This window comes from Fluviicola sp. (genome assembly GCF_039596355.1).
Lineage (GTDB): Bacteria > Bacteroidota > Bacteroidia > Flavobacteriales_D > Crocinitomicaceae > Fluviicola.
In genome coordinates, this window is record NZ_JBCNJW010000001.1 from 461,372 (window position 1) to 692,057 (window position 230,686).

General features: G+C 44.1%; 190 protein-coding genes, 1 tRNA gene and 1 riboswitch (2 of these 192 cut by a window edge). Of the genes, 113 read left to right on the top strand and 78 right to left on the bottom strand.

What is annotated here, in order from left to right; translation table 11 throughout:
• The 3 genes from ABDV94_RS01820 to ABDV94_RS01830 all read right to left on the bottom strand — a co-directional run.
• Window positions 1-695, bottom strand: partial view of an ATP-grasp domain-containing protein gene (locus ABDV94_RS01820; protein WP_343604263.1) — the 5' portion only. The gene continues 43 nt to the left of window position 1, outside the view; 695 of the gene's 738 nt are visible here — the first part of the coding sequence; it begins with the start codon at window positions 693-695; the stop codon falls past the left edge of the window.
• A gap of 69 nt (window positions 696-764) precedes the next feature.
• A complete protein-coding gene (locus ABDV94_RS01825; protein ID WP_343604265.1) occupies window positions 765-1,556 on the bottom strand; it encodes a hypothetical protein in 792 nt (263 codons plus the stop codon).
• A gap of 89 nt (window positions 1,557-1,645) precedes the next feature.
• Complete coding sequence (locus ABDV94_RS01830; protein WP_343604266.1) at window positions 1,646-2,443, bottom strand: alpha/beta hydrolase; 798 nt, start codon at window positions 2,441-2,443, stop codon at window positions 1,646-1,648.
• Between the two features lie 327 nt (window positions 2,444-2,770).
• On the opposite strand from ABDV94_RS01830, the gene ABDV94_RS01835 reads away from it, so the two are divergent.
• From ABDV94_RS01835 to ABDV94_RS01850, 4 genes are all read left to right on the top strand, one after another.
• Window positions 2,771-3,304, top strand: coding sequence for a pyridoxamine 5'-phosphate oxidase family protein (locus ABDV94_RS01835; RefSeq protein WP_343604268.1), 534 nt, complete (start codon window positions 2,771-2,773; stop codon window positions 3,302-3,304).
• Window positions 3,305-3,393: 89 nt separating this feature from the next.
• Complete coding sequence (pepT, locus tag ABDV94_RS01840) at window positions 3,394-4,677, top strand: peptidase T (protein WP_343604270.1); 1,284 nt, start codon at window positions 3,394-3,396, stop codon at window positions 4,675-4,677.
• Between the two features lie 104 nt (window positions 4,678-4,781).
• A complete protein-coding gene (locus tag ABDV94_RS01845; RefSeq protein WP_343604272.1) occupies window positions 4,782-5,933 on the top strand; it encodes an aminotransferase class V-fold PLP-dependent enzyme in 1,152 nt (383 codons plus the stop codon).
• Window positions 5,934-5,960: 27 nt separating this feature from the next.
• Window positions 5,961-6,509, top strand: a complete 549-nt coding sequence (locus ABDV94_RS01850) for a shikimate kinase (RefSeq protein ID WP_343604274.1) — start codon at window positions 5,961-5,963, stop codon at window positions 6,507-6,509.
• Window positions 6,510-6,666: 157 nt separating this feature from the next.
• Here ABDV94_RS01850 and ABDV94_RS01855 read toward each other — a convergent pair whose 3' ends face one another.
• Complete coding sequence (locus tag ABDV94_RS01855) at window positions 6,667-7,278, bottom strand: hypothetical protein (RefSeq protein ID WP_343604276.1); 612 nt, start codon at window positions 7,276-7,278, stop codon at window positions 6,667-6,669.
• A 26-nt stretch (window positions 7,279-7,304) separates the two neighbouring features.
• On the opposite strand from ABDV94_RS01855, the gene ABDV94_RS01860 reads away from it, so the two are divergent.
• Window positions 7,305-7,979, top strand: a complete 675-nt coding sequence (locus ABDV94_RS01860; RefSeq protein ID WP_343604278.1) for a transglutaminase-like domain-containing protein — start codon at window positions 7,305-7,307, stop codon at window positions 7,977-7,979.
• Window positions 7,980-8,037: 58 nt separating this feature from the next.
• Here ABDV94_RS01860 and ABDV94_RS01865 read toward each other — a convergent pair whose 3' ends face one another.
• Complete coding sequence (locus ABDV94_RS01865; protein WP_343604279.1) at window positions 8,038-9,942, bottom strand: SpoIIE family protein phosphatase; 1,905 nt, start codon at window positions 9,940-9,942, stop codon at window positions 8,038-8,040.
• Between the two features lie 124 nt (window positions 9,943-10,066).
• Here ABDV94_RS01865 and ABDV94_RS01870 point away from each other — a divergent pair, with 124 nt between their 5' ends.
• Window positions 10,067-11,845 (top strand): PDZ domain-containing protein, encoded by a 1,779-nt coding sequence (locus ABDV94_RS01870; protein WP_343604281.1) that lies wholly within the window; start codon window positions 10,067-10,069, stop codon window positions 11,843-11,845.
• A gap of 9 nt (window positions 11,846-11,854) precedes the next feature.
• Here ABDV94_RS01870 and ABDV94_RS01875 read toward each other — a convergent pair whose 3' ends face one another.
• A complete protein-coding gene (locus ABDV94_RS01875) occupies window positions 11,855-12,505 on the bottom strand; it encodes a response regulator transcription factor (RefSeq protein WP_343604282.1) in 651 nt (216 codons plus the stop codon).
• A gap of 956 nt (window positions 12,506-13,461) precedes the next feature.
• Between ABDV94_RS01875 and ABDV94_RS01880 the strand changes: the two genes are divergently transcribed.
• Together ABDV94_RS01880 and ABDV94_RS01885 are read left to right on the top strand one after the other, a co-directional pair.
• Entirely contained in the window at window positions 13,462-15,885 is a 2,424-nt protein-coding gene (locus tag ABDV94_RS01880; protein WP_343604283.1) for a T9SS type A sorting domain-containing protein, read from the top strand.
• A 137-nt stretch (window positions 15,886-16,022) separates the two neighbouring features.
• Window positions 16,023-17,945 carry a T9SS type A sorting domain-containing protein gene (locus tag ABDV94_RS01885; RefSeq protein WP_343604285.1) on the top strand — a complete coding sequence of 641 codons (1,923 nt, stop codon included), beginning with the start codon at window positions 16,023-16,025 and terminating at the stop codon, window positions 17,943-17,945.
• A 20-nt stretch (window positions 17,946-17,965) separates the two neighbouring features.
• Here ABDV94_RS01885 and ABDV94_RS01890 read toward each other — a convergent pair whose 3' ends face one another.
• The 4 genes from ABDV94_RS01890 to ABDV94_RS01905 all read right to left on the bottom strand — a co-directional run bounded on the left by ABDV94_RS01890 (window position 17,966) and on the right by ABDV94_RS01905 (window position 21,240).
• Window positions 17,966-18,514, bottom strand: a complete 549-nt coding sequence (locus ABDV94_RS01890; protein ID WP_343604286.1) for a hypothetical protein — start codon at window positions 18,512-18,514, stop codon at window positions 17,966-17,968.
• A gap of 80 nt (window positions 18,515-18,594) precedes the next feature.
• Window positions 18,595-18,930, bottom strand: a complete 336-nt coding sequence (locus ABDV94_RS01895) for a hypothetical protein (RefSeq protein WP_343604287.1) — start codon at window positions 18,928-18,930, stop codon at window positions 18,595-18,597.
• A 46-nt stretch (window positions 18,931-18,976) separates the two neighbouring features.
• Entirely contained in the window at window positions 18,977-20,137 is a 1,161-nt protein-coding gene (locus ABDV94_RS01900) for a glycoside hydrolase family 3 N-terminal domain-containing protein (protein WP_343604288.1), read from the bottom strand.
• A 95-nt stretch (window positions 20,138-20,232) separates the two neighbouring features.
• Window positions 20,233-21,240, bottom strand: coding sequence for a metal-dependent hydrolase (locus tag ABDV94_RS01905; protein WP_343604289.1), 1,008 nt, complete (start codon window positions 21,238-21,240; stop codon window positions 20,233-20,235).
• 187 nt (window positions 21,241-21,427) lie between these two features.
• Between ABDV94_RS01905 and radC the strand changes: the two genes are divergently transcribed.
• The 3 genes from radC to ABDV94_RS01920 are packed head-to-tail and all read left to right on the top strand — an operon-like array spanning window position 21,428 to window position 24,342.
• Window positions 21,428-22,120 carry a DNA repair protein RadC gene (gene radC, locus ABDV94_RS01910; protein ID WP_343604291.1) on the top strand — a complete coding sequence of 231 codons (693 nt, stop codon included), beginning with the start codon at window positions 21,428-21,430 and terminating at the stop codon, window positions 22,118-22,120.
• 3 nt (window positions 22,121-22,123) lie between these two features.
• Entirely contained in the window at window positions 22,124-23,407 is a 1,284-nt protein-coding gene (locus ABDV94_RS01915; protein WP_343604293.1) for a polysaccharide deacetylase family protein, read from the top strand.
• A complete protein-coding gene (locus ABDV94_RS01920) occupies window positions 23,404-24,342 on the top strand; it encodes a GSCFA domain-containing protein (RefSeq protein WP_343604294.1) in 939 nt (312 codons plus the stop codon). Before ABDV94_RS01915 ends, ABDV94_RS01920 begins: the two co-directional genes overlap by 4 nt.
• Before the next feature lie 2 nt (window positions 24,343-24,344).
• Here the strand turns inward: ABDV94_RS01920 and ABDV94_RS01925 are convergent, their stop codons facing one another.
• A complete protein-coding gene (locus ABDV94_RS01925; protein ID WP_343604295.1) occupies window positions 24,345-25,640 on the bottom strand; it encodes a hypothetical protein in 1,296 nt (431 codons plus the stop codon).
• The gene (locus tag ABDV94_RS01930; protein WP_343604297.1) at window positions 25,637-26,206 is read right to left on the bottom strand and encodes an RNA polymerase sigma factor; all 570 of its coding nucleotides are present in this window, start codon (window positions 26,204-26,206) and stop codon (window positions 25,637-25,639) included. Before ABDV94_RS01930 ends, ABDV94_RS01925 begins: the two co-directional genes overlap by 4 nt.
• A gap of 266 nt (window positions 26,207-26,472) precedes the next feature.
• On the opposite strand from ABDV94_RS01930, the gene mdh reads away from it, so the two are divergent.
• Window positions 26,473-27,411 (top strand): malate dehydrogenase, encoded by a 939-nt coding sequence (gene mdh, locus ABDV94_RS01935; RefSeq protein ID WP_343604299.1) that lies wholly within the window; start codon window positions 26,473-26,475, stop codon window positions 27,409-27,411.
• A gap of 348 nt (window positions 27,412-27,759) precedes the next feature.
• Here mdh and ABDV94_RS01940 read toward each other — a convergent pair whose 3' ends face one another.
• Window positions 27,760-29,166, bottom strand: coding sequence for a hypothetical protein (locus ABDV94_RS01940; protein WP_343604300.1), 1,407 nt, complete (start codon window positions 29,164-29,166; stop codon window positions 27,760-27,762).
• A gap of 116 nt (window positions 29,167-29,282) precedes the next feature.
• Here ABDV94_RS01940 and ABDV94_RS01945 point away from each other — a divergent pair, with 116 nt between their 5' ends.
• The 6 genes from ABDV94_RS01945 (at window position 29,283) to ABDV94_RS01970 (ending at window position 34,966) form a co-directional block, all read left to right on the top strand.
• Window positions 29,283-29,537 (top strand): type B 50S ribosomal protein L31, encoded by a 255-nt coding sequence (locus ABDV94_RS01945; RefSeq protein ID WP_343604302.1) that lies wholly within the window; start codon window positions 29,283-29,285, stop codon window positions 29,535-29,537.
• A 121-nt stretch (window positions 29,538-29,658) separates the two neighbouring features.
• Window positions 29,659-31,770 (top strand): WG repeat-containing protein, encoded by a 2,112-nt coding sequence (locus ABDV94_RS01950; protein ID WP_343604304.1) that lies wholly within the window; start codon window positions 29,659-29,661, stop codon window positions 31,768-31,770.
• Window positions 31,770-32,678, top strand: coding sequence for an AAC(3) family N-acetyltransferase (locus ABDV94_RS01955; RefSeq protein WP_343604306.1), 909 nt, complete (start codon window positions 31,770-31,772; stop codon window positions 32,676-32,678). Before ABDV94_RS01950 ends, ABDV94_RS01955 begins: the two co-directional genes overlap by 1 nt.
• A 95-nt stretch (window positions 32,679-32,773) precedes the next feature.
• Window positions 32,774-33,595, top strand: coding sequence for a 1,4-dihydroxy-2-naphthoyl-CoA synthase (menB, locus tag ABDV94_RS01960; RefSeq protein ID WP_343604308.1), 822 nt, complete (start codon window positions 32,774-32,776; stop codon window positions 33,593-33,595).
• A 10-nt stretch (window positions 33,596-33,605) separates the two neighbouring features.
• Entirely contained in the window at window positions 33,606-34,523 is a 918-nt protein-coding gene (locus tag ABDV94_RS01965) for a mechanosensitive ion channel domain-containing protein (protein WP_343604310.1), read from the top strand.
• The gene (locus ABDV94_RS01970; protein WP_343604312.1) at window positions 34,523-34,966 is read left to right on the top strand and encodes a PaaI family thioesterase; all 444 of its coding nucleotides are present in this window, start codon (window positions 34,523-34,525) and stop codon (window positions 34,964-34,966) included. The genes ABDV94_RS01965 and ABDV94_RS01970 overlap by 1 nt, the downstream gene beginning before the upstream one ends.
• Before the next feature lie 76 nt (window positions 34,967-35,042).
• Here the strand turns inward: ABDV94_RS01970 and folP are convergent, their stop codons facing one another.
• A complete protein-coding gene (folP, locus tag ABDV94_RS01975) occupies window positions 35,043-35,912 on the bottom strand; it encodes a dihydropteroate synthase (RefSeq protein WP_343604313.1) in 870 nt (289 codons plus the stop codon).
• 10 nt (window positions 35,913-35,922) lie between these two features.
• Here folP and ABDV94_RS01980 point away from each other — a divergent pair, with 10 nt between their 5' ends.
• The 18 genes from ABDV94_RS01980 to ABDV94_RS02065 all read left to right on the top strand — a co-directional run bounded on the left by ABDV94_RS01980 (window position 35,923) and on the right by ABDV94_RS02065 (window position 62,008).
• Window positions 35,923-36,459, top strand: a complete 537-nt coding sequence (locus ABDV94_RS01980) for a DUF1599 domain-containing protein (RefSeq protein WP_343604315.1) — start codon at window positions 35,923-35,925, stop codon at window positions 36,457-36,459.
• 15 nt (window positions 36,460-36,474) lie between these two features.
• Window positions 36,475-38,376, top strand: coding sequence for a DoxX family protein (locus ABDV94_RS01985; RefSeq protein ID WP_343604317.1), 1,902 nt, complete (start codon window positions 36,475-36,477; stop codon window positions 38,374-38,376).
• A gap of 1 nt (window position 38,377) precedes the next feature.
• Window positions 38,378-39,139 (top strand): triose-phosphate isomerase, encoded by a 762-nt coding sequence (gene tpiA / locus ABDV94_RS01990; RefSeq protein WP_343604318.1) that lies wholly within the window; start codon window positions 38,378-38,380, stop codon window positions 39,137-39,139.
• Window positions 39,121-39,966 (top strand): 50S ribosomal protein L11 methyltransferase, encoded by an 846-nt coding sequence (gene prmA / locus ABDV94_RS01995; RefSeq protein WP_343604320.1) that lies wholly within the window; start codon window positions 39,121-39,123, stop codon window positions 39,964-39,966. The genes tpiA and prmA overlap by 19 nt, the downstream gene beginning before the upstream one ends.
• On the top strand, window positions 39,963-44,573 hold the full coding sequence (locus ABDV94_RS02000; RefSeq protein ID WP_343604322.1) for a hypothetical protein: 4,611 nt from the start codon (window positions 39,963-39,965) through the stop codon (window positions 44,571-44,573). The genes prmA and ABDV94_RS02000 overlap by 4 nt, the downstream gene beginning before the upstream one ends.
• Window positions 44,573-45,196, top strand: coding sequence for a glycerol-3-phosphate 1-O-acyltransferase PlsY (gene plsY, locus ABDV94_RS02005; protein WP_343604323.1), 624 nt, complete (start codon window positions 44,573-44,575; stop codon window positions 45,194-45,196). Before ABDV94_RS02000 ends, plsY begins: the two co-directional genes overlap by 1 nt.
• Window positions 45,197-45,428: 232 nt before the next feature.
• Window positions 45,429-51,890: a hypothetical protein gene (locus ABDV94_RS02010; RefSeq protein WP_343604324.1), complete on the top strand. Its 6,462-nt coding sequence runs from the start codon at window positions 45,429-45,431 to the stop codon at window positions 51,888-51,890.
• A gap of 72 nt (window positions 51,891-51,962) precedes the next feature.
• Complete coding sequence (locus ABDV94_RS02015; RefSeq protein WP_343604326.1) at window positions 51,963-52,232, top strand: ATP-dependent Clp protease adaptor ClpS; 270 nt, start codon at window positions 51,963-51,965, stop codon at window positions 52,230-52,232.
• Window positions 52,233-52,356: 124 nt separating this feature from the next.
• Window positions 52,357-52,430: transfer RNA gene (locus ABDV94_RS02020), tRNA-Arg, on the top strand.
• Window positions 52,431-52,661: 231 nt separating this feature from the next.
• Window positions 52,662-53,276 (top strand): hypothetical protein, encoded by a 615-nt coding sequence (locus ABDV94_RS02025; protein ID WP_343604328.1) that lies wholly within the window; start codon window positions 52,662-52,664, stop codon window positions 53,274-53,276.
• A gap of 323 nt (window positions 53,277-53,599) precedes the next feature.
• Window positions 53,600-54,532: a site-specific DNA-methyltransferase gene (locus ABDV94_RS02030; RefSeq protein WP_343604330.1), complete on the top strand. Its 933-nt coding sequence runs from the start codon at window positions 53,600-53,602 to the stop codon at window positions 54,530-54,532.
• Window position 54,533: 1 nt separating this feature from the next.
• Window positions 54,534-54,998 (top strand): BglII/BstYI family type II restriction endonuclease, encoded by a 465-nt coding sequence (locus ABDV94_RS02035; RefSeq protein WP_343604332.1) that lies wholly within the window; start codon window positions 54,534-54,536, stop codon window positions 54,996-54,998.
• An 18-nt stretch (window positions 54,999-55,016) separates the two neighbouring features.
• Window positions 55,017-56,270: a hypothetical protein gene (locus ABDV94_RS02040; RefSeq protein WP_343604334.1), complete on the top strand. Its 1,254-nt coding sequence runs from the start codon at window positions 55,017-55,019 to the stop codon at window positions 56,268-56,270.
• 9 nt (window positions 56,271-56,279) lie between these two features.
• Window positions 56,280-58,157: a DEAD/DEAH box helicase gene (locus tag ABDV94_RS02045; RefSeq protein ID WP_343604336.1), complete on the top strand. Its 1,878-nt coding sequence runs from the start codon at window positions 56,280-56,282 to the stop codon at window positions 58,155-58,157.
• The gene (locus ABDV94_RS02050) at window positions 58,150-59,133 is read left to right on the top strand and encodes a DUF3883 domain-containing protein (RefSeq protein WP_343604338.1); all 984 of its coding nucleotides are present in this window, start codon (window positions 58,150-58,152) and stop codon (window positions 59,131-59,133) included. Before ABDV94_RS02045 ends, ABDV94_RS02050 begins: the two co-directional genes overlap by 8 nt.
• A complete protein-coding gene (locus tag ABDV94_RS02055) occupies window positions 59,102-59,830 on the top strand; it encodes a hypothetical protein (protein WP_343604340.1) in 729 nt (242 codons plus the stop codon). Before ABDV94_RS02050 ends, ABDV94_RS02055 begins: the two co-directional genes overlap by 32 nt.
• A 572-nt stretch (window positions 59,831-60,402) precedes the next feature.
• Window positions 60,403-61,155 carry an ATP-grasp domain-containing protein gene (locus ABDV94_RS02060; protein ID WP_343604341.1) on the top strand — a complete coding sequence of 251 codons (753 nt, stop codon included), beginning with the start codon at window positions 60,403-60,405 and terminating at the stop codon, window positions 61,153-61,155.
• A gap of 328 nt (window positions 61,156-61,483) precedes the next feature.
• Window positions 61,484-62,008, top strand: coding sequence for a hypothetical protein (locus ABDV94_RS02065; RefSeq protein WP_343604343.1), 525 nt, complete (start codon window positions 61,484-61,486; stop codon window positions 62,006-62,008).
• A 227-nt stretch (window positions 62,009-62,235) separates the two neighbouring features.
• Here the strand turns inward: ABDV94_RS02065 and ABDV94_RS02070 are convergent, their stop codons facing one another.
• Window positions 62,236-62,604, bottom strand: coding sequence for a helix-turn-helix domain-containing protein (locus tag ABDV94_RS02070; protein ID WP_343604345.1), 369 nt, complete (start codon window positions 62,602-62,604; stop codon window positions 62,236-62,238).
• 125 nt (window positions 62,605-62,729) lie between these two features.
• Between ABDV94_RS02070 and ABDV94_RS02075 the strand changes: the two genes are divergently transcribed.
• From ABDV94_RS02075 to ABDV94_RS02145, 15 genes are all read left to right on the top strand, one after another.
• Complete coding sequence (locus ABDV94_RS02075; protein WP_343604347.1) at window positions 62,730-63,524, top strand: SDR family oxidoreductase; 795 nt, start codon at window positions 62,730-62,732, stop codon at window positions 63,522-63,524.
• Window positions 63,525-63,545: 21 nt separating this feature from the next.
• A complete protein-coding gene (locus ABDV94_RS02080; RefSeq protein ID WP_343604349.1) occupies window positions 63,546-63,869 on the top strand; it encodes a nuclear transport factor 2 family protein in 324 nt (107 codons plus the stop codon).
• Between the two features lie 47 nt (window positions 63,870-63,916).
• The gene (locus tag ABDV94_RS02085; protein WP_343605343.1) at window positions 63,917-64,102 is read left to right on the top strand and encodes a VOC family protein; all 186 of its coding nucleotides are present in this window, start codon (window positions 63,917-63,919) and stop codon (window positions 64,100-64,102) included.
• Window positions 64,103-64,288: 186 nt separating this feature from the next.
• Window positions 64,289-65,116, top strand: coding sequence for a helix-turn-helix domain-containing protein (locus tag ABDV94_RS02090; RefSeq protein WP_343604351.1), 828 nt, complete (start codon window positions 64,289-64,291; stop codon window positions 65,114-65,116).
• Window positions 65,117-65,187: 71 nt separating this feature from the next.
• Complete coding sequence (locus tag ABDV94_RS02095) at window positions 65,188-66,588, top strand: serine hydrolase domain-containing protein (RefSeq protein ID WP_343604353.1); 1,401 nt, start codon at window positions 65,188-65,190, stop codon at window positions 66,586-66,588.
• 459 nt (window positions 66,589-67,047) lie between these two features.
• Window positions 67,048-67,974, top strand: a complete 927-nt coding sequence (locus tag ABDV94_RS02100; protein ID WP_343604354.1) for an SDR family oxidoreductase — start codon at window positions 67,048-67,050, stop codon at window positions 67,972-67,974.
• Window positions 67,975-68,068: 94 nt separating this feature from the next.
• On the top strand, window positions 68,069-68,977 hold the full coding sequence (locus ABDV94_RS02105) for a helix-turn-helix transcriptional regulator (RefSeq protein WP_343604356.1): 909 nt from the start codon (window positions 68,069-68,071) through the stop codon (window positions 68,975-68,977).
• A gap of 231 nt (window positions 68,978-69,208) precedes the next feature.
• Window positions 69,209-70,213, top strand: a complete 1,005-nt coding sequence (locus ABDV94_RS02110) for an SDR family NAD(P)-dependent oxidoreductase (RefSeq protein ID WP_343604358.1) — start codon at window positions 69,209-69,211, stop codon at window positions 70,211-70,213.
• Window positions 70,214-70,225: 12 nt separating this feature from the next.
• Complete coding sequence (locus tag ABDV94_RS02115) at window positions 70,226-70,954, top strand: SDR family oxidoreductase (protein WP_343604359.1); 729 nt, start codon at window positions 70,226-70,228, stop codon at window positions 70,952-70,954.
• 66 nt (window positions 70,955-71,020) lie between these two features.
• Entirely contained in the window at window positions 71,021-71,839 is an 819-nt protein-coding gene (locus ABDV94_RS02120) for a helix-turn-helix domain-containing protein (protein WP_343605345.1), read from the top strand.
• 334 nt (window positions 71,840-72,173) lie between these two features.
• Window positions 72,174-72,365: a cold shock domain-containing protein gene (locus ABDV94_RS02125; RefSeq protein WP_343604360.1), complete on the top strand. Its 192-nt coding sequence runs from the start codon at window positions 72,174-72,176 to the stop codon at window positions 72,363-72,365.
• Window positions 72,366-72,583: 218 nt separating this feature from the next.
• Window positions 72,584-73,330, top strand: coding sequence for an NYN domain-containing protein (locus ABDV94_RS02130; protein ID WP_343604362.1), 747 nt, complete (start codon window positions 72,584-72,586; stop codon window positions 73,328-73,330).
• Between the two features lie 253 nt (window positions 73,331-73,583).
• Window positions 73,584-75,608, top strand: a complete 2,025-nt coding sequence (locus ABDV94_RS02135; RefSeq protein ID WP_343604364.1) for a hypothetical protein — start codon at window positions 73,584-73,586, stop codon at window positions 75,606-75,608.
• Between the two features lie 167 nt (window positions 75,609-75,775).
• The gene (locus ABDV94_RS02140; RefSeq protein ID WP_343604366.1) at window positions 75,776-76,198 is read left to right on the top strand and encodes an ankyrin repeat domain-containing protein; all 423 of its coding nucleotides are present in this window, start codon (window positions 75,776-75,778) and stop codon (window positions 76,196-76,198) included.
• A gap of 110 nt (window positions 76,199-76,308) precedes the next feature.
• On the top strand, window positions 76,309-76,647 hold the full coding sequence (locus ABDV94_RS02145; protein WP_343604367.1) for a hypothetical protein: 339 nt from the start codon (window positions 76,309-76,311) through the stop codon (window positions 76,645-76,647).
• Between the two features lie 195 nt (window positions 76,648-76,842).
• Here ABDV94_RS02145 and ABDV94_RS02150 read toward each other — a convergent pair whose 3' ends face one another.
• From ABDV94_RS02150 to ABDV94_RS02170, 5 genes are all read right to left on the bottom strand, one after another.
• A complete protein-coding gene (locus ABDV94_RS02150) occupies window positions 76,843-77,352 on the bottom strand; it encodes an SRPBCC domain-containing protein (RefSeq protein ID WP_343604369.1) in 510 nt (169 codons plus the stop codon).
• Window positions 77,353-77,505: 153 nt separating this feature from the next.
• On the bottom strand, window positions 77,506-78,018 hold the full coding sequence (locus ABDV94_RS02155; RefSeq protein ID WP_343604370.1) for a methylated-DNA--[protein]-cysteine S-methyltransferase: 513 nt from the start codon (window positions 78,016-78,018) through the stop codon (window positions 77,506-77,508).
• A gap of 12 nt (window positions 78,019-78,030) precedes the next feature.
• The gene (locus ABDV94_RS02160; protein WP_343604372.1) at window positions 78,031-79,308 is read right to left on the bottom strand and encodes an acetyl-CoA C-acetyltransferase; all 1,278 of its coding nucleotides are present in this window, start codon (window positions 79,306-79,308) and stop codon (window positions 78,031-78,033) included.
• A gap of 1 nt (window position 79,309) precedes the next feature.
• Window positions 79,310-80,683: an MFS transporter gene (locus tag ABDV94_RS02165; protein ID WP_343604374.1), complete on the bottom strand. Its 1,374-nt coding sequence runs from the start codon at window positions 80,681-80,683 to the stop codon at window positions 79,310-79,312.
• A gap of 1 nt (window position 80,684) precedes the next feature.
• Complete coding sequence (locus ABDV94_RS02170; protein WP_343604376.1) at window positions 80,685-81,251, bottom strand: TetR/AcrR family transcriptional regulator; 567 nt, start codon at window positions 81,249-81,251, stop codon at window positions 80,685-80,687.
• A gap of 114 nt (window positions 81,252-81,365) precedes the next feature.
• Between ABDV94_RS02170 and ABDV94_RS02175 the strand changes: the two genes are divergently transcribed.
• Window positions 81,366-82,721, top strand: a complete 1,356-nt coding sequence (locus ABDV94_RS02175) for an acyl-CoA dehydrogenase family protein (RefSeq protein ID WP_343604378.1) — start codon at window positions 81,366-81,368, stop codon at window positions 82,719-82,721.
• Between the two features lie 18 nt (window positions 82,722-82,739).
• On the opposite strand, the gene ABDV94_RS02180 is transcribed toward ABDV94_RS02175, so the two are convergent.
• From ABDV94_RS02180 to ABDV94_RS02190, 3 genes are all read right to left on the bottom strand, one after another.
• A complete protein-coding gene (locus ABDV94_RS02180; RefSeq protein WP_343604380.1) occupies window positions 82,740-83,336 on the bottom strand; it encodes an HD domain-containing protein in 597 nt (198 codons plus the stop codon).
• A 93-nt stretch (window positions 83,337-83,429) separates the two neighbouring features.
• Window positions 83,430-84,077, bottom strand: coding sequence for a hypothetical protein (locus ABDV94_RS02185; protein ID WP_343604382.1), 648 nt, complete (start codon window positions 84,075-84,077; stop codon window positions 83,430-83,432).
• Between the two features lie 118 nt (window positions 84,078-84,195).
• A complete protein-coding gene (locus tag ABDV94_RS02190) occupies window positions 84,196-84,651 on the bottom strand; it encodes a hypothetical protein (RefSeq protein ID WP_343604383.1) in 456 nt (151 codons plus the stop codon).
• Between the two features lie 272 nt (window positions 84,652-84,923).
• Here ABDV94_RS02190 and ABDV94_RS02195 point away from each other — a divergent pair, with 272 nt between their 5' ends.
• Together ABDV94_RS02195 and ABDV94_RS02200 are read left to right on the top strand one after the other, a co-directional pair.
• On the top strand, window positions 84,924-85,088 hold the full coding sequence (locus tag ABDV94_RS02195) for a hypothetical protein (RefSeq protein WP_343604384.1): 165 nt from the start codon (window positions 84,924-84,926) through the stop codon (window positions 85,086-85,088).
• Between the two features lie 161 nt (window positions 85,089-85,249).
• Window positions 85,250-87,037 (top strand): YfiR/HmsC family protein, encoded by a 1,788-nt coding sequence (locus ABDV94_RS02200; protein ID WP_343604386.1) that lies wholly within the window; start codon window positions 85,250-85,252, stop codon window positions 87,035-87,037.
• A gap of 11 nt (window positions 87,038-87,048) precedes the next feature.
• Here the strand turns inward: ABDV94_RS02200 and ABDV94_RS02205 are convergent, their stop codons facing one another.
• The 4 genes from ABDV94_RS02205 to ABDV94_RS02220 all read right to left on the bottom strand — a co-directional run bounded on the left by ABDV94_RS02205 (window position 87,049) and on the right by ABDV94_RS02220 (window position 89,134).
• Complete coding sequence (locus ABDV94_RS02205; RefSeq protein WP_343604388.1) at window positions 87,049-87,699, bottom strand: hypothetical protein; 651 nt, start codon at window positions 87,697-87,699, stop codon at window positions 87,049-87,051.
• Window positions 87,700-87,799: 100 nt separating this feature from the next.
• A complete protein-coding gene (locus tag ABDV94_RS02210) occupies window positions 87,800-88,162 on the bottom strand; it encodes a DUF2200 domain-containing protein (RefSeq protein WP_343604389.1) in 363 nt (120 codons plus the stop codon).
• 114 nt (window positions 88,163-88,276) lie between these two features.
• A complete protein-coding gene (locus ABDV94_RS02215) occupies window positions 88,277-88,555 on the bottom strand; it encodes a hypothetical protein (protein WP_343604391.1) in 279 nt (92 codons plus the stop codon).
• A gap of 117 nt (window positions 88,556-88,672) precedes the next feature.
• Window positions 88,673-89,134 carry a hypothetical protein gene (locus ABDV94_RS02220; RefSeq protein ID WP_343604393.1) on the bottom strand — a complete coding sequence of 154 codons (462 nt, stop codon included), beginning with the start codon at window positions 89,132-89,134 and terminating at the stop codon, window positions 88,673-88,675.
• Between the two features lie 643 nt (window positions 89,135-89,777).
• Between ABDV94_RS02220 and ABDV94_RS02225 the strand changes: the two genes are divergently transcribed.
• The 4 genes from ABDV94_RS02225 to ABDV94_RS02240 all read left to right on the top strand — a co-directional run bounded on the left by ABDV94_RS02225 (window position 89,778) and on the right by ABDV94_RS02240 (window position 98,315).
• Window positions 89,778-92,171: a choice-of-anchor L domain-containing protein gene (locus tag ABDV94_RS02225; protein ID WP_343604395.1), complete on the top strand. Its 2,394-nt coding sequence runs from the start codon at window positions 89,778-89,780 to the stop codon at window positions 92,169-92,171.
• A gap of 102 nt (window positions 92,172-92,273) precedes the next feature.
• Window positions 92,274-92,675 (top strand): hypothetical protein, encoded by a 402-nt coding sequence (locus tag ABDV94_RS02230; RefSeq protein ID WP_343604397.1) that lies wholly within the window; start codon window positions 92,274-92,276, stop codon window positions 92,673-92,675.
• A 71-nt stretch (window positions 92,676-92,746) separates the two neighbouring features.
• The gene (locus ABDV94_RS02235; RefSeq protein ID WP_343604399.1) at window positions 92,747-97,117 is read left to right on the top strand and encodes a CusA/CzcA family heavy metal efflux RND transporter; all 4,371 of its coding nucleotides are present in this window, start codon (window positions 92,747-92,749) and stop codon (window positions 97,115-97,117) included.
• 19 nt (window positions 97,118-97,136) lie between these two features.
• Complete coding sequence (locus ABDV94_RS02240) at window positions 97,137-98,315, top strand: efflux RND transporter periplasmic adaptor subunit (RefSeq protein ID WP_343604401.1); 1,179 nt, start codon at window positions 97,137-97,139, stop codon at window positions 98,313-98,315.
• A gap of 186 nt (window positions 98,316-98,501) precedes the next feature.
• Here the strand turns inward: ABDV94_RS02240 and ABDV94_RS02245 are convergent, their stop codons facing one another.
• The 4 genes from ABDV94_RS02245 to ABDV94_RS02260 all read right to left on the bottom strand — a co-directional run bounded on the left by ABDV94_RS02245 (window position 98,502) and on the right by ABDV94_RS02260 (window position 103,527).
• Complete coding sequence (locus ABDV94_RS02245; protein ID WP_343604403.1) at window positions 98,502-100,919, bottom strand: TonB-dependent receptor; 2,418 nt, start codon at window positions 100,917-100,919, stop codon at window positions 98,502-98,504.
• Between the two features lie 2 nt (window positions 100,920-100,921).
• On the bottom strand, window positions 100,922-101,371 hold the full coding sequence (locus ABDV94_RS02250; RefSeq protein WP_343604405.1) for a PepSY-like domain-containing protein: 450 nt from the start codon (window positions 101,369-101,371) through the stop codon (window positions 100,922-100,924).
• A gap of 207 nt (window positions 101,372-101,578) precedes the next feature.
• On the bottom strand, window positions 101,579-102,856 hold the full coding sequence (locus ABDV94_RS02255) for a histidine kinase dimerization/phospho-acceptor domain-containing protein (protein ID WP_343604407.1): 1,278 nt from the start codon (window positions 102,854-102,856) through the stop codon (window positions 101,579-101,581).
• The gene (locus ABDV94_RS02260) at window positions 102,853-103,527 is read right to left on the bottom strand and encodes a response regulator transcription factor (protein WP_343604409.1); all 675 of its coding nucleotides are present in this window, start codon (window positions 103,525-103,527) and stop codon (window positions 102,853-102,855) included. Before ABDV94_RS02260 ends, ABDV94_RS02255 begins: the two co-directional genes overlap by 4 nt.
• Before the next feature lie 134 nt (window positions 103,528-103,661).
• Here ABDV94_RS02260 and ABDV94_RS02265 point away from each other — a divergent pair, with 134 nt between their 5' ends.
• On the top strand, window positions 103,662-104,690 hold the full coding sequence (locus tag ABDV94_RS02265) for a histidine kinase dimerization/phosphoacceptor domain -containing protein (RefSeq protein ID WP_343604411.1): 1,029 nt from the start codon (window positions 103,662-103,664) through the stop codon (window positions 104,688-104,690).
• A gap of 103 nt (window positions 104,691-104,793) precedes the next feature.
• Here ABDV94_RS02265 and ABDV94_RS02270 read toward each other — a convergent pair whose 3' ends face one another.
• On the bottom strand, window positions 104,794-105,417 hold the full coding sequence (locus tag ABDV94_RS02270; protein WP_343604413.1) for a hypothetical protein: 624 nt from the start codon (window positions 105,415-105,417) through the stop codon (window positions 104,794-104,796).
• 342 nt (window positions 105,418-105,759) lie between these two features.
• Between ABDV94_RS02270 and ABDV94_RS02275 the strand changes: the two genes are divergently transcribed.
• From ABDV94_RS02275 to ABDV94_RS02295, 5 genes are all read left to right on the top strand, one after another.
• Window positions 105,760-107,643: a PEP/pyruvate-binding domain-containing protein gene (locus tag ABDV94_RS02275; RefSeq protein WP_343604415.1), complete on the top strand. Its 1,884-nt coding sequence runs from the start codon at window positions 105,760-105,762 to the stop codon at window positions 107,641-107,643.
• Between the two features lie 62 nt (window positions 107,644-107,705).
• Complete coding sequence (locus ABDV94_RS02280) at window positions 107,706-110,429, top strand: DEAD/DEAH box helicase family protein (RefSeq protein WP_343604417.1); 2,724 nt, start codon at window positions 107,706-107,708, stop codon at window positions 110,427-110,429.
• 29 nt (window positions 110,430-110,458) lie between these two features.
• Window positions 110,459-111,100, top strand: a complete 642-nt coding sequence (locus ABDV94_RS02285) for a hypothetical protein (RefSeq protein ID WP_343604419.1) — start codon at window positions 110,459-110,461, stop codon at window positions 111,098-111,100.
• A 389-nt stretch (window positions 111,101-111,489) separates the two neighbouring features.
• A complete protein-coding gene (locus ABDV94_RS02290; RefSeq protein WP_343604421.1) occupies window positions 111,490-111,906 on the top strand; it encodes an SRPBCC family protein in 417 nt (138 codons plus the stop codon).
• 120 nt (window positions 111,907-112,026) lie between these two features.
• Window positions 112,027-112,719 (top strand): hypothetical protein, encoded by a 693-nt coding sequence (locus ABDV94_RS02295; RefSeq protein ID WP_343604422.1) that lies wholly within the window; start codon window positions 112,027-112,029, stop codon window positions 112,717-112,719.
• A 107-nt stretch (window positions 112,720-112,826) separates the two neighbouring features.
• Here the strand turns inward: ABDV94_RS02295 and ABDV94_RS02300 are convergent, their stop codons facing one another.
• The 3 genes from ABDV94_RS02300 to ABDV94_RS02310 form a co-directional block, all read right to left on the bottom strand.
• Window positions 112,827-113,960, bottom strand: coding sequence for an efflux RND transporter periplasmic adaptor subunit (locus ABDV94_RS02300; RefSeq protein WP_343604424.1), 1,134 nt, complete (start codon window positions 113,958-113,960; stop codon window positions 112,827-112,829).
• Window positions 113,961-113,975: 15 nt separating this feature from the next.
• Window positions 113,976-118,349, bottom strand: a complete 4,374-nt coding sequence (locus ABDV94_RS02305; protein ID WP_343604425.1) for a CusA/CzcA family heavy metal efflux RND transporter — start codon at window positions 118,347-118,349, stop codon at window positions 113,976-113,978.
• 68 nt (window positions 118,350-118,417) lie between these two features.
• Complete coding sequence (locus ABDV94_RS02310) at window positions 118,418-118,798, bottom strand: hypothetical protein (protein WP_343604427.1); 381 nt, start codon at window positions 118,796-118,798, stop codon at window positions 118,418-118,420.
• A gap of 164 nt (window positions 118,799-118,962) precedes the next feature.
• A riboswitch (cobalamin riboswitch) is annotated at window positions 118,963-119,100 on the top strand.
• 141 nt (window positions 119,101-119,241) lie between these two features.
• On the opposite strand from ABDV94_RS02310, the gene ABDV94_RS02315 reads away from it, so the two are divergent.
• The 6 genes from ABDV94_RS02315 to ABDV94_RS02340 all read left to right on the top strand — a co-directional run bounded on the left by ABDV94_RS02315 (window position 119,242) and on the right by ABDV94_RS02340 (window position 124,511).
• Window positions 119,242-119,484, top strand: coding sequence for a cysteine-rich CWC family protein (locus tag ABDV94_RS02315; RefSeq protein ID WP_343604429.1), 243 nt, complete (start codon window positions 119,242-119,244; stop codon window positions 119,482-119,484).
• Between the two features lie 102 nt (window positions 119,485-119,586).
• A complete protein-coding gene (locus tag ABDV94_RS02320) occupies window positions 119,587-119,973 on the top strand; it encodes an acyl-CoA thioesterase (protein WP_343604431.1) in 387 nt (128 codons plus the stop codon).
• 29 nt (window positions 119,974-120,002) lie between these two features.
• Window positions 120,003-120,692: a VIT family protein gene (locus ABDV94_RS02325; protein ID WP_343604432.1), complete on the top strand. Its 690-nt coding sequence runs from the start codon at window positions 120,003-120,005 to the stop codon at window positions 120,690-120,692.
• A gap of 67 nt (window positions 120,693-120,759) precedes the next feature.
• The gene (locus tag ABDV94_RS02330; protein WP_343604434.1) at window positions 120,760-121,398 is read left to right on the top strand and encodes a hypothetical protein; all 639 of its coding nucleotides are present in this window, start codon (window positions 120,760-120,762) and stop codon (window positions 121,396-121,398) included.
• Window positions 121,399-121,757: 359 nt separating this feature from the next.
• Window positions 121,758-123,827 carry a T9SS type A sorting domain-containing protein gene (locus tag ABDV94_RS02335; protein ID WP_343604436.1) on the top strand — a complete coding sequence of 690 codons (2,070 nt, stop codon included), beginning with the start codon at window positions 121,758-121,760 and terminating at the stop codon, window positions 123,825-123,827.
• A 117-nt stretch (window positions 123,828-123,944) separates the two neighbouring features.
• Window positions 123,945-124,511: a PhnA domain-containing protein gene (locus ABDV94_RS02340; protein WP_343604438.1), complete on the top strand. Its 567-nt coding sequence runs from the start codon at window positions 123,945-123,947 to the stop codon at window positions 124,509-124,511.
• A gap of 170 nt (window positions 124,512-124,681) precedes the next feature.
• Here ABDV94_RS02340 and ABDV94_RS02345 read toward each other — a convergent pair whose 3' ends face one another.
• Both ABDV94_RS02345 and ABDV94_RS02350 read right to left on the bottom strand, forming a co-directional pair.
• Complete coding sequence (locus tag ABDV94_RS02345) at window positions 124,682-124,963, bottom strand: GNAT family N-acetyltransferase (RefSeq protein WP_343604440.1); 282 nt, start codon at window positions 124,961-124,963, stop codon at window positions 124,682-124,684.
• 59 nt (window positions 124,964-125,022) lie between these two features.
• Window positions 125,023-125,901, bottom strand: coding sequence for a pirin family protein (locus ABDV94_RS02350; RefSeq protein ID WP_343604442.1), 879 nt, complete (start codon window positions 125,899-125,901; stop codon window positions 125,023-125,025).
• 253 nt (window positions 125,902-126,154) lie between these two features.
• Between ABDV94_RS02350 and ABDV94_RS02355 the strand changes: the two genes are divergently transcribed.
• The 5 genes from ABDV94_RS02355 to ABDV94_RS02375 all read left to right on the top strand — a co-directional run bounded on the left by ABDV94_RS02355 (window position 126,155) and on the right by ABDV94_RS02375 (window position 131,129).
• On the top strand, window positions 126,155-126,442 hold the full coding sequence (locus ABDV94_RS02355; protein WP_343604443.1) for a DUF427 domain-containing protein: 288 nt from the start codon (window positions 126,155-126,157) through the stop codon (window positions 126,440-126,442).
• 10 nt (window positions 126,443-126,452) lie between these two features.
• Complete coding sequence (gene egtB / locus ABDV94_RS02360) at window positions 126,453-127,601, top strand: ergothioneine biosynthesis protein EgtB (RefSeq protein ID WP_343604445.1); 1,149 nt, start codon at window positions 126,453-126,455, stop codon at window positions 127,599-127,601.
• Between the two features lie 3 nt (window positions 127,602-127,604).
• A complete protein-coding gene (locus tag ABDV94_RS02365) occupies window positions 127,605-128,555 on the top strand; it encodes an L-histidine N(alpha)-methyltransferase (RefSeq protein WP_343604447.1) in 951 nt (316 codons plus the stop codon).
• A 90-nt stretch (window positions 128,556-128,645) separates the two neighbouring features.
• Window positions 128,646-129,794 (top strand): MauE/DoxX family redox-associated membrane protein, encoded by a 1,149-nt coding sequence (locus tag ABDV94_RS02370; RefSeq protein WP_343604449.1) that lies wholly within the window; start codon window positions 128,646-128,648, stop codon window positions 129,792-129,794.
• A gap of 42 nt (window positions 129,795-129,836) precedes the next feature.
• Window positions 129,837-131,129, top strand: a complete 1,293-nt coding sequence (locus ABDV94_RS02375) for a pepsin/retropepsin-like aspartic protease family protein (RefSeq protein ID WP_343604451.1) — start codon at window positions 129,837-129,839, stop codon at window positions 131,127-131,129.
• A 69-nt stretch (window positions 131,130-131,198) separates the two neighbouring features.
• On the opposite strand, the gene ABDV94_RS02380 is transcribed toward ABDV94_RS02375, so the two are convergent.
• From ABDV94_RS02380 to gyrA, 3 genes are all read right to left on the bottom strand, one after another.
• On the bottom strand, window positions 131,199-131,984 hold the full coding sequence (locus ABDV94_RS02380) for a dienelactone hydrolase family protein (protein ID WP_343604452.1): 786 nt from the start codon (window positions 131,982-131,984) through the stop codon (window positions 131,199-131,201).
• A gap of 210 nt (window positions 131,985-132,194) precedes the next feature.
• Window positions 132,195-133,304 (bottom strand): tetratricopeptide repeat protein, encoded by a 1,110-nt coding sequence (locus tag ABDV94_RS02385; protein ID WP_343604453.1) that lies wholly within the window; start codon window positions 133,302-133,304, stop codon window positions 132,195-132,197.
• Window positions 133,305-133,388: 84 nt separating this feature from the next.
• The gene (gyrA, locus tag ABDV94_RS02390) at window positions 133,389-135,920 is read right to left on the bottom strand and encodes a DNA gyrase subunit A (RefSeq protein WP_343604454.1); all 2,532 of its coding nucleotides are present in this window, start codon (window positions 135,918-135,920) and stop codon (window positions 133,389-133,391) included.
• A gap of 211 nt (window positions 135,921-136,131) precedes the next feature.
• Here gyrA and ABDV94_RS02395 point away from each other — a divergent pair, with 211 nt between their 5' ends.
• Window positions 136,132-138,651 (top strand): ATP-dependent Clp protease ATP-binding subunit, encoded by a 2,520-nt coding sequence (locus ABDV94_RS02395; protein ID WP_343604456.1) that lies wholly within the window; start codon window positions 136,132-136,134, stop codon window positions 138,649-138,651.
• A 73-nt stretch (window positions 138,652-138,724) separates the two neighbouring features.
• Entirely contained in the window at window positions 138,725-139,579 is an 855-nt protein-coding gene (locus tag ABDV94_RS02400; protein WP_343604458.1) for a hypothetical protein, read from the top strand.
• Window positions 139,580-139,762: 183 nt separating this feature from the next.
• On the opposite strand, the gene ABDV94_RS02405 is transcribed toward ABDV94_RS02400, so the two are convergent.
• Window positions 139,763-140,149, bottom strand: coding sequence for a hypothetical protein (locus ABDV94_RS02405; RefSeq protein ID WP_343604459.1), 387 nt, complete (start codon window positions 140,147-140,149; stop codon window positions 139,763-139,765).
• A gap of 238 nt (window positions 140,150-140,387) precedes the next feature.
• Here ABDV94_RS02405 and ABDV94_RS02410 point away from each other — a divergent pair, with 238 nt between their 5' ends.
• A complete protein-coding gene (locus ABDV94_RS02410; RefSeq protein WP_343604461.1) occupies window positions 140,388-141,266 on the top strand; it encodes a tetrahydrofolate dehydrogenase/cyclohydrolase catalytic domain-containing protein in 879 nt (292 codons plus the stop codon).
• Window positions 141,267-141,357: 91 nt separating this feature from the next.
• Here the strand turns inward: ABDV94_RS02410 and ABDV94_RS02415 are convergent, their stop codons facing one another.
• Entirely contained in the window at window positions 141,358-142,848 is a 1,491-nt protein-coding gene (locus ABDV94_RS02415) for an NAD(P)/FAD-dependent oxidoreductase (RefSeq protein WP_343604463.1), read from the bottom strand.
• A gap of 64 nt (window positions 142,849-142,912) precedes the next feature.
• Here ABDV94_RS02415 and ABDV94_RS02420 point away from each other — a divergent pair, with 64 nt between their 5' ends.
• The 11 genes from ABDV94_RS02420 to ABDV94_RS02470 all read left to right on the top strand — a co-directional run bounded on the left by ABDV94_RS02420 (window position 142,913) and on the right by ABDV94_RS02470 (window position 154,369).
• Window positions 142,913-143,395 carry a YkgJ family cysteine cluster protein gene (locus ABDV94_RS02420; protein WP_343604465.1) on the top strand — a complete coding sequence of 161 codons (483 nt, stop codon included), beginning with the start codon at window positions 142,913-142,915 and terminating at the stop codon, window positions 143,393-143,395.
• A 68-nt stretch (window positions 143,396-143,463) separates the two neighbouring features.
• Complete coding sequence (locus ABDV94_RS02425; protein ID WP_343604466.1) at window positions 143,464-147,774, top strand: gliding motility-associated C-terminal domain-containing protein; 4,311 nt, start codon at window positions 143,464-143,466, stop codon at window positions 147,772-147,774.
• Between the two features lie 47 nt (window positions 147,775-147,821).
• On the top strand, window positions 147,822-148,394 hold the full coding sequence (locus ABDV94_RS02430; RefSeq protein WP_343604468.1) for a DUF6272 family protein: 573 nt from the start codon (window positions 147,822-147,824) through the stop codon (window positions 148,392-148,394).
• A 1-nt stretch (window position 148,395) separates the two neighbouring features.
• Window positions 148,396-149,304: a histone deacetylase gene (locus ABDV94_RS02435; RefSeq protein WP_343604469.1), complete on the top strand. Its 909-nt coding sequence runs from the start codon at window positions 148,396-148,398 to the stop codon at window positions 149,302-149,304.
• Window positions 149,305-149,603: 299 nt separating this feature from the next.
• On the top strand, window positions 149,604-150,116 hold the full coding sequence (locus ABDV94_RS02440) for a hypothetical protein (RefSeq protein WP_343604470.1): 513 nt from the start codon (window positions 149,604-149,606) through the stop codon (window positions 150,114-150,116).
• Entirely contained in the window at window positions 150,106-150,906 is an 801-nt protein-coding gene (locus tag ABDV94_RS02445) for a glycerophosphodiester phosphodiesterase family protein (protein WP_343604471.1), read from the top strand. The genes ABDV94_RS02440 and ABDV94_RS02445 overlap by 11 nt, the downstream gene beginning before the upstream one ends.
• Window positions 150,903-151,247, top strand: coding sequence for a translation initiation factor (locus ABDV94_RS02450; RefSeq protein ID WP_343604472.1), 345 nt, complete (start codon window positions 150,903-150,905; stop codon window positions 151,245-151,247). The genes ABDV94_RS02445 and ABDV94_RS02450 overlap by 4 nt, the downstream gene beginning before the upstream one ends.
• A 335-nt stretch (window positions 151,248-151,582) precedes the next feature.
• Window positions 151,583-152,122 (top strand): bifunctional pyr operon transcriptional regulator/uracil phosphoribosyltransferase PyrR, encoded by a 540-nt coding sequence (pyrR, locus tag ABDV94_RS02455; protein WP_343604473.1) that lies wholly within the window; start codon window positions 151,583-151,585, stop codon window positions 152,120-152,122.
• Complete coding sequence (locus tag ABDV94_RS02460) at window positions 152,122-153,051, top strand: aspartate carbamoyltransferase catalytic subunit (RefSeq protein WP_343604474.1); 930 nt, start codon at window positions 152,122-152,124, stop codon at window positions 153,049-153,051. The genes pyrR and ABDV94_RS02460 overlap by 1 nt, the downstream gene beginning before the upstream one ends.
• A 64-nt stretch (window positions 153,052-153,115) precedes the next feature.
• Window positions 153,116-153,454 carry an STAS domain-containing protein gene (locus tag ABDV94_RS02465; protein WP_343604476.1) on the top strand — a complete coding sequence of 113 codons (339 nt, stop codon included), beginning with the start codon at window positions 153,116-153,118 and terminating at the stop codon, window positions 153,452-153,454.
• Window positions 153,455-153,457: 3 nt separating this feature from the next.
• Window positions 153,458-154,369, top strand: a complete 912-nt coding sequence (locus ABDV94_RS02470) for a ribonuclease Z (protein ID WP_343604478.1) — start codon at window positions 153,458-153,460, stop codon at window positions 154,367-154,369.
• Between the two features lie 156 nt (window positions 154,370-154,525).
• On the opposite strand, the gene ABDV94_RS02475 is transcribed toward ABDV94_RS02470, so the two are convergent.
• From ABDV94_RS02475 to ABDV94_RS02495, 5 genes are all read right to left on the bottom strand, one after another.
• Window positions 154,526-154,972, bottom strand: a complete 447-nt coding sequence (locus ABDV94_RS02475) for a DinB family protein (RefSeq protein ID WP_343604479.1) — start codon at window positions 154,970-154,972, stop codon at window positions 154,526-154,528.
• A 99-nt stretch (window positions 154,973-155,071) separates the two neighbouring features.
• Window positions 155,072-155,986 carry a GNAT family N-acyltransferase gene (locus ABDV94_RS02480; RefSeq protein ID WP_343604481.1) on the bottom strand — a complete coding sequence of 305 codons (915 nt, stop codon included), beginning with the start codon at window positions 155,984-155,986 and terminating at the stop codon, window positions 155,072-155,074.
• A gap of 5 nt (window positions 155,987-155,991) precedes the next feature.
• Complete coding sequence (locus ABDV94_RS02485; RefSeq protein ID WP_343604482.1) at window positions 155,992-156,807, bottom strand: 1-acyl-sn-glycerol-3-phosphate acyltransferase; 816 nt, start codon at window positions 156,805-156,807, stop codon at window positions 155,992-155,994.
• 125 nt (window positions 156,808-156,932) lie between these two features.
• Entirely contained in the window at window positions 156,933-157,889 is a 957-nt protein-coding gene (locus ABDV94_RS02490) for a DUF4249 domain-containing protein (protein WP_343604483.1), read from the bottom strand.
• Window positions 157,871-160,264, bottom strand: a complete 2,394-nt coding sequence (locus ABDV94_RS02495; RefSeq protein WP_343604484.1) for a TonB-dependent receptor — start codon at window positions 160,262-160,264, stop codon at window positions 157,871-157,873. Before ABDV94_RS02495 ends, ABDV94_RS02490 begins: the two co-directional genes overlap by 19 nt.
• 96 nt (window positions 160,265-160,360) lie before the next feature.
• Between ABDV94_RS02495 and pheT the strand changes: the two genes are divergently transcribed.
• From pheT to bioA, 3 genes are all read left to right on the top strand, one after another.
• A complete protein-coding gene (gene pheT / locus ABDV94_RS02500; RefSeq protein ID WP_343604485.1) occupies window positions 160,361-162,793 on the top strand; it encodes a phenylalanine--tRNA ligase subunit beta in 2,433 nt (810 codons plus the stop codon).
• 178 nt (window positions 162,794-162,971) lie between these two features.
• A complete protein-coding gene (gene bioD, locus ABDV94_RS02505) occupies window positions 162,972-163,586 on the top strand; it encodes a dethiobiotin synthase (protein WP_343604486.1) in 615 nt (204 codons plus the stop codon).
• Window positions 163,565-164,845: an adenosylmethionine--8-amino-7-oxononanoate transaminase gene (bioA, locus tag ABDV94_RS02510; RefSeq protein WP_343604487.1), complete on the top strand. Its 1,281-nt coding sequence runs from the start codon at window positions 163,565-163,567 to the stop codon at window positions 164,843-164,845. Before bioD ends, bioA begins: the two co-directional genes overlap by 22 nt.
• 188 nt (window positions 164,846-165,033) lie before the next feature.
• Here the strand turns inward: bioA and ABDV94_RS02515 are convergent, their stop codons facing one another.
• From ABDV94_RS02515 to ABDV94_RS02560, 10 genes are all read right to left on the bottom strand, one after another.
• Window positions 165,034-167,199, bottom strand: a complete 2,166-nt coding sequence (locus tag ABDV94_RS02515; RefSeq protein WP_343604489.1) for an FUSC family protein — start codon at window positions 167,197-167,199, stop codon at window positions 165,034-165,036.
• 148 nt (window positions 167,200-167,347) lie between these two features.
• Window positions 167,348-168,508: a kelch repeat-containing protein gene (locus tag ABDV94_RS02520; RefSeq protein WP_343604491.1), complete on the bottom strand. Its 1,161-nt coding sequence runs from the start codon at window positions 168,506-168,508 to the stop codon at window positions 167,348-167,350.
• 83 nt (window positions 168,509-168,591) lie between these two features.
• On the bottom strand, window positions 168,592-169,191 hold the full coding sequence (locus ABDV94_RS02525) for a hypothetical protein (protein WP_343604493.1): 600 nt from the start codon (window positions 169,189-169,191) through the stop codon (window positions 168,592-168,594).
• A 112-nt stretch (window positions 169,192-169,303) separates the two neighbouring features.
• Window positions 169,304-170,494: an aminotransferase class III-fold pyridoxal phosphate-dependent enzyme gene (locus tag ABDV94_RS02530; protein WP_343604495.1), complete on the bottom strand. Its 1,191-nt coding sequence runs from the start codon at window positions 170,492-170,494 to the stop codon at window positions 169,304-169,306.
• Window positions 170,484-170,975, bottom strand: coding sequence for a hypothetical protein (locus ABDV94_RS02535; protein WP_343604497.1), 492 nt, complete (start codon window positions 170,973-170,975; stop codon window positions 170,484-170,486). The genes ABDV94_RS02530 and ABDV94_RS02535 overlap by 11 nt, the downstream gene beginning before the upstream one ends.
• Window positions 170,976-170,986: 11 nt before the next feature.
• Window positions 170,987-171,526: a hypothetical protein gene (locus ABDV94_RS02540; RefSeq protein ID WP_343604499.1), complete on the bottom strand. Its 540-nt coding sequence runs from the start codon at window positions 171,524-171,526 to the stop codon at window positions 170,987-170,989.
• Window positions 171,527-171,548: 22 nt separating this feature from the next.
• Complete coding sequence (locus ABDV94_RS02545) at window positions 171,549-172,112, bottom strand: RNA polymerase sigma factor (RefSeq protein WP_343604501.1); 564 nt, start codon at window positions 172,110-172,112, stop codon at window positions 171,549-171,551.
• 4 nt (window positions 172,113-172,116) lie between these two features.
• Window positions 172,117-173,070, bottom strand: a complete 954-nt coding sequence (locus ABDV94_RS02550; protein WP_343604503.1) for a transketolase family protein — start codon at window positions 173,068-173,070, stop codon at window positions 172,117-172,119.
• 2 nt (window positions 173,071-173,072) lie between these two features.
• On the bottom strand, window positions 173,073-174,428 hold the full coding sequence (locus ABDV94_RS02555) for a VWA domain-containing protein (RefSeq protein ID WP_343604504.1): 1,356 nt from the start codon (window positions 174,426-174,428) through the stop codon (window positions 173,073-173,075).
• On the bottom strand, window positions 174,428-175,270 hold the full coding sequence (locus ABDV94_RS02560; RefSeq protein ID WP_343604505.1) for a transketolase: 843 nt from the start codon (window positions 175,268-175,270) through the stop codon (window positions 174,428-174,430). The genes ABDV94_RS02555 and ABDV94_RS02560 overlap by 1 nt, the downstream gene beginning before the upstream one ends.
• 141 nt (window positions 175,271-175,411) lie before the next feature.
• On the opposite strand from ABDV94_RS02560, the gene ABDV94_RS02565 reads away from it, so the two are divergent.
• The 6 genes from ABDV94_RS02565 to gap all read left to right on the top strand — a co-directional run bounded on the left by ABDV94_RS02565 (window position 175,412) and on the right by gap (window position 184,181).
• Window positions 175,412-175,777: a hypothetical protein gene (locus ABDV94_RS02565; protein WP_343604507.1), complete on the top strand. Its 366-nt coding sequence runs from the start codon at window positions 175,412-175,414 to the stop codon at window positions 175,775-175,777.
• On the top strand, window positions 175,774-178,707 hold the full coding sequence (locus ABDV94_RS02570) for a gliding motility-associated C-terminal domain-containing protein (RefSeq protein ID WP_343604509.1): 2,934 nt from the start codon (window positions 175,774-175,776) through the stop codon (window positions 178,705-178,707). The genes ABDV94_RS02565 and ABDV94_RS02570 overlap by 4 nt, the downstream gene beginning before the upstream one ends.
• A 241-nt stretch (window positions 178,708-178,948) precedes the next feature.
• Window positions 178,949-179,893: a hypothetical protein gene (locus tag ABDV94_RS02575; protein ID WP_343604511.1), complete on the top strand. Its 945-nt coding sequence runs from the start codon at window positions 178,949-178,951 to the stop codon at window positions 179,891-179,893.
• 62 nt (window positions 179,894-179,955) lie between these two features.
• Window positions 179,956-181,863, top strand: a complete 1,908-nt coding sequence (locus ABDV94_RS02580; RefSeq protein ID WP_343604512.1) for a LodA/GoxA family CTQ-dependent oxidase — start codon at window positions 179,956-179,958, stop codon at window positions 181,861-181,863.
• A gap of 4 nt (window positions 181,864-181,867) precedes the next feature.
• On the top strand, window positions 181,868-182,974 hold the full coding sequence (locus ABDV94_RS02585; protein ID WP_343604513.1) for a tryptophan 7-halogenase: 1,107 nt from the start codon (window positions 181,868-181,870) through the stop codon (window positions 182,972-182,974).
• Between the two features lie 202 nt (window positions 182,975-183,176).
• Entirely contained in the window at window positions 183,177-184,181 is a 1,005-nt protein-coding gene (gap, locus tag ABDV94_RS02590) for a type I glyceraldehyde-3-phosphate dehydrogenase (protein WP_343604514.1), read from the top strand.
• Window positions 184,182-184,331: 150 nt separating this feature from the next.
• Here the strand turns inward: gap and ABDV94_RS02595 are convergent, their stop codons facing one another.
• The 3 genes from ABDV94_RS02595 to ribD all read right to left on the bottom strand — a co-directional run bounded on the left by ABDV94_RS02595 (window position 184,332) and on the right by ribD (window position 187,732).
• Window positions 184,332-185,699 carry an SPOR domain-containing protein gene (locus tag ABDV94_RS02595; RefSeq protein WP_343604515.1) on the bottom strand — a complete coding sequence of 456 codons (1,368 nt, stop codon included), beginning with the start codon at window positions 185,697-185,699 and terminating at the stop codon, window positions 184,332-184,334.
• Between the two features lie 29 nt (window positions 185,700-185,728).
• On the bottom strand, window positions 185,729-186,586 hold the full coding sequence (locus ABDV94_RS02600; RefSeq protein ID WP_343604516.1) for an MBL fold metallo-hydrolase: 858 nt from the start codon (window positions 186,584-186,586) through the stop codon (window positions 185,729-185,731).
• 102 nt (window positions 186,587-186,688) lie between these two features.
• Window positions 186,689-187,732 (bottom strand): bifunctional diaminohydroxyphosphoribosylaminopyrimidine deaminase/5-amino-6-(5-phosphoribosylamino)uracil reductase RibD, encoded by a 1,044-nt coding sequence (gene ribD / locus ABDV94_RS02605; protein WP_343604518.1) that lies wholly within the window; start codon window positions 187,730-187,732, stop codon window positions 186,689-186,691.
• A 222-nt stretch (window positions 187,733-187,954) separates the two neighbouring features.
• On the opposite strand from ribD, the gene ABDV94_RS02610 reads away from it, so the two are divergent.
• From ABDV94_RS02610 to ABDV94_RS02620, 3 genes are all read left to right on the top strand, one after another.
• Window positions 187,955-189,202 (top strand): MFS transporter, encoded by a 1,248-nt coding sequence (locus tag ABDV94_RS02610; RefSeq protein ID WP_343605346.1) that lies wholly within the window; start codon window positions 187,955-187,957, stop codon window positions 189,200-189,202.
• 84 nt (window positions 189,203-189,286) lie between these two features.
• The gene (locus tag ABDV94_RS02615; RefSeq protein ID WP_343604519.1) at window positions 189,287-190,564 is read left to right on the top strand and encodes a dicarboxylate/amino acid:cation symporter; all 1,278 of its coding nucleotides are present in this window, start codon (window positions 189,287-189,289) and stop codon (window positions 190,562-190,564) included.
• Window positions 190,565-190,715: 151 nt separating this feature from the next.
• Window positions 190,716-191,351 carry an NAD(P)H-binding protein gene (locus ABDV94_RS02620; protein ID WP_343604521.1) on the top strand — a complete coding sequence of 212 codons (636 nt, stop codon included), beginning with the start codon at window positions 190,716-190,718 and terminating at the stop codon, window positions 191,349-191,351.
• A 318-nt stretch (window positions 191,352-191,669) separates the two neighbouring features.
• On the opposite strand, the gene ABDV94_RS02625 is transcribed toward ABDV94_RS02620, so the two are convergent.
• The 4 genes from ABDV94_RS02625 to ABDV94_RS02640 form a co-directional block, all read right to left on the bottom strand.
• Window positions 191,670-191,978 carry a hypothetical protein gene (locus tag ABDV94_RS02625; RefSeq protein ID WP_343604523.1) on the bottom strand — a complete coding sequence of 103 codons (309 nt, stop codon included), beginning with the start codon at window positions 191,976-191,978 and terminating at the stop codon, window positions 191,670-191,672.
• Between the two features lie 139 nt (window positions 191,979-192,117).
• The gene (locus ABDV94_RS02630) at window positions 192,118-192,777 is read right to left on the bottom strand and encodes a hypothetical protein (RefSeq protein WP_343604525.1); all 660 of its coding nucleotides are present in this window, start codon (window positions 192,775-192,777) and stop codon (window positions 192,118-192,120) included.
• The gene (locus ABDV94_RS02635; RefSeq protein WP_343604527.1) at window positions 192,777-193,277 is read right to left on the bottom strand and encodes a cupin domain-containing protein; all 501 of its coding nucleotides are present in this window, start codon (window positions 193,275-193,277) and stop codon (window positions 192,777-192,779) included. Before ABDV94_RS02635 ends, ABDV94_RS02630 begins: the two co-directional genes overlap by 1 nt.
• A gap of 3 nt (window positions 193,278-193,280) precedes the next feature.
• Window positions 193,281-194,522 (bottom strand): hypothetical protein, encoded by a 1,242-nt coding sequence (locus ABDV94_RS02640; protein ID WP_343604529.1) that lies wholly within the window; start codon window positions 194,520-194,522, stop codon window positions 193,281-193,283.
• Window positions 194,523-194,700: 178 nt separating this feature from the next.
• On the opposite strand from ABDV94_RS02640, the gene ABDV94_RS02645 reads away from it, so the two are divergent.
• From ABDV94_RS02645 to ABDV94_RS02665, 5 genes are all read left to right on the top strand, one after another.
• On the top strand, window positions 194,701-195,813 hold the full coding sequence (locus ABDV94_RS02645) for an alkene reductase (RefSeq protein ID WP_343604530.1): 1,113 nt from the start codon (window positions 194,701-194,703) through the stop codon (window positions 195,811-195,813).
• Window positions 195,814-195,855: 42 nt separating this feature from the next.
• Window positions 195,856-196,830, top strand: coding sequence for an aldo/keto reductase (locus ABDV94_RS02650; protein ID WP_343604531.1), 975 nt, complete (start codon window positions 195,856-195,858; stop codon window positions 196,828-196,830).
• 3 nt (window positions 196,831-196,833) lie between these two features.
• Entirely contained in the window at window positions 196,834-197,952 is a 1,119-nt protein-coding gene (locus tag ABDV94_RS02655) for an alkene reductase (RefSeq protein WP_343604533.1), read from the top strand.
• 99 nt (window positions 197,953-198,051) lie between these two features.
• Window positions 198,052-198,810, top strand: coding sequence for a type 1 glutamine amidotransferase domain-containing protein (locus ABDV94_RS02660; protein ID WP_343604534.1), 759 nt, complete (start codon window positions 198,052-198,054; stop codon window positions 198,808-198,810).
• A 51-nt stretch (window positions 198,811-198,861) separates the two neighbouring features.
• Window positions 198,862-199,440, top strand: coding sequence for a Crp/Fnr family transcriptional regulator (locus ABDV94_RS02665; protein ID WP_343604535.1), 579 nt, complete (start codon window positions 198,862-198,864; stop codon window positions 199,438-199,440).
• 46 nt (window positions 199,441-199,486) lie between these two features.
• Here ABDV94_RS02665 and ABDV94_RS02670 read toward each other — a convergent pair whose 3' ends face one another.
• The 9 genes from ABDV94_RS02670 to ABDV94_RS02710 form a co-directional block, all read right to left on the bottom strand.
• The gene (locus ABDV94_RS02670; RefSeq protein WP_343604536.1) at window positions 199,487-200,188 is read right to left on the bottom strand and encodes a hypothetical protein; all 702 of its coding nucleotides are present in this window, start codon (window positions 200,186-200,188) and stop codon (window positions 199,487-199,489) included.
• Between the two features lie 184 nt (window positions 200,189-200,372).
• On the bottom strand, window positions 200,373-201,122 hold the full coding sequence (locus ABDV94_RS02675) for a hypothetical protein (RefSeq protein WP_343604538.1): 750 nt from the start codon (window positions 201,120-201,122) through the stop codon (window positions 200,373-200,375).
• A 174-nt stretch (window positions 201,123-201,296) separates the two neighbouring features.
• The gene (locus ABDV94_RS02680) at window positions 201,297-201,698 is read right to left on the bottom strand and encodes a hypothetical protein (protein ID WP_343604540.1); all 402 of its coding nucleotides are present in this window, start codon (window positions 201,696-201,698) and stop codon (window positions 201,297-201,299) included.
• Between the two features lie 5 nt (window positions 201,699-201,703).
• Window positions 201,704-202,348: an endonuclease III gene (gene nth, locus ABDV94_RS02685; protein ID WP_343604542.1), complete on the bottom strand. Its 645-nt coding sequence runs from the start codon at window positions 202,346-202,348 to the stop codon at window positions 201,704-201,706.
• Between the two features lie 70 nt (window positions 202,349-202,418).
• On the bottom strand, window positions 202,419-202,808 hold the full coding sequence (locus ABDV94_RS02690) for a hypothetical protein (protein WP_343604544.1): 390 nt from the start codon (window positions 202,806-202,808) through the stop codon (window positions 202,419-202,421).
• Between the two features lies 1 nt (window position 202,809).
• On the bottom strand, window positions 202,810-203,706 hold the full coding sequence (locus tag ABDV94_RS02695; RefSeq protein WP_343604546.1) for a hypothetical protein: 897 nt from the start codon (window positions 203,704-203,706) through the stop codon (window positions 202,810-202,812).
• 220 nt (window positions 203,707-203,926) lie between these two features.
• Entirely contained in the window at window positions 203,927-204,304 is a 378-nt protein-coding gene (locus tag ABDV94_RS02700; protein WP_343604548.1) for a hypothetical protein, read from the bottom strand.
• A 28-nt stretch (window positions 204,305-204,332) separates the two neighbouring features.
• On the bottom strand, window positions 204,333-206,777 hold the full coding sequence (locus ABDV94_RS02705; RefSeq protein ID WP_343604550.1) for a thiamine pyrophosphate-dependent enzyme: 2,445 nt from the start codon (window positions 206,775-206,777) through the stop codon (window positions 204,333-204,335).
• Window positions 206,778-207,058: 281 nt separating this feature from the next.
• The gene (locus tag ABDV94_RS02710; protein ID WP_343604551.1) at window positions 207,059-209,269 is read right to left on the bottom strand and encodes a hypothetical protein; all 2,211 of its coding nucleotides are present in this window, start codon (window positions 209,267-209,269) and stop codon (window positions 207,059-207,061) included.
• Window positions 209,270-209,684: 415 nt separating this feature from the next.
• On the opposite strand from ABDV94_RS02710, the gene ABDV94_RS02715 reads away from it, so the two are divergent.
• Window positions 209,685-209,891 (top strand): hypothetical protein, encoded by a 207-nt coding sequence (locus ABDV94_RS02715; RefSeq protein ID WP_343604552.1) that lies wholly within the window; start codon window positions 209,685-209,687, stop codon window positions 209,889-209,891.
• 258 nt (window positions 209,892-210,149) lie between these two features.
• On the opposite strand, the gene ABDV94_RS02720 is transcribed toward ABDV94_RS02715, so the two are convergent.
• From ABDV94_RS02720 to rpsA, 4 genes are all read right to left on the bottom strand, one after another.
• Window positions 210,150-211,649 (bottom strand): PspC domain-containing protein, encoded by a 1,500-nt coding sequence (locus ABDV94_RS02720; protein ID WP_343604553.1) that lies wholly within the window; start codon window positions 211,647-211,649, stop codon window positions 210,150-210,152.
• Window positions 211,646-211,984 (bottom strand): PadR family transcriptional regulator, encoded by a 339-nt coding sequence (locus ABDV94_RS02725; RefSeq protein WP_343604554.1) that lies wholly within the window; start codon window positions 211,982-211,984, stop codon window positions 211,646-211,648. The genes ABDV94_RS02720 and ABDV94_RS02725 overlap by 4 nt, the downstream gene beginning before the upstream one ends.
• A gap of 367 nt (window positions 211,985-212,351) precedes the next feature.
• Window positions 212,352-214,295, bottom strand: a complete 1,944-nt coding sequence (locus ABDV94_RS02730) for a patatin-like phospholipase family protein (protein ID WP_343604555.1) — start codon at window positions 214,293-214,295, stop codon at window positions 212,352-212,354.
• Window positions 214,296-214,455: 160 nt separating this feature from the next.
• A complete protein-coding gene (rpsA, locus tag ABDV94_RS02735; protein ID WP_343604556.1) occupies window positions 214,456-216,252 on the bottom strand; it encodes a 30S ribosomal protein S1 in 1,797 nt (598 codons plus the stop codon).
• 791 nt (window positions 216,253-217,043) lie between these two features.
• On the opposite strand from rpsA, the gene ABDV94_RS02740 reads away from it, so the two are divergent.
• Both ABDV94_RS02740 and ABDV94_RS02745 read left to right on the top strand, forming a co-directional pair.
• Window positions 217,044-223,823 (top strand): gliding motility-associated C-terminal domain-containing protein, encoded by a 6,780-nt coding sequence (locus ABDV94_RS02740; protein WP_343604557.1) that lies wholly within the window; start codon window positions 217,044-217,046, stop codon window positions 223,821-223,823.
• 248 nt (window positions 223,824-224,071) lie between these two features.
• The gene (locus ABDV94_RS02745; protein ID WP_343604558.1) at window positions 224,072-225,097 is read left to right on the top strand and encodes an NAD(P)-dependent alcohol dehydrogenase; all 1,026 of its coding nucleotides are present in this window, start codon (window positions 224,072-224,074) and stop codon (window positions 225,095-225,097) included.
• Between the two features lie 240 nt (window positions 225,098-225,337).
• On the opposite strand, the gene ABDV94_RS02750 is transcribed toward ABDV94_RS02745, so the two are convergent.
• Window positions 225,338-226,255: a hypothetical protein gene (locus ABDV94_RS02750; RefSeq protein WP_343604559.1), complete on the bottom strand. Its 918-nt coding sequence runs from the start codon at window positions 226,253-226,255 to the stop codon at window positions 225,338-225,340.
• A 275-nt stretch (window positions 226,256-226,530) separates the two neighbouring features.
• Here ABDV94_RS02750 and ABDV94_RS02755 point away from each other — a divergent pair, with 275 nt between their 5' ends.
• The 4 genes from ABDV94_RS02755 to ABDV94_RS02770 all read left to right on the top strand — a co-directional run.
• Complete coding sequence (locus tag ABDV94_RS02755) at window positions 226,531-227,928, top strand: porin (RefSeq protein ID WP_343604560.1); 1,398 nt, start codon at window positions 226,531-226,533, stop codon at window positions 227,926-227,928.
• A gap of 34 nt (window positions 227,929-227,962) precedes the next feature.
• Entirely contained in the window at window positions 227,963-229,276 is a 1,314-nt protein-coding gene (locus ABDV94_RS02760; RefSeq protein WP_343604562.1) for an MFS transporter, read from the top strand.
• A gap of 113 nt (window positions 229,277-229,389) precedes the next feature.
• Window positions 229,390-230,073, top strand: coding sequence for a response regulator transcription factor (locus ABDV94_RS02765; RefSeq protein WP_343604564.1), 684 nt, complete (start codon window positions 229,390-229,392; stop codon window positions 230,071-230,073).
• Window positions 230,070-230,686: the beginning of a HAMP domain-containing sensor histidine kinase gene (locus ABDV94_RS02770; RefSeq protein ID WP_343604565.1), read on the top strand. It continues 679 nt past the right edge of the window; only the first 617 of its 1,296 coding nucleotides appear in the window; it begins with the start codon at window positions 230,070-230,072; its stop codon lies off the right edge, out of view. The genes ABDV94_RS02765 and ABDV94_RS02770 overlap by 4 nt, the downstream gene beginning before the upstream one ends.

The window sequence follows — 230,686 nt, forward strand, 5'->3', positions numbered from 1 at the left end:
CTTGCGGCGAGAAAACGGGCGTAGTTCACACCGCTGATTCCGTAGGTGCCGAGCGAATGTCCGTCATTGACTTCCACCAGTTTCATGTGGTCGTTTTCATCGATTCCGAAATCCAGGGCATAAGCTGCAGGAGCACTTTTGAAGTCTTTAACCGCCTGTTCGATTACCGCCAAATCCAGTTTGGAATCCCATCGGCCTTTGTATTGCCGGATATCCAGGATTTCACCATAGCGGATAAAACAGCGCCATTCGGTTTTGAACTGAACCGTTTCGGAGCACCAGATTTCGGTGGGATTATTTTTATCCACCATCCCGATAAAGTCTTTGAATTCACGGATCACTTTCCCCGCAAACTTCTTGGTTTCTTGCTTCGGTTTGATAAATACGTTCCAGTTTTGCTCGTTTTCAAACAGTTCTTCCACGGTGGATTCCCAGACTTTCCGTCCCAGGTACTTTTCGAGTTCTTCGGGGTAATCTATTTCACCGGATGATCGTTCGATTCCAAGTATTTCCAGCCTTTTCCGCACATTGGCAATACCTCCCACAATCAAATCTTCCGGATCATGACTGCTTATTTCATCCACGGAGTAATACTTTTCCGTTTCCCAGCCCAGGGTTTGGAAACCGTCGTTGGCAACGTAGGCGTTTACATTGTAGAAATCACCGGATTGATCGGTTTGAATGTATGCTTTCATATGGATTCTCTATTCCTGACGAGGTCTTTTGAAGTAAAGTTAAAAATGATTCGGAAATTGCTGTTCGGATCAGAAATGGAACGCGCTCACTGCTTCTTTGATCGTGTCTCTGCCATACATGCAGCCTTGACAAGCGTAAATACTTCCCTTCTTATTCATCACAAAGGCAATCATTTGGAGTTCTTCTTTCGTGAGTTTCACTCCTTTGGCATGTAGTTGATATAACCCGTCTACGGCGTATACCTGTTTTTCCGTATTGGCAGATTGCAGCCATTGAACCAATGCTTCTTTGTTCCCGCTTTTTACAAATTGTGTCACTTCGTAGCGTCCATCCGGAAAAGTTCCTGCAAAACCGCAGCGCTCCCCATAAGCAAAGTGTTCGGAGAATAAATCCTTTTCATTCAAATCTGCATGAAATAGTACTTTGAAAGCGTTTTTCAGGCTGTCAAACAGTTGTTCGTCCTTGAACCGGTCAATCGGGTCATCAACAGTAACCCAATGGTTTTCACCGTCTAATTTCAGGTGTTTTTCTTCCGATAATTCATAGAAAGCAATACGTGTGTTAGAGGTGATGATTTTGACTTTAAAGGAGAAAACGGAACTCACATTCGGATTATCCCGATCCGGAACGGTTTTTTGAAAGAGAAAGATGCCCTCCTGGAATTCACTCGTCAGATCACGCAGAAATTCCCAATAGCCCTTGATGCGCTCTTGCGGGTTCGACAAACTGTCTGTTAACTGCTTGAATGCAACGAAATCTTTTGTTGCTAAACTTTTTGCAACCTCGTTTTGTACCTGTCCCAGGGTAATTCCTGAATGAAGTAACGCGAATATGCCGGCGATAAAACAGTTTTTGATCATGTGGTGAAATTAAAGGTGTTGGAATGATGTTCTTTTAATGCATCTAAAGATAAAACTTTTTAGATGTTGTGAGCTTCATGTTCAGGGAGTTATTCTTTATCGAGGAATTTTTCAATTATCGGAACCACCCAGTCGCTTTCTTTGGAATCCGGTTTCAAGGTGGTAATTTCCCCAATGTATTCGCCGTGCCCACCGGGAATAATAGCGAGTTCGGAATGCGGAATCTGCCGGTGGAGTTCAAGTGCATGTTCGGTCGTAATGACATCTTTATCACCATTGATGATCAGTACCGGCATTCGGATTGCTGTAATCAGTTCGTCCGGAATATCCCGGAAATAAATCATTCGTCTGGTGTCGCGGTCGTGCATCAGTTGCAGACCTTCCGGGTCGGGAGAAACTTTCAGATAGGCATCCTGCAGCTGTGCCGGCATGTTTTCGAGACTCGCCTGTTCCATAAAACTCCAAAACCAGCCGGGCATGCCGCTGCGTTTTACCAAAGCAGAACCCAAAACCAGTTTTCGTACCAGTTCCGGGTGACGGATTGCGAGCTGTAAAGCCGTTGTTCCGCCGTTACTGAATCCGAAGCAATCGGCCTGACTGATTGAAAGGTTTTTGAGGAGTGCGGCCACATCGTCGGCATCCTGTTCGAAGGAAGAATCCGTTCCGCGGTCGTTGGTACGTCCGTGCGCCTGGAGTTCAACTGCAATGACTTTGCGGTTTTTTGCAAACAACGGAATGACTTTTTCAAAGCAGGATTGAATGGTTGAACCGCCGCCATGAATCAGTACCAGTGGTTTTCCCTGACCGTAGATTTCGTAATACATGTTCAGTCCGTTGATTTCGGAATAACCGCTGCTGAATGATAACCGCTCTGTTGTTTTTTCCATTGCGTGAAAGAGTTGTCCTGTTTTCAAGACTAAGATATTCATTCTTACGAAGTAAATGAAACCAAAGCGGTTTGCGATGACGCATACGAACGCAATCGTTTCATGAAGCTGATTCAGGCACGTTCGAAAAGAAGTTTGATCCGGATGTGTCGGGAATTTCCGTAACAAGGATTCACAATCGTTAAAATTCGCAAATCTGCTCCAATAAATTCTCCGATTTGAAGTGATAAGGCGGAGGTTTTAGTACTTTTGTCAGAGAAATGTCATAGAAGTGTCAGAGAATTGTCATGGAAATGTCGTGAAAGTGGAATTAAAAATTAAAAATACATGGAATCACAAACAAATTCGCAACAAACTAAACCGGTTGAACCAAAAGTAAATGAACTGATTGCAGCATGTAAATCATTGATTCTTGCAACTGTTGATGCAGACGGAAACCCAACAGCGAGTTATGCGCCATTTGCCCGTTCAGAAAACAAGTTCTTCATTTTGGTTTCGTATATGGCGCGCCACACGAAGAATTTGAAAGAGATCGGGAAGGTTTCTGCCATGTTTATCGAAGACGAATCTGAGACAAAGCAAATTTATGCCCGTCACCGCCTGACATTGGATGTTGCAACCAGAGAAATTGAAAGAGATACTCCTGAATGGTCTGAAGCAGTGGCAGAGTTGCAAACGGCTCATGGTAAAATTTTGGATATTTTGGTTGGAATGCAGGATTTTATCCTGATTGAGCTGACGACCAAAAAAGGGGCTTATGTAAACGGTTTCGGAAGTGCTTACTTTGTGGACGAAAATCTTGAAATTCTTCAACATAGAAATGACATCAACCACCAGGTGATGGAAAAGTCTTCCAAATAAGATCGAATTGAAATAGGAATCCCCGAATCGGCTTGCGGTCGTTTCGGGGATTTTTTTGTGCCGGAACTTTCACAAAAGGGAAGCCGGAAATGACAAAACGGTTAACTTTATCGAAAATAGAATCATTGATGAAAAATGCCCCATACTCAGTAGAAGAACGCTTTGTTCGTTACGTTCAGATAGATACAACAGCCGACCCGGAATCAACTTCATTTCCTTCCAGTGAAAAACAAAAAGATTTGTCGCATTTGCTGGTGAAAGAATTGAAAAGCCTGGGAATTGAAGATGCCGAAGCCGACCAGTGGGGGTATGTATATGCAACCATTCCGGCAACGTCTGCCAAAGAAGGAATCCCTACGATTTGTTTTTGTTCGCACATGGACACCGCTCCGGATTGTTCAGGGACAAATGTCAAGCCAATTGTACACCGCAGTTATACCGGAGCACCGATTACGTTACCGGATGATCCGACCCAGGTTATTACTGTTGAAAAACACCCCTACCTGAAGGAAAAGATCGGTGATGATCTGATTACAGCCTCGGGCTTGACCTTGTTGGGAGCAGACGATAAAGCAGGTGTTGCGATCATCATGGATTTGGCAGAACAGCTGATGAAGAAGCCGGAAATTCCGCATGGAAAAATCCGCATTTTGTTTACTCCCGACGAAGAAGTTGGTCGCGGAGTAGAGGAACTGGATATGGAGAAATTGAATGCAGATTTCGGTTATACACTGGATTCCGGTGAACTGGGGGCAATTGAAGATGAGTCGTTTTCTGCGGATGCGATGACATTTGTAATCTCAGGTGTCAGTGCGCACCCGGGATATGCCAAAGGAAAAATGGTCCATGCAATGAAAGTTGCCGGTGCGTTTTTAGATGCTCTTCCGAAAAATGAATGGAGTCCTGAAACAACTGTCGGCAGGGAAGGTTTTGTACACCCGACATCCATTTCCGGAGGTTTGGAAGAAGTGACTGTAAGCTTCATTATCCGCGACCACATAACTGCGAAACTGGCAGAATATGAAACGCGTCTGGAAGGCATTCTGAAAGACATCGTTGCACAATTCCCGGGCGCTGCTTATACCGCAAAAGTAACGGAGCAGTACCGCAATATGAAAGAAATCATCAAGGATGTACCATTCGTAACCGATTATGCGATCCAGGCGATGGAAAATGCAGGCATTACACCAAGACCTACCATTATCCGCGGAGGAACCGACGGTTCGCGCATGTCATTCATGGGCTTGCCTTGTCCGAATATCTTTACCGGTGAAATGGCGATTCACAGCCGTCACGAATACGTGAGCGTACAGGATATGCAGAAAGCGGTTGATACCCTGATCGAATTGGTGCAGATTTGGGAAAAACACTAAATGTAATTACGAATTCCTAATTCCGAATGCCAAATTTGTTGAGTTAAGTAATTCGTAATTCGTAATTCGTAATTCGTAATTCGTAATTCGTAATTGATTTATCGATGAAAGAACAGTTTTTACTCCGGGAGGACATTACCTTTTTGAATTTCGGTTCGTTTGGAGCCAGTCCGAAACCCATTTTTGAAGCATACCAGCGTTTTCAGCGGGAACTGGAATACGAGCCTGTTCAGTTTATTGTCAACAGAGGGCCAGAATACCTGAAAGAAAGCCGGATCAGGCTGGGAGAATATGTGAACTGCCACCCGGATGATGTGGTGTATGTTCCGAACCCGACATACGGAGTGAATATGGTGGCGCGTGCGCTCGATTTAAAGCCCGGAGATGAGGTTTTGAGTACGAATATCGAATATGGAGCCTGCGACCGCACCTGGGACTTCTATTGTGCTGAAAAAGGAGCAAACTATGTGAAGCAGCCGATCCGCTTGCCGCTGACATCAAAAGAAGCATTCCTGGCTGATTTTTGGAGCGGTTTTTCGCCGAAAACCAAACTCGTGTTTTTGTCGCAGATTACTTCTGCTACGGGGTTGATTCTTCCTGTGAAGGAAATTTGTGAAGAGGCAAAACGAAGAGGAGTTCCCGTTTTTATTGACGGAGCGCATGTTCCGGGGCATCTTCCGCTTGATTTGACTGCTTTGGATGTGGATTTTTATACCGGAGCCTGCCACAAATGGATGCTGACTCCGAAAGGTTCGAGTTTTCTATTTGTGAAGCGTGATTTTCAAAACGCGCTGGATCCGTTGGTGGTGAGCTGGGGCTATCAGGCCGATTTCCCGAGCCATTCGCAATTCCAGGATTACCATCAGTTTAACGGGACACGTGATTTTTCGGCTTATCTGACCATTCCTGAAGCCATTGACTTTATGAAGGTAAACGACTGGTGGAGTTGGGCAGAAACCAATCGAAAACTGGTTCATACCTGGCTTCCACGTTTGTGTACCCTGGTAGGATCCGCTCCGCTGGCACCTGTTACGGATGAGTTTATCGGGCAGATGGGAAGTATTCCGGTGCGTTGTAAAGATCCGTTTGAATTGAAAAACCTGCTTTACGAGGAATTCCGGATAGAGATTCCGGTAATGGTGCAGAACGGTCAAAGCTATGTACGTTTTTCGATCAACGCTTTCAACGATGAGCAGGATTTGGTAAAACTCGAACAAGCTTTGAAGGAGCTGCTTTCGAGAGGATTGATTTATTGATTTCAGATGACACAGAAACACTTATTTTTGATCGGTTTTATGGGGAGTGGAAAAACCACTGTGGGGCAGCTTTTGGCCGAACAGCTCCAACGTCCTTTTGTAGATTCCGATCGCTGGATTGAAGAGCGCGCCGGGAAGAGTATCAATACTATTTTTGAAACGGAAGGAGAGGTCTTTTTCCGGGAACAGGAGCGCTTGTTTTTGAATGAGTCGGCAAACTTTGAACCTGCTGTTATCTCACTTGGCGGCGGTCTTCCGGCGATTGAAAATGCACTTGAACAAATTCATGAATTGGGTGTTTCTATTTATTTGAATGTGAGTTTATTGACGCTGATTCAACGGCTGAAGTCGGAACGTGAATTCCGTCCGAAACTCAAAGCACTCAGTGATGCTGAATTTCATCCGTATGTGGAGGCTTTATTGAGTGAGCGTGTCCAATTTTACAAGAAGGCCCAACTGTTTATGCCGAATGAGCGAAATAAACCTAATGAATTAGTTGAAAAAATACTGAAAGAATTAGTTAGAATTAATTTTTTTAGTTTGAAATTACAGCGATGTAATACCTGTGTGAAATGAACCGCAAAGGCGCGAGGTATTTTAACCACATAGACACATTAGAACACATAGCCAAAGGCGAATTGCGTATACTTATCATCTGTCTGCGAACCTCTGCGCACTTCTGCGGGAGATGTGAGCATAAAAAGTGCGAACTTTATCCGTGGGAAAACACCAGTTATTCTTCGTCCTCATCCGAGTCGTCAATCCCAAAGAAATTGACTTTTTCTCCTAAAAGCTCTTTCCGCAGAAAATAATAGTGCAGGCTCGAATGCCCGATCAGGAAGAAGAATGCTATTTTGTCGAACAGGGTGGTGTCGTTATACCAATACGAAAAACCGAGAAGAATCCACATGCCGAAGAGATAGACAGCTCCGGAAATCCAGATAAAATAAATGAAATAAAGGTGTTTGCGCCATTGAAGTGCCAATCCGATAAACATTCCGGCCCAGGCAACGATTGCCAGGTTGTAGAACGTGATGAGTTTGTTTTGGAATGCATCACCGGTGAAACCCAGCGCGGTTCCCCTGTCTGATATGAGCTGGTGCACGTCAAGTCCTTTTTCGGCTTCAATCCAGCTGGTGTTGGTCAAAACCATGTAACCGAGAATAATCCAGACCAGGAAGATCGTCCAGATTGCAATGCCAAAGTAAAAACTGATTTTGGTGTAAGTATCCGGCAGTTTTTTTCCGAAAATAAAGGTTCCCAACCGCGTTAATATCGGAATAGGACTTTCCAGGTGGGCTTCAAACCCTTCACGAAAACTCTGCTTTTTATTCGAATCAGTCACTGAGCGAATTTAATTAATTTCGCACAATGAAAGAGCAGTCTACAGCCGAAAATTGGGAGCAATACCTCGCAGAAACTCCTTCTGTGAACTTTTCATCCCCGGAAGTGAAGCAATTCATGACCGGAATTCCATGTCAAGATGATCCGAAACAGCAGGCAGTTGCGATCTATGAAACGGTGCGGGATGCTTTTCTCTACGATCCCTACCATCTGGACTTGAGGCGGGAAAGTTTGAAGGCGAGTGTGGTTGCCGGGAAGAAGCGTGCCTGGTGTGTTGAGAAATCGCTGCTGGCTTGTGCCTGTTTCCGCGCATTTGGATTTCCTGCCCGTTTGGGATTCGGAATCGTGAAGAATCACATCGGGGTGGAAAAACTGAAGACCTACCTCAAACGTGATGAAATCGTTTTTCACGGGTATGTGGAAGTGTGGATTGACGAAAAATGGAGTAAATGTACACCCGCTTTTGATCCGAGAATCTGTAAACTGAGCGGTGTTCCGGTATTGGAGTGGGATGGAAGAGAAGACTCCCTGTTCCAGGCTTATGCCGGAGAGAAGCAATTCATGGAATACCTGCATTTTTACGGAGAATTTCCGGATATTCCTTTCGAGTTGATGCACCGGGAAATGGCTGCTTATTATCCTGATTTATTTGAAAATCCAATCGATACAAAAGCGTTCTCGTTTCATTTTGACCCGATTTAATTCAAAATTGATACTTCGACTCCGCTCAGTATTAATTATGAATTCGTAATTTCTCCCTTTAACTTTTGACTTCTTCCGTTGAAATCTGAATCCCTTCACTAACGACTGAACTCCCATTTTTAGTGGCACGTGAGCGCGTAAACTTCGGTTCCAGGATCATGAAGGTGCAATCGTCGGTTTGTTCGCCTTCGCCTTTCCAAAAAGAGAATTGGTTCATCAAACGGTTGTAGAGGATACTGCCGTTTTGACTTCCGGATCTGGAAAGCAGGTAACGGAGTTGTTTCTTCCCGAATTTTTTGTTCGATTCTTTCCCGAACTGATCTACAATACCGTCTGTGAAGACAATCAGTTTGTCGTTTTCCTCCAGTAATATCTTTTCTGATTTGAATTCGAGATGGTTCAAATACGTGAAACCAATCGGAACGCGTTCGCCGTTTAGTTCAATGACTTCCGTGTCACGCACGATCCAAAGCGGCATCTGTGCCCCGGAGAAATGCAGTTCACGTGTTTTTTTATCGAGGCAAAAGATCGCAATATCCATTCCGTCCATGCGCTGTTCTTCATCCGAACTGATTCTTCTGAGGATGGTTTTGCGGAGCGAATCCAATAATTCGTTGGTGTTGCGAATCCCTGCGGCAAAGAGTTCGTCGAGCGTATTCATGCCCAAAACGCTCAGTAAGGCTCCCGGAACGCCGTGTCCGGTGCAGTCTGCAATGGCAAAGAGGACTTTTTCACTTCCATTTTCGCGGAAACTTTTCATCCAGTAAAAATCGCCTCCAACCAGGTTTTTAGGAGAATAATGTACATGAACCTGTTCGAAATGCTGTGCGAGCTGTTTACGTGAAACCAACAACGATTCCTGGAGTTTTTGAGCATAACGCAAACTGTCCATCATTTCGGCATGCTGTTTTTCCAGCTGGCTGTTTTTTTCCTGCAGGGCAACGGTTCTTCGGGATACACGGTCTTCCAGCAGGTGTACATCCCATTTGATTTTGCGTGCCATTTTCAGGAACTGGATGCTGATCTGCCCGATTTCGTTTTTAGGTAGTTGGTGAGAAATCGTTTCGTCTGCCTGGTAGTTGGAAGAGATGAATTCGTTCATGCTTTTTTGCAGGCGTGTTACCTGAAGCGTGATATTGCGGATAATATAAATACTTCCGAAGATGAGTGCCAAAAATGCGATCGCAGAAATAATGTATTGCATCTTAAGCGAATCATTGGAAAGTGCATACGATTCCCGGATGAAACTTCCACGGATGTGGCGCAGGTTTGCCTGGATATTGGTAATGTTCAGCGTCCATGAGGCGTAGTGGTTTTTGTGAGGTGTTGCAAAGAGCATCTGGAAACGGCTTCGAACCGAGTCAAAATACTGTAAATACTGGTTTAGTGCTTTCGGATAGTTTCCGGTAGCTTTCCAAAGGGTGATTTCCTGATGCAGCGATACGGCGTAGTGTTCGTCATTCCGCATGATGTAATCTTTCTCGTGTCTGCGCAGACTCAGAATTTGTTCTTCAAATTGCGGGAAGTTCTTTTCAATGTCGTGGATCACATCGCGCATTTTGCCGATATAACCGTGTTCTTTAAACCCGATTTTCGCAATGTCGTTCAGAATGTGGTCTTCCGTTAGGAGTAAATGATCCAGTCTGGCAGAGAGATTCTTTTTATTCTTGGAATCGGAAGCGCGGAATGTGCCGGACAGGTTTTGCCGGATCAGTTCGTGTGTAAAGCTGTTTTTTCTGCGGTAAGTCGTTTCGTTTTGTGCAATGGAGTCGTACCAGAAACGCTGGTTGGTCAGGTGTTCGATCCAATCTTTGTGTTCCTGGATTTGGGTGGATAAACTATCCAATTTCAGAAGAATAGCCTGTTTTTCGTGGATTTTTTTATTGTAGTACCAGGAAATGGAAGCAAATAATAGCAATATCAAACCAAATCCTCCCAGGACGGTAACCAACGATTTTTTCATACTGCAAAAATCAGGTCTTCCTTTTGCTACAATGTGAATCACATGTCAAATTGCTGTTAACACGAGTTAGAAAATGATGAATTTCTGGGGAAACAATTATATTTGAATAAATTAAAATCGGGGAATGAAATCAGCTCTAATTGCATTGTCATTAAGTCTGGCAGGATTGGTTCAGGCACAAAAAATTCATTACAACCTTCGGATGACGAAGCCGCAAAACCATTATTTCGAAATGGAGATGCAGATTTCGGAATTCAAACCCGGAGATCTGACGGTAAAAATGCCTGTTTGGGCTCCCGGATCTTACCTCGTGAGGGAATTTTCGAAAAATGTGAATCTGGTTCGTGCTTATGACGAGAAAGGAGCCGAATTGAAAGTTGGGAAGACGTCGAAAAATGCCTGGAAAATCAGTGCAGGAAAAGCTAAAAAAGTGAGCATTCAATACGAAGTATATGCCTTTGAATTGTCTGTTCGTACGAGTTTCCTGGACCTGACGCACGGATTTGTTTCCAACTCGGGAGTTTTCTGTTACCTGGACGGACACAAAGATAAGCCGGGGACAGTGACTGTTTATCCTTACAAAGATTTCAAGACGATTACAACTCCGCTGGAAAAAACGTCTTCTCAATCCGGAGAGGAGCGCTCGGAAACATTTCAATTCCCCAATTTTGATGTATTGGTCGATTCTCCGTTCGAGGTAGGGAACCAGGAAGTGTTTGATTTCACAGTCGATGGAACAAAGCACACCGTTGCCATGTACGGTTCCGGGAACTACGATGTGGATGAACTGAAATCCGATATGGCGCACATTGTAAAAGCTGAAAACAATGTCTTCGGCGGCAAGAACCCGAATACGAATTATACATTTATCGTTCACAATGTGGTGAACGGGCAGGGAGGACTGGAGCATGCCAATTCCTGCGTGTTGAGTGTAAACCGCTGGACGTATGGGAATGCATACAAGGACTTTCTTTCGCTGGTGGCACACGAATATTTTCACCTGTGGAATGTGAAGCGCATTCGTCCGATCCAGCTGGGGCCTTTCAACTACGATGAAGAATGCTACACATCCCTGTTGTGGGTGATGGAAGGTTTTACTTCATATTATGACGAATTACTACTGGTGAGAGCCGGTTACTATACCAAAGATGAATACCTCAGAAAATTGCAGGGAACATTGAATTATGTGGAAGGATCCGTTGGTTCACGTGTGCAGCCGGTTGCACATTCCAGCTACGATGCATGGATCAAAGGCTACCGACCGAATGAAAACAGTGCGAATACGACCATGACGTATTACTCGAGAGGAGCGGTTTTGGGAGCTTACCTGGATGCAATTATTATCGACAAGTTTGACGGAACCAAGTGCCTGGATCATTTCATGCAGTACTTGTTTGATGAGTTTTATACGAAAAAGAACCGCGGGTTCACAGAGCAGGAATTCCAGGATGCTTTAGAGAAATTCCTCGGACAGGATATGGATTATTTCTTCGACAAATATGTAAACGGAACTGAAATTCCGAACTATAACGAAGTATTCAGCAAGATCGGATTGGGAGTAAGTTATACCGGGAAAGCGGTGACTTCATTCGGAGCATCGTTGTCACAGGAAGGCGGAAACTGCATGGTGAAATCCGTTCGGGCAGGAAGTGCTGCTGAAACAGCTGGTTTGAGTGTCGGAGACGAGGTTATTTCCGTTGATAATATCCGTGTTGATAACAGCGCGTTGGAAAGCTATATGAGTGCTTTAGGAGAAGGAGAAACGTGTAAATTACTCATTGCACGTGAAGAGCAGGTTATGGAATTGAACTTTGTGATGACCATGTACGAACGCCCTTCGTTCAAGTTTGAAGTAAACGGAACTGCGAAAAACAAGTTCGATTACTGGTTGAGAAGTCTCTGATCCGGAAATTCAGTCGATCAGGTGATTGTTGATCGCGTAGCGTACTATCCCGACGATATTTTTGGCTCCGGTCTTCACAAAGAGATTTTCCCGGTACGTATCGATTGTCCTCGGACTCAGTTTCAGAATTTCTGCAATTTCGCGGTTGGTGTACTGCTCGCACAGCAGTTTCATTACTTCAATTTCGCGGTGAGAGAGTGCATTTGATTTCAGGGAGTGCGTCTGCTGGTTCCGTTTCTGAAGTCCTTCAATCAGTGCTTTTGAGACCTCTTCAGAATGGTAGTAACCAAACCGGTGTAGGTTTCGGATTACTTCTACCAGGTTTTCGATATTCTTTCCTTTTAGGATGAATGAATTGGCTCCGAGTTCCGTTAAATGGAAAATGAGTTCCGTATCGTAATTGGAAGCGAGTACAACAACCCGGATTTCCGGATATTTCTGCTTGATTTTGATCATGGTTTCAATCCCGTTTTCCTGTGCCATTCCGATTTCAATCAGTAGGATATGCACCTTTTCCCAGGCGGGATGATCAAACGATTTCTGATCATTGGTGGCTTCTATGAGAACATGGAGGTCCGGATAGTCCTTCAAGAGTGAAATCATTCCCTGCCGGAAAAGTGAGTGATCATCTATCAGTGCAATGTTTGTGGTTGTTTTCATCTAATGTAAAGTTTAGAATCGCACACCAAACTATGTATGATAGAACCAGCCCATTGGGGCAGGAAAAGCCAGCTTGTTTCCCAATGACATGTGAATGAAATGAATACCTGCTGAACAGGGGGTAGCTCATGTTTCATCTGTGCCGGAATAGGGTTCATGGTGTGTCAATGATGTCGTAATGAAAGGAGATACACTTGTAAATCAGGAGAAGAAGTAGTTTGAAACTGAAGTTTTATCCGGAAGGAGACGGATGGACGACAGGCGGCTTGTTTTTCGATCGGGGTATACGAATACCTCGATTTTCAATTGCTGAAAAAGTCATAGTGATTATGTTTAAAGTTCGAATCTAAATATACACAAAATAACAACTTACCCCGTGTTTTGAGCGAGATAAATTCGCTTAAAGTGTCCGGATAAACTTTTGTCTTAGAGTGCTTTTGGGTGTTTTTACGGATAAGTATTTAACGACTCGTTTTCAATAGAAAGAAGCTAAATAATGTGTGTCGAAAGAGTTGAACCGGTAATCTCTCACCCGGTATTTAAATTGGAATGATCCGTTAAATCACGGAGTTTTTGGGAACTTTCACCGATGGGTGAAAAAGGGTGTTTTCACTCTTTTACCACCTTTAATTTATCCCCAGATTTGTTGGGCATCGAAATGTTCTCGTGGAATTAATGTCTTGAAAACCCGTTTTTGATGCGCCGCGAACGACCTCTGCGAAATAGTAAATGAGGCTAAATACATGTATTCACCATGGACGGATAATTACATATTTTATAGTCACAAAGAGAAGAAACACACCATGTACGCTCGATTGAAAGCTGTCACAAGCGAATAAACGATCAGGAAACTGATACCTGAACATAACCGGAGAAAAGATCCGGTTATCTGACCTTCTATAAACACACGAGTGTTTACTGTATTAACAGCTCATTATTCACAAAATGAACTCATTATGAAAACAATCAAAAACATGCGATTTGCTGCTGTCGGACTGATGACACTGGCATTATGCGCTTTTTCAAAAAACGCCTGGGCACAACCCGTCGTTACCGTGCCACCTTCCTGTAATGTAGTCGTTCCGGGTGTCGGAGGATCTCTTGGTTTCGGTGGAGATGTCGGAAGCGGCGGTATTGTAGTAATGCCCGATTTGGCAAGTGCTGCAGGAAACTTCATCGTGAACCCGATGGGAAATACCATCCTGGGATGGACACTCTATGGGGATCTTTCCGTAGGGCCTATTTCACAACCATCACCGGCTGTTCAGTCGGCAGGAGGAGTTCCGAACTTGTACATTACTTCTTACAATAAGTTTGTAAGGGTATCAGAATTGACTCCGCCTTCAGCGGATTACCTGGCACGAAGCAAAGGTCGTGTGATGATTTCGTATACGAACCCGAGTGCTACTTGTGGCGGTGGAATTTCGTTTGATATCTTCAAGGAATATGTCAACAACGGTTGGCCTTCTACCGGAACCCAGGAAGGATATGTTCCTGAAATTATCGGCCCTGACTGCTGGGAGGCTGGTACGACCTATACGTATTCTGTGGATCAGATTGCAAGTGATAATTACGGCGACGGAATCGGGGGAGATGAGTACTTCTGGGATATTTTCCCGGCTGTAGGAACATTCTATACCTCTGCGGATCGCAGTTCTATTACCTTTACAACTCCGTCTTCGGTATCAGGCACTTATACCATTCAATGCTGTTTCGGGCGTGCAAATCCATGGGATGCCAGTACGAATCCCCCTTCAGCGACCACTTGTGTAACAAAAACGATTGGTCAGGTTCCAGGCCCTCCGTCATTCACAAACGCACCGCCAGCATGTGTACCAACTTCATCATCTTCATTTTTTGTGGGAATTAACCCTACGGTAGGCTATACCTATTCCTGGACTTCATCCAATAGTTCCTGGTTACTGACTCCGAGTGGTGCACAGAATGAAGATATAACGGTGAGTTCTATCGGATTTGATCCGGGAATCCTGACGCTGACAATTACAAACGGAAGTTGTGATCCGACGATCTTAACCTACACAGTGAACCGTGAGTTTGATAACATTTTAACGATCAACGCAACTTCTAGCTGTGTTCCTGCTGGATCCACAACCAATTTCGCTATTTCGGGAGGAGCGCAAAACCAGACTTGCTGGGGACTTCCTGCAGGTTGGACTTATGCTCCTGTAACTGGATCGGAATCCAGCATCAATTTAACAGTTCCTCCGGGGACGGCAGCCGGTGCGTATGTAATCACTGCGAGTTCATGCTCATGTCCTTCGGGAGTACTTTCATATACTGTCAATGTGCAACCGGCAGCTCCGGTAATCAGCGGTCCTAATTGTGTGGATCTTGCTGCGGGAACTCCGGTAACTTATACTGCTTCCGGTTCATCCGGATTATCTTATTCCTGGAATTATCCTTCCGGCTGGATTTGCGTCCTGGGTTGTGCTACCAATACAGCGACATTTATTCCGGGAGGAACATTGCCTCCGCCTCAGAATCTCTCTGTGGTTTCAATTGGTACAAATGGGTGTAATGCAACATCTACTCCGTTCCCGGTTAATTACATCCCGGCTACACCAAGTGGGATCAGTGCAACTTGCTGGAACTTCGGGGTTTCTGGAACAACCACCGTTACGGTTGCAAACGCTCCGTCTCCTTTCTATGGAACTTACACTGTTACAAGTGTGCCTTCCGGTTTGATTACATCTTATACGGTTACGGGATCAGGAGCTATTCTGATCACCACTTCAGGAACTGCACCTGCAGGTACCTATACCCTGAATATTACACATGTTACCGGTGCACCTTGTGGAAGCAGCGCAACGGCTAGTTTCCCGATTACGTATAATGGTAATGGAACCATTCTGACTACTTTTTACAATCCAGGTGCAGGCGGACCGGATGTGTACATTACCAGCAGTGCTCCAGCGGGATCAACTTATGCGTGGTATGTGAACGGAAGCGGGCCGGTAGGAACAGGACCGGTTTTGTATCTGACAGGGTCAGGGCCAGCTCCTACTTCGGTTTGTGTATATGTCACCAGCGGAGGTTGTACAACCGTATTGTGCGCTAATCCTCCAGGGACACATAATCTGACTACAGGATCTTCTGATAACGAAGAGTCTGCAGCTCCTTCTTCAGCGTTCGAAATTTATCCGAATCCGAATGATGGAAACTTTGTAGTGAAAGTTCCGGAGTTCAAAAACGAAGCAACTGTTACGCTGGTAGATGAAAGCGGAAGAGAAATTGCAACGCACAAGTTGAAAGAGGGTATGAACCGCATTTCCGAGAAAGATGTTCCATCAGGGCAGTACTTCCTGCTTCTGAAACTGGATGGTGAATACAGTATGCATAAATTGCAGATTTCACACTAAAACAGTGGAATGACTTAAATTTTAGAAGGTTGTCTTGAAAAAGGCAACCTTTTTATGTGTATTTTAGTCTCTATGTTGAGTCCTGCGTTTGACCTTGGGTTTAACTGTGAGCTTAACGCTATTTTTTGAACATTCGGATGAAAAAAAAACTTCTATTCTATTCACTGTTTTTTGTTGCTTTTGTATCGCATGCTCAGAGAGAGTTTTGGGGCACGGTAAGCAACGGAGGTCAATTCGGTCAGGGCTATATTTTCAAAACGGATTCCATAGGCGATAATCTTCAGATTGTTCATCATTTCGATTCTGTTAACGGTAAAAATCCCGGAGCAATACTGGCTGCAAGCAATAACAAATTGTACGGATTGACTTCTGCCGGAGGACAAAACAACCAGGGATTGTTCAACGGTGGTGTTTTCTACGTTTACGATCTGACTACCTCCACGTTTACAGTTTTACAGCATTTTGGTCCGGGAAATACAGAGATTACCGGGGTTTATCCTGCTGGAGACGGTTACCGGACTTTGACGGAAGTTTCACCGGGTGTGATTTATGGACAATTGAGAGGTGCGTACCAGGGTGGTGTGATTTTCAAATACGATGCATCTACTCACACGACAACAGCTGTCATGAATTTACCGACTTTCCAGGGAGGAACTTTTAGTTCTACTATGGGCAATCGCCTGGAAGGCATGCTTTACCAAGCCCCGGATGGATTTCTTTACGGGACCACTTATACCAATTCTCAATGCCCGATTCCCAACCCTAATTTGGGATCCATTGTCCGGATTGACCCTGTAACCAATGCTTTCTCGATTCGCTATTTGTCTCCTTGCAGTATCAGTAACGGTTATCAGTTTAACAACCTGTTTGTAAGTTATACGGATAAACTGTATAGTGTGGCAAGACAGGGAGGAGCGAATAACAAAGGTGTGATTTACTCGTTTGATCCTGCTACCAGCACGTATTCCAATAAATACAACTTTGCGGGGGGAGTTTCAGGGTTTCAGCCTTCTCCGATGGTAAAAGCTGCCAACGGGAAGTTTTATGGAACGGCTGATGGCGGAACACCCGAATCCGGGTTTCCATCGGGATGTGGTATTTTGTTTGAATTTGACCCCGTGACAGAAGTGTTTACCAAGAAGTTGGATTTTACTTATGGTAACGGATTGTACCTGAATGTAGGAACCTTTCCTTTCAGTATGATTAACGGACATAATGAGAAGCTGTATGGTGTTACCTCAAACGGTGTTTTCGAGTACAATACTGCAACGAATCAAACGGTTCCGAAAGGCCGTTTTCCAATCGGTATGGGATGGTATTCGCCACTGACGCCTTCTTTAACAGCTGTTTGCAGAAAACCTGCTTACACTGCGGTGAATGATACGGCACTTGTTGCCTGCCAGGGGGAAAGTTTTACGTTTGAACTGGAGTCGGATAATGCGGTTTCCTACACCTGGAAGCAAAATGGAGTGGTGGATAATTCCAGAACGAGCGGAGTACTTGATTTTGCAAGTCTGGCTGTGGGTGACGAAGGAACCTGGATTTGTGAAATGAGTAATGAATGCGGAACAACTGCCGGGCCTTCGATTGAGATAGATGTTGTTCAGAATGTTCCAACGGTCACGCAGTCGGGAGCGGAACTGCAAGCTTCTGCAGCTGAAAGTTATCAATGGATCAATTGTAGTAACGGAAATGCAATCAGCGGGGAAACGAATGTTGTTTTTGCACCGTCATCTAATGGAAATTATGCGGTGATTACAACTATAGGAGGTTGCACGGATACGTCGGCATGTTATGCATTAACGGATTTGGGACTGAATGACCAGCAGTTGATCGCGATTTCCATTCTTCCGAACCCGGCTAGCAGCCAGATTTATTTGCTATCTGATGAATCGGTTCAAATCCACTCCGTGAAAATCGTTAATGAAACCGGGCAGCTTGTAGGAGAGAGCACTACCAAGACTATCAAAATAGATTTTCTTGCTCCCGGAATTTATACTGTGCTTGCTGAAACGTCACAAGGAAACTGGAATGGAAAATTCATCAAATTGGCTCAGTAAATAGCAGGCGAGAGCGTGTTTCAGATTTGAAGTATTACTTCATAAACTCCTTTTTGATCGCAGAAATGCGGCTCACTTTGATGTGAGTCGGTGCATTTCATGATCTCGTTTAGCTGCGTTTCATTGAGTTCAACACTTGAATTGATCTGGTAAACCTCGTCTTGAGGCTCTGGTTGGAGTTTTAGAACCAAAACGGTGAGCTTGTCGATTTTGGTTTGTTTCTGATAGACGGTATAGCCGTTTACCAACACTTCAATAATGACATCTGTTTGATCGGTAGAGAATTCAAAGCTGAGTTCTTTTCCCAGTTTTTCGCCCAGGAGAATATTTCCGTTCAAGTCGCTAATCGTAATGTCTCCGCTTCCTTTATGACCCTTGTAACTTCCTTTTAGCTTGGTGATGTTTCCGCCCAATTGTGAAACTTCGATGACATAATTCAGCGGTTCCCGGTATTGATCCAGGGAAAACCAGTAGGTATATCCGTTTTCTTTGCTGTAGGACTGATGGATCATTTGTGCCTGAGTCCAGTGCATTGTGATCAGAGTAATGAGCGTAAGGATCGTTTTCATAGCGGTTCCTGTTTTGTGGTACAGCTAAAAGTAACCCAAATTTTTGTAGCCCGACTATTCGAACGGCATGAATTGCTTCGTTATATCGGGATTATCAATCGGATCAGTTTCTTATCATAACAATCATCTGAACCAAAAATGCCGTATTCTTCTTTTCCCAGGAGCATACACCAAAGGATTTCACGTAATTGATTGTCTGTCAATTCTACTTTGGAATGGATTGTAAAATAGGGGGATTCCGGGTCGAAAAAAGAAATTTCCTCCCGATCCAGTGAATCCAGGAACTCCGGCTTGAATTTGGAGTGCATGAATTCGGGATCAATGCGGTAGTTGTATTGAAAAGCACCGGATTTCTTCTTTTGAGAAAAACCGGTTACGCTGGTTAACAGCAAGAAGCATAAAAGAAAAAGTCTCATCCTATTGCTAAGATGAGACTTTTGATGTATTTCCATACATGTGGGATTATCTAATTGCTCCTGCACATAATTTCATTCTGAGTACACGCTTTGCTGCGGCATCGACAATTGCTTTGAATGCTGCGTCTGTGCGGTATTTTGCCAGGATTTCAGCGTGAGATTTCATACAGTCCAACGGCATCAATAAAATATCAACTCCAGCCTCAATTGCTTGCACGCTGTTTCCTTTCACTGCAGTAACTCCGCCCATATTCATTGCATCCGTTACAACCAGTCCTTTGAATCCGAGTTCTTTGCGAAGTAAATCGGTAACGATTACTTTTGAACACGTTGCAGGAAGTCCGTTTGTGTTGTACTTCGGATTGTTTACAACAGCAAGGTGTCCGATCATTATACTCAGTACTCCTTTTTGAATCAATTCCGGATACGTGGAAACTTCTTTTAACTCTCCGTCAATGGCCTGAAGTGATTTGTGCGTGTCTCCGGAAACCAATCCGTGTCCAGGGAAGTGTTTTGCCGTAGCAATGATTCCCTGTTGCTGCATGCGCGCGATGAATGCATTTGACCAAGGGATGTTATTTGCTTCCACTTTCGCAAAACCTCTGTAACCAACCGTTCCGTTTTTTGCAAGGTCAACAACCGGTGCAAAATTGTAATTGATTCCGATTGCTTTCAGGTTTGCAGCAATGGTGTCTGCGCATTGATTTACTTCAGCAAGAGAAGTGATTTCGCTTGCTTTTTTTACAACCGGAGTACCGGAAATTTTTCTGTTAAATAAGGTCGGTTCTGCATCTGCACTGTATAGAAATCCAGGGTTTCCGTTTTGAGCATTCAGTTCGTTGAATTCAGTGATCCAGGAAGTGAATTCTGTTTTTGTCCCGTTCAGCATCAACACGCCACCGATGGTTCTTTTACCGATTAGTGCTTTAATAGACTGTGGAGTATTCCCCAAACGCCCTACTGCCGGCATAATCAGCTGTGCGACGATTGCTGTATCGTCCAGTGTTTTGAACAAGGCATCAACATCTTTGTCCAAATCAGCATTTGTAGACAAATAGTCGGAAAGCGCATAGGTGCGTTTAATTTCCGGTAACTGGGGAACTTTGCGTTCTTCTTTCTTGGTTTCCGTTTTTGTTTCCGTATTATTTTGTCCACATGCCTGGAGCAGGAGTACAGAACAGGCACAAATTGTTATCCAATGTTTCATTTCGACTTTTATCATAGTTGCTACAAAAGTAAGTGGAAAATTCCCGTAATGCGTCTTTGAGATATGCAGTTATAAACAAATTACACGTGGAATTCTCAATTTCCCATGACCTTTTTAAGATAGAACGGAAAATCGACCTGGCTGAAATCGCGTGTTCTGTAGGAAAAAGGAACGGCATCGGAATGGAGTTTGAAGCCATAACCCATCAAGGGCGTTTGGCTTTTTTTCGCAGTGAAGAGCGTTGTCGTTCCAAATCTCAGGTCATAAACAATCAAACTATCGCCGGATTGAGATACTGCATAATAATCATTCGTAATGTGTTTGATCTGGTTTATTCTGGGATTTCCATTCCAATCGATTTGCTTCAGCAATTCATGTCTTTTTGGAATGACTTCCAGATCTTTCGGGTTAAAGGAGGCAAAAAGTGATTTGTAGCCGATGTAGTAGGCGGTGTCGTCTTCAGCGATCAGATCCCAATAAAAGGAAGTCAGCGGCATCGGAGTGACCATGGTTCTTTTCGGATGAACACCTGCCTGGGCAAAATAGCTATCGGAATTCCCGTAAACGCATAACTTAACAACAACTCCCCAAAGTAGGTAGATACATGAATAGATGATTCCTGCCCGGTTCCAGTTTCGTCTTCTCTGGGACTCGCGTTTCATAAAAAGTGCACCAATGAGTAGAACCATAAACGGCAATGTATAGAGCGGATCGATCACAAATACACTGTTAAATGTCAATCTCCAGGAAAACGGCCAAAAGAATTGTGTGCCGTAATTGGTGAAAATATCCAGCATAGGGTGTGTTACAATGCTCAGGAACCATAATAGGAACCACATTTTGAATGTGTATTTCTTCTTGGTGAGGAAATGAAACAAATATCCCAGGGCAGGTCCGACCAGACAGGCAAATAAAAGCGAATGCGAAAAGCCCCGGTGTACCAGGACGGCATCCAATGGATCGTAAAAAGCACGTAAAAAAACATCCAGATCGGGAATTGTTCCGCCAATCGCTCCCCAAAGAGCCGCTTTATTTCCGATTTTTCTTCCGGCAACCGCTTCACCAACTGCGGCTCCCAATACAATTTGAGTTAAGGAATCCATACGCGGATAAAGTTAGTTGTTTAATAGAAGTCGATGAGATAAAAACCGAAAATCCCGGATTCTTTATAAAGGATGGTATGATTGATTATAAAAATGGATTTTTTTGTTGAAAAAAATGGAAAAAAGAGGTGGGGAGGGCTTTTTTTACCAGAACTATTTTCATAACTTCATTGGGAAAAGAAAGAATATGCAAGTGCAGAAAACAACTATTCCTCATTGGTCAGAAGACGACAGACCCCGTGAAAAAATGATGCTTAAAGGCCGGAATTCATTATCTGACGCCGAGTTGATCGCCATCCTGATAGGAACCGGAAGCGGTATGAAATCCGCAGTTGATTTGGGTAGGGAAGTGCTTCTTTTAACAAACGGGGATCTATACGAATTCGGAAAGCTCAGGCTTTCGCAGTTGTGTGAAATCAAAGGAATCGGGAAGTCAAAAGCCGTTTCGATTCTGGCAGCATTGGAGCTGGGAAGGAGAAGAAAAGAAATCCAAACGGAGAAACGTCCTAAAATAGACAGCTCGGAGAAAGCCTTTAAAGAATTGCGCGGGTATTTTACTGATCTGAGCCACGAAGAATTTTTCGTCATGTACCTCAATCGTGCCAATGAACTGATCCAGGTAAAGCAGTTATCCATCGGAGGGATCTCCGGAACCTACGTCGATCCGAAAATCGTATTCAAATACGGAATTGATGTCGGAGCATGCGGGATTATTCTTGCCCATAACCACCCTAGTGGGAATTTAAAACCAAGTGAATCAGATGAAAAAATTACCAAGCGCATACTTCAATTCGGTGACCTGATCGAAATGCCCGTCCTTGACCACCTGATTGTCACGGATAATGGCTACTTTAGCTTTTCGGATCAAGAACTTCTTTAGTCAATGCTTCTATACGTAGATGAAATCTCCGTTCGTTTGGTTTATACGCTGGATTTTGTGTTCAGAGAACACGGACTGGAATACCGCTTAACGAATGATAAACCATTCTTTGCTTCCTTTGAAGGAGTAAAGCTATCCTATTCGGAGTTTGAGTTTGACGGAGTTTTGAACCTGATTCCTTCCGGATTGTTGTTTGAAGAACATTTTCGTCCGGATATTCGTGTTGAAAAGGGGCAGTGGAAGGAAAATGAATGTTTGAAGATAAACGGTACGGATGATCCGTTGGCATCCATTTTTTATGTTTTATCACGTTATGAAGAATATCAGCCCGGATTTTTAGATGATCACGGTCGTTTCACTGCTGGTGCGAGCATTCAGAGTAAATTCGGGTGGCTTCATGTCCAGATTGTGGAACGCTGGATCGAAGCGTTTTTTAAAGTTTATGCACCGAATTATTTGGAGCGGTTGATTGCCGGAAGAAAACTGATTCCTATACCTTCATTTGATATTGATAACACTTTTGCGTATAAATGGAAAGAAGGATGGAGAACCTGGTTGTCGACTTCGAAAGACATTTTGCGAAACAATAAGACCCGTCTGAAAGAACGAAAATTGGTTCAGGGCGGCGGACAGCGGGATCCGTTTGATTCTTTTGATGAAATTCAAGCGATTCAGCAACGTTTTCCTGAAACACGGGTTTTCTGGCATTTGGGAGATTTTGCCAAGTATGATACCAATATTTCCTGGCAGGATTCAAGGCATCAGCAGTTGATACGTGAAATGAGTCTGCTCGGGCATGTCGGGTTACATCCGGGATATGCCAGCAATTATTCTGACGAGAAGCTACTGGGTGAAGTCAGCCGGATCCGGACAATTACCAAAGATGAAATCAAGGAATCCAGGCAGCATTTTTTGAAGCTGAACCTTCCTAAAACGTATCTGCGGATGATCGATCATGGGTTTAAACGAGATTTCACGATGGGGTATGCGGACGATTATGGATTTCGTGCAGGAACTGCACATGAACATTGTTTTTTTGATTTGCTGACGAATAAACCGTACCCGGATTACCGGATTGTTCCTTTCTGTTACATGGACGGAACCCTGCTGGAATACAAAAAACTGAGTATTGATCAGGGGTGCGTGGTGGTGAATGAATTGGTTGACGAAGTGAAACGATACGGAGGAGCATTTTGTTTTATCTGGCATAATGAAACGTTGGCGGAAGCCGGAAAATGGAAAGGCTGGAAACGCGTATTCGATCATACTATAGAACGCTTGAAATGAACATACCGATAGAAACATTAAGACAAGTTGGAGAATTTCCTAAAATACAGCACGGAGATTTGATCGTGCAGCTGGGATCTTGTTTTTCTACGAATATGTCCCATTGGTTTCAACGAGCAGGATTCCGGGTTTTTGATAACCCGCTCGGAGTGATTTTTCACCCGATTCCTTTGGCAAAACAGGTTTTGTTAGCATTTGGACACGAGAAACTTTCCGGAATTGTTCAAAAAGAAGATGTTTTTGTAAGCTATGATGCCAGCAGTGTGCTTTATGGGCTGGATGAAGCTGGATTGCAGGAAAAGCTGGAAGAACGACTGGCGGAGTTGAAAGAAGCATTGTCCCGGGCCAACTTGTTGTTCGTGACTTTCGGATCTGCGCATGGGTATCGTTTGATTGAAACGGGAAAGGTGGTTGCAAACTGCCACCAGCAGCCAAAAGTGATTTTTGAAAAAGAATTGATCACTGCAGAAACCATGCTGGAAAGCTGGGACGAAGCGCTTATGGTTTTGCGAAAAGTGAACCCTCACATCCAGGTGGTATTTACAGTGAGTCCGGTTCGGTATCTGCGCGATGGTTTGATGGAAAATTCCCGTTCCAAATCCGAATTATTCCGGTTGATTTCGTTGACAAAAAGGGATTTCACGCACTATTTTCCGTCTTTTGAACTGGTGAATGATGTCTTGAGAGACTACCGCTATTTTGAGTCGGACGGCGTGCATCCGGATTCACAGGCCACAGAGTTTGTGTGGGATTTTCTCCGGACAGAGCTCTTTTCATTCGATACGAATTTCCTGATCGACGAAGTGATCAAAATCCGTAAAATGGAAGAACACCGTTTGTTGTACCCGGATTCAGGAAAAGCAGCAGAATACCGGGAAATGGTAAAACAAAAAAGGGAAAGTTTCCTTTCCCAATATCCTGTAGTAGCCTGGTAATCTTATTCTGCTTTCAAAACAAGTGTTCCGCTGTATTCTCTTGGTTCTCCCGGATTCGGGTTGCCCAAAATAACTTTCCAAAGTACCGTTGAACCGTTTTTCAACAATTCTCCTGTGTTGGAATCGACACCGTTCCATCCATTGGAAGCATCCGATGTTTTGAAAAGAACTCTTCCTGACCGTGCATCGTAGATGTACAATTCAAACGGCGTATTTCGTTTTGTCAATGCTATCGGCATAAATGTTGCAAATCGGGGATCTGCTGCATTGATATCCAGTGCCTGTGCTGCATTTAGTTTATATTCTTCCGGAATGGAAATCGTTTTCTTTTCGGTAATGGTACATCCGTTCTGGTCTTTGCTCGAAGCGGTTACAGAAATTTCAGTTCCCTTGTAGGGATGAACCACAAATGTTCCGTTTTCTACTTCACCTGCATGTTTTTCAACAGTCCAGTGAACCGGATTATCGTTTCCTGAAACGGTGAATCTCACAGCTGGGATTGCATTTTCATAGATCAGTGAAGGATCAACATGGATGTACAAATCTGTTGCAGTAGCATAAACTGCTGCAGTTTGTTTTTGATTTCCTGTCTGAACTTCAATCATACCTTCACTTCCAACGGTGAACGTCTTTTTAGAGCCTGGTTTTACGGTCAGCAGGTTTTTCTCATTTTGAGTTACCTGGACAGTCAGATTTTCATTTGGATTGGTAATTTCCACTTCATCACCGACACAGTACTTCGATTTACTGAAGATTACCGGTAGAATAGTTGGTTTTGCTGAGGTTCCATCCGAAAGAGCAGGTTTTGTTCCCTGACCCTGATTTGTTTGGCTGTTCTGATCTTTCCAGGTCCAGATAGCTGGTTCGCCTTTCTGATTGGAATTCGAATGAGCAGTATTCGGACGCTGATGATCCTGAATAATAATGGTCTCATACGATCCCTGGCAGATGGCAGTCTTTTTTTCTTCCGTTTGAAGGGTGTTTGTTTGAGGGGCAGTATGCTGCTGAGCAACTGCGTTGTGGTTCTGCTTTGTCGTTTGAGAGTTCCCGGTGTTTTGAGCTACTGCAAGAGTCTCTTTCGGAGTATTTGCAACAGATTCGGACTGAGAATTCAGCGTAAAGAACAGAGCAGAGCCTACGAGTACTGTCCCGACAGACGCTGCGACCCACCATTTACGGTAGAATGGAGAAGGAGTCGTTCCGTCCAGACGTTTAGACATCGATTCCCATGCTGCCTCGTTGTATGGCAGTTCATGATTTTCGAGCGACTCCTTTATAAGCTGTTCAATGTGTTTCATTGAGCAATTTTTGAGAATTTTTGTTTCAAATAATTTTGAAGGTTCATTTTGGCTTTGGCTAAATTAGACTTTGACGTTCCTTCACTGATTTCCAGGATTTCAGCAATTTCCTTGTGTGTGAATTCTTCCATCACATACAGGTTGAAAACTGCTTTGTAAGCTGGAGAAAGCTTGTTAATGGCTTCCAGTGCAACTTCTGCTTTCAATGAAGTGATTTCCCATTCCTCTCCGAAATCATCGTCTTCGGGAATGTATTTGAAATCATTGTCATTGTCCGTCAGCATGAAATCTTTTTTTGATCTTCGGATCGAATCAATTGCGGAATTCACAATAATTCTTCTCATCCAACCTTCAAAAGATCCCTTCTTGTCGTAATTCTTAATATGTTCAAAGACCTTAATGAAACCTTCCTGTAAAACTTCCTGAGCTGAATCTTTGTCGCGAATGTACCGTTGGCAAACCGCCAGCATTTTCCCGAAAAACTTCTTGAATAACTGCTCTTGTGCTCTTCTGTCCGAAGATTTGCAGCCTTCAATAATTTCATCCAATTCCCAATTCTGTTTCACTGTATCAGTTCAATAACGAAAGATTGTCAATAGGGTTGCCTTATCGACAAATTGAGATGGAAAATTGAAAAGGCAAAAGGGGAGGATTTGGTTTGAAGTGGGTTCATTTTCCTTGTTTTTTGCAGCCCTTTTTTTCAATTTTAACTTCTCAATTCTCAATTTTTACAAATAACGTTATTTCTATATAAAATTTACAGCAGGAGCAAAGTTTTATTCGTAAATTCGTTGCGCTTTAAGGAATTAATTATCATTTTAATCATAAAACAATGAAAGTAACAGTAGTTGGAGCGGGAAATGTAGGTGCAACTTGCGCTGATGTTCTTGCTCACAGAGAAATTGCCAACGAAGTGGTATTATTAGATATCAAAGAAGGTTTTGCAGAAGGGAAAGCTTTGGATATCTGGCAAACTGCACCGATTAACTTGTACGATACACGTACGGTAGGTTCTACGAATGATTATTCAAAAACTGCTGACTCTGATGTAGTCGTTATTACTTCAGGTCTTCCTCGTAAACCGGGAATGTCGCGTGATGATTTGATCGCAACAAACGCGGGAATTGTTAAAACTGTTACTGAGAATATCGTGAAGTATTCTCCGAATGCCGTAATCATTATTGTTTCCAACCCGTTGGACGTAATGACATACTGTGCATACCTGACTGCGAAAGTAGATTCCAAAAAAGTATTTGGTATGGCTGGTATCCTGGATACAGCGCGTTACCGTGCTTTCCTGGCAGAAGAATTGAACGTTTCTCCAAAGGACATCCAGGCAGTATTGATGGGTGGACACGGAGATACGATGGTTCCGCTTCCTCGTTATACAACTGTAGGAGGTATTCCTGTAACGGAATTGATTGACGCTGCTAAATTGGATGCTATTATCGAGCGTACAAAAGTAGGTGGAGGTGAAATCGTGAAGTTGCTTGGAACTTCTGCTTGGTACGCACCGGGAGCTGCTGCTGCTCAAATGGTAGAAGCGATTATCCGCGATCAGCGTCGTGTATTCCCGGTTTGTGCCTGGTTGCAAGGAGAATACGGAATGAAAGATATTTATCTGGGAGTTCCTGTCATCTTAGGGAAAAACGGTATCGAAAGAATCATCGAATTGGATTTGAACGCAGACGAGAAAAAATTGTTGGAAGAATCAGCTGTTGCAGTGAAAGGTGTAATGGATGTTTTGGATAACATGAATGCTACTGCATAAGCATAATCCGAAATCAAATCATATACGAAAAGGTTGTCATGTTTGTGGCAACCTTTTTTGGTTGGTATCGCTTCACACCTCTTAGAATCAGTTATGAAGGTTCTTCTCCTGAGTATCCGTACATACCGTAAAAAAATCTCCGGTATGGTAATTGAAATGAAGGATCATCCCGATCAGGATCAAGACCCTCGAAACGACCAGTTTGAATTCACTTCTCATGACTTTCGTATGTCATAGTAACTCCGAAATGAGGGGCCTCAGTTCGCAACAGGAAATCCCGCTTTCGGGTAAATTAAACTACTTCATTAGAAACACACACACGAACAGGGATTTTGTTTCGTGGAGCCTTTAATTCTCGTATGCTCCGATGTCGGGTGTTACCGGATTTCGTGGCGCCCCGGTGATGTCCAGACCGGATTGCGTAATGTAAGCAGGATCTCCCTGGTTGTTCAGGCTGGAACTGCTGTAAAATTTGAAATTGTCCTGGCTGGTATTGATGAATTGAGGACTGTTGCTGTTGCAGGACGTAAACATCGCATTGCTCAGGTCGGTTTTGAGGATTACACTCTTGCGGAAATGGAAATTCAATGTCAAGCCACCGGTTTGGATCGTATCAATAGCCAAATGTTCTCCATTGCTTCCATAAATCACACAATTGTTGAAGTTTGCATTCGGAATCTGGGAAACAAACGTCCCTTGCGCGTTGGTATAATAATTGGAAATTCCAACGGCAGGATAGGAGCCTTCACCGCTTCCGTAGCCCAGGAAATCGCAATGATTGAAGGTGAAATCCGCGCCCTGAAGCACCAATAAGGAGTGGACTCCGGAACTGTAAACCAGGATATTCTCTCCGTAAACTTTTGGTCCGTTAAAGAGGAAGAGTCCGTAGCTGGCAGCATTCTTGATTTCCACGTTCGACATCGTGACCGTGTTCTGTGTATACGACTGGTCACGGGAAGTAATGTGGATTCCTGCGGTTGCATTTTTAATAATCACATTGTCGATGATCGAAGGACGGGCTTCGTGGTAGTAAACACCGTAGTATTGTCCTGGAACATCGTTGTAGGAAGCTTCCAGACGGTCTCCCTGGAGGGTTACCTTGTTTGCGTAATCACCGTCAATGTTGAGGGTTCCCTTGTAATTCCAAAGCATGGAATTCTTATGCAGATAAATGCGCGTTCCTCCGATAATATTCAATGTTTTGGCGGAGTCTACAATCGCTGATCCGTAAATCACATGTGGTTTGTCATTCGGCCAGGTTCCTTCGTTGAGATCGAAAACACCCATTCCGGTGTTGGAGTAGTGGTAATACATATCCTGTCCCCAAACGGCAAGTTTCACATATTGATCTTCTCCGTTGGTCCGGAAACGAACAGAATCTTCTACAATCATCGGAAGCGTCTGACCGTTTACAGCGAGCTTCACTTCCACAAAACAGAAGAGGCTGTCGCCGGCATTCAGCTCCAGATCAGAGAAAGAAACACCTTTTATTCCATCCAGGTTCAATTTAAAAGGAGAATTACTTCCGCCCATTAATTGCACTTCGCTGATCTTTAAAGCTTTGTTTTGAGGGTTGTAAATCTTAAAGTACTTGGTGGTAGATCCGATAGTCGTAAATACCGTGTCAAATACCAGAGTATCAGTTGAAAAGCCCAGGTTGCCGTTTCCGAATAAATTCTTCTTTTTACAAGCTGAATTACTCCATGCAAGAGCGGCCAAAACCGCAACCCCGAAAATAAGATTTACTAATTTCATCATGACAAAAATAACGAAATGTAATCCATTTTATTTTTTTTGTTGTGAATTAAAAAGTTTGATTATCTTTGCAAACCATTTTTGAATAGAAGAATAAAAAATAAGCATAACAAGATATGAAAGCAGGTATTCACCCGGAAGATTATAGATTAGTAGTTTTTAAAGACATGACAAATGACTACGCATTTTTGTGTCATTCTTCTGCTAACACTTCAGAAACAGTTACTTGGGAAGACGGAAATGAATATCCATTGGTAAAATTGGATATCTCTCACAAGTCTCACCCATTCTTTACAGGAATTGTACAATTCGTGGATACAGCAGGTCGTATTGACAAGTTCAACAACCGTTACGCGAAATACAAAAAGTAATTTCATCCCCGAAATAGTGAACCCTGACAAGCTTGCTTCGTCAGGGTTTTTTTTGACATTTTTTCACCGTTTTCATTGCCTTTTGCCTTACCTTTAATAGGTAGATGGTTATATTTGTACCATGAGTTCACTGCGTATTAAGATTTTAGTTTTATCGTTTGTTTGTGTGTTCACGAACGTACAGGCCGGTTCCATTGATGATGCATTTAAAGCATTGAATCAGTTCAATTACTTTGAAGCGAAAAGACTCTTTGAAAAATCCCTGAAATCAAGTCAATCTGCTGCAAACTATGGTTTGGCAATGATCTACTACCGGAAAGATAATCCTTTTCACCAGCTCGATTCGGCACTGAACTGTGTGGTTCGCTCTGAGAAAAGCTATGGATTGATGAAGGATAAGCAGAAAGAATCCCTCAAAAAATACAATTTTGACTATTTGGCAATTGCCAGCCTGCGCCAGGAGATTTCCACCGCACTTTTCCAGCGCGTCCTTCAAAATCCTTCGGAAGAAGCATACGATGGTTTCCTGAAAACCAATGATTGGGCAAAGGAAACGTTTAAAGCGGTTTACGCACGCGATTCGATCGGATATGTGAAGGCTAAGACATCAAATACTTCTGCAGCTTTTGATCTGTTTTTGAAAAAATATCCGCAATCCGACTTCCAGAAGGAGGCATTGAATAATTTCTACCGACTGCAGTACACCGAAAATACGGAAGGGAAAAACATCGCAGCATTCCTGAATTTTGAAAAGCAGTTCCCGACCAATCCGTATGTAGCGGATGCGCAGGATCAGATTTATCATTTGAGTACTACTCAAAACCGGGTGCAGGATTATCAATCATTTATTCGTACTTATCCGAAAAACCGCAATGTGGAAAGTGCCTGGAGAAAACTCTACCAGTTGTATATGGCAGATTATTCACTGGAGCGCCTGGATAAATTCCAGAAAGAATACCCGGATTATCCGTATTTGTCGGAATTGAAAAAAGACAAGGAACTGGGAATGCAGCAAATCATTCCGTTTAAAAAGAATGGATTGTTCGGCTGGATGGATCTGAACGGAAAAACAGTGATCCCGGCGCAATACAGTACGGTAGGCTTTTTCAAAGAAGGGTTGGCATGGGCTGAAAAAAGCGGAAAATACGGCTTTGTGAACAAGGCAAACGAAATCATCATTCCGTTTAAATATACCAGCTGCAATGACTTCGATAAAGGAAGGGCCATTGTGGAGCTGGACAGCGTGTTCGGAATCATTGACCGCTCCGGAGCGTATATCGTTGAACCACAGTACAAAGACATCGGGCAGTTTTCAGAAGGATTGATCTATGCGATGAAAGACAGTTTGTACGGGTATTTCGACGGGTTGGGTTATCCACGAATTCCGGAACAATACGAAGAAGCATTTTCCTTTTCGAACGGAATGGCAAAAGTGACGTTTAAAGGATTGGAAGGGTACATCGATGTGTACGGATCATTCAAAGTGAAGCCTTTGTATGAGTCCATTAACCTGTTCGGAGACTCACTCATCATTATCGAAGGAGACGAGAGTTCAAAACTGGCAACGTTCCAGGGTAACGAGTTGAAAACCATTGCCATTGAAGATTTGGGAATGCTGGTTTCAGATCGTGCTCTGGTGATTTCAGATGACCGGATCGGTTACCTGAATAAAAAAGGACAGGCAGTGATTCCTGCAACCTTCGACTATTTCACAAATGCGAAAACAGAAGGAGAATTCGTGGGGGCGTATGCCAAAGTCTCCAAAGCAAACAAATTCGGAGTGATCGATAAAAACGGGAAACCTGTTATTCCATTGACTTATTCCAAACTGGGAGCTGTTTCTTCGTTAATCGCTTTCGAAAAAGCCGGAAAATGGGGCTTTATCGATATGCAAAACAAAGTCATTATTCCTGCGTCCTACGAATATGCAGAAAGTTTTAAATCCGGTTTGGGGGTCGTGCAGATGCTGACTTTGAAAGGCGCGATTAATGCCAAAGGAGAAATCGTAATCCCGATTGAACACACCACGATCAAAGTACTGGATGATTCGCATTTTATCGTGTCTTTGGGAGCGTTCTACGGAATCTACACCAATAAAGGAAAACTGGTTGTTCCGTTGGAATATTCCAACATCCGGAAAGTGCAGGACGATTTTTATATCCTTTCAAAAGGAACGGAACTGCATTATTTCTACGTTCCGGAAAACAAACTCATCAAACCGCTTAAGGACTAATGCCTGCTTTGAGAAATCTGCTCCGGTCTGTACTTCCGGATAAACTGCTGAATGCGTACCGCGAGAACAAGAAAAACAAGCAGCGCAAACTTATTCGCGAACAGGAAGCAGCAGGAACGGGAGCTTCACTGGAAGATTTGATTCATGACCTGGAACAATGCGGCATTCAGAAAGGTGATTCCATTTTGGTTCATAGTAGTTTTTCAAAGATCGGTTTTGTTCAGGGAGGCCCTAAAACGTTTGTAGATGCACTTTTATCAGTAATCGGGCCTGAAGGAAATCTGTTAATGCCGAGTTCTCCCAATCCGGGATACCAGCTGGATTACATCCGGAATCTGAAAGCCTTTGATGTAGCGAACGAACCGTCCAAAATGGGGGCAATTACCGAATATTTTCGAAAACTTCCGGGAGTGAAACGCTCCGAAAGTCCTACGGAACCGGTTTGCTGTTTCGGCCCTGATGCCGATTGGTTTACCAATGGACACTTGGGGGAATTGACGCCTTACACGGAGAAAAGTCCTTTTGCACGCCTGGCTCAGGCCAATGGAAAGATTTTGTATGTAGGCGTCACACTGGATAATGCAGGAACTTCCCTGCATGTTTTAGAAGATGCGGTTCCGGGGTTCAAATACCCGGTTTATTTTCCGGAAGTGTTTCAAACCGAAATTATCCGGGAAAATGGGGAGCGTGTTCCTGTTTCCGTAAAAGTTCACAACCCGGAGCAATCCGCGAAACGCAAATGCGATGAACTGCTTCCGCTTTTTGAAGCAAAAGGAGTGATGCATTATGCAACCCTTGGAAAGGCACAAACCCTGGTATTTGATGCTGCTAAAATGCTGGAAGTAATGCTTGCGGAGTATCGTGCAAATGGTGTCACAATGTATACTCCTGCCGGAGCTAAACACTGATTTTTGCAATCGTCTCTTCTCAATTCATAATTCGGCTTCGCAATTAGTAATTTTATGCAAGCATTGTTATTTTTGTAAAAGAAAAAAATCAAAACATGTCAAATAGAAACTGGACGTCCATTAAGTCCTATACCGATATCAAGTTCGAATTATTCGACGGAATTGCTAAAATCACCATCAACAGACCGCGTGTTTATAACGCTTTCCGCCCGGAAACAAACATGGAAATCCTGGATGCACTCGAAATCTGCCGTGAAAGACAAGATGTCGGTGTGGTGGTATTGACCGGAGAAGGGGATAAGGCATTTTGTTCGGGTGGAGATCAGAACGTGAAAGGTGTCGGAGGATACATTTCCGAAAACGGTGTTCCGCGTTTGAACGTATTGGACGTACACAAAGCAATCCGTGCGTTGCCGAAGCCGGTTATTGCGATGGTAAACGGGTATGCAATCGGTGGGGGACACGTGCTGCACGTAGTTTGTGATATTACAATCGCTTCTGAAAATGCACGTTTTGGACAAACCGGGCCGAAAGTAGGAAGTTTTGATGCCGGTTTCGGATCTTCGTTCCTGGCAAGCCATGTAGGTCAGAAAAAAGCACGTGAGATTTGGTTCCTGTGTGAACAATATACTGCTGATGAAGCAGAGAAAATGGGAATGGTGAACAAAGTGGTTCCATTGAAAGATTTGGAAGATACAACTGTTCAATGGTGTCAGACCATTATGAAACGTTCTCCATTGGCGATCCGTATGATCAAGCGCGGTTTGAATGCCGAACTGGACGGACAGCGTGGTTTGATGGAGTTTGCAGGAGATGCTACCCTGATGTATTATTTGATGGAAGAAGCACAGGAAGGAAAACGCGCATTTTTGGAAAAACGCGAACCGAACTTCCAGCAATTCCCGAAATTCCCTTAATGCGATTTAGATGATGGTAAAAAGCTTGTTTTTTCGTCTGGCTAGTGAGATTGAAAAGATTGGAGCAGAAATAGCGGAAAAAACTGAAAAAGGAATTTCTGCAGATTTCGAGCGTATTTTCGGATTCAGTTGGACCGAAGCGAAGCAGTGGCTGGTGAAATCAGGAACGAACCTGATCTTTGCCATTATCATCCTGTTTGTCGGTTTCTGGATTGCCAAATGGGTTGGCCGCCTGGTAGTGCGCATTTTGACTCGTGGTAAGGTAGATGCAGGATTGATTACCTTCCTGTCGAGTTTGGTAACCATCATGCTCAAAGTGCTGTTTATTGTTACGGCGATCACACAATTGGGAATCGAAATGACCTCTTTTGTAGCGATTCTCGGAGCAGCAGGTTTGGCGATCGGTATGGCATTCTCCGGAACACTTTCCAATTTTGCCGGAGGTGTTATGATCCTGCTCTTCAAGCCGTTTAAGGTTGGAGACACCATTCTGACTCAGAACCTGCAGGGAACGGTAAAGGAAATTCAGATTTTTTATACCTACATGCACACTTCTGATAATAAAGTGATTGTGGTTCCGAACGGACCCATTGCAAACGGAGCATTGACCAATTTTACGAAAGCAAACGTGCGCAGAGTAGACTGGAGCATTCCGATTTCCTACGGAGATGATTACGTGAAAGCACACCAGTTGATCCTGAAATACTTGTCGGAAGATAAACGGGTGAAAAAAGACCCGGCCCCGTTTGTGGCTTTGGGAGAATTGGGCGCATCCGTAATGGTTACCGTACGTGCCTGGGCCAAAACGGAAGACTACTGGAATGTGTTTTATGAATTGAATAAGCGTATTTATACCGAATTTGAGAACGAAGGGCTTCACCTGACTTCTCCGCAGGAACATATTGTTCAAATGCAGGAAGCGAAATAATGGAAAATTTAAAACAACACCCGATTATCCAGCAGTACATGGTCTGGAACCGCTTCGGAGATCTACTGGGAATGGACTTTGACGTTGCTTCGAAAGGGCACGTGATTTATCACATGACGGTCTCTGAAAATCACCTGGCGACGCCTTTTGCAGCGCATGGGGGTTCGGTTGCAGCACTGATTGATGCAGCACTCGGAGTAGCATGTCTTTCCCAGGTTTGCGAAGAAATGAAAGTCGTTTCGACGGTCAATCTGACGATTTCATACCTCCATCCGGCACATAAAAACGATACCCTGACGGCAGATGCGAGGGTGGTGAAATCGGGGAAACGTATTTTATTTGCAGAAACAAAAGTGAGCAATCAGAAAGGAGATTTGATCGCAACCGCATCAGCTACAATGAACGCTTACCCGGTTTCGAAGATCAGCGAACGAGTCTTTTAAATGCAAAATTGAAAAATCAAAATGACCCAGGAGATAAGAGTCATGACTCTAAAAATCGGGTCTCTTGACTCTATTTTCATTTATTTTTGATTTTCCCCCACAACGTTACGGTTTCAACAGCTTCTTTCACATCGTGAACGCGCAGGATTGAAGCGCCTTTGTCCAATGCCAGCGCATGGAGAACAGTTGTTCCGTTGAGAGAATCTTCTGCTCCGATTCTCAAGGTTTTGTAAATCATCGATTTTCGGGAAATCCCAACCAATAAGGGGCAGTTGAACAAGTGGAAAGCCTCCATTTTCGAAAACAATTCCAGGTTCTGTTCGCTGTTTTTGGCAAATCCGAAGCCCGGGTCAACAAGAATGTCTTTGATTCCGGCTTGTAATGCTTTTTCCTTCTGAATTCCCAATTCATAGATGACTTCCCGGAGCAAGTTGTCATACTGATTCAGACCCGCCATGTTTTGCGGAGTTCCCCGCATGTGCATCAAAACGTACGGAACGCGGTGAGAAGCAACCACCGAAAACAGATCGGAATCAATCAGCCCGCCGCTGATGTCATTGATCAGGTGAGCGCCCTGTTCCAAAGCATAAGCAGCCACTCCCGCCTGAAAAGTATCAACACTCAGTTTCACATCCGGGTAGGTTTCCAGTGCATAGGAAAGAGCCGGTTTGATGCGCTCAATTTCGGCTTGCTCCGAAATGTGTTCAGCTCCCGGACGGGTGGAGTAACCTCCTAAATCTAACCAGGTTGCGCCGTTTCGGACATGTTCGTCGATCAGGGCGCGTTGCTCTTCCAGCTCCGGTTTCCGGCTGTTCTTATAAAAAGAATCGGGCGTGCAATTGACGATTCCCATCACCTGTGGAGCGGAAATAGTGAATAACTTACCGCGGATGTTTAACTGCCACTCTCGCGAAAAAGTTGTATTTTCAAACCTTAAAAATTCCATACTGACATAGATGATACAAACTTCGGAACAATATCAACACATCGTACAGGGTTGTAGAGAAATTTTCCTGAAAAAAACGACAGATTACGGAACTTCCTGGCGCATAGCAAGAGCCAGTAGTTTAACGGATCAGATCTTCATCAAAGCCAACCGCATTCGTACCATCCAGGAGACCAACGAAAACAAGGTCGGGGAGAGTATTGAAGGGGAATTCGACGCAATGGTGAATTACTGTATCATGGCAATTATCCAGTTGAGAGCCAATGACGGTTTCGGTTTGGAACTGAATCCGGATGAGGCCCTGAGCCTTTACAACCAGGTGGCAGATGAAGCTTTTGAATTGATGGAACGCAAAAATCATGACTACGGGGAAGCCTGGAGAGACATGCGCGTGAGTTCATTAACCGATATGATTTTAATCAAGTTGTTACGAATCAAACAAATCGAAGACAACGGAGGACAAACCATTGCTTCCGAAGGAATCGAATCCAATTATTTCGATATTTTGAACTACTCGATTTTCGCTTTAATACACCTCACCCTTTAACATTTACAGGTTTCTATGAAAACTACGAGAACTATTTCGGGACATTCACTACCACTCAATGTTCTGTTCGTGATTTTGAATTTAATCGGTTTGACGCTCACAACGATGGGCTTCCACGACCATTTTGAAGCACAGAAAATGCTTTTTGTCAGTCTTGGAATGGTGCTCATGCTCTTTTCGGCAGTGGCATTGATCTTTTTCAAGGGAAAACTGATGATCGCAACCGTGTCGCGCATCATCGTCGGAAGTTTGTTCATTGTTTCGGGCTTGATCAAAGCGAATGATCCCGTTGGTTTTTCATACAAACTGGAAGAATATTTTGAAGACGGAGCCCTGGCATACCGTATCAAAGAACTGTTCGGAGCACCCGGATTTTCCCTGGAATACTTCATTCAGCATGCCTTAGTACTGTCTGTCATTATCTGTATTGTAGAAATCGTACTGGGTGTTCTGGTGATCATCGGCGGAAAAACGCGTTTGGTGAGCTGGCTGCTGGTGATCATGATGTTGTTCTTTACCTTCCTGACCTGGCATACATCCACCTGTGATCCCAAAGTGAAATTTACAGACCGCGATACGTATTCCCTGGATATTGCCAAAGAAGCACAGCTTGCAGACACGAAAATAGAAGAGGCTAAAACGAATAAAGACGTCAAGATTGTGTCCAAAACGTCCAAAGAAGTGGTGGTGGAAGAGTTGAAATCTCCACAGTGTGTGACAGATTGTGGGTGTTTCGGTGATGCGATGAAAGGTTCGGTCGGAAGATCACTGACGCCGAAAGAATCCTTGTGGAAAGACATCGTACTGCTTTACCTCGTGATCTGGATTTTCGCGGCTCAGAAACTAATCCAGCCGAATACAGTTCGCCAAAACTGGATTTATGTACCGGTTTCATTGGCACTGATCAGCGGGCTTTCGTGGGTATTTGACTGGTATTTCCCGATTCTGTTCTCCGTGATTGCGATTCTGGCTGCCTTGTGGATTTACCGCATCCGAAACAGGTTTATCGGAAATCATTACGGTTCCGCATTGATAGTAACGCTTTTGTGCAGTGTCTTTATCTGGTACGTATTGCGTTACGATCCTCTGAGAGATTACCGTCCGTATGCCGTTGGGAACTACCTTCCTGATTTGACAAAAGACGGAATTCCGGGGAAATACCAGAGTTTACTGGTATACAAAAACATTCAGACCGGGGAAAAACGCGAATACGATGGTTCGAGCAAGGAATTCATGGATTCTAAAATATGGGAAAAAACGAAAGAGTGGAAGTACCTGGAAATGCTCAATAAGGAAATCATTCCGACGAAACTGCCTTCGATTGATACGGCACAATTCAATCCTTCCCGTTCCATCCGTTCCCTGACTGCCGACGAATTGCAGCTGGATGTGGTGAAAAAACAACTGGAGAAACGCCACGTAACCGGACTCCGCCTGCTGGATAATGTTACGAAGGAAAAAATAGAGATTCCTGAAATCGAATACAACGTGGAATCTTATCCGAATGATACGTACACGATCCTAGACACGATCCAGGTAGAGAACCCTGAATTTACGGATGTCAGCATCCGCGACTTCCTGTTCAAGGCTCCGGAAGTGATTGTGGCCTTCTCAAAAAGTCTGAAGGAGTTTGACACGAACCATCTGACGGAATTGAAAACACTCGCTGCCGCAGCTAAAAAAGCGGGCGTACCGTTTGTATTGGTGGTTGGTTCGTCCGATAGCGAAATCGAAGCCTTTAAAAAGAAACACAACTTCCATGTCCCGGTGTTTATTAACGACGGAGTGGAACTGAAAGCCATTTCACGTGCAAACCCGGCATTGTTGGTGCTGAAACACGGACGTGTGAAAGGAAAATATACCGGAAACTCACTACCGGAATTTAACTGGATTCAAACGAACTTATTGAAGAAATAATATGCGCTCAAAGATTGTAGCAGGAAATTGGAAAATGAATTTATCACAGGCCCAGGCGCAGGAATTGTGCCGGGAAGTGAACAACATGAACATCGGTTCGGGAATTGAAGTATATATTTTTCCCCCGATGCTCTATGTGAATGAATGTCAAATGCATGCGACGCATGTGAAAGTAGGAGCTCAAAACGCGTATCCGAAAGACAGCGGGGCATATACCGGTGAAGTGAGCATGTGGCAACTGCAGGAGGCGGGAGTAACAGCCGTTTTGATCGGTCACTCCGAAAGAAGAGAATATTTCCGTGAAAGCAACGCGTTTTTGAAAGAGAAACTGGATGCGGCACTGGCGCATGGAATCAAACCGTTCTTCTGTTGTGGAGAACCCTTGGAAATCCGTGAAAACGGAACGTTTTTGGAGTACGTCAAACAACAACTGGAAGAAAGTGTTTTTCATTTGGACGGGGCAGCGTTTAAGCAGGTCGTAATTGCTTACGAACCTATTTGGGCGATCGGAACAGGGAAAACCGCTAGCGCGGAACAGGCCGAAGAGATGCACGCAGCCATCCGTTCGTGGGTAGAAGAGCAGTACGGAAAAGAAATAGCAGAAAACACCTCCATTTTATACGGTGGAAGTTGTAACCCCGGCAATGCTCAATCGTTATTTGCGTGCGAAAATGTAGACGGAGGATTAATCGGAGGAGCTTCATTGAAAGCTTCCGAATTTGCTGTTTTAGTAGCTGAAGAGACATGGACTATATTGAATTAACCCTTGATATTACCCCGAGAGAACCCTGGGCAGACATTCTGATTGCAGAACTGGCGGAATTCGGGTTTGAAAGTTTCGTGGAAACGGAAACGGGAATCCAGGCCTATGCTCCGGTTCAAATCGGCGATGTTTCATCCATTTTGAAAGAAACGTCGATTCACGATAACAACGACATAGAGGTGAAATGGCATGTTGCCGAAATTCCGCACCAAAACTGGAATGCTACCTGGGAAGCGTCTTTCGAACCGGTATTAGTGGATTCCCGATTGGCGATCATTGCGCCGTTTCACCAGGCAGAAGATTTTCCGGGACGTGAGCTGATTGTGATTCAGCCACAGATGTCTTTCGGAACCGGACACCACCAAACAACTTACCTGATGTCACAATTCCTCCTCGATTTACACTTACTTCCTGAGAGGATATTGGATATGGGAACGGGAACCGGTGTATTGGCCATTTTAGCAGAGAAAAAAGGAGCGAAAGATATTCTGGCTGTGGATATTGAATCCTGGTCAGTGGAAAATACGCTCGAAAATGCCGCGCGGAATTCCTGCACACACATCCGTGGACTTTTGGGCGACATCGATTCGATCGAAGAAGGAAATTTCGGCGTGATCCTTGCTAATATCAATAAAAATGTGTTGAAAAGACACCTGCCGGATTATGCCAAATTGTGTTCTGACGGCGGGTTGCTGTACCTGAGCGGTTTCTTCACATCCGATGTTCCGGAATTGGAACAGGCAGCCAAAAACGTTGGTTTTGAATTAGTAGAAACAAGAGATAAAGAAACATGGGCTTCCATGAAACTTCAAAAAGTAGCAATATGAAAAAATGGGGATTTGTTTTAGTTGCAATCATGAGTGTGACGCAGCTTTTTTCGCAGTCTTATCCGGACAACCGGGAAAAATTCGTAAAAGCACTCAGTTCATTGACCAATGACTACCTGGATAAGGATCAGAAGGATTTTCTCAAGGACGAGTTTTCGGTTACCTTGTTGAAATCAACCGATTTTCCGGACAAGTATTTCACACAGATGGTTGCAACCTGTAATTTGATGGAGAGCAAACGCTTAAAAGCATATCCTGAGATTTACAATTACATTTTCTCCGTTTACTCTTTTGTGAAGAACAAGCAGCCCGAATCGTCCTTTACCGCATGGCACAGTTCGGTTGATAAACTGCTCGACGCAAAAAATATCAATAAATTCAAAGACTTCATCGAAATGTCGGCCGGATTTTTCTCCAAAGGAATGCTGGCAAGTTCTTCCAACGAAGAATGGTATTTCTATGGTTCCTACGTGTTTGAGTATACAGACAAGCCATTTATCAAGTTCACTGACGGACGTTTGGTGTGTGGTTTTCCGAACAAGGGAGCCAAAAGAAACGAACCGCGTTTCCTCGACTCACTGGTCGTTTACAATACGGGAGGAACTTACGACCCGATCCTGAAAAAATGGATTGGGAAAGGCGGAAAAGTCAACTGGGTAAAAGTAGGCCTGAAAGACAGTGAAACATTCGCAGAATTGGGAAATTACGATGCTTCCATGAAATCCAATTTCCTGAAAGCAGATACCGTTTCCCTTACCAGTCCGTTCTTCCCGGGTAAAAAAATCAAAGGAACCTTGAATGAACGCGCATTCCGCGTGATTCGCGAAGCAGATAAAAACTATCCGCAGTTCATTTCCCACGAACGCAAACTGGCGATCAACAACATTTTGCCGGATATGGACTATGTGGGCGGATTTTCCCTGGAGGGATCCAGTGTAGTTGGTCTGGGAAATCAGAAAGAAATGGCGCAGTTGACGATTAAGCGAAACGGGAAGAAGTTTCTCATCGCTAAAACGCAGTACATTGCCATCGCACCGGCAAAAATCCTTTCTAACATCACTCAAACGACCATTTACGTTGGGGAGAAAGATTCGATTACGCATCCCGGAGTTGGCTTTATGTACGCCAAAGACTCCAATTCGGTGGAACTTACCCGCGGAAAATCAGGTGTTTTGCAATCTCCGTTTACCGATTCGTATCACCAGTTGGAATGGTACGTACAGAAAGTGACCTGGAACAGAACCGGAGGGGATTTGGTCTTTACCTATGAATTCGGAACCAGCCAGGAGCAGCGAATTGCACGCTTCGAATCCATGAATTTCTACGACGGCCGTCTGTATGACCGTTTGCAGGGAATGGAGCAGGTGCACCCGTTGGCAGCACTTTATAATTACTGTTACAAATTCGATGAATTTACGCTGACCGAAGGAAAAGCGGCTACGGCAATGGGAAAAACCGTTGACCAGGTGAAAACACAGCTGCTGGATTTGGCTTCCTACGGATTTATCAGTTACGACACGGAAAACAAAATGGTAACCGTGAACCAGAAAACGAAAGTATTTATCGAGGCAAGAGCGGGAAAACGTGATTATGACAACCTGATCTTTGTATCGGATATGCGTCCGAAGCCGAAATATGCTCCGGAACAGTTGAAAGACAATCCGGCGCTTCAGAAAATTGCGAAAGAAGATTCATTGATGGCCATTCAGCGAAGAACCATGCCGAATTTCGGTAAAATGAGTCTGTCTTCGATGGATATTTCCCTGGAAGCAGTAGACCGCGTGACGATTTCCGATGCACAGGCTTCCTTTGTTTTGCCGGACAAAGCACGAGTGACAATCGCTAAAAACCGCGATTTCAAATTCACAGGATGGGCTTCATCCGGGAAATTTGAGGTGCACACCCTGGAAGCAAGCTACAATTACGACGCAAATAAGATCAACCTGACGAAAACGGATAAAAGTTACTTCCGTGTGAAACCGCTTTCGCAGGCAGACGGAAACCGTTCCATTGCTTTGGGTTCTGCCCTGAACGGAATTTCAGGTGAGATCATTATCGACGATCCGTCGAACCGTGCCGGAATGAAGAAGGATATTACCAAATACCCGATTCTGAAGTCTGCGAAACCGTCAAAAGTATATTACAACCAATACGATTTGTTCAAAGGAGCATACGATTCAGCGCGCTTCTATTATACCTGTGCGCCGTTCGAAATGGATAGTTTGGACAACTTCAACGAGAAGTCTTTCCGTTTGAAAGGAGAATTGGTTTCTGCCGGAATTTTCCCGGTAATCAAGGAAGATTTGAAGATCATGGCGGATTACTCGCTTGGATTCAGTACGGTTGCACCACCGGAAGGACATGTATTCTACGGTACAAAAGCGATGTACAAAAACAAAATTGTATTGTCGAACAACGGATTGCAGGGAGCAGGGGTGATCAACTTCATTCAGTCTACTTCCGATTCCAAAGCATTTACTTTCCTTCCGGATTCAACCCTGGGATATGCCAAGTTTGAAAACAAACCGGTAGAAGCAGGCGTGCAGTTCCCGGATGTGAAATCCCCGGATGCATTCATTACCTATGTGCCGCGTCAAAACCTGCTGAAAGCTTCTTCGACACTTGAAAACGAACTGACTTTCTTCGGGGGGGAAGCGAAAATGAAAGGAACGGCGATCATTCAGCCTACCGGAATGACCGGATACGGAATTATGAGTATGCAGAAAGCAAACCTCGGATCAGATGCCTTCCGGTTCAAGCGCTACGATATTGATGCCGACACGGCGGTCTTCAACCTCAAAAACCCGTTCCAGGAAGCAGGGGAGAGTCCGCTGGCGTTCTCGTCGAATAATGTCAATGCACACATTTCGTTTAAAGACCGCAAAGGAGATTTCAAATCGAATGATGGAGAGGAAATGAAAATTTTCCACGTAATCAAATACGCCGCAAAAGTCGACGTGTTTACCTGGCTGATGGATCAGGACGAAATGGAGCTTTCCAAAAACGCGAAGAAAGGCGGAGACATCAGTTTCAATACGGATTTGGATCTGGCGCAACCCAACATGTTCTCTATCCACCCGGACCAGGATTCGTTGCAGTTTGCGGCTCCGAAAGTGAAATTCTCCATGCGCGACAAGGTCTTGTATTGTTCAAATACCAAGTTTATCGACGTGGCAGATGCGCGTATTTACCCGGATAGTTCGAAAGTAACAATCCGCAAGAATGCGGCGATGGATCCGTTGTTGAATTCGAAAATCGTTGCGAACTACGTCACGAAGTACCATACGTTCCTGAATGCGAAAACGAATATTACAGCACGGAGAAAATATGCGTCCGAAGGAGATTATCCGTATTACGATGCGGATTCTGTGAGAACGCTGATTCACATGGATAAAATCGGAATCGATTCTTCGTACCAGACGATTGCCAATGGAACCGTGAAAAGCGAAGCCGGATTCAAACTGAACAAGTACTTCGATTACTACGGAGATATGAAGATCAAGGCGGCAAACCCGCTGATCAGTTTTGCGGGAGCAACGCGAATCAACCACAACTGTGAGAAATTTACGAAGAGCTGGATGTCGTTTGCGGCAGAAATCGATCCGAAAAACATCCAGATTCCGGTTACTCCGAATATGAAAACGCTCGACGGGCAGGCTATTGCTGCGGGAATTGTCTGGAGAGACTCACGTCAGAAAGATTCCATTCGTTTGTACCCGACCTTCCTTTCTTCCCTGGAAGATCCGAACGATCCGATCTTTATCACTGCAATAGGAGTACTTCAGTATGATTTCTCTTCCAAAGAATTCCAGATCGGGCAGAAGGAAAAATTGCTGAACCGCAACGAACCGGGCAACTTCATTGCATTGCACACAGAAAGCTGTTCGATGACCGGAGAAGGAAAAATCAACATGGGAATGGACTACGGCGATATTACGGTAGATGCTGTGGGTACGGTAACTTATAACCAGCAGAACGGACAAACCGATGTGAATGCAACGCTGAAGCTGAACCTGCCGATGGATAAGAATATCTGGGAAAGTGCCGGACAACGTATCGTGGATTACAAAGATTCCAAGCCGCTTTCGTTCGAAACAACCAATATCGAACAGGCATTGCTGACCTGGGGTGACCGCAAAACAGCAGATAAGATCAAGTCTGATTACACCCTTTCCGAAGACAAGAAAGTGAAACGTCTGCCGGACGAAATGGAGAAAGCAATTGTAATTACCGGAATCCGTCTGAAAAACATCCCGATGAGCAAGGATATCCGCGGTTTGATGTCGAGCCTGGAAGGTGCGGCGATCGTGAACTTCTACGGAAAACCGGTGATGAGACAAGTGGTATTCCGCTCTGCGTTCGAACAGATTTATTCTTCCAACGGGGATCATTTCACGATGATGATGCAGGTTCCGGGCGGACCGGATTACCTGCTTGACTATTCCATGATCAAGAAAGACGGAACGCTGAACATTATCACCAGTGATTCGGAATTGTCCAACGCGATCAACGGCATCAAGGAAGACAAGCGTAAATCGAAAAATTTCTTATACCAAATCTCAACAAATAGCGTGTACTTAGGCAAACTAAATGCTATTTTTGAATAATGAACTGGACTGATTTTTTATGGGCTATACCTGCATATTTTCTTGGATCGATCCCCACAGCTGTTTGGGTAGGCCGTGCAAAATATGATTTAGACGTCCGGGAACACGGAAGTAAGAATGCGGGAGCAACAAATACATTCCGGGTCCTGGGGAAAAAAGCGGGTAGAGTCGTACTCTCTATTGATATATTAAAAGGAATGCTGGCAGTGCTGTTACCATTTTTTGTGCTGCCGCTTCCTTTTTCTTCTCCTCATTTAACACACATCCAGCTGGTGGCGTCTTTTATGGCGGTTTTGGGACACGTATTCCCGATTTTTGCCGGGTTTAAAGGAGGAAAAGGCGTTGCTACTTCGTTGGGAGTAATCGTAGGTTTGCAGCCTTTGGCGGCAGCGATCTGCCTGATCGTTTTCCTGGTCGTATTTATTTCTACACAATATGTGTCGTTGGGATCGATCAGTGCGGCGGTGGTTTTTTGCTGTTGTCTGTGGTTATTTCCCATTAATACCTACGCTTTACCTATCTTTGGTTCTTTGCTGGCTTTCATTGTTATTTTCGCCCACCGTAAAAACATCAAGCGTTTGCTCGACGGGACAGAAAGTAAAATGAACCTTTTTAAGAAATAAACGTATTGTCTTAAAATTAAGTAAAACAAAGGATTGCCCTGAAAATTAGGTGATAATGATTTTTCGAGTCTTTGGATTTGGAATCGTTCAAAAGGTTGAAAGGGTTTGAAAAGTTGAAAACATTCGTTGAATGTTTGAACCTTTTTAGCTGTTGACTCCTTGAACTTTTTTCTGCCGGAAAATTGCAAAAAATGATCTGACAGCAGGTGCAAAACGAACTAACAAGTGAAGCTTGAAGTCATTTAAATGGATAAATGGTTGGTTACTGCTATTTCTGTTGATTCAAACAGCCAGTTTTTCCTTTGCACAGGAAACCGAAGCAGACGTCAAGCTGAAAGCCGATAAACTCTTTCTTGCGGAACAATTTGTAGAAGCAACACCGCTCTACCTGCGTTTGATTGCCCTCAACCCGCGATCGACGGATTACAACTACAAATACGGAACCTGTTTGCTTTTCAATTCGAACAAAAAACAGGATGCGTTCAAATACCTCAACTACAGTATTACGGATCCGGGAATCACGCCGGAAGCGTATTTCTACCTGGGAAAAGCATACCATCTGAATTTCCAGTTCAACGAGGCCATCAAAAATTACAATGTCTATATTCAAAAGAGCGGCGGAAAACCCAATCCCGCTTTTGAAGTAGACCGGCAGATTGACATGTGCCAGAATGGAAAGAAACTGCTCACGACCATTTCTGATTTGGTAGTACTGGAGAAAAAACAAATCGAGTACAATTCCTTTTTCCGTTTATACAATCTGTCCGAAATTGGTGGTGTAGTCCTCATCACGGCAGATTACCAGTCGAAAGTAGACAAGAAGCGCAATCATGTGCCGCTGATCCATTTCCCGGATCGTGCGCAAACCATTTATTATTCCTCTTATGGTGAATCCGATAAGGGAAGCAAAGATATCTATTGCCGGAAACGCCTTCCGGATGGAAAATGGGGATTGCCTTTGCTGGTTGAAGGAAAAGTGAATACGAAGTATGACGAAGATTTTCCTTACCTGAGTCCGAGCGGGGAATACTTGTATTTCTGTTCGAAAGGACATAACTCCATGGGAGGATTTGATGTCTTCCGCTCGAAATTTGATCCGGAAAGCAATTCCTTCGGTGAACCGGAAAATATGGATTTTGCCATTTCTTCGCCCGATAATGATTTGTTCTACGTAGTCGATTCGCTGGAGAAGAATGCCTGGTTTGCATCCACGCGCCAGAGTGAAAACGGGAAAATTTATGTGTACAAAGTGCGGGTAGACCGCGTTCCCTTACAATTAGCCATCGTGAAGGGGGAATTTAAATCGTCGATCAACCCGGAAAACAAGAAACTGACTATTAAAGTGGTGGAAATCGCTTCCGGAAATGAAGTGGGTGTTTTCAAAACCAATGACCAGGGAAACTATTTGATTACGTTCCCTAAAGGCGGAAAATATACCTATGAAATGACGGTGGATGGAAGCACCACGATTCACAAAGCCCAGGTCGACATTCCTTTTCTGAAAGAATTCAAACCGCTGAAGCAAAAAATCCAGGAGGAGCTACTTGATAAAGAAGAAGCTGTCCGCGTGGTGGATTTGTTCAACGAAAATGTGGAAGACGCACAGGGAATCCTGGCGGAGGTGATTCGTGCACGGGCAGAATTGAATGTCAATGCGGGGAATTTTGATATCCAGGCGCTGGATGCCCAGAAGGAAAACAAGAAAGTGCTTGCCGACATCGGGTTGGAAAACGCATCGAACCAGGAGATTATTTCGAAGTTTGAAGCCATTGAGCAGAAACAGAATCAGAAGGCAGATGGACTGAAGCGTTTGGAGAATGGTTCTTTGATTGCGATTGTCGATAAAGCCAACCAGGTAGAACAGCTTCAGGCGGAAATCAAGAAAGATGTAGCCAGGGCCAATGCAGCGGAAACACAAACGGAGAAGAACGATATCCTGCTGGCTGCAAACGATAAGGTAAAGAAAATCGAACAGCTGAAGGAAGAGATTCTGCGTATTGATGCATTTGCTGATAGTATTTCCAAACTCGTTCCGAAGGAGCAGGAACGGGCGAAAGCCATGACAGCTTTGAAGGAAGAAGTACGGAAAGCCGTTGTAGCGGAAAAATTTGACCAGCTGAAAGAAGCAGTGATTGCCCAGGCTGACTTGGTGAAAGAAATCGAGAATGAGAAGGAATCGCACCCGGTAGACCATTTACTGGCTCAAAACGATGCATTGGGCAAACAGGCCGAACAACTGAAGAAACAGCTCGGATCGTATCAGGAGAGCAGTTCGAAACTGGATCAGGAATTGGCAACGTTGAAATCCGAACTGGCGGCTGCGAAAGCGAAAGATCAGCCCGCGATTCAATCGAAAACAGATGCGAAAGAAGCGGAGAAAAAGCTTGTTTCGGAAGAAATTGTCCGTCTGCAGGGAAAGGTCGGTGACTTGACTCAAAAAGAGGCCGTAAATACGAAACAGATTACGTTTATCAACAACCTGCAGCACACGGATGAAAGCCGGAAAGTGACCAAAGCGGAAGCCGATGCAAAAGTAGAAGCCATCCATTCGAACAATGTGAAGTCTTTGGAATCGTATGTGAAACAGCAGGTGAAATCGATTGATACAACTCATGTAACGGCGCGCACGAACGATCTGCTTGCGCAGGAATCGAAAGAACGGGTAGCAGAATATGCTTCGAACTATGAACTGGCTCAAAAGGCGGTGGATCAGCAAAGCGATTTGTCGCACGAAGAGAAAGTGGCGCTGAAAGTGAAGAACAATGAACAGCTGGATAAAAAACTGACCCAGGAACTGGTAAAAGTGAATGAAGGGTTGGCGAAAAATCCGGGAGATGAGAAATTGAAAGTTCAAAAGCAGGAAATTGAACAACGCAAAGCGCAAAACGCACAAGACAAAGAGACGATTCTTTCCGAATCCGTTCTTCCGAAAAATACTTCGACAACAGCTGAAAAGGAATTACAGGTACTCATGCCGGATTACGAAACGCAGTTGAAAGAAGCAGAATCTTCAGCTGATCCGGAAGAGAAGTTGCTGGCGCAAAACGGAGTGGATGAAAAACTGGTAGATCAAATTGATGCTGAAATGGATCGCGTGTACGAAGCATTGACAAAAGATCCGCTGAACCAGAAGTTGCAGGATAAAAAAGAGGCGCTGGCTGCTTTGAAAAAGGAAAAGGAAGCCGCCATCAAAGTGCGCCAGGATCAATTGGATGAAATTCAGTCGAAACACACGGATGCGCTGGCTGAGGTAACGCTCGAAAAAGAGTTGAACCAACTGGCTCCTGATTATGAGCAGGAAAAACAGGCCATCGGTGACGGAAACGGAATCAGCGAGCTGAAAGCGCTTAACCAATTGGAAGAGAAAACCATTCAGTCGATTACAAAGGAATTACAGACGCTGGCTTCCAAAACGGATGCGGTGAGCGAGAAGCGGAAAGCGATTCTGAATGATTTGAAAGAGCAGTTCGAGACAAACATCGCTTCCCGAAACGAAGAAATCAAGGCGCTGAATACCACTGCGCAAACCAATCCGAAAACAACGCCGGAGAAAGACCTGACAACGGAAATCCGTCCGCAATACACCGAAACGATTGCTAACATTGAAGCCGGTTCTGCCAGTCCTGAGGAAAAAACGAAACTCCTGCTCGAAGAAGAGACGAAATTGCTCGTTTCTATCCGCGACCAACAGGAAAAGACTAAAAAGCTCTTAGCCAAAACCCCGGGAGATTCTGCCGCAATCAAGAAACAAACTGCGTTGGATCAGCTGGAATCCGTTCACGAAGCAAAACTGGATGAACAGAAGCAAACGGCTATTTCGCAGGCTAAGGCAAAATTGAAGGAAGAGCAGCTCCGCCAGGAAGTGTTACCGACTTACCAGACTTTGAGTACGGATGAGATTCAGAATTTGAGTAAAGAAGAAGCGCAGGCGAAATTAGTGGAAGAAAAGAAACTGCAAACAGCGATCGAAAAGCAGATTCAGGCGAATTCGAAGAGTTTGGAGAAGACTTTCTCTGCGGAGAAAACAGCCGAAAACCAGGTGTTAACGGATTTACTACAGCAATCGAAGGAAACGGAAGAAGAATTGAAAGCTTCAGCTGGAAAAGAACCGGTTGCGGTTGAAAACAACCCGGTAGCGAGCCTGGAAACGGTTTTGGGGCCCGATTTCGAATTGGTGATGAACCAAAAGGCTTCGAATAAAGAAGAAGCATCGAAACAATTGCAGTTACTCAATGAGTTATCCGAAAGCGTTGAGCTGAAGCTGGATGAGGAAAAACGTTCTGAGACGAAGGACGAAGCGAAAATCCGTGTGCTGGAAAATCAGTTGGAAGAAATCAAACGCCGGAAAGGACGTGTTGAAATTGATCTGAATGAATTGACGGCTGTTAAAACAACGACTGCTGAAAATCCGGAGGAAGAGCTGGTGCGTTTGAAATCGGAAGAACAGCAATTGAAAACACAGCTGACTGCTGCTTCGAATAAGGAAAAAACCGAGATCGGGAAAAAACTGGCAGCGAACCAGGATGCGCAAAAGAAAACAACGCAGGCCGTACAGCAAAAAGAACTGACTGTTTTAAATCAGTCTACCCTGGAGAAAAAGCAGGAACTGGAGAGTATGCCGTTTGATGACCCGGTGAAAGAAGTGGTTTTGAACCGTACTTCGGAACAGGCAGCAGGGCAGGATCCTGTTTTGGAACGTACCAGCGACCTGACTTTGCTGGATGCGGCGAAGAATTACCTGGATGCACAGCGTGTCTTTGAGGAAACACAGCAAGTGGTTCAGTCTGAAAATGCCCTGAAAGAACAGCGCAGACGTTTTTCCATTGAAATCGGTGAGATTGAAGCTGTTTTAGAACAGCCAACGACTGATCCGAAGCAGGTTTCCGTATGGAAGGAACAGCGAAAAGTCCTGGAAGAAGCGCTGGAGAAAATCGATCAGCAGCTGGAAGTGATCGCAAAAGAAAAAACATACAACCTGACGCAGGATCCGGCTTTGTCGAAAACGGTTTCTGTAGAAGAAGAACAGCAGATTGCTTCGGCGAAGAACTATCCGGAATTACGTGGTAAACAGCAGGAAATCAATCGCCTGAAAGAAGCGGTGAATGCCGTGAAAAGCAAACTGGACGAACAGCGCAGGATCTATGCGAAAACGGAAAATCCAGCAGAGAAAGCCGCAGCGAAAAGTGAAATTGCCCGTTTGAGCGAAGAATTTGCAATAAAAAACCGGGAAATTGCGTCGAAAGAAGCCGCCCTGGATGTTGCCCTGAATGGGGTAGAAGGAAACAAAGAATCCTGGAAGAATGTGCTGACGCGCCAGGTGCAGCCGAAAGCAGCAGTTTCTACCACCATTTCGGAAGTGCTTGCACCGCAGGTGGGTAATGGTTTTGAGCTGAAAAGAGACCCGGCGGTTCAGACTGCGGCGACTGTTGTGAAGAAAGCGATTCCGGTAGGAGTGAAGGCTCCGGGTGGATTGGTATATCGGGTACAGGTCGGTGCTTTTGCCAAACCGATCCCGGAAGATTTGTTCAGGGAATTTACGCCGGTTACCGGAGAAAAACTCGATAATGGGATCACGCGCTACCTGGCCGGGTATTTTGGGAACCGGCAGCGTGTGCTGGATGCACAGCAGGATATTCGCGCTTTGGGCTATAAAGATGCGTTTGTGGTGGCGTATTGTGACGGAAAACGCATTTCCCTGGCAGAAGCACGTCAGCTCGAAGAACAGGGCTTATGTAAACCGATGCGCCAGGATTCGATTGTGATGGAAGTGATCCAGAACACGATTGCACAGCTTCCGGCAGATACCATTGCGAAATACCAAACAGAACCGCAAGTGAGCGATTACAATAAGGCTCCGGGAGCCGTTTCTGCTATGGCAATCGAAGAAATCAAAGGATTGTTCTATACCGTTCAGGTTGGCGTGTACAACCGTCCGGCAACGAAAGAACAGTTGCGCGACATTGATCCGCTGGTGACCCGTCGTTTGGAAAACGGCCAGATTCGTTATTCTACCGGGACTTTCCGTTCGTTGGATGCCGCACGTCCGAAGAAAGCAGAAGCGATCGAAAAAGGCGTTTTGGATGCATTCATTACAGCCTATTACAATGGAGAGCGGATTTCCCTACAGGAAGCCAAACGCTTATTGGATGAACAGGGAGAAGCGGTTTTGTTTAAGGAAGAAGAATTACCAAAGATCAAAACGGCTCCGGTTAATGAGCAGCTGGCGAGGGAATATGCGAAGGAAAATCCGGTTTCTGAAAAACGCGAGGTGAAACAGTATGTGCTGGTATCGCAGGAAATGTATTCGGAATATCCGCGCAAACTGATGAACCAACTGCGCGTTCAGGGAGATTTCTATTTCGATCAAAGCGATTTGAGAATTAAAACACAAGTTTCTGAAGCCTTGCCGAAATTGGTAAATAGTACGGTTTTGTTTGACACCTTGGTGAAGCATCCGGCTTTGAAAAACGATCAAAATGAACCGAATCGAAACCAGGTTGTAGGAGTATGGGACAAGAACGACATTTCGGGTTCGCTGGCAAACTGGATGCTTCGGTTAACGCTTCCGGTTGAGATCAGAACGACGGCAGATGAGGTGGAGATTTCGGTAACGACTACCAATGAAGAGGAGCGCAGTGAATGGGAGGAAGTATTCAAAAACCAGGGTGGAAGAATCCGGAAAGCACCTTTCTGATCGCAGAAGCCCCTGAAAAGATTCGGGAAAACACGCAGAAAAGTAGTAACTTTGTAAAACAATTAGACACACATGCAAACGCTTGAACAGAACGAAACGGAAGTATTGGAACTTTTGACGGATCAGAAAGATCTGATCGTATTCAACGATGATTTTAATACGTTCGATCATGTAATTGAGTCGCTGATTAAAGTATGCAAACACGAGGTAGAACAAGCGGTTCAATGCACCTATATTGTCCACTTCAATGGCAGATGCCAGGTCAAAAGAGGGGAATATGAGAAATTGGAACCGATGTGTACTGCACTTTTGGAAAGAGGCATAACTGCTGAAATTCAGTAAGAAGGGGGCTGTTGAAGACAAAAATTTTCAGCAGAATACAAAAAAAGCACATAAATTGCTTGCAGAAACGAAAAAAGCACGTATCTTTGCACCCGCAATACGGTAGTAATACCAACGCAAAAATGGCCTCGTAGCTCAATTGAATAGAGCATCAGATTACGGCTCTGAAGGTTTCAGGTTTGACTCCTGACGAGGTCACTCAAAAAGAAAAGCTCTGACGATTCTGTCAGGGCTTTTCTTTTTTCCTCATTTTCGTTTTGTTTCTCATTCTGCCCCAATTTTTCTCAGATGCTTTTTTCTTTCAGAGCGAGAGCGGAGAGTGAGACCAGGGAGCGAATCTTCAGTAGAAAGAACTTAGGTTATCCTTTAATTTTAAAAACTGTCTATATTCGTTTGCAGGCAAATTACAGTCAATCTTTGAAAACATAAATGGGAAATAATAGAAGAGATCGAAAAAGAAGAAGAGAAAACCACAGAATTGCAAAGTTGAAAAATGCAGAACCTAAATCAGGAAGACTGGAAAGATGGAAAAACAATCCTCTCATCTATATGATAGCTTGTGCAGTCGTTATTGCTTATCCATTTTTTACCATAAAATATTTTGAATCACACACAGCACTAAAACTAGCGGCGAAATATTTTTTACTCCCAATTTTTATAGTTTTAGTTATTGTTGGTCCCAGGTTTTATATGAAACATATGAGGTTGACAGGGAAAAAGCAGCTTTCAAAATTTGGAGACTTCGTCTCAATGGCTGTTTTGATTCTTCTTGCTACTGGAATATTCTTCTGGATGTCCTTTTCGTTGATAATTACCACAAATAAATGGTTTGATCGTTCTGAAACCGTAATAATTCAGGAGCGAGTAACACTGTATTATACAGATGTGACAAAAAATGGGAGACTAAGGCATTACATACAATTTACCGACCCAAAAACCGAGGAGAAGGTTGATTTGGAAGTGTATAGAAAATTTGAGATTGGAGAAATTTTTGAAAAAGAAATGAACTATGGGGCTTGGGGAATACTTTACTCTGATAAGTAAAAAAATACTGCATCTTATTTATGGAACTTGAATTTTTTCAATCGTCTCAAGTTGTAGAACTTTCTCCAAATCCTCCATCAAAAAGTTTGGCGTTTCCCCGCTTGAGGTTACAAACAAAAAACACTAGCTAATATCTTTAATTTACTATGATTATTCGAATAAAACTAGTTAATTTTAATAGTTATTTCGGTATTCCGTAATATTAAGATTAAAAAAAATCAGTATAAATACGGATTCTTATTAGAAATTGTATTGTTATACTTGACAACATAAAATATAGTATTTACTTATATTTACGATGAGTAAATGTATCAGAAATTAAAATGATAGAGCTTTCAAAAAATGAAAATCAAAAAATGAACCCTAGTATAATATACGAACACGGAGATTCTTTTAAAGTACTGAGAGATAAGTATAAGGATAAAGAATTTGATTTAGTGATTACTTCTCCTCCATATAATGTTGGCAAAGAGTATGAAACTAAAAAGTCAATAGAGGCTTATTTAAAGGATCAAGAAAAAATTATTGAGCAAATTGTTCGAGTAACGAGTGATAAAGGTAGTATTTGTTGGCAAGTAGGTAATTTCGTGGATAAAAACAAAGAGATTTATCCACTGGATATTTTTTATTACGAAATTTTCAAAAAACACAATTTTAAATTAAGAAATAGAATTGTCTGGCATTTTGGTCATGGATTGCATACACAGAGTAGATTTTCAGGTAGGTATGAAGTTATTATGTGGTTCAGTAAATCTAATGATTATATATTTAATTTGGATGATGTAAGAGTAAAATCGAAGTATCCTGGAAAAAAGCATTTTAAAGGTCCGAATAAAGGCAAGTTATCAGGAAATCCTAAGGGAAAGAATCCTTCGGATGTCTGGGAGATTTTGATACAAGATTGGGAGAAGGAAATTTGGGATATTCCAAATGTAAAGGCAAATCATAAAGAAAAAACTGAACACCCTTGCCAATATCCAATCGAACTTGTTGAGAGATGTATACTGGCTTTAACGAATCCCGAAAGTAAAATTTTAGATCCTTTTGCGGGTGTTGGTTCAACATTGCTTGCAGCAGCTAAAAATGGTAGAGACGCCGTAGGGATAGAAATGTATAAAAAATACATAGATATAGGTAAAGAAAGATTGGCTCTTTTAGAAAAAGGATTGCTAAAATATAGAGAAATTGATCAACCAATCTATGATCATACTCAATCTAAACTTTCTATCCTCCCAGAAGAATTTGAAGTAAAGTGATATGAAGATATGTAATACCTATAGCCACTTGTATGCATTAGATAAATTGAAATCTAAGAATACCATTTTAAAAGAAATAGAGGAAATTGTAAATGAACCTCAATTATTATTTGGTATAAATCGTCCTGAAGAAATTAAGTCTAAAATAAACTTAAGATTTAATGATTTGGGATGGACAGATAAAGCAAAAGTTGGAAATTCTAGACTGACTATAAGTTTTTTAAAAAACAAGGTCGGTGTGTGTTTTCAACTTGGTAATGTCGCGAGAACTTACGCAGACATATTGAAACTTGCTCAAATGGGAAAAAAGAATGTTATTGATGTCGGAATTATTATTGTTCCGCATAAAATTGAATCTAAGATGTTAGGAGCTAATTATGCACAATATGACAGATTAGCTACTGAAATTAAACATTTTGAAGATATTATTAATGTGCCAATTTTGGTAATTGGACTCTCAAATTGAGTTATTTTATATAATCGAATGAAGGACCGAATACAACGAATAGAGTATATAAGAAAGAGCCAAGAAGCTGCAGATAGAGATCAGAATAGACCAACTCATACAATAAGAAATTGGCGTGGTAAAAACATCCTATATCCCAAGATAATTCAGGTTGATGTTGATTATTTGATGTTTAGAATCGAAAATTCCAGAACTGAAATACAACAAATGAAGTATCTAAGGGAAAATCCAACGTTGCCACGTGACTTGTTTAAAGATCCAGAGTCGTCATTAGCTCAGGAAGTTCAAGAAGCAATTCTTTCTCAAATAAACAAATCTGCAGGCAAAGATTTTCTTGATGACTTAAGAGATAGAGGGCAAGAAGACGCAGCTATTATAACTTTTGATGGATATTTGGTTAATGGTAATAGAAGGACAGCAGCCTTGAAATCTCTCGATCAAAGATATGTTAGCTGTGTTGTATTACCTGATGATGCAACTCCTCGTGATATCTATGAACTTGAACAAGAGCTACAAATCTCTCAGGATTTTAGAGAACCATATCATTGGATTAATGAGTTAAGAAATATTCGAAGAGGAATCGAAGACAAAAGATATGATTTTAAGGAAGCAGAAATGGCTAAGCGTCTTAGAATTGACTCTCGTGAGCTTAAATCAAAGCTAAGGATGCTTGATTTGATTGATTCCTTTTTATCCTGGAAAGGGTTTGATAATCAATATGATTATATTAAGCTAGATGATACCGAACAGATATTTATTCAGTTAGAAAAAGCTGGGAAAAGATATAAAGATCCAGAAGTATTTAGAGAGCTGAGAAATGCTGTTTTCACTCTAATTGAAGAAAGACCATCAAAAGGAAGACTCTATGGATATGTTAGTGATCTTATTAAGCATTTTGATCTAATCTATGATAAGATGCAAAAAGATTTTATTGAGAGTAGTTCTGAACAAATATATGAATCTAATAAACCAACAAGCGGAAATCTTTTGGATTCAATTTTAGATGGGGAAGTGGAAGGGAAAAAACAATTTTTTAATGAGCATACAAAGTCTCCTGAAAATTCAAATCAACTAATAGAGAAGATCGCTGATGTAAAGGCTCTTCTCAAAGAAAAAAGTGATTCGGAAGCTGTTTATGAGTCAGTTAGTGTGGCATTACGTGAATTACAGGGACTATCCATCGATGATGACACTGCAAAAACAGAAAGTATTAAAAGTAAACTTGAGCAAATAATAGCTATTTCGTCTGAGCTTCTAGCAGAATTAATTTGATGAATTTATATGAAACCAAAGATTTCTGTTTCCGTTGACCAACGGTCTTTAAATACCTCGATTAAACAAGAAAATATCAGTCAAAAAGCACTAAGTGATTTACGGGTTATTCTTGGTAGCATCTCTTCGGATTCGATCTTTCGTGAGGATATGTTCATTATTCCTTGGTATGATTTTAAACGTGTAATTGTAAGTGTCAGTCGATTATTGAAAAGTGAAAATATTGAACTAGAATTTGATGAGTTTGGTTTAAGATTACTAAATGAATTTCTTAGTGATCGTAAAGAGTTATTGCTTGGGGAATCATCGCTACATGTTAGAAGTGAATTAGTTGAATCACATTTAAAGAGTCATGAATTTGGCAGGAATCTTAAATTGGAGCAAGAAAGAGATGCTTCCAAGCTTCTAAAATTGAAACACGGAGCTAATTTTTCTGTTCCTGGTGCAGGGAAAACTACTACAATTCTTGCAGTACATTCTGTGTTAAAGAAGATAGATCGAGTCTCAACATTATTTGTTATTTCTCCGATCAACGCTTTTATTTCCTGGGAGGATGAAATTGCAGATATTTTTAAAGAGAAACCTCTAAAAGTTTTGCGAATGACAACATTCTTGATGAGTAATTTTTCAGAGGTGATAAGACAAAATCCGGATGTCATCTTAATCAATTATGAAAAAATGAGAAAGAAAATAGATAATCTATCTTCTTATTTCATTGCGAATAAAGTCCATTTAGTTTTAGATGAATCACATAGAATCAAAAGCGGAAACAACAACCAGAGTTTTTCTCAAATTGTTCGTCTTTCAGATTTAGCGGTAAGACGCGATATTTTATCTGGTACCCCAATGCCTCAGAGCTATCTTGATTTGGAACCTCAATTCGACTTTTTGTGGCCTGCAGAAAAAATAATTCCGGATTTGGCTAAAGAAAATGAGGAATCAAGAGTTACGGTCTTAAATCAAGCAATTAAGGAACTCTATGTTAGAACGACAAAAAAGGAATTGGGACTTAGGGATCCATTGATTGTATATACAAAAATTCCAATGGGGCCGATTCAAAATGAACTATATAGATTGTTCAAGTCCGAATCGGCTAGAATTCTTGCTGGAATGGATCGTGGCGACAAGATTAATTTCCGTAGAATTGGTAAGAGTGTTGTTCGATTATTACAGGCGTCTACAAATCCGATGCTACTGGCTACAAAGGATGAATATATTGAAGATATATTACCTATTCCTGAAGGATCAAAAGTTTGGCAATTGCTTGAAGAGTTTGTTAAATACGAAAAAGCTTCCAAAATTGAATATTTGAAAGATAGAGTTAAAGAGATTACGTCTGAAAGTGAGAACAATAAAATTGTGATTTGGTCTTATTTTGTTCGAAATATACAATTGTTAGAACGCTTGTTTAAAGATTACAATCCTGTATCAATATACGGTGGTATTCCTACAGGATCTGATGATGATGAGAATAGTCGTGAAAGTCGAATTAGGAAATTTCACGAGGACAACACGTGCAGACTGATGATCGCTAATCCTCAGGCGTGCGGGGAAGGAATTAGTCTTCATAAAGTCTGTCACAATGCTATTTATTTAGATAGGAGTTTTAATGCAGCTCATTTTTTACAGTCAATTGATCGGATTCATCGACTAGGCTTAGATAAATCAATCGACACCAAGGTAGAAATTCTTGTTTCGGAGAATTCTATCGATGAAGTATTGCAAATAAGGTTGAATGAAAAAATTCTGAATATGGGAGCAATACTTGATGATCCTTACCTTCAAACACTAGCCTATGATCCTTTTGATATTTCTTTAGGTGAAGAGGATGGTATTGATGCTCAAGATTTCGAAATGGTAAGCAAACACATTCTATCGAATGAGTAAAAATGAACAATTTTCAATTAGTAATAGTAATATAATTGCCTTATGGCAATTGATTCTACTTACTCATAGACACGAGGAAATAGAAGTTCGTTCTGCAGTTGAAATAGCCATGAATTCTGGATTAATGGGAGGTAGCCTGCCGGTCAATCAAGGTTTAAAATTGGGGCAATACTGTAAGGTTTTGGAAATTAATGATTCATTTTTACAATCATCTCAATATTGTAAAAATGAGTTGCTTAGGTACTGCACTGAAGATGAACCTAACGTTTTTGTGTTTAGAGAAATACTACAAAGGTTTACATCCTTTCAGAATTTAGAATGGTTACTATTTTATAGCGAGGATCCAGAATTGTTTAAGATATATATTCCTTCTGAATGGATAGAGTTATTAGAGAACGCAGTATTATTTGACTTTGAAGATATAGATGTGAGAGATTGGTGGGCGAAGATTTTTAATCGTTACCAAAATTATAAAGAAGGTCAAAAACTCGAAATTGGACGTGTCGCTGAAAAACTCACTTACGAACACGAAAAGCAACGTCTAGAGTTTGATCAACTAGACAATGGACATTCATATGTGAAGTGGGCTTCTCTCATAAGTGATCGATATGGATATGATATTCTTTCAATTCGGGGAAAAGCACTACAGCAATCTTTTGGAGAAAAGGATTCTATACACATTGAAGTAAAATGTTCGGTCAGCGATAATGAAACAAATTTCAGATTTTATGTTACTAGCAATGAATGGAACGTTGCTACGACTATGATCGACTCTTATTATTTCTATTGTTGGACATCGGCAAATAAGGAGACAGAATCTGCTATTGGCCCCTATGTAATTCCTGCTCTGCATCTAAAATCACACATTCCAACAAATAATGGCGCGATTTGTGAATGGTCGGAATGTCGATTTATTTTGGATTTAAATAAATTTTCTATCATAAATGGAATTACACCCGAGACTAGATTTAACTGATTTACCTTTAAAGCAACAGAAAATTATTCTTGGAAGCTTTCCTGTTTGGTCTCATACAATTTCAGAGCCTTCTAATATTACTGAAGAAATTGACAAGAAAAAAAATAGATTAGAACGGGGGGATATTGATTTCTTTTTTGGAAGTACAAAAAATAATTTCTGGAAGTGGTATAGATCATTTGTTGATTTGGGTATTCAAATTGGAGATATTGACAGTATTAAAGGAAGTTTAGTCACAAATAAGATAGGAATAACAGATTTGATAATCCAATGTAAACGAAAAGACAAATCTGCTTTAGATAAACATTTAACTGATAGAGTCTATAACTATATGTTTTTTGATTATCCACAAAAAGATGAAACAATCAAAATATTATGTACATCTAAAGGGCTAATGAATGAAATGCTTTTAACTCCTAAGTTTTTTAAAATTCATCCTACTTTTAAGATTGATACTACACTTTCTGAATCACTCCAAAAAGATCTGCTTTCTAATCTAAATAACTGTGATCATTCTTTAATTAAAAGACCATTTTTCCGAAAATTATTTTGTGATTCTGGAGGAAGTTTAGAATGCTTTGCAATTCCATCGCCTGGAAGTCCTTACCGGAAATTGACAGATTTTGGATTTAAAGGAGAAGATAATAATAGATTTCTAAATGAATTTCTTTCTATAGCCTTTAACTGGTTTAGCTAAAAAACAACATCTTTTATTCCAAGAATTTCATATCAAATTCAATATTCCCTTCATCATTAAGCAAATAACCTCAATACAAAATTGAATTTTACGAACTTAATTGAGAATATGATTTTCAATATCAAAAAACTATTTTTCAATCGTTTCAATCGTAACACACGTTCCAAATCCTCCATCAAAAAGTTTGACGTTTCCCCGCTTGAGGTTACGAAAGGAACCCTGACGGTAAACGTCAGGGTTTTTATTTTTTGGAAATTTTGAAAGCTTACTTTTCGTAAATGGAAGCGAACAAAAAACTGATTGTGTGAAACATAGTCTGGTTTCTATGCTCGTTATGAACGCTACAAAGAGATGTGAAAAATCCTGATGAGGTCACAGAAAAGAAACGGGGATTGTTATGAAAGTAGTGATTCTTTTATTCTCTTCTCCCGTACTCTATTTTTCGTTCTTTTCAGGATAAGTGTGAATAAGAAATAAGAAGGCGAAGAGGTCTCAATTTAGTTAATGATTTGAGAGAACAGTATATATTTGTTAATCAATAAGCTGGTGTCAGTTTACTATAACTACGTTTTATGATTTCAAAAGCATACATTCATGAATATGGTAACAACAAGATGGAGCCAGAACACTTGGATGTTAAGGAAACCCTGGAGGCCAGAGGAATAGAATGTGAATTTTTTACTACTAAAAGGTTGATGAGAAATCAGTTGCTGATTGATGATACCACCATAGTTGTTGGTGACAATCCTACTATGATGAATGTCTTTAAGCGACTTGGAATCAACTGGACAAATGATTCATATCCTGAAAGTCTGAGAAAATATCTGAACCGAAATGTATGGGAAAGTAGCATTAGAAAGTTATTCATGAAAAGTCATGAAAATGAGGTAGGGAATGTTTTTGTAAAACCCAAATCGAGCCCCAAACTTTTTACAGGATTTGTAATAAACTCAAACCTTGATTTATATCGTTTAGATGGAATAGCAAAAGATACTGATCTGTATTGCTCTTCCGTTGTGAAATGGCTTTCAGAATATCGGGTCTTTGTAAACAAATCGAAAATTGTTGGGATTAAAAATTATCACGGTGATGAAAGTTTAAAATTAAACATGAAAGTTGTAGAAAATGCAATTGGTGATTTTGAGAAATCAGAACAAAGAACAAATGCTTATGGAATAGACTTCGGCATATTAGATGATGGTTCAACGGCTTTGATCGAATGGAATGATGGTTTTGCATTGGGTTCCTATGGGCTAGACAAAGAAGTTTATACGGATTTGATTCTTACAAGATGGAATGAGATACTAAAAAAAACGAACGTATAAAAGCGGTTTGGCGAAATGCCTATTCGCAACTACGAAACGTTTTTCTTAACGGAAAAACTCCAGCTTTAGAGGAGATTAATCAGCTCGCTGGCTCCGCCACTATCGCCAAGTCGCGGCACGCTATACCTTGTATTCCGTTTAAACTACATAGTAATCAATCGTTTCAAGTTGTAACACACGTTCTAAATCCTTTACTGGTTCGCTTTTTCTTTTGCCCTACAACTTGCTCAAGAAAATCTATTATATTCGTCGATAAACAAGTTATGTAGATCTCTGAAAAACTGTATCGTTGAGGCCCGAAGAACAAATAGAATTTTCAATCAGTACCATGTGTTCTGACTATATTATCAAAAGTTGGGTAGGGCTGGTATTGTTCCTGGGGTTGCTTCTTCACTTATTCTTTTTTGAAGATATTGAATTTGGAATTTTTGGAGTATCCCTTGTTGCTTTTTGTGGCATGATCTGTGTGCTCGCTCTGCGAAATCTATATGTGCTATATGGTATAAGACGCCTATTAAAAAGACGGGCTTTTCCTCTCCTTAAAGCCATTTACAGAAAAAAATCAAATGCTGTGTTGTGGATTTATCAATTAAACACAACCTACACAATAAAGGATTATACCTCTTTCAGTCCACGAATCTCAGTGCGAAGAAAGAACTATATAGTTGTCGTAATGGCCGATGGTAAGAAAGTTCATATCAAAGCACGTAGTCAACAAGAGGTAGGAGAACTTATGGAGTTCTTATCAGAAGTATTCCCGCATGCCCTTATGGGCTACGGCCCTTATCAAAAGGCAGATGTTGAAGCGCGTATAGGAAGACGAATTCGCGATTATTTATGGTTTGACTTTTGATGATCGTCTGTATAACACTGCCTGCGCTTCATGCCGCAAAATGATTATTTTGAGAGGCATGAAAGCGCAGGCCCCAATAGTATACTTCAATACCTTTGGAACCATTTATTAATTGATAGCTTACAAGTTGCAACACCCGCTCCAAATCCTCCATCAAAAAATGGCGCACATCACTTTGAGTATGCTTTTTCTTTTATCATGCTCTCAGCCGCGGTTGACGAATGAAATTATTGACTCTCCGGCCTCAAATGGTTTAAAATCACAGCGCGTAAATGGTCTTCATGGGTATCGGCCCAATTGCCCAATGTAGCAATTACAGGAATTAATGTTATGCCAAACTCTGTCAAACTGTACTCCACTTTTGGAGGCACAACAGGATAAATTTTCCGTGTAATCAATTCGTGGTTTTCCAATTCCTTTAACTGAATATTCAGTACACGTCTTGTTGCATCGGGAATTTTTCGTTGCAGTTCACTTGGCCGTTTATGGCCTTCATGAATAAACCACAACAAGCGAATTTTCCATTTTCCGTACAGTACTTCGCCAATCAAATCCAATCCGCAGTTTAAGTTCGGAACAATCTTTCTTTCATACATAAACCAAAGTTAAACCTATGTTCGAAATTGTGCAATAGGGGAAAAATTTATCCCTATTTGAATCGTAACTCCGTACTTGTGAGGACTGTACATATGTCTCAACTTTGCTTCAAATAATTTAATCAATGGAACAGGAATTTAATTTCAACAATGAATTATCAGGCAAGATTGCACTGGTAACAGGAGGTACAAAAGGAGCAGGGAGGGCTATTGCGGAAAGACTATTAAAAGCCGGTGCAACCGTTATTATTACAGCACGGAACGCACCTGAAAGAGAAAATAACAAGCTTCATTTCATTCCTTCCGATTTGAGTACGTCACAAGGATCACAAAAAGTAGTCGGTGAAGTGCTGTCAACGTATGGCAGACTGGATATTCTTGTGAACAATCTGGGTTCTTCAATAACTCCTGCCGGCGGTTTTAGTGTATTAACAGATGAAGATTGGGAATTGACTTTGCAAGCGAATTTGCTTGCTCCGGTTCGACTGGACAGAGGATTTTTACCTCAAATGATCGACCGAAAAAGCGGTGTCATTATTCACATTGCTTCCATACAAGGTCAATTACCGTTGTATGATTCTACTTTACCCTATGCCGCTGCAAAAGCCGGGCTGAGAAATTACAGTAAAAGCTTATCCAATGAGGTGACGCCAAAAGGTGTTCGTGTACTGACCGTTTCACCGGGATGGATAAATACAACAGCATCGATAGCCTGGTTGGGCGAGATTGCAAGAAATGCGAATAGTACTGTAGAAGAAGCCCGGCAAGGTGTTATGGATGCACTGGGTGGCATACCTTACGGCAGACCCGCCGAACCGGAAGAAGTCGCTGAACTGGTTGGTTTTCTCGTTTCACCACGGGCTAATTACCTTACAGGAACTGAATTTGTAATCGATGGCGGCACGGTACCAACCATTTAATAATCATTAAAAATAGAAATAATGAATTTACCGAAAGTAGTGACAGATTTAATAGAAGCGCAAAACAAGTTCGACAGTGTTGCCTATGCAAATTGTTTTGCCGAAACAGGAGTCATGTTTGATGAAGGTAAGACCCATACAGGAAGGATCGGAATTGAGCAGATGATAAGCGAATCGAACAAGAAATACAGATCCGTGATGAAACCTCTTAACTATACCGAAAATGGAACTTCAGGCATCCTGTCTGCAGAGTGTTCAGGTACATTTCCCGGAAGTCCGATTGTGCTGCAATTTCATTTTGATATTGTGGATGGATTAATCCGGTATTTAAAGGTAACAGATTAACAAGCACTCACTTCATTGCAGAACCTGCGGCGAACAAAAGTATCATCATCGGGTTTCTTGTTGAGAATGTCGATGATCACTACGAAGTGATCAAGGGTTTAACCAGTGAAATTGTCCAGGAACCGACGACTAGGCCCTGGGGAAATCGTTCGTTACTCTTTCGCGATCCGGATGGGAATTTAATCAACTTTTTCACCCCTGTAAGTGATGAATCAAAAAGGAAATTCGCGTAAAGAATGAGCACCATAAAAAGAGCGGGGTCGATCCGCAAGTGATGATCCCGTTCTTTTTACCTCTCTTTACTCACACCAGGTGGATGTTTTTATGCTGCACGTAACACAATCATCGGATGAAACGGTTCTATCTGAACAAACAACGAGTCAGAGTGATTAACTTTGTCAATAAATGAGTTGTGTATCATGATACCAGAGCAAGTCAAAAATGGAATACCTTTTTATAAACCGAAAAGCGAAATTTTAAAAAAATATATTGACGGATATTACTTTATGTCTGAAAAGGAAATTTTACAATCGAACAGGTACTGGAGTTTCCCGAATAATTACTGTATCGCAACGGTCTGTCAAAATGCCCATGTAATTTCTGAAAATAATAAAATTTCAATTTCGTCGTCAAATCATAAACGACTTGCCTCGGACTTCTATTACAACAACTCATTTCCTGTGGAAATTTTTTATGAAAAACCCAGAAATGAAATTACGGTGTATTTCAAACCATTAGGAATTCATCATTTCTTAAATGAAATTCAATTTGAAGTCCACAAAGATTCCCTGTCAGATTTTATGCCTTATCCGGATTACTTGCCTGAAATGGAAAAAATTCTAAACATGGAAAATGAAGCAGAAAAATTGACTGCAATAGAACATTATTGGCTGTCAAAATTACTGGATAAAAACTTCGAATTATTTGAACCGGTTTTATGTGATATTGAATGTGGAACGAAAATCAGTGAAATAGCAAAGAAAATGAATATTTCACGTCAGCATTTTCATAAACTATTTTTCAAAAATATCGGGAAATCACCTTCTGATTATAAAAAAACGCATCGCTTCAAAAGCATCATTGAAAGTCAAAAAAAGGTAAAAGATTTTACCGGACTTTCGTATGATAATTCGTTTTATGACCAACCGCACTTCAATAAAGACTTCAAAAATTTAACAGGCATTAATCCTGGTTCGTTTTTCAAAAAGGTTGATACAAAAGACAGCAATTTTTGGCTTTTTGTATGACAGATTACATTTTTACAATGTTTGCACACACCCGCTGAATACATTTGTGTAAATCTAAAAACACTTAAAAAATGTACAAAAGAATCTGTCTTTGGGCGATATTACTTTTATTATCAACTATCGTTGTTGCACAAACCAACAGAACCAATCAAATAGACTCTCTTTTTAACCGGTTGTATGCTTCGGGAGAGTTTAACGGAAACGTTCTGATTGCAGAACATGGAAATGTGATTTATGAAAAGAGTTTTGGTTTGGCCAATGAAGAAACCAACGAAAAGTTGAATCTTGAAACGGTTTTTGAATTAGCCTCTGTTTCCAAACAGTTTACAGCAATGGGAATTGTACAACTTCAAAAAGAGGGGAAACTGTCTTATAATGACCCCATAAGCAAATACATTCCCGAACTAAAAAAATATGAAAATATCACCATTCAAAACTTATTAATTCATACAGGAGGTTTGCCTGATTATATGCAGCTGATGATGGAAGAGAAGGGTGATAAGACAAACTCTGTAACGAATGAGGATGTTATAACGTTTTTTCAGAAATCACACCCTGAAAAGGAATTTGAATCAGGAGAAAAATTCAGTTATAGTAATTCAGGATATATCATACTCGCATCGATTATTGAGCGGGTAAGCGGGAAATCATTTGAGAACTATCTGAAAGAAAAAATATTTATTCCACTCGGGATGAATAACACCTTTGTATACCGAAAAAGATACGAGCCTAAACAAATCGGTAATTATGCTTTGGGATATATCTATTCCGATAGTTTAAAACGAAAGATTTTACCGGATGAAGAAGGTAAAAACTCGTTGTATGTTTATTTAGATGGAACGTTCGGAGACGGAATGGTCAATTCCAACTTACATGACCTGTTAAAATGGGACAGAGCTCTTTATACAAATAACCTCATTAACGATGAAGACAAAAAGATTATTTTTTCATCATACAAAACAAAAGACAGCCTTGAAACAGACTATGGATTTGGTTGGTTTATCAATCAGGATAGTTTGTACGGTAAAATAGTGAGTCATACAGGACGTTGGGCGGGCTATTTAACCGTTTTTGAACGTGATATTGATCATGACAAAACAATCATTATCTTACAAAATAATGAAACAAATATAACCGAGAACATAAAGCTGGTTGCACAGAATGTCCGCAAAATACTGTATGATCAGCCACTTGAAAAACCTTTTGTATTATCTTCAAAAACGCTGAAAAAATACGCAGGGACCTACACGTACGAAAACGGAAAAGACGGACAAGTATATTATGAGTTTGGACGATTATGGACAAATAGCAAATTTCAGCTAAAACCCGTTACAGAAACTAAATTTGTTGTAATCGGCTTTCGCCCGGAAGTAACGTATGAATTTGTTCTGGATAAGAAAGGAAAAGTTATAAAACTCCAAATACAACAACTGAAAGAAGGGGTCGGTCTAACTGCAATCCGGAAAAAATAACTTCGCACAACAAGGTATTACCGCAATGGGCCTGATGTCATTCTATTGAGCAGTGGTGCTCCCTGGATGGTGTTGCTCCTGGTATTGGGGAAACTACATAGTAATCAATCGTTTCAAGTTGTAAAAATCTGTCCGGATCCTCTATCAAAAAAGTTGAAACGTTTGACATTTCCCCGCTTGACGGTACTACTCACGTGCAAAAGGAATTCCTTGTTCTCGTACAGTCCGTACTTCAAGCTGTCATCATCCTTTTTCTGTTACTTTATTTTCAGAATTTCCTCAAAAAGTTTAGTTTGCACGTGGAATCCGGTCAATTTATCCGGTGCTTAGTTATTGTGCAGCATCATTCAAATGGGTTTTCTTAAGAAAGAACCGTTTTTTGACTAAACCAAAAGTCGTTTAGGCTAAACCTGTTTTTGAGATCCGTTGCAATTTTGAACCAACAAAAAAACAGATAACATGCAAGACAAAATGAACCATTGGACAGCGTCTGATATTCCTCGAAGAAATGAAGGTTTGGCTGTCATTACAGGTAGTACGGAAGGTGTTGGGTATGAAGATGCCCTGGCGTTATCGGCAGCAGGATGGAATGTGATCATGATGGGGCGTAATGCTCAAAAAGGTGTTGAGGCAATTGCTAAGATTCACCAAATTCACCCCAAAGCAAAAGTACGTTTTGAAAAAATAGACCTGGCGGATCTTTCTTCCATCAAAGCTTTTACTGAAAGCATGGTCGCATCGGGAGAGCCAATCGATCTTCTGATCAACAATGCGGGAGTGATGACTCCTCCCAAACGACTCGAAACAGTGGATGGCTTTGAGTTGCAGTTCGGAACCAACCACATTGGTCACTTTGCATTGACGGCTCAGCTGCTCCCATTATTGCGTCAATCGCCTGGTGCACGTGTTGTAACCGTTTCAAGTGTCGCGAATCGTGCAGGACAAATCTATTTTGATGACCTTCAATCGGAATCTTCGTATACTCCGATGAAAGCGTACGGACAGGCAAAACTTGCAAACCTGATGTTTGCCCTGGAACTTCAGCGGCAAAGTGATAAGCATGGTTGGGGGATCAATAGTATGGCTGCCCATCCCGGTGTTTCACGCACGAATCTTCTGATAACCGGTGCAGGACGGTGGAGTTTTGCGGGTACAGTGAGAACCTTTCTTCCATTTTTGTTTCAACCAGCGGCACAGGGAGCATTGCCGACGTTATATGCCGCCACTTCTCCGGATGCCAAAGGAGGAGGATATTACGGGCCAAATAAAATGAAAGAAACACGGGGATTCCCTTCCATTGCAAAAATCCCTGAGCAAGCAAAGGATGTCCACGTTTCGCTAAAATTATGGGAGCTGTCGCAACAATTAGCAAAGGTTGAATTTTAGTCTGTGCATGCCCGATTCTTAGCGGAAGAGTATGTAAACGACAGCCATTGAGAGTTTCAATAATGGAGTTTAACAATTAAATTCGTTCTACGAAATGGTAAACAGAAAACCACATAGAATACAATCCGTAACGGAAGTGCATCGCTTAATGGGGCTTCCAAAGCCTCAGCATCCGCTTATTGGCCTGGTTGATTTATCAGGAATGAAAAATGACTCAGAGATACAGGCAGTGCTGTTTGACTTGTATGTGATATCCCTGAAAAGAGGGTGTGATAAACTTCATTACGGGCAACAGAAATATGATTTTGACGAAGGTTTAATGGCGTTTATGTCGCCGGGACAAATTTTGCGTGGCGAAGAAAAAGGTGTTCCTGAAAACCTGGAAGGCTGGATGTTGTTCATACATCCTGATTTCTTATGGGGAACTTCGTTAGCTCATAAAATAAAGAAATACGAATACTTTGACTATTCTGTAAACGAAGCATTGTTTCTTTCTGAGAAGGAGGAAACGATCATTCATGACATCGCAAAAAATATTCAAAACGAATATCATGCGAATATGGATAAGTTCAGTCAGGATATTATCATTTCGCATTTGGAAACCTTGTTGAACTATTCGGAACGTTTTTATCAACGACAATTCATTACACGTAAAATTACCAATCACCAAATCCTGGACCGATTGGAAAAACTGCTTTCGGACTATTTGAACAGCGATGACCTGGCGACAAAGGGTTTGCCGACAGTGCAATACATTTCAGATAACTTAAACGTATCGCCAACTTACCTGCGCAGTTTGCTTAAAACATTAACCGGGAAAAGTACACAACAACACATACACGACAAGCTCATTGAAAAAGCCAAAGCACTTTTGTCTGCAACAGATTTATCGATCAGCGAAATTGCATACGAACTGGGCTTTGAGCATTTGCAGTCATTCAGCAAATTATTCAAAACCAAGACGAAACAAAGTCCGATGGAGTTTAGGTTATCATTTAGCTGACATTTTATGCGTTTCTTACTCCCGGATGAGTTCGTTTTATCGAATAGGACACGATGCAATTACAGAAACTACTACTATCCGGTTCATAACATGCGGGTTCATGATGATCCACATTAAAAGTGAGTGCGTGGAATCCCGGTCTTTTAAACAAACCAAATCCGGACGTTTGAACAAAGTAGCCCGGAAAAACTGCCATTACTTTTGTTTCATCAAACAATTAATGATTAAAAGATGGAACAAAACAATTATCAGGGAGCATTGCAAAAAAGCGCAGGCTCAGGCTTCAATTCGAACTCTTCTGCGAGCGATGTCATCAGGGGAATTGATCTTACCGGGAAAATTGCAATCGTAACGGGCGGTAATACGGGAATCGGACTGGAAACAACCAAAGTACTGGCTGCGGCAGGAGCAACGGTTATTGTGCCTGCCAGAGATACGGAAAAAGCAAAAAGAAATTTAGCGGGTATTGCAAATGTAGAGCTTGAAACAATGGATTTGATGGATCCGGATTCTATTGATGCCTTTGCTGCGCAGTTTTTAAATTCCGGCAGACCGCTTCATTTACTCATCAACAATGCGGGAATTATGTGGGTTCCGCTGCGTAAAGACCAACGTGGAATCGAATCTCAATTGGCTACCAACTACCTGGCAGCATTTCAGCTCACCGCCAGACTTTGGCCTGCACTGAGAAAGGCTGAGGGAGCAAGAGTTGTCAATGTCTCGTCTCACGGACATCAGTTTGCGCCTTTTCATTTTGACGACCCTCATTTTCTTCACCGGGAATACGAGACGCTTCAGGCTTACGGACAATCAAAAACAGCATGTAACTTATTCACCGTGGAACTTGATCATTGGGCGAAAATATACGGAGTAAGAGCTTATTCTTTGCACCCCGGTTCTATTGCAGGAACTGAACTTGGGAGGGAAGCTACCCTGGAGCAATTCCAAAAATTGGGCTTTTTGGATGCTGACGGCAACCTGTTGCCCGAAGTTTTAGCCTCACTGAAAACCATTCCGCAGGGAGCAGCAACAACGGTTTGGTGTGCCACGAGCCCTTTATTGAACCATATTGGCGGTGTGTATTGCGAGGATGCGGATATTGCGGAGCTGGCTTCTGACACGTCTGTGTCGAGTGGCGTTAAGCGCTATTCTTTGGATGAGGTAAATGCAAAACGCTTGTGGAAAATGAGTGAAGAAATGACTGGAATTACCTTCAAAATAAGCGAATCTTTTTAATCCGAAAATCACATGGAACAAGTAACAGATAAAGTTGCCGTCATTACAGGTGGTAACAGCGGTATTGGCTATGCTGCGGCGAAAGTATTGAGCCAACATGGTGCTCAGGTGATCATCACCGGCAGAAGAAAGGCAGCCATTGAAAAAGCTGCTTCGGAATTAAATGTCACCGGTTTACTGGCAGATCAAGCCAATTTATCCGACATAGACAACCTGGTTGCCGAAATAAAAAAGCGCTATGGAAAAGTGGATATTTTGCTCATTAATGCCGGTATTACCAGGTTTGCACTGATCGAATCAACGACCGAGCAGGTTTTTGACGAAGTCATGGACGTCAATTTTAAAGGAGCCTATTTTATGCTCAGTAAGTTGATTCCGGTTCTGAATGATCATGCTTCGGTGGTGTTTTTGTCTTCAACGTCGGCAACTATTTCGCCTCAAAGTGCATCCGTTTATGCAGCCAGCAAAGCGGCGATCAATGCAGTAATGAAAATTGCTTCACTGGAACTGGCTCCGCGGAAAATCAGGGTAAATGCGGTTAGCCCGGGGCCTGTTGCTACGGAGATGATGGAAAAAATAGGGTTGAACCCTGAATTGGAGCAGCAGCTCATGGATAGTATCCCTTTGTCCAGGTTGGGTGAAGTGAGTGAAGTCGCTGAGTTGATCCTCTTTTTGTCGGGTAACAAAGCCGGGTTTATCACCGGGTCAAATTTCCTGATTGACGGCGGACAGTCTGTCTAAAATCAAATCGTTATGTTTCTTTCTATTTTTGTATCAGGGATTCATGTTGTTACCAAAAAACGCGCAATGGAGTATCAGGCAAAGTACATCACAGAAGACATTAAGCTTTCGTGCTACGATGATCGGTTTTTTAAGTCGGATATGATGTTCGACCACCACATGCTGATTTGGTTCATTTCAGGTGAAACCAAAATTGTACAAGCCGATGCAACTTATTTTTTTAAGCAAGGTGATATCTTCCTGATTCCAAGAAACCAGTTGGCAACAATTATTAATTATCCCACCAACGGAGAACCGCATAAAACGGTGGTGATGCATTTGTCGACGGACAGACTGAGGAAATTCTATGAGGGAATGAACGTCCGTAAGAAACCTGCCGGATCACCTAAAATCCATCTGTTCAATAACCATCCGCTGCTTGAAAGCTGTCTGGCATCCCTGATTCCTTATTTTGAGATGAAGCAACTACCGGAAAACATTGCCGAACTGAAAATTACCGAAGCAATCAGCATTCTAAGGGCTATCGATGATGAAATAGACCAGGTATTGACAAATTTTGAAGAACCCGGAAAAATAGACCTTGCGGCATATATGGAAAAAAATTTCATGTTCAATTTGCCATTGGAGAAATTCGGTTATCTCACCGGACGAAGTTTAACGACCTTCAAACGTGATTTCACCAGGGTGTTTAGTACAACTCCCCAACGCTGGCTGACTCAAAAACGACTGGAATTGGCACATTATCAATTGCTTGAAAAGAAAAGGAAACCCATCGATGTCTGCTACGAAGTTGGTTTTGAGAATTTATCGCATTTTTCGTTCGCTTTCAAAAAACACTTTGGTTACACGCCCACTGAACTCACCGGACCACGTTCAGTTCGATAATATCAGAAGAATGGTGGTAACAACCGGAAAAGAAGAACGAAGCACGGGGAGATATATAACTGATAATGAGTTGTATGGATAGGGTGTTCAGCCGGGGATAAGTGAAACAGGCATTGAAAGAGTTGAAAATAAAAAAATAAATAATTGAAAATAAGGGATTTAGTTGTACCTTTAACCAAATTCCATAGAAGATTGTTTTCTCAATCAGACTGTAAAGTCAAATTTACACTCCAATTAATTCAACATTTTTCCGTAAAAAATCCGTGCGAAGTACGTACGGCTAAGAATTCATTACATCGTTAAAGTTCCGGAATAAAGGGAACAAAAAAAGAATATGAATAAAGGAACAGTAAAATTCTTCAATGAGGCAAAAGGCTTCGGATTTATCAAAGGAGAAAACGAACAGGACATATTTGTACATGCTACAGGTTTGAACCAGGAAATTAGAGAAAACGATAGCGTAACTTACGATACGGCGGAAGGCAAAAACGGATTAAATGCCGTTAACGTTTCTTTAGCAAATTAGTATTACTCAAGTATCTAAAAAAGGACCGTCTCTTTGGAGATGGCCCTTTTCTTTTCACATTTTTCACCAAAACGACCTTCTCATCCGCTTCGAATCGTATCAGATCTTTTCGCTTTCAGGGAATCATGTTTGTAGCTGATGTTACCTATTTTTTTTAATTTACGTCATTGAGACATACTACATGGAATCTCTACTAAAGAAACACTCGCTTGAACAATATGACAGAAGATAAATTAGCCGTATTAATTGATGCTGACAATGTTCCTTATTCCAACGTGAAAGAAATGATGGAGGAAATTGCGAAAAATGGCACTCCAACAATCAAACGTATTTATGCGGACTGGACTAAACCAACTGTTTCCGGCTGGAAGAATGTACTTCTTGAAAACGCGATTACCCCGATTCAGCAATACAGCTATACCACAGGGAAGAATTCTAGCGATAGTGCATTGATTATTGATGCTATGGATATTCTCTATTCGGGAAAGGTAAATGGCTTTTGTATTGTTTCAAGTGATAGCGATTTTACCCGATTGGCTACAAGACTGAGAGAAGCCGGGATGACCGTTATTGGGTTTGGTGAAAAGAAAACACCGAAACCGTTTATTTCTGCCTGTGATAAATTCATCTATTTGGAAATTCTAAAAAACACGACAGCTGAGCTCAAGGTTGTAAACAAACTGAATAAAAAGTCGAAAAAAGAAGAGTTTACTGGCAAAGTAGATGTAGAGACAACGCGAATAATCGTTGAAAGTGTAAACGATTTGGCTGATGAGACTGGTTGGACGTTTTTAGGAAGTCTTGGCAGTTATATCCTTAAAAAGAAACCCGATTTTGATCCTAGAAATTACGGATTTCCTAAATTATTACCCTTAATCAAAAGCACGCGTAAGTTTGAAATTGATGAACGAAACACCGGGCTGCATAATACCCGGAGCATCTACCTTAGAATTAATAATGGGTAGACTTCCAGGAGAATAAAAATCCTGCTGACTCCACTTTGACCGAAATCATTGTTTGAAGCGTATTTTTCACCAGGCGACTCCGGATCTTCCCGTCCAGGAAATAAATGCCATTCAAAACACATCTGAAAATCAATCATTAAAAGAAAAAATAGTTAGTTTAGACAGGCAAAAATGATCTGTGTAATTGGTTCTGATTGGAAAGACGAATCGGAACTAAAAACAGTCAATCACTATTAACTTTAAAATTAAAACGATGTCTAATCAAACAACTATTCAGGGAACATTATCCTTTAACCAATCCTCTGCTGTTACTGCAACTGTGAAATTGTGGGAGGCAAATTCCCAGACTTCAATAGGTGAGTACGAAGTGACTAAAGAAGCAAACGGGAAATTTACCTTAACAGGAACTCCCCAATCAGCTGATTCTGTTATCTATATCACTGCAGTATTGCATTCTTCGAACGTGGTTTTGTTGTCGGTTCTGTCACCGGATTTTCAGAAAGAAATTGCAACGAAAGGAGTTGTGGTGAATGAGTTCACGACAGTGGCATCTGCTTTTACCTGCGCCCAGTTTTTTAGCGGACTTCAGTTGTCAGGAAAGGTGCAGGGAGTTACAATTGCTGCTAAAAATACACCCAACCTGGTGAATCCTGTAACAGGAAGCTGGGGGGATGTGTTAACTGATCCGTTCAATATCACACAAAATGAAACGCTGGCACGCTTAAATACATTGGCAGCTCTGATCACGGCTTATGGGACGGTAAGTACGGATGCGGATAGCTGGCGCGCCGGTTTTTTGGATTACGCAAAGCCGTTAGGAGGTCAAAGACCGGAGAATACTGCTGAAGCGATGATTGGAATTGCCCGGTCTCCCTGGCTGCATCCGGCAGAATTATTTAATCTTTTCGACAAAGCATACCCGCAGCCGAAGGATGGTTTCCCGGCAAAGCCCAACAGTAAGGTTCCTGTGAGCCGGCGAAGCGCTCCGTTTGTGCCGTATCTGAGTTTTGCCCCGGAGGATTTTGCAATGATCCTGGTTTTTGGTCAGGGTGGAATTTGCGCACCCGGAAAACTCGCTTTGGATCAGGATGGCAACCTGTGGACCGGTTTGAACTGGATGCCCGGAGCACAAAACGGCGTTTACCAGGGGATTGGCGGAGGACTGGTTAAGCTGGATTCAACCGGTAAGTTGATTTCGCCGCCTGTTACCGGTTACACTGGGATGGGAGTTGATGGGGTAGGCTGGGGAACCGCTATTACCAATGCGGGTACCTGCTGGGTGACGAGTTTTAACGGAGCTATTGGCGTACATAAACTGGAAGACGGTTCTCCGCTTGTCGATCAGGTTCCGGAAAAACTGGCTGACGCTTTAACGGAGATCGGTGGATTGCAAGGTATCGGCGTCGCGCCCAACGGGGATATTTGGGTTGTTGGAACTTCGTCCAATGAAATGCTCTATTTCCCGGGTGGTGATCTTTCCAAAGGTAAAGTTGTTGCAATTGTTGATGAGAACCAGAAAACTGTTCTTTCTGCTCCGTTTGCAGCCACTATAGATCATGCAAACCGTGTCTGGATCAGTAATACGAACGGTAAATCATTGGTGCGTTATACTCCATCGGAAGGAAATCCGAAGGTAGAACGCTTTTTCCTGGCAGGTGGTGGACGTGGTGTGGCACTTGATTCAATCGGAAATTGCTGGGTAGCTTGCAACACCAGTCCGGATTTCCCTTCCACGACTCCTACAGACGGTGTGTCGATTATTGAGGGGTTTGCTCTTGGTTATCCGCATCTTCAGCAAACATTGGGACACCATCGTAAAACCGGTTCTGTTTTTATGATTCCTGCTGATGCCAGACCAATTGATGAGGTTGATATCAGGACTCACACATCTGATTTGACACCTTACGGTGATGGTGAACTGAATGCTCCCTGGGGAATCTCTGTGGATGGAAATGATGATGTATGGGGTGCCAACTTTTTGGGAAGGGGAGTATCCTTCATGGCCGGTGCTTCAGCAAACAAACGCACGGAAGCTTTCAATACAGGAGATGTGATTCATACCATTCATTCCGGTAGTATTCAGATGCTGACCGATGTCATTGTGGATCAGGCCGGGAATCTTTGGTGTGCCAACAACTGGAATCTGCCACAGACTGTGATGCAGGCAAAACCTGATCCTGCTTTTTCGACATGGGGAGGAGGTTCCGGTGTCGTCGTCATTTATGGGATTGCTAAACCAGTCCAGGTTCCTTTGATTGGTTCGGTTAGTAGCCTTTAAATAAAAGAAAAAGCATCACTTTCCTGATGCTTTTTCTTTTTGCGTCATTCTCATTTTCACTGTTTTGTTCATTTCATTAACTTTATTGCTGGTCAACAGGAAATCACTTCTAAAATCCGTTTCGGAAAGCCAGAAGTTGTTGCACGAACATACTAACATTTCAAAATATGGGACTATTTAACTGGAAAAAGAAAAACAAAGTCAGTCTGACAAAGGATGAAGAAGATACCTTGCGGATGGATCAGCAACTCTTGTCGATCGCCGCTGCCATGAATGCAGGAAATGACCTCGCGGAGTCACCCTTGTCTTCTTTACCAGGTTTTAAAAGAGTTCCGCCACTGATCTATGCCTGTGCGGTTGGTAAAATGCACCTGGTTAAAGATGCCATTAACAACGGAAGTGATATCAACGAAACGGATGAGGACGGGAAAACTCCTCTTCATGCTGCTGCTGAAGGTGGTTACCTTGAAATTGTTGAGTTTTTAATTAACCAGGGAGCAGATAACAACCGACCAGACAAAAACGGAGTACTTCCGATAGAGCTTGCAAAAAGTAAAGGTCATCAATCAATCGTGGATTTCATCGCATAAAGTGTTTCCGGAATGAATCGTTTACAGGCAGTTTGAAAAATAGTTCTAGATTTGCCCGGGATTGGATGACCACCTGAAATTCCCTACTAACTAAACTTAAATGATTATCAATGATGAAAACAATTTTTTGCGTGCTTAGTATCCTGGTACTTTCACTTACTTTTTCCTGCAAGAAAAAGGCGGCTGAGGTGAATGCTGATTATGTGGGCTATTGGATCGGGTATGATTCGGATAAAAGTTATTCTATCAACATCGGCTCTGACAGTAAAGCAGTTTTTGAGAGCAATGGCACAGCAACGGTTACGGTGAGAGGAACTGCACGTGTTAAAGGCAGTACCCTGAAAATCTTTTCGAAAAAATTCAAGATTGACCAGGCCCCCAAACTAGATCCGGGTAATCAAATGACCTACTCCATGGTCTTAAATGGTGTTACCTACATAAAATCTTAAACGAAAAAGCGAATGGCGGTGGCGGTTCGCTTTTTTCTTTCGTCACCATGATCACGCTCATCAAAAAGACCTGGTATCAATGTAATAATGATTGTCTTTCTTTAAAACCGTGTCACAGGCTTCCGTGGTGTTAAGACTCCGTATCAAGTTGGTTTTTCTGACCACGATTTTGCAGATGGAGATAGTTCGTCCGAATCATTGTTTAGATACTCCGGACAGGGATTCCAATACGTTTTCCAAATTGACCATCGACATTTTATATCCTTCCGTGAAGCCCATTTCAATCATCTTCTCCAGACGCTCCAGGGACTCATTGTAAATAGTGATATCCACTCGGGTGATGCCGTTTTGTTCGCTGAAGGTGTAATCCCATTCGGAACCCGGTAATTCCGGATTTTCGTCTTTGTCGGCAAATGCATTGAAGAGTTTGAAATTGGTTTTGGGACTGATGGAAGTATACTTCTGAATGGCCCAGCGCTCCTGACCTTCCGGACTGACCATGGCATAAAACCGGCGTCCGCCTGCTTTGAATTCCATGAATTTTGTTTTGGATGTCCAGGGTTTTGGTGCGACCCACTGATCCAGGATTTCAGCTTGGGTAAATGCATCCCACACCAGCGGGAGTTCTGCATTGAATTCCCGTGTTATAAATACCGTTTTTGCTGCCTTGTCAACGGTAAAATCGAATAGCAAATGATGTTTCATTTGTTCAGGATTAAATGATGTCATCTCGAGCTTGTAAATATATGTGCAACTTTTCGGTTGCGCAAATTTATTTTTCAAATTTTAGCGCCTGATGAATACTGTTGGTTTACATCATCCCTGTCAAAAATGGCAATAACGGGATTGGTTTACGGTTTATTCTTCGTCCCAGAGACTCATTTGATTTCCGCCTCTGCCTTCGATTTTCAGGAGGATTTCTTTGTTTTTCAGCCCGCCCGCAAAACCAACCAGTTCGCCTGAAGCGCCGATTACGCGGTGACATGGAGCAATGATCGCAATCGGATTCTTGTTATTCGCGTTTCCCACGGCTTGTTGCGATTGCGGATTGTTAATCTGCCGGGCAATTTGTCCATATGTCCGCGTTTCACCGAAGGGAATAGATAAGAGAGCTTCCCAAACCTGCTTCTGGAATTCCGTTCCGACGAAATCGAGTGGGAGAGAGAAGTCTTTTCGTTCACCGGCAAAATATTCGTTCAGTTGATTTTCCGCCTCGCACAAAACCGGATGATCGGTCGCTTCCGAATAGGATTGAATGTTGATTCGTTTGGGATTGTCATTTTCCCAAAGCACCCCGGCGATTCCTTTGTCGCTTCCCACCAGCCGGATTCTGCCTACCGGAGAGTCCATATCTTTGAAATAATAGTCCATCAGAATCTGTTGTTACTTTTCCAAAATCATCGTGATTCCCTGCCCACCGGCTGCGCAAACCGAGATAAATCCTTTCCCCGAGCCTTTTTGGTGGAGGAGTTTGGCCATCGTTGCAATGACTCTTCCTCCGGTTGCAGCAAAGGGGTGTGCGGCAGCCAAACTGCTTCCGTTCACATTGAGCTTATCCCGGTCTATTTTTCCCAGGGCCTCGTACCCGAACTGTTTGCTCAGTTCCGGACTTTCCCAGATTTTCAGCGTTGCCAGTACCTGTGCGGCAAATGCTTCGTGGATTTCATAAAAATCGAAGTCCTGCAATTTCATGTCTGCCTTTTTCAGCATCCGGTTTGCAGCATGAACAGGCGCCAACAACAAATTATGCTGAGCTTCCACGTATTCAATAGCGGCAAGTTCGGCAAATGTGATGTATGCAAGGATGGGAAGATTATGCTGTTGTGCCCATTCTTCGGTTGCCAGTAAAATACAGGATGCGCCGTCCGTAAATGGTGTGGAATTTCCGGCAGTCAGCGTCCCGTTGATTTTGTCGAAAGCCGGTTTGAGCTTTTGCAGCTTCTCGATACTGGTATCGCGTCTTAAATTGTTATCACTTTCCAGGCCGAGGTAAGGTGTTATCATGTCACTGAAGAAACCTGCGTCATAAGCGCGTGCCATTTTTTGGTGACTTTCCAGTGCCAGTTGATCCTGTTCTTCACGTGGAATGCCATAGTGCTTTGCCGTGATTTCCGTGTGACCGCCCATGGTGAGTCCGGTGCGGGGTTCTCCGCCTGCAGGAGTGACCGGAGCCAAATCCCTGAAACGGATTTTGAAAAACTGCTTCAATTTGGCTCCAAAGGTTTTGGAACGATTCGCCGCCAGCAAGATTTTTCGAAGGTTTTCACTGACCACAATGGGTACATTACTTGTTGAATCGACTCCGCCGGCAATTCCCGCATCGATCTGGCCAAGCGCGATTTTATTGGCAATGTAGATCGCCGCTTCCAGCCCGGTATCACAAGCTTGTTGGATATCACAAGCCGGTGTGGCAGGATTCAGGTTGGTTCCCAGCACGCTTTCACGCATGAGGTTTCGCTCGGCACTGTGTTTTAAAACAGCTCCTCCTGCTACTTCTCCCAGAAGCTGGCCTTCGAGGTGATAGCGCTCAATCAGGCCGTTCAATACAGCGGTCATCATGTCCTGGTTGCTCGCTTCTGCGTATGCCGTATTCTGTCTGGCAAAAGGCAGGCGGTTATACCCGACCACAGCCACTTTTCTAATGGATTGATTTGCTTTCATTTTATTCGTTTGGTAATAAATACAACATAATTCCGACCAAAGCAACACAAATCAGTATTGCGATGATCCCTGCGCTATACGCCGTTTGCCATCCCTGTTTGGAAAAATAGAAAAAAATTCCCCCGATGATACTCACACCCAATGCCGAAGCTGTTTGCTGAAAGGTAGAATAAATGCCCGCAGCCGCACCGGCATATTCGGTTGGTACGCGTTTCAATACGATGTTGAGCAGGGAAGGGAGAACAAGTCCGTTTCCAAATCCCCAGGTACTCATGAGTGAAATAATGACCCAGGAATCGGTTCCCGGTTTCCAGCATTCCATTTGCAGGTAAAACGTGATTCCCATTAACAGGATTCCGGCCTGCAAAACCCGTTTTCCGAAACGGATGATCCATTTGGACGCGAGAATGGAAGAAGTCATAAACAGGAAGCCGGGCAAAATGAGATACAAACCGGTATTCATCGCGGAGATTCCCAAACCGTTTTGCAGGTACAAAGCACTCAGCAGCAAGTAGGAGGTGTGGAGCATAAAGTGAAACAACACGGCCAATAAACCGATGTCGAAATCCTTGATTTGAAAGAGACGCACGTCAATCAGCGGATTGCGGTTTTCAGCCAGTTTCTTTTTTTGGTTGTAGACGAAGTAAATGAATATTACCACTGACAAAACAAGTAGTCCGATACTCCAAAGCGGCCAGCCTGCTTCGCGTCCCTGGATTAAGGGGTAAATAAGGCAAAACAGCGCAAAGGTGAGGATGAAAATTCCCGAATAATCGAATTGGGTGCTGTGAGAAATTTTGGTTTCGCTAACGTATTTATGTGTGGCCCACAACGTAATGATCCCGATCGGCAGGTTGATAAAGAAAATGAGTCTCCAGCCGGCTACAATCCAGTGAATGTCCGATAAATAACCGCCCAGTACCTGCCCGGTAATGGACGCAATTCCCAGTGTGATTCCAAACAGACTGATGGCTTTTGCGCGTTCCTTTACATCCGTAAAAAGCGTTTGGATCAAAGCAATGGTCTGCGGAACCATGAATGAAGCACTCATTCCCTGGAAAAAACGGGTCACATTCAATTGAAAAGGAGTCATGGATAAACCGCACAAACAAGAAGTGACCGTGAAGAACAACATTCCCCAAAAGAATACTTTTTTGCGTCCGAAATGATCGCCGGCCCTGCCTCCTGTAATGAGGAAAGCGGCGTACCCCAGGAGATAACCTGCAATGACCAGCTGAACCTGCGCGTCGGTGGCATGAACGCCTTTTTTAATCGCCGGAATGGCAATGTTGATAATGAATACGTCGATTACAGAAAGGAGCGGAGCAGAAAGCACGATGATGAGTTGCAGCCATTTGTTGTTTGTTTCGTTCATGTCAGATCAGTTTTTGGAGGATGTCTTTTGCAAATTCTAAATCGTTTGTTTGTTTGAAAATGGAAGCTTCTACCACTCCGCCTTCCACAGCCAGGAACAGGAGTTGGGTTAGTTCGTCGTCTGCCAGGATTCGTTTGTGACCGGATTGAGCCACCAGTTCTGCAATGAATGCTTTCACACGGAGTTTGGCCCGCTGGATTTCAGCGCGGACGCGTGGATCCGTTGCGCCTGCTTCTTCGTTTGCCTTGATGAACGGGCAGCCTCCAAATTCCCGGATTTGCTGTCGTTCCCGGTGATAATCGATCACAGCCAGCAGTTTGTTTTTCGGATTCGGTTCGTTGTGTACAAATGCTTCCAGGCGCCCGAACCAGCGTTCGTGAAAACGCTGCAGGTAGGCAACCAGCAAGTCGGTTTTGGATTCGAAATGTTTGTAGAGCGAAGCTTTGGCAATATCTGCTTCTTCAATGACTTGATTGATACCGGTGTTGCAATATCCCTGTTCGTAGAATAATCGCTCGGCGGTATCCAATATTTTATCAATGACAATCTGACCTCTTAACTTCTTCATGGAACAAAGGTAAATAATAAATAGACAGATTTGTCTATTTATTTGTATTGATTTAAGTTCTTTTAAGATTCGGGCACGTCTTTTTGTCCTACATTCATAGGAAAACCTTCAGTTATGTCTTTTATTTCGAACATTAAAAATACCTGGAGCCTGTTTAAGCAGGTCGATTTGGAGCAGCTGTCTCGTTTATCGCAGAAGATAGACCTTGCGGAAGTCATGAATAAAGTAGGGAAACTGGATGATAGACAACTGGCCGGATTGATGAAAATGATCAGCGGGAACCATCCGAAGAAAGAACTTCCCCCGATCGACGGTGACTTTTACGATATCAGCCACACGCTTAGTCCGGATGAACGGGAACTTCAGCTGAAAGTCAGGGCGTTTATGGAAGGTGATGTGAAGCCGGTTGTGAACGATTACTGGCTGCGGGGTGAATTTCCCCATCATTTGATTCCGAAAGTAGCGGAACTGGATATTTGCGGGGTGGCGTATGCAGGCTATAGTAATCCGCTGCGATCGTGTTTGATGGAAGGTGTATTAGCGATGGAAATGGCCCGTGTGGATGCTTCGTTCGCCACGTTTTTCGGCGTACAAAGCGGTTTGGTCATGGGCTCCATTTACCTCTGCGGATCGGAAGCGCAAAAACAGGAATGGCTTCCGGAATTGAAAAGCCTGCGGAAAATAGGAGCTTTCGGGTTAACCGAACCGGAAGTAGGTTCTGCGGTTGCAGGAGGTTTGACCATGAGGGCCAAGCGAAACGGGAATAGCTGGACACTCAACGGGCAAAAGAAATGGATCGGCAATGCTACGTTTGCGGATGTGATCATTATCTGGGCGGAAGACGAAGAGGACAAACAAGTGAAAGGATTCCTGGTTCGGAAAGGCACGCCCGGACTGCACGTCGAAAAAATGGAGGATAAAATGGCGTTGCGGATCGTTCAGAACGGTATGATCACTTTGACCGATTGTGTGGTCGAAGAAGCAGACCGCTTACAAAACGCCAATTCCTTTAAAGATACTGCAAACGTATTACGCATGACACGTGCAGGTGTGGCCTGGCTTGCGGTAGGATGTGCCCGCGGAGCGTATGAAGCGGCGTTGAAATACACGCGTGAACGCAAACAATTCGGGAAACCGATTGCCTCTTTCCAATTGATCCAGAATCACCTGGTGGAAATGCTCACCAACCTGACGGCGATGCAGACCATGGTGGCGCGCTTATCGGAATTGCAGGATCAGGGGGAACTAACCGACGAACATGCTTCGCTGGCAAAGGTGTTTTGCAGTTTGCGCACCCGGGATATCGTTAGCAAAGCGCGCGAAGTGATGGGAGGAAACGGCATTTTGCTGGAACACGACGTGGCCCGTTTTGTTGCAGATGCAGAAGCCATTTATTCTTACGAAGGAACCAGGGAAATCAATACTCTGATTGTCGGGAGAGCCATCACGGGCTACAGCGCATTTGTGTAGCCGGATTGGAAGAGAAAATTAATGTTCCTTCTTCAGGATTCCTTTTTCAACGCTTTCGTTGAGCAGTTGTTCGGCAAAATTCCAGATGGTGTCTGAACCCTCTTTGATGATGCTCTTTTTTTGGAATACTTTCTCGAAACTCACGTCGAATTCTTTCCAGGTTCCGCCGTCGTTGGAAGTGTTTTGGAGCAGTGGTTCCAGTCGATCCATTGCACGGGCAAATTTGGCTTCGTGGGTTTCTCCCGCTTCAAATTCTTCCCAAACAGCGATGAAGTCTTCTGCCTGTTCTTTCGGAAGCAGCCCGAAAATACGTTTGGCAGCCAGGAGTTCTTCTTCCGTGTTCGAGTGATTTTTCTGCGTGTCGTAAATAAACGTATCTCCGGCATCAATCTCCACGATGTCGTGGATCAGCACCATTTTAACTACTTTCAAAACGTCGACCGGCTCATTGGAGTATTCCGATAAAACCACAGCCATCATGGCCAGGTGCCAGCTGTGTTCCGCATCGTTTTCAGGACGGTCGCTGTTGAATAATTTGGTTCTGCGCTGGATGTACTTGATTTGATCAATTTCCTTGATAAACTGGATCTGTTTCAATAAATTTTCCGGGAACATTGCTGATACGAATTGGTCTTCTGCAAAGGTAATTCAATTGCCGGCCATCCGGAAAATGCCCGGGGATAATTTTACGTTTAACAGCTCAACATTCTAAAGGACGATGTGAACCGGTGTAATCTGGTTGAACAGGAAGCTCACCTGTTGCTGGGAAGTGGTTACGACACCGTTGCGTTTCACCTTAAAGGTCAACGTTTTGTTTTTGAGGTAGCTCCATTCCGTGAAAGGATATTGGTTCATGAAACTCAAAGTAGTATCGACACATCCTGTGAAAAGAATCGGGTAGGGCTGGTAGGTGTAAATATCACTAACCCAGATTGAATCCGTTTCATTAAAACAAGCGGCATTTTTCAGGGAAAAGCTAAACAGGTATGACGGGTATACTTTCTTCTCGACCGTATTATCAGATCCGGGGTTAATGCCGATTTCAACACCGTTCGTATACACATTTTCGTAACCGTCGGCAAAAACACGCAGTTTGGTGTAAGTATCGAATTGGGCAATCTTCCTGTTGAAGTGGAATTTCCCGTCACCGTCGGTCGTGCCGACTTCTTCTTTGATTACTTCGGAAGAGGACTGAGACTGGTATTCGTAGATTACTTTTGCGCCGGAAATCGGGGAATCGTCTTCAGCATTCAACATCGTAATATCGGCTTCCAGGGTGCGTTCTTTTTTACAGGCTGTCAGTAATAAAACACAGCAAAGCGAAAGAACGAATAAGTAGGATGCGTCTCGATTCATAACGAAAAGTTTCTGCAAATATATACAGGGAATGGTTCCGCTTGCTGTTTGAATGTATTTTTTAATTGAACTGAATATGTAGGTTTTTTGTTTTTAGTCTCCGGCACACGGAAAGCCTTTAAAACCCGTAATTCCGGATCGTAATCACCTGATCCCGTTCGAATTCAGGCCGGTCGGTATCTTGCTCGAGCCCTTTTCGGATGAGTTCTTTCCGCAGTGATTCATTGTAGTTGCGGATTTTCTGGCGTTCTCTTTCCGTTTGTTCGGGATCTTCCTCGTGGATCTTGACTTCATTTAAGTTGATGTAGTTTTCCAGGTCAACGATCCTGCCGTCGTGCTCAATGCGTTTGTGCCAGCTTTCAGAATCCGTAACTGCCAGTAATTCGAGTGAGTAATGACCGTTTTCATCCTTCCGGATTACAAAACGAACTTTGCAGCCGCCACGCATCATTCCCGGAGGATAAAAATCAATATCATATATTTTGCTGATATCGATGCGGTTGGGCATGGAAATCTTGCCGTAATTGGCTCGCTTGAATGCCGATTTAAACAGGTTGAGCTGGTGTTTATCCATTGGAAGCAGATTTTTTCCGTTCGATGAAGTTAATGAAAATCGGTTCTTATGTGTTGTATTGGTAGCAGGAATTGAAAATAATGGTAACTTAACCAAACGTCAGGATAAACAAGATTTGTACTGGAAATATAGAAAGCCACGATCCCGATAGCTATTGGGACTTGCATGAGCTCAGTCGAACAATGACTGATTATTTGTGGTGCCTGCAGCAGGCATTGAAATATGGTAGAATATGATCTTCATTCTGATTTAAGATCAATAACTAAATAGCTATGAAAACGAACAAAGCATGGCACGAACAAAACCGGATGCCTCAAAATGCAACTTTCGAAGAACGGGTTCACTGGCACCTGGAGCATCAGAAAAACTGTAATTGCCGACCTATTCCGGAGAAATTGCGCAGCGAAATGGAAAAGCGGAACTTGTTGAAGAAATAACGGCTGACTTCGTAACCGGCTGGAAAGATAGCCTTCCAGGATTTCATCTTTTTATGACAGAAGGGTAACACGGGAAATAGTTTGAATTTCATACCTTTGCCGCGCTTATAGCGAGAAACTTATTGAAACAGTTTCGAACACAATTTATAGCGATCGTCGATATGAACAGGAAACCTTTTGCCAGCTCAATCACCCTTGGATTGAAAGGCCTTTTTGCGTTGTTAACAGCGTGCTTTGCCTTTTCTTTCACTACTACTGCACAATTTTCACGCTCCGATGAATCGGTTGCCGCGAGTATTTATACCATCATGCTGAACACGACCTGGGAAAACCAGTCTTCGTTTCAGACTTTCCAGATCGGGGTGCTCGACAGCGATACGTCGTTTTACAGCATTGTCCGTAAAAAGTATGAAGGCATTGCACTCAAAGGAAAAAAGGTGAGCGTGGTTCACTTTAAGAACCTGGAAGCGATCGGTGTAACGCAGGTGTTGTGTATCGACAAAAAATTCAACAAGAAGATTGATAAAATCGCCAAAGCGGTTGCTGGAAATCATACCTTGCTCATCACCAATGGCTGTAAAGATGAGGATTTCACAATGGTGAATTTTAACGGCCGCCTGAAAAAAGACGATTTCAGCATCAACCAGGTCAATATGGAAAAGGCCGGCTTGAAGCCCACCAACCAGTTCGAAGGCTACATGGAAGGAACGGTTCAATGGGAAGAATTGCTCAACGAATCGAACGAAAAATTGGCCAAAGAGCACGAAAAAGTAGTGGCGAAAGATCGAACAATCAAAGTGCAAAAAGCCCGTATCAACTACCAGGAAATGTCACTTGAAGAGAAGATGCGTATGCTCGACGAACAAAGCAGCATCCTGGACGAACAGGCTCAAAAACTCGAAAGCCAGTCGCTTGCCATTGCAGACCAGGAAAAAACCTTGTCCGACCAAAAACAACGTATTGCAGCCCAGAAAGGACAGATCAACGAACAATTGCACGAACTCGGAATGCAGCGTGTGATCCTGATCATGGGATTGGTAGTATTGCTGTTAATCCTGGGGATTGCCTATGTATTGTACCGCAGTTCCGTGCAGCGCAAGAAATCCATCATTGAACTGTCCGAACAGCATGCCATTGTGATCGAACAGAAAGAACAGATCGAAAGAATCCTCTTTGAACTGACCGATAGCATCCGTTACGCCTATCGGATTCAGAACGCCGTTTTGCCAAGTGAACAAACGATCCGTGGAACCATTCCGGGAGAGTTTTTCGTGATGTACAAACCAAAAGACATTGTCAGCGGGGACTTCTTCTTCGTAGACCGTCGCGGAGACTGGACGCTGGTAGCCGTTGCAGATTGCACAGGGCATGGTGTTCCGGGTGCATTCGTGAGCATGTTGTGTATCAGCTTGCTGAACGAAATTGTAAAACAACAGGAAATTACCCGTGCTGATATCATCCTGAATGAATTGCGCGACAAAGTGATTACTTCCTTGCAGCAAAAGGGAATCCAGGGGGAACAAATGGACGGAATGGATATTTCGTTGTTGCTGATCAACAATAAAACATACCAATGCCACTGGTCGGGAGCAAACAACCCGCTGTACATCGTTTCGTCGAAAAACAACAAGCTGGAAGAATTGAAGCCGGATAAGCGACCGATTGCCATCTACCCGGACATGAAGGAATTTACGAATCACGAGTTGATTGCTAACAAGGGAGACGTGTTTTATCTCTTCACGGATGGTTATTCAGACCAGTTCGGAGGTGAAAAAGGGAAAAAATTCATGAGCCGTAATTTCAAGAACCTGCTGGCTGAAAACGCCCACAAACCAATGAATGAGCAGAACAAGATTCTTGATTCAACGATCGAAAACTGGAAGTCTGCCAATGGATCCGATTTTGAACAGATCGACGATATTACGGTATTGGGAATCCGGATCGGGTAATGACTATGATGTTAGCATAACTTAAAGTCTTCCGTGAGGTACCCCGTGCCATATCTGTTAGGATTTACCCCTTCAAAACTGACATTTCCAGTACCGTAAAACAGAGATAGATTGTCGTCTTCATGATATGAAGCTTTTAACATGTCATATTTTTCTTTTCCGATATTGGTTTTATTGAAAAGAACAAAAATTCCATAGATTCGTTCTCTGTTTTGACTGCGATGAATAATTAGTTCATTTAGTCGTTTTATTTTTTCTAAATCCTCTTTGTATTTTTTTATATCGCTATCACCAATTCCCTTTTGTTTTCTGCAGAATTTTAATTCCAATAGTATCGCACTGCCACCAACTTCAAATAACTTACTTGAGTAATTTTTAAATTTTGCAGTTTGGCGTTTTACTTTGAATTCGACAGAATGAAATATGCTCATATGGGCCGGATCAATAATACACAAGTCAGGAATCAACGTTAATTTTTCATCTTCATCAAAGAATTTGACTTCAGAGTGTAATGAACTTCCATAGACTCCTGCATTGATCGTATGGGATTTCATCGAAACAATATTCTTTATCAATGAGAAAAGGTGACATTTTAAATCGTCTTCTGTAAGAATGAGTCCCGGACAATCCTGATATTCCTTTTCAAAATGTTGTATTTCCATCAATATGGAATCAATAGTAGTTTGGTTTATTATCATGCTCGAATAAAAGAATACGTTATGAAAAATACAGATGATTGAAAATGTTTAAACCAGAGCAGAATTAACTCCGCAGGATTTTTTCCATTTTCTTGCCTTTCGCCAGTTCATCAACCAGTTTATCGAGGTAGCGCACCTGTTTCGTGAGTGGTGTTTGAATTTCCTCAATTTTGTATCCGCAAATTGTTCCTGTGATCAGTTTGGCATTCGGGTGCAGTGTTGCCAGCTCAAAAAAGGTTTGAAAAGTTACGTTCTGAGTCAGGAGTTCCTGCAGTTTGCTTTCATCGAAACCGGTGAGCCACTCGATTACCTGGAGTAGTTCCTGTTCGGTACGTCCCTTTTTTTCCACCTTCACTACATAGTGTGGATAAACAGAAGCAAAAGTCATTTTCGCGATGCGTTCGTCGTGTTCAGGAGATGTGCTCATCGTAATCCGTTTGAAAATACAACCCTAAGTTACGGATTCCGGCTTGCTTTTATGTGGTTGTTAATGAAATCCTCTGAGTCCTTCGTTTCTTTGCGTTTATAGAGTCATTTCTGGCTACAAATACCTCGCATTGCGTGAAGACCCCACTTCATCGCCCAGTTTACTTCCGTTTTCTTCAGCATATAACTTATCCCGTTCGTCTTTCGTCAGAATTTTGTCTTTCGGGAAAATGACCGGGTTGATCAGGTAAAACCAAAAGATGGGAAAGAGCGCATTCAGTATCATGTTGATGATTTTCTGCTGTCTCGAAAGAATAACCGACTGACTGATTTTCAAACTCGTAATAATCGTCAGGCACAAATAAATGCACAGTGCAATGATGGAAGGTATCATAAATGAAAGGTACAAAATATTTTTCACGTAGAATACAGTTACAGTCTGCGTAAATCTGCATGATCTGTAGGCCTTGAAAAATGACCAGGATTTTGAACGAAACATAGTTTTTGACCTTCACCTGCTCGCGCGAAACGTCTGAATCAACCCGAAAATATTCAGGAAAACCAGTACGGCATACAGCACAATTCCCGCCTGCCAGTGAATCGTGAGATCTGCGCCATCGCTGTTACAAATCACTCCCCAAACATAGGTTTTCAGCCAGAAAGGAAACAATGCAAGCAGGAACGTGTGTAAAATCAGGAAGTTGAAAGACCGTTGGATCGACCTGGAAGACTGCGCTAAAAAACTGGTGATGGAAAAAAACAAAATAGCACATAACTGCGTGGTGAACGCAAATGAGATTCCCCAAAACGAAAGATCTTTCCCGGTGATCAATCCACCATAAATGAAGATATGAGGAACGGTAGGGCCATAGAGTTTGTAACCTCCCGGACCGATCTCAAGCCAGATAAACGGAATGAAAAGACAGGCAAAAGACAAGACGCCGGAAAGAAACAAGATTTGTCGGTAGTTCATATAAGTTGATTAAAAACAAACAGGTAAACGTATCAACCGGCTCATTTAGTGCCTGCGATACGATATTTCAAGTTCGTTCGGACTGTCGGAAGAGTTGTTCCTTCCCTTCGAAAACAGAGAAAGTATGAACGATAAAATAACTGTTTACCTCTAAAAAAGTGCTATTTACCACATTCACCATCGGGCATTCAGTGACGCTTATTTTGAGTTCGCTGCGGTGGCTGCGATCGGTTCCTACCTGTTCAAAAAATCCCTCGGCGTGCGTCTGAATGAAGGAGAGTAAGTAGGCTGAAAAACAAACGATTGTTAAAAAATCATATCTGATCAACCTTTTGAATCAATTAGGAATCCTTTGATTTTGATGTGATTAAAAATCGGAAATTGATTTCCGGAATCGTATGCATTCCTACCAGTTGCCCGGAATAAAACGCACTTTACAAGGAAAGAATCACTAATTGTTTAGTAAAAGATTTGTGCCCGGAAAAAGGTTTCCGGTTTGTCCTTCCTGCCGAAAGGAGAAATCCGGTTTTTAGGATTCCCCGTAAGTGATCTTTATGGAGGAAAGCGAAGAACAATTACCAGGGTAAAAGATTGTTCCTTTGCAAACCGAAAAGTACAACTTAGACAAAAGCGTAAGAAGATTATGAAGAAAACTGTTAGAAGTTTAGGGATAGTTATTGCTATTTGCCTTACTACCCTCGACCTGAAAGCACAGCTCATAACCACCACCCAATATACACCTCAATATTTAGTTCAGAATGTGTTGCTCGGCTCTGGAGTAAACGTTTCGAATGTGCATTACACAGGTGCACCAAAAGCCATCGGTTGGTTCAACGGAACAAATACCAATCTGGGAGTTGACTCCGGACTTGTATTGACAACAGGAACTGTGATCGATTCAAGTGTACTGATTCCCAATTTCGGATGGCGGCAACTGGGGCCTTTCGGTCCGAACAATCACGGAGCTACGGGATTCGATAACTATTTTCCCGGAGACCCCCTGATTTCAAGCGTGGTAGGACTTCCTTCGTATAACGCAGCACGTTTGGAGTTTGATTTCGTTCCGCAGGGAGATTCCATTACATTCGAATTCGTTTTCGGATCAGAAGAATACATGGAATTTGTGGGGTTGGGAGTAAATGACGCTTTTGGTTTCTTTATTTCCGGGCCCAATCCGGCAGGAGGGACGTACACCAATCGAAACATTGCCCTGATCCCGAATACAACGACTCCGATATCTATTAACGACCTGAATCTGAACTCCAACGGACAGTATTACATCAACAATCCGAATATCAACGGCTCTACCGATGCTACGCGCATTCAGTATGACGGTTTCACCACAGTACTTCCCGCCAACGCAGCAGTGGTTTGCGGACAAACGTACCATATTGTGCTGGTTGTTTCGGATATCGGTGACGGAATCCTGGATTCGGGTGTTTTCCTGAAAGCAAACAGTTTCAAAAGTTCATCTTCACTCAATATCACTGCCGAAAACCAATCCGGGAACGGCGCTTTTTTGAAAGAAGACTGTGGCGAGTGGAAAATCATTTTGACCCGTTCTTCTTCCGATACACAGCAGGAACAAACAGTAGCAATTCATACAAAAGGAAGTTTTTCAACCCAGGATGTCACACCGATTCCTTCACAAGTAGTATTCCAGCAGGGATCAGATACGGTTTCCTTTACGTTGGGAGCATTGTTCGACGGGGTGACAGAACCGCTCGAATCCATTCGAATCATTGCAGAAATGCAGTCGGGATGTGGAACCTTGATGATTTCAGACAGTGTAGATCTGTTCATTGAAGATGTGGCTCCGCTGATGGTAAGTTTATCCGACACAACGATTTTCTGCCCGTCAAACCAGCTTCACCTCACACCGGTGGTTGCAGGAGGAAGCGACCCGTATACTTTTGTCTGGAATACGGCAGAAACCACGCGGGAAATTGATGTTCCGGCAACGAATGATACGCATTATGTGCTCACGGTTACGGATCAGTGTGGAAATAAAGTGAGTGATACGGCTTCGATTTTCGTTCCGCCGGTCATTCCGATCGGTTTGACACTATCAGCAGATACGACCGTATTCTGTGCAAACAGTTTGGTGACCCTGCAGGCAAGTTCTTCCGGGGGAAGTCCCAATCACCATATTTCCTGGAGTACAGGAACAGTGGGAAATACAGTCACTGTGAACGTAACTCAAACCCTATTTGTTGTAGCGAATGCCACAGACCAGTGTGGAAACAGCATTTCTGATTCGGTACTGATTACCTTGAAAATATTACCGGTTGAATCCCGTATTTCACCCGATACGATCATCTGTGCGGGAGAAAGCGTGAACCTGGCCGTCGTTCCTTCCGGAGGCTACGGGAACAATTACTCCTTCTCCTGGAACACAGGAGCAACGGATTCCGTGATTACGGTTGCACCTCAGCAGACAGAAACGTTTATTGTCGGAATTGCAGATGCCTGTGGAGTGATCGGCGTGTATGACACGGTAGTCGTAGAAGTTCCGGTGGTTGAGGCAGACTTTAGTACCGTGGGATTGATGCTGGAAAACGAAGAAATTACCTTTAGCAATCATTCCAGCGGAGCATCGAGCTATGCCTGGAATTTAGGAAATGGAGTCTTGAGCGCCGAGAAAAACCCGGTTGCCACTTACCCAAGTCCCGGAAAAGTCCCGGTAACATTGATTGCCCGCAACGAAATGGGCTGTGTGGATTCCATTTCAAAGGTATTGGAAATCCGTTCCAAAATTCAGTTCTATGCACCGAATTCCTTTACTCCGGATGGAGACGAACACAACAATGTGTGGAAACCTTCGGTACTCGGATATGATTCTCAGAATGTTGAAATTCTGGTGTTTGACCGCTGGGGAGAGCTTGTTTTCGAAAGCAGGGATGCCGACGCGGGCTGGGACGGGACCTATGCCGGAAAAACATGTCCCGTAGGAATGTATATCTGGAAAGCAACGATTCGGTCATACGGTTCCGCGGAAACAGCAGAATTTAATGGACACCTAAACCTTATCAGATGAGGAGGTTTTCTCATCTGATAACATCCCGGCAGTTCAATTCTCTTCGTTAAGAATTACTTAAAGAGCTGCCGATCAAAACAATTTATCTTTACATTTACAGCGATGAATAAGCTGAAGAAAGCGTTTGTTTTGTTCCTGATCCTGGTTCTGACTTTTCCGGGAGAGACAGCGCATGCTTTTTCATTTGTTCCGAAATTCATTGCTCATTACGAACACCACAATCGGGAACACCACCCGGTCAGTTTCATTGAATTCATCCATGAACATTTCACCAGCAAGGCAGAACACGATAAACACGAACATCACCGCGATGATCAGGACAACTGCCCGTTTTCCCATAATCACACAACGGTTCAACTGGTGTATGTTCTGAAAAAAGACACCTTTGATCTCCTGTCTGCTTCATTTGTTAGTGCAGATCATGAGAAATCACAACTTCCCGTTTACCGCTTTTCGTTTTCCGAATACAGCGGAAGCATCTGGCAGCCGCCAAAAATAGCTTAATTCAATGTTCGCATTTTGAATATCCGGGATCGTTCCGGATAAGCTGTTTTTATTTCATTAAATTTTAATTTATGCTGGATGCAGTTATTCGCTTTTCCATTCGGAATAAGCTGATTATAGGCATGCTGATGCTTGCCCTGGTCATTTGGGGAAGTTATTCACTTACGAAACTTCCCATTGATGCTGTGCCTGATATTACGAACAATCAGGTTCAGATCATTACTTCCGCACCTTCACAATCGGCACAGGATATTGAACGTTTGGTGACCTTCCCAGTCGAACAGGCTGTTGCTACCATTCCCGATATCGAAGAAGTACGCTCTTTTTCGCGCTTCGGACTGAGCGTTGTGACAGTCGTGTTTCACGATGGTGTGGATGTATACAAAACACGTCAGTTGGTTTCCGAACGCCTGACAGTTGCACAAAACGATATCCCGGCCGGAATCGGAACTCCTGCATTGGGGCCGATTACAACCGGTTTGGGAGAAATTTACCAATACACGATTCACGCCGAACCGGGCTACGAAAAAAAATACACGGCGATGGAACTGCGCACGATTCAGGATTGGATTGTGCGGCGGCAATTGCTCGGAGTAGATGGAGTAGCAGATGTGAGTAGTTTCGGAGGCTATCTCAAGCAATACGAAATCGCATTGAATCCTGATAAACTCAACAGTTTGGGAATTACCATCGCGGACGTTTTCACGGCGTTGGAAAAAAATAATCAAAACACTGGCGGGGCGTATATCGACAAAAAGCCGAATGCCTGGTATATCCGCAGTGAGGGGTTGATCGGAAGTATGGAAGACATCAAACGGATTGTGGTCAAGCAAATGGAAAACGGACTTCCCGTTCTGATCCGCGATGTGGCTGACGTGCGAAACGGACATGCTATCCGCTACGGAGCTTTGACCTACAACAACAAAGGCGAAGCAGTCGGAGCGATTGTGATGATGCTGAAGGGAGCCAATTCTTCCCAGGTAATAACCAATGTGAAAGAGCGCATGGAACAGATCAAAAAGACCCTGCCGAAAGGAGTGCGTCTTGAACCGTTCCTTGATCGTACGAAACTGGTAAACAATGCTATCGGTACGGTTTCCAAAAACCTGTTGGAGGGAGCTTTAATCGTCATTTTTATCCTGGTGCTGTTCCTGGGGAATTTTCGCGCCGGGTTGATTGTGGCTTCGGTGATTCCGCTGGCTATGCTGTTTGCCATTTCATTGATGAACCTGTTCGGAGTTTCCGGAAACCTGATGTCACTTGGAGCAATCGACTTCGGGTTGATTGTCGACGGAGCGGTAATTATTGTGGAAGCAACCCTGCATCACATGGGACTGCTCAAAATCGGCCGTAAACTCACGCAGCAGGAAATGGACGATGAAGTTTACCAATCTGCGAGTAAAATCCGTTCTTCTGCAGCATTCGGTGAAATCATCATCTTGATTGTATACCTTCCGATTCTTGCTTTGGTAGGAATTGAAGGAAAAATGTTCGGGCCGATGGCTCAAACCGTTTCGTTTGCCATTTTGGGAGCCTTCATTTTGTCATTGACTTACGTGCCGATGATGAGCGCCCTGTTCCTGAGTAAGAAAACGGAACACAAACGCAATTTCTCCGACCGCCTGATGGATGGACTTCACCGGGTGTATGAACCGCTTATCAATAAAGCACTGAAAACTCCGAAATGGATCGTAGCCGCTGCAGTGGTTCTGTTTGTTGGAAGTTTACTGCTCTTTGGCCGCCTGGGAGCAGAATTCATCCCGTCGCTGGACGAAGGAGATTTTGCGGTTGAAACCCGTGTGATGTCGGGAAGTAGTTTGGAAGAAACCGTCAGTGCCGCAAAGAAAGCTTCGGATATTTTGCTCAAGAGATTCCCGGATGAGGTGAGCATGGTGGTCGGGAAAATCGGTTCGGGAGAAATCCCCACAGATCCGATGCCGATTGAAGCCTGCGATCTCATGGTGATCCTCAAAGATAAATCGGAATGGAAAAAAACGCAGGATAAGAACGAATTGGCAAATCGGATGACGGAAGAACTGGAAGACATTCCGGGAGTTACTTTCGGATTCCAGCAGCCGATCCAGATGCGTTTCAACGAGTTGATGACCGGAGCACGACAGGATGTAGTAGTGAAAGTATACGGTGAAGACCTGGACATGCTGACAAGCTATTCCGGGAAGATCGCCAAAATTGCAGCAACCATTGAAGGAGCAGCGGATTTGTACCAGGAAAACGTCAAAGGAGCGCGGCAGATTCTCATTTCCTACGACCGGGATGCTTTGGCGCGTTTCGGAATGGATATTGAAGATATCAACACAACAGTCAATGCGGCTTTCGCCGGACAGAGTGCCGGACTGATTTACGAAGGGGAAAAACGCTTTGACATGGTGGTTCGCCTGGAGAAAGAACTCCGCACCAGTATCGAAGACGTGCAGAAATTGTATGTGAAAGCACCGAATGGAAACCAGATTCCGCTGTCACAAGTGGCAACTGTCCGCTTCGACGATTCCGCTCCGATCCAGATTCAGCGTGATGACGCCAAACGACGCATTACGATTGGGTTCAATGTACGCGGAAGAGACGTGGAAAGTGTGGTGAAGGAACTCCAGAAAAAAGTAGAGCAGCAAGTAAACTTTGCGCCGGGATATTACCCGACCTACGGAGGAACGTTTGAAAACCTGCAGGAAGCACGGGGACGTTTGCTGATTGCTGTTCCCGTCGCTTTATTGCTGATTTTTATCCTGCTTTATTTCACGTTTAGTTCCATTCGTCAAAGTTTATTGATTTTCTCAGCGATTCCTTTGTCGGCGATCGGGGGAGTGATTGCTTTGTGGCTGCGCGATATGCCCTTTAGTATTTCTGCAGGCGTTGGGTTTATTGCACTTTTCGGAGTAGCGGTTCTCAACGGAATTGTGTTGATCGGAGAATTCAATCACTTGAAAAAACAAGGGATAGCAGATGTGAAAGAACGCATTTTGCGTGCAACGCAGACCCGTTTGCGCCCGGTGATGATGACTGCCGCAGTCGCATCACTCGGATTCCTGCCGATGGCATTGTCTCACGGAAGCGGGGCAGAAGTCCAAAAACCACTTGCTACGGTTGTTATCGGTGGATTGATCACAGCCACTTTGCTAACCCTCATCGTACTTCCATGTATCTATTATCTCACCAACAGACCGAAGCATATGGGACCTAAACAGAAAATCGTTCCGAAAGCGGCAGGCTTGCTTCTGATCGGATTGTTTGTTCAGCAATTCAGTTTCGGGCAAACGACCCTTTCGCTGGATTCAGCTTTACAAATGGCTTACCGGAACAACCCGGGATTGCGCTCCAAATCACAGCAGATCACGTATTACGACCAGTTGCGAAGAGCCGGGAGCGAATTGCCGAAAACGGATGTGAGCCTGATGATCGGGCAGTATAACAGCTATTACAAAGGCGATAACAACATCACGATTTCTCAAACGATTCCATTTCCGACGGTCTTTACGGCCAGAACCGGTTTGGCGCGGTCGCAGGGAAAAGGTGCGGGGTTGGCGCTCGAAGCGTCCAGAAATGAGCTGACCTTCGAAATCCGCCAGTTGTATCTGCAAAATGCTTACTGGAATTCCTATGGAAAGCTACTGGCGAAGCAGGATTCGTTGTTACAAGGTTTCGCAAAGGCTACGGATTTGAATTACCAGGCAGGAGCCGGTTCATTGCTCGAGAAAACAACGATTGAAACGCGCCTGAATGAAATTCGGAGCAAGCAATTCCAGGTAGAAGCCGAACAAAAAGGAATCGCCGGAAGATTGCAGTTCCTGCTGGGAGCAGAACAACCGCTTCGATTCGAAACAAACGATCTGGGAGTGATTGAAACGATTCCGGCCGGAGATACCGCTCAGTTAAAGGAAAATCCACAGGCACTCTACCTGCAGCAGCAAATTGTCATTGCGGAAAATGAACGCAAACTGGCGGTGAATAATGCGCTTCCGGAATTGAAAGTGGGGTATTTCAACCAAACGCTGTACGGAACGCAGTTACAGGAGAACTCGACCGCACTAGCCGGGCGTTCGGATCGTTTCCAGGGATTTCAACTCGGACTCACCATTCCGCTTTGGTTTGGGCCGGAGGTGAATCGAAATAAGGCCGCTGCAATCAACCGGGAAGTGAAAAACCTGGAGTATGAAAATTACGTCAACCGCCTGCAAAGCGAGTACGAGAAAACGATGCAATTAGTGCAGTCTGGGAGAAACCTGCTGGATTATTACAGGAATTCGGCACTTCCGAATGCGGACTTGATTGAAAAGCAGTCGGTGAAATCCTTTGAACTCGGTGAAATCGATTTTACCACACATTTAATAAACATGCAGCAAACGATTGCGATTCGTGAAGGGTATCTGAAAGCGATGAGTGATTACAACGCAGGCTTGCTCTACCTGAATTACCTGATGGCGGAGTAACGAACAAAAATTGGAAAAAATGAAAACAAATTGGATCATATATTTAGTCTTTGCCGGGTTGCTGACTTCCTGTGGTAGTGGCAGTACGACAAAAGAAACGAAGGAACCACATCACGACGAAGCCGCTGATGTGGTTGAGCTGACACAGGCACAGTACGAATCTGCCGAAATTGCGCTCGGAGTATTTGAAAAACGCACGATCAGCGGGGTCATTACAGCAAATGGTTTCCTGGATGTTCCGCCTCAGAGTAAGGTATCAATCTCCGCTCCGATGGCCGGTTTTGTGAAATCTACCCAGCTTTTGCCGGGATCACGTGTTTCGAAAGGACAGGTTGTTGCTGTGTTGGAGAACCAGGATTACATTCAGTTGCAACAGGAATACCTGGAAAACTACGGTCAGCTGGAATACCTGAACTCGGAATACGAACGCCAGCAGCAATTAGCGAAAGAAAGCATCAATGCCCGTAAATCACTGGAACAGGCCAAAGCCAATTACCTCACGGCGAAAGGCCGGTTAGAAGGATTGAAATCGCGCCTGGAATTGCTGAAGATCAATATCAACAGCCTGAAAAATGGCAAGATTCAGAATACCATTAGTCTGTATGCACCGATTTCGGGGTACGTTACGAAAGTAAATACCAACATCGGTGCTTTTGTGAACCCGACGGATGTGATTATCGAAATTGTAAATACAGCAGAATTGCACGTGGAATTGACGATTTACGAAAAAGACATTCCGTCTATCCGCGAAGGACAACGCGTCTTGTTCAGCCTGGCAAATGAAACAACGGAACGTGAAGCGCGTGTGAAATTGATCGGGAGGGAAATCAGCAAAGAACGCAGCGTGCAGATTCATTGTGATTTGACGAAAGATGACAAGGAACTGATTCCCGGAATGTACCTGAAAGCGGTGGTGGAAACAGACAATGCGCTCTTGACAGCTGTTCCGGAAAGTGCCCTGGTGTATTTCGAAGGAAAATCATATGTTTTTACCCAGGAAAAAGCACACGCCGGTGAAAAAGAAAAGAGCCTGCATTTCAAAATGGTGGAAGTAACCGCCGGAAAAGCAGAAGCCGGTTTTGTTGCGGTAACGTTGCCGGAAGGTTTTGATGTGAGAAAACAATTGGTAGTTCGCGGAGCGTATAGTCTGCTGGCGAAGATGAAGAATTCGGAAGAGGAAGGCGGGCATGCACATTGATGGTTGATGTGCTTGTTTTTGTAACGAAAAAAACGCTGGAATTTTCACTATTTTCAAGGGCTGTTCGCAATATCGCGAACATGCAACCGGTAGCGACTTTCAGCCCGGAATCATAAGACCTCAAATACAAAGTAACACTGCCCGCCAATCGGCGGGCAGTGTTGTTAATCTAAGATTATTTCAGGACTAGAACTTGTAGTTGTAACCGATTCGTACCACTTGTGTTTCGTAATAATCACTGCTGGTGTAATAGAAACCATCGCCCTGAACACGTTTTTTGATTACCATGGTGTTGAGCAAATCCGTGGCATTGATGAATATTTCTCCTTTCCCTTTCTGAATGCGTTTTTTCAAACCCGCATCCAGTGAAAAGCGCGAATAGATTTTCCCTTGTGGAATGATGTCCGGAGCCAGGTAAATGGCGATCAGCTGGAAATCTACACTTTTGGAAAAACGGAAGGTGTTGTTCAACTTGAAGTTCCCGGAGTAAATACGTTGTTTATCAGCTGAAAACGTATTGGCTTGCGGGTATTTGTTCTCCACCGAAAAGGCATTGATCTGGTTGTAATACACATTTCCGTTTACATTCATCGTGTACCATTTCGCCAGATCAGCGGAATACGTCAACTCAACTCCGGTACGGTAACTTTTTCCGGCATTTTGGAAGATCGCGTAAATCAGTGTGCTTCCCGGAACGCTACTCGAAATGCGGGTAATGGTTCCGTCAATTGCTTTCCCGTACAAAGCCGCATACAGATATCCTTTCGACAAATTCGACTTATAACCGAGTTCAAGCGAGTTGGTGAACTGTGGACGCAATCCCGGGTTCCCGACCTTGATAATCTCCGCATCATCGTATTTGGGAAAGATCCGGATATCAACCTCATTCGGACGGTCTACCCGGCGGTTGTAGAACAACGATAATTTGTTTTTCGAATTGATCTTGTAGGCAAAACGAACCGTTGGGAACGGCTGCAGGTAGTTATACCCGTCGCTTTTGTAGGTACTGTGATCCGGGTTCACCAGGTAATTAATCCGCACGTATTCTGCACGCAGCCCAACTTCTGCTTCGATTTTCTTCAGGTCGATGATGTAATTTCCGTAAATGGCAGGGATCAACTCTTTGTAATTGGCCCAGCCGCCCGCATTCGTATCGAGCGGAGAATTCAAGCCCGGGTAGAACTGCATATTAGTCGGAATACTCCGGTTGCGCAATTTTGCTCCTGCTTCCAGTCGTCCGTATTTCAAAGGTTTGGTATAATCCAGGTTGAAATCGGCAACTTGTTCGTCTGAAAGCAATTTGAACGCATCGTGTCCGGTATAGGTGGGATAGATATTGTCGAAGAAATACTTTTCGTTTTCGCGGTGGAAGGTATAATTGAACCCGATATTGAGCAAGTGTCCTGCCTGTGGAAATTTGTGCTGGTAAGATGCTGTTGCCATCACAGTGGTTTTGAGCTCGTCTTCGAGGAATTGCCACAAGCGGATGCGCTGCGAAGAATCCCGGTTGAAGAACGGTTCGTCGCCATGGTCAATAATCTTTTCCATACCATACAATCCGGAAACCGTCAGGGAATTCTTGTCGTTGAATGCGTAGTCGAAGCCGATTTTTGCATTCGCAAAATGCGTGTTCCGGTTGCGCTTTGTCTGTTGGTCGATGATGGTTCCATCGTCATACACACGCGTCACAAATTCGTTCTTGTTGAGGGTTTGTGTATACAGGTAATCGCCCTGGAAAAAAAGGTTGAGTTTGTTTTTCCGGTAGCTCAATGAAAGTGTCGGGTTGATCTTCGGGGTGTACTGGTACTGCGGACGAATGGCTGGCAGATTTGCTTTTTTAATCCACAAGGCTCCGAGTCCGCCGTTTAAACCCACTTTTCCCGAAAAACCTTCCTGTTTGTTCTTCTTCATGATGATATTGATGATCCCGGCGTTCCCATTTGCATCGTATTTGGAAGAAGGGTTGTTGATGATTTCAATGCGCTCAATGGCAGAAGCAGGAATGTTGTCCAGCCCGTATTGGTCTCCGAAACCGGTAATGGCTGTTTGCTTCCCGTCGATCAGGATGCTTACCTTATCGTTTCCGCGCAGCTGTACTTTTCCGTCCTGAACTGTCACCCCGGGAAGGTTCTGCATGGCTTGTAAAATCGATCCCCCGCTTTGACTGATGTTGTTTTCAACGGTGAAGACTTTTTTGTCGAGTTTGTCGCTGACTTCTTCTAGTTGTCCTTTAATAACAACTTCATCCAGAGACTGTACTTCTTCTTCGAGTTCAACTACGGAAATATCCAGGAAATCGGTCAATGTACCAACATACAGCGCTTTTTTGACTGGTTTGTACCCGAATGATGAGAAAACAAGTACGTAATTTCCTTCTTTTACAGGGGCAAGGGAGAAACGACCTTCTTCGTCGGTAATCGTACCGGAAACAAAAGCAGAATCACGTTCCTGTTTCAGTGCTACCTGCACAAATGGCAAAGCAGTTTTATCCGCCTTGTTTTTAACCATTCCGGAGATGGTCACCGCCCCGCTTTGGGCAAACGCCCCTCCAGCAAGAAAAAGCAGGAGGGAAGCGGCCAGATTTCGAAAAAAGGATGCTTTCATAGTTAGTGCCCGATCTCTTTGATAAATGTACCGTTTGTATCGAAAATAAGGTCTTTCTTGCCCACTTCAGCTTCGTATTGAACGCTTCCGTCTGCCAGAACAATTTTCGCTGCTTCTTTGATGTTTTGTCCCTTGTAATGAACTGCAACGTAGTCCCGGATATTTTGCGGAAGCGTATTCATAGCTACTTCCGTTTCGGTTTCCAGGATTTGTCCGCTCGGATCAATCACAACGGATGTTTCTGCTTTATTGACTTCGAACGAAACCTCGTAGTTGGCAGCTTCTTTTTCCCAGTCTGCATCTGTTATATTTGGATAGTGCTTTTTAAAAGCTGCTTCAACAACGGCAGGAATTGCTGCGTCTTGCTTTTCTTTTTTCGGTTCATTCTTCTGTGCAGAACTGCAAGCTGCCAATGACACGATGAGTCCTCCGGTTAACACGATCTTTTTCATACTGTTTGATTTAATGACAAGACAAACATCCGGACAGATTCTGAAAACATTCTGAATTCGTGAAAATCCGGTTGAATGAATGGAGTTTAATGGGGTTCAAATTGGGGATTTGACGTAATTCCGCAATATTACGTCCTGTTGTAGTGTTGGTTGATATGTGTTGTTTTAAACAGTTGAATTTCAGTTATTTTTTTACGTGATTTAAAGTCAGAACTCAATCGAAAACGCATGCAAATGATCCGAAAAGCCATACGAAATTTTCCACTGATTCTGTTCGCAGATTTCTTTTGAAATCGCCAATCCCAAACCACTATTAGTTGTTTCGGACGACGAAATGGCGAACCGCACAAATAATTGCTCCGGGTTCAAAGCCTGTTTTCCATGATTTGAAAAAGAAAGTTTATTTCCCTGCATCCGGATTTCGATCGGGTGATTGGTATCACCGTGCCGGATGGCGTTGGTGAGTAAATTATTCAGCAGCACTTCCAATAGTGTTGAATTACAGCGGATCGGGAAGTTTTCAAGCTCCATTCGGATTTCCATGCCTTTGTTTTGCCCGTAATCGGCAAGCAAACCGACTGTTTCTTCGATGACTTCTTTCAAATCCACCGTTGTTTTTTCCGGGAACTGGTTATTCTCAATCTTTGCCAGTAGCAGCATGTTTTTGTTAATGCGGGAAATGCGGGAGAGATTGGAATTGATCGCCGTTATGATGCCCGATTGTTCTTCGCTCAGATGCTCGTTTTGGAGCAGCACATCCGTTTTGGTTTTCAAAATGGCGAGTGGCGTTTGCAGTTCGTGCGAAGCATTTTCGATGAAGCGCTTTTGCTGATTGAAAACCTGTGTGTTTTTTTCGATCAGAGTGGTCAAAACCCGGTTCAGTTCTTCAAATTCCAGGATGTCAGACGGTTCAAGATCAATGTACTGGTCTTTGTTCAGATCGAAACGCTTCAGCCGTTCCAGGGTTTGGTAGAATGGTTTCCAGCTATTTCGAGCAATGCGTTTATTCATGAATACGAACCCGAGAACCAGTACGAGGAAGAAAAACGCGGTGACAATCGCAATGACCAGCAACGTTTCATCTGCCTCTTCCACGTTGGTAGCAATGGTCAGGCGGTAGTTTTTTTTCCCGATGAGAACCGTGGTTGACAAGATGCGAAAACGGTCCGTTTCTTTTGCAAAGGAATTGTATGAAATTGCCGTGTAGGTGCTATCCCGTTGGATCTTCTCCGTTTCGAGCGGAGTGAAGGTAATTCCCGGCTGCAGGCTGCTCCAGGTTTTCAGTGTTTTGTCCAGTCCGGGTTCCGTCGTATCAATTTTCCCGATGCTTTGCTTGATTTGTTCACGCACAATGGTGTTGTGCTCATCCAATTCTTCCAGCCAGATGGCATCTACAACAAAGTAATAAACCGGGATGCTGCAAATCAGAATGATCAGCGCATAAATCGAAAACGATTTGAAGGGTTTGTCGAGTAATCTGTTCATAGTTCCCATTTATAGCCTGTTCCGTAAACGGTTTTCAGGTAGTTGGCACATCCTGCTTCGGTCAGTTTCTTTTTGAGATTTTTGACATGAGCATACACAAAATCGTGGTTATCGAACATATCGGCAATATCTCCGGAAAGATGCTCTGCCAATGCATTTTTCGAAATCACCTTGTTCTTATTTCCAAGAAAGAGCAGGAGCAGGTCCAATTCTTTTTTGGTCAGCGGAATGGGATTGCTTCCTACCGTTGCCGTTTTTGAAAGCAGGTCGACAGTCAACTCTTCAAAGGTGATGATATTCGAATTATCGAATTGTTTTCGCCGGATCACAGAATAGATACGTGCTGTGAGTTCGGAAAGATGAAAAGGTTTTGCCAGGTAATCATCCGCACCGATCTGCAATCCTTTGATTTTATCTTCGAGTGCATTTTTGGCAGAAATGATAATTACGCCGTCCATGCGTTTCTCTGCCTTCAGCAATTCCAGTAGTTGCAAACCGTCCCCAAAGGGAAGCATCAGGTCGAGGAGAATGCAGTCATAGGTATAGGAAGCAATTTTGTCGCTTGCCTGGTTGAAATCCGCTGCAATCTCGCACAGGTAATCCTGACCGCACAGGTAATCTGCCATATCCCGGGCCAGTTCAGCCTCATCTTCAATGATTAATATCTTCACCGGCCAAATATACGACACCAATTCTGAAGAAAATCTGAAATCTGCCGAAAACAAAAAAGGGTGTTGGGGAGCATTGGTATTTGCCGGCTTTTTTCTAAATTGGAAAAGCATTATTTACACGAAACACAACTTCATTGAAACGATCCATTTTAAGTTTGAATATCCTCGACAGTTTGCTGGAAGGTTTCCAGGTGATCGGATACGACTGGAAATACCTGTATGTGAATACCACTGTAGCAACCCAGGGACAAAGCACTACGGAACGACTGATCGGTAAAACCATGATGGAATGTTATCCCGGAATTGAGCACACAGATATGTTCGGTCAGCTCAAAGCGTGTATGGAACAACGCAAAGTGCTTCAATTCGAGAATGAATTCACGTACAATGACGGGAGCAAGAGTTGGTTTGAACTACGCATAGAGCCCGTTCCGGAGGGAATTTTCATCTTGTCGACCAATATTACGCACCGTAAACATGCAGAAGAAGAATTACTCCGGTTAAAAGACAGCCTGGAAAAAAAGGTACAGCAACGAACAGCAGAACTGGAAAAACTGAATAACGAAAAAGATGTGATTTTGAAAGAAATGCATCACCGGGTCAAAAATAACCTGCAGATCATTTCCAGCCTTATTCGTTTACAGATCGAAGAAGGAGACAATGATTTCAACCGGGTGCTCGACAAAACGCAGTCGCGGATTGAAACCATTGCGAGTATCCACGAATCGCTCTACAAACATAAAGACCTCGCATTGATTAATGTAGCAGGTTATTGGAAGAAATTGTTCAACGATTGTTTGAATTCGCTGGTGAGTGAACCCTCCAATTTCCAGTTGAACCTGGATTTGGATTACATCGAATTCCCGGTCGACAAAATGATCCCGCTTGGCCTGTTGATTAACGAGTTGATTACCAATTCGATTCTGCACGGATTTAAAGGGCGAAACCACGGGGTGATCAACCTTTCAATGAGTTTGATCGACGGAAAATACCTGCTGAAATACACAGACGACGGTTCCGGATTTGGAGAATCGGTTGAAGATGATCCGGAAGATCAGCATTTCGGCCACTTTCTCATCGACGGCTTTGCAGACCAGCTAAACGGTACGATTAAAAAGGTTGATAGCGAGTTCGGAGTCCACTTTGAGCTGGAGTTTGAATAATGATGAGTGTCTAAATTTCGTTAGTGCGAAGCGTATCGGGAACGACTTGAAACAGGAATTTAAAATGGAGAATTGAAAAGTTAAGGAGGTTGTGTTTTCGGAGTTAGTGAAATCCTTCGAGGGCTAATTTCAGTTGATGAATGTCTTGTCGGAGTTGCATCTCTTCGCTTTTCAGCAATTGCAGTTCGGATAGAGATGGAATGTGTTTTTTCGTCAGGATAAACGTGATTTTCCGTTTCATGGCAGAAGTAAATTTTCCGACCGTACCATAAAGCAGATAAGCTGGGAGACTGTACCCTAATAGAATGATTGCATTCAGATCCGCAATTGAACCAATAATTTGATCGATGTGTTTCATGTTTAAAGACTTTTGAATAATCTCATTGAGGTAAAACCAGTTGAATGATATCAAACCGATACAGATAATCAGACGAACTCCAAACAGGATACGTTTTTCTTTTCGGGTAATTTGCCGCTTAATAACTTCCAGTTCGGCTATTCGTAAAACAAGTGTTTTTAATCGGTTTTGTTTACGTTCCAATACAATCCGGATGCGTTCTTCTTCCGAGTTGTTTTTTGTCATTTTCGAACCACTCTTCTTTTTGTCGCCCTCCGGGAGAAAAATCCCAAATGTCAGAATGGTGAAAACAATATACAGAATTACCAGAGCAATGAGAATTGGATAGAGAAGAAGCGGAACGCGAGATTCTTTTTGATTAGCAGACATGTACTTGTGAATAGTGTTAATTTGTACTAAACTAAAAAAATAATCTAAAAGAAGGTCATGATGTGACGTTTCAAAAGGTACACATTTCCCCATGGAGTAAAGGGGAGCTCGAACATTGTTCCGATTCGGTTATAGCTTCCGAACCGGCTGCAATGAACGTTTTTCAACTTCAGGCGTAAATAGTTTTTGTACGAAAATGGAAATCGGATAGTCAAAGGATTGAAATAAGTCTATTTTTGGATGGCTGATTCTATATGTATACAGCAAATAAATGTAAGATTCACACGTTTCCGTTTATGGATAATTGGAAACCGGAGCATCTTAAACCCATTAAACCGCGCCATGTTGAAGCTTTTACAGGCTGTTTGTTTTCTCTTTGTATTTTCTGCCGGAGCACAGCAGGCATACACCGAACTCAAAAACGAGAAAGAATTTCATTTTCTCGCCGGGAAGCCATTGAATAGTAATCTGGGGTCAGTCGAATCTATCAAAGTGGTCTATGACCTGGAGAAAGGAAACTGCTATTTTATCAACAGCAAGCGCTACAAATTTCATTACGAGTTTTGCTCGGTCTACCTGATGGATCAGACATCGCTGGAGCGTTTCAACCGGATCAATTACGGAACAACTCCGGAGCGCACCTACCTGCTCGGGAATATCAACTACGACCAGGCAGCTGATTTGTATTTCATGGATTTGTCGGTTTTTGACAAGATGCCAGAAGAATCGATCATCCGCTTGTACAAACAGGTGAAGGGAAAAGCCTACTTTGGAAACAAACTGCGATTCCTGCTCAATACCGAACGGCTTTTAGGGCTGGAAACAGCGTTGAAAAAGGCTATTTCGGTGCTCAAGCCTTCAGAATTGTATGAAAACAAAACCTTTCAGTGTGTTTCTCCGGGAAAATGCACCGGCAGGCTGCGGTTTGAACCGAACCTGGATTCACTCAGGGATCAAACACCATTTCAGCCCGAAGATATTCTGGTTACAAAAGGAACCCCGAAATACGTTCCGAACGTGGCTGCCATTCTCCTGGAGGAATTTCAAACACCACTGAGTCATTTGTCCGTATTGGGCGTGAACCGGAAAATTCCGATTGCAGTAGACAAAAAGCTTCTTCGAGATACCGCTTTCACGAAACTTAACGGGCAGTGGGTGACGATTGAACTCACGGAAACCAGGGTGTGGTACAAACTTTCAGACCCGAAATTCCGGAATTCCGACAATCAGAAATTACAATCGTTAAAGGCAGATACCAGTTGCCGGGAGTTGGTGGCGCTGGCCGATTTCGGAAAATTCGGTCCGCATGCACTCGGAAACAAGGCTTCCAATTTTGGATTGATGAGTAAGGTACAGGAAGTTGGTCGGTTTAAAGCGCCGGAGGCAGCATTTGCCATCCCGTTTTATTTCTACGTCAAACATGCTGCCACAGCGCGTATTCGAACGTTGACGGCGCAGTTGGAACACTACAAAACCATTCCGGACGACAGCCTGCGGAACCTGCTGAATACCCTGCGCTCAGAAATCCGTCAATTAACACTTGATCCGCAACTGATCCGGGAAATAAAAGAACGCCTGGTACAAAGCGGGTTCACTACATTCCGTTTCCGCTCTTCGACCAATGCAGAAGATGCTTCCGGTTTTTCCGGGGCGGGATTGTATGAGTCCAAAACGGTGGATTTATCAGATCCCGGAAAAACCATTGAAAAAGCCATGTTGAAAGTGTGGGCAAGTTTGTGGTCGTACGAAGCATTCATGGAACGGCGTTTCTTCCATTTATCCGATGAGCACCTTGCCATGGGAATCCTGGTGCACCGCTCTTTTCCGCAGGAAGAAGCAAACGGCGTTTTGATTACCAAAAACATCTACCGGGAAGGATATGGCGGTATGACGATCAACGTACAAATCGGAGATGTTTCGGTGGTAGATCCGCCGGAAGGAGTGAGTTGCGACCAATTGGTCATTGTACATGAACTGGAAGAATCCGGTTTTAACCGAACGGTAGAATACATCCGCAATTCCAGTTTGACACAAGGAACGGTGCTCAGTGAAGACGAAGTAAAACGCCTGGAGTTTGCAGTCAATGCAATCGTCGATTATTTTTGGGATAAAGGCATGCGGAACAAAAAACTGTTTTCATTTGACCTGGTGTTGGATATTGAATTCAAATTCCAGGGCGAAAACCGGGAGTTGTATATCAAGCAGGTACGGTATTTTAATGAGTAATTCGGTGCTTACTATTTGAAACAAATCACTTACCTTCACTTCCTGAAAACACATTGACAATCATGAGACCACCGGAATCCATTTCTTTCAAATATCCCTGGAGAAGCTATCAGCAGCGAGTATTGGATGAGTTGGATCATCACCTGTCAGATAAACACCTTCATGTCATTGCACCGCCCGGTTCGGGTAAAACGGTTTTGGGTTTGGAAGTTGCTTTGAGGTTGAACAAACCGGTTTTGATTCTGACACCAACGATAACCATCCGTAATCAATGGATTCATCGTTTTTGTGAATGCTTTTTGCAAACAGATCTAAAGCCCGATTGGATTTCGAATGATGTCCGGAATCCCAAATGGATGACTGTGGTTACTTACCAGGGATTGCATGCTGCCTGTAATGATCTGTTGATTGAAGAAGAAGACGGATCAGAGGAAGAAGAAGCTCCGGAAACACGGAAACCGAAAGTAACACATCCAAACCTGGAAGCAATCGTAAACGGGTTAAAATCTCAGGATGTACAGACAATTGTGGTGGATGAAGCACACCATTTGAAAAATGAATGGTGGCACACTCTGAATAAAGTAAAGAAGGCACTTGATCCTATTGTTGTAGGATTAACTGCAACTCCACCATACGATGCAACGGGTGCTGAATGGCAGCGCTACACGGATTTGAATGGCCCGGTTGATGCTGAGATTTCCGTACCGGAATTGATTCAGGAAGGAGATTTGTGTCCGCACCAGGACTATGTGTTTTTTTGTCTTCCGACAGAACAGGAAAGCAACGTGATTTCGGAATTTAAAGGGAACGTTTCTGCTCTATTCCAGGAAATCAGGCAGGATGTTGTTTTAGCGCGCGCGATTGAAAATCATCCGATCTGGAAAGATCCGCTGCAGGAAATCAACTGGATTTACGAAAACCTGGCTTATTATTCTGCTTGTTTGATTTTTCTTCATGACAGGGGAATCCGGATTTCAGAAAATCATTTGGCGGTCATCGGAGATCGTAAACCAGAGATTCCGGAATTAGATACCAAATGGATGGAAACGCTTCTTGAATTCTATTTGTATGCGGATCCGGAACACTTCCCGGAATTTGAAGACCACCGGGCTAAACTGGAAGCTAAATTGCGGCGGACAGGAATCATTGAGCGAAAACAGATTCATTTTTCGCAAAATGATCGGTTGACAAAAACACTGACTTCCAGTATCAGCAAACTGGATGGAATCCGGGAAATTGTTGATTTCGAATACGCACAGATGGGAAGTGAACTGAGAATGGTGATCTTATCGGATTACATTCGAAAAGAATTCCTCGTAGATACCGAATCAAACACACTGGAATTAAATAAAATAGGCGTGTTATCTGTTTTTGAAAAACTCCGCAGGGAAAAATCAGATCAGCGCAGGATCGGAGTGCTGACAGGATCGGTCGTGATTATCCCGCGTGAAGCATATACTGCAATGGAAGAGGAAGCCCGGAAAATGGGCGTGAATACGATCACGATGTCTGAACTTCCATTTGACAAAAACTATGTACTCATTCGGCAGAGCGATCAGTTAAAACATGTCATTGTGCATTTGGTCACAACCGTTTTTCAGCAAGGAGGTATTGAAATTCTGATCGGGACGAAATCACTGCTTGGAGAAGGCTGGGACGCTCCTGCAATCAATTCACTCATTCTGGCAACAGTCGTAGGATCATTTGTCTTGTCGAATCAAATGCGTGGAAGAGCCATCCGGATTGAAAGAGGTAATGATCACAAAGTTGGGAATATCTGGCATTTGGCCTGTATTGATATTGATTCCAAAAGCGGCGGCCCCGATATGGAAATGCTTCGAAGACGATTCAGAAGTTTTGTTGGAATTTCTTTTAACGAAGGAGAAGGAATCGAAAATGGAGTAGATCGCCTGGATGTAGCTGACGGTATTGGTAAAAAAGAATCACTTTTGGATAAGAACAAAAGGACGTTTTACCACGCTAAAGACCGGAACGGATTAAAACAACGCTGGAATCTGGCGCTGGAAAAGGGAACAACACTCGTAGAGGAAATAAAAATTCCGTTTCAGGAAGAGCGAACGTATAGTAGTGCAAAACACCTGTACATTTCCAAAACAATTAAAAATCTGGTTATATCATCGATTTCAGCCCTGGGAATATACCTGGTTTTCGCGTTTGAAATAGTCGGACGAAACGCAAGACACATTCGGTCCTTGACACAACTTAATAATGTATTGCTTTTGGTATTTATTGGGTTTGTTCTCTTTTTTGGCAGAAGAACCTTCCTCGCTCTGAAAGTTTATTTTCAGTACCGGGATATTTCGAAGGATTTGGAGCAGATAGGTGAGGCGTTGTTGAGTTCTTTGTATGAAATGAAAGTCATCAGTTCAGATTTGTCACGTTTGAAAGTAGTGGCATCGGCCAATCAGTCGGGAACAATTTATTGTCATCTGGAAGGCGGTACGAGTTATGAAAAATCCGTTTTTATCCAGTCATTGCAAGAGATTTGTGAGCCGATTAAGAACCCGAGATATGTGATCATTCGAAAGAACCAATTCCTGAAATGGGTGAAACAAAAAGACTATCATGCAGTTCCTGAAATTCTCGGAAAGAACAAGATTTCTGCTGCATTTTTTGAAGAACAATGGGAAAGACGGGTAGGAAATTGTGAAATGGTTTTTACCCGGACTATTGAAGGCCGGAAATTATTGTTGAAATCCAGGGTAAAGTCACTTGCTGCGCAATTGGATGACAAACATGCTGAAAGAATCAGTATCTGGAAGTAAAATGATTCATAATCAGTCGAAATCAAACAATGAAAGTGAAAAATATCCCCGTTCCCAAAGAACAAATCAAGGCTTTGAAAGAAGGAGCCGTGACGTTTTATGCCAAATGTATTTCTCCAGCGTATTCTCCGGAGGAACAAGATCGCATTTCCGGAAAGTATGTGTTAGTAGTGTTGGCAGCGGGAGCGCTTCTGGTTACGATGATCCGCATCTGTCAACTGAATGCCACACCTTTTGTACTTGGTTTTTTGGGGTTGGTCGTTTTTTCGTACCAAATCATGAACTCCAAACTAACCCAATTTGACGTAATAGGAAAAGCTTCTTTCGATGATTCTGCACTGGTCATTGTCACTCCGGATTACTTTGAATTAAAGAGAATGGCCTACCAGGAGATCGGGGAAATTAAAAGTAAGAGCGGAAATCCTGATTCGGTATTTGCGGGCAAAGGCCAGGAACGGCAGTACCAATCGCTGCACGTGACTTTTTACCTGAAAGATGAAACAACCTATACCATTGAACTATCAACGGAACTGGCACGGATCAGGAAGAATGAGCAGGTTGTAATCTCCAATGAAGAAATCTGCCTGGAAGATTTGCTGAGAATGGTGTATGAAGAATACCGTGTTGTTGACGAAGCGTATTATCGGCAGAGGAAACGTAGTTTTTGTTAGTGTTTTTTCAATCTGTGTGATTCGCGGGAAACCTAAAAAATCAAAATAATCCGGTAAAACAAAAAACCTTTCAATAAGTTGGTTGAAAGGTTTTTAGGACTCTGAAAAAATCGTGCTACAAAAAATATCAGGTCGGTTGATTTGAATTTAAATTAAGTTGTAATAGAAGTAGTTGTTGCATTAATTAGTTACTCTTGTGACTTGGTTTCAGTTTTATAAGGTTTAAATCATCATTGTTGATTACAAAGTTGGGATAAAACCGACACATGGGTGTGGTCATAAATGACTGAATTCAAAAACAGGTATTTTTACCCGGTTTTCTCCACCGCTTCTTGACGGGTATAATCTAAAATGCATACCTTGCATTATCTAATTGCAATTTTACGGGAATGGAAAATGTACAGCTAACGGTTCGAAGTAAGGTCAATGCGCCGGTTGATAAAGTGTGGGATTATTGGAATGCGCCGGAGCACATTACCCAGTGGAACAGCGCTTCTCCGGATTGGCATACGCCGAAATCGGAGAACGATTTACAGGTGGGAGGAAGATTCACGGCACGCATGGAAGCGAAAGACGGCAGTTTTGGCTTCGATTTCGGAGGTGTTTACGATGAGGTCGTGCACCACGAATTGATCGCTTACACGATGGATGACGGACGAAAAACACGCATTTCGTTTATCACTGACGGAAACGTAACTGAAGTGGTTGAAACTTTTGATGCGGAAGGGCAGAACCCGGTTGAAATGCAGCAGGCTGGCTGGCAGGCGATTTTGGATAATTTCAAGCGCTACACGGAAGCTCATTAAAGAAGTAAAAAGTTCAAGGTAAAAAGAGTTCAAAGGTTATTCAAGTGAATTCTTTTTACCTTTTTTAGTCTGATCAAACGAATACGTTCCCCTCCTAAAATGATAACAGCAACTAAATCTATGCATTGGATCACCAAATCAATAGGGATCTTACCTGCTTTTATATTTATTCTGATCGCTTCCTGTAACGGGAAATCTTCCGAACAACAGGAACAGAAAACCGTAAGTTCTTCTATTCTGCAGGAAGAATTGCACGAATATGAGTCGATGATTCCGGAATCGATCAAAAAAGAGAGTTTGATGATCTGGAGAACAGGAAGTATTCAATGGTCTTCAGATGCCACGGTGTTGGTTTTTCCTAAAAAGCATCCGCTTCGCAATGGAAATTGTTTTTACATCCAGTTCAACTACGGTCCGTTTTATGCGCGTTCGGGCGAGGCAATAATGAAAATCTATAGCCTGGATATAAAAACGAATTTGAACGCCTTTTATAAACCTGGTGTAAAACCACAAGCAGTAGATTATGTCGTTCATAAAGGTGAAGGATATTGCGCTAATCAGTACTTTATTAAAGCAGTTGCAAGTGATTCGATGTATTTGATTAACACTGATTCCATTCTTGCAAAAAAGACGATCCATCTTTTCCGGCAAATTAGTGCTCAGGAACATTTTCAAACGTATGCTTTGTCTCCGGCTTGCTTTCAAAATAATAAGATATCTGCCGAACAGGAACAATTGTATACCGAAGGCAAAAACAAAGAAGCCGTTTCATACCAATTGCCTTATGTTAAACCTGATTTTCGAACCAGGTAGTTTGGCCAAAAATCGAAATCCCCGGTCATAGAGTTCGCCGAGGCGGAAAATGACCGGGGATTTGTTTTATGCGTCTGGTTTACTTTTTAACGAACCATTAAATAGTGTTATTCTTCGCTGTTTTTCAGCTTCATCAACAAGGTATACGCACCCTTTATGACGATGTTTTTTGCCGGTAGTTGCGACTTAAGTTCCGTAAAACCTTCGTTTGAACTTCCGATTGTGACAGGTGTCATGCGGTAAGACCCGTTTTTTTCTTCTACAAAAACATAATCTTTTCCTTCCCATTTAACCAGCGCTTCATCCGGAACACAAGCTACTTTGGCATTGTTCAGTTCAATTTCCGCGTTGATAAATGTTCCCGGGAGCAGTTCGGAGGTGCTTTTCGAAAGTCGTGCGTGAACCTGCGTACTTCGGTTGGTGTCGATATTCGGAGAGATCAGCTCCACTCTTGCCAGGAATACTTTGTCCGGATCGGTGTTGGTTGTCAGTTTCACTGACTGACCGATTTGCATACGGGTGGCATCGTTTTCGAATACGGTGAGATTTACGCACACATCCGACGGATTGATGAGTTCGAAGATTACATCCGACGGGTTGATGTACTTTCCGATGTTGGCATTCACTTTGACCACATACCCTGAAATAGGGGAATGAATCGAAATACTTCTCGAAATAGAATTCTCGTTCAGTTTTTCCGGAACCAGCCCGATTAATCTCAGTTGTTCGGCAAGTGAACGAACCAGGATTCGCTGGTTGTCGTATTCTCCCTGGACCTGCTGCAAGGTTTTGTCGCTTGCCACTTTCGTTTCGTTCAGTCCTTTCTGACGTTTGTAGTCTGCTTCAAGGTACTGTAATTTGTTTTTAGCAGTCAGGTAATCCTGTTGCAACTGAATGTAGCGTTGGTCTTCCAGGATAGCGAGTACGGCTCCTTTCGCCACTTTCGTTCCGGGAATCAACGTTGTTTTTTTCAGGTAACCTCCAAGCGGAGCACTGATCGAAACCTGGTTCTCCGGGTGTACATCGATGACTCCGTTTACCTGCAGAGACAAATGCATTTCCCTGTTTTCGACCTTTCCGGACTGGATGCCTGCATGCTGAATCTGTTTGTCCGTAAGCGTTACTTCGCTGGAAGCAAGAGCCGTTTGTGCTTTCTCTTTACTTCCGGATGTTGTTTCTTCTTGGCTTCCGCAAGCCTGGAGAAGCAACAGAATGAATCCGTATGAGATGATTTTTTTCATGATGAATGTCTTAATTTATGGTTGAGTGCTGCTGATCTTTTCAATTTCGAAAGCAGCTTCATTGAATTGTTGAATGGTGAAGTAATAATCTCCTTTGATCTGCATAGCCTGGTTCACGAGAACCACCCAATCGATGTAACCGATTTCCCCGGCATGTAGTTTTTCCGAAGCTGTCCGGATCATCGTATTGGCATTGGGAATCATCGTTTGATCGAACGACTGCACGAGCTGGTTGTTGCGCTGATAAATACGTAGTGCGTTCGTCAATGCCACGTTGAGTTCCTGGTTCAGGGCATCCAGTTCCTGTTGTTTTTGGAGAATCAGGAAACGTGACGCCCGGATGCGGGATTTCTGTGCTCCGAAAAACAAGGGAATTCCCACTCCGACGTTGAACGAAGCAAACCGTTTGGCACTGCTGAAATAGAGGTTCTTTTCATCCGCATACGGAGTTTGCCAACCCATAATGGTTGAGCTGTTCAGTCCGGCACTCAAAGAGGGGAGCAACCTGCTTTTTTCGAGCTGAAGCTGTTGTTTGGAGAGAAGTACTTCCTGTTCGCGCAATTGCCTGCCGAAATTCTGTTTCAGCGAAGTACTGTCGGGAAGAACCGGAAGCAGGTATTGCAGTTGTTTGGAATCCGGGGTGTAGCGGATTCCGGTGTTTAAAACCATATTGAATCGATCTGAGAGGAAAGCATACTGCGTTTCAAGCTGGTTGAGCTGGTTGGAAATTTGCATCCGCTGATTATCGGCCGTAGCCATTTCCAACACGTCGATATCACCGCTGTCAAAACGCTGTTTCACCTTTTGCTGAAATGCAGCAAACATGCTGTCCGCATTTTGCAACAATTTCCGCTGTTCATCCAGGATCAACAGCTGGTAAAAGAGTTGTTTGACTGTTTGGGTAATTTCCAGTGTTTTCTGTGAAAAACCGATCTCACTGATTTTGATCCCGGTTTGAACCAGGCGTTCCTGGTTGCGGTAAACGGTTGGAAACTGGATCGTTTGAGAAATCGAGAATTTGTTGTCGAGTCGGAGGCTGTTGAAGCGTCCGTACTCAAATCCGGCGTTCGTTTGCTCAATATCCAGCCCGCTTTTTTTCAAGGCACGGGAATAATCAACCTGGGTTTGAACCGCGTGGATGGATTTGTTGTTTTTCAGCGCTGTATCGATTGCCTGCGGCAGTCCGATCGGTTGTTGTGCCGATGCCTGGAAACCCCAAAAACCGATTACCAGGATGGTTGCGGCTTTCATTCCGGAAGGAGAACGGAAGTAGCTTTTTCCTTTTTCGGAGAGAATATACAGCACCGGAAGCACAAACAAGGTGAGGAATGTGGAAATGATCAATCCGCCGATCACGACCGTTGCCAATGGTTTTTGAACCTCACCGCCGGCTCCCGTACTGATAGCCATCGGGATGAAACCCAGCGAAGGAACCAGTGCAGTCATCAAAACCGCGCGGAGTTTGGATTTGGTGGCGTGGATCACGATGCGTTTTACATCTTTCCAGCCTTCTTTTTTCAGGCGGTTGAATTCTGTCACGAGCAAAATTCCGTTTAATACCGCAATTCCGAACAACGCAATGAACCCGACACCCGCAGAAATACTGAAAGGCAAATCCCGGATCCACAGCGCAATGATTCCCCCGATAGCCGAAAGCGGAATAGCTGTATAAATCAGTAATCCCTGCTTCACAGAGCTGAATGCAAAGTACAGGAGCAGGAAGATCAGCAACAAGGCAATCGGAACCACGATGGAGAGCCGCTCTTTGGCAGCCGTCATGTTTTCAAAAGAACCACCATATACCATGCGGTATTCGCGTGATAGTTTGAGCTGTTTCCCGACCTTGTCCTGGAGTTCTTTTACAATTGACTGAACGTCCCGTCCGCTGACGTTGAACCCGACAATGATACGGCGTTTGGTATTTTCACGCTGAATTTGGTTTACTCCTTCAATTTCCTCGATGGAAGCGACATAACTCAGCGGGATTTGAACGCCTTGTGCGGTTTGAATCATCAGGTTGCGGATGTCCGTGATGTTTTTGCGCTGTTCATTTTCGAGACGTACCACCATATCGAACCGTTTCTCACCTTCGTAAACCTGCCCGGCAGCCTGACCTGCAAATGCGGTATTGACCACGCGGTTTACATCTCCGACATTCAAGCCGTACTTCGCCATTTCCCGGCGTTTGTATTGAATGACAACCTGTGGCATTCCGGTCATTTTTTCTTCGTAAATATTGATTGCACCTTTCACCGTTCCGATAATTCCAGCCAGCTGGCTCGCATAGCGGGTCAGTGTGTCGAGGTTTTCCCCGTAGATTTTACAAACGACATCCTGGCGTGCGCCGGTCATCAACTCGTTGAAACGCATCTGTACCGGGAACTGAAATCCAACCGTGATTCCCGGAATTTCCTCCAGTTCTTTGGTCATTTTTTCGCTCAGTTCCGGGAATGATTTAGCGGAAGTCCATTCTTTCTTGTCTTTGAGAATGACCATCATATCGCCGGCCTCAAAAGGCATCGGATCCGTAGGAACTTCGGCACTTCCGATTTTGGTCACGATTTTGGTCACCTCCGGAAAGCGTTCCAGTAAGATCTTGGATGCCTGCTGAGTTGCCTGGATCGTATTATTGAGGTTGCTTCCGGTTAATAAACGCGTTTCGACCGCAAAATCACCTTCTTCCAGCTGTGGAATAAATTCTCCTCCCATGTGGAGCAAGAGGTAAATCGCGAATCCGAAAATGAGCAACGTTGCTCCCAGAATAGCTTTCGGGAAGTTCAGTAAGCGGTTGAGTCCCGGCTGATATTTGCGCTCCAGCCAGATCATCAAACGGTCTGTCATGGTTTTCTTATGCGAAATTTCCTTTTTCAGACAGAGTGCTGACATCATCGGAACGTAGGTAATGGAAAGCAGGAATGCGCCGAGAATAGCAAATGCAATGGTCAGAGCCATCGGTTTGAACATTTTCCCTTCGATCCCTTCCAACGATAAGATCGGAAGGTATACGATCAGGATGATAATCTGGCTGAAAACCGCTGATTTGATCATCGATCCGGTTGATTTCGATACTTCTGCATCCATTTGTTTCTGGTCGATTCGTGCAATTTGCTTGAACTGCTTCGAGTGCGAAAAACGGTGCAGGATCACTTCAATCACAATTACGGAACCGTCTACGATCAACCCGAAATCGATTGCTCCCAGTGACATCAGGTTTCCACCGACTCCGAAGAGGTTCATCAAAATAATGGCGAAAAGCATCGAGAGCGGAATCACGGACGAAACGATCAACCCGGCACGGATATTTCCAAGGAAAAACACCAGGACGAAGATTACGATCAAAGCTCCTTCCATCAGGTTGGTTTCCACTGTTTCAATAGCATTGTTGACCATTTTGGTGCGGTCGAGGAACGGTTCGATAACGACGCCTTCCGGAAGCATTTTCTGGATTTCTTCAATGCGTTCCTTCACACGTTTCACCACATCGGAAGAGTTTTCTCCCTTGAGCATCATGACAACCGCCCCGGCAACTTCTCCCTTGGTGTTGAAGGTCATGGCTCCGTAGCGGATTGCCGAACCGAAGCGCACATTCGCTACATCTTTAAGCAGAAGCGGCGTTCCATCCGGAAGGTTTTTCAGTACAATCTGTTGAATGTCCGGAATGCTTGTGGTCAAACCTTCACTGCGGATGTACAAAACAGTCGGTCCTTTTTCAATGTAGGCACCTCCGGTGTTTTCGTTGTTTTTTTCAAGTGCACCGAACACGTCGGTAATAGTGAGTCCGTAAGCTTTCAGTTGTTCCTGCTTAATGGCGATCTCATATTGTTTGAGTTTCCCACCGAAGCTTGAAACTTCTGCTACTCCGGGAGTTCCGAGCAATTGTCTCCGAACGATCCAATCCTGGATAGTGCGCAGTTCCATTGGCCCATATTGTTGTTCGTAGCCTTCTTTCGGACGAACAACATACTGGTAAATTTCTCCCAGTCCGGTGGAAAGCGGAGCCAGTTCCGGAGAACCGATTCCTGCCGGAAGTTCCTGCTTGACTTTTTGAAGTTGTTCACCGATTTGCTGCCGGGCAAGGTGGATATCGGTCTCGTCGGTGAAAACGAGCGTCACGAGTGACAACCCGAAACGGGAGAAACTCCGTACCTGCTTCAATCCAGGGATATTACTGCAAGACTGTTCGATCGGGAATGTAATTAAGCGCTCAATGTCCGTTGCACCCAGTGAAGGGGAAACGGTCAGAACTTGTACCTGATTGTCCGTGATGTCAGGTAAGGCATCAATGGGTAGTTTGGTCACCTGGTAAGAACCCCAGAAAAGAAGTGCTACTACAAACAGACCAACTACAAACTTATTCCTCACGGAAAAGTCGATAATTTTTTGAAGCATAATTTAAATGATAAAAAAATGAACAATTGGTTCGCAGTCTGGCGAACACATCCATCAGTTACAATCAATTATGCTAAGCAGGGAGGTCTGAATAATTCAGCCAGGGCCGGATCTTTCAACCGGTTGTTTTTGAAGATAATGTGCAGGTAGGAGTCGAATACTTCCATGTTTTCCTTATCGAGGATAGAAGGCTTCGGGATTGATGCAATTTGAAAGGAAAAATGACTGCTGACTTTTTTAAATGGCAACTGCATGTCCCGGTCCTGATCGTTATCATTCAGGTCGTTTCCGAGGTAATGCATGGAGAGAAACTCAAAAATTCCGATGTTGTGATTGAGCGTACGGTGCTCTGAGAAATGAGTCATCAGTTCCGGAAGTTTAAACAATTCTCCCAGTGAACCGTTGAACATAAAAATGGGCAAGAGTATGTAAATAAACGCCTTTCTCACAGTACAAATTTAAAAAAAGGAATCGGGAATTCCCCCTTTTGGGAAAATTTGGGAGGAGAAGTTGATTTCCGTTGGAGGTATTGAGAACCAATGCCGGATGACATTTTATCCGAATGTGGGTCAGGTTCGGGGTTTCTTATTACATTTACCAAAAGTTCTTTTAACATCAATTATCCGGAAAGGGTTCCCGATTAGTCGGGATTAAAAGGGGAATCGTGTGAGAATCACGAACTGTCGCGCAACTGTAATTCCGATGCAGCATCGGAAAAGTCAGGCTACCTGCCATTTCTGCTTCGTTTGTCTGATGACCGGCGAAATTGACCGGGCTTTCGCGATCTGAAGCTGATGTCGAGATGTTTTTCTTTTCCAGGATTAAACGGAGAAGTGCATCCTCGTATCGTTTTTCGAAATCCCTTAAGAACTCAAACTGAAAGTTAAGAAGTATGAGTGACCATGAACAAGTAGTTTGTCCGCGCTGCACTGCCGATTTTACGTGCAAGTCAGGTTCCATTTCACTTTGCCAGTGTACAGCTGTGGTATTGTCCGTTGAAGAAAGTCAATACATCAGCGAACATTACAGTGATTGTTTGTGCGCAGGCTGTATGCTGGAAATGAAGAAAGAATACAACGCCAAACTGCTGGAGAAACGATTCTCAGGTATTTCGACACTTTTTAAGAAGAATTGATCCGATAGAATTGAAAATTGAAAAGTCACTTCGACTCAGTTCGAAGAACTCACCGCAGGTCGCTCAGTTTTCTTTTCAATGCAACTTGATAAAAAATAAACAATGACCATAGAAGAACGCATTCAGCAGTCCGAAACACGCATCTTTAAAGCTGTTTTCCCCAACACCACCAACCATTACGACACGCTCTTCGGAGGTACGGCTATGCAGTTGATGGATGAAGTGGCCTTCATTGCCGCAACCCGTTTCAGCCGCCAGCGCATGGTAACGGTGAGCAGTGACAAAATTGATTTCAAGAGACCAATTCCGGCAGGAACGATTGTGGAGCTGATCGGAAAAGTGACCTATCTGGGAAGTACGAGCCTGAAGATCCGCGTGGAGATTTTTGTAGAGCAGATGTATTCTGATTCACGGGAAAAAGCCGTTTCCGGAGAGTTCACCTTCGTGGCAATTGATGAAAATAAACAACCCGTAAAGATTCTGCGTTAAGCAATCCAATTTCTTGCTATCTTCCTTCCATGCACGAAGAAAATCATTACATCAACCGGATCGGCTGGCTGCGGGCAGCTGTTTTGGGAGCAAATGACGGAATTCTTTCCACAACCAGTTTGGTGATTGGTGTGGCGGCTGCGAGTACGGGAAGAGAACCGGTCATTCTTTCTGCTTTGGCAGGACTGGTTGCCGGTGCGCTTTCAATGGCTGCAGGAGAATACGTTTCCGTGAGTTCCCAATCAGATATTGAGCATGCTGACTTGCACCGCGAACGGAAAGCATTGACTGAAACCCCTGAGGAAGAGTTGATAGAGTTGGCAGACATTTATGAAAAACGCGGATTGAGTAAAGAGCTGGCCATGAAAGTGGCCGAAGAACTGACGCGTCACAATGCGCTGGATGCACACGCAAGAGATGAATTGGGAATCAATGAGATTACGCAGCCCAGACCTTTTCAGGCGGCAGTTTCGTCCGGATTGTCCTTTCTGGCCGGCGGAATCCTTCCGTTGTGTGTGGCTTTTTGGGCACCGGTCAGAGACATGATCTACTTCCAGTATGGATTTGCCATTATTTTCCTGGCCATTTTGGGTGCTATTTCTGCCAGATCGGGTGGCGTTTCCCCCTGGAAACCTGTTATGCGTCTCTGCTTGTGGGGAACTGCCGCTATGTGCGTAACAGCCGGAATCGGTTACCTGTTCGGCGTCAATGCCGGATGATGTTCTGAAAAAATGAAGTGCTTAATCCAGGCATATTTTCTAATTTTCCGATGAGAAAGCAGTGAAGATGAAGTTAGGCGTTTGGCTGATAGTATATGGTTTGGCAATTGGTTTGTTTTTTTCGTGTAGCGGCAAAAATGGGGCAAACAGGGATTTTACGGACGAAAGTCAGGATGAACTGGTGCTGGATTCGACCTCCAATCTGCCTTTTATCTGTGTGATCGATACACCTGCCTGCACAGATTCAGCTTGTTCCGGGATGTACAGGGGAGTGGAATTTGTTTCCGATCGCTATATTGACCGCCTCAAACTGAACGGAACAGATGTAGCGCATCAATATTCCAATAAAATGTGTGAATACGTAGGAAAGAAACTCAAGCAGTTGTACCGGGACAGTTTATACAGCAAGGTGGACATGGCAAAAATCCGTGTATCGACCGAGGGTATGAATAGCGGAGAAGATTATGTCGAATACAAAGTGTACATTCCGTTCAAACGCGTTCCGAAAAGCCAGGCAATGACCGCATTTGATCACTGTGGAGGCTGGGGACACAAGCCGGAATTGGAAAAACGTAAGCGTGATCTGCTTTTCAGTCCGAATAAAATTGTGAAAAACAGACGCTTGTGGATCAGTAAACTTTATAGAACCAAAGAAGGCCTGCAGGAATACTGGATTCAGTGGCAGCATAGCGACTGGAATAAGTAGGTGTTTCCGCCGGAAGGGGAAATTTAATTTTGAATGAATCCGTATTCATGTGTTTGCATGATCAGTTATTGACTTCCAAATCGCCTTCAAAATGGTCAAAACCACCTGTTTTTGCAAAATCTAATAAACTAGTTGAAAAAGAAATATCAACGTTCTGAAATGAACAATTTAGGTAGATATAAGTCGTTGTAAATAAAGAGAATTATTGATAATTGTGTTGTCAATTATTGATTTGATTTAGGTACTAAATCCTTTTTTTTGTTCAAAGAAAAAGTGACCAATCCATTATGAAGTGCACCTTTTTCCATAAATTTAGAGTGATAGTACTACTTAAATAATCAAAACAACAAACTAAAGTTATGAGAAAAATTTACACTTTGGTCGGCTGTCTGTTTTTATTGCAACTGGCGAATAATTCGTCAGCTCAGGTAATCTTCAGTGAAGATTTCAGCACAGCGACCGGAAACACTCCTCCAACTGGTTGGACCAACAACGAGATTCTCGCCGGTGGTGGTGAGTGGGCGTTTGATAACCCGGGTGGTAGAACCGGAAATGCCCCAATTGATGAGCCTTTTGCCGTTTTCGATAGCGACTATTTAGCAACATTCGGAGAAGAAGCCGCGTTGGAATCACCAACTTTTGATGCAACGACTTACACAGGAAGCATTTTCCTGTCTTTTGACCATTATTTTTATGAAGGAGCAGGAGGCGAATATCACGTAGAAGTATTTGATGGTACTTCCTGGCAAATTCTCCTTGAAGGAACTGCTGAAACAAACAACCCGGAACACGTATTATTGGATATCAGCTCATACGTGAGCGGAGTAGCCAATGCGCAGGTACGTTTCAGATGGGTAGGAGATTACTCCTGGTACTGGATCGTAGATAACGTAACAGTGGAAAACTTTAACTGTACTGCAGCCGGAAACATCGATGTTTCCAACGAAACATTGAACTCTTTGGATGTTTCATGGAATGCGAACGCTTCTGTTGCTTCCTGGAATATCGAGTGGGGAGTACCTGGATTCACGCCTGGAACGGGAGCTGAAATCGGGTCTTACATTACAACAACACCTTCATACTCTATACCTGGATTGAGCTCTGGTACAGATTACCAGATTTACATCCAGTCTGATTGTGGTGGTGGTGATTTCTCTCCATGGGTATCTATTACCGGAAGAACAATCTGTGCAATCCTGCCTTTGCCTTGGACTGAAAACTTTGATGCAATGACAACAGTTGATTATGATTTGTTCCCGGATTGCTGGAGAAGCGAGCACGGACAATGGATGACTGACGATTCATGGTGGTCCGGATTCGATGCTTACTCAGGAACTAACTTTGCAGGAATCCATTGGAGCAGCAACGATTACCTTTGGACACCTAGCTTCCAAATGACTGCAGGCAATACTTATGAATTCTCTTTCATGTATGCAGGTGACGGAAACGAAGAGTGGAGCGGGGAGGTAGTTGTAAATTCATCTCAAATCTCAACCGGAGCAACTGCAATCGGTACACCATTCTTAACTCCTACAGACATAACAGTTGAAAACTACCAGAAAGTGGTATACTGTTTCACACCGACACAATCCGGAACGTACAGCTTCGGGGTACACGTGTCTGCTTCCAGCTGGCCTTACTTCCTTGCTTTTGACGATTTCAACCTGATTGAAAGAGGAACATCTGCAGGATCAGATGCTGCTGCTGACGTATGTCAGGCAAGCGGTTTGGTTGATTTGAATACATTGGTTGGTACAAACGATCAGTACGGAACATGGTCTTTTGATTTGAACCCGAATGCAATCCAAAACGATTCGATGTTCAACCCGGCATCTATTCCGGCAGGAACTGCAGTGGTTACTTACATCACTCAGGGATGTTTGGAAGATACAGCAGTAGCTACCATTTCTATTTACGAACCATCCAGTGCAGGAACAGACGGAAACGTGATTTCGTGTAAAAACGAACCAATGAACTTGCTGGAAGGATTGAGCGGAACAGTTGACTTAGGTGGAGACTGGTACAACTCTCAAAACCAGTTGATGTCTACCTCGCAGATTATGGCTCCAAACTTCCCTGGACAGTACAACTACAAATACATTGTAGGAAACGGAGTTTGTCCGGATGATACATCCAGTGTAGTTGTTACCGTAACGGCATGTGACTGGTTGTCTGTAGACGAAATGGCATTGGATCAGGTGAACCTGTACCCGAATCCTTCTACAGGAATCGTATTTGTTGAATCTGATTTCAGCGGAACATTCAACCTGGAAGTAATGGATATCAACGGAAGATTGGTTGAAACAGGAAACAACACAATCGTTTCCGGAACAAATACGGTGAACTTGAGTAAAGTTCAGAGAGGAACTTACTTCTTCAAATTATCAAGCGAAAGTGCTGAAAAAGTATATCGTGTAGTGATTCAATAAGAAGAATAACTCCATTTTCAAAAGCCCCGGTCACTGAGCGAAGTCGAAGTGCCGGGGCTTTTCTATTGGTGGAAAACTCTTCCTTTTTTTTCCGGATGAATATTCTACTTTTGCAGTATGAATTTTGAAAAACAACTGGCAGCACGCAGCGGAAATGTGTGTGAATTGAGTGGAGTGACCGAAAACCTACAGGTTTTTCAGGTACAACCTTCCGAAGGAAACTCAGCAGATGATTTTGTATACATCACGCAAAATCTGAAAGAACAACTGGAAGGAATCAAAGAAGTGGCTGCCAACGACTGGCGTTGTTTGAATGATGCCATGTGGAGTGAAGTTCCGGCAGTGAAAGTAATCTCATACCGCATGCTGGATGCCTTGAAAAACGAGGGCTGGCCGAATGACCTCCTCGACATGATTTACCTGGAAGATCAGGAACTTTCCTGGGCAAAAGCGGGAATGGAAGACGAAGATGCCGTGAAACACATCGATTCCAATGGGGTGTTGTTGAAAGCCGGAGATACAGTAGTTCTGATCAAAGACCTGGATGTAAAAGGATCTACCATTACTGCAAAAAGAGGAACAGCAGTGCGCAATATCCGCCTGGTTCACAACGATCCGACACTGATTGAAGGAAAAGTCGAAGGACAAACCATCTACATTCTGACGCAGTACGTGAAGAAATAATTGATATTTCGACCTAGTACGGTAAGTTCACTACAAGTCGCTCAGTATAGAATTAAAAATTGAAAAGGGAGAATTGAAAAGGCTTTGTCTCCGATCTCTAATAGCCCTGACTCCGAAAGTCTTGTCTCTCACAGTCCTGACTCTTAACTTTTCAATTCTCCCTTTTAACGTTATAAAACGTCGTGATATTCTGGTGTTTTATCAAATACGCTTTTTGCAAACGGACATAGCGGAATGATTTTAATTCCTTTTTCGCGCGCAAACTCAACAGCAGCCTGAACCATCAGATTCCCTACGCTGCGTCCCCGGAATTCGGGATTCACTTCTGTGTGGTCGATAATTATCCGGTCTTTGTTAGCCCAGGAATAGGTCATTCTTCCTGCTTCTTTATCGTCTTCCGTTGCTTTGAAAAATCCTTTCGACTCGCGGTTGAATTGTTTTATTTCTATCATAATCTATCAATTCGAAATGCAAAATTCAAAAGAGTGATATTTTGCATATAATTTTTGCATTAAAATTTGGGTTCCGGTAAAGGAACAAATCCTGTTTCGCCGGCTATTTTCGGGAAGGTTTGATTGATCCAAGCTTCTTTTGCCTCCTCGATGCGTTCTTTCCGGGATGAAACAAAATTCCAGAAAATGAAACGTTCCTCCGGGAAAGCTTCTCCGCCGAAAATATATACGGTACTGTTTTCAGCCATTTCAAACGTGCATAATTCACTGTTTTTGGCAACCAGGATTTGTTTCGTGCCAAATGTTTCATCTCCGTCCCGGATGCTTCCTTCCAAAACGTACAAGGCACTTTCTCCGAATAGTTCGCTGCCGATGGAAATCGTTGCGGCTTCCTGGCATTTGATTTCAAGGAAATACAACGGACTATAAACAGGTACGGGAGATTTCTTTCCGAATGCTTCTCCTGCAATCAGTTTGAAATGAACACCGTTTTCTGTCCAGGATGGAATCGCATCTGCTTCCACATGTGTAAAAGATGGTTCTATTTCTTCCTTGTCTTTGGGAAGCGCTACCCAGATTTGAAGCCCGTGGAGGTGTTTCTCTGAATGGCGCAGGTATTCCGGTGTTCTTTCGGAATGAACCACTCCTTTTCCGGACGTCATCCAGTTCACGGCTCCGGGTTTGATTTCTACCTCCGACCCAATGCTATCGCGATGCATGATTGCTCCTTCAAAAAGGTAGGTCAGCGTAGAAAGCCCGATATGCGGATGCGGCCCTACATCCAGGTTCTGATGATCGCTTAGTTTGGCTGGTCCCATGTGATCAATGAAAACAAAAGGCCCTACAGCTCTTTTTTGCCGGAAAGGAAGGAGTCTGCCTACCAGGAAATTTCCAATATCGGCAGCGCGTTCTTCGATAATGAGTTGGATGTTCGACATGAATTTGAAATATTTTTTTGAAGTTCAGAATTAAAAATCGGATTACAAAATTTTCGAAAAAAGAGTTCTTTTACACCAGGTTGCATGGGTGTAAACAAAAGCTTAATTCTGAATTGCTTAGTGTTTTTTTTTCGATACAAAGCGTTATATTCGAAAGGTTGGAACCGCTTTTCACTGGATGTTTTTCTCACGGGAATCAAAATCCGAAAGCACCGGTTCTGCGTATTTGTTAACGGAATAAACTCCTGATACTATGAAACGAGCCATTTGGAACAACACAGTCCTTGCAGAAAGCGATACGACCGTTGTCATCGAAGGAAATCACTACTTCCCCGCAGCATCTGTTAAGAAGGAATTTTTCAAAGATTCAGACACGCACACCACCTGTCCCTGGAAAGGCATTGCATCTTACTACACCATCGAAGTGAACGGCCAGGTGAACAAAGATGCGGCCTGGTATTACCCGCAAGCTTCGGAGCTGGCTAAAAGTATTGAGGGAAAAGTAGCTTTCTGGAAAGGTGTTGAAGTCGTTGTTGATTAATTGATCCGGTATGCATTTGAAAGAAAAATACCTCGAAGTTCGCAACCGTACGGAAGCACTCTGCAGTCCGCTCCAGGTAGAAGATTATGTGCCTCAACCGGTTGCTTATGCAAGCCCTCCGAAATGGCATTTGGCCCATTCTACCTGGTTTTTCGAAGAAATGATTCTGAAAAAGAACCTGGAAGCCTATCAGGAGTATCATCCCGATTTCGGCTTTTTATTCAATTCGTATTACAACACCATCGGTCAACGTACTTTTCGCGCCGACCGCGGAAACATGACCCGTCCGGGAGTTTCTGAAGTGTATGCCTATCGTGCGTATGTGAACGAAGCGATGATGCGGCTTTTGAATCAGAATCTTCCTTCTGAACTGGAAGATTTGATCGAACTGGGACTAAACCACGAACAGCAGCACCAGGAATTGCTGTTGACGGATTTGAAATACACACTCGGTCACAATCCGATCTTCCCGGTTTATGATCCGGAACAAAACCTCCTGACCGACACCAATACCGAATCCGGGTGGATTGCGTTAGAGGAAGGGATTTATGAAATCGGTCACGATGGAGCTGCATTTTGTTTCGACAATGAATTGACCCGCCACAAAGTATACCTGCAGTCGTTTGAGATATCAAAAGCGCTGGTTACCAACGGTGAATACCTTACTTTCATGGAAGCAGGAGGCTATGCGCAGTTTGAACATTGGCTGGATGAGGGCTGGAGCTGGGTCAATGAAAACCGGGTTACCAGTCCGCTGTACTGGCACAAAATCAATGGAAAGTGGCATTATTTCACACTGGCTGGGTTGAAAGAAGTAGACCCGGATGCGATTTTATGCCATGTGTCGTATTACGAAGCACAAGCCTATGCCAGTTGGCGCGGATTACGATTACCAACCGAGTTTGAGTGGGAAGCAGCTTCCGGTCAGTTTAACTGGGGGAAACGCTGGGAATGGACGAACAGTGCATATCTTCCTTATCCGGGGTATCACATCGCGGAAGGAGCGGTGGGGGAGTACAACGGAAAATTCATGATCAATCAAATGGTTTTGCGCGGTGCATCGGTGGCTACGGCTCCGGATCACAGCCGAAAAACATACCGGAATTTTTTCCATCCGCATTTTCAATGGCAGTATTCAGGAATCCGATTAAGCAGATAAACGATGGTACAGGAACAATTTAAACAGGATGTCTCTTTCGGTCTTTCTCAAACACCCAAGCGCATTCCATCCAAGTATTTTTACGACAAGCGGGGAGACGAGTTGTTTGTGCAGATCATGCACATGCCGGAATATTATCTGACACGTTCGGAGATGGAGGTTTTCGTCGAACAATCTTCAGGGATCGTTGCAAGCCTGGCAATCCGTCCGGGTGAGGAAATGGAAATAGTAGAATTGGGAGCCGGAGATGGTACCAAAACGATTCATTTACTTCGGGAATTCATGCATGCCGGCGTGAACTTCCGGTATCTTCCGATTGATATTTCATCCAATGCATTGAGTGGATTGGAAAAGTACCTGAATGCTGAAATGCCGGATTTGAAGATCAACTGCATGCACGGAGACTACTTCCGGATGCTGGGAGATCTGAAGCAGTCGCCGGTGAGAAAAGTGATTTTGTTTTTGGGATCGAATATCGGGAATATGCCGGATGAGGATGCCCGAAATTTTTTGGCCTCACTAAGCCGGAACCTGAATCCCGGAGATAAAATCATTTTGGGAGTTGATCTATTGAAGGAAAAGGAAATTGTACTTCCTGCGTACAATGATTCTCAGGGAATCACGCGGGATTTCAACCTGAACCTACTGAAACGAATGAACCGGGAACTGGAAGCCAATTTTGATCTAAAGTTTTTTATACACGATCCGGAATACGATGAAGCGGAAGGGATTGCCAAGAGTTTCCTGAAGAGCACCAAAGAACAGGTTGTAGAGATCAAATTGATTGGGAAACGCTTCTTTTTTGCTCAAAACGAACGCATCCACACCGAAATTTCCCGGAAGTACAACGATACAATCCTACGGGGGATCATTGCGTCATCACCTTTAAAGATTCAGCATTGTTTCAAGGATCAAAGAGGCTGGTTCGGAGATTACATCATCGACAGGATTTAGGAAATGAAACTGTTAAGCTTTTCCTAAAATAACCGGAAACCGTTTTTCTTTCAGCCTGCAAATCGTATTTTAGGGGTCTTAAATCACATTATGACGTCTGACATGAGCAACAATACTTTTGTAAACAAACAATTACCTGTCATTATCAAAGGCCTGATGGCTTTTATGTTCTTACTCTCCGCAGTAGCAAAATTATATCCGTCGCCAAACCTGGCTTTGCCAACATTTGAGATCAAGCAGCTCTTGCCGATGGGATTCAACGAAACCACAGCGGCCTATTTTTCCCGCATCCTGATCGGTTGTGAGTTGGCATTGGGGATTTTACTGCTTCAGAAGAATTTCTTCAGACGACTCGTGATCCCGGTTTCGTTCTTAATGCTATTCATTTTCAGTGTTCATTTGGCGTATGGAATCGCAACCAGCGGAAACGATGGAAATTGCGGTTGTTTTGGAAGTTTGCTCCCGATGAGTCCACTCCAGGCCCTGATTAAAAATATTATCGGGATGGGACTGCTGGTATTCCTCTACCTGAAGACTCCGAAAGAAAACGATTGTTCCAATTTCTCCTTCCTGGCAGCCATTACCTTTGCTTCGATCCTGGGGGTATTCATGGTGGGACCGATGCAGCGTAAATCCAGTTCAGACCGCACGGAAGAAGTGATGGATAAACTGAATCAGAGTTCAGCAACAGAAGCAGAAAATACGGCATTACCTGAAACGAACACTGCTTCGGGTAAAACGGCACCTGCTTCAAATCCGGAGGCTTCCAATACCACTGTAAAAGACGAGAAAACAACGGAGAAAACAGAAGCGAAAACGGAGGTGGATGAACCGAAAGCAAAAAGATCCGGGTTTACATCGCAGTTCGGAGATATTGACAAGGGCCGCAAAATCCTGTGTTTCTTTGCTCCTGGATGTGACCATTGTAAGGAAACTGCCAAGGCATTGACAGATTTAGCCGTAAAAGATCCGACGTTTCCGGAAGTGCGGATTGTGTTCATGGACGAAGAAGCTGAATTGATCCCTGATTTCTTTGCATTTGCAGGTCGAAAATATGCCTTTAAAGTACTGGATGTGGCTTCATTCTGGACGGTGCTCGGAACCACGAAAGACACTCCAGGAGTGTTCTATTTGTGGAATGGGAATATCGTGAAAGCATACGACGGTATCAATGAGCGCGCATTCAAAAAAGAGGAATTCCGCAAAATCGTTCAAAAGAAGTGGAGTGAATTGAAATGATGTCGGGGATTTGAGTATCTTCATCCGTATAGATTTCAAACTATGAAGATACTGCTCCTTTCATTATTCATTTTACCACTGACTTTAAGTGCTCAAAAACACACGCATCCTTTTGATGCGGAATTGTTTTACCAGGAATTGGGGGTTTTGTCTTCGAAGAAGGATTTTTTCGAGATCAAAGAATTATTGATCCAGCACAAAAGTAAGATTGATCCGGAAGTCTATTTCTATTACTGGGGGCTTGTTGAAAATGCTTTTTCCCATTTCAAGGAATCCAACGAAGCCATTGAGTCTTTCTTTTCCGGAGCAGATTTCATGAATAACGATACGCTTTTCAAGGAAATCCTGTTGGTCAAGCAGCTCAATCTCGTTAATTTATTTGAATACAAAGAGGCGTATTTGACCAACCGGTATATCCTCGACAATTTTGCACATGTTTGCTCAGAAGAAGAATTGGCCGATTTGTCGAATACCGGATTGATCTGGAAAGACTTGCAAAATCAGGGAAAACAACATGTGCACCTCGATTCGGATGTGAAAATACAGCTTGTACGCGATAAAATGAGACTGGCAACTGTTCCGGTTAAGGTTTCCGGAGTAGCTCAGAATTTTGTATTTGATACCGGGGCGAATTTTTCTGTCATCCAGCGTTCTGTAGCTGAGCAGATGAATTGTGAAATCATTCCCATTCAGTTTGATGTAACGGCGATCACAGGTGTGAAAGTAAAGAGCGATCTCGCGGTGGTAAAGGAATTGTACATGGGAGATATCCGGTGTGAAAATGTGGTTTTCCTGGTTTTCAATGACAAAGATTTGACCTTTGCTGATGCCGATTATGCAATCCGGGGAATCATTGGTTTTCCCGTTATCCGCAGCCTGAATGAAATCCGCTTGAACAAGGCCGATGAATTGTTTGTGCCGAAAGTGGTGCAGCAATTCCCCCAAAGCAATATGGCAATCAATGGTTTTGTTCCTTCCGTTCAGGTTGTTTACCAGTCAGACACTTTGCAGTTTTCATTTGACACCGGAGCTGCGGAAACTTTTCTGAACAGTACGTATTATCAAAAATACAAACACCTGGTGGAAAAGAAAGGGAAGAAGAAAACCCTGAAGTCGGGCGGGGCAGGAGGCACTGTCGAATACACAGGCTATATACTGCCAAAAGTGACGCTTTCCGTGGGGAGTTCTTCCGCAACTCTAAGGAATGTGCAGGTTCGGAAGGAAGTTGTTACGGAAACGGATGCCGGGTTTGCCGGGAATTTGGGTCAGGATTTTATCAAGCAGTTCTCCGAAATGATCATCAGTTTCAAGTATTCCGCGATCCAGTTCAGGTAGTTTAAAAATTCAAAACGTGAAATTCAAAATGCAAAATAACGTTTGATCCATTTTGCATTTTGAATTAGATTAATTTGTTCCTCCGGTTCCTGTTGCCGTTTTACTTTCAGCAGGTTTTCCTTGTGCGGTGTTTTCCGTTTTTTTGGGAACTGGCATCATGACAACTTCTCCTGCGGCCGTGCGTACCTGGGCAAACAACCATTCGTACATTTCATCGCCGCGGAAAATGCGTTCCAAAGCTCCGTGGTTTGCGCCCGGTATTTCAGTATAAATGAGGTTCTTTCCGTTGTTACACTGTTTGATTGCGTTAACCATTTCGCGGGAATAGCGCACCGGAACGGCTTCGTCACGGTTTCCGTGCTGAATCCACATCGGGATGCTGGCCAGGTTACAGGCATCTTTCGGATTTCCTCCTCCGCAAAGTGCAACGGCTGCAGTGATCTTATCGGCATGTTTTCCGGCAAAGTGCATGGTTCCGTAACCTCCGAGGCTCATCCCGCAAACATATACGCGGTTCGTATCGGTTTTATAAAGTTTTTGAACGTATTCGAGTATTTCCAATACTTTATCGGGGTTCCAGGATCCGGAAGCAACCTGTGGTGCAATGACGATCGCCGGAACCGTTCTTCCTTTTTCGATTTCATGAATGACCCCGTATTTCTTAACGCGGTTCAAATCCGTTCCGCTCAGGCTTTTTCCATGCAGGAAAATGAGGATTGGGGGATTGTTGTTCAAGGTGGCGCTGTCAGGAAGGTTTAGCCAGAAATTGTAGAATGTTTTTCCTTTTACGGCACTCAGCTGTGCGAGTGAGTTCAAACCGAAAAACAGGCAAATCAAGACGAGTACCTTCTTCATGCTTTTTTAGTTTTGGGGAACTAAGATACTGATTTTATCGGAAGGTTCGGGTTAAGATTTGGTTAATTCCTGTCTTTTGGGGAATCTACCCGGGTATAGGTTCGCAATATGGCAATATGGCAAATTCGCGAAATGGCGATCGATTTTCCCTGAAAAAACGAAAGGCCGCCCGAAACCGGACAGCCTTCCCAATAGGTTTACATTACTCAATTACTGCTTCGCAGCATCCAGCATCTGCTTGTATTTTGCTTCTTTTTCTGTGTTCTTCAAAGCACGGGCAATTTTCACCAAACTGTTCAAAACTTCCACATCTTTTGGAACGATTTCCACATATTTCTCAAGCGGTACCATTGCCAAACCGTAGAACTCCAAACTTTTGTTCAATAGCTCATCCGACTCTTTCTTTGCACTTGGAGGCAGGTCACCTGCTTTTTGACGCAAATCAAATCCTTTTCCAGAGAAGTAACTTCCCAGGTTAAAGTATGCATCCGAATATTTCGGGTCGATTTCAATGGCTTTGTTCAGGTTATCCAAAACTGCCTGGTCATCCTTCGTTTCCATTGCAATGGTTCCCAATGCGAAGTACAAGTGCTTATCTTTTGGTGATTTTTGGATCGCTTGTTTCAGGAACTCAATCGCTTTTTCATTTTGTCCTGCACGGATGTAAGCCATTGCCGCTGCACGGTAAGTGTCATTCGGCTTGTAGTTCAAATCTGCACATTTCTTGTAGAACTCTGCAGCTTTCACGAAATCATTATCCGATTCTGCAGCCAATCCCTGGTAGTAGATGTATAACGTATCGACTTGATTCAATACGCTACTGTAATCATAGATGGTTCCGAAAATCACACCTGCTTCTTTGTATTTTTTCGCTTCGTAAGCCGCAGAGCCGATCGGGTGTAACATTTGCTTGATGGTACCAACGCTGTTTTTAATATCCGAATCGTATTTATCGGAAATATCGTACGATTGTTTGTATGCTTTGATCGCCTGATCTTTTGCGTCTTCCGGGACGTTTTTGTTGAATTCTGCATCTCCAAGTGCTTTCAATAACAACATGGAAGTGTAGATTTCTCCTTTCAGGAACAACGTTTTAGGGCTTTTTTCTGTTTCAGGATTTGCAGCTGCCAGATCAATTGATTCTTTTGCTTTCAACAATTGTTTTTTTGCTTCATCCATGCTCCCGCCCATTTGAGCTTTTTCGAAAGCCTGGAACGCCAGAGCAGCATCCGTTTCAATTTTCTTTTGAGCAAAAGTAATGGTAGAAATGAACGTCAATCCTGCCAGCAATGCTCCTTTTGTCATGTTCAAATAGTTCATAATTTAATTATTTGCTGATTCTTATTTCCAACTTTTATGCCAGGATGGCACTTTGAAGATGCAAATAAAATTCAAATTCCATATTTATTCTTCCGAATTCGTTTCTGTTGGATCATTGGTTGTTCCTTCTTCGCCTTCAAACTCTTCATCTTCTTCGTCTGAACGAGGAACACGCGCTACAGCTGCAATGGCAGCCGAACCTTTCAGATTGATTAAGCGAACTCCCTGCGCAGCACGTCCCATGACACGGATTGTATCCATGTGCATACGGATCGTCACACCTGCTTTGGTAATGATCATCAAATCATCTTCGTCAGTAACGGTCTTGATTGCAAGAAGCGGCCCGGTTTTATCCGTAATGGAAATGGTTTTAACCCCTTTTCCTCCGCGGTTAGTGATCCGGTAAACCGGCTCACCGTCTTCCGGATCATTCAGGAAGGAACGTTTTCCGTAACCTTTCTCGGAAACAACGAGGATCGTTTCTGAATTGTCTTTCACGCAAATCATTCCGACTACTTCATCCGCGTCGCTTTGAAGCGTTACGGCACGTACACCGGAAGCATTTCGTCCCATAGGTCGCACTTTCTCTTCATTGAAGCGGATTGCTCTACCAGCCTTGGTAGCCAATACCATTTCATTTGTTCCGTCAGTCAAACGTGCTTCCAGCAATTCGTCGTTTTCACGAATCGTGATCGCGTTGATACCGTTTGCACGTGGACGGGAATAGGCTTCCAGGGAAGTTTTTTTGATGATACCTTGTTTGGTACACATCACGATGAAGTTATTTTCAACGTACTCTTTATCCGTCAAATCCTTCACTTTCACATAAGCCTTGATCTTATCATCCTGCTCAATGTTCAGTAAGTTCTGAATTGCTCTTCCTTTTGCGGTTTTGTTTCCTTCCGGAATTTCGAATACACGCATCCAGAAACAACGTCCTTTTTCGGTAAAGATCAACAGGTAATTGTGGTTTGTTGCTACGAACAAGTGCTCCAGGAAATCTTTGTCGCGGGTAGTAGATCCTTTGGATCCCATACCTCCGCGGCTCTGAACCTTGAATTCATCCAGATTCGTGCGCTTGATATAACCCGCATGAGAAATTGTAATCACCACTTCTTCATCCGGAATCAAGTCTTCGATCTTCATTTCAGAAGCAGAGTATTCAATGGTAGATCGACGTGCATCACCGTATTTGTTACGGATATCTGTCAATTCATCTTTAATGATCTGCATTCTGCGTTCTTCGCGGTCCAAAATATCTTTCAAATCAGCGATCAAAGCCATCAGGTCGGCGTATTCTGCACGCAGTTTGTCCTGCTCCAGTCCGGTCAACTGACGCAGACGCATTTCAACGATCGCACGTGACTGAATGTCAGACAATGCAAAACGCTCCATCAAACGCTCACGCGCTTCTTCCGGGCTTTTCGATGAACGGATGATAGCGATTACTTCGTCGATATTGTCCGAAGCAATGATCAATCCTTCCAGGATGTGCGCGCGCTCTTCCGCTTTGCGCAATTCGTATTTCGTTCTGCGGATCACGACCTCGTGTCTGAATTTCACGAATTCGGCAATCATTTCCTTCAGATTCAGCAAACGTGGTCTTCCCTCAACCAGGCAAATGTTGTTGATGGAGAAGGAACTCTGAAGTGCAGTATACTTATACAATTTATTTAAAACGACATTCGGAATGGCTTCGCGTTTCAATTCAAACACGATGCGCATACCATTTCTGTCAGATTCGTCGCGGATATCGGAAATCCCTTCGATTTTCTTGTCATTAACCAGTTCGGCGGTTTTCTTGATCATTTCCGCTTTGTTGACCTGGTATGGGATTTCTGTCACAATGATCTGTTCGCGGCCTCCGTATTCTTCGATTTCCGCTTTTCCACGGATAATTACACGACCACGACCCGTGAGCAATGCTTCACGCGCACCGTCTACACCATAGATAATACCTCCTGTAGGAAAATCCGGAGCTTTTACATAGTGTAATAACTCTTCGTCTTCAATATCTTTATTATCTACGTAAGCAATAATACTGTCAACGACCTCGCCCAGGTTGTGTGGCGCCATATTGGTAGCCATACCTACGGCAATACCACTTGATCCGTTTACCAGCAGGTTCGGGATTTTAGAAGGTAAAACGGTTGGTTCCTGCAGGGAGTCGTCAAAGTTCGGAGCAAAATCAACCGTTTCTTTGTCCAGGTCATCCAGCATTTCTTCCGCGATTTTACGCAGACGCGCTTCCGTATAACGCATTGCTGCCGGACTGTCACCGTCTACCGATCCGAAGTTTCCTTGTCCGTCGACCAAAGGGTAACGCAACGACCAGCTTTGTGCCATACGTACCATGGTGTCGTAAACGGAACTGTCACCGTGCGGGTGATACTTACCCAATACTTCACCAACAATACGAGCTGACTTTTTGTATGGCCGGTTGGAATAAACTCCCAAATCCTGCATACCATATAATACACGGCGGTGAACTGGTTTGAATCCGTCTCGCACGTCAGGAAGTGCGCGGGATACAATCACCGACATCGAATAATCGATGTACGCCGATTTCATTTCATCTTCGATGTTAATCTGGATTATCTTTTCTCCATCTGCCATCTTGTCATAGTTTTAAATTATGCACGAAATTTGTGTGCTAAAAGCAAGTTTCGAAATTAGGCTTTTTATAGCTACAAAAAAGAGGGGTAAATTGAATTTTACTAACAAAAAGCGGTGAAAAAATGCTATTTCAGGTGACTTATTAACATTTAATGTGTTTGTATATTTGTATGGTGCGCTTATTGCACTCAAATCTTAAAGAAGATAGATTATGGAAGCGAAATTTTCACCTCGGGTAAAAGATGTGCTCAGCTTTAGCAGAGAGGAAGCTTTGCGCTTGGGGAATGATTTTATTGGGGTAGAACATTTCTTATTGGGAATCCTGCGGGAAGGTGAGGGAAATGCCGTGCGCATCCTGACGGGATTTAACCTGGATTTGCCGAAGCTGAAAGGAGAGCTGGAAAAGCCGCTGCTGGAAGCATCCAAATCCAATGCAGGAATTGGTGCGAATATTCCATTGGTCAAACAGGCCGAAAGATTGTTAAAAATAACTTATTTGGAAGCGAAATTGTTCAAGAGTCCTATGATTGGAACCGAACATTTGCTACTTTCGATGTTAAAGGATGAAGATTCCGTAGTTTGCCGCGTTTTAAACCGCTACGGAGTAAATTATAATACAGTTCACGAGGAATTAGAAAATATGGTCGACGAAAATAAATTACCAAGAGCAGAAATGTCATCGTCTTCTGATGATGACGATCAAACATTCGGGGCAAGCCAGCGCAAGTCTACCGACCCGAAATCCAAGACTCCGGTTTTGGACAACTTCGGGCGAGATTTGACCAAAATGGCAGAGGCTGGAAAGCTGGATCCGATTGTGGGGCGTGAAAAAGAGATCGAGCGTGTTTCTCAGATCCTGTCGCGCAGAAAGAAAAATAACCCGATCCTGATCGGAGAACCGGGAGTAGGAAAGAGCGCTATTGCAGAAGGATTGGCATTGCGAATCGTGCAGCGTAAAGTTTCCCGCGTATTGTTCAACAAACGCATCATTTCACTGGATTTGGCTTCCATGGTGGCAGGTACGAAATACCGCGGTCAGTTTGAAGAGCGTATGAAAGCAGTCATGGCGGAAATCGAAAAGAACCCGGATATCATCCTGTTCATTGACGAAATCCACACCATTATCGGTGCAGGAGGAGCAAGCGGTTCACTGGATGCTTCCAACATGTTCAAACCGGCTTTGGCACGCGGAGAAATGCAGGCAATCGGTGCAACAACATTGGATGAGTACCGCCAGTATATTGAGAAAGACGGAGCCTTGGAGCGTCGTTTCCAGAAAGTGTTGGTTGAACCGACTACGATCGAAGAAACGATCCAGATCCTCAACAATATCAAGGAGCGTTACGAAGACCACCACATGGTGAGCTACACTCCTGAAGCGATTGCTGCGTGTGTGAAACTGACAGAGCGTTATATTACTGACAGACACTTGCCGGATAAGGCAATTGATGCCCTGGATGAAGTAGGTTCGCGCGTTCACCTGACAAATATTCATGTTCCGCAGGAAATCGTGGACATCGAACAGGAAATCGAAGCGTTGAAAGATCAGAAAAACGAAGTGATCAAATCTCAACAATACGAAAAGGCCGCAGAATTGCGTGATTCCGAGCGTAAATTACAAGACCGCCTGGAAGAAGCAAAAAAACGCTGGGAAGAAGATTCCAAAGCAAAACGTGTCGTGGTAACCGAAGAGCATGTAGCGGAAGTTGTTTCCATGATGTGTGGAATTCCGGTAACCCGTGTCGCTCAAACCGAAATGGGGAAACTGGCTACCATGGCAGAAGAACTGCAAGGCAAAGTGATCGGTCAGGACGAAGCTGTTCAAAAAGTTGTGAAAGCAATTCAGCGAAACAGAGCCGGACTGAAAGATCCGAACAAACCGATTGGTTCCTTCTTCTTCCTCGGACCAACCGGAGTTGGAAAAACGCAATTAGCGAAAGTATTGGCGAAATACCTCTTTGATACGGAAGATGCATTGATCCGCATCGATATGTCCGAATACATGGAGAAATTCTCGATCTCCCGTTTGGTGGGAGCGCCTCCGGGATACGTTGGATACGAAGAAGGTGGTCAGCTGACTGAAAAAGTGAGACGCAAGCCATATTCTATCATTTTGTTAGATGAGATCGAGAAAGCGCATCCGGATGTATTCAACCTGTTGCTGCAAGCATTGGATGACGGACACATGACAGATGGTTTGGGCCGTAAGATCGACTTTAAAAATACGATTCTGATTATGACTTCGAACATCGGGGCGCGCCAGCTGGCAGACTTCGGAACCGGAGTAGGATTCGGAACGCAGGCACAGAACGAGCAACGCGATGATAACGCGAAGAACGTGATTCAGAACGCCTTGAGAAAAGCATTCTCTCCGGAGTTCCTGAACCGTATCGACGATATGATTATCTTCCATTCACTGACCAGAGAAAATATCCACAAGATCATCGATCTGGAATTGGCGAAGTTGTTCGAGCGTATCGAAACATTGGGGTATCACGCTTCCATGACGGAAAAAGCGAAAGATTTCATCGTAGACAAAGGATACGACGAGAAATTCGGAGCGAGACCGCTGAAACGTGCGATCCAGAAATACATCGAGGATCCGCTGGCAGAAGAAATCATCAAAGCAAACCTGCACGAAGGAGATTCCATTGTGCTGGATATCGATGACGCAAATACTGCACTGAAAATTTCCATCGAAAAAGGAAAAACAAAAGCAGCAAAGAAATAATCTGAATAGTTTATAACAAGTAACGGCGCGATATATCGCGCCGTTACTTTTTTCTTTTTTTATCTTTTGAATCATGAAATTGATCATCACACTCTTGTCCCTTGGCTTTTCAACACTTTCATTTGCTTATGTGGAAATGACCCGCGTAGATGCAAAACTCTTTATTCCGAATCCGGAGACCGACTTTGCGAAGATCCAGGTTCAGAATGAAGCGCTGAAAGCCAAAATGGTGCAGTTTCTCTTTGATAATGACATGGTGGATCATATCATGACGAAGGCTTATGATCCGGAAGCGCTGTTTGTGAATTACTACAAACAGTTCGGTCCATTGTATCAACTGATTGATCTGAATAATGACCAGGTTCCGGAATTGATTTTTAACGGATATAACTCCGAAGAAAGAGAAAAAGAACAACTACAGATTTTTACGACGATCAAGGGAGTTTTGGTGTCTGTTTACAATGAAATGGGACATTTGATGGCGTACAAGATTCATCCGAATACGAAGGAAGTCTTGCTTTATCATCACCAGTATCCGTGTTGTGAAAATGCATCACACAATTTGAACCGCCTGCGGTTGGTTAACAATAAAATCGCATTGGTGAAACGCTATTTCCTGGGACGCGATCACGGCATGCTGGGAAAATTCTTCCCTGAAAAATCAAAATTCACCGGGAAATTTGTGGTTACAAAGGAAAAAACAACGCTTCGCTGGTCGCCGGAAGAAATCAACCAGGGAGCATGGCCGCGCAGAACTGAAAAAAATATCATTGCGATGTACCCCGATTCCGTTGCATATACCGTTTTGGCGGAGAAAGGAAAATGGCAATTTGTGATCATGCACGGTGCGCCGGTGTCCGAACCGAACAAAGTGATTAATCCGGCGAATTTTACCAATACCTGGATTTACGGGTGGATAAAAGACTAATGACGAATTTTTAGTTCCGAATTCCGAATATATTTAATGAAATAATTCGTAATTCGGCATAAAAAAAAACCGAACTCCGGTAAATCCACTGAGTCTTTACCGAAATTCAGTTTTCTCTGAACAAGTAGCTGCGTAATGCATTACGCAGCTACTTGTTTGATTAATCATTGTGATTAATGCGGTTTAATTCATTTCCGTAGAATGCCAGTTTTCGACCAGTTGCTGGTGTTTCTTTTTGAAGACGTTCATCAGCTTGTCCGAATCCGAATGCATTCCCGGTTTTGTTTTTTCGATGGATTTGAAGGTTTCGCGGATAATTTCCAGGATGTCCGATTCCATCAGGATTTCAGAAGTGCTCGTATCAAAACTATAATTCTGATACACTTCTATAATTTTATTGCGATCGCTTTGCTCCTGTGGAAGCAAGGCGCTTTTCTTTGATAAGTCATTGAAAAAAGGCAGCAATTTTGCGCTTAGTTCAATAAAATGCCTCAAAACAATCGTTGCCTCATTAATTTGCTGGATTGCAGAAGTCTGAATAAAGCGGTTTTTGATCAATTTGTGTTCCATGACATTTTATTTAGTCGATTTCTCTATAAAGACGCAGGACCATTTTAAATGGTTGGATTCAAAAAGGAGTGTTTGATTAAACCTCGCTTCTCATTGATTGAATTGGGTTTTAGTGTGATTATTTAAAAGATAATTGATTTATCATTTGTAAAAATTCACAACTCAAAGAGTACTGATACTTCATTTTAATCATTGCTAAATCGATGTAACCCCGTATATTTGCAAAAAAAATCACGACATGCAGATATTAAGTGGTAAGGACATATCAGAGATCATCAAAAAAGAATTGGCAATTCAGGTTGCGGAACGTAAAGCCGCAGGAAAGAAAATTCCTCACCTGGCAGCAATTTTGGTTGGAAAAGATGGAGGTTCGATCACGTATGTCAACAATAAGTTGAAAGCTTGTGAAGAAATTGGTTTTGAAAGTACATTGATCCGTTACGACGATTCGATTACGGAAGATACGCTTTTGAAGAAAATTCAGGCACTAAATGAAGATAAGAGTATTGACGGGTACATTGTTCAGCTTCCGCTTCCTGCGCATATTGATGAAATGAAAGTGACACTCTCCATTGATCCGAAAAAGGATGTGGATGGTTTCCACCCGATCAACGTTGGGAATATGATGCTGAATATCCCGGGATTTGTTCCGGCAACACCGGCAGGTATCGTGGAATTAATTCGTCGCTACAACATCGAAACTGCAGGTAAAAACTGTGTGGTTGTCGGTCGAAGTAATATTGTGGGAACTCCTTTGAGCTTGCTTTTAGGAAAGAACACGGACCCGGGAAACTGCACGGTAACGTTGGTACACTCTAAATCTGAGAATATCAAAGACATTTGTCTGAACGCAGATATTTTGGTTGCGGCGGTTGGAATTCCCGGATTCATCACTGCCGATATGGTGAAAGAAGGAGCTGTTGTAATCGATGTGGGGACAACCCGTGTAGAAGATCCAACAAGAGAAAGAGGTTGGAGACTGGCAGGTGATGTTGACTTTAAAGAAGTTGCCCCGAAAACTGCTGCAATCACTCCGGTTCCGGGTGGAGTAGGACCAATGACGATCGCATCCCTGATGATCAACACGCTGAAAGCGATGGAGTTGAAGGGAAAATAAACTAAAATGAAAATGGAAAAGTTGACTTCGACTCCGCTCAGTCAACAGTTTGTTCAAAGATCATTGAGCGGAGTCGAAATGATACTTTGAATTACAAGCGTTCCAAAGGTGTCCGCACCCCATCTACTAAGGAATAGCAGGCCAATTTGTCTTTAAATACAGACGATTTAAACAGCGACCGGTTTAAGAGCATGCGCACGCACTCCTGGATTCCTTCTGCGATGGATGGATGTGGATGAACCAATTCGGCAATTACATGAATCGGTAAGCCGAGTTTCATGATGAGTCCGATGGTTTGAATGGCAGTCGAAGCATGTTCACCTACAGCCCGCATTCCAAGTACTTTCATGTCGCTGTCATTGGTCACGATAATCTTAAAGAAACCTTCCGTTTTCCGCATGGCAATGGCGCGTGCAATCACCGAATAGTCGATTTTAACGACTTTCACCGGAATATTCTTTTCAATACACTGCATTTCGTTGATCCCGACGGCGGCAACTTCCGGCTGCAGGAACATGATCGTACAGACATTGTCATAACTCAGTCGTTCGCGAATCGTACCAAAAGCCCGTTCAACAGCATGCCGCGCTTCGATTTCTCCCATGTTTACCAGGGCAATTCTCCCGGAAACATCTCCCACGGCATAAATGTGCGGAACATTCGTCACGGTATCGTCGTCCCCGATGTGCATTCCTCTTTTGGACATGAGCACGCCCGCGTGTTCGAGGTTCAGTGTTTCAATATTGGGAACCCGTCCGATGGATAAAAGCGCTTTTTCCACGCGGATTACTTCCCGCGAACCATCCGGGTAGCTGAGTTCGTATTCTACTTCGTGGCCCAGGTTTTCCAGGCGTTCCAATTGCGCATTGTGATGAATCGTTACACCTTTTTCTTCCAGGTTTTCACTCACAATGTTCGAAATATCGGTGTCTTCGAATGGTAGAATGCGGTCTGCGCGGTCAATCAGGTATACTTTGGTCTTCCCGAAATTGGAAAAGATCGTTGCGTATTCACAACCGATCACCCCGGCTCCGACGATTACGAGACTTTTCGGATAATCGGTGAGGTTTTCAATACCGTCGCTGGTGAGAATGGTTTGTTCATCTACGTTGACACCTGGCATTTTTCGCGGCCGGCTCCCGCTTGCGATAATGATATTGTGTCCGGAAACAACTGTTCGTTCGCCGTTTTGAATAATTTCGACTTCATTGGGGGAAATAAAGCTGGCAGCTCCTCTTTCATAGGTCAGAAGTTTATTCATGGTTTCGGTTTGAAGGAGTTTCAAATGGCAGGAATATTGAAATTTCCGTTCAAAAACAGCCTCGTCTACTGTTGCCATTACATCCTCCCAGGTCAGTGAAAATTTCTCCCTTCCCTTACCGCTGATCGTGTCATTCACCGATGCGATTTTCTGAGAGATTTCCCAAAGTGTTTTGGATGATAAGGCTCCGTTGTAGACTCCGGCTCCGCCAACCCGGTCTTTTTCGATCAGGCAGACACGTTTTCCGAAATCAATTCCCCGCATGGCTGCTGCATATCCTGCAGGACCACCGCCGATCACAATTAAATCAAAATTTTCCATAAGTCTCCCGACTAAATTAAACAATACTTTAAAAATCAGGATGGGTTTGTGCTAATTTTGCAGTATGAATTTGAAAGAACTGACGGATTACGGAAAGGCCGAAAAAGAAACGTACGTGAAGTGGATTAAAAAGGCGAAAAAAGCAAACAGTCGCTCACTCGATGATCAGTTCCATAAACTGCACCAGGAAGCGTTTCGCAAGATCGACTGCCTGGTTTGTGCCAATTGCTGTAAAACAACCAGCCCCATTTTCCGCGATGTTGACATCAAACGTTTGTCTAAACGCCTGCGCATGCCGGAAAGCAAGTTCATTGATACCTATTTGAAAATAGACGAAGACCAGGACTACGTGCTTCGTTCTTCTCCCTGCGCCTTTCTGGGAGACGATAATTACTGCTCCGTGTATGAAGACAGACCGCTTGCCTGCAGGGAATATCCGCATACCGACCGAAAAAACATGTACCAGATTTTACCCCTCACAAGAAAGAACATGGAAGTCTGTCCGGCGGTAAGTTATATTATGAAAGAAATAAGTAAAAAAATATAACAAAACTTACAACCTTTTGTATAATTTGGCGTCTGCGTTAATAGAAATTATTGAACCAAATTGATATCATGAGGTCACTTACACTCTCCTTTTTACTACTTGTTTTAAGCTATTCACTCGTGGCCCAGCAGGCCAAAAACGGGAACTATACCGTAACTGCTGCCAATACCGTTCTGAATGCTTATACGAATGTTACAGCCAATATTGCTGTAGGAGCGACTTCTATTTCTGTTGCCAATGGTTCATTAACGAATTCGTATTTTACTGCGGCACTGGGTTCCGGCGATTTGATTTTAATTGTGCAGATGCAGGGAGCCGACCTGGATGTCAATACGACACCTACATCTTCCTGGGGAGGAAATTACACGCTTTCCAATTCTGCGATGGCAGATATTACCAATATGAATAATTACCGCCCGGATTGGGGTACGGTGACTAATTATAACAATGCCGGAAAATACGAATATGCAGAAGTTCTTTCCGTATCCGGAACAACGATCAATGTCAGATGTGCATTGAAAAATGCGTATACATCATCCGGACATGTGCAGGTGGTTCGTGTGCCGCGAATCGGGAACCTGACATTGAATGCCAATGCAACGATTATTCCGCTCACATGGGATGGAACGATCGGTGGAATTGTCGCTCTGGAAGTAAACGGAACATTGAATTTTGGTACCAACTCTAAAATTGTCGCATCCGGATATGGTTTCCGCGGAGGTGTTACAGATAATACATCCGGTGGTCCGGGATCTGCTTCGGATGTCGGAAAACCTGGTTCCAATGCCGCTTCCGAAGGCTCTGAAAAAGGAGAGGGAATCGGTGGATCATCCACAGCAACCGGAGAAGTAACGGTGAATTATTTATCCCGATACGGATGCGGAGCGCCTGCAAACGGAGGTGGTGGCGGAAACTACAAAAACTCCGGTGGTGGTGGTGGTTCCAATATCGGAACCGGAACCTATAACGGAAAAGGAGTTCCAACACCTGGTTATGCTACATTTTGGAACCTGGAAGCAGCAGGAATGGCAACCACTCCGAGTTCAGGTGGTGGACGTGGAGGATATTCCGGTTCTCAGAGTGATCAGAATGAAGCAACCGTTGGGCCGAATAACGCAGCCTGGTCGGGCGACAGTAGAAGAAAAGAAGGTGGTCTTGGAGGCCACCCGTTGACCTATGATGCCACCCGTGTATTCATGGGAGGCGGTGGAGGAGCCGGTGAAATGGATCAGAATGAAGGTGGAAGTGGCGGAGCAGGAGGAGGAATCGTTTTCCTGCAGTCGTATGGATCTGTTACCGGAACCGGAACAATTGAAGCAAACGGTGCAAACGGACAAAATTCAAATCCTACAGGAGCTACTCCGGGAATCGGGGTGAAAAAAGGAGTAGACGGAGCCGGTGGAGCGGGTGGCGGAGGTGCCATTGTGATTTCAAACGGAACAGCTCTTCCTGCTACAATTACCTTAAATGCGAACGGAGGAAACGGAGGTAACAATGCTTTGGCTTTCGGAACCTTTACATCAGGGGTGGAAGCAGACGGGCCGGGTGGTGGCGGCGGCGGCGGAATGATTGCATTTACGTCCGGAACACCAACTCAAAGTGCTGTGGGTGGAGCCGGAGGTGTAGTAACAGCAAGCGGATTAACCAATATCGTTGCGAATTCGCCAACTGTTTCAGGTGGTTTCCCTCCGAACGGAGCTACAGGCGGAGCTGCCGGAGTTACTTCTCAGCCACAAACGTATTATAACCTCATCGCGAATAACGCATCCATTTGTTCCAGTTCTACAGCAAACCTGTCGGTAACGGTTCAGGGAACATTACCGGTAGCGAACTCTGCGGTTACCTGGTACACTTCTTACACCGGAACAACTGCTGTTGGTACCGGCTTGACGTATACAACCCCCGTGCTGACAGCAACCACAACGTATTATGTCGGTTTTTGTCCGGGAGGAACATTCCGCGTTCCGGTAACGGTAACTGTTGGCGGACCGACCATTGCCGGAACGGCTGTGGTAAGCAATGCAACGTGTACTTCCGGAGGATCGATCACCGGGTTGACCACGTCCGGAGGCGCTCCTACGGTAACAATCGATTGGAATGGCGTAAGCTCTCCGACAATGGATTTGACAGGAGCATCTGCAGGAAGTTATACGGTTACAGTGACAGACGGAATCGGTTGTACAGCTACTTCCGGGCCATACACGATCGGATCTGCAGGCGGACCGACTGTTAATACAACCAATATGGTGGTGACAAATGCTTCCTGTCTTGGAAGTGGTGGCTCCATTACCGGAATTACTGCTACGGGAAATGGTCTTACTTACAGCTGGAACACCGGAGCGTATACCACATTGGATATTTCGAACCTGAGTCCGGGCAGCTACAATTTGGTGGTGACAGACAACGTGGGATGTACCGCATCTACCGGAAATATTCCCGTGGGACAAAACGCAGGGCCGGTTATCAATACAACAAATATTACGGTTACGAATACAACTTGTGGATTAAACAACGGAAGCATTACCGGAATTACAGCTACGGGAAATAGTTTGACTTACCAATGGAACGGTGTTTCAGGAACCTTGAACCAAAGTAACCTAGCGGCAGGAAATTACACCTTGATTGCAACAGACAATATCGGATGTAACGATACTTCCGGGCCGGTTAACATTGCACCGTCAAGTGCCCCGGTAGTCAACAGTTCTTCTGTGTCCATTGCAGATGCGCATTGTAACCAGGCAAATGGTTCTATCTCCGGTTTGACCGTTTCAGGCGGACAAGCATCTTATAGCTATTCCTGGAATTCAGGAGCTTATTCGACATTGAATTTGACGAATATTCCTGCCGGAACATACAACCTGGTGGTAACGGATAACCTGGGGTGTACTGCAAATGCCGGGCCGTTTACAGTAAATAATATCGGTTCTCCGGTTATCAATACTTCGGCAATGGTGATCACGAATGAAAGCTGTACCGGAAATGACGGATCGATTACCGGAATCACAGCTACCGGATCAGGAACATTGAGTTATTCCTGGAATTTAACACCGAGTACAACGATTGACCATTTGAACCTGGCAAGCGGAACTTACGGATTGGTTGTGTCAGATGCATTCGGATGTTCTTCAGTAGCCGGGCCTTTCAACGTAGGCGGTGCTACTCCGATGAGTTTGAATCAAAGTGGATTGGTGATCACTCCAACAGCATGTGTCGGAACAACTGGTTCCATTACAGGTTTACAGGTTGTGGGAGGAATCAACCCAACAGTTTCCTGGTCAAACGGACCAACAACGCTGAACAACACCAACCTGGGAGCAGGAGCTTATACGATTACCGTAACGGACGATCAGAATTGTTCCATCCAGCAGACATATACTGTAACAGTTACGTCAGGAGTGGTGATCAACACCAACAATGCGATTGTTTTGAACGATAATTGTGCAATCGGTACAGGATCTATTTCCGGAATTACGGTTTCGGGAGGAACAACGCCTTATTCGTATTCCTGGAATGGTTCATCTTCCTTGAATACGCTCGATATTTCCAACCTGGCTACCGGAAATTACACCTTGATTGTAACAGATAACGGAGGATGTAAAGACACCACGATATTGTTTGTGGGTGTTGTGCCGCCGTCTTCGATTGATCAGAGCAGCGTGGTAGTAACCAATGAAACCTGTTTGGGAAATAACGGAACCATTTCCGGAATCCAGGTGAATGGAAACGGCCCGTACTCGTATGCGTGGTCGGGAACCTCATTGACATCACTGAATCTGACGAATCTGGATGCAGGAACTTACGTTTTGTCCATTACGGATGTCAACGGATGTGTGACTACCGGAACTCCGATTACCGTAGGAACAAATCCTTCTCCGAATGCAGACTTTATCATCGCGAGTACACCGGCATCACCGGGAGAAACAATCGTATTTACAGATGCAAGTTCTGGCGGGCAAGTTTTGAACTATGGCTGGTATATCCAGGGGGTAGGGCCAAACGGAAGCGGATCTTCCTGTACCTACAGTTCTCAAGTCGAAGGAGATTATAACATGACATTGGTGATCCAGTCGGTTGACGGATGTATTGATTCCATTACCAAAGGATTCCAGATTCTGGGAGAGTTGAAGATTCCGAATATCATCACGGTAAACGGGGATCATATCAACGACGAGTTTTACATCACGAACCTGAAACCAAACTCCAGGCTGGTGATCCAGAATCGCTGGGGAAATGTGGTCTTCGAAACAAGCAATTACAAAAATGATTGGGGAGGTATTGATATTACCGGAGTAAAACTCGATGACGGCGTTTATTTCTACCAATTAATAACTGCAGACGGTAAAATGTGGCAGGGAAATGTGCATTTGCTCATTGATTAGAGAAGTTCATTTTTGCTTTGCTATATTTATCGACTGTTAACTAGTAAATGCATCCCGGCACGCTCCACATAGAACCAAAAACAATCTTAGCTTCTTGGATTCAAGATGTAAAAGATAACCGATTTAATTCGGTTCAGGTTGCGCACTTCGGTCCTTTGAACCAGGATTTGGTCAATAGTTTGACATTGAGCGTGGAGGACTTTATGATCTCTGCAGGAGACAAGAAAACATTGGTTAAACGCGTTTTCTCCATTTTAATCGAAGGACTTCAGAATATTCTGATCCACGGGAAAAGCCGCGGAAATGAATTGCAGGCATTGATCATTTTGGCGTACAACGAAAATGCTTACCGCATTGCATTGGGAAACCTGACAGAGCTCTCCGAAAAAGAAAAACTGACTTCTTACCTGGACAGGTTAAATGCGATGGGAGAAGAAGAAGTGAAAGCATTTTACATGGAAACCCTCAACAACGGATTGATTTCTGACAAAGGCGGAGCAGGACTCGGCTTCATCACTATGCGTATGAAGTCCAAATCAAAGCTGAACTACCAGTTTATTCCGGTAGGCGATGATTTGATGTTATTCACCATTTCAACAGATGTAGACAGAGCACAGTAAAATGTCTTTTTTTGTAGCGTATCATCCTTCTTATATACATGCAGTTCCGGAAAATCATCGTTTCCCGATGGAAAAATACGGACTGATCTACCAGCAATTGCAATACGAAGGTTTGATGGAACCGGATGAATTTTTAGTTCCTGACTCCATTGACCTGAAACATGTGAAGCAGGTTCATGCGGAAAATTACCTCGATAAATTACTCAATCTGAACTGTTCGCCTCGTGAACAACGGGTAAGCGGGTTTGTACACAATCCGGATCTGATTAACCGGGAATTGCGAATTATGGAAGGAACCCGGATGTGTGCAGAAGCAGTTATTAACGGCGGAATGGCTTTGAACATCGCCGGAGGAACGCATCATGCATTTACAGATCGGGGAGAAGGTTTCTGTTTGCTCAACGACCAGGCAATTGCGGCCAAATGGCTTTTGAGTGAAGGATTATTCCGGCGGATTCTCATTGTAGACCTCGATGTGCATCAGGGAAACGGTACGGCTGAAATTTTCACGCAAACCCCGGAAGTGTTTACGTTCAGTATGCACGGCGGAGCCAACTATCCGATCCACAAAGAACAATCGGATAGAGACATCGACCTAGAAACATACACGACAGATAAAACCTACCTCGAAACACTCAAAACCGAATTGAATCAAGTCCTGGAGGGTTTCCAGCCGGATTTCCTGTTTTATCAGTGCGGAGTAGACATCCTGGAGTCCGACAAATTGGGAAAACTGAAAGTAACCCAGAACGGAATCCGCCAGCGGGATGCATTTGTATTAAACAGTGCCAAAGAGCGGAATATCCCGATTGTGTGCAGCATGGGTGGGGGGTACAGTAAAGAAGTCCGGGATATTGTGAATGCGCACATGCACGTTTTTCGCCTGGGACACCAGTTATTCTCAAGATAAAGGAATTCAGAAGCCTTTCCATTTTGAATGCTTCATTGTTGTAAGCATCAATTAACAAAATAATTATGAACAATCCTTGATAATTTCTTTTCTACGATTACCTTTGTGTAGAATTAGTCTAAATAAAGATGGTTAAAAAAGAAGTTTCAACTCAGCAACCGATTTTACCTCTATTCACATGTTCTGATTGCTCTTGCGATAAAAAGAAAGATTGTTGCAAGAAATACAAAAGAAAGGGGTATCACTGTAAAAAGTGCCCGAAGCTTTAGTATTACTATTGCATTCCGTATTTTTGAAGCATGTTTCGAAAACTTGCTTTTCCTTTGATGTTCTTCATTGCCTTTTGGGGAACAAGTCAGGATTCCGCAACCTACTCACTCGGAATAGATCTCAATTACCATCCGCAAGATTTCTTTTTTCATGTTCGTGGCCAATTTAGTAAGAAACACCTCGTACAGGATGCCTTTCTGGGTTTTGGAATCAATAAAACCATTTTCCAGGGGCGACTCAGTCCGGTAACCGGCTATGATGTGGGGTATCGCTTCGGATTTACCAACTGGCTTTCGCTGACACCTTACCTGAGAGTGTCTTATTCCTTTCTGAATACCAAAGACCCATCCGGTCATCCGTTTATTCATACAACGGAAAGTTTCCTGGCTTGCCGGCTGGCTGTCGGAACGCGAAACAAACTGGCACTGAATGCTGGAATTGGCCCTGCCTGGGAATGGAAATACGATGCATACCTCGAACGGAATACACATTTTTTTATGTGGAATTATTTTTTCGGCTTAACTTATTACCATGCGTTCTAAATTCCTGTTTGTGTTTTTACTGGTGCTGGCTTTTTCCTGTAAGAAAGAGAAAGACCGCTTTCCCGGAACTCAGATCGGTGGCCATGCTTGTGCGGGGCTGAATGTTTCAAGCAGTAATTACCACGATAACAGCCTGGAAGCATACCGCTATGCCCGCAGTTTTGATGCCATTAAAATCGTCGAAGTAGATGTCCAGCTTTCCCTGGATGGTACCTTCTGGCTGTTTCATGATCCTGATCTGGATAAAGAATCTACCGGAAGCGGCACTATTCCGCAGTCTTCCGATGCCTACCTGTCGGGGTTGAACTACCGTTCGCTGGAAAAGGAAAAACTGATCCGTTTGCAAGACCTTCCGGCCGATCTGAAAGGAGTTATTTTATTACTGGATTTGAAAGAGTCGGATGGAACCACAAACGGACTGATCGACTCTACCCGGATGTTGCAGGCATTGGTGAGCGCGAAAAATTATTTCACGAATGGAACGCTGCGATTGATCACCAATACGGGAAGATTTGTATCTTCGATCAAACAAACGGGATACGGTGTTTTCTTCAATGCTTACAACGCGAATCATTTTTTGAATGACCAGCAGGCAGCGTTGATGGATGGAGCTACATTCCGCAATACAGATATGGAAGAGGCAGATGTAGCTGCGGTCAAATCCACCGGAAAACAGGTCGTTCTCTACGATGTACGGTCGCCGAAAGGCATTCGTTCTGCCCTGGAAAAAAATCCGGATTATCTATTAACGGATGACATAAAAGCAACATTAATTGAAAAGTACAAATGAGTAAAAAAAATAAAGACCGGGTCAATATCGTGTATTCCACCAACCCGGATTTTTCATACGATTACGATAACCAGGAAGAGCAGGAAACGCTGGAACCATCCAAACAATTGTTGTATGTGTCATTGGATCGCAAACAGCGCGGAGGAAAAGAAGTGACCCTTGTTGAAGGGTTTGTGGGGACGGATGATGATCTGAAAGAGCTGGGAAAAATGCTGAAATCCAAGTGTGGAGTAGGCGGAACGGCAAAAGACGGAGAAATTATCGTACAGGGATCTTTCCGTGATAAAGTAATTGAATTGCTTGAAAAAGAAGGGTATAAAACGAAGCGGAAAGGAGGATAAGCATAAAATGGAATCTAGATGCCGGATTTACGTTTCAAAATTTATAACCAATAACCAACCCTATGAAAAAGTAAATATCTTCCGACATCTAAAATTCCAAATTATAATATAAAGTAGAAAAATGTGAAAATTCTTTCGATGCTTGTTCAAATGTACGTTAACTTTTTCTTAAATCAATAAAAAATGAGTAAAATATTTACTTTATTGATTGAACGGTAAAAAATTGATTTTTAATCTTTTCATGGAATTTAATAAAGTTGAAAAACGGTTTAGTTTTCGCGTATAAAATCCCGAAAATGGTTGATGAATTGAAACCTTTTATTAAATTTGCCTTAATGGAAAAGCAAGTCATTTTAGATGAACAGCAGGTTCAGTTAACCATGAACCGTCTTGCTTATCAATTAATCGAAAATCACGACGATTTCTCCAACACCGTATTGATCGGGCTGCAACCGAGAGGAATTTTTGTGCTCGAACGATTGAAAGAGATTCTGGAATCGGTTCGAAAAGAACAGATTGTCTGCGGACAACTCGATATCACGTTCTACCGCGATGATTTCAGAAGAAGAGAGAAACCGCTGATTCCGAATGTTACCAACATTGATTTTACGATCGAAGGAAAGAACGTTGTCCTGATAGATGACGTCCTGTATACCGGAAGAACCATCCGTTCGGGATTGGATGCTTTGATGGCATTCGGTCGCCCGTTGCGGGTAGAACTCATGGTGCTGATTGACAGAAGGTTTCAGCGTGATTTGCCGATTCAGGCTGATTATGTTGGAAAAGCAGTAGATACACTGGATTCCGAACGCGTAACCGTGGAATGGAAGAACAGTGAAGGAATGGATAAAATTGTATTGTATACACCCGAATAATGGAGCATTTAAGTGTTGATCATTTAGTTGGAATTCGAGACCTGACCCGTCAGGACATTGAATTGATATTTAAAACTGCCGATAGTTTTAAAGAAGTTATTAATCGACCGATCAAAAAAGTTCCATCTCTTCGCGATATGACGATTGCCAACCTCTTTTTTGAAAACTCAACCCGCACACGCCTTTCTTTTGAGCTGGCTGAAAAACGCCTTTCTGCGGATGTGGTGAACTTCTCTGCAAGTTCGAGTTCGGTGAAAAAAGGAGAAACACTGATCGACACGGTAAACAACATCCTGTCTATGAAAGTGGATATGGTAGTGATGCGCCACCCGAATCCGGGAGCAGCGAAGTTCCTTTCCGAGCGCACCAAAACCTGTGTGATCAACGCCGGTGATGGAACGCATGAACACCCGACACAAGGATTACTCGATGCTTTTTCAATCCGTGAAAAACTCGGCTCCGTTGAAGGAAAGAAAGTGGTGATCGTAGGAGATATCCTCCATTCCCGTGTGGCACTTTCCAATATCTACACCTTGCAGAAACTCGGAGCAGAAGTAATGGTTTGCGGACCAACTACACTCATCCCGAAATACATTGATACCTTAGGAATTAAAGTGGAACACAACCTCCGCAGAGCGCTGGAATGGTGTGATGTTGCGAATATGCTCCGCATTCAATTGGAGCGCCAGGATATTCAATACTTCCCGAGTTTGCGCGAGTACTCCATGCAATATGGTTTGAATAAGGAAATCCTCGACAGCCTGGATAAGGAGATCGTGGTGATGCACCCCGGGCCAATCAATCGCGGTGTGGAAATTACCTCTGATGTAGCTGATTCTAAGCAATCAATTATCCTTCAGCAGGTTGAAAACGGTGTAGCTGTCCGAATGGCGGCAATTTACCTGCTTGCAGCCAAGATCGGTCGATAAAACTCTTCGAACATTCAGGTGTAAGAAAGAATTATTTGTTACATTTGATAAACACTGTGGCAAAATGAATTTTATTATTGCACAAGATACCAACTTTGCTGTCATTCAATCATCTGTAGAGAAATTGGATGCTTCTAATGCTTCTGAATTGAAAGATGAATTACTCACTTTAAGTAAAAAAGGAGTCAATTCCCTGATTTTAGACCTTTCCAAATCCAGATATTGCGACTCTTCCGGGCTTTCAGCAATACTGACTGCAAATCGTTTGTGTAAAGACACAAATGGTCAGTTTGTTTTGTGCGGTCTGCAGGAAAATGTAGCTAAAATGATCCGTATTGCTCAACTGGATAAAGTATTGAATATCTCAGAAACACTGGACGAAGCAAAGGCAGTCCTGAATTAATCCATGAGTTTTGAAATCCGCATATTGGGATCGGGAGCGGCATTGCCTACTTCTCTGAGAAATCCGACCTCGCAATATGTACAATGCAATGACCGCCATATCCTGATTGACTGCGGTGAAGGAACGCAGGTTCAACTGCGGAAATACCACGCACATATTCAGAAGATCAATCACATTTTAATTTCACATTTACACGGAGATCACTTCTTCGGACTGGTTGGATTATTGAGTTCGTTGCATTTGCTCGGACGCGATAAAGGACTGACGATCTACGGCCCGCAGGAACTGGAACAAATTATCCGTCTGCAGTTGGAAGTAGGAGGAGCAAAGCTCGGTTTTGAACTGAATTTTGTGCCTTTGAACGGAAATGAACACAAACTGATTTTTGAAGATAAACTGATCGAAATCTGGACATTTCCGCTCCGTCACCGCGTTCCTACAAACGGGTTTGTAATCCGCGAAAAGATCAAGGAACGGAAACTGAATGCCGAGCGTTTCCAGGAAGCCGGGCTTTCACTCACACTAATTCCCAAACTGAAACAGGGATTGGATGTGGTACTCGATTCCGGAGAAACGATCTGTTACGAAGAGTACACTTATCCTCAAAAGCCGAGTAAATCATACGCTTATTGCTCCGACACGATTTTTGACGAACGTATCGTTGAGTACATCCGGGAAGTCGATCTGCTCTACCACGAAGCCACGTTCTTAAATGATAAGCTTGATCGCGCAAAACAAACCTTTCACAGTACGGCAGAACAAGCTGCAACAATTGCGAAAGAAGCCCGGGTGGGAAAACTACTGCTTGGTCATTTGAGTGCCCGTTATGAAACCGGTGAGAAACACCTCGAAGAAGCTTCCGGAGTATTCGAAAACGTCGTGGTGGTAGAAGACGGAGACGTTTATAACGTGTAAAATTGACAATAGATATTTCGGTTCCCTTCCGTATTATTAATAGCAAAGAATAAAAGATAGCACTGATACACTACCATGACAGTTGAGATCTCTTCATGTCGTGTCGAGTGATTTTTGAAATGAAATGGAGACAATCGTATCGAGACAGACATGCACTTACTTCTGAGAAGAAGTAATCCTCCTTAAATAATTAATTTGTCCCAGGTGATATCCCAAATGATTGGATAATTTCAGGATCTTGTGTTCACAGCTCATCGGATAGCCGAACGTTTCATACGGATAAACTGCCTTCAACTGTTCGGGTGAAAGGGAAGCAATGACCTTGACAACCATTGCTGCAGTCGTCTGAATCTGGTGAATCAGCTCTTCTTTATTGAAAGAACGTTCCTCAAATTCTGCACTCCGGTTCCGGACATACCCGGTGTCTCCAAGTGTTGCCCCGATGAAGTGATTGAGATTTCCAACCAGGTGCTGAGCCAGATTCCCGATTGAATTGGTAATTCCGGGAAGCACTTCCCACAATTGAGTTTCATCGCACAGGGTAATTTCCTGTGCCAGGGTATTCAGATCTTTTTCAAAAGCACGCTCAAATTCCGGGTTCATAATGGTATAATTTAATGTTGTGGATACAAAAGTTTACGGGTTTAAATGGTTCAAACTTTTATACTTTTTGAACCCTTTAACCTCTTTCATAGCTACCAATTAATAATTGAGGTGACGTTCTTTTTTATCCGGGTAAACATCTGCAATGGTCACCAAAATTCCCGTTTCTTCCACATTTCCGAATTCCGCATTCACCGCAGTTCCGAAGGTTTTCATTGTTGGTGAAAGGGCCATGTAAATGTTGACCAGCGGAGGAACGATTTCACCATGCTGACGCACAAAACTATTCAGAACCTTGAAGCCATCCTTAAAATCTAATCCTTTCAATTGTTCTTCTACAAACGTAGTGTCGTAATCAGTTTTCAACGGATGGTAAGGCTTCATCAGGTTTTCCGTATCCGGAAAATAATGATGCATGAAGTGCAGCAGGAAATCGCGTGCTTCGCGGTTGTAATACGGATACATCGTCACTTTTCCGAAGAAATAGCGAATGTCCGGGTAGTGGCGCACAAGCGCTCCCAGTCCGTCCCAGATGTTATCCAGCGCGAATAATCCTTTACGCGGGTTTTGTGCCGGCTGATAATCCGGATGAACCCAGCTTCTTCCCAGTTCACAGGTTGTGGGCAGGTAATCGTTGATGAAACGCTCCGTAAAATCAAAATAATGCGTGGTGGAAAGATGAATGACACCGTTGCTGTCTGTAGCATCGGCACAAATGATAAAGCGATAACCACCGATGATGACTTCGTCTTCCGGCGACCAGACAATCAATTGATTGTAGCAGATTTCCTGGGTATCGTATTCATCCAAATCCAGTTCTTCCCCGGTTCCACCGCCGGCAAAACGGAAAGTAACTTCACGGAGGCGACCGACTTCACGTACCACGTTCGGAGCAGTGTGAATATTGACAAAGTAGATTTCGTTATCGCCTTTGCGTGTTGTACGGATCATTCCGGCTTCGGCGAGTTCTTTTTTAATCAGTTCTTTGTCTACAGCAGGTATAATTGGTTTCATACGGTTTATTTCTTCAATGTATAGACGTGATTCCGGAACCATTCGGCCCATTTCGCGTCAGATGTTTTAGTATCTAATGTTTTTGCTTCGATCGGTTTCCCGACGGTAAATTGGATGTGTTTTCCTTTTTGGCGGAACATCTCATCTGCCAGGTAAAGCATTTCAATGTTTGCTTTTATTCCCAGAAATTTACGAAAATTAGCCAGTCTGTAAAAGAAGTTGGATAATTCTCCGTCAATATGAACCGGAACAATCAGCTGGTCATTCTGCCGTGCTTGCTTCACAAAAGTTTTTTTCCAGTCCAGGTCTTTTACGACACCTTTTGTTTTGCGGCTAACAAGTCCGGCCGGGAAAATACACACCAGCTGGTCGGAAGCAAACAAATTGTTCACCTGAATCAGGGAGCTGTTTTTGGTTTTTCCATGTTTGTTGACCCCCACAAAGATTTCTTTGAGCGGATCAAGATTTAATAACAAGTCGTTGACGATGAATTTGATATCTGTACGGTGATCGCGCAGACCATCCACGAGTGCCATGGCGTCCATTCCTCCCAGCGGGTGGTTCATCACTACAATGCATTTACCGGATGTCGGGATATTTTCAACGCCCGAAATGGAGTAGGTAACCCCGATTTCTTCCAATACTTCCTTACAAAAATCCTGGTTTTTAGAATCATGCGTGTTCAGGAAATCATTGATCTCCTTCTGGTGAAGAATCCGCTCCAGGTAACGAATAATAAAGCCCGGAATCCACTTCACAAGACGCGGGTTTTTACTTTGAATCAGTCTGCGGACATTTATGAAATCTTCTTGTTGTTTCATGGGGCAAAAGTAATACCTGCGGGGCTAGCCGGGATACAGAATTTAAAATGAAAGTAACAAAATTTCGTGAATAACTTCACTGATAATGGAGACTGAGCGGAGTCGAAGGCCCATTTCAGTGAAAATTAAGGTGTGCAATACAAGGTGTCATACGACGGAGAATAGCCGGCCCAAAGCCCAATGGCGCCTCCCTGGATATTGGTGGGAATGACGGTTGGTGCGGCAAATGGATTTCCGGTGGTTTGAAGCTGCATGTATTTTTTTTCCAGGAAATTATACACCGTTGCATCCAGTTTGGAGAAGCGGATTGCTACCGAATCACCGATTTTGTAATATCCCTTGTTTTTGTCTGCAACCGTGTTGTCGTCCCATGTGAAGGGATTTTCGTAATAGAAATTGAATGTTTGTCCATTGAAGAATTCATCGTCAATCACCGGGCTGAAAGTGGCTTTGAAATTCGGGTCTTTGGTTGTTCCGTTAACCATATTGATGCGCTTCACTTCCCACATATAGGCATCGTATTGGTATGGGGGATCGGATAATGTAGCCCAGGAAAAACCGTAACCCGGATTGGCTCCCGGGTCCTGCACCCAGTAAACGGAATCCAACGGTGTTGGCTGCACAATCTGAGTACTGGACGTGTAGGTTTCACCGTTGAGTTCGACCTTCAGGGAATAGGTTTTCCCGACTTGCCCCCAAATAGCTGTGTTGAAACTAGAGTAAGCACACAAATGGTAATTGGCCAGTTCCTGCTCCGGAATCCCAAACAGAGTAGCTGCCATAGCTTCCGTTCCCGGAGGAAGGTTGTCCGAACAAATCTCATCCAGCACTACGGTATTGGTACCATCCGAAACGGTTACCGTTGCTCCCGATTGAAAACTGTTCAGAAAAGCATCGAGTGTAGTCGGAGAATAAATATCCTGTGTTTTGGAGATTAGTACGATCGGGGGCATACCGGTTTCAATCCGGCCGTCGATCACAATTTGTTCCTTGTACCCGGGAATATCAATTTTCACCTCTTTGGTACAACCCGAAAGAAGCAGAAACACAGGGACGAAAAGGATTAAAACTCGAAATTCCATGTGACACTTGGTAAAATTGGAAATAAAGACACTTGTTTCACGGAAATTTTGAAATCGTTCGAAGTGATATTTCCATCGTTGTCAATATACAAAAAATAAGGATTGGCACGGTTATACACGTTGTACACGGAGAAAGCGACATTTTGTCTGAATTTCTTCTGCACTTCGGTTTTTTCTCCCGTCTTTTTGTCGATTTTCGTTTTCGTAGGCTTGTCATACCAGGTTGCGGAAATGTCTAAACGATGGTATGGAGCCATTCGCGTGGAATTTCTCGGGCCGTAATTGAACAGCAAATCCTGGTTGTTGAAATACCAGCTGTTTGGAAGTGTCAGGGTATTTCCGGATGCGTAAATGAACGAGAATCCAAACGTCCAGCGTTTATTCAGTTCGTAGGTTCCAACCAATGTCAGGTCGTGTCTGCGGTCGTATTTAGCCGGGTATTTGGTGCTCTGGATATCCGGGAAATAACGATCCGATTTTGCCAGGGTATAACCGATCCAGCCGGTGAGTTTTCCAAAAGTCCGCTTGATAAAGAACTCCGCACCATAACTCCAGCCGGTTCCGTAAACCAGTAAATTATCAGTGTTGTCATTCACATTGTCTGATGGCAGCACTCCCTGCTTGAATTCGATCATGTTATACATCTTCTTGTAGTAGACTTCCACGGAGGTTTCCCACTTGTTGTTATTGAAATTGCGGAAATACCCCAGGCTGGCCTGCCATCCTCTTTGAGGTTTTGCTTTATCGGTACTCGGATACCAAATATCCGTAGGAAGCGATACGGCGCTCAAACTCGCCAGGTGAATGTATTGGTTGTTGTAGGTAAATCCGCCTTTGATCGAACTTTTATCCTTGAGCAGAAAACGGGCAGCAATACGTGGTTCCAACCCGAAATACGAACTGATAAGGTCTCCTTTTCCGTATGTTTTCGTAGAGTCAGTGTGCCCGGTCGGACCTTTGTAATAACGTGTAAACGGGCCAGTGAATTGGTACATACTCACGCGTACTCCTGCATTGACTCGTAGCCAGGAAGTGAAATCCACCTCGTCCTGGAAATACACTCCCGATTCGTGGCTGTATAATTTCTGTGCCAGTCCGGTGTCAAAAACCACGTCTTCCTGCGAAGCAGATACACTGGTAGGAGTAAAGGTATGATACAAATAATCCGCGCCCATTTTAATGGAGTTCCGGGAATTCGGGAAGTAGGAGAGTTCCACTTTTCCGCCATAATCGCGAATTCCGGATTTCAATTCAAACTGGAACTGGTCTTGCGCCGAACCGAAACTGAATAAATAATCCGTTAAGGTAGCGGTCGTATTCATGAATAACTTGCTGTTAAACTGGTGATTCCAGCGCAGGGCGGCAATCCCATTTCCCCAGGGCATCCGTACATTGAAATCCTGTTCCTTGTTCCCGAAATTAAAGAGGTCTTTTCCGTAATAACCGCTCAGGTAAATCTTGTCTTTCGGGCCGAGACGGTAATTTAGTTTGGCATTCAAATCGTAGAAGAAGTAACTCGAACCATAGAATGAACTCGACTTTTTGATGAATGCTTTCATGAACAGATCGATATATGTTCTTCTGGCTGAAACAATGAACGAACCCTTGTCTTTGACGATCGGGCCTTCCAGTGTGAGACGGGAAGAAATCAGTCCCAAACCTCCGGTCACTTTGAATTTCTTGTTGTTTCCTTCATTCATGTTCACTTCCAGCACCGACGAAAGTCGTCCGCCGTAACTCGCAGGCATGCTCCCTTTTATGAGATTCACACTTTTAATCGCGTCGGCGTTGAAAACAGAGAAGAACCCGAACAGGTGAGAAGCATTGTATACCTGTGCATTATCCAGCAACACCAGGTTTTGATCCGGTCCGCCACCCCGAACGTAAAATCCTTGTCCCCCTTCACTCACAGAAGAAACTCCCGGTAACAGCTGGATGGTTTTCAATACGTCTACTTCCCCCAGGAACGCAGGGAGTTTTTTGATCAGTTTCACATCCAACTCAATCTGCCCGATCTTCGTGGAGTTTACGTTGTCACCTTTTTTTGCGTTGATTTCCACTTCTTCAATGTCGATAGTTGCTCCCAATTCAGCACGGATCGTCGTATCGCGGCTCAATTGAATGCTGATTGTGTCATTGGGAAGCCCACCACCCCTGAAAATCACCTGGTAGGAACCTGTTGGAAGCGTTAAGGAATAAAAGCCGAATTCGTTGGTAACAGCGCCCTGCTGCAGGCTGGGAACATAAATTTGTCCACCGATAATGGGTTCACCCGAACTTTTCTCCGAAATGTATCCGCTGATCGTTGCGTTTTCCTGTCCCCAGGAAAGGAAAAAAGCGAAGATGCATGTGATTTGTAGCGCAAGGAATTTCATCCGGATTTTCGTGTCAACGAATTTAAGCTTTTATGTCAAATTAAACGGCGCTTTCTGAGCTTTTTCTTAAATTTGGCTTCCAAAATTAGAACGACAATGAAAATTTCATCTGCCTGGTTACATGAGTACCTGCCCATTCAAAAATCTCCCGAAGAATTAGATCAGCTTTTGACCGATACCGGTTTGGAAGTGGAAGGTTTTGAGACCATTGAAAGTGTAAAGGGTGGTTTGCAGGGTGTTGTCGTGGCGGAAGTGGTTGAATGTGAGCAGCATCCGAACGCTGATCGCCTGAAGGTGACGAAAGTAAACAACGGAACTGAAATCCTTCAGGTAGTGTGCGGTGCGCCCAATGTGGCGGTCGGGCAAAAGGTCATCCTGGCACAGGTTGGGGCTGTTTTGTACCCGAAACCGGATGAACCGCTGAAAATGAAAGTTTCCAAAATCCGCGACGTGGAATCCTACGGAATGTTGTGTGCCGAAGACGAATTGGGTCTTGGAACAAGTCACGACGGAATCCTGGTGCTTTCACCGGATGCCAAACCGGGAACACCTGCAGCGGAATACCTGGAATTGGAAAGCGATGTGCAGATTGAAATCGGTTTGACACCGAACCGTGCAGATGCCATGGGACACATTGGTGTGGCACGTGATGTACTGGCTTACCTGGCTTGCCACGAAGGAAGCACGGCGAAACTGCAACTGAAAGAGACGAAAAAATTGCAGAAAGAAAGTGACCTTCCGGTTGCGGTCTCTGTTGAAAATACGGAGCGTTGTCCGCGCTACATGGGGGTAAGCATTTCAGGAGTAGAAGTGAAACCTTCCCCGGCATGGCTGCAAAACCGTTTGCGCGCTGTAGGACTTTCGCCCATTAACAATGTGGTGGACGTAACCAATTACGTGATGCGTGAACTGGGAACTCCGCTGCATGCATTCGATGCGGATGTGGTGAACGGACAGGTGATTGTGCGTACTGCAAAAACAGGTGAAAAGATCACTACATTGGACGGTGTTGAGCGTGAATTGAACGAAGAAGATTTAGTCATTGCCAACGCTTCCGAAGCGATGTGTATTGCCGGAGTATTCGGAGGAAATCAATCCGGTATTTCAGATACGTCGAAAAATGTGTTCCTGGAAGCGGCCTATTTCCAGCCGGTTTCTGTTCGTAAAACAGCGAAAAGACACGGTTTGTCTACCGATGCAAGTTTCCGTTTTGAGCGTGGTGTGGATGTGGATTTAGTTCCATATGCACTGGAGCGCGCTGCTCAGTTGATTCAGGAAGTTGCCGGAGGACAGATCGGAATGGAAGTCGTGGATCTTTACCCGAATCCAATCGCGCGAAGAAACGTAACTTTGAGATATGCACGCGTGAACCAGGTTTTGGGACACGAGATTGAAAAAACAACGATCCGGGGAATTCTGACTTCTTTGGATTTCGAAATATTGTCGGAAAACAACGATTCGTTGGAACTTTCCGTTCCGAATTACCGCGTAGATGTAGACCGCGAAATTGATGTGATTGAGGAAATCCTGCGCATTTACGGATTCAACCAGATTCCGCTTCCGGAGAAACTGAATACGTCACTGGTATTGAGCGAAAAACCGGATTTGGAGCGTTTGGGAGTGAACCTCGCAGAAGTATTGGCGGGAACAGGTTTCCACGAAATGATGAATAACTCATTGACCAGTCCGCAATACGCTGAAAAACTGGGCGGAAATCAGTTCCAGGTTTCGAATGCCGTTTCGATGTTGAACCCGCTGAGCCAGGATTTAGCCGTGATGCGCCAGAGTTTGTTGTTCCAGGCAATGGAAACCGCAGCACATAACCAAAACCGTCAGAATCCGGATTTGCGTTTGTTTGAATTTGGTAAAACATATTCGGTTGACAACGGAAATTACGCAGAGAACAAACGTTTATTGTTGTTGATGACCGGAAACAAACTGGAGGAATCCTGGGCGCAAAAATCCGAGAAATCGACTTTGTTCACGCTGAAAGGAGTGGTGAATAACCTGTTTGAGCGTTTGGGACTAATCGGTTTGCTCCAGGAAGAAGCGATGTCGGAGCAGGAAGTATTGGCCGACGGTTACCAGGTACGCATTTTGAAAAACGTAGTCGGAACAATCGGCTGGGTAAACCCGAAAGTGAAAAAGCATTTCGGTGTCAAACAAGATGTGTTTGTTGCTGACCTGGATTGGGATGCGATTCTTGCTTCCCTGAAGCTGGCGAAGACACAATACAAGGAATTGCCGAAAACATTTGAGGTGAGACGTGACTTCTCCCTGTTGCTGGATTCAAAAGTACGTTTCTCCGAAATTGAGCAGATTGCGCGCAAAGCAGACAAGAAAATTCTCCAGAAAGTAGGTTTGTTCGACGTTTACGAAGGAAAGAACCTGCAGGAAGGTAAGAAATCATATGCCGTTTCATTCACATTCCAGGATCCGGAGCTGACATTAAAAGATGCGCAGGTAGACAGAATTATGAATACGATTCGTGCTGAATTGGAAAAACAATTGGGAGCGGAGTTGAGATAATTCAAAATTCAAAATGCAAAAAAAACTTTCACATTTTGAATTTTGCATTTTGAATTTTGAATTTTGCATTGTACTTGTTTTCCCTTTTAACTTCTCACTTGGTTCCAGTCGTTAATTTTCTTTAAAAAATGGTCAAAACCCGCTGGAATTCTACCTTTGTACTTTGCTGAAAGTAGACATGAAATCATTCGTTGTTACCGGAATTGGAACCGAAGTTGGAAAGACAGTGGTGAGTGCTGTACTTTGTGAAGCTTTGAAAGCAGATTACTGGAAACCTGTCCAGGCTGGAGATTTACACGCGTTGGACAGCGATTTTGTCCGGAATCATACTTCTGAAACGACCATTTTCCCCGCAAACGTCTTATTGAACGAACCAATGTCGCCGCATGAGGCCGCACGTTTGGACGGAATTGAACTCACGGAAGAATATTTTGACCTGCCGGAATTCACCAAAACAACCATCATTGAAGGAGCGGGCGGATTGATGGTTCCGCTCAATGATGTGGGACTTTGCTACATCGACCTGTTTCAATTGTGGGATATGCCGGTTTATGTCGTAACGAAACATTACCTGGGTAGCATCAACCACACTTTACTGACGCTGAATGCGCTTCTGATGCGTGAAATCCCGATTGCCGGACTGATTGTGAACGGCGCGCGGAATGAAGCCTCAGAACGGATTTACCGCTCACATTTCTCCGATTTAACGATTACATACATTCCCGAACTGACTGAGTTTTCAGCTGAAAGTATCCGGGAAGCAGCCCAATTATGGATAGAACAACAAGCTTAGAAAAGGATCGCCTTCACGTTTGGCATCCTTTCACTCAAATGCAGACTGCCGGAGAACCTTTGTGTATCGTACAGGCAGAAGCAACGACTCTCATTGACGCAAACGGAAAAAGATACATCGATGCCAATTCATCCTGGTGGGTCAATGTACACGGACACGGTCATCCGTATTTAGCTCAGGCTTTACAGGAACAGTTTGCGCAATTGGATCATGTGATTTTTGCCGGGGCAACACATCCGCAGGCTATCAGGCTTGCAGACCGGATTACGTCACTTTTGCCGGAAAAACTGGAGAAGGTATTCTTTTCCGATGACGGATCTACTTCCATTGAAGTAGCGTTGAAAATGGCTTTCCAGTATTGGTACAATAAAAACGAACCGAAAAAGCGTGTCATCGCATTGGATGGTGCGTATCACGGAGATACCTTCGGAGCGATGTCAATTGGTCAGCGGGGGGCGTTCAACCAGCCTTTTGAGCATTTGTTTTTTGATGTAGACTTCATCGATTTTCCGGTCGGAGAGGCGAGAAGCACTGCGTTGATCCAGGCAGAACAAATTCTGCAAACAGGAGAAGTGGCTGCGATCATCGTGGAACCATTGGTTCAGGGATCGGCAGGTATGCGCATGTATGATGCAGTGTGGCTGGATGCCTTTGTTTCGCTGGCGAAAAAATACCACGCTTTGGTCATTTTCGATGAAGTAATGACGGGTTGGGGAAGAACCGGAAAGCTGTTTGCACACAATTTCTGTGAGCAGGAACCGGATATTGTTTGTTTGTCCAAAGGATTGACGGGCGGAGTGCTCCCATTGGGATTAACCGTTGCTACGAATGACATTTACGATGCCTTTTTGCACCCGGAAACGGCAAAAGCTTTGCTTCACGGGCATTCGTTTACAGGAAGTGCACTGGCGTGTGCAGTTGCCAATGCAAGCCTGGATTTATTTGAGCAGCCCGAAACCTGGGATTCGATTGAGTGGATTGAAGAGCGCCACCGGTTTTTTATTGATGCGTTGAAAGCACATCCGAAAGCAAAAGAAATCGGTCTTTGTGGAACGATTCTGCGTTTTGAAGTGGAAACCGGGGAAGGAAACAATTATTTTTCTTCGATTCGTGATCGGGCATACAACTTCTTCCTGGATCAGGGATGCTTGATTCGCCCGTTGGGAAATGTGCTGTATCTGAATCCGCCGTATTGTATTTCGGAAGAGGAACTGGATAAACTACACGTGGTATTGCTGGATTTCCTGGATACGATCTGATAATTGACAATTGAAAAGGGAGAATTGAAAAGAAAGATGATCCGGATTTTTTGATTCTGTTGGATGATTTTTCCTTCTTCCTCTCCTTAATACATCCAAAATATCGAAGCGAGATGTTCGTTTTAAAGGGAATCTTTGGCTTCCCACTTTTGGAGGGAGACCGAGGGGGAGGACAGTTTAATTGCGCTCTATTTCCCTCTAAACGCTTGCAATGCCTCCAGCTCAAAAACAATTTTTTCCAAATCGACTTGTACTGCCTGGAATAGCGGATCTTCCGCAAACACGGGATTCTGGAGAATGGTTCGTGCTTTTTTGAAGTCGATTTGTCCGTCGCGCTGCATGTGCTTGTAGAAAATAATCTGGATTTCTTCCATGTATTCATCCAAAACAGGAGCCAGTTTGTCCGAGGCGATTTTCTCCAATCCGAATGCCAGGCTGGTAATCTCACGCGAAATCCGGACGTTGGAACCTACTTTGGCAAAATGAACGTCAATTTCGCGCTGGTGTGTCTGTGGTTCTTCATACATGCGTTGCACACAGGCAAAGAGGTTGTTATTGGCAGCTTCACTCAGGCGTCTGCTTTTATGCCAGGTCACCCCGGGCGGCAATTTTTTCTCATAACTTAAAACCACCTGGTTCAGGAAGAACAGGTTTTGGTTGAATGAATGATTGAGCAGCGATGGAAAGCGCTGTTTTTCCCAAATCGGCCAGAAAGCAAAACTGATCAAAATTGCGAGTGCCGATCCGATCAGTGTAGAAAGTACACGCCACCAGATCAAATCCCAGGAACCTTGTTTGGAAAGCTGCATCATGACCACCATCATAATCGTCACGAAAAACACCCCGACTTTGTAATTGTTTCGCAGGTAATACGCTACGAAGAACGAAATGAAGATCAGGATCACAACAAAGGTTTCGTGCTTGATCGGCAAGAGCATAATTGCTCCTCCGACGATGATTCCCGCAACCGTACCGATGATTCGCTCAAATCCTTTTTTACGTGTAGCACCATAGTAAGGTTGAATAACAATCAAAAGGGTCAATGCAATCCAGTGGCCGTGATCAATTTGGAAGAATTTGAAAATAAACACCGAGAGTGCCAGACCGAGCCCTACCCGCAAGGAGTATTTGAATTGCTGCGAATCGATATTGAATACTTCCCGGACAATCTGGAGAATGACTCGCGGCTGTAATCCCGCAATGAAATGGTTGAAAGACAATTTGTAATTCTCGAAGTAATTACTGCGTTTGAAATTGAGTTTTTCGTGGATCAGGTCGATGCTGTTCTGCAAATAATCGTAACATTGTTCCAGGCTGGAAACGAGCTGTTTGAGAGCAAACAATTCTTCCTCGCTCCAGTTTTGTTCTTTCAGCGTTTTTTTGAGAATCCGTACCGCAATTTCAAAGCGTTTGATGCGTACTTTCGCCATCGTGAGATCTTCTCCCCGGAAGGTGAAAATAACAATAGACAAGCGTGCTGAAGCCTGGGAAAGTGCCGAAATGGTTTTGTAAATGATTGACTGGCTGTTCTGGAGGGAAGCATGCCCGCGCAAAGCAAATAATTCTTCGTGAACCACCCGCGCACTTGCTCCGAAGTAAGCGGCTACTTTGCGTGCTTCGATCATCTGGTCGTAATGTTCGGCTTTGAAGCGCGAATTTTCCTTCCGCCGGTTAAATAGCTCGATGCTTTTATCGATCGCCGCCCGGATTTCAATTTCCCGGGAAGTAATGTTCCGCAAATCCTGGTTGTCGATTTCTGTATCCAGGTAGTTTTCCAGAACGGCATCCAGGTAATCCGTATTCTTTTTCCAGATGGTGGCTATGGAACGCCGCATAGGGTTGGAAGCCGAGAAAGGAAACGAGATGAAAATAATGGTGATCGCCCAAAGTGCCCCGTAAAAGATATACTTACCGTAGACCAGTGATTCACCGAATGAAGTGGGATTCGAAATACCAAACAGGTAGAAAAATCCAACTCCTACGCCGATCGTTGAGCCGTAATCGCTCCAATTCCGGATGAGCGCAGCAAATACCCCGATCACAAACATACCGATGACGGAAAGAGTCACGGAACCTCCAATGTTCATTCCAATAATGGCCGCAATGAGAATCAGGATGGCTTCAACGCCCTGGATGAGCATTTTCCGGTAATGCGAACCGCGGTAATCAATCAATGTGAGTATGTAGGCTCCAAAGGCCGCCCAGATGATGTGGTACGAAAAACCAAGAAATAGCGGGAACACGATCAAAGGCACATTTAACGCCAACACTACCCGGATAGACCAACTGATGGTGGGTTCCAGGTATTCCTGTTGCAGAATGGTGTTAAATTGTTTGATCGGTTGAAACCGCATAAGAAGTGAATTTCCTAACAAATATAGGGACTGCGAATGAATATTCGGGGGGGCGTTTGGTACAAAAGGGAGAAGTTACCGCAATTTTAGCGTTTTTTCTAAAATGGGATTTAAAGCCGGATGTAATTCCGCAATATTACGTCCAGGTTTATACCCTTGCTATTTTCCGGATTTCCGTTCCACTTTTCCCTTCGATTAATACGAGGAATAATCCCATCGGCAAATTGGAAATTTCCACAAATCCGGCATCATTTGCTTCGAGTTGTTTGACCAGGTAACCGGAAACCCCGAATACGGATATTTTAGCAGCCGCTTCGGTGATCAGCTGGAAATCGTCTTTGCTCGGATTGGGAAACAAGATGCTTTCTTTCGGTGTTTTTGGCGAGGCATTCCATTGGTAGAAATCGGAGATGCGCACGGCATTGTGATTCAATCCGGTTCCGATATAAAACTTCCCGTTGATGGAAAATCCTTTTGCTCCTTTTAATCCGTCTATCGGAAGTGCCGGAATTGCCTGCCATTTTTTCGTGTAGTTCAAATAGTAGCAATCGTTTTTGAAGACACTGTTTTCATCCATTCCGGCACATACTAGTGCACTGAACCCATTGCTGACGGCAGTTCCATAAGAGCGTTTGCCTCCCGGAAGAGGAGGAAAGGAACTCCATGTTTCCGTTACGGCATCAAACGAATACCAGGAATCGGCATAGGAAATGGGATTGATATCGAAACCTTCTCCGAAAATGCCTTCATTCAGGATTGAAAATCCCAATACACTCCGGTTTGGTCCGCCAGGATAGGGTGAAAGCTGCGACCAGGAGTCTGAAGCGGCGTTGTATTTCCAAAAATCCGAAAGGGTAGAGTCTGCGGTAGTTCCCATACCCAGGTAACCGGTATTCCGGATTTCCAGTGCGGTTGCATGCCAGCGGGCAACTCCGGGAAAATCGGTTTTTTGAATCCATGAATCGGTAAAACCATCGTATTCCCAAACATCTTTCAGAGCAACTCCTGCTTCAGAATAACCGCCTACCAGGTACGCTTTATTTTGCAACGTAAAAACGCAGGAATACTGCCGTGCTGTTCCGGGGAAAACGGCTTTTTCACTCCAGGAACCGGTTTGCGGATTGAACTGGAAGAGTTTATTGCTTTCAGCATAACCATTCAGATTCCCGGTAACCAGGTAGCCTGAACCATTGATCGCAAAGGCAACGGCATCATCTCTCCCGATAGTTGGAACAGCTGTGACCGAAGACCAGTTTTGACTTTGCGCGAGTATACTGACGAATAAAAATACAACCAGGATTCCTTTCATGTTTGAATGCTTTATAGCGTTTAACGCAGGAAAGGTGAAAATCGTTTGTTTGAAATGACAAATTCCGAATTTGGATGTGTGAACTAGTTCTCTTTCGAATTGAACTGGAAGTAGAGCACTGAACGCCAGGAATCAATCCCGAGTTTTTCCTTCCAGTTGTCTTTCAGGTCAATCATCCATTGAAACAATTCCAGGTAGCTTTCATCCGTGTAGTGGAAAATTTTTGCAGGATCCAGGTTCATATTAATGAGGTTTTGCACATCTTCACCGATCCATTGGTAATCTTGCCCTGCATGCTCATTAGCCCGTTCCAGGCCCGGCCCATCGAGGTATTCTCCGTCGTTGTTGGTATACAGAGCATAAATCTCTCCGTTCTCAAGCAACGTAGTATCAGCATCAATCGGATCGAGGTATTCCCGGGTTTTAGCTACTGCTTCCACAAATTCTTCGTGATCTTTCATTTGATTGGTAGCTGCCAGTAGATCCAGGAATTGGTAAAGTGCTTCACGCCCCTGCTTGAAATCCGCTTCGATTCCAACCACTTTATCGAACAGGTGTGAATCCACGATCTTGTTGTCGAATGCGGCCAAAATGCGGTAAGCATACGGGATGAAGTAATTGAACTCTCCGAGACTGATGTGTTTGTCTCCGTTCAATGCGTAGATGTAGCTTCGGTTTGCCATAATTTTAATTTAAAATTGAAAAGGTAAAATTGAAAAGAGCAGACGTTATAACCAAATATGTCGTACACTCTTTTCAATTATCAATTGTCCATTGTCCATTCTCGATTCGGAATTACTTTGTTTCCGCAACGGCTTGCTGGATTAATTTCCCCACTTCGTGAATTTGGTCTTCGGTGATATTCAACGGGGGAGATAATCTGAAACTGTATGGGTGGGAGAGGAACCAGAAACTGATTACTCCGTACCCAAGCAAGCGTTCTACGACTTTTGCCACGCGTTCATCGCTTGCCATATCACAGGCAAACATCATTCCTTCCCGGCGGATTTCAAAAATTTCGTCGATTTTTTCAAGGTAACTTTCCAGCAAAGCACCGAGTCGTTCCACTTCTGTGAAGTCTATTTCAGAGTCGAAAACTTCCAGTGTTCCCCAGGCAGCGGCATTGATTACCGGATTTCCTCCGAAAGTCGTAATGTGACCGAGCATCGGTGAATGACTCAGCTCGTTCATGTATTCGTATTTTGAAATGAAAGCTCCGATAGGAAGCCCGCCTCCGAGTGCTTTTCCGAGTGTCAGTATATCCGGAATCACACCGCTGTGTTCAAAGGCAAACATTTTCCCGGTGCGTCCCATTCCACACTGAATTTCATCGAAAATCAATAACGCTCCGACCTCATCACAGCGTTTGCGCAATGCCTGCAGGAATTCGGTGGAAGCTTTGCGCACACCGGCATCTCCCTGTACGGTTTCCAGGATCACGCCGGCAGTTCGCGTGGTGATGCGTTGTAAATCTTCCGTTTCATTTAAGCGGATAAAATCGACATCCGGCAATAGCGGACGAAAGGGCGTTTTTTTGATCTCATTGGCTGAAACGCTCAACGATCCGTGCGTATTTCCGTGATATGAACCTTTGAATGAAATGAGCTGTGTACGCCCCGTGACGCGTTTAGCCAGTTTCAAAGCCGCTTCGTTGGCTTCTGTTCCGGAATTGACGGGGTACACACAATTCAATGATTCCGGGAGGAATTTCCGGAGTAACCGCGCCATTTCCAATGATGAATCCTGTATAAATTCGCCGTAAACCATCACGTGGAGGTACTTGTCGAGCTGTTCCCGGATACGTTTGATGACCTGAGGATGCCGGTTCCCGATATTGGTTACAGAAACACCGGAAATCATATCCGTGTAGCGTTTTCCGGATTTATCGTAAATGAAAATCCCTTCCGCCGATTCAACATCAATTAAATAGGGAAAGGGATTTGTTTGTCCTAAATGTTTTAAAAAGTCTTCTTTATTATCTTCCATGAGGAGGTCTCTTATCTTGCGGTTCTCCTTCTCTGCGGTCTTTCAATCGTTCGAGGAGAACTCGTCTGAATTCGTGCTCCAAACTTAAGAGTTTTAAGGTTCTTTTTTCACCGATGATCTTAATAAATTTCTCGCTGTATTCTTTTTTGATGTCGAGTTCTTTCTGCTCGTTTTCAAAAAGAGTATTGAGTTTTTTCTTCGCATCGTCGTTTGAGAGTTTATCTTCGGAATCTTTCAATTCCATGTTGATCTTGCGGGAACTTTGGCGGATTTCCTTCATTTTGGACTCCATTTCGTTGTAAACAGGCCAGAATTTTTCTGCTTCACTTGCCGTGAGGCTGAGTTCTTTGGTGATGAAGCCCACCTTCAGTGCTTCGATTTTGTCATCCCGGTCTTTGTCGTCTCCGGGCCCCTGACCAAAGGCTGTGCTTGCAATGAGGATCGGGATCAGTGCCCAAACCAGTTTTTGTACTATTTTCATAATGCGTTCTTTTAACTTTCGATGAGTAAATATTCGTCCAGCTCACCGGATTCTTCCTTCAGATAATCCAGGATTTCTTCGTCATTGATGTGATCAAACATCGTGGCATTTGAAACGGAGGATTTGTTGACTTTATCTTCCTTTTCAGGTGTAGCCTGCCGGTCGTTTTGAGCTAGTTTTTCAGTGCTCAGGTGCGCGGCAATCGTTTCCGGATCAATGTCTTCGATGTGCTGATTCAAGTACTCGTAGATTTCTTCATCGCTGACGGACGACAGATTAATTGGTGCAGATTCATCCGCGGAGCCGGGAGTGTTCCAGGAAAAAAGAATAGCAAACAAAAGAATTGCTGCAGCGGAACCCCAAACGTACCAGCGCTTGTAGAGTGGGATTATTTTTGCCTGACTATTCTGTTTTATCCCGCCAGATACCGGGATATCATTTCCGATTTGATTCAGGATGTTCTTTTTCAAATCTTCAAAATAAGCTTCTGAAGGCATTGGAGTCGAATGCACCTTTAAATCGTCAATAATATGTTTGTTTTCCCGATTCATAACACTAAGATTCGTCCTTTATTCAATGGTTTAATTTGCGTTTTAAATATTCTTCAATTTTCCCGACTGCATGGAAGTAATTGGCTTTCAGGCCGCCTACGGAACCGCCTGTTAGTTTGGATATCTCTTCGTATTTCAAATCATCGAAATACTTATATTCAAATACCATGCGTTGTTTTTCGGGAAGGGTTTCAATGGCTTCGAACAGGAGTTTTGAAATCTCCTCGGCACCGAGTTTTCCGTAATGTTGTGATTGATGAGAAAACGAAACGATCGGCTCGTCGATATCCAGACTTTTGTGTTTGTTTTCTTTCTTCAGGAAATGCACCGTTTCATTGTATGCAATGCGGTAAATCCATGAAAACAAGGCACTGTTTCCCTGAAATTGTTTGCGGTTGTTCCAGATTTTAATGAATACTTCCTGGATAATGTCGTTGGTGAGCTCGTGGTTGTTCACCCAACGGCGGATGGTGGTGTAGAGGCGTTTGCTGTGAATGTCGACAATCCAGCTGAAAGCTTGATGGGCCATGTCATCATCCCGATGAAAATAAGAAATGATGGTATTTTCATCGGGAATGTGACTCATATTTTTATTTGCGGGTTAATACCTTTTTAGCTGCTTCAACAATGTTTGGAGTATCCAAACCATATTTCACCATTAACTCGTCCGGTGTTCCGGATTCTCCAAAAGTATCATTTACTCCAACATATTCCTGTGGCGAAGGTAAATGCCGCGCGAGTACTTGTGCAACAGCATCCCCTAAACCTCCATTCAACATGTGTTCTTCTGCAGTAACAACACACTTGGTTTTGTTAACAGAGTCTAAGATTGCTTTTTCGTCCAAAGGTTTAATCGTGTGCATATTGATTACTTCCGCACTGATTCCCTGTTCAGCCAATTGTTGTGCCGCTTCGATGGATTTCCATACCAAATGTCCGCAGGCAATGATGGTTACGTCCGTTCCTTCGATCAAAACATCTGCTTTCCCGATCGTGAATGTTGCATCCGGCTGGATGAAAATAGGAACAACCGGTCTTCCGAAACGCAGGTATACCGGCCCCACATGTTCAGCGATTGCCATGGTTGCCTGTTTCGTTTGGTTGAAGTCGCACGGAACGATTACTGTCATATGAGGCAGCATGCGCATCATTCCCACATCTTCCAGGATCTGGTGCGTTGCGCCATCTTCACCCAAGGTTAATCCTGCGTGAGAAGCACAAATTTTCACGTTTTTCTGGGAATAAGCTACCGACTGACGGATTTGGTCATAAACGCGTCCGGTTGAAAAGTTGGCGAAGGTTCCTGTGTAAGGAATTTTACCCCCGATAGTCATTCCGGCTGCCATCCCGATCATATTTGCCTCAGCAATTCCCGCCTGGAAAAACCGATCCGGAAATTCTTTCTGAAAAGCATCCATTTTCAGCGACCCGGTCAAATCTGCACACAGGGCAACTACATCCGGATTTTTTTTACCGATTTCAAGCAGACCTTCTCCAAATCCTGATCGCGTATCTTTTTTTCCTAAAATTTCAAATTGCTTCATTGCTATAAATTAATCGAAGTTGTTTTATTTGATTGTATTTTAAAATTCTTTTCAGTCGTATAGGTGGTTGAACGCAGCTGTTTTTGCCGGTATACGATGCGGTAGCTTCCGGGCTGCAGGAAAATCAATCCTTTTGTGGATGTTTGATCCAGGTTGCAGACCCATTCCGGGGTTCCGTTCTCGCGAATCACAAAGACCTGTGCGGCCAGTGTCTTGGTTGCATTGTAACTGAGTTGTCCCGGAGCTGCCAGGTCAATTGTTTCCGTGGCACTTTGTTTCACTTCAACTGTTTGGTAGATGCGCGGCAGTGTCAGGATTTCGATCTCGTATGTTCCGATAATGTACTTGTCGGTTGTTCCCACCAATTGCGTATTGAGTGTGTACTGGTCGGTTTTCTGGTAGATTCTTGAAAGCACCTGGTACGGACTTGTCGCATTGGTGAACCGCAGTTTGATATATCCCTGCGGACAATCCACCGGGATGATGTTGTGCGTATTCTTGACGATGGAAATATTGTTTTTGTAGACTTTCGGAATGGTATTAACAACGAGGTCATATTTGAAGCTCGGATCCATGGTCAGTGTGTCCGGATTTCCCTGTCTGTTTAAGGTATGAACGAAGGTATAAACCAACTCTTTGGTTCCCGCTTTATAAAGGAACAGGGTTACATCCGTTTCATTCGGAACCTTATGGATGTTGTTCAGGTTGATCTGCACCGTGGTATTGATCACCGCTTTCGAAATCACGGATTTCAATACATTGTTAAATGCTTCTTTCGTTTCCGCCTCCGAATAACTTCCGATACACTTGAATTGTTCGAGATACGATAAGTCAAGTCCCAAACCGATTACGAATGGGGTTACCTTGACTCCCTTGTCGTGTAGTTTTTTGGCAATCACACAGGGGTCGTTGTCACAGGCTTCCAATCCGTCGGTGATGAGGATAATGATATTCCGGGCATTGGTATCCGGGAAATCGGATGCGGCGGCTTCGAGTGACCGGGCAATCGGAGTGGTTCCTTTTGCCAGGATGGTTTTGATTTTGTTTTTTACCCGGGTGAAATTATCCGGCCCGAAAGGAACTTCGAGTTTGGTATCGTTACAATCCTGGTAAGTTGCAGTAATCGGGGACTGGTGCCCGTAAACCCGCAGTGCAATCTGCAGGTTCGCGGATCCGTTCAAACTATCTACTGTTTTAATGAGGAGTTCTTTCGCAGCTTCAATCCGTGTTTGTCCGCCCCAATTGGCATTCATGGAGTTCGAAGCATCCAGAATGAACAAAATACGAGTCAATTCCTGCCCTTGAGCTTTCGCGAAGCCCGTGAATAAGAAGCAAAAAATGACTGCGTAAAATCTCATTAATAATCTCCTAAAGTTTCTTCCAGCTGATCCAGTGCAAGCTGCAATTGCTCAGCATTCGGCGCAACACCATGCCATTTATGAGAACCAACCATGTAATCAACTCCCTGACCCATTTCTGTTGTCATAATAATAACAATCGGTTTTCCTTTTCCGGTTAATGCTTTTGCTTGATTCAATGTTCCGATCAGGCTGTCGTAGTCGTGACCGTTCATTTCAAGAACTTCCCATCCAAAAGCTTGCCATTTTCCTTTCAGGTCACCCAAAGAAAGGACATCGTCTACGTCTCCGTCGATTTGTCTTCCGTTGTAGTCAATAGTAGCAATCAGGTTGTCTACTTTATTGGCTGCAGCGTACATTGCAGCTTCCCAAATTTGTCCTTCCTGTAATTCTCCGTCTCCGTGAAGCGAGAACACCAGGGTTTTATCGTGATTTAATTTTTTTGTCAAAGCTGCTCCGATGGCATTAGACAAACCTTGTCCGAGAGAACCGGAAGCCATGCGCACACCCGGGATTTTTTTATCCACACTCGGGTGTCCCTGAAGGCGTGCATTGATTTTACGGAATGTTCCCAACTCTTCAATCGGGAAATATCCTGCACGCGCTAAAACAGAGTACCAAACAGGGGAGATGTGTCCGTTTGAAAGGAAGAACAAATCCTCTTCTTTTCCGTCCATAGAGAAATGATCCGGATTGTGTTTCATGATTTCAAAATAAAGTACTGTTAAGAAATCGGCACATCCCAAAGAACCACCCGGGTGACCGGAATTTGCTCCTGCGACCATGCGAACGATATCTCTTCTTACTTGTGATGCAACTGCATGTAATTGTTGAATTTCCATTGTTATATCCTATTTGGCACTGCAAATCTAAGGTTAATATTCGCTTTCACTTCGTTTTTTTTTAACTACTTTTAAACGATGATGCAACTCTTTTTTGTTAAAACGAGTCTGGAGTATTAATCACATCACAAACTAAAAACTATGATAAAGACATTACTCTCCGTTGGTTTTCTTCTTTGCGTAGGCTTGTCGTTCGGACAAGATGCAAATAAGATTCACCCCGGTAAGCAGGTCAGGATTGAAAAACAAACCCCTGTTCTGACTGCTGAAATGCAACAGTATGCTGTTGCAAACGGCAGCTACATTGCTGATCGCCCTTCAGGTGATGGAAAAGAATCCGCTTTTGACGGACAGATTTCCATGGAAAATGCCCAAAAAGTAGACCCAAAAGCAATGGGGATTAAAATCATTGACAGAAATCAATTTTTTGAAATTGCCGGAACCGGTAAGGTATTGGTTGTGAAATCAACGTGGGTATTGGAGAACGAAATGAAAACGAAAAGATGATGAAAAAACAGACGAAATTCCTTTTGGTCTTTTTGGTTTTTATGATATCCGGAATGACTAACGCACAAATAGTGAATATGGGGAACGGAATGCAATTCCCTGAAAGCAGCCCTGCAGATTGCAGCACCTTCGGAGTAGGAGCGAACAACTTCTTCGATGACGGTGGATCGGGTGGCAACTATTCTCCCAATTTTAATGATACCGTTGTTTTCTGTCCTGATTTGAGCCAGGGAACTAAAATGGTCATCACATTCGGAATCAACGCCGGTTACACGTTTGATGTGGACGGTTCTGATTTTATTTATGTGTATGACGGACCGAATACCAGCGCACCATTGCTGGGAATTCACAACTCAGTTTCCGATCCGAACGGATTCAACCACGTTGCTTCTTGGAACAACCCAAGCGGATGTTTGACAGTAGTATTTATCTCTGACGGTGCAAACCAGGGAGCAGGATGGGGAGCAAGCGTTCAGTGTGGTAACCAGGCACAGCCGTTTGAAATGCACATGGAAGCATTTGTAAACCACGCAGGAACCAACTCCTTGAACCCGATTGATACCGGATTTGTAGATGTGTGTCTCGGAGACAGTATCTTATTGGTTGCAAAACCATTGTTCCCTCACTCACTTGAAGCAACAGGACACGGATATTCCCAGAATATTAATAACGTAAACTACGCATGGAATATTTCTGACGGTGGAACTTACCCGAACAACGATTCGATCTGGTTTGTACCGCCAACACGTAACGGATTCATCGTTGAATTGAAAATCACCGATGCTTTCCCGCATGCAAACCGCATTGCATCTAAAGTACGCGTTTCACAACAGCCTTTGTTTACAGGAACTGGGCCGGTTGATGATACGGTTTGTTTAGGACAGAATACCATCCTGATCGGAGGGGTTACACCAACCGATACGGTCGGAATTACGATCCCGGAAGGTACGTTCCAATTAGGAGGTGCATACGCCGGATTGACTTATCTGCCTGATGGTTCAGGACAGAACTACGAAACTGCAATTAACATCAGTGGATTCCCTTCCAATGCAACGATCCAAAATGCCCAGGATTTGAACCAGATTTGTATTACGATGGAGCACTCATACACGGGTGACCTTGAAATCTGGTTGGAATGTCCGCCTGTAGCTCCTGCAACTGTGGGACAAACGGTCAACTTATTGAACTCTTACAACCCGGGAGTATTGCCCGGAGGAAACAGCGGAGGTTCTATCTTCCTGGGACACCCATACGATGATCCGGGAGGTGGCGGACCAGGAGAAGGCTGGGAATACTGCTTCAGTTCTGTTTTCAATACGATCGGTCAGATGAACCAAAACTGGAACAACACCATTCCTGTGGCAGCTGTACCGGGAACACCGCCATTGTCTGCAGGAAACTCGATGGATCCGTCTGATATCTATGCACCGGAATCTTCTTTCGGAACAGCATTGCTGGGATGTCCGATCAACGGAAACTGGAAAATCCACGTACGTGATAACCTGACTTATGATGATGGGTATATTTTCGAATGGGGATTGTACTTCGATCCTTCTTTCTTCCCGGGATTGGCAGGATATAACAACCATGCGGTAGATACGTACTGGAATCCGGATCAAACAATTGTAAGCGGACCGAACGATACCTTGGTAAACGTTATCCCGAACCAGCCAGGAAACCACAGCTACGTGTACAACCTGGTAGATGATTACGGATGTCATTACGATACGACGGTAACAATTTACACCTTACCGTTGCCAATCATTTTCCCTGACACGATTGCATGTGATATGAACTTCCAGGTAAGCGGAACTCAGGCATATAACGGTGGTGTTTGGAGTGCAACTCCTTCCGGATTGAACTTCAGCTCTACGACAAACAATAACCCGCATATAACCGCCACCAGTGCCGGTACCTATGAGGTCTCGTATGTCGATAATGCGTGTAGCGATACCGTCACCTCGACGATCATATTCCCGCCTTATCCTCAGATCTTCAACGATACGTTGCTCTGTGGCGATGACTTCCAGGTCACGGGAACGATTACCTATCCGACGGGTGGACATTGGTCTGCGTTGTCTCCGGAAGTGAGCTTCCTGCCGAACAATACAACGATCAACCCAACGATTACGGCAACAACGAGCGGACAGTACCAGGTGACGTATACAGACAATGTGTGTAACAACTCTGTTTCAGCATTTGTAACCTTGTTCTTATTGCCGGATATCTTCCCGGATACGTCTGCTTGTAACTTTACATACAATGTAAGCGGTACGGTAGCGGCAAACGGTGGAGTTTGGTCAAGTGCAGATACGAATATTCATTTCTTACCGAATGCAAACGTGCTGAACCCGGTAATTACATCCAGTATCCCTGGAACTTTTGAAGTAACATTTACAGACAACCAATGTCAGACTTCTGTGACTTCATCGATCGAGTTCATTAACTGGGCATTTGTAAATACGGTTGATACGGTGATCTGTATCGGTTCTACGATTACAACTTCTTGTGGAGTATACCCACAAAACGATATGTATGTTTGGAGTGACGGAACAATCGGGCACGATATCACGGCCGGGCCTGGAGTTTACACCGTCACGGCAAGTAACGAATGTAACTCGCATTCGGCAACGATGACCATCGACGGAAAGGTTTGTTACATTACGGCTCCGAACATTATTGTTCTCTCATCGACATCCGGAAACAACAAGTTCTTCCTTTCGTATGACGGAGTTGAAAAATTCCATATCTCGATTGTGAACCGATGGGGTAACCTGATTACGGAGTACAGTGATCCTGCAGCTGCATGGGATGGTAAGAACATGAACGGAGAAGTAGTTTCTGAAGGAACTTACTTCTACAAATTCACTGCTAAAATGCAAACAGGAGAAGAAATCGAACAACAAGGATTTGTTCAGGTCTTCCACTAAGAAATAAAAAAATAATCCTAATAAAGGGGGTATCTCGAAAGGGGTAACCCCTTTTTCTATTTGTATCGTCATGAAAAACAGATCAAAAATTGGTTAAGTTGTTTTGATTTCTTTTATTTGGGAAGCATTTAGAGGGTAAAAGCCCTATTCACTGAAACGTTATAACTACTTCCTGATTATGGAAATTAATTGCAGTAAAGACCCTGTTAATGCTCTCAGGCAAATGTTTGTCAATATGAGTATGGGGACACGAATCAAAGCTGGTCAGTGTCCCGTAAGACGAGCTGTATTTTTAAAGCCTCACGGCATCGTCAAAGCCCGTTTTGATGTGCTTCCGGATCTTCCGGCTCCCTTTAATACTGGGATCTTTGCGGAAGGAAAACGGTATGAATCATGGGTGCGGTTTGCCAGTGATACCGTTCCCGGCAACAGTGACATTAAAACAACCACAGGCATTGGTATCAAGCTTTTTGGTGTTCCGGGAGAAAAATTGCTGGATGGAGATCAGAACGGAATTACCGCTGATTTTATCTTACAAAACTTCAATGTCTTCTTTGTGAATGATGTGATGGAGATGTGTGAATTTACATACGCTGGCGTTGTAGACCACGATTATGATTCCTACCTGGAAACGCATCCTGAAACATCAGACATCCTGAATGAAATGGCACAGGATGTAGACAGCGTCGTTAATATTGACTACTGGAGCGGGTTGCCGTATGCACTTGGAGCAGATAACTATGTGAAATACATCATAACACCTGTGGAACGGCAAGATCCGCCACCAGCCATCCCTGCCAATAATCCGAATTATCTGCATGATCAGCTGAAGCAGCAATTAATAGAAGGGGAGGTGAAGCTCAATTTCTGCCTGCAATTGAGAACAGATCCGGAAACAATGCCTTTGGACGAAGCCATGGTTCCCTGGAATGAAAAGCTTTCTCCACCGGTTCCCGTTGCTGTCATTACCTTATTGCAACAGGATATTGATCAGCAGGGACAACCGGAATACGGTGAAAATCTGAGTTACAATCCGTGGAGAACGACAGCGGATCATCAGCCGGCGGGAAGTATCAATGACGCCAGAAGGGTTGTTTATCAGGCTTCAGCAGACTTACGCCGATTTAAGAATGGAGTATCTGATACGGAACCCCGCACTCCCAGAAATTTAAACTGGCCTCGTTAAAAATTGTACCAACTGCCGGATTTCCGGCACTTAATAAATCATAACCATTAACACATTCACGTATGAGTAATGCTATTGTAAAGGTTGCCATTTATCCGGCAATCGGTATTGCGCGGGTAGGAAATGCACCCGCAGGTAAGGATGATTATTTTATCGGACCTGAAGTATCAGGACAAGTTCCAAATCCTCCCGGCGGATTTAAAGACAAGCAGGGAAGAGTCAAAAAGCAAGCTGCCCGTTTCAGGATTTACGGCTATGATTCCAAAGGAAATGTTGTAAGGGAAATTACGGCAGCAGATGCAGACATTCAATGGCGCGTAGAAATTGCAAACATGAAATCCGGATGGTACATGTTTAACAATGCGCTGGATCTTGTTGGAGCAGCTATTCCATCCCAGTACAGGAATTTATCCGTTACGGATCGCTCACGGTTAATTATCAGTCCGACACCGCTTTCGATCAGTGGGAAAAATCAAAGTGGTGATAAGTACCGTTTTGATGACGGAGAGTTTATGGGAACCAAAGTTCCGCTGGGTGAACTGAGAACTGACGAACAGGGGAGGTTGATCTTCCTCGGTGGTGACGGTCATTCAGCTTCTTATACGAATACTGCAGCAGTTACTTTTGCAAATAACGACACCTGGCACGACGACGTTTCCGACGGGCCTGTGCGTGCAACGGTAAAACTGAAGGATGGCACTGTATTGGAAGCAGATCCGGCAATGGTTGCCGTGACACCTCCGAATTTCGGACAAGGGCTGTATGGTGTAGTAAGCATGTATGATGTGGTTTACAACATGTCTGTAGCACAGAATTGGGTTAAAAAGCCTAAAATGCCGGACTTTTATGAACACATCTTTCCGATCTTGAGCCGTATGTCGCATACTCAATGGGTGAACCAGGGATTCTTTATGGCTTTCGGACAAAATTCACCTGCGGATTTCAATGACCCGAAACTGATCAAGCAGTTGAGCAGTACGGACAAGAAAGACGAATGGTTGCGGAAGCGCGTTTTCAATTGGTTCCGTGATCCGGACAGTACCGATTATCAACCGGCAAAAGTTCCGCCTTTTTATGGAGACTATTTCGGTGAGTATTCGGAAATGGCCCTGGATGATCTTTCCATCACAACGGTTCAATACGATTGGTTAAAAAGCTGGGCAGCCGGGAAATTCACTACGGAAAAGCCTGTACGCTACAAGACATTGGAAGAAGTACCATTGCAGGACCAACCGCACATGCTTACCAAAACCAATCTCGATGATTGTCTTGGCGGGCCGTTCCATCCCGGAATTGAGCTGACATGGCCGATGCGCGTTCCGCTGATGTGGAAAGAACCGTTCAGGCTGAATATTGCTGCTGAGGGCGACAAACCGGAAGTAAACTGGGGACCTCTGCTCAGTACGAACATTGTACTGGAAGCTGGCGGGCCTTTGGCTGCGAGTGGACCCGGAACATTGACACGCTGGCTGGGTGTTCCGTGGCAGACTGATGAGGCAAGCTGCCTGTCAGGATATGACCCTTCCACCTACCTTCCTTTGCCATCCTTCTGGGCGGCACGTGTACCGAACCAGGTCATGAGCATGGACAGCTATAAGCGGGCTACAAAGAAAAGTGTTCCCGATGGACAGCGGTTGAAACATTTCGACTACCGTCAGGACTGGTTGCGTGATTTTGGAACTGCGTATACGACCAAGATCAACAACATGATCAAAAAGTGGCATTATTTGGGAATCATTGTTCAGCAGGACGGAGAGGTCGATGATGCAAACGGATTACTCCCGAAACACTATTGGATTGAAACGAGGAGAAGGGATTTCGATACGCCGGATGCTACTTACGAACAAGTGGTGTATGCTGAAAACCTCAAAACCGAGAAACCGGAAGAGAAAACATTGCAGCTTAAAGCTGGTGTTGCTACGACGACTCCATCACGTAAACGTCGTGTTATTCCACGTAACCAGATGTAAGCCATTGGAATATTTTCATGAAATAAGCATCGTCGGTGGCGGTCCTGCCGGGATCGCCACTGCTTTGTCGCTTTTAAAAAGAGGAATCAGGAGCACGGTGTTTGAAGCCGATGCTGTTGCGCGAGTCAAGGTAGGAGAGACGCTTCCTCCCACGGTATTACCTATATTCAGAAATCTGGAGATAGAAGAATTATTGGATGATCCCAGGCATGCCGCTTGCTATGGAAATTCATGGCTTTGGGGAAGCGAAAAGGTCCATGATAAACATTTTATGCTTCATGCAGGAGGAAACGGATGGCATCTGCAACGTGGAATTTTTGAGGAATCGTTGATCGGACTTGCCGAAGAACGCGGAGTTCAGATTGTCCGGAATGCAAAGATAATGCAGGTTAAACAGGCAGGAAAACACTGGAATCTAAACCTGAAAATCGATCACCGTGAAACGACTGTAGCAACCAATTTTATGGTGGATGCAACAGGTAGAAAAAGCAAAATCGCACGTTGCTTAGGTATTGAAAGACACCGTTACGATACATTAGTGGGAGTTGTTGCACGTTTTTCTGTGGACGAGAGTTTCGAATTGTCACAGCAAACCCATATTGAAGCCGTCGAAAACGGTTGGTGGTACGCCGCCGCCTTATCTGACGGGCAACTTGTAACGGCATTCATGACGGATGCAGCATTTCTGTCTCACACATATCAGCATCTTTCAGGTTATTGGAACGCACTGACAGAAACAACATTGATCCGGTCACTTTTTCCCGGTGATTTTCAACCAAAACCAGATACTGTGTTGCAGATCCAATCTGCGGAAACGTCGTTTCTTGAATCCGTTTATGGTGAAAACTGGCTGGCGACAGGAGATGCCGCATTCGCTTATGATCCGATTTCTTCTTACGGTATCACTTCAGCATTGGGAGCAGGGTGCTATGCCGGTCATGCTATTGCAGATCACCTTTCCGGAGCTGCAGAAGCACTTCCCGCATACCGTTATTTGACGGAAAAGGCCTTTTCGGATTATTTGCCGCTTTGGTATCATCAATATGCACTGGAGCAACGTTGGGCCGAATCTCCATTCTGGAAGAAGAGAATCTATCCTGGAGCCAGATAAAAACAATGTGTTATAGACGTTACCATGCAGATGAAAAATTGGTTCCCCGTGACGTAATTAGTACCGATCCTGATGTGGTAAATATTTTAGTTCTTTAACAAAGTAGTTAGACCCTATTTTACCCACCCTTTTTTATTTTTGTACCGTGCCGCACGACGGCATTTGAACAAGAGTAATTGAACAGTACAAATTGGAAAAAACGATGGAACAACGAATAAGAGTAGGAGTAAATGGTTTTGGAAGAATCGGGCGCTATTTCAGCCGCCTGGCATTAAAGAATCCGGGAATCGAATTGGTGGCTATCAACGACCTTGCCCCGGTTGCGACCCTGGTGCATTTATTGAAATATGATTCTGTTCACGGACGCATGGAGGATGAGTTTGAGATCAACGGAAATCAGTTGATTTTTAATCAAACACAGCACATTACATTTTTGCAACATAAGAACCCGGAAGAAATTCCATGGGGAGAATTGGGAGTAGATGTCGTTGTGGAATCTACGGGGTTGTTTTTAACAGCAGAAAAAGCTCAGGCGCATTTGAATGCGGGTGCGAAGCGGGTGATTTTAAGTGCGCCATCCGAAGGAGATGATATTTTCAATGTGGTGATTGGTGTCAACGACGATCTGATTACGGATGAACACCGCATTATCAGTAATGCTTCCTGTACTACAAACTCTGCGGCGCCTTTGGTAGCCGTTTTGAAAGAGTTCTGTGATATTGAAGAAGCATATATCACCACGATTCACAGTTATACAACGGATCAGCGTTTGCATGACAGCCCGCACAAGGATTTGCGCAGAGCACGTGCAGCTGCTCAAAGTATTGTTCCAACTACAACCGGTGCGGCAAAAGCAATTACGCGTATTTTCCCTGATTTGGAAGGGAAAATGGGAGGTTGTGGAATGCGCGTTCCGGTTCCGGACGGATCGTTGACAGACTTAACGGTGATCGTGAAGCAAAATCCGCCCACAGTGGAACAGATCAACACCGCATTTAAGAAAGCTTCTGAAACACATTTGAAAGGAATTGTGCGTTATACGGAAGACCCGATTGTTTCGGTAGATATTTTGGGAGATTCCAATTCCTGTATTTTTGACAGTGAATTGACTTCTGTGATCGGGAACATGATCAAAGTCGTGGGATGGTACGATAACGAAGCAGGATATTCGAACCGCCTGGTGGATTTGGTACTGAAGGTTGGGTGATTTGATGAAGCTGAAAGGCTGAAAGCCTTGATACGACTGGGTAAATAGATGGATGTCTATCCGTAAACAGAAACACAGTCTGATACTGAAATAAATAAGCCGGGGCGAAAATTTTTTCGCCCCGGCTTGTTATCAATAAAATGATATTCGTTACAACTTCAATACCCATGCCCCGGGAACGGATCCCTGGATTTTTGCCGCTTCAGCAGTTGCTTCATTCAGCGTGCTGAATCCTTTTACGCTAACGCGGTGCATCCCGTTGTGCATGGTTACAGCTGCTTCACCGAATCCCTGGGAACGCAGTTTTGCAGCCAGTTTATTGGCATTTCCTGCCGAACCGAAAGAACCTGCAATCACGTGAAATGATTTGGAACTGTCGAAACTTGCCGCAGAAGAGGAAGAACCCGAACTGCTTGCCGGAGTTTTGGTAACCGGTTTTTTGTTCACAGTAACAATCGGTTTGGTAACCGGTTTCGGAGTACTTTCTTTGACAGGCTTCGGAGTTGGAGCAGGAGTTTCCTTTTTCGGTTTCTCTGCTACTTTTTCATCCGGGAGCTGATCTTCCACTACTTTCACCTGGTCTTCAGGAACCGGCTCGGATTCGGTATTGGAATCGATGTTGACTTCAGCTTCATCCTCCAGTACTTTGACATCTTCGCTTCCTTTTGCTGTATTGTCGTTTTCTCCTGCCAATTCAGCCAGGATAGGGAAGTCTTTCTTCAAGCTATCAAAACGGATGGCAATGAAAGTTCCCGAACCGAGAATCAAAACCAGGAATCCCCAGAGTATGTAGGATAATACCGGACTTTTCTTCTTTTGTTTCGGATCTGTGACTGCTTTTTCCTTTTTCGGAACCTCCTTCTTTGGGGGAGCAGCTTCTTTTTTGGCAGCCGGTTTTTCTGCCGGAGCCTTCGGTTCGCTTTTTTCAACTACCGGAGGAACCGCCTTTTCTTCTTTCACAACAGGAGTTTCCTTCACTGGTTCCGGTTTCGGAACTTCCGCCGGAGGAGTTGGCGCTTTCGGTTTTTCTTCCTGTTGTACCGGAGTTTCCACTTTTGGAACCGGAACTTCTTCCACCTTCGGAATAACAGGTTCCTCTGCTTTTACGGGGATAGGTTCTTCCTTCGGTTTTTCGACGATTACAGGCGCTACTTCAGGTTTCGGAGCTTCTTTAGCTGGTTCGGTAGTTGTTGTGTCTGATGCACCACTCGTCCAGGCTTCAAAAGCAATTTCTCCGTCTATTTTCAGGAATTTTCCAAACTGGTACATGTCGTAGGAATTTCCCTTGTCCAGTTCAGCAGTGACTTCGCGCACAAACTTCGAAATCAGGTTCGAAGCATCATTGATTTCCATGTTTTCCTTACTCGCAATGTGTTTCGCCAGTGTCCCGTCGTCAAACTTCAAATAAGGCATGAACATGATCTCCCCGGTACTTTCATTGGTCACCGTAAGAGCGCCCAATCCCGGAATAATCAATGTTTTAACCTCTTTTAATAGCTGTAGTAAGTAATTATTCATGATGCGAAGTTTTGTCTAATTTAAAGTTTTTATCCAAATATGGAAGCGAAAGTCATGGAGTCTTTCAAACGAACACCTTTTTCTGTGCGTTCCACCGTGCAGCATTCGTTCACGCTGTCGTGCTCCAAAAAGAGTACCAGTTCTTTGTCTGCAGCCTGGTTCAGGAAATTTCCTTTTTCACCTAAAGTCAGCAGTGGACGGGTATCGTAGCCCATGACATATGGCAATGGAATGTGTCCCGTACTCGGAAGCAGATCGGCCATGAAAACCAGGGTTTTGTCCTGGTAATGGATATGCGGAATCATCATGCTTTCCGTGTGTCCGTCAACGAACAACACATCGAAGTTATTGAAAACGTTTTTCGTGAAATCACCGTTTCGTTCCACAAATTTCAATTGTCCGCTTTCCTGCAGCGGAAGAATATTTTCACTCAGGAAAGATGCTTTTTCGCGTGCATTCGGTTCGGTGGCCCACTTCCAGTGGTTTTCCGTGCTCCAGTAAGTCGCATTTTTGAAAACAGTTTCGAGTTTGGTTCTGTCGGTGTTCCATTTAACGGCTCCTCCGCAGTGGTCAAAATGCAGGTGGGAGAGGAACACATCCGTAATCTGATCCAATCCGAATCCGAGTTTGTTGAGACTCTGCTCCAGCGTTTTCGTATCCGCCAGGTAATAATGCGAAAAGAATTTCTCACTTTGTTTGTCTCCGATTCCTGTATCAATTAAGATCAAACGGTTTCCGTCTTCAATGAGCAGACAGCGCATTGACCAGGTACACAAGTTGTTCTCATCTGCCGGGTTGGTTTTAGACCAGAGGCTTTTGGGAACTACTCCGAACATGGCTCCGCCGTCGAGCTTAAATGTGCCTGTTTCAATTGGGTAAATTTTCATCGTCGTTTATTTTGAATGTTATTCAATCTAATTGTGGAGTAGATTTTCTTTAGCGAACTAAAAATAGGAAATTCGGGTATTCCGGCAAGGGTCTCCGCGATTTTAACGGGTGTAATTATGAAAATAATGTAACACATCCTGCCCGAATGAAGTCTGGTGGTCTGCTGTTTTCGCTAAAACCGGAGCTTTGATTCCTACTCCGAATTCATTTTGTCCGGTAATGACCAATGCCTCGTCCCACAAACCCGATTCGATGAACTGCGTTAGGGTAAAAGTACCACCTTCGATCAGAACAGAACTGATTTGGAGTCGATATAGCGCAGCTAAAATGGCTTCGGGCGAGAAATCATCCAGTTTCAGGTAGTGAACCGAATCCCGTGTTTTTTCTTCTAAGCGGTTGAATACGATGGTTTTTTGTCCGTCGGTGAAAAGTGTGGCTTGTTGAGGAGCTTTCAATTCCGGATCAATAACGATGCGGATCGGGTTTTTCCCCGCAAAAGCACGAGCTGTGAGACTTGGATTGTCGTTCTGAACGGTTTTCCAGCCCACCAAAATAGCTTGTTCGGTAGTTCTTAACTGGTGTGTGATAACCTGTGTTTCAGGCTGGGAAATCCAGTTGATACCTGTTTGATTTTCGGCAGAACGGTCGCGGTCGATGAATCCGTCACGGGTTTGAGCCCATTTCAGGGTCACGAAAGGCCGTTTTTTTGTATGAAACGTCATAAAACGTTTGTTCAGCTCCTTCGCTTCCTGTTCCAGGATGCCACAATCCACCTGGATTCCTGCCTGTTGAAGTTTTTCGATTCCTCTTCCTGCCACTTCCGAAAAAGGATCGATCTGGGCAATCACCACCCGTTTGAATTTCGAACGAACCAACAAGTCCGCACAAGGAGGTGTTTTCCCGAAATGAGAACAAGGTTCCAGCGTTACATAAATCGTAGCATGTTCCAGAAGTGCCCGATTTTCCACTGAATTCACGGCATTGACTTCTGCATGTGCTTCACCGAATTGCTGATGATATCCTTCACCGATAATCTGATCCTGGTAAACGATCACCGCACCGACCAATGGATTCGGGGCAACGGAAACTCCGCCCAATCGCGCCAGCTGTAACGCCCGCTGCATGTATTGTTCATCCGGATTCATGGAGTAAAATTACGAATTCCGTTTACGAGAGACAAGACATCCGGAGCCAGGAATCGTGAGATAGAAATTTTAGCCCGCCTCTCCAAGTCCTGTCTCTTGCCTCTCTACGTCTTGCCTCATGCCTCAAATAGTCTTACCCCCTCTATAAATTCGTAATCCGTCATCCGCAATTCAAAATTGATTAAGTATATTTCGAACTTCAAACAAACTACTTTGGAAAAAATGACTTCTTATAAACCGCTCTGGTCTTTGCCTGTTATTGTTGCCGCATTAGGCTACTTCGTAGATATTTACGATTTGCTGCTTTTTGGAATCGTGCGGGTTCCAAGTTTGCAGGGATTGGGGTTCGCAGAATCGGAAATTACTCATGTGGGAACCATGATTGTGAACTGGCAGATGGGAGGTTTGCTCCTCGGGGGAATTCTATGGGGAATCCTGGGAGATAAAAGAGGCCGCTTGTCGGTATTGTTCGGTTCCATCGTAATGTACTCGCTGGCCAACATCCTGTGTGGTTTTCTGCCTTATTTTCCCAAAGACAAAGATACATTGACCTTTGCTTATGTGGGACTGCGTTTTATTGCAGGAATCGGTTTGGCAGGTGAGTTGGGAGCAGGAATTACACTGGTTTCAGAAGTCTTACCGAAAGAATTGCGTGCTCTGGGAACTTCCCTGGTTGCGGGAATCGGCTTGTCGGGAGCAGTGGTTGCCAACCTGACAGTGAAACTCACCGAAGAATGGAACGTGGCGTATTTCGTTGGTGGAGGAATGGGAATCGGGCTGCTTTTGCTGCGCATCGGAGTTTTGGAATCCGGGATTTTTAAAGAAACCAAAAAACTGGAAGTGCAACGGGGAAATTTCCTGATGTTCTTCACAAACTGGAACCGTTTCTGGCGCTACCTGCGTTGTATCGGGATCGGATTGCCGACCTGGTTTTGTATCGGAATCCTTGCCATGTTCGGAAATGTATTTGGCGAAGCACTCGGAATTAAAGGCGGAATCAGTCCGGGAGATGCCATCATGTGGGGTTACATCGGGATTTCAGCAGGAGATATTTTCAGCGGAATCTTAAGTCACTGGTTGAAATCGAGAAGAAAATCCATTTTGTGGATGATGGCTTTTACACTGGTCAGTGTGATCTGGATTCTTTCCGGAACGATTCATACTGCCGGAATGTATTATTTTATGTGTTGCTGGTTTGGCTTCGGAACAGGATATTGGGCCATGTTTGTGACGATCGGAGCAGAGCAGTTCGGAACGAATATCCGCTCTACAGCTGCAACCACGATCCCGAATATGGTTCGCGGAACGGTGATTTTGATGACCATCGGTTTTGAATCCCTGATGGAATCGGGGATGTCTGCACTGATTGCTGCTGGAATTGTTGGATTCCTGGCATTTGCAATCGGAATTTACAGTACCTGGAGTGTTCCGGAAACCCACGGAAGAGATCTCGACTTTGTGGAGGAATAGCGCACTAAATTTGAGCGAAATCCTTGCATGTGGCTAATATTTGATATATTCAGCCCCAATATTCTCTAAATAGCGAAATCAGTCATGGAAATTGATCTGTCAGAAAAACCGGTGAAACCGAAAAAATGGTACAGAGCCTTGTATTTTCAAGTGCTTGTAGCAATTGTGATCGGGGTTCTTTTAGGACATTATGTGCCGGATAAAGCCATCAATCTCAAAGTATTGGGTGACGGTTTTATTGCCCTGATCAAAATGATCATTGCACCGGTGATTTTCATTACTGTTTCTACCGGGATTGCTTCCATGAGCGATTTGAAGGTCGTGGGGAGAGTAACCGGGAAAGCTTTTGCTTATTTCCTGACGTTTTCAACGCTGGCATTGATTATTGGGATGATCGTGAGTCACCTGATTCAGCCCGGAGCCGGTTTACATGTCGATCCGGCATCACTGGATCCGAAAGAAATCCAGGATTACGTGAATGCTTCCAAAGAGCATACATTGACGCATTTTATCCTGGATATTATCCCGAAATCCCTGATGAGTTCCCTGACCGGAGACAGCATTCTGCAGGTATTGTTTGTTTCCATCATGTTTGGAGTCGGAGTCTCGCTGACCATGCCGAAAAGTAAGCCGGTATTGGATTTTCTGAATGCCTTGTCGCACCCGATTTTTAAAATTGTCGAGATTTTGATGAAACTGGCACCTCTGGGAGCTTTCGGAGCGATGGCCTTTACCGTTGCGAAATTCGGATTGGGCGTGTTGGTCAAACTGGCAGGTCTGGTTGGTACTTTTTACCTCACTTCAGCATTTTTCGTGATCGTTGTTTTGGGCGCTGTTGCCTGGTACAACAAGTTCAATATCTTTAAATTACTGCGTTACCTGAAAGACGAATTGTTCCTCGTTTTGGGAACCAGTTCTTCGGAGCCGGCACTTCCGGGAGTGATGAAAAAGCTGGAAAAGGCAGGATGCGCCAAGCAAGTGGTGGGAATCGTTGTCCCGACAGGATATTCCTTTAATCTCGACGGAACGAACATTTACATGACTCTGGCTGCGTTGTTTATCGCACAGGCTTGTGATGTTCACCTGAGCTTCCAGCAACAGGTATTGCTTTTACTGGTTGCGATGCTGAGTTCCAAAGGAGCTGCCGGAGTTTCAGGTGCAGGATTTATTACCCTTGCGGCAACACTTGCAGTTGTTCCGGATATTCCGGTTGTCGGAATTACATTGATCCTGGGAATCGATAAGTTCATGTCGGAATGTCGTGCTTTGACTAATTTCATCGGAAATGCCGTTGCAACCATTGTAGTGGCCCGCTGGGAAAATCAGCTGGATGAAGAAGCGCTCAGGGAAGCTTTGAAGTAAAATTTATTGGTTGGTTCACCGGAATGGCTTATCTTTGAGTCATTAACATCTCTTTATAAATAGCGATTTAAGAAAGAATCCTGAGTGATTCTGCCTGGTTTCATTCCTGAAACCAGCACTTATTTTAATGTCCTTTTATAAAGAAAAAATCATGAATACATATCCAATCGCCGTAATCGGCGGAACAGGTAAGTCGGGAACTTATTTGGTTAAAGAGCTTTTAAAGCAGTCCTATTCCATTCGTTTATTACACCGCGATCCATCCAAAGTGGAGATTACCAATCCCTTGCTGGAAGTGGTTCAGGGAGATGCCCGGAACAGCAAGGCCATTGAAAACTTGCTGCAAGGCTGTGCAGCGGTAATCAGCACGCTCGGACAGCCCAAAGGCGAACCGTCCGTTTTCAGCCAGGCAACGAAAAATATCCTTCAGGCAATGAAAAAGCACGGAATCAAACGCTACCTGGTTACCACCGGGTTGAGCGTTGATGCCCCGGGAGATCACAAAAATGAACACGTACAGTTTGCTACGGGATGGATGTACGAAAACTATCCTGAGACGACGAAAGACAAACAGGTCGAACAGGAGCTTTTGCTGGAAAGTAACCTGGATTGGACGATGGTACGCTTACCGGTGATTGTTCAAACAGATGAGCTGTTTCCGGTAGCGGTTTCTTTGGAAGATTGTCCGGGTGATTCGATCAGCGCAGCAGATTTGGCACGTTTCCTGGTCGGGCAGTTATCCGATCAACAGTATTTCCGGAAAAGTCCGTTTATAGCGAATAAGTAAAAGCTCAGCATCAGAGTTTAGGTGATGATTTAGCTATTAGCTGAAATTAGATGATTCATAATTTCAGTGCCTGCTGGCAGGTACTCTTTATCTTTCCCCAGATGCGCAGATTAGAGCGAGCCTACTCCCGAAAAGTCGGGACAGGCTGGTCTCGCTTAAATGGCGATCCGCCGCGGAGGACGCCATAAAAAATCTGTGCATCTGTGGGAGATTATCAGTTGAATTTTTGGACAGTATTTTTCAAAAAGAACCTGTTTCAGAAATTACCTGACTTAAGGACATAATTCCCTTCATTAGACGCCTAAAGATTCGTGGCTTTTATTTCAACTCTCCTTTGGAACCGATCATCTCAAGGACTTCCACACGGTGTGAATCGTTCAGTCCGCTTTCATCCCGCAATCGCTGGAATTCTTTGAAAGAAGGAACATGTAAAAGCTGCTCCTGGATTTCCTTGTTCTCATAGTTTGAAAGATGCACGAACGAAATGCCGTCTTCTTTACAAAGCACCGTGTACTTGAATTGCGTATGGTCCAGCGACTCAAAATCGGTGAGAAAACGCTGAATATTGGCTTTGTTTTGTTCTGAAAATTCAGGGTTTACCTGGTAAGTGACAATTACTGAAATCATGTTGTTTTTATTTGATGTCTTGTTCGAGTATTTTCTGATTTACGCATCTAATTTCAAAATCTGTACGCACAAAGGGCGAGCCTGCGAAATCGTTCGGCTGAGTTCACGACGAAGTCCACTGGAGAATACGCCATCAGCCCTAAAAAATCCCGAATCCGATCCGGAGTCCGAAATTCAGGTTGAGCCACGCTTTGTTTCCCGGAATCAGTACCAGGTAAAGTGTTTGTGAGTCTCCACCATTTTTGAGCTCATCAAACTGGTGTTTGGTTTGAAACGACTGCACGTTCCGGAACCGGACTCCCAACCCGGCAAAAAAATCGATGGAACCGTCTTTGAACAACTGACCGATCCTTCTTTCGTAATTCACGCTGATGCTGTTGACATATTTCTGAACGTGAACCGTAATGGGCGTATTCGGATCCTGGAGGTAGAAATCGTGGTAATCGAAAGCCTGCTGTTTGTAGGAATAACTGATAGAAAGCCAGGAGCCGTTTTCAGGTAAAGCATATTTTACGGCGAAATAGGAGTAAAACCCCTTGTTGTTTTTCAGAAACGAAAAGTTCCTGAAATAACCTCCGAAATCAGCACTCAGCGCGAGGCGACGTGAAACCCGGATCTGTGTTCCCAAACGATAGCTCGATCCGTTGTTGAAATCCAGCAGGGCCAGCGGCGAAAACTGAATTGAAACGTGTTTCCGGCTGGGAATGGTAACAGTCTGAATAGTATCTGATTTGGCTTCGAAAGACAACAGACAGTTGAACAAACCAAAAATAACCAACGATTTTAACCAGGCGTTCATCAGTCCAAATAGTTTTTCGGATATAACTTCTGCCCATATTTCTCAGCTGTCAGGTTGAGCTGCGCCACTTGTTCCGGACTTGGTGGTCCTGTGACTTCCGGCATCGTTCCAACGGGAATCGGACGACCAGCTTCCCTGAAAAAAGCATCCAGACCGGAAGGAACGACAATGCATAAAAGCCGTGCATGTTGGGAACCTGTATTTTTGAAGCAATGAACCGGCCCGTCAAGCGGAATGTGAACAAGGTCTCCCTTTCGCGCAAGTACCGTTTGTTCTTTGGTTTTCATTTCCACTTCGCCTTCCAGCACGTAGAAACATTCCTGGAAACCTTTGTGTTCATGCGGAACAGGTCCGCTGCCCGGAGGAACGAGCATTTCAATGATCCCAAGTTGTCCTTCGGAATGCTCTCCACCCAGCAAAATGCTGTATGGTGAAGCGCCGACGGCAATTGTTTCAGCGGACTGGCTATTGAAAATCCGGACTTGCTTCGTTTGTTTCATGTGCTAGTGTAAAAGCGTGTTTTGACTGTGCTTGAGCCGCATTTTTATCACGAAATGCAGGGAAATCAGGGCCGACATCACCAACAGGTATTCATCGAGATAGTTTTTCGTTACGCCGTTCGTTTGCGTGTAGATAAAGCGGTAAATCAAAAAGCAGAATGCCCAGAGTAAAATCAGCGTACCGATCGGCAGGATGTTGTTGACCAGTTTCAGGTAATTTTTGGGCGAACCCAGAATTTTGAGTTCGTGGAGCAGGATTTTCCCGAAAACTGGCCAGATAAAAATCAAAGGCAAAGCAAACAAACGCGTTTCTCTTGCAAGTGTACTGATCAAAACGATAATCGTATTGATAATCAACGTAAGCAGGAACGATTTGACCAGTTTTTTTTCCATTCCGTTCAACACATTATCAGACAAATAACTGAACAAAAAGTAAACGTGCACGCCAATTGCCAGTGCGAGTGAGAAAAACGATTCAACGGCATATTCCTGGCTCTGGAAATTAAACAGGAAATGAGAAAGCCTGCTGGTCAGGTCATTCTGTGACGCCTTGCCAATGCCCGATAGGGTAATGAACAGGTACAGGAAAACGGCGTAGAAAACCACTGGAACCACGAGGGCAAGTATCCTTTTGATGTTTTCCGTTTGGAATGGCTTTTTGAACGTAAACCCGAAGAAATATAAGGCAAAGGCCGGCAAGATCAGGATGCTGCTTTCCCGGGCAATGATAGCAATCGTGAACCAGAGAATGAATAGTACCCATTTCCTTTTGAGTAAAGCTGCGAAGCTTAAAAAGATCAGCAAATACTGCAAAGGTTCGTCATAGGAATAATTTGCCGGGAAAAATGAAAATAATACCGTAAAACTCAGGTAGAAGAAAAGCACGCTGAAATTGGAAAACCGGCTGTCATCCAGGATTAGTTTGGCCAAATAAAACAAGGCTATTCCGCAAAAGAAGAGCAAGGTAAAATTGACTACGACAAACGATTGCCCGATGCTCAACGAGGTGGTATGAGAAAGGAGTTCAATGCTGTAAGTTGTCAGCGGGCGTTTAATGAATGCCAGCTCCGTTTTATGAAAATCAACCAATTGAACCAGGTATTCTTCCGAAATAGTATGCCGTTTCGTGTTGATCGTTTCCGTCTTCCAGTTGATCATACTGTTGGACTTTTTCAATGTATGAACCTTAAAAATAAACAGGCAGCAAATCAAGCTGATGGAAGAAGCATACAGGAAATTTTTCAACGCTGAGATTTTGAGTTGCCAAACAAAAATAAGAAAATCCTCTTGTCTTTGTGTTGATCCATAACGGGAGGTTGAACGCTTTTTTCGATTGAAACCAGTCGAACGGAAAAGTTGTGACATACATCACAGTACTTTTCGGTCTAATCGCCCGAACTTTGTCGGAACAAAATCACACACAATGCTATTCGAACATTATCAATTAAAAAATCTGAATCTTCAAAACCGCATCGTGATGCCGCCAATGACGCGTTCGCGATCTGCCACAGGAGAAGTAGCAACCGATCTGATGGCGGTATATTATTCTCAGCGTGCTTCAGCCGGGTTGATTATTTCAGAAGGAACACAAATCAGCAGACAAGGACAAGGATACGCCTGGACTCCGGGAATTTTTACCCGCGAGCAAATCGAAGGATGGAAAAAGGTGACCGAAGCAGTTCATACCAACGGGGGAAAAATCTTTGCACAGTTGTGGCACGTAGGACGCGTTTCCCACACGTCCCTGCAGGAAAATGGTCAGAATCCGGTTGCTCCGTCGGCCATTTCAGCCGAAGGCGTCAGTGTTTTTCTGGCGAAAGATGGTCAGGAAGCTTCTTCCGGAGCCGGTGAAATGGTACAGCATTCAGCGCCACGAGCGTTAACAATCCCGGAAATTCAGCAGATCATAAAGGATTATGCTCAAGCAGCCAAAAACGCCATCGAAGCCGGATTTGACGGAGTGGAATTACATGGTGCAAACGGTTACCTGATTGAACAATTTATCGATTCACAAACCAATCTCCGCACGGATGAGTACGGTGGAAGCCTGGAAAACAGGTTGCGTTTTCTCAAAGAAGTGGTAACGGCAGTTGCAGATGCAGTTGGAGCTGAACGGGTGGGAGTACGCCAGGCACCACTGACAACTTTGATGGGAGCGATGGATGACAACCCGGAAGAAACCTATATCGCGGCGGCAAAGATTCTGAATGAGATCGGAATTGCGTATATTCATATAGCGGAAGCAGATTGGGACAACGCGCCGGTAATGCCGGTTTCGTTTAAGGAAGCTTATCGTAGCACATTTCGCGGAACACTGATTTATTCCGGGAAATATACCAAAGAACGCGCTGAAGAAGCCCTTGAAAAAGGCTGGGCGGATCTGATCGGTTTCGGTCGTCCCTTTATTGCAAACCCGGATTTGCCTTTCCGCCTGGAGCGCAATTTACCGTTGAATGAACCGGATAGAACTAAATTCTTTGGCGGAGCAGCAGCAGGTTATACGGATTACCCGTTCGCAAATGCATTCGTCAGATAATAAAATCAAACAGATCAATCAAATAATCAAACAAACGACAGGATGAAAAGACAATTAGGAACAAGTGAATTACAGGTTTCTCCACTCACACTGGGAACATTTGCAATCGGTGGATTGATGTGGGGAGGAAATGACAAAAAAGATTCCATCGAAGCAATTCGTGAATCCATTGCACATGGAGTGACTTCCATCGATACGGCTCCATTTTACGGAGTGGGTCTGAGTGAAGAAGTCATCGGTGAAGCGATAAAAGGAACAGATCGTTCCAAAGTAGAAATTTTGACTAAATTCGGTTTGGTTTGGGAACAGGATGTGAAAGGAACAGTTGCTTTTGATGCCCAAATTGACGGGAAAACCGTTCCGATTTACAAAAACGGCCGCAAAGAAAATGTGATCCGCGAAGTAGAAAACAGTTTGCGAAGATTGCAGACAGATTACATCGATTTGATTCAGTTGCACTGGCCGGATGTGGAAACGCCTGTTTCAGAAACAATGGAAGCGATGGAACAACTCCTGAAATCCGGGAAAGTGAGAGCAATCGGTGTGTCGAATTACGATCGTGCGTTGCTGGAAGAAGGATTGCAAACGGCTCAAATTCACTCCGACCAGGTTTCCTACAGTATGCTCAATCGCTCCATCGAGGAAGAGTTACTGCCTTTTGCAATGGAAAAAAATGTGGGAATCATTGCATACAGTCCGCTGGAAAGAGGTTTACTGACCGGGAAATATTCTAACGGAACCGGAACATTGAGTTCAGACGATCACCGCAACGGGTACTTTCAGCAGTTTGATCCGCAAAAACTGAATACGTTGCTACAGGCACTGAATGATCTGGCATCGGCCAAACAATGCAGTGTTGCTCAATTGGTACTTGTCTGGACGATGAACCAGAAAGGAATTACGACTGTTTTGGGAGGTGCACGCAATGCGGAGCAGGCAATTCATAATGCACAGGCTTTACACGTTCAGCTATCCGATTCGGAATTAAATCAGATTCGTTCATTTATTCAAAACTAAGCTATGAGTACAACCATTTTTGAACCGGTTCATTCAGGTGTTTTGAACCTAAAGAACCGCATCGTGATGGCGCCGATGACACGCGCCAGAAATGCAGACGGCATCCCGAATGAAAACAATGCCTTGTATTACCGCCAGCGCTCCGGGGCAGGATTGATTGTAACGGAAGGAGTTGCGATTTCCGACACAGCGAAAGGAGTGCTCCACATTCCGGGTTTGTACCGCAAAGAGCAGGTGGAAGGCTGGAAATTGGTAACAAAAGCCGTTCACGAAGAAGGAACCGTGATTTTCGCACAGTTGTGGCACGTGGGACGGGTTTCACACACATCCATTCAGCCGGAAGGAAAAGCTCCAGTGGCTCCATCGGCGATTCAGGCCTCCAATTCACATGCCTGGGGTTGGAATGAAAACGGGGAAGAAGGTTTCCTGATCTGTTCACCTCCAAGAGCATTGGAAACAGCTGAAGTGGCAGGGATTGTGAAAGATTTTCAGCAGGCCGCTAAAAATGCGATCGAAGCCGGATTTGACGGAGTGGAATTGCACGGTGCAAACGGTTACCTGATTGAACAATTCCTGAATCCGTACATCAATACCCGCACAGACCAGTATGGAGGAAGTATCGAAAATCGTTCGCGTTTCCTGCTGGAAGCCATTGATGCCTGTATCGAAGCTATCGGAGCAGATAAAGTAGCGATCCGTTTAACGCCTTACGGTGGTTTACATGAATTGCCGCAATACGACGAAATCGAAGAAACATACCGTTACCTGGCAGAAGAGCTGTCCAAACGAAAAATTGCCTACATCCATTTGATGGATCAGAAATCGCGCGGAAGTTTTGCTTTGCCGGAAGATTTCCTGGTGCGCTTCAGAAGCTGGTTCACCGGAACAATGATCCTGGCTGGAGGAATGAATCGTGAAAAAGCGGAAACCCTCACAGAAGCCGGTACGATTGACCTGGCTGCGTTCGGAGAAGCCTTTATAGCCAACCCGGATTTGGTGGAACGATTGAAAAACAACTGGCCTTTGACGCCTCCGGATCGCTCGCTGCATTACGGATTGACCTTGAACGGCTATACGGATTGGAAAACATACGAAGAGTTTATTCCTGAAAGGGAGAAATAAAATGGTGTGTTCGCTGCTTCTTGATTTTAACCGCAAAGATGCGAAAAGTATACTCATTGCCCGGATTTCGGTCAAGGCACAAAATAATGAATCAAAACGATGAGAAAAGTCCTATTAATCACAGCATCCATCCTTTTGGCAATCGCCGGAAGTACCGGATTTGCACAACAAACGAACAAAAACATGAAAGCAAAAATTCTATTTGTGGTTACCAGCCACGATACCAAAGGAAGTACGGGAGAAAAAACGGGATATTACCTGGCAGAAGTTTCTCATCCGTGGAAAGTATTGACGGATGCAGGTTATGAAATTGATTTTGTAAGTCCGAAAGGCGGAAATCCTCCGGTTGACGGGTTTGATTTGTCTGATCCGGAAAACAAAGAATTCTGGGAAAACGAATACTATCACCAAAAGATTACCCACAGTTTGAAACCTTCGGAAGTGAAAGCAGACGAGTATGTGGGGATTTTTTATGCCGGCGGACACGGAGCGATGTGGGATTTACCCGAAAACAAGGAAATTGCACAAATCGCGGCTAAAATCTATGAGAAGAACGGAGTAGTGGCAGCTGTTTGTCACGGCCCGGCAGGTTTGGTGAATATTCAGCTGAGCAACGGTTCTTACCTGGTTGCAGGAAAGAAAATCAATGGTTTTTCAAACGAGGAAGAAGAATTGGTAAAACTCACAAAAGTGGTTCCGTTCCTGCTCGAAGATCAATTGAAAAGCAGAGGAGGAATTTATGAGAAATCGGCTCCGTGGCAGGAACATGTGACGGTAGATGGACGACTCATTACAGGACAGAACCCGCAATCTGCCAAAGCGGTAGGAGAAGCCATTAAAAAAGCATTATCAAAATAGATAATTCCTTTCCCGATAATCTGAAGCATATTTCTTTCGTATTTTTATGAAATGGAATATGCTTCTTTTTTGCGCAGCCATATCGGCAGCGTGATTCCCATCACAGAAGAAGAACTGGCACTGATTGTGCCTTATTTTACACCGGTTTTTGTTCCGAAAAAATCGAGTTTACTCACGTGTGACCAGCTTGTTTCTACTGAATACCTGGTGCTTCAGGGCTGTATGAAACTTTACATGATCGATGAAGCCGCCAAGGAATATATCATCCAGTTTGCCATGGAAAATTGGTGGATTTCCGATTATCCGGCCTATCATTCCAAGACGAAATCAACCACCTGTATCCAGGCATTGGAAGATTGCTGGGTACTGGAATTAACGGCAGAGAACAAGCAGGCATTGATTGAAAAAATACCGCAAATGCTGGTTTTCTTTGGTCAGAAATCATTTGGAGGTTTTGTGGCCTTACAGAAACGAGTGTTGTCACTGCTCAAAAACTCCGCAAAGGAAAAATACGAACTCCTGCTCAGCCAATATCCGGAATTGTTCCAACGCGTGCCCAAAACATTGATTGCACACTATTTGGGCGTTTCGCGGGAAACACTGAGTCGTTTGGAGAAGAAAAAAGAGTGATGAAAAGGTTGGCTTCGACTCCGCTCAGCCAACCGCATAGCATTCATCAGAAAAAATCACGGTTATCCGTAACGAGTTTCAATCCTTTGAAAATTCCTTTCTCAAATTGAATCCTGCTTGCTTTCACGGCAATCGGGAAGAGGGCATTGGAATTGGAAATCATTTTCAGTGTTTGCTGTGATTTGGATGAAAAATCCAGTTTTCCTTCAGCAGCCTCGTTGAGAGATGCAATGATGCCGGCATCCAGGTTGAAATCCGTCTCAATTTCTACATGCAGGTTTTTCGCCATCACCACTCCCGTAATCACCAGGATGTTGTTTCGGTTCGCATTTTTAAGCAAGACCGGGTTGGCATGTTTGAAATCGGCTTCGGAAAGGTAATCGGTGATTTCTCCCAGGGGCACAACGCGTGTCACGGAATGGTCGTAGCTGATCGTGACTTTTTTCCCGGATTTGATATTCGCAGAGACTTCGAAAGCTCCCATTCCGATGGACTTCAAAATCTCTTCCAAAAGAGAAATCCCGATGTTGAAATTGTATTCGTCGGTTTTATTGGTGTCGACAGACAATGCCGGATCTTCTTCGATCGTTAGCGCTACCGAACTGTTGAATGCATGATTGATGTCGGAATAATACAATTCGGCTTCGTCTAAATCCCGTTTGAGCCACAATTGCAAGGGTTTTTGATTTCTGACCGGCCCGTCAATCAGGTCGTAGCCGGCATCTTTTAAATACTTTGTCAGTTTCATGAGCGCTTGTTTTTCACCCGCCGGCAGGATCGCTGAGAAATAAAAAGCGGATTCCGTGAACGTGGTGTGTTTTACAAATCGAAACTAACTAAAAAAAATGATTCTTTTGAAGTCGAAACTCCAATTGTCTGATTTTTATAAAAACTTAATTTACAGAATAGTTAGGGTGAATGTGCTTCCCGGTTTAGGGCAGCGTAACCTTTGCAGAAATAATAATTGGATTGTTGCTTATGGGGTTCGTGAATTTCCCGTTGCAGAATGAAAACTGCAATTTCCCGTTGACTTTATTGACATATACGGTGTAGTAGGATTCGAGGAAGAAATCGTAAAACCCGGATTGAATGTAAACGGCAGCATGATCTTTTTCAGACGGGTAATATCCCTGGTCAATCAAATACATTCCGGGTTTGGGTTCCTCTCCATTTTCAAAAACAAAGTTAATCGTTTGGCTTCCATTGGTCGCATATACCATATAGTTGAGACCGCTCGTATGAGAAACGACGGAATAAGTCGTACCTCCGACACCTCCCATATTGGTCGTGCTTGAATTGTTCGTAACGGTACAAGGCGGCTGAGGAGCTTCAGTTACCTGCACATTAACGACTGCCCGTTGTACGGTACAACCCTGGTCGAGAACTTCAACAGAATAATTCCCGGCATCATTCATCGTCATGGAATCCCGTGTCAGTCTCCATGGATCGGGATCATTAAACTCATATTTTGTAGTCTTAGACCAGCCGTTTGGTCCTGTCCAGTGATAAACAGCCTGATCGCTAAATTGTCCGGCAGAAAGTTCCAGAGACCACCCTTCGATGACAGGGCCATTGGAAGTGATGTATGTAGTTTCGATTTGAGCACATCCTTTTTGCGTTTTTTCACAGGAATTCATTAAAAATAACGCAGAAACGAATAGACAGGTGGATAGAAATCTCATAAAATGAATGTCAATTTGTATACAAAACTAACTTTTTTTCTAACAAGGAATTAGAAAATGAAATGAAAAACGGATTTTGTGAATATAGTGTGTTTGGAAATCGAAATTAACCAAAAAAAGAAAACGCTATATGCTGCGATTGAAAAGGAGGTTAACTTTTTGATATGAAGTTATTTATGGAAAGATGATTGCGTTTTTCATCTCCGGATCGTAATCAACTTGTTCCGAATATCCGTTGCTTCTGCAAATGGTGTTAGGGTTGAGTGCCAGCGGATAGGAGGTAAAAATCAATGGAACAATTTGCTTCGTCCACTGTTGATTCGCTTCATCTTCAAAAAAGTATTCCACGAAGCCAAAATCATAATCCGTTTTTCCGTAATAGATTTCTTTCGGAGTACTGGTATGTTCTGAAATCCATAGCTTTAAATTCTCCAGTTCGCTGTATTCTCCTTCCACGATAAGGGAATAGCGATGTGTTTTGAGTAACTTGCTTCTTTCCTCAAGATCTTCATTATCCAGCCCATGATTGGTATCGTAATAAGCTGTTTGAAGTTCTGTAAATGTTTGAGTTCGCATGAAGTTTATTTGAGTTCTTCCAATGCCTTTTTCGTTCCGATATTTGCGGTGATGTAATCCACGTCACGTTTCGGAGAACGGGCAGGAGAGTGGCTTCTTCCATAGAAAATGATTTGCAGGTGGAGTTTGTTCCACAATTCTTTCGGGAAGAGTTTTTTTGCATCGCGCTCGGTTTCTTCCACATTTTTTCCACTGGTCAGTCCCCAGCGGGTCAACAGGCGGTGAATGTGCGTATCGACCGGAAAAGCAGGAACTCCAAATGCCTGCGACATGACTACCGATGCCGTTTTGTGCCCGACTCCCGGAAGTTCTTCCAGTGCTTCGAAACTTGGAGGAACCTCGCCGTTGTATTTGTCGATCAGGATATGCGAAAGGTCGTAGATTGCCTGGGATTTTCTCGGGGAAAGTCCGCAGGGACGAATGATGTCGCGGATTTCCTCTACGGATAAACGGATCATATCCTGTGGACGTGAAGCGCGTCTGAACAGAATCGGGGTGATTTTATTGACGCGTTCGTCGGTACATTGAGCAGAAAGCAATACGGCAATCAATAAAGTGTATGCATCCCAGTGATCCAACGGAACCGGTGTTTCGGGATAACATTTTTCCAGTTCATCGATCACATATTGTGCTTTTTCTTTTTTCGTCATGGCAGGTAAAAATAATGAAAAAACCAGTAGGGACGTGATACATCACGTCCCTACTGGTTTTTATAAATCGTCAGTGCACTGTAAAATGTACCGATTTGGAAGTTGTATTTCCGTCGTGATCCAATGCCACCACCAAATCCAGTTTCAAAGGTGTGTAGCTTGAAAATCCATGACTGACAGCCTGGTTGACGGTGAAATCTGCCGCGTGATCATGCACCTCGTTCTGGTAAATGATCGAATCATTCAAGGTATTGGTCAGGGTGATCTGGTACCCATGCAGGCTTGCACTTCCCACAATTGTTCCCGTTACGTTGAAATTTCCCTGGATGGTGTCTCCATCGTGTGGATTGGTGATGGTCACGACCGCAGAAACGGCTTCGTCTTCCGTGCTTTTGTCTTTTTTACAAGAGGTGAATCCAAGACCTCCCGCAAGTAGGAGTAGAAACAAACTGATTCTCATATTAATTGAAGAAATAATTGAGTGAAACACTAAATGCGGTTTTTTGATGGGATTTTCCGTCTCCCAGGCTCTGAGCCAGCGGAATGTGGTAATTTCCCTGGATAACCCAGGAATTCCACTGAACCGATGCTCCGACAATTCCGGTGAGTACACGACCCTGAGTAGGTGAACTTGAAACCGCTTTCCTGTTCAGGTAATCCACGCCGCTCCAGGAATACTGCGCTCCGGCATAAACTCCCCAGGTGCGGAACTTGTATTGTCCGAAGAGGCTGGCGCTGAATAACGATCCCGGAATATAGTTGTACTTGTTTTCTCCCCGTAAAACATATTGGCTTGTCTGTAATAAGCTCCATTTTTTGCGCTGGAAGAAAAAGGAATTCTGGAACACGGCATCAAACGTTCCGGTTCCCGGATAGAGGTATAAGTTCGCGTCGCCGGGCTGGGTGAATTTTCCAAGCGGGCTTTTCACTCCTGCACCGATGATCCAGCGGAACAAACGGGTTTGCAGACTGTCTTGCCGGTTAAAGAGAAAGTAATTCACCGTTAAAGTCGGATCACCGAGTCCGCTTTTGTGTGCGGAACTGTCATCGGCAATGTGTGTATTGAAACCGATCGGAACAGCTAATTGCAGCTGCCATCTGCTTGCCAGGCGGATTTGTCCTGTGAGATCGATGCGTTGAAAATAATCGGTGCTTCGTTCGATCCCGGTACCGAAAACTTCCGGGTGCTGGCTTTTGTATAAACGGTATTGATAATTCAACCCGATACTCGTCCGGTTGCCTTGTGCGAGTGTTCCCAATCCATGTGTGGAATTGAACGCTCCGCAGCCGCATACTTCGCAGGAGAGCGCGTGATACGACAGTACAAGGCACACGAAAAAGAGCATGCTTTTTTTCATGAGATAATGAATGATAATTTCTACTAATTGTACAGGATTTTATTCCCGCGGATTTCACAAATACCGCAGGTAATAATAGAATCTCTATACAAAACGAATAAAATGTCTTATTCACAATGGGCATAACAAAGTCACACGCAAGCGATCATGATTACGGAATTCGCGTAATCGGCGCAATTTGCGGGAGTAAATACACTTTATGGAATAAGTCCTGAAGAAATTATCCGTGAGCGGGCGGGTGGAAAACAGCTTCTGAAAAGCTAACCAATGATGCGTTTTGGTAAAAAAACGGGGTCGTTTCTTCCCGGATCAGGGTTTCTGATTGTTCGAAAGAAGTAAGTACCGGTGCATGGAGGTTCCATGCGTTTTCTTTCAGCTTCAGGGGAAGTTTTGGAACAGGTTGATTTTTCTTTTCTTCCTGTTCCAGTTTTTTCAATTGTTTTGCCAGATAACACTTCCCGTCGCAATGAAGCATCGGTTTGTTTTTATTGACACAGTATTTGGCGGCGAGCTCTACCTGGTTGTTGTAAAACCAGATATTCCAGGAGAATGCCGCAATATCTTTCCAAAGCAAAGCTATTACGAAAATCACACTCAATATGCCCGCGAACCGTTTCAATCAGTCATTAGTAAATGGGAGGATATGCATTCGGATCGGCTTCGTTCATGATTGCATAAGCCGTTTCAACGATATCATCAATACTTGGTTTGGAGAAATAATCCCCGTCGGTTCCGTATGCCGGACGGTGATCTTTCGCGCTTAACGTTACCGGAGCCGAATCCAGGTAGTTGTAACCACCTTGTTTCACCAGGATTTGATCCAGCAAGAATGCGGTTGCACCTGAACTCACGTCTTCGTCAACGATCATCAAACGGTTGGTTTTCTTCAGTGATTCTGCCGTCAATCCGTTGATGTCGAATGGAAGCAGGGTTTGTGCATCGATCAGTTCTACGGAAATTCCCAGTTCTGTCAATGTTTTTGCTGCTGCCTCACACAAATTGAATGTCGAACCGTAAGAAACGAGCGTTAAATCACTTCCTTCTTTCACGATTTCAGGAATCCCCAATGGAGTAGTGAACGTACCGATATTGGTCGGCATCGCTTCTTTGATACGGTATCCGTTCAATGGTTCAATGACCAGAGCCGGCTCATCTGCCTGCATCAGGGTGTTGTAGAAACCTGCAGCTTTTGTCATGTTTCTCGGAACACAAACGTGTACTCCGCGAATGGAATTGATGATCATTCCCATGGGAGAACCACTGTGCCAGATTCCTTCCAAACGGTGTCCGCGTGTAGAAACGATCAACGGCGCTTTTTGACCGCCTTTCGTACGGTATTGCACCGTTGCCAAATCGTCAGACATAATCTGGATTCCGTAAAGCAGGTAGTCCAGGTACTGGATTTCAGCAATCGGTCTCAAACCACGCATTGCCATCCCGATTCCTTGTCCGATGATGGTACATTCACGGATTCCGACATCGGAAACACGCAACTGTCCGAATTCTTCCTGGAGTCCTTCCAATGATTGGTTCACACCTCCGATTTTTCCTGCATCTTCCCCGAAAATCAATGCTTCCGGGTATTTTTCGAAGATTGCCTTGAAGTTGTCGCGAAGAATGATTCTTCCGTCTTCCTGGCGGTTATCAGTACCGTATGCCGGTGCAACTGCCTGAACTTTCAGGGCGCTGCTATCGGAGTTGGAGTATAAGTAATCGCTGTAGCGATTGTAATTGTTTGCTGTTTCCTGTTTCAACCAGGCTGTTAAAGCCGTTTTTGCGGCAGAGCTTTCTGTTCGAATCAATCGCAGTACTTTACGTACGGTGTTGAAAACGTCCTTGCGGATCGGGTTCATGGTTTTCTGCAGCGCTTCGATTTCTTTTTTGATGAAAACGCCGTTCGGACTTTCAGCTGCTACACTTTCCAACAGTGCTGTTGCCTGATCCAAATCGTTTTTCAGATCTTGTGTAAACAACGCCCAGGCTTCTTTTTTCTGCTCGTTGACGTATGTTTTCGCTTCTTTCGCGATTGTTGCCAATTCTTCTTCAGTAGCCAGAGTCTGACCATCTGCGTCGAAATTCAAAATCCATTCTTTGAACTTGTTGATACAGTCAAATTCGGATTCCCATTTCAAACGGTCTTCGCTTTTGTAGCGCTCGTGTGAACCGGAAGTAGAGTGTCCCTGCGGCTGATTCACTTCTTTGACGTGAACCAATACCGGGATGTGTTCTCTTCGTGCCAGATCCACTGCTTTTTCATAGGTTTCACACAGGTGGGCATAATCCCAGCCTTTGGTAACGAAAATTTCGTAGCCCGGACTATCTTCTGTGCGCTGCATCCCGCTCAAAGCTTCGGAAATGCTTCCTTTGGTTGTTTGGTATTCACGCGGAACGGAAATTCCGTAACCGTCGTCCCAAACAGACATCACCATCGGAACCTGCAAGACTCCGGCAGCGTTGATTGTTTCCCAGAAAGGCCCTTCTGAAGTGGAAGCATCACCGATGGTACCAAAAGCAACTTCATTTCCTCCGTTGGAGAATTTTTTGAATGCTTCGAGGTCTTTCAGCGTCGGGTGTTCACGGTATACTTTGGAAGCTTGCGCCAAACCGAGTAAACGCGGCATTTGTCCTGCCGTTGGTGAAATATCTGCGGATGAATTTTTTTGTTTGGTTAAATCTTTCCAGTTTCCGTTTTCGTCCAGGTTCCGGGTAGAGAAGTGTCCTCCCATCTGGCGTCCTGCAGATTGTGGTTCGATGATCTCGTCAGTATGTCCGAACAAGCCGGAGAAATACTCACGCACATTCAACTGGTTGATGGCCATCATCAAAGTTTGATCGCGGTAATATCCCGAACGGAAGTCACCGTCTCTGAATTGCTTTGCCAATGCAATTTGAGCCAATTCTTTTCCATCTCCGAAAATTCCGAATTTTGCTTTTCCCGTTAGGACTTCTTTTCGCCCTAAAAGTGACGTTTCCCTTGAAATACTTGCCAGACGGAAATCGTTCAAAACTTCCGATCTGAAGGTATTAAAGTCCACTGCGATCAATTCTTCCTGGGGTGTTTGTGATGCCATAGCTTTCCTTTAAAGTTGCACAAATATACGAATTCTTCGCCAAGTATGGGTGGTTTCGAGGATGGAAACAAGGGAAATTCCTCATTTTTTATTCTGCTGTTTTGCAGGTCAATTCTGATGATATGAACTTTTTTCTTTTGCTGTAAATCAAATTAAATGTTCAAATGTTCAAATGTTCAAATGTTCAAATGTTCAAATGTTCAAATGTTCAAATGTTCAAATGTTCAAATTGAACGTTTAAACTCTTTGAACTCCTGATTCTACTCATAGATCGCTTGTTGTTAAATGCCCAACCAGTTTTTAATGTGCTTTTTAGCTGTTTTGTCCAAATCCACTGTCAGGATATCGACTTTCTCCCAAACGAGCTTCTGAAGTCCGTGTTCTGCCGCCAGCCGGTCTATTTCAGAACGCATGTGGAACGGATCAAACTGGAGCTTTTCGGTAGCTTGCCTGTAATTATAACTGTTTGTTGAATGATTTTTCCCGATTTCAACTTTCAGGTATTCAGACCAGACGGAGCGGATTTCAACCAGGATAAAGTCTTCACAAAACCGCGCGTAGTTGTGTTCGCCGCTTCCAACGGTAATGTAAAAACACCAGGAATCTCCGGGTTGCACGTGCAGCCCGATGTGTTGTGCAACCTGATACGGAATGCGCTGTTCTTCTGTTTTTGAAAGGGCGGTATGTACTTCGTTGTATGCTTTTTGATTGTGTTCGAGGTCTTTATTCGGTTTCAGTGCAGACACTACACTGTACAATTCCCGCGATTTCGGATTGGATTTCAATTGCGTTGCCACCGCTTCATCAACGATCGGGAGGTTCATTTTTCCCAGGGCGTAGAAAAGCAGGTTGAAAGCAATGATGTCTCCGCCGCTGAAAATGGTGTCTTTGTTTTCAATGTAATCGGTGTCTTCGTAGGCATATTTCACCAATGTTTTTCCAGCGTATTCAGCGGTTACTTTTGTGATGTGTTTGTCTGCTCTTGCGAGGTCGGTAGCGCTATAGGCCGTCATGGAAAGGGAATTCACATAATTCAGAAAGGAGGCAACTTCCACGAATTCCGGGTAAGTGGATTTTCCTTCTATACAGTCGGCAACAACCGTTTGCAGGCAGTCTGTCATGAGTAAACTGTATGCATAATCCTCCTTGAAATGATCCAACGCCTTTTTCAGCACCGGGAGGTATGCTTCGCGGATGTTTTTGGCATACCGGAAAGCAGAATAGCTGTGTAACTTGATGAAGGCATCGAATAGTTTTTGAGCATCAACACCGGAAGGCAGCTTTTTCAAGGCTTTCAGCAAGTCGCTTTCCTGGATGGAACCGATGGCGTTTTGCTCCGGGTCAAGGAATTTGTCGAGAATTTCTTCTGTTTGGACAACCGCGTTTTGTTTGGGTTTTCCGGGAACTTTTGCCGTTTTCCCCGCAATGAAGTTTTGAACTTTCTGTTTGTCTTTCTTATTTACATTGGCAGAGAGGGTGGACCAGTCGAGTGGGAAGCCGATCTGTGCCGCAATCGAATCCAAGTAAGGTTTAATGTTTTCCGGTTTGGGTTCCCAGTCAGGAGCTTCTACTGCCAAATCTTCCTGGTTGATCCGTGCGGTAATTTCGAAACGATTGTCTTTGTAGACGGAGAAAATAAGTGCTGTGGGAGCCCAGGATCTCGGATCATAAGGCTGATCGTTAACTTCCAGTGAAAGATACCCCGGAGTATCCAGCCAGTTGGGTTCAATACCTGATTTTTCCAGGACTTCCAGAGCAAATGCCCCCTGGTTAAGTTGCTTCAATTGTTTGATGATCCGGTGTCGCAAGAGAGTGTAGCCGTTATCGCCATAATCCAATATTTCATACAAACGGATCAGGTCTTCTTCGTCTTCTAAGCGGTCGACGTAGTTTTCCAGGAACAGGAGTCTTTCCGCATGAAATTCATCCGTCAGGAGAATGATGATTGACATTTTGGCTGGTCTGTCCCGGTCGGAGATGCGCTGCGGATCAATGTCGTGAAACTGGTTCGCCTGGTAGTTTTGAAGTACTTGCAACCAGGGATTTACGGCTATTCCCCGGGCGAGTTCTTTTAATTGAGCTACCTTTTTCTTATCCGGAACATACTCGTAACTGGATATTTTTCTCAAGACAGTATTGGTCTGCAGCCAGTGTTCCTTCCAGGATTCATTTCCGTCAAACAATTGTAGAAATTCGGTTGCAATACCTGTGTCGAAATAATTGTATTCTGCTTTGGGAGGATTGACTTCTTTTAGCAGAAACAGTACTTCCGTGTTTATTTTATCGGCTTTCTTCAGGATTTTCTCCAGGCTCAATTGATTCAGGACTTTCAGTAACGATGCTTTGTCTGCATCACCGGGGAATTTCGGTATTTTTTGAATCAGGTTTTTGTTTAGCTCATCGTATTTATCCCAATGTGCGTGGTTGAATCCTTCTTCGGCGTTCATTACTTCCAGGTGTTCCAGGAATTCATTGATCAGTTGCTGTATCATAAAGTGGTGTTTACCGGGTTTTATCGTTGTAGTTTGCTTCGTGTTTCGGGAGTTGGAAGTTAGGGATTTTTTGTGATTTTTGTTCCCGCAGATTTTGCTGATCAACTTGTTTTTATTTGGCTCCCGCAGAGGATCGCAAATGAATAATCGACTTCATGCCCTTACGTCTTTTGGGTTCGTTTCACATACGATGTGTTCTATGTTTCTACGTGGTTTTGTTGCACGCAGATACCGCAGGTAGGTGATAAACTTTGCGTCTTTGCATCTGTTTCTATGTGGTTTTTGTTGCAGAGATTCGCAGAGAGCGCTAGTTACAAAAAGACTTTGCGTCTTTGCAGGCCTTTTTTCCTACAAATCTAATTGCTGATTGAACGAATTGATTCCAGGTTTGTAGTAAACCCTAAAATTGATTCCTATGAAAACGGTTATCCTCTTCTTTGCGATGCTGGGATTCGGATTGTCCTCACAGGCGGCTACACTTTTCGAACAGTTGTGTGCATTTAACCCGAACTGGAAAAAGTATCAGAACCAGGTTCCGGAAGAAGGGCACAGGTCTTTTTATCCGACCGCAATACATTCAGGCACATGTGGGATTGGTACTCCGGGTATTACATTCGGCTGATTTGAGCGGTTTGACAAACGAACAGCACGTCATGAGAAAACACCTCACTGAAGTACTTCCGGATTAACGCATGCAGGGAGTTTTTCCGCAGAATGTTTGTAAAGAAGAACGGATTCCGGTGTTTATCGATGAAATGATATAAACCACCACCTAAGGAACTTCATGTTCGCACGTTGATCCGTTAAAAGCAAAAGCGGTATTCAGTTTTACCTGAGTACCGCTTACTTTGCTGTACTTATGTTGGGTTGGGTATTGATTTTAATCTTCGTAGGCTTCAAAAGGCTCGTCAGCGTACATTACTCCGACGTAATCTTTTTCATCGGCCTTTACTTCCAGGTTATTAATGAAGAATTTTTTGCCTTTCGGAACCTCGATAACCACTTCGATTTCCTGGTTTCTCAAACCGTCTGAAACTGGGAAGGAATAGTATGGATCGACCAGTAATTTGTTTCCCTCCAGGCGCAGATCGTGTTTGATGCGCATGCTTCGTTTCTGTGCGGTGGTACGGTCAATTCCGTGAGCGCTGAATACTTGCATTACGTGGAAAGAGCTGTCTGCCGATTCGCGGTATTTGATGTGAACTCCGTGTTCCATGATCTTTCCGTTGTGAACCGAAATAAAATCGATTCCGCCGTTGCTCACGATTCTGCGGTTGTTGACGATCATCGGAAGTTCCTCCAGTTGCAGTTCGTCGGCCTGGATAGTCAGGTGCTGGTTTTCCACTTCGGAGTAAACTTCGTAATCTCTTGCTGAATTGATACTTCCCATGATTCCAAGGATGATTCCCAGGAACATGAAAGAAGGAAGAATGATGAAATTCAGTTTGAAGTATTTGTTGACTTTCCCGAGAAGTAATCTCACTCCAACTGCGATCGAAAGGAGCGGACTGGCAAAACCAACCAGCAAAATTCCGATCCAGATCAATGAAAACGATTTGTTTACAGGAGAAACCAGTTTGAGGAACTCGTACAGGGAAGCGTATTCCTGGTCTCCGGTCATTGGAACAATGTCAATGATTCCGCTCACGACCAATGTGAATACGATCAGCCAGATCAACGAACCTCCGATAAGGAAGATTCCGGTCACTTTCCCGATGAAACGCAGGAATTGAGAAGCCTGTTTGGTTAAATGCTCGTTGTTTGACTTGAATTTGTGTGCCGCCTGGATGGTTTCGTCTTTCAAGCGTCCGGCTGTTTTCTCAAATTCTTCCTTTAAGGTGTCGATATTGACCGGCTTTCCGCGCATCTGCAAACGTTCGGAAGGTGTTTTTGCACTTGGAACGATAATCCAGAGGATAATATAGAGCGGGAAACCAAAGCCCATCATTCCGAAAATCACAAAGATGATTCGTACAAATACCGGGTCGATGTTCAGGTAAGCTGCGAGACCTGCTGCCAAACCACCAAGAATTCCGTTGTCGATGTCACGGTACATTCTTTTCTGACCATTGCTGTTGTCGCTGCTGGTATATGTTTGTTGTTTGGGTTGTTCCGGCTCTTCGGTAATTTCTTCGGGTTCTCCCAAAGAAGCAACTGCTTGTTCTACGTCGCTGATCGTTACTACCTGGCGTGTATCTCCGAGGTATTGGCGCAGTAGTTCAGCAAAACGCATTTCGATGTCTTCTACGATTTCAGCGCTTCCGGATTCATTGGCGAGTGAAGCTTCCAGTTTTTTCAGGTAAGCTTGTAAGCGGTCGTAGGCATCTTCTTCGATGACAAACAATTGACGACCTAAATGTATTGAAAGTGTTTTTTTCATGATTCCTTCTTTTTAGTAGTTAATGTTTCTACAGCATGCTGAAGCTCGTTCCAGGTGATTTGTAAAGCTTCGAGTGTGCCTTTCCCGGTTTCCGTTATCGAATAATATTTTCTCGGCGGACCGGATGTGGATTCTTCCCAGCGGTAGGTGAGGAGTTCGATATTCTTCAGGCGCGTCAAGAGCGGGTAAAGGGTTCCTTCAACCACAATCAGTTTCGCCTCTTTCAGCTGATCCAAAATTTCAGAAGGATATGCTTCCCCATTATTGAGAATACTGAGAATACAGAATTCCAGGATTCCTTTCCGCATTTGGGCCTGAGTATTTTCTACATTCATAACAAGTACTATTTATGACACAAATATATGTATAAATTGGTACTATGCAATACAAAGTACTATAAAAAGATGAAAATAACTTTTGTGTTTGGTGTTAATTGTTTGATTATGAGTTGTTTATTTCTGACTGTGAGATTGATATTTTTTTTGTGATGGATTTTAAGGGAGATATACTTACCGTTTCATTCAGATTAGACAGATTCATGCGGATGGGAATTAGCTGCTAAGGAGCAAAAACTCCGGACTATGTTTTCTATGTGAACTATGTGGTTGTATTAATTTTATAAGACAAAAAAATCTCCCGGATCTCCGGGAGATTTCAGATTGTAAGTTGCTGACGATACGAACTGTTGAAATGACGCTTCGTTTATCGCAAGCCTTTGAATTCTTTCGGTTCGGGAACGTCTTTAACGAATGCTTGTTTGAATTTGTTGATCTGGTATTTGTCACCCAATTCGTTGTACATCCAGAACGGATCGTCGTAGAATTGTTTGAAATCTGCCTCCAGGTGTTCCTGAAGCCGGTTTACGAGCTGCTTGTTTTCTTCGGAAAAGTTGTCAAATACCGGCGGACGGCCATCAAACGATTTTTTGAGTTTCCAGATGTAATCCAGCAGGTTGAAGCAGGTATTGAACTGTCCGCAGGCAACAATGGATGCTTTGCGCAGTTCTTTGTCGTTTTCTTCGCTGAACCAAAGGGTTGTGCTCATTCCGAAGGCGTTTTCGGCTACTTTCTGCATGGAATAGGAGGGGATGTAGTCCACGCAGTAACTTTTCTTGCGCTGCAGGTCGTTGGAAAAACTCAGATCGTAGATATGGTTTGCTTTGGCTCTTCCGGTAGATTTCAGGTTTTTAATCTGGAAAAACTGGTTGTAGAGCAGGTAGCGGATGCGTTTCAGGAACACATCGTTGCTGAGCGTGATGAGCGTCGTGATACGTGTCAGAACCATGTTTTTGAGCAGGTTCATCCGCAGGTTTCCAAAGTGTCGGAAGATCATTTCCAGGATTTTGGTCGGGAAAGTTTTTCGCAGATCGAAGCCTGATTTTCCGTGAACCTGTCCGGTGATGGTCTTTTTAACTTTTTGAGAAACCAGGAATAAAACCGCTGTTACGGCTGAAAACACAGCAATGGCGCATTGTCCGATGTACCATCCGATGCTGTGCGGCATGTATTTCCAGGTGAGAACCAGCGCTGCGATTCCCAAAATGGAACCGATGAGCGAAAAAATACGGATGCGGTTGATTGACCAGAAACTGGTTCTATCTTCTTTTGGAAGTTGGTATGCTTCCATGTAGTGGCTGGCAACGTCGCAAACCATCATCAGGTCGAATGATTTTCCACCATCTTCCATTCTGCGGGTGTTTGCCTGAATCATACTTTCAACGCCCTGGTTATCGGTGATTCCTCCGTCCATGAGTGAAATCTGTACGCTTTCCTTTTTCTTCAATTGCTGCAGCCTGTATTTCAGTTCGATCAGATCAATCGGTTTCGGAAGCGAATCGACTACGTCTTCGATGTTCTTTTTGGTGTACAAGAGTAATAATTCATCCCAATCCAATTCCTGCAGGTTGATATCAAGGCCCTTTAACAGTTCGGTTGCATTGATGGATGGGTTTTCGAAATCCTGGGGGAAAACAATCGGTTCAAAACCAACCGGAAAACAGGATGAAGCGGCAAGCAGGTCGGATAAACGCAGGTATTGAGCTGTTTCGTGTTGCAGGGAAAGATTGAAGTTCCCGTACAGTACATCCGATTTCCAGTGGTCTTTTTTCATTTGCACGGTTTGGCGGAATAAGAGACCATTGTATAATTCGGTTGCGTTGAAACAGACTTCCTCCAGGTTTGAGTTCCCGGTTTCCTGGTTTTGATTCAGGGTTTCTACCGAAGCTCCCTGGAATAGAATTTTATCGTATGCCAGAGCGAAGGAGTTGATCAGGTTCCGGCGTTTATTCGGACGTTTTTTCCATTCGCTGCTATCATTGAGAATCCGCAGTGCTTCTGAAACGAGTTCGGTTCCGTCGGTTTGTTCGAAAAGCGTTTTGTAGAATGCCTCGAATGATTTTCCCTGAGACGAATAAAGTGAATACATCGCTGTGGTAATGGTTCCCCCGGATGCGGAAGAGAGGTAAGTCACATGACTCAGCAGGGTTTCGGAGCCGTCTTCTTTCAATGGGGTGTGATCCAGGTAGGAGAGTACTCCGAGTGCAAATGTTCCGGCCCGGAATCCTCCGCCCGAAAAAGCAAGTGCAATACGTTGAAAAGGTGTTTCCAGCAGTCCGGGCTCGGTGATAGCATTGTTTTTGTCGTACATAGTGAATTTATGGTTTAAGTGGTTTAAAAATAAGGAAAAGGATGAAATAAACAAACACCCTGAAGACTGAGCGGAGTCGAAGTCAAAGGGTGTTCAAAACAAAACAGGGTTACCCGCCGAAGCGAATAACCCTGTTGATCAGATTATGTGATGGTGAAGATTACTCTCCTCCTTCCATTTTTTCTTTCAATGCAGCCAAAGCATCCAAATCACCTAAAGTTGATTTCTCATTACTTTGGTTGATTGCTTTAACAGCCTGAGATGTAGAAGATCCTGCTCCTGCAGCACCTTTTTTACCAGCTGCTGATTTAGTAGTCTTCTCATCTGTTCCTTCTTCGAAAGTACGTGTGTGAGAAACAACGATTTTCTTAGCTTCTTTGTTGAACTCGATTACTTTGAAATCCAATGTCTCATCCACTTTCGCGTTGCTTCCGTCTTCTTTACGCAAGTGCTTGGAAGGACAAATTCCTTCTACACCGTAAGGAAGAGCTACGATACCAGCTTTATCTTTTGTTTCGATAATAGTACCCTGGTGAACAGATCCTTCTCCGAAGATAGTTTCAAACACATCCCATGGATTTTCTTCCAATTGTTTGTGTCCTAAAGAAATACGACGGTTTTCACGATCGATTTCCAATACAACTACTTCCATCTCGTCACCTACCTTACAGAATTCAGATGGGTGCTTGATTTTCTTCTGCCAGGAAAGGTCAGAAATGTGGATCAATCCGTCAACACCTTCTTCCAATTCTACGAATACTCCGAAGTTAGTGAAGTTACGAACTTTAGCCTGGTGCTTCGTTCCAACTGCGTATTTCGCTTCGATAGCAGACCATGGATCTGGCATCAGTTGCTTAATACCCAAAGACATTTTACGCTCTTCACGATCCAAAGTCAGGATCACAGCTTCTACTGTATCACCAACCTGCATGAAGTCCTGAGCAGAACGCAAATGCTGAGACCAGCTCATTTCAGAAACGTGGATCAAACCTTCAACTCCAGGAGCGATTTCAACAAATGCACCGTAGTCAGCCAATACAACAACTTTCCCTGCAACTTTGTCACCAACAGCTAAGTTAGCATCCAAAGCATCCCATGGGTGTGGTTGCAATTGTTTCAGACCTAAAGCGATACGTTTTTTGTCATCATCGAAGTCAAGGATAACTACGTTCAATTTCTGATCCAATTCAACGATTTCTTCCGGGTGGTTAACACGTCCCCAAGACAAATCTGTGATGTGGATCAAACCATCTACACCACCCAAGTCGATGAACACACCGTAAGAAGTAATGTTTTTCACAGTTCCTTCCAATACTTGTCCTTTCTCCAGGCCGCTGATGATTTGTTTCTTTTGTTCTTCCAATTCTGCTTCGATCAACGCTTTGTGAGAAACAACTACGTTTCTGAACTCCTGGTTAATCTTAACAACTTTGAATTCCATGTTTTTACCAACGTATACATCGTAGTCACGGATTGGCTTCACATCGATCTGAGAACCTGGCAAGAATGCTTCGATTCCGAATACATCAACGATCAAACCACCTTTTGTACGACATTTTACGTATCCGGTGATTACTTCACCTGAACGCAATACTTCGTTTACGCGGATCCACGCTTTGTGCATACGAGCTGTACGGTGAGAAATCACCAATTGACCGCTTTTGTCTTCCTGGCATTCTACGAATACATCTACTACATCACCAGCTTTTAAATCCGGGTTGTAACGAAATTCTGAAGCAGGAACAACCCCTTCAGATTTGTAACCAACATTGATGATTACTTCTTTTTTGGAAACTGCAATAACAGTACCTTCAATCACTTCTTTCTCGTTAATTGAAGTCAGGGTTTTTTCGTAAACATCAGAAAGTTCTGAACGTTTTGCTAATGTGTACCCGTCCAACGCTAATGCGTCCCAATCAAAATCCGCAGATCCCTGCGCGCTAATTTGTTTTGCCATCTGGCTTTTTTCTACTTGTATTTCAGGCTGTTTCGCTAAACCTGAAAGTAATGAATAATAAACTGTCTGAACGAAACGACAGGGTTCTCACGACGAAAACGGGTGCAAAGATACGACTATTACTTTTATTTACAAACAGTTGGAGGCGTTATTTCTGTTCTACGGGTTAAAAAAAATCAAATGTATGCATGTCGGTGATTTTCATGATTTTAAACTATTGAAATCCTAATTGGGTTTTTGGAGCCCGGTCAGGAGACGTGGATTTCCATGTGGAAACAAAAAGATACCATTCAAACCAGGGACGTATTCCGCCTGTTAAAACGGTTTAATTAGTTGGTAATTTCTGTGTTTTCAGGCTTTTCAAGCTTTTGTTACTGAAAATGAATGCAGTACTTGTGGAAGTGTGTTTTTATTGGCGTAAAGATTTGTTGTGGATAAAATAATATTGTAATCCTAATTGCAAATTCTGGAACTTTGCTACTTTTGCTCTGAATTTAAATGTAGAATAAATTCAAGGAATGTTAAAAATTACGTGCATACATAGAGTTTATTAATTGATATATCACATAATTTTAAATAAAAAACTGATAATCAAATAGTTACATAAATTTAAAGATTTGCTGCGAAATGATTAGTTCAATCGATTCACTGAATTTCCTTCCAAAAAATTGGATTCTCAATTGTTAATATTCACCTGTAATGACCAAATGAAAATGAAAGTCCGGGAAATGTTCGGTGACCGTGATCAGGCTAAATCATTTTAGCGTCTTTAAAATAACTAATACACTGCGATGAAAACGAAAAAATTACCAACCATTTCGGACATGGGATATGTCCGGGGTGTTCTCTCTGTCGTTCTCTTGATGTTCTCGTGTTTTTCATTCGGACAACCTGGAAAGAGCGGAGCAGTTACCATTTCTGCCCTCAACACTGTAGTGAACTGTTACAGCCCTGTGACCAGCAATGTCAGCGCAGGAGCAACCTCCGTTACGGTTAATAATTCCGGGGGAAGCAACTGTAACTGGGAATGCGGTGATCTGGTGATGATTTACCAGGCACAGGGAGCTTCGATCAACACGGCGAACTCGGATGCTTACGGTACGATTACCGCCTACAACAGCGCCGGGTTGTACGAATTCAACTACGTTACCTTTGCCACGGGAAACACGGTGAATCTGCAGAATCCGCTGGCAAACAATTACCAGGCTGCCGGCCGCGTTCAGCTGATTAAAGTACCTTCTTACACGTCTTTAACCGTCAATGCCGGAGCGTCGATCGTTCCGATCCTGTGGCAGGACGGCGGTGGTTTTCGCAAAGGCGGGGTTGTTGCCATTCACTGTACAGGAACAGTTACCGTAAACGGAACAATCCAGGCCACTTCTTTCGGGTTCAGACCGGGAGCAACGGAACAAAATACGACCTCTGCCGGATCAGCAATCATGGCTTCCTTTATCTCAACAAGCTCATACGATGGAGCTGAAAAAGGAGAAAGCATTGCCGGATTCGGAACTGAATATACCAACGGACAATATAACAGAGGTGCACCTGCTAACGGCGGCGGCGGCGGAAACGGCCACAATGCCGGAGGTGGAGGTGGAGCCAATGGTTCCAACGGAGTTACCTGGAACGGCCAGGGGGTGATGTGTTCGACCTGTCCGGGAAGTGCCGCGTGGCTTTTGGATCCGTACGTCATTGCAAACGGAAACGCATTGACCACTTCATCCGGTGGTGGACGCGGTGGATACACTTATGGATCAAACAATCAGAATGCATTGACTGTTGCGCCAAGCAACACCAATTGGGGAGGTGACAACCGCGACCCGGTAGGCGGTTACGGAGGAAGACCCTTGACAATCGCGCCGGAAACCCGGATCTTTTTCGGTGGCGGTGGCGGTGCCGGAGATTCTAATAACGGATCGAACCTTCCGGGAGGAAGCGGTGGCGGAATCGTTTATATCATCGCACCGAACATTGCAGGATCGGGAAATATCCGTTCTGACGGAGGTGCTGCCGTGAACCAGATTGTAGACAACAACGCTGCAAACAACGATGCGCCTGCTGGCGGCGGCGGCGGCGGAACAATTATTATTAAAGGTGCGGTTGCCAATTCCCTGACATTAAGTACGATTGGAGGAAAAGGTGGTGATCAGCGCTACATTGTTAACGAAAGTGAAGGTCCCGGAGGAGGGGGTGGCGGTGGTTTTATCGCAATCACATCCGGTTCGCCTACGCAGAGCATTGCGGGAGGAATCAGCGGTACAACCTTGTCTACCTCACTGACAGAATTCGTAGAAAACGGTGCAACAAACGGTGGATCGGGACAGTTGGCCTCGATTCCGAATTCATTCATCAACTTTACGGTAACCGATATCACCGCAACGGTAAATACGCCGGTTTGCGTGGGGTCTGCACTGAATTTCACATCAACGGTTACTACGCCGGGAGGAACTTACCAGTGGTCAGGACCGAACGGATTTACGTCCACAAGTGCAAACCCGACGATTGCAAGTGCGGCAGTAGCTCACACGGGAACTTACCAGGTGATTTATACAACGCCCGGAGGATGTAAAGATACGTTTCAGCTTGCGGCGGTTGTGAACCCGAATCCGGTAATTAACCTGGCGGGAACCAACTTGTCTTGTGCAACTCCTTGTAACGGAAGCGTGGCCTTGAATTTTACGACAACGACTACAGCTCCGTATACGTATTTATGGAATAACGGCGCAACTACTCAGAATATTTCGGGCGTGTGTGCGGGAACGTATTCCGTTACCGTAACGGATGCCAATACCTGCACAGCAACTGCAAGTACGGCGATTACGGCTCCAGCGCCGCTCACGGCAACTGTTGCAGTAACCAATGCATTGTGTAACAATACCTGTAATGGGGCGATTACGGTAACTGCTTCGGGAGGAACTGCTGCTTATCAATACAGTCTGAACGGAGCTCCGAACCAGGCTTCCAATAGTTATTCCGCACTGTGCGACGGGGCATATACCGTACAGGTGCAGGATGCCAACAATTGTACGGTGACGGTAAACGCTTCGATTACGGAGCCGTCAGTCTTGAATGTTTCGCTGGTATCAACTGTGCCTTCAACCTGTGCCGTGAATAATGGTTCAGTGACGGTGAGTGCTTCGGGTGGAACTCCTTCCTATAACTATGCTTTAGGAGCTGTGAGCAATACAACGGGAACATTTACCGGTCTGGCATCCGGAACGTATAACGTAACGGCAACGGATGCAAACGGCTGTACCAAAACATTGGTTGTTTCGGTAACGTCGACAGTGGCTCCTACGGCTTCTATTGCCAGCCAGCAGCCGGTGAGCTGTTTCGGCGGGGTAAACGGATCGGCAATTATCGGGATGAACGGCGGAACAGCTCCGTATACGTTCTCACTGAACGGCGGGGCTTCACAGCCTTCCAACGTTTTCAATAACCTGGCGGCAGGATCTTACACAGCAACCGTAACGGATGCCAACGGTTGTGCGGCAACAGTTCCGTTGATTATCACACAACCCACTCAGCTCACTTATACAACAGCGATCACAAACGTTTCCTGCTTCGGACAATGCAACGGACAGGTTCAAATCACTCCTTCGGGAGGTACCGGGCCGTATGATTATTCGCACGATAACGGATTGACGTTTACATTGGCAAACCCGATCACAAACCTGTGTGCAGGAAACGTGGAATTGGTTGTCCGCGATTCAAAAGGATGTTTGACTAACTCGATGGTAACGGTGACACAACCGGCAGTGTTGTCAGCAACTTTTACCAAAGTAGATCCGGTGTGTAACGGCTCCTGTGACGGTTCGATTACACTGACTGCTACCGGCGGAACACCTGCTTACTCTTACAGTTTGAATAACGGAGCGAGTCAGGCCTCTAACGTGATTCCGAACGTGTGCGGCGGAACGCAGAACGTAAAAATCACAGATGCACATGGATGTATTACGCAGGTGAGTCCGGTATTGGTGGATCCGCCGGCAATCCAGATCAACATGGTTTCCATGACGGAATCAAACTGTGGATTCAACAACGGGGAATTGGTCGTAGACGCTGTGAGTCCGAACCCGCCGTTCAACTATTCCATCAATGCAGGAACGCTGCAACCAACCGGTACATTTACCAGCTTGTTTGCAGGTGCATACGATGTGCTGGCGGTAGATGCCCTGGGATGTGAAGCACATGTGTTTTTCGGGGTGAATGACGTTGAAATGGACGGAATTTTGATCACGCAAAGCGATCCGCTTTGCTACGGTTCATTTGACGGAACGGTGGAAGTGACAAACGTCAGTGGTGCTGCTCCAATTACCTTCGAACTGGATAACTCCGGGATCACACAATCTTCCGGATCCTTTACCGGCTTGAGTGTCGGAAGTCATATTGTGACGATCTATGATGGCGGTTACTGCGTGTTCACCATTCCGCTGACCATGTCTCAGCCTGATCCGATTGTCTTCAGCCCTGCGATGACGGATGTTGCCTGCTACGGAGCTTCTACCGGACAAATTGATTTGTCCAATACGATCGGGGGAACAGCACCGTATATGTATAGCATTGACGGAGGAAATAACCTCAGTCCGGGAGCTGTCTTCAACAACCTGTCTGTTGGTACGTATGACCTGATGGTGATGGATAACAACGGTTGTATGGAGTTCGGAACGGCAGAAATCAACCAAATGCTTCCGATTGAAATTTCGAATAATAAAGCAGATTTGACCTGTTTCCAGAATAATAGCGGGTTTATTCAGCTGGCTGCAACGGGAGGAAACTCCGGGTACCAGTTCTCTATTGACAACGGAACTACATTTGCTGCCGGAAGTTCTTTCTTTAACCTGAGCGCACAGACCTACAATGTGGTGGTACAAGATCAGGCGGGATGTTTGCAAGATACCACCATCACGTTAACGGAGCCCGCATTACTTGTCGCAGCCGTAAGCGCAACGGATGTATTGTGTAACGATGCCTGTGACGGAACCGTTACCGGAAGTGGAACAGGAGGAACACCTTCCTATATGTTCAGTGTGGACGGTGGAACGATTTTCAACGTATCGGGAAGTTTTACAGCCTTGTGTTCCGGGGGGTATGATTTGATCATCAAAGATTTGAATACCTGTGCCGATACCATCGGGACAACGATCGGTGCTCCGGCTCCGGTAACGCTGGCAGTGGCATTGACTCCTTCGACCTGTGGAAATGCAAACGGTGAAATCACGATGAACCTATCAGGTGGAATCCTGCCGTACAGCTACAGTATTGATAACGGTGCAACTTCCGGAACGAACAATGCATTTACGGGCCTTTTGGCAGACGATTATCCGCTGGAAGCGCAGGATGCAAACGGGTGTGTGGTCGATTCACTGGTCACCATCGCGGATTTGGCTTCGCCGGTTATTTCGGGAGTATATGTGACCGAACCAACTTGCTTTAGTTTGTGCGACGCTAGTGCGCATGTGAGTGCTGTAGGCGGAACGGGAACGTTGAGTTTCGAACTGAATGGGGTGACACAGGCAGACAGTTTGTTTAACGGTCTGTGTGCCGGAGTTTACGATGTAATTATCACCGATGCAAATACCTGTAAAGACACCCTGAATATCACGATCGATCAGCCGGACACGCTGATATTTACAAGTACTGCGGTGAATTTGACGTGTTTCCAAAACCAGTCGGGATCTGTGTCTGTAGCTGTTCAGGGTGGTACTGCGCCTTTTGAATATTCATTCGATAACGGAGTAAGTTTCGGGGTTGCCAATAGCGCCCAGGTATTATCGGCAGGGACTTACGATATCGTTGTCCGGGATCACAACAACTGTTCAGCAACAGGATCACAGGCGGTTACAGAGCCGGCTTTGCTGACCGCTTCTCTTACAACGACGGATCCGACTTGTTTTGGATTCTGTGATGGTACTGCTACTGCAGCTGTAACGGGAGGAACAACTGCGTATACATATCATTGGAGCGGAATTTCCGGAACATCGAATACTAACCCGAATTTGTGCCAGGGAACGTATACGTTCCAGGTGACGGATGCGAATAACTGTTCGTTCGATACAAGCTACGTGATTACCAATCCGGCAGAATTTGTGATTGATTCGGTTGTTCCTACGGATGTAAGTTGTAATACATTCTGCGATGGTGCAGCGGTAATTTATGCGCCGGGAGGTGTTTCGTACAGTTTTGATAACGGAGCTACTTTCGGAACTTCCGATACGCAGACGGGGCTTTGTGCCGGAGCATACCAGATTCGTGCGGTGAATGCAGCGGGGTGTGTGGCGGTTAGCTCTGTTGCGATCGAACAACCGCTTCCGCTTCAGTTGTTTTCAACACTCGACAGTTTGATGTGTACCGGGGATACGATTCCGCTTTATGCAGTGGCTTTCGGAGGAACAGCTCCGTATACCTATAACTGGAGTAACGGGTTTACAGGCCAGATGCAGGATGTGGTGCAAATGACCCCGGCGGTTTACACCGTTGCGGTTACCGATCAGAATGGGTGTACGACAGCTGCGCCGAATACAGTGAACCTGACCATGCTTCCGGTGCTGGCTTTCACATTGACGGGAGATACTTCTATTTGTAGTGGAAATAATATCCAGCTTCAGGTCAATGTAACAGACGGTGCTCCTGCATACAGCTATCAGTGGAGTACTTCCGTGAATGACACGTTGAATCACATAACGGTTACACCGACTACTCCTACGACCTACCAGGTGCGCATTTCGGATATTTGTGTAACGGTTGATACCAATGTAGCGGTGAATTTCTATACCGTTCCAACTGCTGAGTTCGTGACAAGTGCTTCAACGGGATGTAGTCCTCTGAATGTAACGTTCTCCAACAATTTGCAAGTGACGAATCTGCAGAACTGTACCTGGACTTTCTCCAACGGACAAGTGTTCACCGGATGTGGAAGTTTGAATGCAACCTTTGCCAATCCGGGATGTTACGATGTGACCTTTACGGGAAGTACAACGGATGGTTGTCCGGTAACGGGAACCTTCAATTCTGCGATATGTGTGTATGACAACCCGGTTGCGAATTTCACCTATTCCCCGAATTTACCGACTGAACTGGATAACATCATTCGATTCACGAACCAGTCTTACGGAGCTTCCAGTTACCAGTGGAATTTCGGAGGATTCGGAACGTCTTCGAGTGAAAACCCGAACCACACGTTCTATGGTGTGAACCCGGATCAATCGGTGACGGTTTGCCTGGTTGCCATTTCCGAATACGGTTGTATGGATTCTGTTTGTAAACCGATTAAGTTCTTCGGAGATTTGCTCGTTTGGGTACCGAATACCTTTACTCCTGACGGGGATGAATTCAACAATCAGTTCAAGCCGGTTTTCTCGAAAGATCGTCAGATTGATAATTACTCGCTGCTGATCTTTAACCGCTGGGGCGAATTGATTTTCGAATCACACGACCCGGAATTCGGATGGGATGGAACGTATCATACCGAATTTGTCCAGGACGGAACGTACACCTGGGTGATTGATATCAAAGACGGACTGAAGAGCAAAAGCGAGCGTTTTACCGGTCACGTGAATAAATTACAATAACAATATTTGAAACCTCGATAAGAAAAGCTGTCTGTGAAAACGGGCAGTTTTTTTGCATTCAGGGAGTGTGAAACAAAAGCCATGGCTTCCAAATCCCGGAACAAGGAAATCCTGGATTTGTTTTAAGCAGTCAAGCGAAACAGGAGAGAGCCGTTCTGACTTGTCGGGACAGTTTTTTAGGGACGATTTTTCTTTTTTATGCCGGCGGATTTCGGTAAATTAGAAACAAGCATTAAAAAAGAGCTATCATGAAAGCAGTACGATTTTTTGGACATAAAGATGTTCGTGTAACAACAGACCTGGAGATTCCGAAACCAACAGGAGACGAAGTACTTTTAAAAATCGGAGGTGCAGGTGTTTGCCATTCCGATTTACACATTATTGATGAGGGAATTATATCCGGAATCACGTTTACTCTGGGGCATGAAAATGCCGGATGGGTGGAAGAGACCGGGCCGGATGTGACTGGTTTCAAAAAAGGTGACGCCGTGTTGGTGTATGGCCCGTGGGGTTGCGGACATTGTAAACCGTGTCAGCATTCACAGGAGAATTACTGTGACCATCAGTCGGAGCAAGCACTCGGAGGAGGTCTTGGTGCGAACGGTGGTATGGCAGACTACATGCTGGTTCCTTCTTCCCGTTTACTGGTACCGATTCATGACCTCGATCCGGTTATCGCAGCACCGTTGACCGATGCGGCATTGACTCCTTACGCGGCCATTAAAACTTCGTTACATAAATTGATGCCGGATGAATATGTGGTTGTGATCGGAGTTGGAGGATTGGGACACGTTGCGTTACAAATTCTTTCGGCGATGACCGGAGCAACGATCATTGCTTGTGATATCACACCGGAACGACTCGAATTCGCTAAAAAGCTGGGAGCGAAGCACACTGTTAATTCAATGGATAAAGACGCTGCAGAACAAATTCGTGCCATTACCGGAATTAAGAAAGCGAAAGTGGTGATTGATTTCGTCGGAGCCTCGTCAACCATTGATCTGGGAACCAAAATCATCGGACTGGAAGGCGATTTGACCATTGTCGGCTTAGGCGGTGGAAAATACGAGTACAATATGAACGGCCTGCCTTTCGGGGTTCGACTGACGAATCCTTACTGGGGATCCCGCACCGAATTGATGGAAGTAGTCGGGCTTGCCAGACAAAAGAAAATCCACATTGAAATTGAAAAATACAGTCTGGATCAGGCGCTGGAAGTGTATGACAAATTGCGCAAAGGACAGATCAAGGGAAGAGCGGTACTGGTTCCGTGAAAAACCTGCCCGTTTGACGAAATAAGAAACCTTTGTGTCCTTCGCATCCCGGTTTGTTTTTTATTTAAACGCAAAGGAGCTGAGAACGCATACAGGTTTACTTACTGGTTATAGTTTAATGAGCGGAATCCATGTGGTTCAGTTATTCAATCCGCTATTTGGTTTACTCCATAGCCTGGAATTCATTAACTCTCATTCTGCGTTATCGGCGAAATTCGAGGGTAACATTCATGTGTTGATTTAGTTTTTCGTTTTTCCCACTTTGCATTTAAAACTGAATGCCTGCATATTCGTTTTGGAATCTTTCTGCTGATAGGAAATGCCGTCTTTCATGTTGGTAGAATCAAACCGCCAGCTGGCAATCGGATCGTGAATCACATCGTCTGTGTCTTTCAATGTGATGGTCACTTCGTCATTTTCTGAGATCAGGAACCGGAAAACCCGTGGTTTATCGGGGAAAGAGATGTAATAACTGTTTCCTTTGTGAATGTTTCCAACTTCCAGGTCGCCCATGATAATGGAAAAATCAAGATCCGGTGCATCCGTTCCGAAAACAGAATGATCCCAGGCCTGACCCTGCGCATTGAATGGTTTGATGACCAGTGAATCCAGCGAACATTCAAATACTTTACAGACTGGTTTCCGGAACGAAATATCCGGTGATTGAGAGCTTTGTTTGTAAACGGCATTGAACCCGTCTTTCCCGCTCAGATCGTATTTCACCCGGATGGATTGGGTTCCTTCAGGAAGTTTCAGGGCTGCGTATGGAATGAATTGAACAAAAGGATACACGATGTTTTTCAGGTCGTTTAACATCGGTTTACAGTCGAATTTAAACTCCAGGTATTCTTTCTTTTTCCCCGGGTGCTGATACCCGAAGGCGGGTTCGATCTGGGTCGTGTCGTGGTAGAAGGACATGACATAGGAGAATTTGCTTTGCCGGAGTGCAATCGCCATCAGGCTGTCAGTTCCATATTTTTTCCGGAGCACATTGAAATCGCAGGTATTTGAAATCCGGATCCCTTTGACCCCGTTGTTCACGTAATCGGTTTGGATCTCAATATTTTGTACCATGTTTTCCAAATCCTGGCCATAAAGCCGGCTGTTTGCCAGGAATACAAGAACTAGCGGCAACCAAAGGGTGTGCATACGTTTCATATCGTACAGGTTAAAAGAGTACTACTAAAGTAAAGAAACAAAGAAACGGGCTGCCAAACAGATTTATGACTTTTTTTAACGAAAGTTCCTTCTTTTTACGGGGTGAAAACCGGCATACAGTAGCGGATACACTGGTTTTCAGGTTTTAATCAGGTAAATTTCAAATAAAGCATAAGTTTTCTTCAAGAAATCTTCAAAGTTGTGTTGTTAGTTTGCTTTCACATTTATTTAACACTGGTTTTAAATAATGAAAACACATGCTTTATACTGAAACTATGAATCGAAAACAACTACTTCTTGCGATCCTTTTACTCTGTTCATGCAGTATTTCTGCACAGGATTCTACCGGTATTTCCAGGAAAGAAACATCGGGAGGGTATAACGGAATCCGGCTAAAACTGGATGAAAGCGGGCAAAGTTACCTGCGCATGAATATCTGGACGCAGTTTTGGCTGCGTACGATTGAAAATAACCCGGGAACGGCGGTTAATAAACACCCGGAAGACTGGACTCTGGATGCAGGGATGCGCCGGATGCGGATCCAAATTTTCGGACAGGTTTCCCCGCGCTTTTTGCTCATGTTGCAATTGGGGTCCAATAATCAGTCGTTTGCTTCGGGCGGTGGGAGTGGTTCCGGAGCTACCGGAACAGGAAAGCGGCCGCCGATTTACTTTCACGATGCTTATGGCCAGTTTATCCTTGCTCCGGAGGTCAACCCGGAAACCAAAAAAGCCAACCGGTATTCGCTTTCCATCGGGGCAGGGCTGCATTGCTGGAACGGTGTGAGCCGCCTGACCAATGCCAGTACCATTCATTTATTGACTGCAGACGCCCCGATTTTCAACTGGCCGACGATTGAAATGGCCGACCAGATTACGCGGATGTTCGGAGTATTTGCAAAAGGAAACCTGGGAAAACTTGGCTACCGTATCAGTGTCAACAAACCGTTTATGACCTCGCAAACGCCAGTTGTGGGAGGGCCTGCTGTGGATAATAATAGGGGAAATATTGCTTCGGTTAACGGGTATTTTTCATACCAGTTTCTGGATCGGGACGAAGTGACGACTCCATTCCTGAGTGCTTCTTATTATGGAAAGAAAAAAGTGCTGAATGTCGGTGCGGGAGTTTTATACAGCCCGAACAGTACGATGACACAACCGGTGGCAGGCGTTTTTGAAAGTCACAGCATGCTCTCACTCGGAGCAGATGTTTTTTGTGATCTTCCGGTCGGAAAAAAAGAAAAAGATATGACGTATACCTTGTATAGCGTGTTTTACTATTCCGATTTCGGGAAAGACTACCTGCGGACTACTGCTGTGATGAACCCGGGAATGATCGATACCACGTATACCGGAGTACGTGCCATGGAAGGAGTGGGGAATTCCCGTTTTTTATTGGGAACCGGTGAAATCTGGTATACACAAACCGCATGGATGCTCCCGAAATGGAGTTCCAAAGTCCGCTTCCAGCCATACGCGGCATATACCTGGAAAAAATTTATGGCCTTGAACCAGCCGGGGCAGTCTTACAACCTGGGCATCAACTTGCTGTTTGAAGGAAATCACGCGCGCATTTCACTCGATTACGGAAGTCGTCCGTTGTACTCTGCTTTGGACAAAAAAGTCTTTAAACGCGCAGGAGAGTTCCTGATTATGACGCAATTCTGGTTATGATAAACAATAAACCTTTTAATTTTGAAACTCAGCTATGAAAAAACAAGAAAAAATATCTGCTAAACGCCTCAAGGCAATTATCGGTGGTTCAATCGGAAACCTGGTGGAATGGTACGATTGGTATGCGTATTCTGCCTTTTCACTCTACTTTTCCAGTGCCTTTTTCCCGGAGAGCGATCCAACGGCACAATTACTCAACACTGCAGGGATTTTTGCGGTTGGTTTCCTGATGCGTCCGATTGGAGGCTGGTTCTTCGGAAGGATTGCAGATAAGTTTGGTAGAAAACAAGCCATGACCTTATCCGTTTTGTTAATGTCATTGGGGTCTCTGCTGATCGCACTCACACCATCCTACAAATTGATTGGCGTAATGGCCCCTGTCTTTTTGTTGGTAGCAAGGCTTTTACAAGGGTTGAGTGTAGGAGGAGAATACGGTGTTTCAGCGACTTACCTGAGTGAAATGGCTACCGAAAACCGCCGTGGTTTTTACTCCAGTTTTCAATATGTAACGCTAGTAGGAGGGCAGTTAACGGCGTTGGGAATCCAGTTGATTTTACAGAAGCTGTTGCTGACCGAAGAACAATTGCATGATTGGGGATGGCGGATTCCTTTTGTGATCGGTGCATTGCTGGCGGTGATTGCATTGTATTTGCGCCGGAACCTTCATGAAACGGATGCATTTGAAGCCCAGAAAGAGAAAGTAGAATCTAAAAAAGGAACGATCCGGGAACTTTTGAAGCATCCGAAAGCGGTTTTAACCGTGGTCGGTTTAACCCTGGGCGGAACGCTTGCTTTCTATACCTATACCAATTACATGCAGAAATTCCTGGTGAACACTGTTCACCTGACCAAAGGGGAATCGACCTTTATTTCATTCCTGAGTTTGTTGATTTTCGTTTGCCTGCAGCCACTGTTCGGAGCTTTGTCTGACCGCATCGGGCGTAAACCGCTGCTCATCGGTTTCGGTGTATTCGGGAGTATTTTGACGGTTCCGTTATTGACTGCATTGAGTCATACCGAATCACAGGTGATCGCTTTCTTCCTGTTAATGGCGGGATTGATTGTTGTGAGCGGTTACACCAGCATCAACGCCATTGTGAAAGCGGAATTGTTTCCGGCGGAAGTACGTGCTCTTGGAGTTGGTTTGCCGTATGCGTTAACAGTTGCGTTGTTTGGAGGAACTGCCGAATACGTAGCGCTTTGGTTCAAGGATATTGGTCATGAAACGTATTTTTACTGGTATGTTACGGGGTGTATCTCCATTTCGTTGCTGGTGTATTTCTTTATGAAAGATACCAAACAAACTTCGCTGATCAATGCCGAACTTCCGGATAGCCCGCAGGATTAGTTGTCCGGCGGGAACCAGAAAGAGGTTCATTCCTGCAGTTTTCGGGAAAGTATCGGAAGAAAATGAGGGTTTGAGTCATGTAAAATAGTACATTTAAGGGTTAACAGATACGTATGAAATTCCTGCTAGTTGAAGATCACGCAGACCTTGCCAAGAGTATTACGAGTTACCTCGGGAAGGAAAACTATATCTGTGAATGGGTCAACAGTTTTGATGCAGCGAGGGAAAAACTCTCGCTGTATTCTTATGACTGTATCTTGCTGGATATCATGCTGCCGGACGGGGATGGAATTGATTTGCTGAAACTCATTCAAAAGAAGGAAATCGACAGCAGTATCATCATTATTTCAGCTCAAAATTCACTGGACTTCAAGGTGAAAGGCCTGGATGAAGGTGCGGATGATTTTATTACCAAACCTTTTCCTTTACCGGAATTGCATTCCCGCATCAAAGCAGTCATGCGGAGAAAGAGTCCCGAAAAGAATAAATTCATCGTTTTTGAAGAGATCACCGTCGATTTGCTTGCCCAGGAATGCCTGGTGAACGGGAAAAAGATCAATCTTACCCGGAAAGAATTTAACCTGTTGCTCTTTTTTTTGAATAACCAGAACCGCATGCTGTCGCGCCAGGCCATTGCCACGCACCTGTGGGGAGATTATACGGATAACCTGGACAGCGTGGATTTTGTGTACCAGCATTTGAAAAACCTCCGCAAGAAAATTGTCGATGCCGGTGGGAAAGACTATGTCAGCACGGTGTATGGTTTTGGATATAAATGGAATGATTCGGGGAAATGAAATTAAGTCACCGCTATACCAGGGCTTATGCAATCATTACTTTTTTCGTCCTTTCAATAGGCTTTACACTGGTCTATGTGGTTGTAAAGCGTGGTACGACTCAATCGGCGATCGGAAAATTGACTCATGTCAATCAAATCATTGCGGGGGAAATTGCTGAAGGCCGTTCCTACCGGAAACGGGTGAGCGGGAACAACAGCGAGGTCCACATACTTGCAGAGCGGGACAGTGCGCTGGTGGGAAATCAGACGGTGCATGAGCGGTACGAATGGGATGCCGGATTGCAGACGAAGATGGATCGTATTGCAGTAAGTACCGTTTACCGGATCAGGGGCAAGTTATACCGGATTCAAAGTTCTACTTCGATCATTGTAACGGACAACGAATATTTTACCGGAATCCTGCTGACGTTTTCCTGGGTTTTTGTCTTCCTGATGGCCATTGTGATCCTTTTAAGTGAGGTTTTGTCGAGTTACTTGTTGCGGCCATTTAACAAAGCACTAGAGGAAATGGGGGATTTCCGGATTGAAAAACCCGGTTCCGTTGAATTAAAGGATTCCAAAACCGATGAGTTCAAAAAACTGAACTTCCTCCTGGAACACATGATGTCGAG

What these genes read in the sequence shown, in the direction of transcription:
- ABDV94_RS01825 (WP_343604265.1), bottom strand. Translation starts at nt 1,556, where the DNA reads ATGATCAAAAACTGTTTTATCGCCGGCATATTCGCGTTACTTCATTCA.
- ABDV94_RS01830 (WP_343604266.1), bottom strand. Translation starts at nt 2,443, where the DNA reads ATGGAAAAAACAACAGAGCGGTTATCATTCAGCAGCGGTTATTCCGAA.
- ABDV94_RS01835 (WP_343604268.1), top strand. Translation starts at nt 2,771, where the DNA reads ATGGAATCACAAACAAATTCGCAACAAACTAAACCGGTTGAACCAAAA.
- pepT (WP_343604270.1), top strand. Translation starts at nt 3,394, where the DNA reads ATGACAAAACGGTTAACTTTATCGAAAATAGAATCATTGATGAAAAAT.
- ABDV94_RS01845 (WP_343604272.1), top strand. Translation starts at nt 4,782, where the DNA reads ATGAAAGAACAGTTTTTACTCCGGGAGGACATTACCTTTTTGAATTTC.
- ABDV94_RS01860 (WP_343604278.1), top strand. Translation starts at nt 7,305, where the DNA reads ATGAAAGAGCAGTCTACAGCCGAAAATTGGGAGCAATACCTCGCAGAA.
- ABDV94_RS01865 (WP_343604279.1), bottom strand. Translation starts at nt 9,942, where the DNA reads ATGAAAAAATCGTTGGTTACCGTCCTGGGAGGATTTGGTTTGATATTG.
- ABDV94_RS01870 (WP_343604281.1), top strand. Translation starts at nt 10,067, where the DNA reads ATGAAATCAGCTCTAATTGCATTGTCATTAAGTCTGGCAGGATTGGTT.
- ABDV94_RS01875 (WP_343604282.1), bottom strand. Translation starts at nt 12,505, where the DNA reads ATGAAAACAACCACAAACATTGCACTGATAGATGATCACTCACTTTTC.
- ABDV94_RS01880 (WP_343604283.1), top strand. Translation starts at nt 13,462, where the DNA reads ATGAAAACAATCAAAAACATGCGATTTGCTGCTGTCGGACTGATGACA.
- ABDV94_RS01885 (WP_343604285.1), top strand. Translation starts at nt 16,023, where the DNA reads ATGAAAAAAAAACTTCTATTCTATTCACTGTTTTTTGTTGCTTTTGTA.
- ABDV94_RS01890 (WP_343604286.1), bottom strand. Translation starts at nt 18,514, where the DNA reads ATGAAAACGATCCTTACGCTCATTACTCTGATCACAATGCACTGGACT.
- ABDV94_RS01895 (WP_343604287.1), bottom strand. Translation starts at nt 18,930, where the DNA reads ATGAGACTTTTTCTTTTATGCTTCTTGCTGTTAACCAGCGTAACCGGT.
- ABDV94_RS01900 (WP_343604288.1), bottom strand. Translation starts at nt 20,137, where the DNA reads ATGAAACATTGGATAACAATTTGTGCCTGTTCTGTACTCCTGCTCCAG.
- ABDV94_RS01905 (WP_343604289.1), bottom strand. Translation starts at nt 21,240, where the DNA reads ATGGATTCCTTAACTCAAATTGTATTGGGAGCCGCAGTTGGTGAAGCG.
- radC (WP_343604291.1), top strand. Translation starts at nt 21,428, where the DNA reads ATGCAAGTGCAGAAAACAACTATTCCTCATTGGTCAGAAGACGACAGA.
- ABDV94_RS01915 (WP_343604293.1), top strand. Translation starts at nt 22,124, where the DNA reads ATGCTTCTATACGTAGATGAAATCTCCGTTCGTTTGGTTTATACGCTG.
- ABDV94_RS01920 (WP_343604294.1), top strand. Translation starts at nt 23,404, where the DNA reads ATGAACATACCGATAGAAACATTAAGACAAGTTGGAGAATTTCCTAAA.
- ABDV94_RS01925 (WP_343604295.1), bottom strand. Translation starts at nt 25,640, where the DNA reads ATGAAACACATTGAACAGCTTATAAAGGAGTCGCTCGAAAATCATGAA.
- mdh (WP_343604299.1), top strand. Translation starts at nt 26,473, where the DNA reads ATGAAAGTAACAGTAGTTGGAGCGGGAAATGTAGGTGCAACTTGCGCT.
- ABDV94_RS01940 (WP_343604300.1), bottom strand. Translation starts at nt 29,166, where the DNA reads ATGAAATTAGTAAATCTTATTTTCGGGGTTGCGGTTTTGGCCGCTCTT.
- ABDV94_RS01945 (WP_343604302.1), top strand. Translation starts at nt 29,283, where the DNA reads ATGAAAGCAGGTATTCACCCGGAAGATTATAGATTAGTAGTTTTTAAA.
- ABDV94_RS01950 (WP_343604304.1), top strand. Translation starts at nt 29,659, where the DNA reads ATGAGTTCACTGCGTATTAAGATTTTAGTTTTATCGTTTGTTTGTGTG.
- ABDV94_RS01955 (WP_343604306.1), top strand. Translation starts at nt 31,770, where the DNA reads ATGCCTGCTTTGAGAAATCTGCTCCGGTCTGTACTTCCGGATAAACTG.
- menB (WP_343604308.1), top strand. Translation starts at nt 32,774, where the DNA reads ATGTCAAATAGAAACTGGACGTCCATTAAGTCCTATACCGATATCAAG.
- ABDV94_RS01965 (WP_343604310.1), top strand. Translation starts at nt 33,606, where the DNA reads ATGATGGTAAAAAGCTTGTTTTTTCGTCTGGCTAGTGAGATTGAAAAG.
- ABDV94_RS01970 (WP_343604312.1), top strand. Translation starts at nt 34,523, where the DNA reads ATGGAAAATTTAAAACAACACCCGATTATCCAGCAGTACATGGTCTGG.
- folP (WP_343604313.1), bottom strand. Translation starts at nt 35,912, where the DNA reads ATGGAATTTTTAAGGTTTGAAAATACAACTTTTTCGCGAGAGTGGCAG.
- ABDV94_RS01980 (WP_343604315.1), top strand. Translation starts at nt 35,923, where the DNA reads ATGATACAAACTTCGGAACAATATCAACACATCGTACAGGGTTGTAGA.
- ABDV94_RS01985 (WP_343604317.1), top strand. Translation starts at nt 36,475, where the DNA reads ATGAAAACTACGAGAACTATTTCGGGACATTCACTACCACTCAATGTT.
- tpiA (WP_343604318.1), top strand. Translation starts at nt 38,378, where the DNA reads ATGCGCTCAAAGATTGTAGCAGGAAATTGGAAAATGAATTTATCACAG.
- prmA (WP_343604320.1), top strand. Translation starts at nt 39,121, where the DNA reads ATGGACTATATTGAATTAACCCTTGATATTACCCCGAGAGAACCCTGG.
- ABDV94_RS02000 (WP_343604322.1), top strand. Translation starts at nt 39,963, where the DNA reads ATGAAAAAATGGGGATTTGTTTTAGTTGCAATCATGAGTGTGACGCAG.
- plsY (WP_343604323.1), top strand. Translation starts at nt 44,573, where the DNA reads ATGAACTGGACTGATTTTTTATGGGCTATACCTGCATATTTTCTTGGA.
- ABDV94_RS02015 (WP_343604326.1), top strand. Translation starts at nt 51,963, where the DNA reads ATGCAAACGCTTGAACAGAACGAAACGGAAGTATTGGAACTTTTGACG.
- ABDV94_RS02025 (WP_343604328.1), top strand. Translation starts at nt 52,662, where the DNA reads ATGGGAAATAATAGAAGAGATCGAAAAAGAAGAAGAGAAAACCACAGA.
- ABDV94_RS02030 (WP_343604330.1), top strand. Translation starts at nt 53,600, where the DNA reads ATGATAGAGCTTTCAAAAAATGAAAATCAAAAAATGAACCCTAGTATA.
- ABDV94_RS02035 (WP_343604332.1), top strand. Translation starts at nt 54,534, where the DNA reads ATGAAGATATGTAATACCTATAGCCACTTGTATGCATTAGATAAATTG.
- ABDV94_RS02040 (WP_343604334.1), top strand. Translation starts at nt 55,017, where the DNA reads ATGAAGGACCGAATACAACGAATAGAGTATATAAGAAAGAGCCAAGAA.
- ABDV94_RS02045 (WP_343604336.1), top strand. Translation starts at nt 56,280, where the DNA reads ATGAAACCAAAGATTTCTGTTTCCGTTGACCAACGGTCTTTAAATACC.
- ABDV94_RS02050 (WP_343604338.1), top strand. Translation starts at nt 58,150, where the DNA reads ATGAGTAAAAATGAACAATTTTCAATTAGTAATAGTAATATAATTGCC.
- ABDV94_RS02055 (WP_343604340.1), top strand. Translation starts at nt 59,102, where the DNA reads ATGGAATTACACCCGAGACTAGATTTAACTGATTTACCTTTAAAGCAA.
- ABDV94_RS02060 (WP_343604341.1), top strand. Translation starts at nt 60,403, where the DNA reads ATGATTTCAAAAGCATACATTCATGAATATGGTAACAACAAGATGGAG.
- ABDV94_RS02065 (WP_343604343.1), top strand. Translation starts at nt 61,484, where the DNA reads ATGTGTTCTGACTATATTATCAAAAGTTGGGTAGGGCTGGTATTGTTC.
- ABDV94_RS02070 (WP_343604345.1), bottom strand. Translation starts at nt 62,604, where the DNA reads ATGTATGAAAGAAAGATTGTTCCGAACTTAAACTGCGGATTGGATTTG.
- ABDV94_RS02075 (WP_343604347.1), top strand. Translation starts at nt 62,730, where the DNA reads ATGGAACAGGAATTTAATTTCAACAATGAATTATCAGGCAAGATTGCA.
- ABDV94_RS02080 (WP_343604349.1), top strand. Translation starts at nt 63,546, where the DNA reads ATGAATTTACCGAAAGTAGTGACAGATTTAATAGAAGCGCAAAACAAG.
- ABDV94_RS02090 (WP_343604351.1), top strand. Translation starts at nt 64,289, where the DNA reads ATGATACCAGAGCAAGTCAAAAATGGAATACCTTTTTATAAACCGAAA.
- ABDV94_RS02095 (WP_343604353.1), top strand. Translation starts at nt 65,188, where the DNA reads ATGTACAAAAGAATCTGTCTTTGGGCGATATTACTTTTATTATCAACT.
- ABDV94_RS02100 (WP_343604354.1), top strand. Translation starts at nt 67,048, where the DNA reads ATGCAAGACAAAATGAACCATTGGACAGCGTCTGATATTCCTCGAAGA.
- ABDV94_RS02105 (WP_343604356.1), top strand. Translation starts at nt 68,069, where the DNA reads ATGGTAAACAGAAAACCACATAGAATACAATCCGTAACGGAAGTGCAT.
- ABDV94_RS02110 (WP_343604358.1), top strand. Translation starts at nt 69,209, where the DNA reads ATGGAACAAAACAATTATCAGGGAGCATTGCAAAAAAGCGCAGGCTCA.
- ABDV94_RS02115 (WP_343604359.1), top strand. Translation starts at nt 70,226, where the DNA reads ATGGAACAAGTAACAGATAAAGTTGCCGTCATTACAGGTGGTAACAGC.
- ABDV94_RS02120 (WP_343605345.1), top strand. Translation starts at nt 71,021, where the DNA reads ATGGAGTATCAGGCAAAGTACATCACAGAAGACATTAAGCTTTCGTGC.
- ABDV94_RS02125 (WP_343604360.1), top strand. Translation starts at nt 72,174, where the DNA reads ATGAATAAAGGAACAGTAAAATTCTTCAATGAGGCAAAAGGCTTCGGA.
- ABDV94_RS02130 (WP_343604362.1), top strand. Translation starts at nt 72,584, where the DNA reads ATGACAGAAGATAAATTAGCCGTATTAATTGATGCTGACAATGTTCCT.
- ABDV94_RS02135 (WP_343604364.1), top strand. Translation starts at nt 73,584, where the DNA reads ATGTCTAATCAAACAACTATTCAGGGAACATTATCCTTTAACCAATCC.
- ABDV94_RS02140 (WP_343604366.1), top strand. Translation starts at nt 75,776, where the DNA reads ATGGGACTATTTAACTGGAAAAAGAAAAACAAAGTCAGTCTGACAAAG.
- ABDV94_RS02145 (WP_343604367.1), top strand. Translation starts at nt 76,309, where the DNA reads ATGATGAAAACAATTTTTTGCGTGCTTAGTATCCTGGTACTTTCACTT.
- ABDV94_RS02150 (WP_343604369.1), bottom strand. Translation starts at nt 77,352, where the DNA reads ATGAAACATCATTTGCTATTCGATTTTACCGTTGACAAGGCAGCAAAA.
- ABDV94_RS02155 (WP_343604370.1), bottom strand. Translation starts at nt 78,018, where the DNA reads ATGGACTATTATTTCAAAGATATGGACTCTCCGGTAGGCAGAATCCGG.
- ABDV94_RS02160 (WP_343604372.1), bottom strand. Translation starts at nt 79,308, where the DNA reads ATGAAAGCAAATCAATCCATTAGAAAAGTGGCTGTGGTCGGGTATAAC.
- ABDV94_RS02165 (WP_343604374.1), bottom strand. Translation starts at nt 80,683, where the DNA reads ATGAACGAAACAAACAACAAATGGCTGCAACTCATCATCGTGCTTTCT.
- ABDV94_RS02170 (WP_343604376.1), bottom strand. Translation starts at nt 81,251, where the DNA reads ATGAAGAAGTTAAGAGGTCAGATTGTCATTGATAAAATATTGGATACC.
- ABDV94_RS02175 (WP_343604378.1), top strand. Translation starts at nt 81,366, where the DNA reads ATGTCTTTTATTTCGAACATTAAAAATACCTGGAGCCTGTTTAAGCAG.
- ABDV94_RS02180 (WP_343604380.1), bottom strand. Translation starts at nt 83,336, where the DNA reads ATGTTCCCGGAAAATTTATTGAAACAGATCCAGTTTATCAAGGAAATT.
- ABDV94_RS02185 (WP_343604382.1), bottom strand. Translation starts at nt 84,077, where the DNA reads ATGAATCGAGACGCATCCTACTTATTCGTTCTTTCGCTTTGCTGTGTT.
- ABDV94_RS02190 (WP_343604383.1), bottom strand. Translation starts at nt 84,651, where the DNA reads ATGGATAAACACCAGCTCAACCTGTTTAAATCGGCATTCAAGCGAGCC.
- ABDV94_RS02195 (WP_343604384.1), top strand. Translation starts at nt 84,924, where the DNA reads ATGAAAACGAACAAAGCATGGCACGAACAAAACCGGATGCCTCAAAAT.
- ABDV94_RS02200 (WP_343604386.1), top strand. Translation starts at nt 85,250, where the DNA reads ATGAACAGGAAACCTTTTGCCAGCTCAATCACCCTTGGATTGAAAGGC.
- ABDV94_RS02205 (WP_343604388.1), bottom strand. Translation starts at nt 87,699, where the DNA reads ATGGAAATACAACATTTTGAAAAGGAATATCAGGATTGTCCGGGACTC.
- ABDV94_RS02210 (WP_343604389.1), bottom strand. Translation starts at nt 88,162, where the DNA reads ATGAGCACATCTCCTGAACACGACGAACGCATCGCGAAAATGACTTTT.
- ABDV94_RS02215 (WP_343604391.1), bottom strand. Translation starts at nt 88,555, where the DNA reads ATGATACCTTCCATCATTGCACTGTGCATTTATTTGTGCCTGACGATT.
- ABDV94_RS02220 (WP_343604393.1), bottom strand. Translation starts at nt 89,134, where the DNA reads ATGAACTACCGACAAATCTTGTTTCTTTCCGGCGTCTTGTCTTTTGCC.
- ABDV94_RS02225 (WP_343604395.1), top strand. Translation starts at nt 89,778, where the DNA reads ATGAAGAAAACTGTTAGAAGTTTAGGGATAGTTATTGCTATTTGCCTT.
- ABDV94_RS02230 (WP_343604397.1), top strand. Translation starts at nt 92,274, where the DNA reads ATGAATAAGCTGAAGAAAGCGTTTGTTTTGTTCCTGATCCTGGTTCTG.
- ABDV94_RS02235 (WP_343604399.1), top strand. Translation starts at nt 92,747, where the DNA reads ATGCTGGATGCAGTTATTCGCTTTTCCATTCGGAATAAGCTGATTATA.
- ABDV94_RS02240 (WP_343604401.1), top strand. Translation starts at nt 97,137, where the DNA reads ATGAAAACAAATTGGATCATATATTTAGTCTTTGCCGGGTTGCTGACT.
- ABDV94_RS02245 (WP_343604403.1), bottom strand. Translation starts at nt 100,919, where the DNA reads ATGAAAGCATCCTTTTTTCGAAATCTGGCCGCTTCCCTCCTGCTTTTT.
- ABDV94_RS02250 (WP_343604405.1), bottom strand. Translation starts at nt 101,371, where the DNA reads ATGAAAAAGATCGTGTTAACCGGAGGACTCATCGTGTCATTGGCAGCT.
- ABDV94_RS02255 (WP_343604407.1), bottom strand. Translation starts at nt 102,856, where the DNA reads ATGAACAGATTACTCGACAAACCCTTCAAATCGTTTTCGATTTATGCG.
- ABDV94_RS02270 (WP_343604413.1), bottom strand. Translation starts at nt 105,417, where the DNA reads ATGTCTGCTAATCAAAAAGAATCTCGCGTTCCGCTTCTTCTCTATCCA.
- ABDV94_RS02275 (WP_343604415.1), top strand. Translation starts at nt 105,760, where the DNA reads ATGTTGAAGCTTTTACAGGCTGTTTGTTTTCTCTTTGTATTTTCTGCC.
- ABDV94_RS02280 (WP_343604417.1), top strand. Translation starts at nt 107,706, where the DNA reads ATGAGACCACCGGAATCCATTTCTTTCAAATATCCCTGGAGAAGCTAT.
- ABDV94_RS02285 (WP_343604419.1), top strand. Translation starts at nt 110,459, where the DNA reads ATGAAAGTGAAAAATATCCCCGTTCCCAAAGAACAAATCAAGGCTTTG.
- ABDV94_RS02290 (WP_343604421.1), top strand. Translation starts at nt 111,490, where the DNA reads ATGGAAAATGTACAGCTAACGGTTCGAAGTAAGGTCAATGCGCCGGTT.
- ABDV94_RS02295 (WP_343604422.1), top strand. Translation starts at nt 112,027, where the DNA reads ATGCATTGGATCACCAAATCAATAGGGATCTTACCTGCTTTTATATTT.
- ABDV94_RS02300 (WP_343604424.1), bottom strand. Translation starts at nt 113,960, where the DNA reads ATGAAAAAAATCATCTCATACGGATTCATTCTGTTGCTTCTCCAGGCT.
- ABDV94_RS02305 (WP_343604425.1), bottom strand. Translation starts at nt 118,349, where the DNA reads ATGCTTCAAAAAATTATCGACTTTTCCGTGAGGAATAAGTTTGTAGTT.
- ABDV94_RS02315 (WP_343604429.1), top strand. Translation starts at nt 119,242, where the DNA reads ATGAGTGACCATGAACAAGTAGTTTGTCCGCGCTGCACTGCCGATTTT.
- ABDV94_RS02320 (WP_343604431.1), top strand. Translation starts at nt 119,587, where the DNA reads ATGACCATAGAAGAACGCATTCAGCAGTCCGAAACACGCATCTTTAAA.
- ABDV94_RS02325 (WP_343604432.1), top strand. Translation starts at nt 120,003, where the DNA reads ATGCACGAAGAAAATCATTACATCAACCGGATCGGCTGGCTGCGGGCA.
- ABDV94_RS02330 (WP_343604434.1), top strand. Translation starts at nt 120,760, where the DNA reads ATGAAGTTAGGCGTTTGGCTGATAGTATATGGTTTGGCAATTGGTTTG.
- ABDV94_RS02335 (WP_343604436.1), top strand. Translation starts at nt 121,758, where the DNA reads ATGAGAAAAATTTACACTTTGGTCGGCTGTCTGTTTTTATTGCAACTG.
- ABDV94_RS02340 (WP_343604438.1), top strand. Translation starts at nt 123,945, where the DNA reads ATGAATTTTGAAAAACAACTGGCAGCACGCAGCGGAAATGTGTGTGAA.
- ABDV94_RS02345 (WP_343604440.1), bottom strand. Translation starts at nt 124,963, where the DNA reads ATGATAGAAATAAAACAATTCAACCGCGAGTCGAAAGGATTTTTCAAA.
- ABDV94_RS02350 (WP_343604442.1), bottom strand. Translation starts at nt 125,901, where the DNA reads ATGTCGAACATCCAACTCATTATCGAAGAACGCGCTGCCGATATTGGA.
- ABDV94_RS02355 (WP_343604443.1), top strand. Translation starts at nt 126,155, where the DNA reads ATGAAACGAGCCATTTGGAACAACACAGTCCTTGCAGAAAGCGATACG.
- egtB (WP_343604445.1), top strand. Translation starts at nt 126,453, where the DNA reads ATGCATTTGAAAGAAAAATACCTCGAAGTTCGCAACCGTACGGAAGCA.
- ABDV94_RS02365 (WP_343604447.1), top strand. Translation starts at nt 127,605, where the DNA reads ATGGTACAGGAACAATTTAAACAGGATGTCTCTTTCGGTCTTTCTCAA.
- ABDV94_RS02370 (WP_343604449.1), top strand. Translation starts at nt 128,646, where the DNA reads ATGACGTCTGACATGAGCAACAATACTTTTGTAAACAAACAATTACCT.
- ABDV94_RS02375 (WP_343604451.1), top strand. Translation starts at nt 129,837, where the DNA reads ATGAAGATACTGCTCCTTTCATTATTCATTTTACCACTGACTTTAAGT.
- ABDV94_RS02380 (WP_343604452.1), bottom strand. Translation starts at nt 131,984, where the DNA reads ATGAAGAAGGTACTCGTCTTGATTTGCCTGTTTTTCGGTTTGAACTCA.
- ABDV94_RS02385 (WP_343604453.1), bottom strand. Translation starts at nt 133,304, where the DNA reads ATGAACTATTTGAACATGACAAAAGGAGCATTGCTGGCAGGATTGACG.
- gyrA (WP_343604454.1), bottom strand. Translation starts at nt 135,920, where the DNA reads ATGGCAGATGGAGAAAAGATAATCCAGATTAACATCGAAGATGAAATG.
- ABDV94_RS02395 (WP_343604456.1), top strand. Translation starts at nt 136,132, where the DNA reads ATGGAAGCGAAATTTTCACCTCGGGTAAAAGATGTGCTCAGCTTTAGC.
- ABDV94_RS02400 (WP_343604458.1), top strand. Translation starts at nt 138,725, where the DNA reads ATGAAATTGATCATCACACTCTTGTCCCTTGGCTTTTCAACACTTTCA.
- ABDV94_RS02405 (WP_343604459.1), bottom strand. Translation starts at nt 140,149, where the DNA reads ATGGAACACAAATTGATCAAAAACCGCTTTATTCAGACTTCTGCAATC.
- ABDV94_RS02410 (WP_343604461.1), top strand. Translation starts at nt 140,388, where the DNA reads ATGCAGATATTAAGTGGTAAGGACATATCAGAGATCATCAAAAAAGAA.
- ABDV94_RS02415 (WP_343604463.1), bottom strand. Translation starts at nt 142,848, where the DNA reads ATGGAAAATTTTGATTTAATTGTGATCGGCGGTGGTCCTGCAGGATAT.
- ABDV94_RS02420 (WP_343604465.1), top strand. Translation starts at nt 142,913, where the DNA reads ATGAATTTGAAAGAACTGACGGATTACGGAAAGGCCGAAAAAGAAACG.
- ABDV94_RS02425 (WP_343604466.1), top strand. Translation starts at nt 143,464, where the DNA reads ATGAGGTCACTTACACTCTCCTTTTTACTACTTGTTTTAAGCTATTCA.
- ABDV94_RS02430 (WP_343604468.1), top strand. Translation starts at nt 147,822, where the DNA reads ATGCATCCCGGCACGCTCCACATAGAACCAAAAACAATCTTAGCTTCT.
- ABDV94_RS02435 (WP_343604469.1), top strand. Translation starts at nt 148,396, where the DNA reads ATGTCTTTTTTTGTAGCGTATCATCCTTCTTATATACATGCAGTTCCG.
- ABDV94_RS02440 (WP_343604470.1), top strand. Translation starts at nt 149,604, where the DNA reads ATGTTTCGAAAACTTGCTTTTCCTTTGATGTTCTTCATTGCCTTTTGG.
- ABDV94_RS02445 (WP_343604471.1), top strand. Translation starts at nt 150,106, where the DNA reads ATGCGTTCTAAATTCCTGTTTGTGTTTTTACTGGTGCTGGCTTTTTCC.
- ABDV94_RS02450 (WP_343604472.1), top strand. Translation starts at nt 150,903, where the DNA reads ATGAGTAAAAAAAATAAAGACCGGGTCAATATCGTGTATTCCACCAAC.
- pyrR (WP_343604473.1), top strand. Translation starts at nt 151,583, where the DNA reads ATGGAAAAGCAAGTCATTTTAGATGAACAGCAGGTTCAGTTAACCATG.
- ABDV94_RS02460 (WP_343604474.1), top strand. Translation starts at nt 152,122, where the DNA reads ATGGAGCATTTAAGTGTTGATCATTTAGTTGGAATTCGAGACCTGACC.
- ABDV94_RS02465 (WP_343604476.1), top strand. Translation starts at nt 153,116, where the DNA reads ATGAATTTTATTATTGCACAAGATACCAACTTTGCTGTCATTCAATCA.
- ABDV94_RS02470 (WP_343604478.1), top strand. Translation starts at nt 153,458, where the DNA reads ATGAGTTTTGAAATCCGCATATTGGGATCGGGAGCGGCATTGCCTACT.
- ABDV94_RS02475 (WP_343604479.1), bottom strand. Translation starts at nt 154,972, where the DNA reads ATGAACCCGGAATTTGAGCGTGCTTTTGAAAAAGATCTGAATACCCTG.
- ABDV94_RS02480 (WP_343604481.1), bottom strand. Translation starts at nt 155,986, where the DNA reads ATGAAACCAATTATACCTGCTGTAGACAAAGAACTGATTAAAAAAGAA.
- ABDV94_RS02485 (WP_343604482.1), bottom strand. Translation starts at nt 156,807, where the DNA reads ATGAAACAACAAGAAGATTTCATAAATGTCCGCAGACTGATTCAAAGT.
- ABDV94_RS02490 (WP_343604483.1), bottom strand. Translation starts at nt 157,889, where the DNA reads ATGGAATTTCGAGTTTTAATCCTTTTCGTCCCTGTGTTTCTGCTTCTT.
- ABDV94_RS02495 (WP_343604484.1), bottom strand. Translation starts at nt 160,264, where the DNA reads ATGAAATTCCTTGCGCTACAAATCACATGCATCTTCGCTTTTTTCCTT.
- pheT (WP_343604485.1), top strand. Translation starts at nt 160,361, where the DNA reads ATGAAAATTTCATCTGCCTGGTTACATGAGTACCTGCCCATTCAAAAA.
- bioD (WP_343604486.1), top strand. Translation starts at nt 162,972, where the DNA reads ATGAAATCATTCGTTGTTACCGGAATTGGAACCGAAGTTGGAAAGACA.
- bioA (WP_343604487.1), top strand. Translation starts at nt 163,565, where the DNA reads ATGGATAGAACAACAAGCTTAGAAAAGGATCGCCTTCACGTTTGGCAT.
- ABDV94_RS02515 (WP_343604489.1), bottom strand. Translation starts at nt 167,199, where the DNA reads ATGCGGTTTCAACCGATCAAACAATTTAACACCATTCTGCAACAGGAA.
- ABDV94_RS02520 (WP_343604491.1), bottom strand. Translation starts at nt 168,508, where the DNA reads ATGAAAGGAATCCTGGTTGTATTTTTATTCGTCAGTATACTCGCGCAA.
- ABDV94_RS02525 (WP_343604493.1), bottom strand. Translation starts at nt 169,191, where the DNA reads ATGGCAAACCGAAGCTACATCTACGCATTGAACGGAGACAAACACATC.
- ABDV94_RS02530 (WP_343604495.1), bottom strand. Translation starts at nt 170,494, where the DNA reads ATGGAAGATAATAAAGAAGACTTTTTAAAACATTTAGGACAAACAAAT.
- ABDV94_RS02535 (WP_343604497.1), bottom strand. Translation starts at nt 170,975, where the DNA reads ATGAAAATAGTACAAAAACTGGTTTGGGCACTGATCCCGATCCTCATT.
- ABDV94_RS02540 (WP_343604499.1), bottom strand. Translation starts at nt 171,526, where the DNA reads ATGAATCGGGAAAACAAACATATTATTGACGATTTAAAGGTGCATTCG.
- ABDV94_RS02545 (WP_343604501.1), bottom strand. Translation starts at nt 172,112, where the DNA reads ATGAGTCACATTCCCGATGAAAATACCATCATTTCTTATTTTCATCGG.
- ABDV94_RS02550 (WP_343604503.1), bottom strand. Translation starts at nt 173,070, where the DNA reads ATGAAGCAATTTGAAATTTTAGGAAAAAAAGATACGCGATCAGGATTT.
- ABDV94_RS02555 (WP_343604504.1), bottom strand. Translation starts at nt 174,428, where the DNA reads ATGAGATTTTACGCAGTCATTTTTTGCTTCTTATTCACGGGCTTCGCG.
- ABDV94_RS02560 (WP_343604505.1), bottom strand. Translation starts at nt 175,270, where the DNA reads ATGGAAATTCAACAATTACATGCAGTTGCATCACAAGTAAGAAGAGAT.
- ABDV94_RS02565 (WP_343604507.1), top strand. Translation starts at nt 175,412, where the DNA reads ATGATAAAGACATTACTCTCCGTTGGTTTTCTTCTTTGCGTAGGCTTG.
- ABDV94_RS02570 (WP_343604509.1), top strand. Translation starts at nt 175,774, where the DNA reads ATGATGAAAAAACAGACGAAATTCCTTTTGGTCTTTTTGGTTTTTATG.
- ABDV94_RS02575 (WP_343604511.1), top strand. Translation starts at nt 178,949, where the DNA reads ATGGGGACACGAATCAAAGCTGGTCAGTGTCCCGTAAGACGAGCTGTA.
- ABDV94_RS02580 (WP_343604512.1), top strand. Translation starts at nt 179,956, where the DNA reads ATGAGTAATGCTATTGTAAAGGTTGCCATTTATCCGGCAATCGGTATT.
- gap (WP_343604514.1), top strand. Translation starts at nt 183,177, where the DNA reads ATGGAACAACGAATAAGAGTAGGAGTAAATGGTTTTGGAAGAATCGGG.
- ABDV94_RS02595 (WP_343604515.1), bottom strand. Translation starts at nt 185,699, where the DNA reads ATGAATAATTACTTACTACAGCTATTAAAAGAGGTTAAAACATTGATT.
- ABDV94_RS02600 (WP_343604516.1), bottom strand. Translation starts at nt 186,586, where the DNA reads ATGAAAATTTACCCAATTGAAACAGGCACATTTAAGCTCGACGGCGGA.
- ribD (WP_343604518.1), bottom strand. Translation starts at nt 187,732, where the DNA reads ATGAATCCGGATGAACAATACATGCAGCGGGCGTTACAGCTGGCGCGA.
- ABDV94_RS02610 (WP_343605346.1), top strand. Translation starts at nt 187,955, where the DNA reads ATGACTTCTTATAAACCGCTCTGGTCTTTGCCTGTTATTGTTGCCGCA.
- ABDV94_RS02615 (WP_343604519.1), top strand. Translation starts at nt 189,287, where the DNA reads ATGGAAATTGATCTGTCAGAAAAACCGGTGAAACCGAAAAAATGGTAC.
- ABDV94_RS02620 (WP_343604521.1), top strand. Translation starts at nt 190,716, where the DNA reads ATGAATACATATCCAATCGCCGTAATCGGCGGAACAGGTAAGTCGGGA.
- ABDV94_RS02625 (WP_343604523.1), bottom strand. Translation starts at nt 191,978, where the DNA reads ATGATTTCAGTAATTGTCACTTACCAGGTAAACCCTGAATTTTCAGAA.
- ABDV94_RS02630 (WP_343604525.1), bottom strand. Translation starts at nt 192,777, where the DNA reads ATGAACGCCTGGTTAAAATCGTTGGTTATTTTTGGTTTGTTCAACTGT.
- ABDV94_RS02635 (WP_343604527.1), bottom strand. Translation starts at nt 193,277, where the DNA reads ATGAAACAAACGAAGCAAGTCCGGATTTTCAATAGCCAGTCCGCTGAA.
- ABDV94_RS02645 (WP_343604530.1), top strand. Translation starts at nt 194,701, where the DNA reads ATGCTATTCGAACATTATCAATTAAAAAATCTGAATCTTCAAAACCGC.
- ABDV94_RS02650 (WP_343604531.1), top strand. Translation starts at nt 195,856, where the DNA reads ATGAAAAGACAATTAGGAACAAGTGAATTACAGGTTTCTCCACTCACA.
- ABDV94_RS02655 (WP_343604533.1), top strand. Translation starts at nt 196,834, where the DNA reads ATGAGTACAACCATTTTTGAACCGGTTCATTCAGGTGTTTTGAACCTA.
- ABDV94_RS02660 (WP_343604534.1), top strand. Translation starts at nt 198,052, where the DNA reads ATGAGAAAAGTCCTATTAATCACAGCATCCATCCTTTTGGCAATCGCC.
- ABDV94_RS02665 (WP_343604535.1), top strand. Translation starts at nt 198,862, where the DNA reads ATGGAATATGCTTCTTTTTTGCGCAGCCATATCGGCAGCGTGATTCCC.
- ABDV94_RS02670 (WP_343604536.1), bottom strand. Translation starts at nt 200,188, where the DNA reads ATGAAACTGACAAAGTATTTAAAAGATGCCGGCTACGACCTGATTGAC.
- ABDV94_RS02675 (WP_343604538.1), bottom strand. Translation starts at nt 201,122, where the DNA reads ATGAGATTTCTATCCACCTGTCTATTCGTTTCTGCGTTATTTTTAATG.
- ABDV94_RS02680 (WP_343604540.1), bottom strand. Translation starts at nt 201,698, where the DNA reads ATGCGAACTCAAACATTTACAGAACTTCAAACAGCTTATTACGATACC.
- nth (WP_343604542.1), bottom strand. Translation starts at nt 202,348, where the DNA reads ATGACGAAAAAAGAAAAAGCACAATATGTGATCGATGAACTGGAAAAA.
- ABDV94_RS02690 (WP_343604544.1), bottom strand. Translation starts at nt 202,808, where the DNA reads ATGAGAATCAGTTTGTTTCTACTCCTACTTGCGGGAGGTCTTGGATTC.
- ABDV94_RS02695 (WP_343604546.1), bottom strand. Translation starts at nt 203,706, where the DNA reads ATGAAAAAAAGCATGCTCTTTTTCGTGTGCCTTGTACTGTCGTATCAC.
- ABDV94_RS02705 (WP_343604550.1), bottom strand. Translation starts at nt 206,777, where the DNA reads ATGGCATCACAAACACCCCAGGAAGAATTGATCGCAGTGGACTTTAAT.
- ABDV94_RS02710 (WP_343604551.1), bottom strand. Translation starts at nt 209,269, where the DNA reads ATGATACAGCAACTGATCAATGAATTCCTGGAACACCTGGAAGTAATG.
- ABDV94_RS02715 (WP_343604552.1), top strand. Translation starts at nt 209,685, where the DNA reads ATGAAAACGGTTATCCTCTTCTTTGCGATGCTGGGATTCGGATTGTCC.
- ABDV94_RS02720 (WP_343604553.1), bottom strand. Translation starts at nt 211,649, where the DNA reads ATGAAAAAAACACTTTCAATACATTTAGGTCGTCAATTGTTTGTCATC.
- ABDV94_RS02725 (WP_343604554.1), bottom strand. Translation starts at nt 211,984, where the DNA reads ATGAATGTAGAAAATACTCAGGCCCAAATGCGGAAAGGAATCCTGGAA.
- ABDV94_RS02730 (WP_343604555.1), bottom strand. Translation starts at nt 214,295, where the DNA reads ATGTACGACAAAAACAATGCTATCACCGAGCCCGGACTGCTGGAAACA.
- rpsA (WP_343604556.1), bottom strand. Translation starts at nt 216,252, where the DNA reads ATGGCAAAACAAATTAGCGCGCAGGGATCTGCGGATTTTGATTGGGAC.
- ABDV94_RS02740 (WP_343604557.1), top strand. Translation starts at nt 217,044, where the DNA reads ATGAAAACGAAAAAATTACCAACCATTTCGGACATGGGATATGTCCGG.
- ABDV94_RS02745 (WP_343604558.1), top strand. Translation starts at nt 224,072, where the DNA reads ATGAAAGCAGTACGATTTTTTGGACATAAAGATGTTCGTGTAACAACA.
- ABDV94_RS02750 (WP_343604559.1), bottom strand. Translation starts at nt 226,255, where the DNA reads ATGAAACGTATGCACACCCTTTGGTTGCCGCTAGTTCTTGTATTCCTG.
- ABDV94_RS02755 (WP_343604560.1), top strand. Translation starts at nt 226,531, where the DNA reads ATGAATCGAAAACAACTACTTCTTGCGATCCTTTTACTCTGTTCATGC.
- ABDV94_RS02760 (WP_343604562.1), top strand. Translation starts at nt 227,963, where the DNA reads ATGAAAAAACAAGAAAAAATATCTGCTAAACGCCTCAAGGCAATTATC.
- ABDV94_RS02765 (WP_343604564.1), top strand. Translation starts at nt 229,390, where the DNA reads ATGAAATTCCTGCTAGTTGAAGATCACGCAGACCTTGCCAAGAGTATT.